The organism is Streptosporangium sp. OZ121 (assembly GCF_051918885.1).
GTDB lineage: Bacteria > Actinomycetota > Actinomycetes > Streptosporangiales > Streptosporangiaceae > Streptosporangium.
Genome location: NZ_JBPXMC010000007.1, coordinates 171,290 through 349,897, shown reverse-complemented (window position 1 = coordinate 349,897; position 178,608 = coordinate 171,290). Strand labels below are relative to the sequence as shown.

Genomic DNA, 178,608 nt, shown 5'->3' with positions numbered 1-178,608 from the left:
ACTACGAGTAGCAGACCATCGATAGGGTGCTGCTCGCCGCATAACAACCGGTGTCCACACTTCGGGGCGAGCCCCCCAGCACGTCGATCCCGACAGTGGCCGGACCATGCGAGGCCTGCGCCGCGGCGATCTGCTCGATCAACTCACCGATGGCGCCGGGAGTGTTGTCGAAGCGACGGCTGAGCAGCACCGTGCCGCTCTCGGCGATCTTGATCTCAGCCCAGTGGAACTCCTTGGACACATCAATGCCCACAGCGACGGCCATGCTGCTCCTTTCCCCTCCGTCACCGACGTGCGGCCTCCCCTCGCCGTCCATGCCCTACATAGCGATCGATCGCAGTGCCTAATCAGCGGTCAAGGAGAAGCGACGAGACAGGGGGCCAAGCCTCCCTTGCCATCGCGGGCAGCCGGCGTGAGAGCCATCCCTGCCTCGTTCGCACACCCCGATTTTTTACACCAATCGAGGCGTGCTCGCACTCAGAAAGGTAGGGCGGCGTGAACACCTCGTACGACGTCAAGTTCTTCGAGATCAGCCGGAACAAGTCGAGCAAGACGCCTTCGTACGTAGTGCGCTGGGCGGTCGCCCGGAAGCGCTCCTCGAAGACCTATCGCACCAAGGCACTCGCCGAGAGCTTCCTGTCGGACCTGCGGCAGGCGGCCAAGCAGGGCGAGGCGTTCGACATCGAGAGCGGTCTCCCTCTGTCGATGATCAAGGCCAAGGACGCCCGGACCATCCTTGAGTTCGTCGTGGCCTTCATCGAGATGAAGTGGCCCCACGCGGCGGCCAAGAGCCGGGACAGCATGTCAGACGCGCTCGCCACGGTCCTCCCCTCGCTGACCAAGGACCGTCCCGGCCGTCCCGATGCCGAAATCATGCGGACGGCTCTCCGGAAGCACCTCCTCCTCCCGGAGAGCAAAAGGGCCGAGATTTCCCCGGAGATGGCACAGGCGGCCCGCTGGCTTCAGCCCGCGTCGCTCGACCTGACCGCCCTGAACGACGCCAAGACGGTACGGCTGGCACTCGACGCGCTCGCCCTCCGCCTCGACGGCAAGGCGGCGGCTCCGAACACGATTGCCCGTAAGCGGGCCGTCTTCCATGCCGTGCTGGAGTATGCGGTGGAGCTGGAGGAATTGGACGCCAACCCGCTGCACAAGGTCACGTGGAAGCCGCCCAAGGTCACCGAGACTGTTGATCCTCGCGTCGCGGTCAACCCCCGGCAGGCTCAAGAGCTGCTCACGATGGTGAGCTACGTGGGCGGGCGTGGTCGTGGCCGGCGGCTCATGGCGCTGTTCGCCTGCATGTACTACGCGGCGCTGCGCCCGGCTGAGGCGGTCGGCCTGCGACTCCAGGACTGCCACCTTCCGCTCAAGGGCTGGGGGCGGCTGACGGTCGACATCTCCCGGCCAGAGGTCAACAAGCACTGGACGGACAGCGGAAACGCCCACGAGGAACGGGGGCTCAAGCACCGGGGCCGTGCCGACGTACGTCCGGTGCCGATCCCGCCGGAGCTGGTCGCGATCCTTCGTCGGCACATCGAGGAGTACGGGACCGGCGTGGACGGGCGGATCTTCCGTAGCGAGCGTGGCGGCGTGATCGCGTCGACGGCCTACACCGAGGTGTGGCAGGAGGCCCGGAAGCTGGCCTTCACTCCGGCTCAGGTGGCCTCTCCCCTGGCTCGCAGACCGTACGACCTGAGGCACGCGGCGGTTTCTCTCTGGCTCAACGCGGGTGTCTCGGCTCCCGACGTGGCGGAGCGGGCCGGGCACAGTGTGGACGTCCTGTTGCGGGTCTACGCCAAATGCCTCGACGGCCACAAAGATCTGGCGAACCAGCGGATCGGTGACGCGCTGGTCGGCTGAGGTGTTCGTCGCACGAAGAGGGTCCCGGAAGCCATCCGGGACCCTTTCGCTTGTTCTGCACCCTATGGAGCCTCACATGATCACCACTCGGCCAGCCGATGGCGCCACCATGCGCCTGACATCGAAGAGCGTCCGCCGTCCGCCCCCGGATCAGGCAGGGTCCGGTCGCGGAACTTCGTGTCCAGAGGCTCCACGATTCGCCAGAGCTCAGATCGAGCAGACGAAGGCAGGGCGTGAAGGGCTTCTTCCAGGAGGTCACGAGCTTCTACCGGGTCGCAACACGGCAACCCGTCCGGACGGAGGTAGAGGTACCGGCCAGAGTGCCGGAGAAACCCTGCGTACTGGTCCAAGGCGTCGGCCAGGGCGTTCAGCCACAGACGCTCGGCTTCCAGCCGTCGTATCGCGCCATGGGTTTTACGGGAGATTCCAGGTATCTGCCTGGCCGGAGTGGGGGCGGATGATCGAGGGCACCCTGAACGCAGAGTGCTGGGCGGCCTACGCGGCACGGCTCCTTCGAGTCAGCATGCGGCACATCCTGTCACGTCTCAGCAGGCCATCGAAAGGCCGATGCTCGTTGCAGAGCCGCTGGAAAGCCCGGCACGACCTGGGAAAACACCTTCAAGATCATTGCACGCATATTGGTGGAGTGGTGACATGCGGCTGCTTCTGGCTGCCTGCGGCTGCATGTCCCGGAAACGCAAAAGAGGCCCCGGAGGGCCTCTGAGCTGCCAGTTTGGCTGGTGGCAGGTGCAGGACTTGAACCTGCGTAGGCTGAGCCGACGGTTTTACAGACCGCTCCCTTTGACCACTCGGGCAACCTGCCGTGTCCTCCGCTTGCGGCGGCGACAGGAAGAAGAATAGCGGACTTCCGGGTGTGACGTGACATCGACGCGGGGCACCTCCCGATACCCACTCCTATCAGGACTTTTGGTACGCATGTCGCCGCTTGTGCCGGTGTCCTCTGGGGAGGGAGTGACGCCAGAGGCGTCGTGGCGCCGGGGAGACGGGCCTCAATGGCCGGGGTTCCGAGGAATGGCCGGGAGGCGGTGCGAGGAGACCGAAGGAACGGGGACACGCCAAGGCGAGCGGGAGGGCGGGAGTGGAAACGAGACACGCCGAAGTGGGACAGGACCCGCTGATGGCGGGAGAGGGACACGCTTCCGCCTCGGCATCGGCGGGAGATGCTGGCTAGGCTGATCTGTTACGTACGCGTCTACCGAACCGGCTCGCGGGCGCCACCGCGATTCGAGGTCCGTGGCTTCCGGGAGCCGGGCGGCGATTGATAGTTCCAGCAGGTCAGAGGGGATTGAGCTTTGGCGGATTCATCGTTCGACATCGTTAGCAAGATCGACCACCAGGAAGCAGACAACGCGCTGAACCAGACGGTCAAGGAGGTCGGGCACCGATTCGACTTCAAGGGCACCGGCGCGACCATCGCCTGGTCGGGCGGTCAGAAGGCCGTTGAGATCAAGGCCAACAGCGAGGAGCGCGCCAACGCGGTCCTCGACGTCTTCAAGGACAAGCTGATCAAGCGGGGGCTCTCCCTCAAGATCCTGGACGCGGACGAGCCCAAGCTGTCCGGCAAGGAGTACCGGCTTCTGGTGACCCTCAAGGAGGGCATCGACCAGGAGCACGCCAAGAAGATCTCGAAGATCATTCGTGATGAGGGGCCCAAGGGCGTCAAGGCCCAGATCCAGGGCGAGGAACTGCGGGTGAGTTCCAAGAAGAGGGACGAGCTGCAGGAGGTCATCGCCCTTCTCAAGGGTAAGGACCTGGAGATCGCGCTTCAGTTCTCGAACTACCGCTAGCAGAAGGGAAACCGAGGCTCTGACCTGTGGTTTCAGGACCTTACTGCTCCGGGGAGGGCGCATCCAGGGCATACGGCCGGGGCAAGAGGATCTCTTGTGCCCCGGCCGCTCACCCGTTTCATACATCGCTGGAGGTGAGCGACGCGGTCTCTCCCGCTTGGGTACCTGTGCAGGGTGAACCGGCGAAGACTCGCGCTCCTGAAGAGATCGTTCACCATGCGATCCGGGGGCACCACGCCGATCAGCATCGGTTCCTCCAGTTCGGGCAAGACCGCAGTGGGTGCCAGTGAAACGACCTCGGTCCTTTTGAAGCGATCCGGGCTCGATGGGAGCTCTACGGGCTGACCCCAGCCGTCGGTTCGGGCTGGTGTTGAGCGTGAACCTCGCCGGGGCCACCCCGTCTTCACGTCCCAGCAGCGGTCCGCCCAGGCCGAGCCGCCTGGATTCCGGTACGGCCCACCCGGTCGGAGGCAACTACTGGACGCGGTGCCGACCGGCGAACGATAAAGAATTATCGTCCTGTTTATGGGGAAAATTCATGACAGGATTAACGGTCGGCTGCGTGAGTTCATCGGAGCGCAGCCGGTCTACTTCGTGGCGACGGCTCCCGAGCAGGGCGGCCACGTCAACATGTCCCCCAAGGGATACGCCGACACCTTCGCCGTCCTCGATGACACCACCGTCGCCTACCTGGACCTGGACGGCAGCGGGGTGGAGACCATCGCCCATCTCCGCCAGAACGGCCGCATCACGGTCATGTTCTGCGCCTTCTCCGGCCCTCCCAACATCCTCCGCCTGTACGGCACCGGCCGGGTCGTCGTACCGGAGAACCCCGACTTCGCAACACTGATCAAGAAGTTCGGCCCGCATCCGGGCGTGCGGTCGATCGTCGTCGTCGACTGTGACCGGATCTCCGATTCCTGCGGCTTCTCGGTACCGTTCATGTCCTTCGAGAAGGACCGGACGCTGCTGGACGAGTGGGCGGGACGCAAAGACGTCCAGCAGCGGCGCACCCACCGGGCCCGGAAGAACCGCGAGAGCATCGACGGCATCCCCGGCCTTTCCGCAGAGGAGACCGACCCGGTCACGCAGCACTCCTGAGCCGGTCGGCCGCCCCGGGACCGGCCCTCGCGGGGGCCGGTCCGTTCGCCTGCGCCGGAGGGGTTTCCGCTCGCTCCCCGCGATCGGATGACACTCACGGCGACACCTCCGGCCGGCCTTCCCCTGGGCGTACAGTAAGCCGGTAAGCGACGGACACCCCCCGTATGTCCGGAAGACTCGGGGGGCCTCAGTGGGGTTGTTCTGCCGCTTGAGCGTTTGCGTCGGCACGGTCGCCATGGTCATGGGGGCGGGCGTCCCCGCGGAGGCCGGAGGTGCGAGCCCTCCGGTCCGGTACGCGGGACTCGACGGGTGTGTCTGCGCTCCGTGGAAACTCTGGGTACGCGGCGGTGGGGTGCTCACTCTCCCCGACGCCCGGGTTTTCTCCGTGGGGAGGCAACGAGCACCGCTGGCCCTGTCGCCAAACGGTAGGTATGTCGCGTACTTCCAGCGGCGGGGCGGGGCGCTGGTGGTGCGGGAGGTGGCCACCGGCGAGATGCGCGCCGTGCCGGGAGTGATGTGGTCGAACGCCATGCGCGCGGCACGGGTCGATCTCTCTCCCGGCGGGCGGTACGTGGTGCTGGGCATCGGCTGGGAGCACCGGATCCTGGACACGTACAGCGGGGAGAGCATCCCGGTGCCACCTGGCCTGCGACCGTGGAGTTTCAGCCCTGACGCGAAGTTCGTACTCGTGGTGGACGACACGTTCCAGGCGGGGATCTACTCGATGTCGCCCTTCACCGAGCGGGGGCGCGTTCCGGTGGGGGGCGCGCTCGGCCCGGACGGCGAGACCGTCGCCCACTTCACGGCACGTGACGCGGGGATCCGTCTGTGGAACGTGCCCACCGGCGGCATCCCCAGGCACGATCCCATCGCCGTGCCCGTCGACAGGACTCCGACCCGGATGCGCTGGAACCGCGCGGGCCGTCTCGACCTGCAGACGGTCACCCCGCGCAGGATCAGGAAGGGGGGCGGCACCCGCTACACCTGGTATCGGGTCGATCGGGAGTCGGGCGGCACGGAACGGGTGAGTGGCTTCGTCGTGCCCGGGTCCGTCCACAACCCGATCGTCACCGGGCTGACTCCCTGACCCGATCGTCACCGGACTGACTGCCTGACCCGATCGTCACCGGGCTGACTCCCTGACCCCTCACGGACCGTAGAGGCTCACGGCGGCACGGAAGCGCGGGGTCAGCGGCGGTAGCCGGCCATGCGCTCCAGGCGGGCGACACGCTCGGCGGTGGGCGGGTGGGTGGAGAACATCCGGCCGATCCCGGCGCCGCGGAAGGGATTGGCGATCATCAGGTGGGAGGCGGAGGCGATCCGGCCGTTCTCCGGGAGGGGCAGCTGGCGGGTGCCCATCTCGATCTTTCTCAGCGCCGAGGCGAGGGCGAGCGGATCACCCGTCAGCCGGGCACCGGACTCGTCCGCCTGGTACTCGCGGGAGCGGGAGATGGCCATCTGGATCATTCCGGCCGCGACCGGGCCGAGCACGATCATGAGAATCGCGCCGATGAACCCGGGGCCCTCGTCCTCGTCCCCGCCGCCGAAGAACAAGCCGACATAGCCGAGGTAGGTGATCATCGTGGCGAGCGCGCCGGCCACCGAGGAGATCAGGATGTCGCGGTTGTAGACGTGGGAGAGCTCGTGCCCGATGACCCCGCGCAGCTCGCGCTCGTCGAGGAGTTGGGTGATCCCGTATGTCACGCAGACCGCGGCGTTGCGGGGGTTGCGCCCCGTCGCGAAGGCGTTGGGCTGCATGGTCGGCGAGACGTAGAGCCGGGGCATGGGCTGGCGGGCCTCGGTGGAGAGCTCGCGCACGATCCGGTAGAGGAGCGGCTGCTCCACCTCACCCACCGGCCGGGCGCGCATGGCCGACAGCGCGATGCGGTCGGAGAAGAAGTAGGCGACGCCGCTGGTCGCCAGCGCGACCAGGACCGCGATCTGCACGCCGGTGCCGCCTCCGAACCACGCCCCCACCACGATGATCACCGCGGACAGTGCGCCGAGAAGGACCGCGGTACGCAGACCGTTGTGGTGCACTACACCCCCCTTTCGGTTGATGCTGACTCACCTGTGACAACGTCTCCGGCCAGGTCGAACGTTCCCGGATGGTTCAGCCCGCGGCGATGAGCGCCGCGGGGACGAGGTCGAGGACCAGCTGGGGGGCGGCCGAGAACGCGATCGCGACGATCCCGGCCACCGCGACCGCCACACTCGCGGGTATCCATCCGGTGCCGCGACCACCCGTCTCCGCGCCGACCGGCACGACGCCGCCCGTCATGGCGCTTCCTGTCACGGCGCCGCCCGGCACGGCACCCCCGATCACAGCGCTCCTCGTCACGGCGTCCCCGATCACGGCGCTGCCCGCCATGGCGCTCCCGATCGCGGGGCTCTCGGGTACCGGGACCGGAGTGAAGATCCGCACGACCCAGGCGACGTAGTAGTAGAGACCCACGACGGTGTTGACCGCCATCACGGCCGCCAGCCAGCCACCGCCTCCGCCGAGGAGCTCCCGGAACACCACGATCTTGGCGAAGAGTCCGGCCAGCCCCGGGGGCAGGCCCGCCAGGCAGATCAGGAAGAAGGCCAGCGCCAGCCCGGCCGCGGGGCTCCGGGACGCCAGGCCCCGGTAGTCGTCCAGTTCCCCGCTGCCCGACCTCCTCGACACCAGCGTGACCACGGCGAACGCCCCGAGGTTCATCGCCGCGTAGAAGATCAGGTAGGCGACCGAGGCGTTCATCGCCGCGTCGTTCCTGATGCCGAGGGGAGCGAGGATGTAGCCCGACTGGGCGACGGACGACCAGGCGAGCAACCGCACGGCGTGGCGCTGGCGCGTGGCCAGGAGGTTGCCGACGGTCATGGTCAGCGCGGCGAGAATCGCGACCAGCGGGACCCAGGTGGCCCCCTGGCCGCCCAGGGCGACGACCAGGATGAGGATCAGCCCCGCGAACCCCGCCGCCTTGGAGATGACGGAGAGAAGCGCCGCGACGGGGATGGGCGCGCCCTGGTAGACGTCACCCGCCCACGCGTGGAACGGCACCGCCGCGATCTTGAAGGCGAACCCGGCGAGGACCAGGACCACGGCCACGGTGACCACGGCGGGCAGATCGTAGGCGATCTGCAGCGAGGACTCGTAGGCGCCGCCGCCGATGTCTCCCTGGCCGGGCCCGAGGCCGGTGGCCGCGGGGACGTCCTGTCGCAGCACGTGGGCGATGCGGTCGAGGTAGACGGTTCCGGTCGTTCCGTACAGCAGGGAGACCCCGAAGAGCATCACCGCCGTGGAGACCACGGAGACCAGGAAGAGCTTGACCGCCGCCTCGGAGCTCCGGCCGTCGTAACGCTTGAGCGCGGTGAGCGCGAACACCGGCAGCGAGACGAGCTCCAGCGCGACCACCAGCATGATCAGGTCACGGGAGGCGGGCAGGGCGACGGCACCCGCCAGCGTGCAGAGCAGCAGGAAGTACCACTCTCCGACGGGGATGTCCCCGGAGGAGAGTTCGGCCGCCGACAGCAGCACCACGACGATCCCGGCGAACAGCGCGAGCCCGGCGAAGACCAGCGTGAAGTCGTCGACCACGAACGAGCACGGTGCCACGGCGGCCGTGGGCGCCGCCGGCTCGGTGACCGAGGGGGCGATGGCGCCGATCACCGCGCGGGGGGAGCCGAGCAGCCCCTCTGGCACGCAGAAGGTTCTCAGCGGCTCTCCGGCGCGTACGGCCTGGGAGATCACCACTGCCAGGGCGGCGACCACCCCGGACAGCGTGACCGCGCCGAGTGCCGTCCGGACGTACGGCCCGCGGGGCAGGAAGGCGTCCAGGAGCAGCACGAGCCCTGCGATAAGGGCGAGGATCAGGGGCGGCGCGACCGCGTAGTAGTCGATCGACTGGATCACGGCGCGCCCACCAGGGTCCGGACCACCGGATCGGTGAGGAGGAGAAGCGCCTTGGGCCAGAGCCCGAACAGCAGGATCAGCGCGATCAACGGCACCCAGGCGGCCAGCTCGTGGCCCGAGACGTCGGACATGCGCGATCTGCCCGTGCCCGTCGCCCCCGAAGCGACTCGCGAAGTCGCCCCCGCCCGCGAACCCCCCGAAGTCCCCAGAGCCGCCGCAGTCGCCGGGGTCGCCGGGGTCGCCGGGGTCGCCGGAGGGGGAGCGCCGCCCCCGCCGACGGTTGCCATGAGGGGGCCCTCCTTCTCCCCCGCCTCGCCGGCGGGGGCACCACCGTCGTGATCGCCCTCCTCCCCGGTCGGTCCCGTGGAGGGCAGGCCGCCCGCGGCGGCCGCGGCGAGGACCGGGACATGGACGGTCTCGGTGCCCCGGCCGTGGGTGACGCGGGAGAGCATGAGCAGGAAGTAGGCGGCGGTCAGCACGGTACCGAGACCTCCGAGGGCCATGAAGACCAGGTAGAGGGGGCGCGACAGACCCGCGGCCGGTTCGAAGGCACCGAGGAGGGCCAGCATCTCGCCCCAGAAGCCCGCCAGTCCCGGCAGCCCGAGCGAGGCGACGCAGGCGAAGGTGAGCAGGGAGGCGAGGCGGGGAAGGCGCGTCAGCATGCCACCGCCGAGGGCCGGCATGTCGGAGGTGCCGTAGCGCTCCTTGATCGCTCCGGCGACGAAGAACAGCAGGGCGGTGATGAGACCGTGGGCGATGTTGCCGAACAGGGCACCGTTGACTCCGGCCGGAGTGAGCGTGGCGAAGCCCAGGAGCACGAAACCCATGTGGCCGACCGAGGAGTAGGCGATCATCCTCTTGAGGTCACGCTGGGCGAGACAGGCCAGCGAGCCGTAGACGATGCCGATCACCGCGAAAGCCCCGAGCCACGGGGCCATCGCGGCGGCGCCATCGGGCAGGATCGGGATCGCGACGCGGGCGAAGCCGTACGTGCCCATCTTGAGCAGCACGCCCGCCAGGAGCACCGAGCCGACGGTCGGCGCCTCGGTGTGGGCGTCGGGCAGCCAGGTGTGCAGCGGCCACATCGGGGTCTTGACCGCGAAGCCGATGCCGACGGCCAGGAAGGCGATGGTCTGCACCGCGGGGGACATGCCCGTTCCCCGTGCCCGCGCGAGGGCGATCATGTCCAGGGTGCCGGTCTGCGACCAGATGAGCAACAGGCCCAGCAGGAGGACCACCGAGCCGAGCAGGGTGTAGAGGATGAACTTGATCGCCGCCGCCCGGCGGGCGCGCCCGCCCCAGATGGCGATCACGAAGTACATCGGGATGAGGACGACCTCGAAGAACACGAAGAACAGCAACAGGTCGAGCGCGAGAAAGGTGCCGATCATGCCCACTTCGAGGACGAGCAGCGTGAACACCAGCGCCCGTGGCCGGTTGCCACCGGGCCGGGGACCGAGCAGCTGCCCGGGGCCGTCGGCGCGCCCCCGGCACAGGTAGACGAAGCAGAGGAAGGTCAGCAGCGTGGTCAGCACGACCAGCGGCAGCGAGATCCCGTCCACGCCGAGGTGGAATCTGAGGTCGAGGCCGGGGATCCAGGCCAGGTCGGTCGCGAACTGCACCCGAGCGGCGTCGCCGTAGTCGAACGCGGCGACCAGCACCACCGACAGCGCGAACGTGAGGCCGGAGACGACCAGGCCGTGCACCCTGAGCAACCGCCCCCTGGCCGCGACGTCCGACCCGAACGGTGCGAGCAGCGCGGCGGCTCCGGCGAGTGGCACACCGAGGAGCACGATCAGCATCCAGCTCATGGCGTGGCCACCTCACCGAAGTTCGGCACCAAGTTCGGCTCCGAGTTCGCCCCGGTGTCCGGTCCTGAGTCCGGCTTCGTGTTCGATGTCGGGTCCGGGTTCGATATCGGGTCCAGTGTCAGGTCCGGGTCCGGGTCCGGGTTCGGATCCGGTGCCGGGTTCGAGTCGGGTGTCGGGTTCGAGTCGGGTGTCGAGCCCGGTCGTGTGCTCGGTCGCGGAGAGGAGGTCAACGGCGCGTCACCGCCAGACGGATGAGGAGCAGCACGACGAGGGCCACGACGCCCCAGAACAGCAGAGAGATCATCTAAAGATCACCGCCCCGGCCGCGATCAGGAGGACTCCGGCCAGCAGGCCGGTGATGTAGAGCTGGGCGTTGCCGTTCTGCACCAGGCGGACCAGCCCGGCCAGGCCCAGGGTCGCCCGGCCCGAGCCGCGCACGGCACCGTCCACCACGCGACCGTCGGCGCGGACGACAAGACTCGCCAGGAGCAGCACGGGTCGGACGAACAGACCGGTGTAGACGGAGTCGATGTGGAAGGCCTGCTCGCAGGGGGCCCGGAAGGGGCCGAGCAGGCGAGCCGGGTCGGCCAGGGGGTCGGAGCGCCACACGGCGTAGACCGCTCCCGCCCCCAGCAGCGCCACCGCGAGGCTGAGGGCGGCGGCGTCCCAGTGAACGTCGCCGACACGGGCGAAGCCGAGGAGAAGGGCCGGAACGGCCAGGACGAGAATGGGCCAGCGCATGGTGGCCGGAGCCTCGTGAACGGCGGTGTGAGCGGCGGTGTGGACGGCGTGCGGCGCACCGGACGCGGGCTGGGGCTGGCTCTGGGACTGGGACTGGGGGGCACGCTGCCCGAAGAAGGTTCGCAGCCACGCGCGGGTGGCGTAGGCGCCGGTCACCGCGACCGTGGCGAGGGCGCAGCCGTAGAGCAGCAGGGCGGCGGCGCTTGTCAGCGGCCCTGAGGACAGGGAGCGCTCGATGGCCACCAGCACCTCGTCCTTGCTGAAGAAGCCGCTGGCCGGAGGCAGGCCCATGAGCGCGGCGAAGCCGATCGTCATCGCGGCGAAGGTGACGGGAAGCCCCCTCCTGAGGCCCCCCATCGTGCTCATCAGGTTGGAGCCGACCGCGTGGATCACCGCTCCGGCGCAGAGGAAGAGGAGCGCCTTGAAGGCGCCGTGGGTGATCAGGTGAAAGATCGCGGCGCTCCGGGACCCGGCGGCCAGGGCGCCGGCCATGTAGGCGAGCTGGCTGATCGTGGAGTAGGCGAGAACGCGTTTGAGGTCGTCCTGGGCCAGGGCGGCGAGGGCCGCGCCGAGCATGCCGATGGCGGCCAGGACCGCGAGGACGTCCAGGGTGGGGCGGGCGCCGAGGAAGGCCGGGTAGAGCCGGGCGACGACGAAGATGCCCGCGGCGACCATGGTGGCCGCGTGGATGAGGGCGCTGATCGGTGTCGGTCCGGCCATCGCGTCGGGAAGCCAGACGTGCAACGGCACCTGGGCGCTCTTCCCCGCCACCCCGGCCAGCAGCAGCATGGTCGCGGCGATGAGCGTGCCGGAGGACATCTCGGGGACTTCGGCGATGACGTCGGCGATCCTGAAGCTTCCCGCCGCCGTCCCGAGGACGAAGATGCCGAACAGGAATCCGACGTCGCCGATCCGGGTGACGAGGAACGCCTTGATCGCCGCTCGCGAGTTGGCCCTGTCTTCCCACCAGTGCCCGACCAGCAGGTAGGAGCACAGGCCCATGATCTCCCAACCCACGTAGAGGACCATGAGGTCCGCCGCGTAGACGACCAGCAGCATGGCGCTGGTGAACAGGCTGATGAAGGAGCTGTAGGACGGGTAGCGCCGGTCACCGCGCATGTAACCGACGGAGTAGATCTGCACCGCCAGCGCGACCACGGCGACCAGCACGGCGATCGACGCGGCGAGGCCGTCGACCATCAGCCCGACCGAGATCGGCACCGAACCCGTCTCGATGACGGTGAACGCCGCGGTGACACCGTCGATCGCCCCCTGGCCTCCCGGCCCGACCGGGGCGGACGGCTCGGCTCCGCCCCCGCCGGTGGCGGCCCAGGTGGCGTAGGCCAGCCAGATCGCCAGGGCCGCGGAGACGGCGGTGGGCACCACGGCGATCCAGGCGGCCCGGTGGTTGGCGGCGGTGTCGGTGTTGACCTTGAAGGCGTCACTCCTGGGAGCGTCGGCCTTGGGGGCGTCGGCCCCGAGGGTGCCGCCTTCGCCGGTCTCCGGGGGCGTCACGCTGTGGGGACGCCGGGGGAAACGGGAGCCGAGAAGGCCGGTGACCGCCGCGAGGAAGGGCAGCAGGATCACGAGCGAGGCGACAGTGATCATGGCACGTCACCCGGCCCGGTGTCCGCCTCGGATCCGGCCCCGGACCGGGACCGCCGCGTATCGGTCCCGGTCTGCGGGTGTGTCTGCGTCTGGGACCGGCTCCGGGACCCGGCCTGAGGCTGCTCCACGAGCGAGGAGTCCGAGCCGGTGTCGTCGGGACCGGCGTCGGCGAGGTCGGTGTCCGTGGGGTCGGACAGGGAGCGGAGGCGGTCGAGGTCGACGGTCTGGCGGTTGCGGTAGAGCGCGAGGATGATCGCGAGACCGAGGCCGACCTCGGCGGCGGCGATCACGATGACGAACAGCGTGAGGACCTGCCCGCCGTGCAGCCGGTCGCGCAACCACACGTCGAAGGCGACCAGATTGAGGTTGACGGCGTTGAGCATGAGCTCGACGGACATCAGCACGAGGATCGTGTTGCGGCGGGCGAGCACCCCGTACACGCCGATGGAGAACAGCAGCGCCGAGACGACCGCGGGATAGACGACGTGCACGTCAGTCCCTCCCGCGGATGTCCGTGCGGGACAGGACGATGGCGCCGATCAGAGCCGCCAGCAACAGGACCGAGAGCGCCTCGAACGGGAGCACCCAGTTACGGAAGATGCTGGAACCGAGCTCGCCGGCCGATCCACCACCGGGTTCAAGCGGGACGTAGGCCATGCGGAAGCCGTCGACGACGACGGTGACCAGCACGGCCGCGGTGGCGATCGCCACGATCGCCGCGGTCGGACGGTTCGGACTGTCGAGGTCGGCGCTCCTGCCGATCGGGGCGCGAGTGAGCATGATGCCGAACAGGAGCAGGACCACGATCGCACCGACGTAGATCAGCACCTGGACCCAGGCGACGAACTCGGCGGTGAGCACCAGATAGCACCCGGCCAGTGCGCCGAAGCAGACGACCAGCCACAGGGCCGCGTGGACGAGCTGCCTGGTGGTCACGACGAGCAGCGCCGACCCGACGGCCACCGCGCCCAGCAGAAGGAAGACGATCTCCTGCCCGGTCGGCGACAGGTAGGACGGCACCTCGGTCACCTCTCCTCCTCGGGCTCTCCACTCGGATCCGTGGAAGGAGTCTGCTCCGGTTTGGCCGCCGCCGGAGGTGCTTCACCCCCGCCTGTGGATAACTTCTCGACGGATGGCCCACCTGTGGACGGATCGTTCTTCTTCGGAAGGGCACCCGGTGGCCGGATGGCCCGGACGCTCGCGTGCCCCGCCGAGGTGCCCGGTCTGGACGACCTGCCCGGGGATGGACCGCGCCGCACGGGCGGCGCGTCAGGGGTGCCGGGAGCGGGTGAGGCGGATGGCGAGGACGGGGAACCGGACGGTGAAGGCCCGGACGGCGAAGGCCCGGACGGCGAGGACGGGGCCTCGGGCACGGAGGTGCCGGAACCGGGCGCGGACGCCTCAATGCCCGGTTGGAGACCCGGCTCGGAGCGGGAATCGGCCGGGGAGGCCGGGGAGGCCGGAGCTCCGGACGGTGAAGCAGACGCGCCGGGCGCGGAGGCCGCGGGACCAGGACCGGCCGCGGAACCAGAACCGGTGGTAGGTCCGGAACCGGCTGCGGGACCAGGACCGGCGGTGGGGCCGGTCCTGGTTCCGGCGGCGGGAGCGGGAGCGGGCTCGGAGGGAGCCGGGCGAGGACGGACCGGCCGGGAGGTGGCCGCCAATTCCTTGGGCGGATCGGCGTTGGGCTCGTGGGCCGGAGGCGGCGGTACGGTCTGGGCCCAGGCGGCCAGCTTGTCCTTCTCATGAAGAAGGTTACGGATGTCGCCTTCGGCGTACTCGAACTCCGGAGACCAGAACAGCGCGTCGAAGGGGCAGACCTCGATGCAGATCCCGCAGTACATGCACAGGGAGAAGTCGATCGCGAAGCGGTCGAGCATGTTGCGGGCCCGGGGACGGCCGCCTTCCGGGGCGGGGAGGGTCTCCTTGTGGGAGTCGATGTAGATGCACCAGTCGGGGCACTCGCGGGCACAGAGCATGCACACCGTGCAGTTCTCCTCGACCAGCGCGATCACCCCCCTGCTCCTCGGGGGCAGCTCCGGCCGGACTTCGGGATACTGCTGGGTCACCGACCTGTTCAGCATGTGGCGAAGGGTGATGGAAAGTCCCTTCGCCAGTCCCACTCCTGGTATCCGTGCCACAACTCAACATCATGGCGCACAGCGGGGCGCTCGGGAATGCGTGGGCCCCGGAGACCGTCGCGGTGAGAGGTATCAGCCGTGGAACCGGGTTATCCACAGAAGTTATCCACAGACTGTGTGTTCGATAACCGCTCCCCAACCACAGGCTCACCACCGAAGCGACTGCAGACCTTCTGAAAAAATCGTATTGTTCGCCACATGTCCCACCAGTACGGGCCGGCTTGGCAGTCGCAACCACCGGCGCGATCCAACACGGCGTGGAGCGTCGTGTGGGCGCTGGTACCCCTGCTGACCTGCGGCGTCGGGACACCGTTCGTGATCGGCCACGCCGCGCGCCGGCTGCGGAGCCCGTTGCTGGCCATCGCCGCCGTCTTCTACGGGTTCGGCATCGGCATCTTCATGGTCGCCGCGGCGATCTACGGAAGTTCCGACGACATCCCGGTCGTGCTGGACACCATCGGGACGATCGGCCTGTTGGGCAGCTGGATCGGCGGGCTGGGCCACGCGCTGATCCTCAGGGGATCGGTTTTCCCGCGGTGGCCGTCCCGGGAATTCCATCCGGGACCGCCTCAGGGGTACGGCCACGCGCAGGGCCCGCCCCGGGTGCCGTCGTACCAGACGGGTCCCACCGCGGCCTCGGTCGTGCACCCGGCCGCGCAACGGCCGCAGCCACACCACCAGGAGCCTCCGTACCACGGCGGGTACCAGCGGCCGCCACAGCCCCGCCATGACGACCGGCCACCGCAGTACGCGCCCCAGCACACCCAGGGCCGCTTCGCGCAGGGCCAGCCCACCCACACTTCACAGGGTCCCCACGCCCCCTTCGCGCAGGGCCGGCCCGCCTACACCTCGCAGAGCCAGAACGCCCCGGCTCCGCAGGGCTGGCTCGGGCCGTACCGGTTGATCGGCAGCCTGGGCAAGGGCGGCCAGGGAACGGTTCACCTCGCGCTCAACCCGCAGGGGCAGAAGGTCGCGATCAAGGTGCTGCACGAGCACTTCAACGGTGACCAGGTGGTCAGGGAGCGGTTCCTGCGTGAGGTCGAGGCGACCCGCAGGGTGGCGACGTTCTCCACGGCACGGGTGCTCGACGTGAACATCAACGAGGACCAGGCGTACGTCGTCAGCGAGTACGTGGAGGGCGACTCCCTGGAGCAGCTGGTCCGCGACAAGGGTCCGCGCGACGGGGACGGCCTGACCAGGCTGGCCCTGGCCACGGCGGGCGCGCTGGCCGCGATCCACCGGGCCGGCGTGGTACACCGGGATTTCAAACCGGCCAACGTGCTGATCGGCGCCGACGGCCCCCGCGTGATCGACTTCGGCATCGCCCGAGCCCTCGACCAGGTCACCGCGACATCGGGCAACATCATGGGCACCCCCGCCTACATGTCCCCCGAGCAACTCTCCGGCGGGGCGATCGGCCCGGAGACCGACGTGTTCAGCTGGGCCGCGACCATGATCTTCGCCGCCTCGGGGAAGGTCGCCTTCGGGGAGGACACCATCCCCGCGATCCTGAACCGGGTGATCAACCACCAGCCGGACCTGGCGGCCCTGCCCCGGTCACTGCGCCCGCTGGCCGCCGCCTGCCTGGACAAGCAGCCGGGCAACCGGCCCACGGCCGCCGACATCATGCTGCGAATCGTGCAGTAGGGGACCGGTCTAAGGAACCGCGTCCTTCGCCCGCGCCGTCAGCTCCAGGTACTCGTCGCGGGTCAGCGCGCGAACCTCGAGCTCCAGGCCGTTCCCTGTGGCGAAGCGCTCGACGTCCTCGGCGTCCCACTGTCCCGGCAGGTGGAACAGCTCCCCGCCCACCATCAGGCCGGTCACCCCGGACTCCGCCGAGTACAGCAGCAGCTCGGACGCGTCCAGCTCGCGGGTCCTGCGCGCGGTCTCCAGCAGCAGGCGGCCGTGCACGACCACCAGACGGCAGTGCGGCTGGCCCTCGCGCCTGAGCACGCGTCCCTCGGCGGTCTGGTTGCGGGACCTGCGGCGGCCGACCCCGACCACGACGACGGCCCCGGCGACCGTCAGCGCGGCCAGCACCAGGGCGGCGATCCCGAGCGGGCCCATCCCCCGGGTGACGTCGGCGCGGGTCTCGGTCAGGTTGAGGAGCACGAGCGCCACGAAGACCGCCCCGTAGGCGAGCACCGCCCACATGAGCACGTACAGCAGCTGCTCGCGCCACCACACCTTCGGCGAGCTCAGAGGCGGCCTGAGGCTTCTCGCGCCGGGCACGCGCAGGCGCGGCAGGGGCGCGGGCGCCCGCCGCCAGGTCACCGCGCACCACCTCGGCGACCTCCGGGCGAGGGCGACCCTGGCCCGCTGCGGCGTGTCGAACGCCCGGAACTCGAACTCCAGCCCGTTGTCAGCGGCGAACGCCTTCACCGCCCTCTTCGACCGGGACCCCGGAGCCTCCAGCATGACCAGGCCGGACTCGTCGAGCACCGCCAGGCCGTATCTCGTCCTGCCCCTGCCGGGATAACCGAAGATCAGCAGCGTGCTCGCCCGGCCCTCCCCGGCGAGCGGCAGCCGCACCGCCGGATGTTCCGGCACATCGACGACCAGTTCATCCTTTTCCACGGCAAGCGCGAGGGTCATGCGTTCCGTCCTTGGCAGGTGGTGTCACAGAGTGTATTTACTCCCTGCCCTGCGTGGGCACTTCGAACGTCAGATCGTTCGGTACGACGGCCCGAACGGTACGCGGAACGGCCGGAAAGGAGGGGATCATCCCACGGCGACCCTGACGATTCCCGTCAGCGCCAGCTGGACCAGGGCCAGCGGTACCAGGCCGACCCAGGCGAGCCGCTGCAACTGGTCCTCGCGCAGGCGGGGATAGCTCACCCGGATCCAGATGATCACGAAGACCAGCAGGAAGACCTTGAGGAGCATCCACACCGGCCCCGGCAGGAACGGGCCGTGCCAGCCACCGAGGAAGAGCACGCTGGTGAGCGCGGAGATCACGATGATCCCGGCGTACTCGGCCAGCATGAACAGGGCGAATCTCATGCCGGTGTACTCGGTCATCGGACCCATGATGATCTCGGAGTCGGCGATCGGCATGTCGAACGGCGGGCGGCGGAGTTCGGCGAGCCCGGCGACGAAGAAGACCACGCCGCCGATCGCCTGCCAGGGCAGCCACCACCACTGCCAGGCCTCCACGATGCCCGGCAGGGAGAGCGTGCCCGCCGCCATCGCGACGCTGGAGGCCGCGAGGACCAGCGGCAGCTCGTACGACATGAGCTGGGCGGCCGAGCGCATCCCGCCCAGGACGGAGTACTTGTTGCCCGAGGACCACCCGGCCATGATCGAGCCGAGCACGCCGACCCCCATCACGGCGAGGACGAAGAACAGTCCGGCGTCCAGGTCGACCCCGACCAGCCCGGGTCCGACCGGGATGACGACCATCACCAGGAGGTAGGGGACCAGCGCCACGCCGGGGGCCAGGCTGAAGACCCGGCGGTCGGCGGCGGTCGGGATCACCTGCTCCTTCTGCATGAACTTGACCCCGTCGGCGATCAACTGGGCCCAGCCGTGGAAGCCCCCGGCGTACATGGGACCGAGGCGCGACTGCATGTGCGCCATGACCTTGTGCTCCATCTGCCCGGCGACCAGCGGCAGCACCAGGAAGATCGCGACGATCACGACAAGCCGTACCGCGACGTCGAGCACCTCGGCGATCACGGGCACCTCCGGTCCTTCGGGGGAAACCCCCGGCCATAACCGATATCGCGGGCATCACAGGCGTCGCGGGCGTCGCGAACGTCGCCGGCATCGCGGCGAGACGGCCGCCGGGGAGTCTCAGGTGCCACGTTCGTGCCCCCAGTCGGCGGGCACCCCCGGCGGGAGCGTCTTGCGGCGGCTCGGCGAGCCGTGGCCGGACTCTCCGGGCTCCTTGGCCCCCGGCCAGGCCTTGGCGACCCGGGCGGCGAGCACGAAGTCCTTGCGCAGCGGGAAGCCCTCGAAGCCCTCGGGGAGCAGCAGCGGCACCAGGTTCGGGTGGCCCTCGAAGACGACGCCGAACATCTCGAAGGTCTCGCGCTCGTGCCAGTCGGCTCCGCGGAAGACGCCGACCGCGCTGGGCAGCCGGGGGTCGGCGCGCGGGACCCGGGTGCGCAGCAGCAGGTGGGCGTGCGAGACGGGGGCGAAGAGGTGGGCGACGACCGCGAACGCCTCCGGCGGCTCGTCCACCGCGGTCAGCCAGTCGAAGAACTCGTAGCCCCCGGCCCTGGCGGACTCCAGCAGGCCGACCCAGCCGCCGGGATCCACGTCGACCGTGGTCTGGCCGAAGGACTCCGACACCCGGGTGCCCTCGCCGTACGCGAAACCGGGCACGGAACCAGGCGCGGAACCGGATACGGAACCGTTCCCAGGACCGGGCTGGGGTTCGGGCGTGGAACCGTTCCCGGGGCCGGGCTCGGGCGTGGAACCGGACGCGGATTCGGGCAGGTCAGGCATAGCGGTCACCCAGGTTCTCCGCGGCGATCTTCTCCTGGAGCATCATGATGCCGTGGAGCAGCGCCTCGGGGCGAGGGGGGCAGCCGGGGACGTAGACGTCGACCGGGATGATCTGGTCGACGCCCTTGGTCACGCAGTAGGAGTCCCAGTACGGGCCGCCGGAGTTGGAACAGGCGCCGAAGGAGATCACGTACTTCGGGTCGGGCATCTGCTCGTAGAGCCGCTTGACCGCGGGCGCCATCTTGTCGGTCACCGTGCCTGAGACGATCATCAGATCCGCCTGCCGGGGACCGTTGGCGAACGGGATGACCCCGAACCTTATGAAGTCGTGCCTGCTCATCGAGGTCGCGATGAACTCGATCGCGCAGCAGGCCAGACCGAAGTTGAACGCCCACAGCGAGTAACGGCGCCCCCAGTTCAGGATGAAGCGCATGGGTTTGGGGGCCAGACGCGAGACTGGCCCCACGGTGGGCATCGGGAGATCCGCCATGGCACGCATTCTCCTTCAGAGTCGGTGCTCGCGCTCGCCCGGCCCTTGGAGCCCCCAGGTCCGGCCTGTCGAGCTCCCAGGCCGGGCTTTCGAGCTCTCAGGTCCAGGTGAGCGCGCGCTTGCGCCAGGCGTAGAGGATGCCGAGCGCGATGAAGCCGAGGAAGACGAACATCTCGACCAGGGTGGTCGTCCCGAAGCCCGGCGCGGCGAAGACCGTCGCCCAGGGGAACAGGAAGACCGCGTCCACCGCGAAGACCACGTACAGGTAGGTGAACACGTAGTAGCGGATCTGGGACTGGGCCCAGCCGTCGCCGACCGGGTCGACGCCACACTCGTAGGTGAGCAGTTTCTCCGGGGTGGGGCGACTCGGCCGGAGTCCCCGGTTGACGAGCAGTGCCCCGGCGACGATGAGCAGGCCGATCGCGAACAACGCGAGGACCACCACATAAGAGCCGAAATATCCGCTCATGGCCTCTCCTCCTCGGGGCCGCCGCCCGAACGCTCCGGGACGCCGCACAACGCTCGGGACGCCGCGCGACCTTCCGGAACTCCACAACGCTCGGGACGCCGCACAACGCTCCGGGACCTGCCGTACGGGGCTCTCCGCCCTACCTATAGCAGTATCCGCGCTTCCCGTCACGCGGGGAAACCGGCGGGCGCGAAACGCTAAAGCCTCTGTCCACTTAACATCAAGGCGGGGTAAACACCTCATAACCCCCTATAGCGTTAGTTTATGTTTAAACTGCGATTCGGCGGAGGAATCGCGTTGACGGCCGCGATGCTGGCCGGTTGCGGTGTGGCCACCGCCTCCCCCCACGGGGATTCCCCGATCCCCTCGGAGCCAACGCTGATCAATTACGTCGACCCCTCCATGGTCCAGGGCCTGAGCACGAGAAGCCTGAACGCGGGAGAGACCAAGGGCCGGCGCGTGCACGCCACCTACCCGGCCATCGCCGACGCCCCCCGGCTCACCGAGAAGCTCCTCAAGACGGTGACCAGGAGTCTCAACCGGTTCACCTGGCACGACGTCCCCGCCAACGCCCTGCCCAATCCCGAGTTCAACGTGGACTGGCAGCTCGCCGCCGCGTCCCCCGAGGTCCTGGGGGTGCGGCTGCGCATCGGCCGGTCCACGGGCTCCGGCTGGAGCGAGTCGCGGACCACCGTCTGGTACGACCGGGCGAGCCGGCGCGCCCTGGACTCCCCCGGCCTGCTCAGGGACGTCGCGGCGCTGACCACGCTGGCCGGGATCGTCAGGAGCGAGCTGGCGCTGCGGGGACCGCTGGTGAACCCCAACGCGCTCAGACCGGAACCCTCGATGTTCGACTCCATCGGTTTCAACCCGCGCGGCGACCTCGTCGTGGAGTTCGACGACAAGCAGGTGGGGCTGGGCGTCGCCGGCCGGGTGGCGGTCGCCGTGCCGTCCGCGACCGCGACGCCGCTGCTGTCGGCGACGGGGCTGCGGGCGCAGCGGGCCTCCGTGAGGACCGCGACCCTCACCTCGCAGAAGGACATGCTCGCGGCGAGCATGGACAGGCCCGCGGCGCGCAGTTCCATGGCGGGCACCGTGGACTGCGCGAAGGCCAGGTGTGTGGCGCTGACCTACGAGGACGGACCGGGCCCCGAGACCGGGCGGCTGCTCGACATCCTCGGCGCGTACCGGGCGAGGGCGACCTTCTTCGCCCTCGGTTCCAACGCCTCCGCACGTCCCGAGTTGCTGCGGCGGATGCGTGACGAGGGACACCTGGTGGCCAACCACACCTGGTCCCACCGCGACCTCAGCGCGCTGCCCCCCGCCGTGCTCGCCGACCAGCTCACCCGCGCGCAGCACGCGATCGTCCAGGCGATCGGCCAGGTGCCCACGCTGATGCGCCCGCCGTACGGCGTGACCGACGAGCAGGTGACCTCCGTCTCGCGCCGGCTGGGCATGTCCGTGGTGCGCTGGAGCGTCGACGCCGAGGACGGGCACGACTCCGACCCCCGCGCGATCGCCCGCCGGACCATCGCCCGGGTCAAGCCCGGGGCGATCGTCCTCATGCGCGACTTCCACCACGCCACCGTCGACGCGGCCCCCGCGATCTTGCGCGAGCTCACCGCAAAGGGTTATACCTTTGTCACTGTTCCGGAGCTGTACGGCACGCGCGCGATGGAGCCTGGCCGGACCTACGACTCCGGAACCGTGTCCAACGTGCTGGAAAGGCAATCCCTGTCATAGCCTGAGGCTATGGGGCCATAGCCGGAGGCGATGAGAGCGCCTTCGCGACGGGACATATAGTTGGGCATCGTGATCCCAACTGTCCTCTTCGGCCGCCTGCACGTTGACCTGTGTCGACTCGCGGCCGGGCTGTGTCGGGCCGACCGTCTGCGATCGTGACTTCCCCGTAGGCCGTACGACGGCCGCGACGCGCGATGTCCGCGCCCAGCTTCGACTCAGTTTCGACTCAGCGGCCGTCAAGGATATGCGACAAAGGTCACTTTCCTTCGCCGAGTGGAACGCGAAAAGACTACGCGTGACCCCGAGGATCTAGCATGGAAAAAAGAATGTGCCACGAGCAACGGCGCCCTGTCGCGTCGAGGAGGACTGAGCTGTGACCAAGCAGGTTCAGCAACTCGACCGCGTGATCATCCGGTTCGCCGGCGACTCCGGCGACGGCATGCAGCTGACCGGTGACCGCTTCACCGCCGGAACCGCGGAGTTCGGCAACGACCTGTCGACGCTCCCCAACTTCCCGGCGGAGATCCGCGCCCCCGCAGGCACCCTGCCGGGCGTGTCGAGCTTCCAGCTGCACTTCGCCGACCACGACATCCTCACGCCGGGCGACGCTCCCAACGTCCTGGTCGCGATGAACCCCGCCGCGCTGAAGGCCAACCTCTCCGACCTGCCGCGCGGTGCCGACCTCATCGTCAACACCGACGAGTTCACCAAGCGCAACCTGCAGAAGGTCGGCTACGACGGCAGCCCCCTCGACGACGACTCGCTCGCCGAGTGGCGGGTCCACGCGGTGCCGCTGACCTCGCTGACGGTCAAGGCCCTCGAAGGCTTCGCGCTGTCCAAGAAGGACGCCGAGCGCTCGAAGAACATGTTCGCCCTCGGGCTGCTGAGCTGGCTCTACCACCGGCCCACCGAGGCGACGATCCAGTTCCTCGAGACCAAGTTCGCCAAGAAGCCCGACATCGCCAAGGCCAACATCGCGGCCTTCCAGGCGGGCTGGAACTACGGCGAGACCACCGAGTCCTTCTCGGTCTCGTACGAGATCAAGCCGGCCAAGCTGGCCCCCGGGGTGTACCGCAACATCTCCGGCAACCAGGCGCTCGCCTACGGCCTGATCGCCGCCTCGGTGCAGTCGAGGCTGCCGCTGTTCCTCGGCTCGTACCCGATCACCCCGGCCAGCGACATCCTGCACGAGCTGTCCAGGCACAAGCGGTTCGGCATCCGCACCTTCCAGGCCGAGGACGAGATCGCGGGCGTCGGGGCGGCGCTCGGCGCCGCCTTCGGCGGGGCGCTGGGCGTCACGACGACCTCCGGGCCGGGTGTCGCGCTGAAGGCCGAGACCGTCGGCCTCGCGGTGACCACCGAGCTGCCGCTCATCGTGGTCGACGTGCAGCGCGCGGGTCCCAGCACCGGCATGCCCACCAAGACCGAGCAGACCGACCTGCTGATGGCCATGTTCGGCCGCAACGGCGAGTCGCCGCTGCCGATCGTGGCGCCCTCGACCCCCTCCGACTGCTTCGACGCGGCGGTGGAGGCGGTCAGGATCGCGGTGAAGTACCGCACCCCGGTCATGTTGCTCTCCGACGGCTACCTCGCCAACGGCTCCGAGCCGTGGAAGCTGCCCGACGCCGCCGACCTGCCCGACATCTCCACCGAATTCGCCTCGGGGCCGAACGGCGAGGACGGCACGACCTTCCTGCCGTTCAAGCGCGACCCCGAGACCCTCGCCCGCCCCTGGGCGATCCCCGGCACCGCGGGCCTGGAGCACCGGATCGGCGGCATCGAGAAGGCCGAGAACACCGGCAACATCTCCTACGACCCCGGCAACCACGACCGGATGGTCCGGGTCCGGCAGGCCAAGATCGACGGGATCGCGAACGACATCCCGCCGCTGGCCGTGGACGATCCCGACGGCGACGCCCGCGTGCTGGTGCTCGGCTGGGGGTCCACGTACGGGCCGATCGCGGCGGCCGTGCGGCGCATCAGGAGGTCCGGGGGCAAGGTCGCCCAGGCCCACCTGCGGCACGTCAACCCGCTGCCCGTCAACACCGGCGAGGTCCTGCGCTCGTACGACAAGGTCCTCCTGCCGGAGATCAACCTCGGCCAGCTCGCGCTGCTGCTCCGCGCCCGCTTCCTGGTCGACATCATCAGCTACAACCGAGTGCGCGGGCTTCCGTTCAAGGCCGAGGAACTCGCCGGCGTGATTCAGGACGTGATCGACAGTGAGTAGTGCCGAGTTGCCGGCGGTGTCCGTCCCCGGAAGGGGCGGGGCGCTTTCGCTGGTCCCGAAGTCCGAGGTCAAGCTCGGGATGAAGGACTTCAAGTCCGACCAGGAGGTCCGCTGGTGCCCCGGGTGCGGTGACTACGCCATCCTGGCCGCGGTCCAGTCGTTCGTGCCGGAGCTCGGGCTCAAGCGCGAGAACATGGTGTTCGTCTCGGGCATCGGCTGCTCCTCCCGGTTCCCGTACTACATGGACACCTACGGGTTCCACTCGATCCACGGCCGCGCCCCGGCGATCGCGACCGGCCTCGCCGCCTCGCGTCCCGACCTGTCGGTCTGGGTGATCACCGGTGACGGCGACGCGCTGTCCATCGGCGGCAACCACCTGATCCACGCGCTGCGCCGCAACGTCAACCTGAACATCCTGCTGTTCAACAACAGGATCTACGGCCTGACCAAGGGCCAGTACTCCCCGACCTCCGAGATCGGCAAGATCACGAAGTCGACCCCGATGGGCTCGCTGGACAAGCCGTTCAACCCGATCTCGCTGGCCATCGGGGCCGAGGCCTCCTTCGTGGCCAGGACCATCGACTCCGACCGCAAGCACCTGCAGTCGGTGCTGCGCGAGGCCGCCGAGCACCGGGGCACCTCCCTGGTCGAGATCTACCAGAACTGCAACATCTTCAACGACAACGCCTTCGAGCCGCTGAAGGACCCCGAGCAGCGTGACGACATCACGCTGCGCCTGGAGCACGGGCAGCCCATCGCCTCGGCGTCCAAGGCGGTGCGCAGGGCGGCCGACGGCGGCATCGAGGTCGTCCCGAGGTCGGCGGTGAGCGAGGACGAGATCCTCGTGCACGACGCCCACCGCGCCGACCCGTCGCTGGCCTTCGCGCTCTCCCGGCTGGACGAGCCCTCCTTCGAGCACGTCCCGATCGGCGTCTTCCGCAACGTCGACCGCCCCTCCTACGACGAGCTCATGGCCGAGCAACTCCAGGAGGCCGTCGGCGAGCGGGGGCCCGGCGACCTGAACGACCTGCTGCTCGGCGGGGACACCTGGCGCATCGGCTGATCGGAACGAACGCACAACGTCACACGGTAAGGCCCGCTCTTCGGAGCGGGCCTTACCGCTTATCTGCCGCAAATCCCCCCGAAGCAGGAGAAAGCACATGGCCGATCCGGTAGCGGAAGACCACTGGCGGGCGAGACCCGTACTGGTGACGGGGGCCGGTGGCTTCATCGGGGCCCACCTGGTGCGGCGGCTGAGCGCGCTCGGCGCGCGGGTGCACGCGGTCAGCCGCCGGTCCAGGGAGAGCTCGGACGGCGAGACATGGCACGTCGCGGACGTCGCCGACGCGGGCACGGTCGAGTGGCTCGTCGGCTCGACCCGCCCGGCCGTCGTGTTCCACCTGGCCAGCGAGGTCGCCGGGGCGAGGGATCCACGGCTCGTGCTGCCGATGCTGCACAGCAACCTCACCGGCGTGGTCAACCTGCTGACGGCGGTCGCCGGGGTCCCCGAGACCAGGGTGGTGCTGGCGGGCTCCCTGGAGGAGCTCCGGCCCGAGGAGGGCGACAGGGCGCCCTCCTCGCCGTACGCGGCGTCCAAGTGGGCCGCCGACGGCTACGCGCGGATGTTCCACCACCTGTGGGGCGTCCAGGTCAGCAACCTGCGGATCGGCATGGTCTACGGGCCCGGCCGCCAGGACACCCGCAAGCTGGTCCCCTACGTGGCGCTGTCACTGCTGCGCGGGCGGACACCCGAGCTCGGCAGCGGAACGCGCCACCTCGACTGGGTGTACGTCGACGACGTGGTGGACGCCTTCCTCACGGCGGCAGAGACCCCGCAGGCGGCGGGCCGCGCCTTCGACATCGGCACGGGAACGGGCACCTCCATCCGCGACACCGCGGATCTGCTCTCCGAGATCGTCGGCGGCCGGGCCCGTCCCCGCTACGGCGTGCTCGCCGACAGGGCGCTGGACAGCGCCAGGATCGCCGACCTGACCGCCGCCACCGGGATCCTCGGCTGGCGGCCCACCGTCGGGCTGGAGGAGGGGCTGCGCCGGACCGTCGACTGGTTCGCCCGCGAGAACGGCTGAGCGGTCCCGGCCGGGCCGAACCGCCTCGCATCCTCCGATCGAGTGGCCGTACTTCGGCACCGGCCGGATTCAGGAGGTCACGAGATCGGGAAACGCGCCGGGAGCGAGGTGGACCCGGCCGGCGTTCGCCCTGGGACGGTAGGCGAGGAGCGGGCGGCGGTCGGCACCGTCGAGGTTCGTGGTGTAGAACGTGCTGCGCAGCGCTGTCGGCTCCTCATAGTCGGCGACCTCCTGAAGGTGGCGTCCGCCGATGACCCCCCAGAGCCGCCCGGTGAGTTCGGGCGTGGTCCGCACCGTCCCGGCGCGCGGGCCCGCGACAAGACGGCGGTTCACCTCGCCGTACTCGTGCCGGTAAAGGAGTTCGTGGTCATTCGCCCAGGTGGCGTATGTGGCGGAGGCGATCGTGGTGATCGGGTAGGAGGCCAGGACCTGCCCGGTGGCGGGGTCGAGGACCACGGTCGACAACGCGTCGTCGTCGCGTTCGTCGTCCCAGATCATGTACGTCACGGCGAGCAGCCGCCCGTCCGGTGACCAGCACAGCCCGCACTCCCAGCTGGCCGCCCCGACCGCCGACCAGAGGCGGCGGCGCGCTCCAGAGGCGGGATCGAGCAGGCTCACCACCGCGTTACCCGGTTCGTCCCCGTCGTCGTCGCCGAGCACGGCGATGGTCGTGCCGTCGGGCGAGGACATCGCGTGCCGATCGTGCTCGTAGTCGGGGTCGGGGCTGTCGAACCATCGTGGTTCGCCGCCGCCGAGGACCCGCACGCCCACGCCGCTCCCCGAACGTTTCGCCAGCAGCAGATGGGCGCCGTCGTGGGACAGGGAGCGGATGATCGTTCCGGCCGGCGGCTCCGGCAGGCGGACGAACTCGTGCCGGTCGGCGTCGAGTGCGACGAGCCGCTCGTCCTCCGTCTCGATGAGCAGCGCCGCCCGATGAACCTTCCGCTCCGGCAGCGAATCCAGAGCGAATTCAGCAGGGTAATACGCCAAATCACTCTCCGTCCTCGATAAGGGACATTTTCAGGTACACATTTCGGACATAAGACTGCAGGGCAAATCTAGTGTGATATAGATCACATTTTTCAATTTTTCCCAATCTTTCTACCCTAGCATCGCCATCACATCTGTCACTTGCGCACATCTGACATGCGGGGGCACATCATTTTGCGCACACACGAGATGCGGGGGCCCATGGGGCACAAGAACGCACAGATCATTGTCGTCGTGTTATCGCTGGTCGTCGGGATGCTCGTACCCGCAGGACCGTTCAAGGAGGCACGGTCCGCGAGCGCTGCGGCGGCGGCATGCACGAACGACACGAATTGGAGTGTGCCGAGCACTCAGGGCGGCAGTCGTTGCGTCAACGGCCACGTCATGAACACGAGAGGACGCATCCCGAAGGGCCCGGGATGTCTGCTCAGCAGGCTCAACGGCCCGGCCGAGATGTACTCGAAGAACCAGTGCGGGCACAATGGCGCGCCAGGGCAGGCCGGTATCGAGTACATCGGTCAGGCGCGGGCCGTCTCCCACCTCAACAACAAGATCACCGGCGGTTCCGGGCAGGGGGAAATCCATCCCGACCTGCAGTGGGAGACGACGTTCGGGGTCGGGCACCCCCGGGTGGACATCCTCTATTACAACCACACCCTCACTGCCCAGCAGCAGCCTTTCGTCCAGATCATCGAGGCGAAAGTGGCGACCAACTACAGACCCAAAGAGTGGGAAAGCCAGGTCACGAAGCAGATCAGGGCGATGACCAGCCGAGGAATGACGAATGTCGGCCTCGGCAACGTACTGCGCGACTACGTCGACCAGTTCTGGGTGAACTTCGGATGCGGCAAGGCCGAGGTCGGCTATCGGATCCAGGCGTACACGGTCACCTCGCCGCGTGACGGTCTCCTGCTCATCACGCTGGCGAAAGAGGCGAAGAACTGCAAGAAGAAGGTGCCGGGCGAGCCGGTCGACCCCCTGCCGGACCCCCTTCCCGTCCCGGTTCCCGAACCGGTTCCCGTCCCGGTCCCGCAGCCCTGGCCGGTCCCCGTCCCGGACCCGATCCCGCAGCCGTTCGATTGGGGCAACCTCGTCACTTTTGTCCCCCGGCTCGTATTCGCGCTGGCCGTCGCCCAGGCGTCCTCGGCGTGGGAGACCTACACCGAGTTCATGGAGTGGCTCCGCAACCTGAGGTTCTCCAAGGTCTGGGGTGACCCGCACCTGATCACCCTGGACCGGCTGACGTACGACATGCAGTCTGTCGGCGAGTTCGTCCTGGCCGAGTCCCACAGCCACGATCTCAGAATCCACGCCCGGTTCACCGAGCGAACCGACAACATGTCGATCATCGACCGGGTGGCCATGTACGTGGACGACCACGTCGTCGAAATCGGGAACAACCTCGTCATCGACGGCGAGCCGGTCACCCTCCCGGACGGTGAGGTGGTGCAGTTCAGCGAGACCTCGGGCGTTCTGCGCGAGGGGTTCAGGTATCTGGTGTTCTGGGACGGCATGGCGGGGGCCGTGTTCCAGTGGGAAGGCAGCTGCTGCCAGGCCGGACTGGCCTTCGGAGGTGACTATCCCACCGACCTCGTCGGCCTGCTCGGCAACGGCGACGGCAATCCCGGCAACGACCTGAAGCTCCGTGACGGCACCCAACTGCCGATGAACACCCCAGCAACGATCATCCACGGTCAGTACGCCGACTCCTGGCGGATCTCCAACGAGGAGTCGCTGTTCACCTACGCGCCGGGGCAGAGCACCCAGACCTTCACCGATCTGACCTTCCCCTCCGAGATCGTCACCATCCACGACCTGACACCGGAACAGGTCTCCGCGGCGACCACCCACTGCCGGGAACAGGATGTGCCGCCTGGACCGGTGTTCGACGCCTGCGTCATCGACATCGCAGTGACCTCGGACACCAGCTTCGCCACCATGGCGGCCGAACAGGTGACCACCGTCGTGGACCCGCTCACCACGACCCTCGACGCCCAGGGCAGTCTGGCCGTCGACTTCCAGGCGAGCACCATGGCCAAGAACCTGCGGCCGGCCAGGGTGTCACAGGACACCGCGACGAGCGTCTTCGCCGGCCCGTTCAGCGGCACGGACTCCTACAACTTCTACGTCCAGCAACTTCCCGCCCACCTCAACGGAACCCTCGCGTTCGACCTGCTCACCGTCGGAAACTGGACCTCCGACGGCGACACCGAGACCGTGACCGTCAGAACAGACCGGGAGAACCCGGTCACGTTCACCCCGAGCCAGCTCACCCCGACGGCCACCGGAACACTCGCCAGCGGCATGCCCTTCGCCAAATACCGGCTCAGCGTGCCCTTCACGCACAAGAAGAGCCAGATCGAGTTCACCATCGACGCCACCGGCGTCGCGGGCATCTCGAACCAGGGATTCGGCGTCGACAACATGCAGCTGAACATGCCTCTGGTGCCGCCCCAGGAGTTCCAGACCTCCGTGCCGTTCTCCGTCTCCGACGGCGTGCCCGCGGCGGGCGCGGGCAACCTGGAGACGGCCGTATCCGCGGACCAGTACCGGTTCACCCTGGCCCAGCCCGGCGCGATCTATATCGATGTCAAGGAATGTCCCAGTTTCCAATGGACGCTGCTCAACCAGAGCGGCGCGACGGTGGCTTACGACTACTGCTCGGACGAGGAGGTCAGAAACCTCCCCGCCGGGACCTACCGGCTGAACATCCAGGCACGGGGTGACGAGAGCGGCCCCTACGCCCTTGGCGTCACCAGCATTCCGGCCGACGTGTCCGCTCCGATCACCATCGGAGGCCCGCCGGTCGACCTCAGCCTGACGGCACCGGGACAGAAAGGCGCCTGGACCTTCACCGGAACCGCCGGACAGCGCGTCTTCCTCTCCTTCACCGACGCAACCTTCGGTAGCTACGTCAACGCGGACGTCAGCCTCAAGAAGCCGGATGGATCCGTGCTACGGAGCTGGACGATGTGCGGCACCGGTTGCTTCCTCGACACGGTCACCCTGCCGGTGAGCGGAACGTACACCGTCGCCCTGGCGCAGCGCGACGCCTCCGTGGGCAAGCTCACCGCGAAGATCACCACAGTTGCGGCCGACGTGTCCCGGCAGGTGCCGACCAACGGCACCGCGGTTGCGCTGACCACCGTCGACGCCGGGCAGAACGGTGGCTGGACCTTCGCCGGAACCGCCGGGCAGCGCATGTCCTTCCGCTTCACGGCGGGCACCTTCGACAGCTTTCTCCACGCCTTCGTCTCGGTGAGGAAACCTGATGGGACCAACCTCGTCAACCAGAACTTCTGCGGTGACTCCTGCTTCATCGACGTGACGGAACTCCCGGCCAGCGGCACGTACACGATCGTCTTCGACCCCAGTGCCGAGCGGACCGGTTCACTGTCGGTCGGTGTCACGCAGATCTCCGCCGACACCTCCGCCACCGTGACGGTCGGCGGGCCCGCGGTCCCGCTGGCCACGACGGTCCCTGGTCAGAACGGAGTATGGACTTTCGCGGGCCTGGCCGGTCAGCACGTCTCGTTCGGATTCACCGGCGGCACGTTCGACAGTCTGTACGACGCCACGGTCTCGGTGAGAAAGCCCGACGGGGCGACGCTCGTCAACACGGCGTACTGCGGCACCTCGTGTTCACTGGCTCCTGCGATCCTGCCGGTTGACGGCGACTACACGATCGTGCTGAATCCGGAAGGGAGCAAGGTCGGCTCATTGTCGGCGAAACTGGATGTCGGTGACGTGACGAAGAACGTGACGGTGGGCGGTCCGGCGTCTACCATCACCCTCGCCTCACCCGGCCAAAACGGCCACTGGAAATTCACCGGCACCCAAGGCCAACACGTCTCCTTCGGATTCACCAACGGCACCTTCGGCAGCCTCTACAACGCCCGCGTCTCCGTCAAAAACCCCGACGGAACCACACTCATCACCCCACAATTCTGCGGAACCTCCTGCTCACTCACCCCCGCAACCCTCCCCACCAACGGCACCTACACCGTCGCCCTCATCCCCGAAGCCGCCTACACCGGATCACTCACCGCAAAAATCGACACCGGATACGTCACCAACAACACCACCATCGGCGCCCCCGCCTCCACCATCACCCTCGCCTCACCCGGCCAAAACGGCCACTGGAAATTCACCGGCACCCAAGGCCAACACGTCTCCTTCGGATTCACCAACGGCACCTTCGGCAGCCTCTACAACGCCCGCGTCTCCGTCAAAAACCCCGACGGAACCACACTCATCACCCCACAATTCTGCGGAACCTCCTGCTCACTCACCCCCGCAACCCTCCCCACCAACGGCACCTACACCGTCGCCCTCATCCCCGAAGCCGCCTACACCGGATCACTCACCGCAAAAATCGACACCGGATACGTCACCAACAACACCACCATCGGCGCCCCCGCCTCCACCATCACCCTCGCCTCACCCGGCCAGGACGGTATGTGGAAGTTCCCCGCCACCGCGAACAAACGGGTGTACCTCCGTTTCACGGGCGGAACGTTCAGCAGCCTGTTCGACGCCAAGGTCTCGCTCAAAAATCCTGACGGCTCAATACTGAAGAGTAATCAGGCCTGCGGAACCTCCTGCCAGTGGGAGACCACGGTCCTCCCCGTGGACGGCACGTACACGATCCTCCTGGACGGGCAGGAAACCTCCGTCGGCGCGCTGACGATGACGCTCACCGAGGTCCCGGCGGACGTCACCACCGCCCTGACGGTCAACGGTGGCAGCCGCCCCGTCACCACCACGGGCCCCGGCCAGAACGCGAGCTTCACCTTCTCCGGCACAGCAGGCCAGACCGTCACGGTCACGCTGACGGGAAACACCTACGGGTACACGTCCTTCGTCATCCGCAAACCCGACGGCACCACGCTGACCAGCAATGGCAGCTCCGCCGCCAGCTACAGTTTCTCGAATCTCGCCCTTCCGGCGACCGGTACCTACACGATCTTTGTGGATCCACCCGACACGGCGATCGGCACCATCTCCGGAGCCGTCACCAGATGATTCCAATCTGACGTCGCGGGGAGCGAGGCTCTCGCTCCCCGCCCAGCCCCGGTTTCCCACCTCCGGTGGGACGACAACGCATATGGAAACCCCTGGCAGGCGCCAGGGGTTTCCCATATTCCGGGGGCGGGTTCAGTCGAACTCTCCCTTTTGGCGCCGTCGACGAAGACGTCCCAGGTCGCGCGAGTCAGGACGCCAGGAAGACCTCGTCGAGATGCCATTCGAGAGTTTCGGGGTCGGGGCGGTCATGGCGGTGCTGGGGAAGGGCTATCTGGCTTCCGGCACGCCGGTAGAACTGCTCGCCGTTGCCGAACTCCTCACGAAGACGTGGGCTGACCCGCAGCCGGTACGCGGGATCGACCGCCAGATAACCGCGGTCGAAGAGGGTGTGGATGTCCGAACGCAGCAGCAGCCCGTTGTCCAGACGGTGCTCGCCCCCGGCGGCAACGGGACGGATGTGGGCGGCTTGCAGGACAGGACGGATCTTGTCACCGCTGATGGCGCAACGCCGGTCGTAGGCATTGAGCACGACGGCCTGGAACGCCTGCTGGCCGAGCCGCTGCGGGATCAGCCGGGGGTCGCCGTAGATCGGCCCGTCCCGGTGCCACGGCCTGGACAGGTCGAGCTCGACGACGGTCCCGAGCAGCCTCGGGAACAACTCGTGGAAGTAGCCGGCCCGAGGATGGGACGCGAGGTCGTAGCTCTTGCCCTGCACGAGGTTCGGGGCGAAGTCCGGCGGCTGGTCCGCCGGCGCGTCAAGAGGGAAGAAGCAGGTGTCGCGCAGCAGAACGCACCCGATGATCGGATCCTCCCCTGCGGCGATCGGCTGCTTGCGATACCGGCTCACCCTCTCGCGCATCTGCTGGAGACTCGCGGCGCCGTTCGCCTCCCCGAAGATGTCCCACGCCTCGGAGATGCGCAGCCTCTCGAACCCGTTGAAGAACCCACCGCCCACCACCCGGTTGTGCGGATGATGCGTCTTGAAGAAGAACGGCTCCCCGGGACGCAGAGCCTGGAACCCGCCGCCGGAAGGACGCCAGAAATTGGCCTCGGTCAGCGCGGGACGCGCCGCGAGAAAACGATGCCACTCGCCATCGGTCACCCCGACGTACGTCTTCATGGGCCATGATTGTGCATCTTGACGGCCATGCTCCGCCAGAGGAATCTTGGTAACGAGCGCAAGATGCGGGGAGATGCCCGCATCCTGCGCAGTACGACTTACAAAAGCGAAGCAGAAAACGACTTTTATCGCCAATAAGTTATAAATCAGGCGGGACATCATCCAAAGCAATCACACAAACGGCGATTCCGTGATGTGATTCTCACACCGCTCAACGGTAAGGGTTTCAAAGAAAGCATCCATGGGATGATTCACGCCATGAACGTCGTCGACCTCCTCGAACGGCCGACCTACACGATGACACAGGTCGATCGTCTGCTCGGCCTGCGCCCGGGCACCGCGCGACGGTGGATCGACGGGTATACCCGTGGTGGCCGCTCCTACGAACCGGTTGTCAGGGAGCGTCGTACCGGCGAGGAGATCGCGACATGGGGCGAGTTCGTCGAAACCTGCCTGCTGGCCGGATACCGTGAGGCGGGCGTCCCCATCATCAACATGCGGCCGGCCATGGCAAGACTGCGGAGCGAAACCAGATCACAGTATCCTCTCGCCCACTTGACGAACTTTGTGACTCCACACGGCAAGGAGCTCGTTCAGCGAGTTCAGGAGCAGGTCGGTCTGCAAACCGAGCTTCTGCTGGTAGTGCCGCGCAGTGGCCAGCTCGTCATGGCCGACCCCGTCGAGATCTTCGTCAATGCGGTGGAATTCGACAACGGAACCGCCGTACGCATGCGCCCCGATCCAAGGTTCCCCGATGTCAAGATCGACCCACTGCGGGCATTCGGAGAGCCCACGGTCAGGTCCGTCCCCACCGAAGTGATCGCCGAACAGGTCAGGGCGGGCGACCCCGAAGAGCTGATCTCCGAACTGTACGAACTGTCCCTTGAACAGGTGCACGCCGCTGTCCTGTTCGAGAAGCGCCGCAGCGCCTGACCTTCTGGAAAGTCGTGCCCCCCACAGACCCGCAGAGCCTGCGTTTCTTCATTGACGAAACCTCTCTCGGCGTTGGCCGAGCCCTGGCGCTCCTGCGTCGGGACGTGATCCACACCAATCATCCGCTCATCCCCGAAGTGCCTCTCGGCACGCTGGATGATGACTGGATCCCTCAGGTGGCGACGAGGAATCTGGTGGTGATCACACGTGACAAGCGCATTCGTACCAAGCACGCGAAGACCATGCTCTACGCCGAAAACGGATTGCGTGTTTTCTGGATCGCCGGGAAAAAAGACCTGTCCAACTGGGACACCATGTGCCTGCTGACACGCCGATGGGATGACATCGAGCGGGAGATCAAAGAGCGCGGTCCTGGCCCTTGGTTCATGGCGATCAACGAGACGAAGCTCAGCGACATGCAGATCAGGCTCCGCTGACAGCCTGATCGTTCCCGTAGGACCGGACCAGGCGACCAGGAGCCAAGCACACGTTGAGAGACTGATGAGGCACGAATGAGCACGGTCAGCTGGGACGAGGTGAGGCGGCGGGCGCGGGAGCGGCGCCGGGCTGCGGGATTGCCCGTGCGGTCGGATGCCGAGAAGTCTGCCGCGATGGAGCGGCTCGCCATGGAGATCAGGCATGAGCAAGAGCTGACCCGGCGCGACATGGACACCACTGTGGAAGTTTCCGGCTCGGGAGCCTCGACCATCGAGTGCAAGTAGGTCGACGGAACCCCTGACCAGGTGACCAGGGGCTTCCGAGGTGTGGCTCAGAAGTCGAACTCACCCTTCTTGGCGCCGTCGACGAAAGCGTCCCAGACGCTCGCGCTCACCACGAAGGGCGCCTGGTCGGGAGCCTCGGTGTCGCGCAGGCCCACCCGGCCGCCGGACAGCGGGGCGACCTCCAGGCAGTTTCCCTGGTCAGATCCGCTCTTGGTGGCCTTGCGCCAGGCCGCGGTCTTCAGCTCGTCGCTCAGATCCACAGTTTCTCCGCCTTTCTGATCAACTCGACGGACGCGCGCTGGGGCTGCGCCTCCGCGCGCAGGGCGTCGTATCTGGCGTGGATGGCTTCCACATCTTCCGGACGACTCGACACACTTCCCTGGGTCGCGGATTGGATATACACCATATCCGGGTTCCCCGGAAGCTGAGCGATCACGAAACCGCCGAGGATTCCCGTCGTCACTCCCAGCTCCATGGGAACGATCTGGATGCCGATTCGCGGGGACTCTATCGCCTGCGCGAGGCGTTCGAGTTGTCGGCGCATGACTTCCCTGCCGCCGATCGGACGGCACAGAACGCCTTCGTCGATCACCGCACGGAACAGAGGCGGGTCGGCGCGATCGAAGATCGCCTGACGTTCCATCCGGGCGGCGACGGCTTTTTCTGTCTGCTCGTCGGTTATGCCGGGCTCTCCACGGATAACCGCCCGCGCGTAGTCCTCGATCTGGAGAAGGCCGGGTATGACGAGCGGCTCCCAGGTGTGCAGTGTGTGCGCCACCGGCTCGATGTCGAGCCAGCTTCGGAACCACCAGGGGCTCGCGGCATGGGTGATGTGCGCCCAGAGCTGGACGAGCTCCCCGTCCGCCCCCAGAGCTTCGTCACAGCGTTGTGCCAGGTTGCGGCTGGGTGTGCGCTCGCCCCTCTCGACGAAGCTCAGCAGACTCCTGCTGAACTGGGTCACCTCGGCCAGCTCATCCTGGGTCATTTTTGCCCTTTTTCGGTATTTACGGAGTTCGGCGCCGAAGAGAGCCAAGTTACTCATTGTCGGGTCGAGCTCGGAGTTCGTGAACATTTCGGCTCCATCCAGCGAGGGATTCCACACCGCGACACAAATGACACAGCTTTTCCACAAACTGTCTCACTGATGTGTCACATGTTTCACTACCCAAAGTAGCTATCCGGGGGCACTCTGTGAAGTGGTCCGGGGCGGCAGGAACGCTACCGGAGTGGCCCTTTCACGCGTATGTGGAGCCCTCTTCTCGGGCCATCGAAAAACACCGTTTATGTCCGGATAAGGGGGCGAAAAGTGTCTGTCGATTCATTGGAGAAGGAGATATCGGTCGTGCTTCATGCCTCTGCCGGACACACACCTGTCACCGCTGAGTAAGTCCTGCAGAGTCGCCTCCTCGCAAGGCGAACCCACCAAACCAGACGGGGCCTGCCACGGCACGGAACGCCATGACAAGCCCCTCGACCGGACTCTGGAGGTCCGACCTGATGCACAACCCTAGAGGAAACCCCAGGCCGATCCGGGTGCGTTGGCATGCGAACCGGCCGCCGATGCCGCTCGGCTGCCGCTGGTGCGGCCATCCCCCGTACGCCCACGAGGCCGCCAGCCTTCCGCACCGCGCGCACCACCACTGGGAGCAGCCCACCCCCGCCCAGGTTCATGCCCGGATGAGCGTTCGTCGCCGCCTCAGCCTCTCCAGCCGCCCGCCCGTCACGACGCCCGTCCGCACGATCCCCAGCCCGGCGATCCCCGGCTCCAAGGCCCCCGGCCCCATGACCCCCGCCGCTTTCCCCGCGCGGTCCGCGGAGGGCTCCCCCGGTCGGCACCGGCGGCCGGAGCAGGCCATGGCCACGGCCACAGCCACGGCCGCCGTGCCGTACCGGCGTGGACGGCCGCCGAACCCCCGTACCCCCTCCGGCAGGCACGCCCCGTACCGGCAGGGAGCGACGGCGTGAACGAACGCGCCTCCCAGCCCCGGCAGGGCGGGCGGCACCGGCGCGGAGCGGCCACCGCGCAGATCGACCACCGGTCCTGGGATCCGGCCGAACGCGCCGCCGCCGAGCGGCTCGACCAGGTCGAGCCCGCCTGGACCGTCTGGTACGGCCCCGGCACCCGGCGTTTCCACGCCGCCGCCATGTGGCTCGCTCCCGAACCCCTGATCGTGCGGGCCGGCACCGCCGGCGAGCTACGCGACCTGATGCGCGAGGCCGAACACGGCCCACCGCCACCCCGAGGAGAGACCATGCCCGAGACCCCGGACATCCCACCGGCCCCGGACCACTCGCGGGCTCCGGACGCCCCGCTGACCATCTGCTGGGACCTGCCGCACGACCTGCCGATCGTCGGCAAGGCCCGCGCCATGGTGCGCGAGATCCTCGTCGCCTGGGAGCTGCGCCACCTCGTCGACGACGCCGTCCTGGTGGCCGGCGAGCTGCTCGCCAACGCGATCGTCCACGGCGAGCCCGTGGTCAGGCTTTCCTTGCGGGCCCGCACGGACGAGCTCCGGCTCCAGGTCACCGACCGGGGAACCGGGCAGCCCCGTCTCCTCGCCCTCGACGCCGAGGCCGTCCACGGTCGCGGCCTGGCCATCGTCCGAGCCCTCGCCCACGACCACGGCGTCACTCCCCTCCCTGACCGTCCCGGCAAAACCGTCTGGGCCCGCTGGCGCCTACCGTCACACGACGCCCCGCCGACTCCGTGAACCAGGTGTCCGGGACCCGCTGACGTACGTTCACGGCCTGCTCGCCGCCGCGTCGAACGGCCGCGCACGGCAGAAGATCATCGCCATCGTTGAACGTTTCATCACGGAGCCGGTCTCGCACGGTGCGATCAGATGCCCGTAAGGGCAGATGAAGGCCCACCGGGGGCGCGAGCGCGGGGAAGAGAACCAAAGGGCGTGCCTTGACGAGGATCGGCCGCATCGTATTGGCTCCGCGCACCACCACCATCTCTCGCCAGAGAAATGGAGCAGTCCGTCAGCGAACGTAATGTGAGCGCTAACAACGATCTTGGCCTCGCATGTACATCTGGGCGGCACTCCCGGCACGCCACCACCCGCACCAGTCCCCGACAGCGGCTGGACGAAAAGATGAGGAGCATCCATGCGCCTGCCCTGGCGAACGCGGACACCGCGTCCCTCCGCCGTCACACCGACGGTGCCGTCCCAGCCGGCCGTACGCCGCGTCTTCACGATCATCGCGATCCCGATCCTGCTGGCGGCGGCCGGGCTGGTGGCCACGCAGCCCGCGCAGGCGGCCGTCGCCTGCCGGGTCGACTACACCGTCACCTCTTCGTGGCCGGGCGGTTTCGGCGCCAACGTCACCATCAACAACCTGGGTGACGCGGTCAACGGCTGGCGGCTGACCTGGTCCTTCGGGAGCGGCCAGCAGATCACCCAGATGTGGAACGCCACGTCCTCCCAGTCCGGTTCGACGGTGACCGCGACCAACGTCTCCTACAACGCCGCCATCCCGTCGGGGGGCAACACCGCCTTCGGGTTCAACGGCTCGTACACCGGTAGCAACCCGTCGCCCACCTCGTTCTCCCTGAACGGCGTGGCCTGCACCGGGAACCCCGGAACCCCCACCCCCACACCCACCCCCACGGTCACGCCGACCCCTGACCCGACGCCGACACCGACACCGACACCGACACCGACCGGTACGTGCAACCTTCCGTCGACCTACCGCTGGAGCTCCACCGGCGTGCTGGCGCAGCCGAGGTCGGGCTGGGTCTCGCTCAAGGACTTCACCGTCGCCCCCTACAACGGCAGGCAGCTGGTCTACGCCACCACGCACGACACCGGCACGAGGTGGGGGTCGATGAACTTCGGCCTGTTCACCAACTGGTCGGAGATGGCCTCGGCCAGCCAGAACGCGATGAACAACGCCACGGTCGCGCCCAGCCTGTTCTACTTCGCCCCCAGGAACATCTGGGTGCTGGCCTACCAGTGGGGCGGACCCGCCTTCTCCTACCGCACCTCCAGCGACCCCACCAACCCCAACGGCTGGTCGGCACCGCAAACCCTCTTCTCCGGAAGCATCACCGGCTCCGGCACCGGACCCATCGACCAGGCCGTCATCGGTGACAGCACGAACATGTACCTGTTCTTCGCCGGCGACAACGGCAAGATCTACCGGGCCAGCATGCCCATCGGCAACTTCCCCGGCAGCTTCGGCTCCACCTCCACCATCATCATGAGCGACACCACCAACAACCTGTTCGAAGCCGTCCAGGTCTACAAGCTGGCCAACCAGAACCGCTACCTCATGATCGTCGAAGCGATCGGCGCCCAGGGACGCTACTTCCGCTCCTTCACCGCCACCAGCCTCAACGGTTCGTGGACCCCGCAGGCCGCCACCGAGAGCAACCCCTTCGCCGGCAAGGCCAACAGCGGCGCCACCTGGACCAACGACATCAGCCACGGCGAACTGCTGCGCACCAGCGCCGACCAGACCATGACCGTCGACCCCTGCAACCTGCAACTGCTCTACCAGGGCCGCAGCCCCAACTCCGGCGGCGACTACGGCCTCCTGCCCTACCGGCCCGGCCTGCTGACACTCCAGCGCTGACCGGTGTGACACCGGTCCGACCCGAGCGTTCCTGACGTTCACCGCGAAGGCGTGTGCCGAACCGGGTGAGCGTGCGATCGGCAAGGGACGGAGTTGGAGCGGGCGGGCTCGGCGCACGGCCGAGCCCGCCCGTGTCACGCGGAGAGCCCAGATCATCCCGTCGTCCGAGCGAGGGAGGTCGCCTCGGCGATCGCGACGCGGTACGTCGCCGAGTGGGACACCTTGAGTGATCCGCGTCATCCACCGAAGGGATGTCTCCCGGCGGCTCGGCTCAGTGGCGGGACGTCAGGGAGTGATCCGGTAGATGTGGTGGGAGTACTCGGCGGCGAAGGAGTCGGTGAACCTGCCCTGGGCGTCGACGGGGACCGTCCGGTTCTCGAAGAGGACCTCGGCGCTCGCGGCCCGCATCCCGCGCGGTAGGGCGAACGTGCGCCTGCCGGGGGCCGTGTTCGCGCCGGGCATCGCGAAGACGTAGTACGAGCCCCGGTGGTGTTTCAGCATCGTGTCGAGGCCGGGGCCGAAGCGGTGCGCGTACGACTGGGTGTTCAGCACCGGGGCCAGTTGCCCGATGCGCCGGTTGACCTCGGCCACCGCGGGCCTGACCTTCTTCCCGCACTCCTCGCGCAGGACGTGCTGGGAGTGGCACGGCCCGCCGAAGTTGTGGTTGAAGTAGATGATGCCCCGGGCCTCGTGGATCAGCGAGCTCATGACCGCGCCCGTCACCTGCTGCGGTTGGATGGCCCGGGTGTCGTTCTCGGCGGGCCAGCCGACCTCGACGAAACCGTAGATCGGCTGGCGACGGCCGTCCAGCGCGTCCAGCTCGCGCTGGCGGTCGAGGACGGCGCCGTAGTTGGCGGCCCTGCGGCACCGGGAGGCCGGCAGGGACAGGAAGTTCTGCCCGTCCAGGCAGACGCTCGCGCTGGTGTACCAGTAGACGTCGGACGAGACGACGTCGGTGAAGCGGTTGACGAACGTGGCGGCGTCCGCGTCCCGCTCCCACATCATCACGCCCTTGCCGTAGTTGGCGTAGTGCAGCCTGCCGTCGCCCTTCGGGACCCTTTCCTTGCGGGTGCGCATCACGGTGAAACCGCACCCCTTGTCCTCGGGGACGCACAGGGGGCCCTCGCCGGGGTGGTTGCCGGTCCATCCGGCGTCTCCGGCCTTCGCCCACATGTCGGCCTCGTCGTTGAGCAGCCAGCCCACCGTCTCCTGGCCGTAGCCGGGCAGCGGGACGCTCGTCAGCGCCGACATGCCGTTCTTCCGCACCAGCGCCATGTCGCTGGTCTCGGTCAGCTCCACGTAGGTGTTGATCCCGGCGGCCCGGTCCTTGTCCGCGTCGGACTGGGTGATCACCGACTCGAACCAGACGCCCACCGGGAAGAACGACGGGTTCGTCCAGCCCGCCGCCGCCGGCGCGGCGAACCGCCCGTAGTAGGCGGGGCCGCCCTCCCACGGCACCCGCGCGGCCGTCGCGGGAGGACCCGCGGCCGGCCACGCGCCGGCCGCCCCCGGGAGGGCGCCCGCCGACGCCCGCTCCCCGCTCTCGGGCGCGTCGATCCAGGAGAGCCCGAGCACCGCCACCGACACCGAGACGGCTCCGGCGCCGACCAGCATCGGCAACGACCGCCTGGTCCGGCGTCCCGTCGTCTGCCCCGGGTCCTCGGATCTCATGATCTCGCCCTCCTCATCGCGGGCCCGGTGACAGCTCGGCGAGCGCCATCAGCTGCGCGGCACGCGACGACCAGGAGGCACCGAGCACGGATCCCCGAATGGTCTCGGCGGGCTGCAGACCTCCGTCGCGCAACGTCTCACGAACAGCGTCCAGGAAAAGGTCACCGTCGGCGGCGATCCGCACGCGATCGGCATAGTTCGCGAGTTCCTGGAAATCGGTGCTGACCACCGGAAGACCCAGCGCGAGATACTCCTTGAGCTTGATCGGATTCGAATGCCTGATCCACGGGTTGTCCAGCCACGGCATGATCGCGACATCGAATCCCGATCCGTACGCGGGGATGTCCTCGTACGGCCTGAATCCGAGCCAGTGCACGTTCGGATGGCGGGTGAGCCGTTCCATCGGGACGGTCGCGTCGCCGATCAGGACCAGCGAGACGCCGGGCAGCTCGACGGCGATCCGTTCGAGAAGGTCGAAGTCGACGAGATAGTCGTCCAGCGCGCCGAAGAAACCCACCCTCGGGCCGGGGATCGCGCGGAGGTCGGCGGGCTGCTCGCTCTCCGGACGGCGCCGGAAGTGGTCGGTGTCCACGCCGTGGTCGAGGAAGTGCGCGCGGTCTCCTGTCATGCCGCTCTCCTCGCCCATCAGCGCGGTGCTGACGTAGACCACGTGGTCGGAGCGCTCCAGCAGGCCGCGTTCCAGCGCCTCGATGGTCGGCCGGTCGGACTCGGGGAACGACGAGTGCCGGTCGGAGCGGTTGAACACCAGCGCCCGCCTGCGCATCGGCCGCACCACGTCCCACGCCGTGGGGATGGTCACCATGATCACGGGATGGCGCAGCCCCAGTGCCCGCGAGACGGCCAGCACCTGGGCCCGGACGAGCAGCGCGTTCACCCGCCTGGCCAGCGGCGACCCGTAGAAGGGCAGCGGCAGCGGGGACATCACGTAGAAGCCGGGCAGCTCCCGCAGCGGCCTCCTGACGAGCATCGCGACGCTGCGCAGCTTGCGCCCGACGCGCCGCAGCACCTGCGTGGACCTGCCCGGCATCGGCATGCGCATCCCGATGCTGTTGACCACGAGGACCTTCCTGTGCGCGGCGACCGAGCGCATGAGCTGGAAGTCCGAGTGCGCCCGGTTGTGGTACCACCAGTCCTGCGCCGAGAAGCAGACGTAACCGGGAGAGACCTCCGCCTCCCGGGCCGGGGAGGCCTTCGTGGTCTGGGACTGGGAGGCCTTCGTGGTCTGGGACTGGGAGATCCGGGAGGCGTCCGTGGTCTGGGCCGGGGAGGCTGCCTCCTCGCCGGGCAGGAGCGGCCACTCTCGCAGGGGGACCAGCTGGCGCAGGGCGGCCCGGTGCCGCCTCCCGCCCTCCCCGCCCCTGGCGACCGCGCGGACCAGCTCGTTGAGCCCGACGGCCAGCCGCATCAGCTGCCCGCGCGGGCGGCCGTACCGTTCCCGGTGCATCCGGACCCGGTTGGCCGACGACAGCGCCCACAGCCGGCTCGACGTGGACTGCTCGCCACCGAGGTGAACGGCCACGGCACGGGGCTCGTACCGGACGGCGAACCCCGCCGCCCCCGCCCTGAGCATGTACTCGGTCTCCTCCGAGTACAGGAAGTAGCGCTCGTCGAGGGGGTCCAGGGCGTCCAGGCACGCGCGGGAGACCAGCCAGGCCGCGCCGGCCACCCAGTCGACCGCCTGCGGCCTGTCGTAGGCGGCCGGGTCCACGACCAGCTCACCGAGCGCCGGGATCCGTCCGGCTCTGTGCCCGCCCAGCAGCGCCTCCCCGAGCGCCCTCGGCACGGTGGGGCGCCTGCGCAGGGAGAGGTGGAGCGTCCCCGTCTCGCCGGTGAGGCGGGGGGCGGCGATCCCGGTTCCCGGCAGGGCGAGCGCCTGCCGGAGCAGGAGCACGGAGCCGGGTGCGAGCCGGATGTCGGGGTTCAGCACCAGCACGTCGCAGCCGTCCGCGGCGGCGATGCCCGCGTTCACCCCGGCGGCGAAGCCGGCGTTGCGCCCGGTCTGGATCACCTCGGCCTCGGGCGCGACCTCGCGTACCCGCTCGACGGTGTCGTCGGGCGAGGCGTTGTCCACCACGACGACCCGTGCCGGACCGGCACCGGCCAGTGCCGCGTCGAGCGAGCGCAGGCAGCCCTCGACCACCTTGCCGCTCGAATACGTGACGATCACTACGGCCAGCGGGAGCCGCTCTGGAACAGCCATGTCGGAGCCGTTTCTCGTGAGAGAGGATCGTGGCGGGAAGGCGGTCACGCCGGGTACCTCGGACTCGGACGCGGGATCGGCGGTCATGTGCGGCGCCTCGATGTCAGGCGGGTGCGCAGGGCGCCCGCGAGGAGGGCGACCGCGAACGGCGCGTCGTCGCGCAGGTAGCGGCGGGCCAGGCGGCGCGGTTCCAGGGCGAGCCGGTACAGCCACTCGGCGCCCACCCGCTGGACCGGCCCCGGGGCGCGGCTGAACCGCCCGGCCGCCATGGGGATCCCTGCTCCGCAGCCGAGGTACCAGGCGTCGGGCAGTTCCTCCCTGAGAGCCTCGATGACCCTTTCCTGCTTGGGGAAGCCCAGCCCGACGAGGACGAGGTCGGGTGCGGTGGCGGCCACTCCCTCGACCACCTCGCGCATCCCGTCCGGCGTGCTCTCGAACCCGAAGGGAGGCGAGCAGGTGCCCGCCACGCGCAGTCCCGGGCAGCGTCCGGCGAGGACCCGCGCCGCGTCCTCCGGCACGCCGGGCTCCCCTCCGAGCAGGTAGACCGAGCGGTTCTCGCGCGCGGCCCGTCCGGTCAGGGAGTGCACGAGCGCGGCACCGGTGATCCGGCAGGGAACCGCCGGCCCGGCGAGCCTCGACGCCCAGACCACCGGCATGCCGTCGGCGACCACGATCTCGGAGCGGGTGACGAGGTCCGCCAGGGCGGGGTCGCGCGTGGCGGCGCGGACGATGTCGACGTTCGCGGTGACGATCGCGCCGCCGCGCCCCCGTCGCCACTCGGCCGCCACGTGGTCGAGAAGCTCCGCCTCGCTGACCGCCATGACCTCGACGGCCCCGACCCGGACGCGCGCGAACCCCGCCCCGGACCTCTCAGGCGGCATCGTACGCACCACCGGCGGGGACGGCCGGCCCGCGGGAGGGACGTCCTCCGGGGTACGTCGGCCGGCATCGTTTCCCGCTTCTCCATGGCCGGGAGGTGCGGGAGTCGTGAAGATGGGCTCATGAGAGTCGAACGCGCCGAGATCGACGATGTCCTGCTCTTCGTCCCCACCCTGCACAGGGACGACCGCGGACTGTTCACCCGCACCTTCGACGCGGCCCTCGCCGCCGCCCACGGGCTGCGGCCCGAGGCGTTCGTCCAGGACAGCCAGTCGCGGTCCCGGCTGGGGACGATCAGGGCCCTGCACGGCCGGGGAGGACGGGGGGAGGCCAAGCTCGTCCGGTGCGCCCGCGGGGCCGTGCACGACGTGCTCGTCGACGCCCGGCCGGGCTCGCCGACCTTCGGCCGCCAGATGTCGGTGATTCTGGACGATGAGACGTTCGTTCACCTCTACGTTCCTCCTGGCTTGTTGCACGGCTATCAGGCACTGACCGATCAGGCCGACGTCTGCTACCGGATCGACCGGGAGCACGACCCCGCCGAGGACCTCGCCGTCCGCTACGACGACCCCGATCTCGGCATCCGGTGGCCGCTGCCGGTCACCGCGATCAGCGAGCGGGATCTGGCCGCGGGCTCCTGGGCGGATCTGCGCGCCCGGCTGGTCGGGTGACCTTCCCAACGGCCTCGACGGCCTTCTCGCCGACCTCCTCATCGGTCTCCTTCCCGAACTCTCCGAGTTCCCGGGACTCCCCGGACTCCCCGGGCTCCCCGCCGGACCTCTCCGGCGGCCGGATGGCCTGAGCCCTCGGCTGCCGGGTGGCGCGCAGCAGCGAGCCGGCGGCTCCGATGATCAGGAATGACAGGCCCGTCACGGTCGCGAACGAGCGCAGGTCGAACGTGGCCGCCCCGACCAGGGGGACGACCAGGCACGCGGCCAGGGTCAGCCCCAGGTCCCGTACGGCGGGGTCGGAGCTGAGGCGGCGGACGCGCAACGCCGCCCAGATACCGGTCAGGAAGATCCCGGAGAAGGCGGCCAGGCCGATGACCCCGGTCTCCACCAGCGACAGGATGTACTGGTTGTCGAAGATCAGATGCTTGGGCGCGTACCAGGTGCCCAGCCCCCTGCCGACCCAGAAGTGGTTCCCGATCTCGGTGGCCGCCACCGCGTAGTCATGGGTCCTGTACTGGATGCTCGAATCACTGGACAGGCTGGTGAACAGCCCGAGGAAGACGCTGATCAGACCAGGTACGGCCACCTTCATCGCCACCAGGAAACCCACGCCGCCGAGCGCCGCCCACAGCCTCCTGCGCGCGGGCCACCCGGCGACCAGCACCACGCCGACGACGGCGAGCCCGAGGACCGCCGACCGCGACACGGAGAACATCAGCCCGGTGCCGATCAGCGCGCAGCACACCCACCACCGCAGGGAGGGCTCCCCCCGGTCGCGGGCGCCGAACGCGTAGTGCAGCGCGAGAGGAGTGATCATCGCGCAGACGACGCCGAGCTCGATGGGATGTCCCGTGGTGGCCGCGACCCTGCGCAGGGTGTTCCGTTCGAGGATGGCCGGCAGATCCGAGGTGAACCGGAAACCGGGAAAGGTCAGATACTTCGTCAGGTCGAATTCGAGCACGAACTGGAGCGCCGCGATGACCCCGACGGCGGCGCCGGAGATCACGAGACACCTCAGGACGAAGTCCAGCCGTTCCCGGCCCCGGATGCCGTCGCACGCCCCGAGACCGATGCCCACAGCCGCCACGACGAGGACGATGCTGTGGTCGGCCATGTCGAGTTCGTCGGGCGGGAGGTAGGCGGCGCTGGCGTACCCGTAGGTGGCCAGCATCGCCGCGGTGTAAACGAACAGCGCGGTGCGTACGGGGTTGGAGCCCTTGGCCGCGCCGAGCGTGGTCGTGAGCTGCGCGCAGAACCACCACAGCGCGGCGAAGAGGCCGACCGCGTCGGCGGGCGTGAGCGAGAAGGGCAGGCCGCGGAAGACCAGCCGCGCCGGAGACAGCATCAGGACCACCGCGAACGCGGCGGCGAGGGTGGCCCCGTCGGCACTGCGGAGACCGGGGCGGTCCAGGGAGGCGACGGACACGGGGGCCGGATCCCCGGTGGGGACCTCGGCGCGGACCGTGCCGGAGACCGTGGGTGCCGTACGGGTCACGGGGATTCTCACCGCCGCAGGAGGGAGGGTTCGGCGGGCAGGCCGGGCGCCGGCACGGGCCTCCCGCGTCTCCTCTTCCGGGCGTCCAGGAAGCTCTCCAGGGAGAACACCGCGGCGAGGCCGGCGAGTATCCCGAGAAGCAGTGCGGCGGCGGCCCCGCGCGTCTTCCCCCCGCGCTGGGGTTGCGGCTCCGTCGGCGGCACCATCTCGTCCATCGTGATGTAGGTCGCCAGGGGCGCGCCGAGCTGCCTCTGGCGACCGGCCAGCTCGATCCTCGCGCGGTCCCTGACCCGCGTCACGATGTCCCGCGCCCCCTCCGGCGACCTGCTCGTGCCCTCGATGTACACGAACGGCCCGCCGTCCAGCGCCTCCGGATTGGTGCTGCCGTTGGTGGCCGTGAAGGTCGTGTCACCCTCGGGCCGCACGCCGAGCGACTCCGCCGTCTCCGGCGCGCTGATCACCTGAATGAGGATCGAGGCGGACATGCTCAGGCCCCAGTCGAAGTTCAGCAGGGGGTTGGTCAGCCCGTTGGGACGCTCGGGGTCGCTCGGCAGGCTTCCCCCGGTGGGCGGGATGGTCAGCACGAGCACCGCGTTCGAGACGTAGAGCGTGGGGATCGACGAGTAGACGCCCAGCGCGGCGCCGATGGACAGCAGGAACGCCGGCAGGGCGACGTACCAGCGCCGTAACACGATGAGTACGGTCCCCCAGAAGTCCACGCGTTTCCTCTCGTCTGCCTGTCGCGGTCGCCTGCTCGTCGCCGTCTACTTGTCGTCGTCCACTTGTCGTCCTCGTCCGGGCGTCGCCGAGGGCGCCGGGGACATCGCCTCCACCGGGTACACGGTGATCGGCGGCTCGGCGGCGCCCCTGCCGTCACGGCCTCCGCGCCCCCTGCCGCCCGCGCGGCTCTTACCGCCCCCGCCGCCCTTACCGTCCTTGCCGGTCACCGGCTCCCCGCCTTCCTCGCCGTCCTCGTGTTCCCGGCCCTTTTCCGGAAGGTCATCGGGATGCGCCTCGTCGGAACGGCCTGCCAGGGGCGGGGCCGCGTCCGTGGCCCTGTCCGTGTCCGTGGCTCGGTCCGTGTCCGTGTCCGTGTCCGTGTCCGTGGTCGTGGTCGTGTCCGGCCGGGGCTCGCCGGGCCGCCCGCCACCCGACCTCCGCCGGAACACCCTCCGGCGCTCCACGGCGTACACCGCGCCGAGGCCGAGCAGGACGACGGCGAACGCCGCCCCGCCCGCGGCCTGCCACGTGCCGCTCCGGTCCATCGCGGGGTAGCCGGCGGGCACCACCTCGACGAACCCGATGAAGGTGGAGCGAGGGGCGCCGAGCACCTCCTGCCTGCGGACCAGCTCGGTCCTGAGGCGGAACTGGGTCCTGGCCATGACGGCACTGGTGACCTCGGCGGAGTCGCTCTCCACCTCCACGTACACGAACGGGCCGTTCATGAGGATGCCCAGCATGCTGGGGTTGGTACGCCCGTCGTTGATCGTGACCTCGATGGGACCGTCCTTCACGATGCCCAGTTCCGTCGCGACCGCCTCGGTGTTCATGGACAGGATGAGGATGCCGGCCGTGGTCCTGAGGCCGTCGCTGAACTGCAGCAGCGGGTTGGTCCGCCCCGGCTTCTTGGCCGGGTCCGTCGTTCCTCCCGCGGGGGGCGTGGTCAGCACCATGGAGGCGCTCGACACGTAGCGCGGGGGCACCAGGGAGAAGACGACCACGGCGGCGAGGAGCGTCAGGCCGAACAGCGGAAACCCGACCCGCTTCCTTCTGGCGAGGTCGAGGATGGTCTTCCAGAACTCCACTACGTCGTCCCCGCTCCCCCGAGCGCGCCAGACGCCCAGGACACGATGCGTATTGGTCGCAGCACACGAACTCCTTGTCACTACGGACGTCACCGCAGGTGTCACCACGGACGTCACGGCCTCACAGCGTCACGGCCTCACAGCGTCGCGGCGTCACCGCGGTGTGGCGGTGGCCGAGTGGCCGCCGCTCACCCGGCCCTGGTCAGGGCCTCCGCCTCGTACTCCAGCGCCAGTTCCTCCGGCATCCGGTCGAGGTCGGAGGAACGGACGAAGTCACGCAGGGTGGTACCGGTGCACTCCGCGTCCACGTTGCGGGCGCCGCGACGGGTGCGCACGTCGTCGATGTGGACCGTGCGGAAGTCGATGCTGAAGCGGGTCCTGCCCGAGGTGTTGGGCACCGTGGAGTGCAGCTGGGCGCCGGAGAACACCATGACGCCCCCCGGCTCCGGCACCACCCGCACCTGCGGGTCGAGCACGACGGTCTCCTCGGGGCGGGGCTGGTCCCTGGTGTCGCCGCGCACGTGCTGGGCCGCGGTGAGCCGGCTGGTCCTGTTCCACTCCGCGTAGTCGTAGCGGGCGCTGCCGTTGCGCACCGGGCTGCCGAAGTACTGGGGATGGAAGGCCATCACGTTCTCCGGGACCACCTCGTAGACGGGGATCCACCAGTTGAGCTGGTTGAACGGGGCCGAGTACCAGCAGTCGCGGTGCGGGTGGAAGGCGTAGGAGATGCCTGAGGTGAGGTAGTCGTGGGAGGTGGAGGTGCGCAGCCGGGGCACGTCGAAGTAGGTGCGGTCCAGGTCGCAGCCCAGCTCCGCGAGCACCGCGGGCAGCAGTTCCTTGCACCGGGGGTGATGGATGAACCGGGGCTTGAGCCGGGCGAGCAGGTCGGCGAACTCCTCGACCGGCATGTCGAACTGGGCGGTCTCCGGGTCGCGCTCGCCGAACGCCTCGGCGATCAGCTCCCTGGCGAAGGCGGCCAGCTGGGCGGAGGCGGGCGTCGCCGAGTAGACGAAGACCTGCCCCTGGTAGAGCTGCTCCCTGCGCGTGTCGTCGTTCACCGCGCTGTTGGAGAAGACTGTCGTCACGGGGTTCTCCTTTCTGGAATCACTGGTCTTGGGTCGAAGGACATCTCTCACCGCCCACCGGGGACGAGCCCCGAGGCGATGAGCGCGAGCCTGCGGCCCCGGCGGGCCGCGGTGAGCCGCTGGCGGCGCGCGTACATGCCGAGGACGGCCGCGCGGGCACGGCGACGCTGGTCGGCGGTGAGATCGGCCTCCCGCAGCCAGCGGAACAGCTCCCCGCACTGCAGGACGCTGGAGCAGCGGGCCCGCCAGGGCGGCACGTCGAGGCGGCGGGCGATCGCCGACAGGGTGTCGTGCTTCCAGTTGCGGTGGGCGAGGACCTCGGGGACGTGCCCCCACGGTCCGGCCAGCGCGAGCTTCGCCGCGAACACCTCGTCCTCGCGCAGCATGTTGCGCCGCGGGATCCTCGCCAGGGGGTCGCGCCGCAGCGTGCCGTACAGCGGGTCGATGAGCAGGTGGCTCTCGTTGAGCAGCCGCAGCATCTCGGCGAACCGCTCGACCGGGTCGTCCGAGGCCAGGCCGGAGCGGTCGAGGGGGGCGGTGGCGACGGTCCCGTCGGGTCCGGTGTAGGCGACCTGCGTGGTGACCAGGACGAGCCGGTCGTCCTCCGCGAACGCCTGGAGGGACCGGGAGACGCACGCGGGCTCCAGCCGGTCGTCGTCGCCGACCCAGCGGAAGAACGTGCCCGCGACCAGTTCGGTGGTACGGACGAAGTTGTCGAACAGGCCCACGTTCTCCGGGTGCCTGCGGTAGACGATCCGGCGGTCGGTCGCGGCCAGGTCGCGGCAGATCTCCTCGGTGCCGTCCGTGGACGCGTTGTCGGAGATCACCAGCTGGAGGCGCTCGTGGTCCTGGCCGAGCACCGAGCGGATCGCGCCCTCGATCCGCCCGGCCCCGTTGCGCACGGGAAGCACGACGGACACCAGCGTGTCGGAGTTCTCCATCCGGTCTCTCCTCTCGTGGATCTCGTGGATCTCGTGGATCTCGTGGAACTCGTGGAACTCGTAGGTCTCGCGGAGCTTGCGGGTCTGGCGGATCTGGCGGGTCTTGTGGGTCTTGTGGGCGGTCAGCGGGCGCGGGCGGGGACCACCCGCGCGCCGAGCTGTCTGAGCCGCGCCGCGGGTACGGCGATCAGGAGGTACGCGAGCAGTCCCCCGCCACCGGCCACGCAGAGCTGGACGAGCGCGGAGCCCGCGGTCGCCCCGCCCGTCCCCTGACCCGTCAGGCCGCTCGTCAGGCCGGCGAGCGTGACCGTGACGACCGTCGCGACCGCGGCCCCCAGGAGTGGGCGGACGAGGGCGGGCAGGACGGGTGCCAGGCGCACGCCCGCGCGGCTCAGCACCAGGGCCGCCACCGGCAGGGCGACCAGGACACCGGCCAGCGCGTGCCCGATCGCCGCGCCGCGGATGCCGTACCAGTGCGTGCCCGCCCACAGCGCGGGCACCAGCGCCACGGCCCAGCCGAGGTTCATCCACACGGTGGCCCTGGTGGCGCCCGCCGAGGTGAGGATGTCGAAGGCGAGGGAGGTGAGCATCCGCACGACCATCAGGACCGCGAGCAGTGCCAGGACCCCGGCGGCCGGAGCCCACTTCTCGCCGTAGAGGAACGCCACGATCGCCGGGGCCAGCGTGGCCGTCACCACGGCGACCGGCAGGACGAACGCGACCAGCAACGGCACCGAGCGCTGCACCCCCAGCGACAGCGCCTGGGACCGCTGCTCGGCCAGCCGCGAGAAACTGGGCACGGTGACGTACCGCAGGGCGGTGCCGATCACGCTGGGCACCCAGCTGGAGACGTTGAACGCCAGCAGGTAGAAGCCGAGGGCGACGGGGCCGAGCACGGCGCCGACGATGACGTAGTCGGCGTTCATCAGCACCGCCTCGATGCCGAGCCCCAGGGCCAGCGGCGCCCCGAACCGCAGGAGCCTGACCGCCACCTCCCGGTCGAAGCCGAGGCGGAACGGCAGCCCGGCCCAGGCGAGCACCAGCGCGCCGGTGACCGTGTTGGCCGCCACCTGCCCGACGGCGAAGCTGTAGGCGCCCGCGCCGTTCGCGGCGAGCGTGACGGCCACCCCCGCATTGACCAGCGAACCCGCGATGTTGGCCTTGGTCAGCCTGTCGTGCCCGAACCCGCGCATCAGCGAGCCCGCCCGCACGGCGGTGACGCCGTCGATGAGGATGACCGCGGTGAGCAGCCGGACCACCGGGGTGGCCTCCGCGCTGCCCGCCAGCTCCGCGAAGTACGGGGCCACCACCCAGAAGATCCCGTACATCCCGGTGCTGAACGCCACGGCCATGACCGTCGCCGTCGGCGCCATGTCCTCGACCCTGCCCCGCCACTGCACGGTGGCGGCGATGATGCCGACGTCGTTGACGTGCATGACGAAGGTGGTCGCGGCGAGCGCGATGGCGTAGAGGCCGAAGTCCTCCGGCACGAGCAGCCGGGCGAGCACCAGTCCCATGACGAAGGTGGTCGCCTTCGTCCCCAGGTTGCCCAGGAGACTCCAGCGCAGCCCGCGACCGGCCTTCCTGCCGATCGTCCCGACCTGCTCCCCGGCCGTGCCGACGCCGCCGGTGTCATCGGCGCCACCGGACCCACCTGCCCCGCCGGCCGGGCCGGCCGGGCCGACCTCAGCGGCCGTGCCGGTCTCGCCGCCCGTCTCGTGGGACGGCCCGCTCACCTGGGCTCCTCGACGCGTTCGAGCCAGATCTCCCGCCAGAACGGGACGAACTCGCGCGGGCAGCTGACGTTGTACGCGCCCGCGCAGACGACGCCCTCCAGGACGATGCAGGGGTTCTTCATCCGCAGCATCCGGCCGGTCTTCTCGTCCAGGCACCTCTCGACGCGGGCGCTCACCCGCGCGACGTGGCCGCAGTAGCGCGACATCTCCTCCTCGAACCCCATGCCGCGGTTGAGCAGGCCGTCGTTGAGCGTCTTGAGGATCTCCTCCTTGGACTTGACCCTGACGAGCTCTCCCGGCCGCAGGTCCAGGGTGAGCGTCGGGGTGGTGGGCCCGGCCTCGCCCCTGACGAACCCCCAGCGCAGTCCGCCCCTGATCCACAGCCACCTGGGCAGGACGCGCCTGCTGGCCTGCTGGAAGCGGTTGAACAGCCCGACGAGGAACGAGCGCAGCATCCAGGTCACGCCCACGTTCCCGGTGCGCACGTCGGCGACGTACTGCCCGACGTCCTTGAACGGCAGGCAGGTGGGCGCGGCGCGCAGCAGCTCGGTCGCCTGGCAGGAGAAGCGTTCCTCCCCGTCGGGGCCCGGCTCCTTCCTGGTGGCGGCCTGCAGGATCGGCAGCAACGGCCTGCCCTCGGCGAGACCGGCGGCTGTGACAGGAGAAGGAGGGGAGGCCGGGTCCACCCGCTTGAGCCAGGACTCCTTCCAGTAGAACTGGCAGGCCGTCTGGCAGCCGCCGTGCGCCTGCCCGTCGCAGCGGGCCCCGGTCAGGTGGACGGCGCGTTCCATCCGCCGCATGCCGCTGCTGCTGATCGTGTCGCAGAGCTTGTGCGCCACCTTGTGCACCGTGAGCCGCCGCCCGCAGAAGGCCAGCATCTCCGGCATGAAGGGCAGCTCGTCCAGCTCCCCCCTCTCGTCCAGCGTGGCCATGATCTCGGCCTCGCTGCGCACCTCCACCGTCTCGCCGACCCGGAGGTCGAGCGCCCCGCCCGCCCTGGAGCCCGCCCGGGAGCCCGTCACGACCTGGAACCGCGTCACAGCGAACACTCCTTGAGAAGTCCCGAACCGCGAAGGGCCCGTGCCGCCTCCGCCACGGCACGGAAGGGAAGATCGGACCGTTCCGCGATGTCCAGGAGGCTGTGCCTCCCGTCGGAGAGGTTCAGCACCCACAACATCGCCATCTGGGCCTCCCTCGTGTCGCTGCGCCCGCCCAGCGACCCGTACAGGCCCCGCCTGCCCAGCTGCGGTTCCCCGTACGGGCTGAGGTTGAGGTAGGCGCGGTTGTCCTCCAGCACCCGGGTGACCTCCCAGCAGGTCTCCAGGGTGTCGGCCATCGCCTCGGGGGAGACGAAGTCCGGGTCGTCGGCGGAGGTGTGATACTCCGGGTAGCCCGCGTACGGGGTCCTGGTGAGCGAGCCGACGGGCAGGTCGAAGCCGGGCGAGCAGAACTGCCGCTCGTCGTAGCCGTACGGGGAGAAGTCCACGACCGTGTGGGGGCGCCCCGAGCTCCGCAGGACGTGCCGCACCGCCCTGTCGATCTCGGCGTCGCCCCGCCTGCTGCGTTTGTAAGTCAGCGGGCCGCGGTCCCCCGCGCAGGCCAGCACCAGGCCGTGCCTGATCCGCCCGGCGCGCTCCCGGTTGCGGGCCAGCCAGGTGATCGCGCCGATGGTGCCCGGCGCGAACAGGAAGCGGTAGGTGTACCACGGGTCGGCCCCGGCCAGCCGCCGCGCGAGCCGGACCGCCACCGCGACGCCCGCCAGGTTGTCGTTGGCCAGCGAGGGGTGGCACACGTGGCAGGAGACGAGCACCTCCTCGGCGACCCTGCCGGGCACCACGTGCTCGCCGTAGGTCAGGTGCCCGTCGGCGAGCGTCGAGTCGATCATGACCTCGTACGGCCCGTCCTCCAGGCCCTCCAGGGTGTCGTGGGCCAGGCAGAAGCCCCACGTCTCCGCGTAGTAGCTCGTGCGGTACGGGACCAGGTCGGGCTGCTCGGGAAGCGTGTGCAGGTGCCCGCGCAGCTCGTCCAGGGTCATGGTGGCCGACACCGGGACGCTGTAGCCGACCACGTGCAGGTTCGACGCGGCGAAGTCGACGACCCTGGCCCCCGAGGCGTCCTTGATGTACGCGTCGCGGATGTTCCACTCCCTGGGGACCGTCCAGTCGAGGACCTGGGTGCCCGTCGGCACCTCCCGGACCTGCAGGCGGAGGGACTCCCCGACGATCTCCAGGGTGCGGCGCACGCCGTCGCCGGTGATGCTCCTGCAGAGCGGGTAGAGCCGCTCCACGAGGTCCCGCATCTCGCGCGCCTCGTCACCGCTCCCCGCTCCCGGCGCCTCGCCGCCGTCTCCCGGCCCCGGTGCCTCGCCACCGCTCCCCGCCTCTGACGCCTCGCCGCCGTTCACCGCGCCCGGCGCCTCGTCACCGTTCACCGCCTCCGGCGCCTCGCCGCCGGTGTCACCCGTCACCGCGCACCGCCCCGCGTGGCCGCAGCGCCCCGTCGACGGTTCCGGCCTCGCGACGGGCCGACAGCCACGCCAGCCTGGTGAAGTGGCGCCGGAAGCCGTCCTCGGTCAGGCCGAACCGCCCGTACGCCTCGGCCAGCTCGACCGCGCCCGCCTTCACCGTCCACAGCGCCCGGTAGCCGGGGAGCGCGTCCCGGATCCGGGAGAAGTCGACCCGGTAGGAGCGCGGGTCGGCCCCGGTCTCCCCGGTGATCACGACCCGGGAGCCGGGCACCGCCTCGGCGACCTCGGCGGCGATCTCCGCCACCGTCACGTTGTTCTCCTCGGTGCCGACGTTGAAGGCCCTGGCGTGGACGGCGTCGCGCGGGGCGGCCAGCGCCATGGCGAAGGCGTTCGCGATGTCGGCGGCGTGCACCAGCGGGCGCCACGGGGTGCCGTCGGACAGCACCCTGACCTCGCCGGACAGGAGCGCGTGGCCGACGAGGTTGTTCAGCACGATGTCCGCGCGCAGCCTGGGCGAGAACCCGAACGCGGTGGCGTTGCGCAGGAACACCGGGCTGAAGTCGTCGTCGGCCAGCTTGAGCAGGTCGTTCTCCACCCGGACCTTGGAGTCGGCGTACGGGGTGACCGGGCGCAGCGGCGCGTCCTCGTCGACCAGGTCCGAGCCGGAGGCGCCGTAGACCGAGCAGGTGGAGGCGTACAGGAACCGGCGCACGCCCGCGTCGCGGGCCAGCCGGGCCAGCCGCACCGAGGCGCGGTGGTTGATGTCGTAGGTCAGCTCGGGCGCCAGCGCGCCCAGCGGGTCGTTGGACAGGGCGGCGAGGTGCACCACCGCGTCCACCCCCGCCAGGACCTCGGGCGTGACGTCCCTCAGGTCGACGGCGTGTCCGGGCGGGTCGTCGGGCGCGGGGCCCAGGACGCGTCCGGCGAAGAGCCCGGAGTCGAGCCCGGTCACCTCGTGGCCCGCGGCGGCGAGCACCGGGGCCATCACACTCCCCAGGTAGCCCTGGTGCCCGGTCAGCAGCACGCGCATCCGGTTCAGCCTCCAGCCAGGTCGAAGATCAGCTTGTTGACGTGGAACGCCTCGGCGTAGCGGGCGTGGCACTCGATCCCGCGGATGCGGGCCAGCCCCAGGAACGCCTCGCGGTCGAACCAGGAGCGGTGACGCTGGGAGGGGTAGTGGCGGTGCAGCAGGCCCGCCTTCGCCTCGGCCACCTCGGGCGTGAGCGGCTGGTAGGCCGAGGGCCGCCCGAGGTCGCCGTCCCACTTGGCGATCTCGTAGCCGAGCACCTGGTGGTCGCGGAAGGCCGTGGGCACCAGCCTGGCCAGGCCCCGGTGGTCCTGGTGGGCGTCGGCGGGGTTCGGCGCGAGCAGCAGGTCGGGGTCGGTGCGCGCCCGCAGCTCCTCCACCGCCTCCTTCGCCTCCTCCCAGCGCGCGGGCAGCCGCCCGTCGGGCAGTTTGAGCACGGTGAGCCGCAGGTCGGCGCCGGGACAGAACGCGGCCAGCGCGGCGCGCTCCTCGTCCTCCCGCTCGGTCCCGCCGCCGGAGAGCACCAGGGCGTCCACCTGGACGCCGGGGCGCGCGGAGCAGAGGGTGAGCAGGCTGCCGCCCGCCCCGATGGCGAGGTCGTCGCAGTGCGCGGCGAGCAGCGCGATCCGGCCCATCCTGGCCGGCCGGAACCTGATCACGTGACCGTCACCGCCGCAGGCTCGTACCCGGGCGCCCGGCCGTGTCCGGGGACCGGCGCGTGCTCGCGCTCCCACAGCGCCCAGGGGCGGTCGCCGCGCGAGTAGGCCTCGTCGAGGGCCACCCGCTCCTTGACCGTGTCGGTCGGCCGCCAGTAGCCGCGGTGCGGGTAGGCGAGCAGCCTGCCGCGCTTGGCCAGCTCGGCGCAGCCGTCCCCGACCAGGTCGCCGCCCTCCGGGATGTGGTCGAAGATCTCCTGGCGGAGCACGAAGTATCCGCCGTTGACCCAGAGCGGCATCTCGCTGACCGGCGTGATCCCGCCGACCGTGCCGCGCTCCCCCAGCTCGATGCAGTGGAAGGTGTCGGCGGGCGGCACCACCATCATCGACGCGCCCGCGCCCGACCGGGTGAAGCGGTCGACGATCTCCGGCAGCGGCGCGTCGGTGAGCACGTCGGCGTAGTTGGCCAGGAACATCTCCTCGCCGTCCAGGTGGTCGCGGACCCGGCGCAGCCGCTCGCCGATCGGCGACGCGATCCCGGTCTGCACGAACGAGATCGACCACTCGGAGATGTCGGTGGACAGCAGCTCGACCCTGCCCCCGCGCAGGACGAAGTCGTTGGACGTCGTCTCCTGGTAGTTCAGGAAGAAGTCCTTGATGTGGTGCGCGCCGTACCCCAGGCAGAGGACGAACTCGGTGTGCCCGAAGTGCGCGTAGTAGCGCATCACATGCCAGATGAGCGGCCGGGGCCCCACGAGCTGCATGGGCTTGGGCACGTCACCGGGGGTGCCGGCGCGCATCCTGGTGCCGTATCCGCCGCAGAAGAGGACGACCTTCACGGGTTCACCTCGACGATCTCCAGGTTGGGGATGGGGAAGACCAGCCGGCCTCCCCAGGCGTGCACGAAGGACAGCTGGCCGACGAGTTCCTCGCGGAGGTTCCACGGCAGGACCAGCACGTAGTCGGGCCGCTCCTCGGCGAGCCGCTCGGGCGGCAGGATCGGCACGCGCGTGCCGGGGGTGAACCTGCCGTGCTTGTACGGGTTGCGGTCGACGGTGAAGGGGAGCAGGTCGGGCCGGATGCCGCAGTGGTTGAGCAGGGTGTTGCCCTTGCCCGGCGCCCCGTAGCCCGCGACGGTCCTGCCCTCGCGGGCGGCGTCGAGCAGGAAGCCCAGCAGGTCCCGCCGCACCCGCGCCACCCGCTCGCCGAACTCGGCGTACCCGGACAGCTCGTGCAGGCCGGCCGCCTTCTCCGCGGCGAGCAGCGCGGCCACCCGCTCGCCCGGCTCGCCGAGCTTGCCGAGCTCGCCGATGGCCTCCAGCGGCCTGGCCCACAGCCGGATCGAGCCCCCGTGCGTGGGCAGCGACTCGACGTCCACGAGGGCGAGCCCGCCGGTGGCCAGGGCGCGCTGGGCGGAGGCGACCGTGTAGTACTGGAAGTGCTCGTGGTAGATCGTGTCGTACTGGTTGTGCTCCATCAGGGTGAGCAGGTGCTGGACCTCGATGGAGACCCAGCCGTCGTCGGCCACCAGGGCGCGCAGCCCCCGGGTGAACCCGATGACGTCCGGGATGTGGGCGTAGACGTTGTTGGCCACCACCAGGTCGGCGGGCCCGTGCTCCGCGCGCACCGAGGCGCCGGTCTCCGGGTCGAGGAACGCCGTGAGGGTCGTCACCCCGGCCTCCCTGGCCGCCCGGCCGACGTTCTCCGACGGCTCGATCCCCAGGCACCGGATGCCCCGCTCGACGACGTGCCGCAGCAGGTACCCGTCGTTGCTGGCCACCTCGACCACGAACGACCCGGCCCCCAGCCCGAGCCGGTCGGCCGCCCCGCGCACGAACTCCCGCGCGTGCTCCACCCACGAGGTGGAGTACGAGGAGAAGTAGGCGTACTCGGTGAAGGTCTCCTCCGGCGTGATCATCGGCGGGATCTGCGCCAGCCAGCAGCCGGTGCAGACCCGCAGGTGCAGCGGGTAGGTGACCTCGGGCTCCTCCAGCTGCCGCTCGGTGAGGAACCGCTCGCAGGGCGGTGTCGCCCCGAGGTCGACGACGCTGGCGAGGCTCGTCGAGCCGCACAGCCTGCAGGTTGTCATGGATGCGCTCCCTCGCCGCGTGACGCGGTCCGACGGTTCTCCGATTTGGTCGTTCTCATGTCCGGCCACCGGCTTCCGCCGGTCTCGTCCCCGCTAGCCCGCCGCGAGCACACGGGACTCCCTCAGCGCCTCTCGCCAGTGCCGCATCGGCGGCAGCCCGGCCGCGCGCCGGCCGTCGTGCCCCAGCACGCTGTACGCGGGCCGGGACGCGGGGCGCGGGAAGTCCTTGGAGGAGACCTCGGTCACCCGGGCGGGATCGGCGCCCAGCAGCGTGAAGACCTCCCTGGCCAGGCCGTACCAGCTCGTGTGGCCCGAGTTGGTGGCGTGGTGGACGCCGGGCGGCGCCCCGCTCCCGGCCAGGTCGACGATCCTGGCGGCCAGGTCCCCTGCCCAGGTGGGCTGGCCGAACTGGTCGCCGACGACGTCGGGGGCAGCCCCCTCCCTCTCCAGGCGGGCCATCGTGCGGACGAAGTTGTGGCCGGTCGCGGCGTACAGCCAGGCGGTGCGCACCACGTAGCCGCCGCGCGGCAGTACCTCCAGCACGGCGCGCTCGCCCGCCAGCTTGGTCCTGCCGTACGCGTTGACCGGGCAGGGCCGCGCGTCCTCGGGGTAGGGGTCCAGCGCGGTGCCGTCGAAGACGTAGTCGCTGGAGGGCTGGATCATCCGCGCGCCGGCGCGCCCGCACGCCTCGGCGAGCGCGCGCACCCCGGTGCCGTTGACCGCGAGCGCCTCGTCCTCCCGCGTCTCCGCCTCGTCGACGGCGTTCCACGCGGCGCAGTTCACCACGACGTCGGGGCCGTGGGAGGTGACCAGGCGGCGCACGGCGGAGGTGTCGCGAAGGTCCAGCTCCTGCCTGCCGAACGCGAGGACGGGCCGCCCCTCGGCGCGCAGGCGGGCCGTCAGCTCGGTCCCGAGCATGCCGGAGGCACCGATGATCATCCAGCGGGTCATCCGGTCCTCCCTCCCCGCCGCCCGCCCGCCGCACCGGCCGGGCCCCCCTCGTTCACCGTGTTCACCGTGTTCACCGCGCTCGCCGGACCGGACGAGCCGGCCGAGCCCCCCGCGCCCGCCGCGCCTGGCGGGCTCGCTCCGCCCGGCGGCGGGCCGTCACCCGCCTTCTCCACGGCGACCTCCCACCAGCCGGGGTTGTCCTGGTACCAGCGGACCGTCTCCGCCAGGCCCTGCTCGAACGACACGGACGGCCGGTAGCCGAGCGCGCGGAGCCGGGAGTCGTCCAGGGAGTAACGGCGGTCGTGCCCCTTGCGATCGGGGACGCGCTCGACCATGTCCCACCCGGCGCCGCAGGCCTCCAGGAGCCGGGCGGTGAGCTCGAGGTTGCTCAGCTCCGCCGTACCGCCGATGTGGTAGACCTCCCCGCACTCGCCGCGCTCGGCGACGAGGCGGATGCCCGCGCAGTGGTCGTCGACGTGGACCCAGTCGCGGACGTTGCCGCCGTCGCCGTAGAGCGGGACCCTGCGACCTCGCAGGAGGTGGGTGACGAAGCGCGGGATCAGCTTCTCCGGATGCTGGCGAGGACCGTAGTTGTTGCCGCAGCGCGTGATGGAGACCGGCAGGCCGTGGGTGACCGCGTACGCCTGGGCGACCATGTCTCCGCTCGCCTTGGCCGCGGAGTAGGGCGAGCGCGGGCTGAGCGGCGAGCGCTCGTCCCAGGAACCGCTCTCGATCGACCCGTACACCTCGTCGGTCGAGACCTGCACCACCCGCGGGGTGCCCGCGTCCAGGCAGGCCTGCATCAGCGCCTGCGTGCCGAGGACGTTGGTCCGTACGAAGTCGGCGGCACCGTCGATCGACCGGTCGACGTGGGACTCGGCGGCGAAGTTGACGACGAGGTCGTGCCCGGGGACCAGGCCGGCCAGGAGCTCGCCGTCGCAGACGTCGCCGTACACGAAGTCGTGGGGCGTCCCCTCCAGGTTGGCCGGGTTTCCCGCGTAGGTGAGCTTGTCGAGGACCGTCACGGCGGCCCCGCTCGCGGCGAGCACGCGGGCGAAGTGGGAGCCGATGAATCCGGCGCCCCCGGTGACCAGGACCTTCGACGGGGTTGGGGTCGCCCCCCTGTCGGCTGCTGTCATGAACTTATCTGGACCTTGCTGTGATCGCCCAGCACGAGACGGTGGGCTCTGGGGGTGGTGGGGGCGGGGGTGACCTCGACGTCGTGGCCGATGAGGGACGCCTCGATCCGCGAGACTCCGGCGATCGACGATCTGGGCAGGACGATCGAGTACTCGATCTCGCTGCCGCTGATCGCGCAGCCTGCCGCGATCGAGGTGAAGGGGCCGATGTAGCTGTCCCGGATCCGGGTGCCGGAGCCGATGATCGCGGGCCCGACGACGCGGGACCGCTCGATCGTGGCGCCCTTCTCGACGACCACCCGGCCGATCAGCTGGCTGGCGTCGTCGACCAGGCCGTCCACCCGGGGCTCCAGGGACTCCAGCACCAGCCGGTTGACCTCCAGCATGTCGGTGACGTTGCCGGTGTCCTTCCAGTAGCCGGAGATGACGGAGGACTCGACCCGCCGCCCGTCGGCGATCAGCCAGTGGACGGCGTCGGTGATCTCCAGTTCTCCTCGCCACGAGGGCTTGAGCTCGGCCACCGCCTCGTGGATCGCGGCGGTGAACAGGTAGACGCCGACCAGGGCGAGGTCGCTCTTGGGGACGGGCGGCTTCTCCTCCAGCCCGATCACCCGGCCGGTGGCGTCGAGTTCGGCGACCCCGAACTGCCGGGGGTCCCCGACCCTGGTGAGCATGATGTGGGCGGCGGGCCGCTCGCGGGTGAAGCGTTCGACGACGTCGTCGATGCCGCCGACGATGAAGTTGTCGCCGAGATACATGACGAAGTCGTCGTCGCCGAGGTAGTCGCGGGCGACGAGCACCGCGTGGGCCAGGCCCAGCGGCGCCCGCTGGCGGATGTAGGTGACCTCCAGGCCGAACGCGCGGCCGTCGCCGACGGCCGCCTCGATCTCGGCGTGCGTGTCGCCCACGACGATCCCGATCTCGCGGACGCCCGCGGCGGCGATGTCCTCCAGCCCGTAGAAGAGGATGGGCTTGTTGGCGACGGGCACGAGTTGCTTGGCGGAGGTGTGGGTGATCGGCCGCAGCCGGGTGCCCGACCCTCCGGCGAGCACGAGTGCTTTCACTAGTAGGCCCCTTCTCCGCCGGTCACGGCGCTCCAGGTCTTCCAGAGGATCTGCAGGTCCAAAAAGAGCGACCAGTTCTCGACGTATCGGAGATCCAGGCGGACCGACTCCTCCCAGGTCAGGTCCGAGCGCCCGCTGACCTGCCACAGGCCGGTCATGCCGGGTTTCACGACCAGGCGGCGGCGCACGTCCGCGCCGTACTGCCTGACCTCGTCGGGGAGGGGTGGTCGCGGGCCGACGAGGGACATCTCCCCGCGCAGCACGTTGAGGAGCTGGGGCAGCTCGTCGACGGAGTATCGGCGCAGGAAGGCGCCCACGCGGGTGATCCTTGGATCGTTCCTAATCTTGAACAGGACGCCGTCGAACTCGTTATCCCGCTCCAGGTCGATCTTGAGCTGCTCCGCGTCGACCACCATCGTGCGAAATTTCACGACGTGGAACTCCACGCCCCCCTTACCCACCCTGACCTGGCGGAAGAGGGCGGGTCCCGGGCTCGTCGCGCGGATCAGCGCGGCGATCACCAGCATCGGCGCGCCCAGCGCCAGGAGGGCCAGGCCCGCCCCCGTCCGGTCGAACAGGCTCTTCGCCAGCCGCCGGGCGCCGCGGAAGTCGGGGTGCTCGACGTGCAGGAGCGGCATGCCGGCGACCGGGCTGATGCTGATGCGCGGACCGGCCACGTCCATGAGGGCGGGCGCCACGAACAGGTCGGTACGGGCGTCCTCCAGGCCCCAGGCGAGCCTGCGCAGCGCAGCGCCGTCCAGTTCCGGGCAGGCCAGAACGGCGACGGCGTCGGCGTTGACCTCGGCCACCACCGCGGGGACGTCGGAGAAGCCGCCGAGGACCGGAACCCCGTCGACCTCCACCAGGTCGGGGCCCGCGGGCAGGCACGCGGCGACGACGGTCATGCCGTGGTGCGGCTGCCTGCGCAGCTGCATCACCAGGTCGAGCACCGACTCCCGGTGGCCGACGGCGACCATGTGGCGCATGTAGTCGCCGCGCGAACGCCTGCGGTGCAGCCGCTTGCGCATCCGGTAACGGAAGAAGAGGGTGAGGGCGAAAGCGAGCGGGAACATCGCCATGACAAAGCTGCGGGCGATCGGAGTTTGCGTGATGTACGCGCCGATCGCGACCGCCGCCGTCAGGCCGGCGGCGCCATTGAAAACGGCCCTGAATTCATCCGTCCCCTCACCGTGCGTGCGCTTGCGATAGGCACCCCCCGACGCCAGGGCCAGCGGCCAGATCAGGGCGAGGCCCAGCCCGAGCAGGGCCTCCGCCGGGGGGATGAAGGCGCCGAACCACAGCCGGATCCCCAGAACGGTCTCGCAGGCGACCACGGAACACGCGACGTCTCCGGCAAGCAGAATACGGACATAAGAGCGCGTCCAAATGCTTGGAGCAGTGCGCGCAGGACCTTTGAGAAGCCCGAGGACGAGCTCCTCGGTTTCCACTCTCATACCACCCCGTCCCACCCAAGATGCCTGAACGCGACCGGCTGAGGGCCGTGCGCCTCATTCAATGGTTGACAGCATTCCCTTATGCATCAGGAGCGTGGATACCCAGGGAAATCCTAGTGATCACCAATGAGTAGGGGAATACCGGGTACTGTCCACTATTGGCCGAAGTACGGCAGAGATGGCATCTTGACGGAACGATCCAAACGTGTAAGTTTGACCGCCGTATTTGGAAATAATTAGAAATTAGTCGTATTCAAAATCCGGCAGAGCCGAAGGCGGTTCGGGACTGCGCCACACGACGACGTAATCGTCGCGCGCGGACTCCACCGCCGCACCGAGCCGGTCGAGATCGAAATCCGGGAGATACCGGAGACGGGCGAGGAAGGTCGCGTCGGTCGCCGAGTTGGGCACCACGCACCCCTGGCCCTGCCGATCGAGAAGGATGTACAGGATGTCCGAGTCCGTGTCGCCCACTACCCGCACCTCGACGACGTCCTCCCACGCGAGGGCGTCAACGCTGCCGTCCGCGTAGTGACGGGTCACGCCTTCTTCGGTGACATATACGTAGGAGTCCGGCACTGAGTTGCCGTGCATGGCCGCGATTGTGACGACTTCAGGGCTCCGCGTGCAATAGAGCCATGCAAGTCGGTGCCTAATGATCGCCCCAGCTGTGATCGAGGTGCGCGGCGACCGCCTCCCTGGCGGCCTCCCCGGGGCCCCGGCCGATCGCGTCGAGCAGGTCCCGGTGCTCGGCGACCAGCACGTGCCGGTCGGAGTAGACCGCGCGCAGCCTGACCAGGCCGAGCCTGGTCTCGGCGGCCAGCATGCCGTAGAGCCGCTCCAGGCGGGGGCTGCCCACCGCGACGACCAGCGCCTGGTGCAGGGCCATGTGCTCGGCCACCATCTCCGACCAGGGGGCGTCGGCGGGCAGCGCGGCCATCCGCGCCAGCGCCGCGTCGGCCTCCCCGACCCGCCGCCCCGCCAGCGAGGTGGCCGTCAGTTCCTCCAGCGGGCGCCGGACGAACATCAGGTCGTCCAGGTCGGCCGCGGTCACCTCGGCCACCTGGGCGCTGCGGTGGCGCTCGCGCCTGAGCAACCCCTCGTGCACGAGCACGGCGAGCGCCTCGCGGACGGTGGGGCGAGCCACCCCGTACAGGGTCGAGAGCTCCTGCTCCGGCAGCGTGGTGCCCGGCGGGATCTCGCCGGACAGCACCCGCCGGCGCAGGGCGTCGGCGAGCGCGCCGACGGCGGAGACGGGATGAAGCGGGAGGGTCACGCCGACGACTTTATTGCCCTCCGGTCCCGGCTTCCCTGATGGACGCGCTCGGGCAGGGAGACCGCGACCAGGCTGGCACCGAGCAGGACGAGCCCGGTGACCGAGGCGGGCGCGAGCCGCTCGCCGAGCACGACGACGCCGAGCAGGGCCGCCACCGCGGGCTCGGCCAGCGCGAGGGTGGCGGCGGTCGCGACCGGGGTCGTGCGCAGCCCTCTGCCGTACAGGAAGTAGGCCAGCGCGGTGGTGGCGCAGCCCAGGTAGAGGGCGGTGAGCAGGCCGCGCGGCTCGGCCAGCCAGCCGGTGCCCGTCCACAGCAGGACGGGCGCCATGACGACGGCGGCCCCGCCGAACATCAGCCCCATCACCGCGTCGGAGGGCGCCCCCGCGCCGATCGCCCGCGCCGCTGTGACCGCGTAGAACGCGTACAGCAGGCCGCCGAGCAGCGCGAGCAGGACACCGTCGGCCCGCACCTCGCCTCCCCCGCCGGTGAGCACGGCACAGCCGGCGATCGCCACCGCGGTCGCCCCCGCCCAGCGGCGGCCGGGCCACGCGCGGTCGAACAGCCAGGACAGCAGCCCGGTGAAGACGGGACCGCTGCCGATGGCGACCACGGTGCCGACGGCCACCCCGGTCCTGCCGACCGCGGCGAAGTAGCACAGCTGGTACGCGGCCACGGCCACCGCCGCCACCGCGAGCGGGCCCAGGCGCGTCCCGAGGCCGCGCCCCCGCTCCCGTTCCGGTCCTCCGGGAGAGCCCGTGAGGGAGCCCCCGGGGGAGCCCGTGGGGGAGCCTCCGGGCAGGAGCAGGAACCGCGCCGCGGGAGCGGTGACGACCGCGAGGACCAGTCCGCCGATCACCAGGCGGGCGGAGGCCAGGGAGACGGGATCGACCCCGCTGACGAGCAGGCCCGCGGTTCCCGCGGTCCCCCAGAGCACGGCGGCTCCGATCACAGCGATTTTCATGGGTCGATTGTAGGCAGATTGTATGACAACTAGACAATGACATAAGGAGTGCCCGGCCGGGACAGAGCGACGAAGACACGCCCGGCATCTCGTTTTCGCAGGTGGGCGCGCGGGTAGTTCGGCGAGGTGAGATGTCCGAGAGGCAGCGCGAACCAGCAGGTCAGGGGGCACGGCCGATGGTGATCCAGGGTGTCGCCCGCGAGAACGACCGCATGGGCGCCCGTGGCGTGCCCATCGCCGGCGGCCGGAGGCGAGGATGACCACGGTTTCCAGGGGAACGTTTCGCGAGGGGGCGGCCCGCGAGGTCGAGTCCATGATCGGATCTGCCACGCCGCACCGGCTGGACGGGGTGAAGATCACCACTTCGGCCGAGGCGATGGACGCGATCGCCGAGGCCCTCGACCTGCCCGACCGTTTCGGGCACAACCTCGACGCGCTCTACGACGTGCTGACCGACCTGTCGTGGTTGCCGCCGGGCGAGCACCTGCTGATCTGGTCGGAGCCGTCGACGCTCCGGGCCGGGGACCGGCCGGCCTACGACGCGATCCGCACCGTTCTCGCCGAGGCGGTCGCCGACGGCGCGACCGGAGGGTCCTTCCTGTCCGTCCTGATCCTGACCGACTGAGCCGTCGCCACGCAGTGGGCGCAGAAGACGCCGTTCCTGCCCTCGGGACAGCTGCAGTGCCAGTGGAGGGTTCCGTCGACGAGCCGGAACTCGACACACGCGGCGCCGTCGTCGACCTCGGCGGTCACCCGCGGCGGGCCGAACCGGACCAGCTGCACCGCCCCCGCCCTCGCCAGCTCGCCGCCACGGACCAGCGCCGCCTGGTCGGCGCGCTCGGCCTCGGTTCCGATCAGGTCCGCGATCTTCTGCATCGTCGACCCCCCTTCTCTCTAAGAGACGCACGCGAGGAGCCGACGGTTCCGAACGGACAGATCGCGATAAATAGTCTCAATATGGCTCACGTGCACGTCTGGTCCCACGTGACCCACATTGCTATGTTTGGCCATTGTTAACCACGCATCTCAAGGTGTGCGAGGTATTATGGCCAGCCGAAAATACTCAATCAGGGTAAAGATTTTTACCTTACTCCTGGTACCTATTATATCCCTTGTAGTGATTTGGGTATTTGCGGCCAACATCACGGTCCAAGATGGGCAGGAGTTACTCAAGATCCGTGGCGGTTACGAGCAGGTGGTCGTGCCCACCAGGAAGGTGACCACGGCGCTCCAGCACGAGCGGATGCTGTCGCTGTCCGTCCTGGGAGACGTCGGCGTCTCGCGGAGGGAACTGGACGCCCAGCGCCTGCGGACGAACGGCGCCAGAGCCGAGCTGGAACGGCTGACCACCGCGGCCCGCCCCGACATCACCCCCGCCACCTGGGGACGCCTGAGCCGGCTCCTCGCCTCGCTGGACCGGCTCACCGAGATCCGCAGCGGGGTCGACACCCGTACCGAGACCCGGCTGCGGACCCTCGACGCCTACAGCGGGATCATCGCGGCCGCCTTCGACGCCTACGAGAAGATCCGGATATCCGCCGACGTCGAACTGAGCGATCAGACGCGAGCCGTCGTCATGGTCGGGCGCAGCCGCGAGATGCTCAGCCAGCAGGCCGCGCTGATGTCCGGAGCCGTCGTCGAGGGGGCGATGAGCCCCGCGGAGCGCGCGAGGTTCGGCCAGCTGGTCACCGGCCGCAGGCTCCTGTACTCCCTGGGCTTCGACCAGCTCGACGCCGAGTTCCAGTCCCTTTACACCCCTCTGCGCGACTCCTCCGGCTACTCCTCGTTCGAGAGGATCGAGGACGCCGTCTCCGCCTCGGCCGTCCCCGAGCCCTCCTGGGCCGGGATCGCCACGCGGCTCTCCGACGACTTCGACAAGCGCGCCGGGGACGTCAGCAGGCGCATCAGCGAGCGGTCCATGTCCCTCGCCGGCGACATCATGGTCCGGATCGGCCTGGCGGCGGGGCTCGGCCTGGTCGCGATCGGGCTGTCCGTCTTCGTCTCGGTACGGTTCGGCCGCAGGCTCGCCGGCGAGCTGGTCGGCCTCCAGCAGGCGGCCCTCGACCTCGCGGACAGGCGGCTGCCGGACGTGGTCCGGCGGCTCCGCCGGGGCGAGGACGTCTGCTCGGAGGCCCCCGAGATCAAGGTCGGCAGCACCGTCGAGGTCACCGGGGTCGCCGAGGCGTTCTCCTCCGTGCAGCGGACCGCGGTCGAGGCGGCCGTCGGCCAGGCCCGGATGCGCAAGGGCGTCAACGAGGTCTTCGTGAACCTGGCCAGGCGCAGCCAGTCCCTGCTGTACCGGCAGCTGGCCATGCTGGAGGCCATGCAGAGGCGGGCCAGCGACCCGGCGACCCTTGAGGACCTCTTCGGCCTGGACCACCTGACCACCCGGATGCGCCGGCACTCCGAGGGCCTGATCATCCTGTCCGGCGCCGCTCCCGGCCGGGGGTGGCGGAACCCGGTCACGATCTACGACGTGGTCCGCGCCGCGGTCGAGGAGGTCGAGGACTACCCGCGCGTGACGATCGGCGTCCCGCACGGCCCGTCCGTGATCGGCGCGGTCGCCACCGACGTGATCCACCTGGTCGCCGAACTGGTCGAGAACGCCGCCATGTTCTCTCCCCCGCACACCTCCGTACGCGTCCACGGCGACCTGGTCGCCAAGGGCTACGCCATCGAGGTCGAGGACAGGGGGCTCGGCATCTCCGCCGAGGAGACGGCGCGGCTCAACGCGCTGCTGGCCGACCCGCCGGAGTTCGACCTGGCCGACAGCGACCGGCTCGGCCTGTTCGTCGTCGCGCGGCTCGCCGCCCGGCACGGCATCCGCGTCTCCCTGCGGCCCTCCCCCTTCGGCGGCACCACGGCGATCGTGATGCTCCCGGGCGAGCTGGTGGTCGAACCGGTCGATCCCCGGTTCACCTACTCGGTCGAGGTCGAACGGGTGCCCCCGGACGGGGGCCTGCCCAAACGGGTGCGCCAGACCGTACCCGCCGAGCGGACCGCCGCCGGAGTCCCGGGCACGGGGACCCGGGAGACCCGCGGGGGCGGGACAGGCGAGGGTGCCGTCCCGAGCGGCGGGTCCGGGACGCTCCGCGACGGACGGCGGCGCGCCTGGCAGGAGGGTGGACCGTGACAGCGGAGCGTTCGCTCGACCGGCCCGACCGGCCCGACCGGCTCGACCGGCCCGACCGGCTCGATCAGGAGGCGGGCCCGATCGTCCGCCCCTACACGGTGACCCGCGGCCGGACCAGGCCCGCGGGAGAGCATTTCGACCTGATGGCCGTGGTGGTGACGGTCAGGACCCCCCGCCGGGAGCTGCAGCCCGAACACCTGTCGATCCTGGACGCCTGCCGCGCGCCGATCCCGGTCGTCGAGCTGGCCGCGCGGACCGGCCTGGCGGTCGGGGTGCTCCGGGTGCTCCTCGGCGACCTGCGCGGCAGCGGCCTGATCACCGTACGGCCCCCCGCGCCCCCGTCGGCGGTTCCCCGCGAGAGCCTGCTCCGCGATCTGCTCGCCGGTCTCAGAACCCTCTGATCCCCCTGCCACTCAGTCGGTGGCCAGGCGGGCGTGCCGCTCCACGTCGTAGCGGACGCCCTGGTGGCTCAGCTTGGCCCGCTCGATTCCCTCGGGCAGGAATCCGGCCCTGGTGGCCACCGCGCAGGAGGCCTCGTTGCCGACCCGGTGCCCCAGCTCCAGACGGAACAGCCCTCGTTCCCCGAACGCCCACTCGGCCATCATCCTGACGGCGGCCACGGCCACGCCCCGCCCCCTGGCGCGCGGGAGCGTCCAGTAGGAGACCCAGCCGGTGCCGTGCGCGTCGATGTTGCTCACCGCGACGTTGCCCACGACCTCGCCGTTGGACACCACGGCGAACGCCCGCGCGTCGTCGCGGAACCCCCAGACCCCCATCCACTCCAGCGCCGCCTGGGCGGTGTCGATGGGCCGGGCCGCCTGCTCCGCCATGTCCGGGGAGCTGAACGCGTCGAGCACGACCGACGTGTCGTCGGGCCGCCATCCGCGCAACTCCACTTCCGTCATCCGTGCAGGGTAACGCCCGGCGACCGGCCCGTGAAGTGCGCCGCCGGACCGCTCACCCTCCCCGGCCGGAGAACGGACCGGACAGCGCCGCCCACTGCAGCAGCATGATGGTCTTCGCGTCGGCGATCTCCCCCGAGGCGATCATGTCCAGGGCCTTCGCGAAGGGCGGTTCCACCGCGACGGCGGACGGAAAGGAGAGACCTCGCCTCAACCCGGGTCGGCGGGAGGCGACGTGTCCGGGGCGGACGGGGACACCGCCGGAGGCTTCGCGTCCGGAGCGGAGGCGGCCACGGCCCGCAGCGACGCGGGGACATCGGGGTCGAGGGAGAACGCGCCCGCGAGGCCGGTGATCGTCAGGATCCGTTCCAGGACCCCGTGGACACCGGCCAGCCGCAGGCAGCCCCCCGCCGCGCCCGCGCGCCGCTGGAGTTCCAGCATGGTCCACAGGCCGGTGGAATCGCAGAATCTCAGGCGGGCGACATCGAGGACGAGGTGGCGCGCCCCGTCGTCCAGCTGCGTGACCATGAGGTCGCGCAGCCGAGGGCTGGACAGCTTGTCCAACTCACCGGCGAGCGCGATCACCGAGGCGCCTTCGTACCTGCGGACCGAGAGATCAAGCCGCGTCGTCATCCTCCACAATCCTTACGCCGGTTGCACCGAGGCTATTTTAAAGATCTTGGTGAGAAGGCGCTCTCCGACCAACCGCAACACGCCCGTAAGCGAATCGCGCCCTGGACATGGGGACCGCCCCGGATCCGGCTCGCGGCTCCCCCGCGGGGAAGGCTCCCACGTCGGGAAATCGTCCACATCGGATCGGAAGTCACAGATAGATCTAGAACCTGCGGGGCACTCAGCAGCTATGAGCGACGATTCGGAGAGCCGCGACTTCACCGTGAAGGGGTTCGGCGACGAACTTTCGGGACGGCCCAAGACCATGGGAGAGATAGCCGTGAATCTGGCGGTCAGCGAATCACTCGCCAATCACGGCCACCACGCGCTGGTCAACGCCCACGAGGCGGCGGCGAGCAGCCACCAGCTCATGGCCGAGGCGGGTGTGGGCGATGTGGACGAGCATCTGGATCTGGCGCGATGGCACCGCTGGTGCGCCATCGTCGAGGATCAACTGGCCGACGAGGCGGACCAACGAACTCCCGCCAGACGGAACAAGCACGACTGAATCCGGCGAGCACACCGGGAAACGGGGACGGGACGTATCTCCGTAGCCCCCGTAGCCCCCGTAGCCCCGTGTAGCCCCCGTGCGGGCGGAAGGCGCGGTCGCGGTGAGGGTGACCGCGCCTTCCGCCCGCGTGGGAACAGTCGTGGGGAAGGTCCGGGGAACGTTCGCGGGAACGTCCGAGGAGATGTTCGCGGAAGGCACGGCGGGGCGAGGTGCCGCGCGGACCACCGGCGCCGGGGCCGGGGCCGCGAAGATCGGCCGTCCCGGCTACGCGGCGTTCCGGTTCACGTCCCGCAGCCACCCGCCATGAGAGGAGCAGACGCCCTGGAGCCCGCCCGACATGCTCACCTCGCCGTCGACGCACATGACCAGGTAGCCCCGCCCGTTGGGGAAGTTCTCGATGCAGGTGAAAACCTGGCAGGCGCCGTCCGCGGGCGGGTACACCTTGGTCCCCGCGGGACAGAACGTGAATCCGTAGGGGTTGGGAGGCGCGCCGCAGAGCGGTCCGGTCGAGGTCACGGAGGGTGTCGGTGAGATGGACGGCGGGAGGGGCGGTGAGGGGGTCGGCGTGAGTGCCGGCGGCACGGGCGTGGCGGTGACCGTCGCGGTGACGGTCGCCGTCGCGGTGGCCGTCACTGTCGCGGTCGCGGTGGTGGTCACGGTGGTGGTCACGGTCTCGGTCACCGTGATCGTGGTGGTCACGGCCGGGGTGGTGGGCCGCACGGTGACGGTCACCCGGGGTGCGGGGGTCGTCCGCGCCGGCGGTGTCGTCACGGAGACGGAGGAGCTGCCGCTCTTCTTGTAGGTGTCGGTGCCGAGATACGTTTCGTGCCAGGCCGTCCGCCCGGCACTCACCGACAGGCCGGTCGTCACCGTCCGGCACTTCTGCTTCACGCAGACACGTTGTTTCACGGAGAACCGCTTGGCGGTTCCGTATCCGTTCGTCACCTGCACCCTGAGGTAGGACTTGCCGCCGACCCTCGTCACGGAGGTCTTGACCACCCGCTTGGCCGGCGTCGCGGGAGCGGCGTTCACCCCGCCGTTCACCAGCGCGGAAGCGCCGCTCGCCCCCTTGCCCTCCTCCAGGAAGCCTCTGATCGCCTCCCTGTCCGCGCTCGCGGTGGGACCTGTGGCGGAGCTCACGGCCGAGGCGGAGAAGGTGTCCCGGACGTCGATGGCCCCCAGCCAGCCGATGACGGCGATCAGGGTGCCAACGGCCGCCACGGACAATATAAAAACTCTCATACCACCACAAATGTCCCGTATGTCAGAATTGCTGTAGATAAATAATTTATCAGCACTTATATCACTTCCCTCCGTTGATTTCAGGCGAACGAGACCGTCCCGACGGCACGCCTTTCATCGCGGGAAGGCGCCCGGCCGGGCACCCGCGAACGGCGCCCGGCGTACGGTCACCTTCGCGGGTGTGACCTGCCGGGCGCCACGACGGGCCTCGCGTCAAGGAAGCAACAACCCCCAGTAGAGGGCCCACGGAACGAACATCGCCCCACCGGCGAGCAGGAGGCCGAGCCGTACCCCCTCCTCCCGCGGCACCGAGGCTCGGGCGCGACGCCAGGCCAGCCCGGTGAGGACCGCCGCGACCACGCAGACCACCGCGCAGGCCTGCAGCACCAGCCAGAGCACCGGGCGCCCCGCCAGCACGGGCCCGGGAGCGGCCAGCTTGCCGCCGGTCATCACCAGGTAGAACAGGTAGAGGAACGATCCGAGGACCGCCGCGAGCCCCGTGGCGCCGAGCAGCCGCGCGGCCCGGGTCACCGGAGGTCGCGACCGGCCGCGAAGGCGCCGCACCAGCGCGATCACCGGGTAGGCGGTGAAGGCGACCAGGATCAGCAGCAGGACCGAGAGCTGGACCGGCGCCGACTCCCACGGGGCGGGAGGATCCACCGGCACGGTCCGCGAGGCCTGCACGGGAGCGGGCCCGGACGTTCCCGCCGCCGGCGGCCTGCCCGCCGTGACGTCGCCGACCCAGGAGCCGACGAGGTCCGCGTAGCCGGGGGCGAGTTCGGGCGACCGGGTGACGCCGCCGTCGGGACTCCGGTGGGCGGCATGGTCCGCACCGGGGAAGAAGCGGAACGTGTAGTGCTTGTTGCCCCCCTTCTCCAGCGCCCTGGCGAAGATCGGCGGGCTCTCCTCGGGCGGGGTCAGCAGGTCGTGGGTGCCCCAGATGCCGAGCACCGGCTGGCGTACCGCGGCGATCGTCGGCTCGGGGTCGTAGTACGGCTCGGGGAACATGCCGCCGTCGGCGATCGTCCGGTACAGGTTGAACTCGGCCCGGTCGATCAGCGATCCCGAGACCCCCGCCTTGCGCAGCCCGGCCGCCACGGCCCAGGTCTGCTGCCGCAGCGGCGGCAGCCCGTTGGCGCCCACGAGCACGACGAAGGCGATGTCGCTCGACCGCGCCGCCGCGATGGGGACCACCCAGCCGCCCTCGCTGAGCCCCCACATGCCGACCTTCGCCGGGTCGACGCCCGGCTGGGAGCGGAGCACGGCCAGGGCGGCGAGCGCGTCGGCGGCGAGCAACGAGTAGGACCGTTCGAAGAGCGAGTAGCCCACCGACCGCTTGTCGTAGATCAGCACGGACATTCCCTGACGGGCGAACGCGACGGCCTCGCCCATCAGTTTCTCGCGGGGCGTGCCGGTGCCCGCGCCGTGCACCAGGACCATGCCGGGACGCGTGGATCCCGCGCCGGTGGGCGAGACGACCGTGCCGCGCATGGGGAGGTCCCCGCCACCGCGGAAACCCACCTCCGTCGCCGCGAGGTCGGGCGGGACGCCGGGGAGTGCGGCGCTCGCCGGGGCCGTGGTGGTGAAAGCCGCGGCCGGGGTGGCAAGGGCCGGGGCGGTGGCGGGAGCCGCGGACGTGGCGGCGGCGGTCGCCGGAACCGCGAGCAGGCAGAGGGCGGTGGTGGCGACCATCGCCCGGAGTCCCGAGGAGACCGGGGGGATTCTTCTCATGTACCGAAGCTACTCTGCAGAGAGTTCTCGGCAAAGCTTTGTCTGCAGATATCGTTCTGCAGGACTAGGCTGCTCCTCATGAAGGATGACGAGCCGTTCCTGCTCGACGACCCCGGGAAGCTCAAGGCGCTCGCCCACCCCATGCGGCGGCTCATGCTGCGCCATCTCAACGTGCACGGTCCCGCGACCTCCACCACGCTCGGCGAGCTGCTCGGCGCGAAGACCGGCACGACGAGCTACCACCTGCGCCAGCTGGAGAAGTACGGCTTCATCGAGGAGGTCCCCGAGCGCTCGACCGGCAGGGAGCGCTGGTGGCGCAAGGCCAGAGGACCGCGTGACCTGCGGCTTCCCAGGCCCGAACAGCTCGCCCCCGAAGACCGCCCGGCGCTCGCCGAGTTCCACCGGGTCGGCATGGAGGAGGACCGCGAGCTGATCGAACGGTTCCCCGAGGCCTACCTGCGCGATCCCGAGTGGGCCACCGGATCGCGCGGCCTGGGCCGGATGACCAAGGCCGAGTTCAAGGAGTTCTTCGAGGCCTATGTCGCGCTGCTGATGAAGTACAGCCCCCTGCCCGAGGACGCGTCCCCCGGTGCGCGCCCCATGCACATCCGGCTCTTCGCCATGCCCGCCGACGAGGACTGACGGCGCCCGCCCGGGCCCTGCCGCACAGGGGCCCGGGCCGTTCCCGGCCCGAGCGCGGGCCCGCGGCCGGCGGGATCGCGGACCCTCCCACAAAACGGCCATCCATGACTTTTGACCCATTGACGCCATGTTTCCGACAAGTTAAATTAAGTGTAGAAATAAGGCGTTGATTTACCGTTCCCCGTAAGTCGCCCTTCACCTGCAGTTAGACCTTCCACCCCCCGGATCCGCAGTGGAGACATGCATGAGAGGTCTGTTCCGTCCTGCCGCCTTATGGACTGCCACGGCAGTCGCGGCAGCTTTACTCGCAGTCCCGTCGACCCCCGCCTTCGCCGACACGTTGCTGTCGCAGGGCAAGACCGCGACGGCCTCGTCGACCGAGAACGCCGGCACCGCCCCGGCCGCCGCGGTCGACGGCAACACCGGCACCCGCTGGTCCAGCGCCGCCACCGACGCCCAATGGCTCCAGGTGGACCTCGGCGCCTCGACCAGCATCAACAAGGTCGTGCTGAACTGGGAGGCCGCGTACGCCAGCGGATACAAGATCCAGGTCTCCACGGACGGAACCGCGTGGACGGACCTGAAGACCGTCACCGGCGGTGACGGCGGGATCGACACCTGGGACGTCACCGGCACCGGCCGGTACGTCCGGATGCAGGGGGTCACGCGGGCCACCGGCTACGGCTACTCCCTCTGGGAGTTCCAGGTCTTCGGCCCCGACGGCGGCCCCGGCCCCGGCGAGCCGTGCGGGACCACCAACGCCGCGCTGAACAAGACCTACAGCGCCTCCTCGGTCCAGGGCGCCGGGACCCCCGCGAGCGCCGCCTTCGACGGCAACAACGGGACCCGCTGGTCCAGCGCGGCCAGCGACCCGCAGTGGGTCCAGGTGGACCTCGGTTCGGCGCAGAACCTCTGCAAGATCGACCTGAGGTGGGAGGCCGCGTACGCGAGCGCCTTCAAGCTCCAGGGATCGACCAACGGCACCACCTGGACCGACCTGAAGACCGTCACCGGCGCCACCGGCGGTGTCCAGTCGCATGACGTGACCGGCTCCGCCAGGTACGTCCGGATGCTGGGCAGCGCGCGGGGCACCGGCTACGGCTACTCGCTGTGGGAGTTCGCGGTGTACACCACGTCTGACGGCCCCGGCCCCGAGATCCCCGGCGGCGGGCCGCTGGGCCCGAACGTCCACGTCTTCGACCCGTCGATGTCCAGCGCCACCATCCAGAGCCAGCTCGACGCGGTCTTCACCCAGCAGGAGTCGGCCCAGTTCGGCACCGGGCGCCACGCCTTCCTGTTCAAGCCGGGCACCTACAACGTGAACGCCAAGGTCGGCTTCTACACCTCGATCATCGGTCTGGGCCAGAACCCCGACGACGTCACCCTCAACGGCGTGACCGTCGACGCGGGCTGGTTCAACGGCAACGCGACCCAGAACTTCTGGCGCTCGACGGAGAACCTGTCGGTCCAGCCGCCCGGCGGCACCAACCAGTGGGCCGTCTCCCAGGCCGCGCCGTTCCGCCGCATGCACATCAAGGGCGCGCTGAACCTGGCCCCCACCGGCTACGGCTGGGCCAGCGGCGGCTACATCGCCGACAGCAAGATCGACGGTGCCGTCGGCCCGTACTCGCAGCAGCAGTGGTACACCCGTGACAGCTCCGTCGGCGGCTGGGTCAACGGCGTGTGGAACATGGTCTTCTCCGGGGTGCAGGGCGCTCCCGCGACCAACTTCCTCGACCAGTCCTACACCACGCTGGAGAACACCCCGATCAGCCGCGAGAAGCCGTACCTCTACGTGGACGGCGGCGGCGCCTACCGGGTGTTCGTCCCGGCCAAGCGGACCAACGCGCGCGGCGTGAGCTGGGCGAACGGTTCCACCCCCGGCACCTCGCTCCCGCTCGGCCAGTTCTTCGTCGCCAAGCCCGGCGACTCGGCCGCGACCATCAACGCCGCGCTCGGCCAGGGCCTGCACCTGCTGCTCACCCCCGGCATCTACCACCTCGACCAGCCGATCAACGTGACCCGCGCGAACACCGTGGTCCTCGGCCTCGGTCTCGCGACGATCATCCCGGGCGGCGGCTCCACCGCGGTCAAGGTGGCCGACGTGGACGGCGTGAGGCTCGCCGGCTTCCTGGTCGACGCGGGCACGCAGAAGTCCGACGTGCTCATCGAGGTCGGCCCGCAGGGGTCGAGCGCGGACCACGCCGCCAACCCGACCAGCCTGCAGGACGTCTTCGTCCGCATCGGCGGCGCCTTCGCCGGCAACGCCACCACCAGCGTCGTCGTCAACAGCGACGACGTGATCATCGACCACACCTGGCTGTGGCGCGGTGACCACGGCGAGGGCATCGGCTGGAACGTCAACACCGCCGAGACCGGCCTCATCGTCAACGGCGACGACGTCCTGGCCACCGGCCTGTTCGTCGAGCACTACCGCAAGTACGACGTCGAGTGGTACGGCGAGCGCGGCCGGACGATCTTCTTCCAGAACGAGAAGGCGTACGACCCGCCGAACCAGGCGGCCTACATGAACGGCACCACCAAGGGGTGGGCGGCCTACAAGGTCGGCCCCGCGGTCGACACCCACGAGGGCTGGGGACTCGGCAGCTACGTCTACTTCAACGTCGACCCGACGATCGAGGTGGAGAACGCGTTCGAGACTCCGGTGAAGCCGGGCGTGAAGTTCCACAACCTGCTCACCGTCTCCCTCGGCGGCAACGGCCGGATCAACCACGTGATCAACGGTGTGGGCGGTCCCGCCTTCGGCACCGCGACGATCCCGTCCAAGCTCGTCTCCTACCCCTGAGGTCCTGAGCCCGCCTGATCAGCGGTGGTCACAGCGCTCTCCCCGCTGATCAGGCGTTCTACCCCACGCCGTGGGTCTCCGCCGCCGCGGAGGCCCACGACCTCGCCGTTCTCAAGGGGCGGTGGCGCGGTAGCGCAGGCCGTCCATCAGCAGGTCGAGCAGGCGGCGGGCCTGGTCGCGCCGCGCGGGCTCCCCCGCGGCGAAGGACACGCCGCCGATGCTCGTGAGCACGTCGACCGGATCGACGTCCGACCGCACGGTCCCGGCGGCGGCACCAGCCCGCAGCAGCGTCGTCATCGCCTCGACCAGCCGGTCACGACTCTGCGCGTACGGGTCCCCCCCGGACGCGATGACCGCGCGCAACGCGTCGGCCATGCCGCGCTTGGTCGTCATGTAGTCGACGAAGTGATCCATCCAGGTGCGCGTCGCCTCGTCCGGCGGCATGGTCTCCAGCAGGCCCGGCACGACGTCGCACAGCCTGTTCAGCTCGCTGCGGTACGCCTCCTCGATGAGCGCCTCGCGGGTGGGGAAATGGCGGTAGAGGGTGCCGATGCCGACGCCCGCGGCCTTCGCGATCGCGTCGAACGTCACGTCCGGCCCGTCGTGGGAGAACGCACGCACCGCGACCTCCAGCAGTCGTTCGCGGTTGCGCCGCGCGTCGGCGCGCAACGGTCGGGGGCCGGTGGCCGACACGGTTTCTCCTCGTCAGTCCCTGCGGACGGGGTAGGCGGCGCGCTGGACGCCGGGGGGCGACTTGCTAAGCGGAGGAAACTCCGCTTACAGTGACTCGTAGTGGAGGATCCTCCGTTTCACATCGTACCGGCCGGGCCTCCCCTTCGCACAGCCGGGCACGTCGCCGACAGGACAGGCATGATCATGACTGAGACCACCCGTATCACCACACCGTTCACCGCCGCGTCCACCGCCGCCGAGGTCGTGGAGGGCATCGACCTCACCGGCCGCCGCGCCGTCGTGACCGGCGGAGCGTCCGGGATCGGCATCGAGACCGCGCGGGCGCTCGCCGGGGCGGGCGCGGAGGTGACGCTGGCGGTACGCGACCTCGGCGCCGGAGAGCGCACCGCGGACGACATCACCGCGACCACCGGCAACAAGCAGGTCCTCGTCGCACCGCTGGACCTCGCCGACCAGGCGTCCGTGGCGGCATTCACGGCCGCCTGGGACGGCCCGCTGCACATCCTCGTCAACAACGCCGCCGTCATGGCGTCACCCGAGGCGCACACGCCGGAGGGCTGGGAGCTGCAGTTCGCCACCAACCACCTCGGCCACTTCGCGCTCGCCACCGGGCTGCACCGGGCCCTCGCGGCGGCCGGCGGCGCCCGCGTCGTGTCGGTCAGTTCGAGCGCGCACCTGCGCTCGCCGATCGTCTTCGAGGACATCCACTTCAGGGAGCGCGCGTACGAGCCGTGGCTGGCGTACGGGCAGTCCAAGACGGCCAACGTGCTGTTCGCGGTCGAGGCGACGAAGCGCTGGGCGAGCGACGGCATCACCGTCAACGCGCTCATGCCCGGCGGCATCCGGACCAACCTGCAGCGGCACGTCTCCCAGGAGGAGCTCGACCGGGCGATCGCGGCGGCCGCCGGCTCGGGCATCACGTGGAAGACGCCCGAGCAGGGTGCCGCCACGTCCGTGCTGGTCGCGACGTCGCCGCTGCTCGAAGGCGTCGGCGGGCGCTACTTCGAGGACTGCGACGAGGCGGGCCCGAACCAGCCGGGCACCCGCAGCGGAGTCGCCGCGTACGCCCTCGACCCCGAGGCGGCCGCCCGTCTCTGGCAGGTGTCCGTCGAGACGCTCACCCCGTGATCAGCGCTTGACCGTCACGACACATCCATGCACCAATGACAGCCGGCCACGATTTCCCGTACCGGCAGAATAAGAAAAGCAGCCATTAGAATTCACTTATCGTTTTCAGCATTATGTTTTATTGGACCGTCGTCGTGCACGCGTTGTAATTTCGCCACAACGCTTATATCCGAGCCTCACGTTTCGGAGTGAACAATGCACACGACCGACCGTTCGTCGCCCGCGCGCCCCAGGAGCGGGCTCGCCGTCGTCGCCATCTGCTTCTTCACGATCGTCTTCGACGGCTACGACCTGATCGTCTACGGGTCGGTGGTTCCCAGCCTGCTCGGCGACCAGGAGTGGGGTCTCACCCCGGCGCAGGCGGGGGCCATCGGCAGCTACGCCCTGATCGGGATGCTGATCGGCGCGGTCGTGGCGGGCATGATCACCGATGTCGTCGGGCGACGAAAGATCATCCTTGTCAGCATCGCGTGGTTCTCCGTGGCCATGGTGCTGTGCGCCACGGCGTCGTCACCCGAGACCCTCGGCCTGTTCCGCTTCGTCGCGGGTCTCGGCCTCGGAGGTGTCGTACCGACGACGATCGCACTGACCGTCGAATACGCCCCGAGGAACCGGCGCAACCTCTACAACGCGCTCATGTTCTGCGGTTATCCGGTGGGCGGCTGCCTGACCGCGCTGGTGGCCATGGCGCTTCTCGCCGAGCACGGCTGGCGGGTGATGTTCCTGGTCGGAGCCGCGCCCATCGTGCTGATCCTGCCGCTCGCGATCTGGCTGCTTCCCGAGTCGGCGAGCCATCTGCTGGCGCGGGGACGCCGGGCCGAGGCCGAGGCCGTGGCCGCCCGCTACGGGCTGGACCTCGGCGACGGTCGCGACGAGCCCGCCGGACCGCGCGCGGGGAAGGGTTTCACGCTGCCGTTCCGGCGGGGCTACCTCGCCGCCACCCTTCTCTTCGGAGCGGCCAGCTTCTGCGGCCTGCTGCTGGTCTACGGGCTCAACACCTGGCTGCCGCAGATCATGCGCGAGGCAGGCTATCCCCTCGGTCCCTCGCTGCGGTTCCTGCTCGTCCTGAACGTCGGGGCGATCGCCGGCACCCTCGTGATGTCGGCCCTCGCCGACAGGATCGGGGCCAAGGCCATCACGGTCTGCTCCTTCCTGGCCGCCACCGTGTCCATCTACCTGATGAGCCTCGACCTGGGCACCGGCCTGCTGATGCTCTGCGTCGCCGTCGCGGGGCTGGGCAGCGTGGGCACCCAGATCCTGGTCAACGGCTACGTGGCGGTCTTCTACCCGGCCTCGGGCAGGGGCTCCGCCCTCGGCTGGACGCTCGGCGTGGGCAGGGCCGGCGCGATCGCCGGCCCGCTCCTGGGCGGCTGGCTGCTGGGCTCCGGACTCGGGTTCGAATGGAACTTCTACGGGTTCGTCCTGCCCGCCCTGCTGGGCGCGCTGTTCGTCGCCGCGGTCCCGCGCCTCAGCCGCCACCGGAGGCGGACGCCGGCCGTCGAGGAGACGCCGGTGGAGAGTGGCGTGCTCGGCGGCATCCCGCTCCAGAGAGAGGCGCACGACCACCAGAACGTCATGAGGTGACGGGCCGGACGCCCACCCGCCGTCAGCCGCCGGCGCCGGGGCCCGCGGGAGAACCGGCGGCCTCTCTCGGCCCGCCGGAAAGGATCATCCGGCGGGCCACCCCGGCCATCCAGACGAACGTGAAGGCGATCACCGTCGGGTTCTTGGCGGAGACGAGGATCGACGTCACCGACTCCTGCCGCCACGGACCGCCGGTCGAACGCGCCTCTCGTACTTTGGGCCGATCCGAAGTGGTACCTGCTCTCGTACCATGAGGAGGTGCTCCCCCTTGTTCGCTCCGTGTGGGACGAGCCCCGCCCCCCCGACCCGCCGCCGCGGGTGTGGCGGGACTGGGTGCTCGTAGGGGTGCTCGTGCCGATCGCGCTGCTCGAAGGGGTGCTGCGGCCGGACCTTCCGTGGCGGGCCGTCGCGGTGGCGGTCACCGTCGGGCTGATCCCCACGTTGTTGTGGCGCCGGACCAGGCCGCTGCCGGTGATCATGATCGTCTTCGGCGTCACGAGCCTGGCCCCGCTGCTGACGGGCGGCGACTCCGCGGAGACGTACACGATGGCCTACCTGCTGCTCGTGGTGTACTCGCTGTTCCGGTGGGGGTCCGGGCGCGAGGCGGTGATCGGGCTGGCGATCATGCTCGTCGCGGTCTACCTCTCGATCGTCTTCGACCGCCCCACCCCCGCCGACGTGGTCGCCACGTTCGCCGTCATGTTCTCCGCCGTCGCCCTGGGCGGAGCGCTCCGGTACCGGGCGCGGGCGAGGATGCGCGAGCTCGACCAGGTCAAGATGCTCGAACGCGAGCAGCTGGCGCGCGACCTGCACGACATCGTCGCCCACCACGTCTCGGCGATGGCGATCCGCGCCCAGGCCGGCATCGCCACCTCGGCGTCGCGACCGAACGCCGCGACCGAGGCGCTTCACGTGATCGAGGCCGAGGCGTCGCGCGCCCTCGCCGAGATGCGCGCCATGGTCCGCGTCCTGCGCCGGACCCAACCCGCGGAGCTGGCACCCGGCCGGCGTGTCACCGACCTCCGGCAGCTCGCGGGCCGGGGCGCGTCCGGCCCGTCCGTCGACGTGGAGATCCCGGACGACCTCGGCGACCTCCCCCCTTCGGTCGAGGCCGCGATCTACCGCCTCGCCCAGGAGTCGGTCACCAACGCCCGGCGGCACGCCCGCCACGCCACCCGCGTCGAGGTCCGCGTCACCGCCGACGACACGTCGGTGCGCCTGCGCGTGTGCGACGACGGCGACACCGGTTCCGTACGCCCGCCCGCGCCGCCGGGATACGGGCTCATCGGCATGATCGAACGCGCCGAGCTGCTCGGCGGCACCTGCGAGGCCGGCCCGAACCCCGAGCGGGGCTGGACCGTCACCGCCGTACTGCCCCGGGCCGGAGCGACGGCGTGAGCATCCGGGTGCTCGTCGCCGACGACCAGGAGATCGTCCGTACCGGGCTCGCGATGATCCTTGACGCCCAGCCGGACATCGAGGTCGTCGGCGAGGCCGCCGACGGGCGGCGAGCCGTCGAGCTCGCGCGGCGCCTGCGCCCCGACGTGTGCCTGTTCGACATCCGCATGCCCGGCCTCGACGGCATCCAGGCCACCCGCCTCCTCGCCGGGCCGGACGTCGACGACCCCCTCGCCGTCGTCGTCATCACCACGTTCGACCTCGACGAATACGTCTACGCCGCGCTGAGGGCCGGCGCCAGGGGTTTCCTGCTCAAGGACGCCGGCACCGTCATGCTCTCCCAGGCCGTCCACGCCGCCGCCGTCGGTGACGCGCTCATCGCCCCGAGCGTCACCGCGCGGCTGCTCGGCGCCTTCGCCGACACCGGGCCCACCTCACCCTCGCTGCACCCCGTCGAGGCGCTCACGGACCGGGAGGAGCAGATCCTCGTCACCGTGGCACGAGGGCGGACCAACGTCGAGATCGCCGACGAGTTCCACATCTCCCTCAGCACCGTCAAGTCCCACATCGCGAGCCTGATGGCCAAGCTCGGTGCCCGCAACCGCGTCGAGATCGCGATGTGGGCCTACGAGACCAGGCGCCTTCGGGGCTGATCCGGGCGGCGGGGGGAACGGCTCGGACGGTGGCGCTCCATCGGCGGAACGGCCCGCCCGGAGCCCGCCGATCGTCCATCGATCGGGCGTACTTTCGGCTGATGAGTCCCTCGCGGGGGTCTTCTACCGTGATTCTCATGGCCCGGGACATCCTCGGCGCCACCTGGTCGGCGACGCCTCCGATCCCCCGGCACCGGTCCGTGGGCATGGCGCCCCGGCAGACCCGTACCCACCCGCGATGGATGAGGAGAATGCGTTGAAAGCGTTCGTCCTGCGCTCGTACGGCTCCCCCGACGTCCTCGATCTGACGGAGATCGACACCCCCGTTCCCGGCGACGGCGAGGTGCTCGTCCGGGTACGCGCCACCTCCGTCAACCCCTACGACTGGCACAACATGAGAGGCGAGCCGTACGTCGCGCGCCTGATGCCCGGCGCCCTGGGGTTTCGCGCCCCGAAGCTCGGCATCCTGGGCGCCGACATGGCCGGGCAGGTCGAGGCGGTCGGCGCGAACGTGACGGCGTTCCGCCCCGGCGACGAGGTGTTCGCGCTGCTCGAGGAGGGCGGCTTCGCCGAGTACGTGTGCGTCCGGGAGGACAAGCTGGCGCCGAAACCGGAGAACCTCTCGTACGAGCAGGCGGCGGCGGTACCGATGGCGGCGTGCACCGCCCTGCTGGGCCTGCGCGACGACGGACGGATCCAGCCGGGGCAGCGGGTCCTCGTCAACGGCGCCTCGGGAGGGGTGGGGACGTTCGCCGTGCAGATCGCCCGCGCGTTCGGCGCGGAGGTCACCGGCGTCTGCGGCACGGGGAACGTGGGCATGGTCCGGTCGATCGGCGCCGACAAGGTCATCGACTACACCAAGGAGGACTTCACCCGGGCCGAGCGGCGCTACGACCTCCTGCTGGACGTCGCGGGGGGCCGCCCGGTGTCGGCCTGCCGCCGGACGCTGACTCCCAAAGGGGCCTACGTCATCATCGGCGGACCGGGTGGCCGATGGCTGCGACCCGTCGGTCACATGTTCTCGGCCCTCGCGACCGCGCCGTTCGTGTCCCAGCGGACGGCCAGGACGGACGTGGTCCATTGCCCGGAGAACAAGAGGAACCTGGTGACGCTGACCGGGCTCATCGAGGCCGGGAAGGTCACCCCGGTCATCGATCGGGTCTACCCGTTCGAGGAGATCCGGGCGGCCGTCGAATACCAGGAGAAGGGGCACGTGCCGGGAAAGGTCGTCATCAAACTCTGAGACGACGGACCCGCCGCGCGTACGACGACCATCTTGAGGCGCGGCCCGCAGGCGGCCCGCCTCCGCGGTTCGCGGGGTGGCGGCCCACCCGGCGGAGCTCGCCGTCGCCGGCGCATCCGGCACCCCGAAGTATGCTGGGCGCCCGTGCGGGACCGAGCGCGGACGATCAACGATCATGGATACGACCGTCGTCACCTGCGGGATCACGGTCGCGAGCGGCATCGGCCGGACCGTGGAGACGGCCGGAGCAAGAGGTGGACCGGCATGACGCCCAGCGGGATCTCGGACCCGGAACTCACCCTCGGCGCCCAGTCCGGGGACGTCGCGGCGCTGGGGCTGCTGCTGGAGCGCCACCAGGCGGGCATGCGCGCGGTGGCGCTGAGCCTGCTGGGGCACGGGCCGGACGCGGACGACGCCGTACAGGACGCGGCGCTGGTCGCGCTCCGGCGGATCGGCGACGTCCGGGACCCCGCCGCGGTGGGGCCGTGGCTGCGGATGATCGTCCGCAACGCGTGCCGGACGCGTCTCCGGGCCGCCCATGACACCCGGTTCCTCGACGAGCTCGTGCTGCCTTCCCCGGACGCGACCCCCGAGCAGGCACTGGAGCGGCACGCGCTGCGCGACTGGGTCTGGCGGGCGATCGAGGAGCTGCCCCCGCCCGTCCGGACGGCCGTCATGCTGCGGCACTTCAGCAGTCGCGTCACGTCCTACCAGGAGATAGCGGCGGCCTGCGCGGTACCGGTGGGCACGGTTCGCAGCCGGCTCAGCCAGGGGAGGGCCAAGCTGGCCGAGGCCCTGCGGGCGACCGCGGACTCGGCGCACGGCGACGCCGCCGAGCTGGCCGCGGCGAGCCGGCGGGAGGCCCTGGAGACCCTGGAGGCGGCCGCGCGGGGAAGGTTCGCCGAGGTCCTGGCCGAACGGTGGTCGCCGGAGGTCGCGCTGCTCGTCGGGGAGCGCCCGACGATCGGGCGCGAATTCCTGCTCAGGGGAATGGAGGGCGATCTGGAGGCCGGGGTCCGCCAGCACCTCGCCCACGTGGTCGCCAGCCGTGACATCACCATCTGGGAGATGGACATCGCCAATCCGGTGGAGAACCCGGAACACTGCCCGCCAGCCGTGACCTGGCTCATGTCCCTCGACAAGGGGCGTGTCCACCAGCTGCGGCTCTATCATCCGCGGCCCTCCGGACCAGCCCTTCACGATCCGCGGCCCTCCGGAACGGCCTGAGCACGGAACGGCGGCTCCGCCCGCGGCCGCGACTGTGACCACGATCACAGGGGCCGGATCGAACTTACCCGCCGCCCCCGCGTCCTGCCGGTGTCAGTGACGACACCACAAGACCGGAGATCCCATGAACGCCCTCGGCACGAACCCGCTGTCGCCCGGCACCCACACCGTCGACCTGAACGGCATCGTCCAGCGCTACCACGTCCACGGCACCGGACCGGTGTGCCTGGCACACTCCGGTGGCCCCGGAGTGCTCTGGGAGTACATGAGGATGCCGGCGGTGGAACGGCACCTGACCATGGTGTACGTGGAGCCGATCGGCACGGGCGGATCGGGCCGCCTCGAGACGCACCCCCACGGTTACACGCGAGACCGCTACGCGGAGGCCCTCGACGACCTGATCGACCACCTCGCGCTTCCGAAGGTGTACCTCCTCGGCCACTCGCACGGCGGTTTCGTGGTGCAGCACTACGCCCTGCGCCACGCCGGCCGGCTCGCCGGGATCGTCCTGTACGACAGCGCACCGGTCACCGGGGCCGAGCACTTCGCCGAGGCCATGCGCAACCTGGAGGAGTTCACCCGGAGGAACGCGGGCAACCCCGAGCTCCAGAAGGTCCTCGACGCCTTCCGGTCGATCCCCGCCATCTCGAACGACGAGGAGTTCACCGCCACGATCCGCGGGCTGATCCCGGCCTACTTCGCCGACTACTGGGGACGCGCGGAGGAGTTCGCGCCCCTGCGGGCCACGGTGAGCGGATCACACATCTCGGGCCTCGACGAGCACCTGGCCCCCGACGTCATCGACGACCGGGAGCTGCTGGGGGCGATCACCACGCCGGCCCTGGTGATCGTCGGCCGGTACGACGTCATCTGCGGGGTGCGCTGGGCACACGAACTCGACAAGCTGATCCCCGGCTCCGAACTGCTCATCCTGGAGAACAGCGGCCACTTCGGCCACCTCGAGGAGCCCGAGGAGTTCGCCCGGGCGATCGCCGCCTTCGCCGCGTCCACCGCGTCCACCGCGGCATGACAGGCCCGCGGGCCTGTCACGCCGCGAGCGTGCCCGGCCACCGTGCCCCGCATCCGTGGCCCGGCACGGGCATCCCCTACTCGGCCGAGGGCGCCACCGGCTCGGAGTCGGTCCAGCCGGCCTCCAGCACCACCTCGGTGCCGTTGTTCCTGCCCGGCACGCCGGCGTTCAGGAAGGCCAGCACCATCGAGGTCTCCGGATCGATGATCAGCCTGTTCGGGGTGGACCGGTCGTACAGGCCGGGGAACGCGATCGCGACGCCCGGCCTGCCTCGCGGGTCCCTGGTGTGGCCCTCCACCCGCACGAAGGGCAGCGCCGCCAGCGCCCGGTACGCGGCGCCCCGCACCTCCGGAGAGGCGGGCAGCTCGTACAGCAGTGACGCCAACGCCATCGGCAGGTAGTCGTCCGCGGAGCGCTCGGCCCCGGCACGGATGGCCTCCAGCGTCCGGTTCCTCAGAGCCTCGGGGTCGGCGGGCAGCGCTCCGATCTCTTCCAGAGTCAGCTGCTCGCCGCCGAACCGGAACCTCAGCTTGTCCTTGTACGAGCCCAGGTGCCCTTCGCCTGGCGAGGTGGAGAAGGCGCCGTACTCCATCTTCCCCTCGCCCGGCGAGGTGGAGGAGTCACCGCGCTCCGCCTTCCATTCGGTCGGCGAGCCGTCGCGGCGCCACGCCTCCAGGTCGAGGGGGCGCGTGGCCAGCTTCCTGTAGCCGGTCCAGGCCCGGCCCTCCGCAGAGATCCAGTTCTCGGTGATGGTGGAACTCTCCAGCTGGTAGGTGTCGCCCTCCTTGCCGTACGGCCTGGCCCACCGGGTCGTGTTCAGCCGCTTGACGTGCCAGTAAGCGCCCTCGGGAGCGGTCTCGGCCTTGGCCGCGGCGGCCAGCAGGATCGAGGGGCCGGACAAGTCTGGCGGTCGTTCGACCGGCGTGGCTGTCATCGAGAGCCTCTCGGGAGCGAATGTCGGTCATGGGGTATCACCCGATGGGCCGATCCGCTTTCCCGATCGCCGGTAGGGGCAGAGCGCACTGGACGCCTTCGCGCAGGCGGTGCCGGTGTTGCGGTGGTTCCTGGACGGTGAACGCGTCGCCGGGCTCCCCGCCGCGGCCCTCGTCCTGCTCCGCCCGGAACATCGCCGCACCATCTGACGACGATCACAAAAGGCGACGACTGCTCGCCGGACACGACGGCGTCCATCGGGCGAGAGATCGTGGCCGCGCCCCGGGCGACCGGCCTTCCGGTGGAGTGGAACGGCGATCCCCGGCAGGCCGTCACCGTCGTCCCCCTCGACTGGCGCGAACGCCTCATCGGCTGAGCACGAACCCGACCGCACCCCGTGCCACCGGTGGTGACGGTGGACCGGTTCGGGCGCCTCCCGGCGCGTCCGCCGGGAGGACACGCCCCTCACGAGACCTTGCCCCTGGCGCGGAAGGCCGCCGTCTTGACGCGGTTCTGGCAGGTGGTGCCGCAGAACCGGCGGGTGCCGTTGCGGGAGACGTCCACGTAGACCCGGTCGCAGTGCGGCGCCGTGCACACGCCGAGACGGTCGTGATACTCGCTCCCCAGCACGATCGCGAGACCGGTGGCACAGCTCGCCGCCCAGTCGCCCGCCATGGTGCCACCCGGGCCGTGGAAGTGCAGGTGCCACGGCTCCCCGTCGTGGCGTTCGAGCATCGGCCGGGCCCGGGTCTCCTCAAGGAGATCGTTGACCCGCAGGGCGGCGGCGTCGACGTCTCCCCTCGTGACGGCGTCGAAGACCACGCGCAGCCGCGCCGCGATCTCGACGAGCTCACCGGCCTCCGTCTCGGTGACCTCCCGGTGGTCCGGGTGGCCGGTGCGCAGGCCCTCCGTGGCGGCGGCGACGAGATCTCGTGGCGGCGGGAAGTCGCGGCCTCGCCTCTCTCCCGGGGTCAGCTCGTTGACCAACCCCACCGCCACCCGAACGATCGCATCAGCGTGACTGTTGAAGTCCACTTGACCAGTTACATCCTCGCGTTCTAGCTTGTAACTGCCATAAGGCTATACGACAGTTACAAGGAGACTATGGTGCTCACCCACGATGCCGCACTCGAGTGGATCGCACGCTGGGACCGTCAGCAGGAGGGCTACCTGCCCGACCGCGAGGAGCGCTTCACCGCGCTGATCGACGCCGTCGAGGCGACGGGCCGCCCCGACCCGCTGGTCATCGACCTCGGCTGCGGACCGGGTTCGCTGTCCGCCCGCCTCCTGGAACGGCTGCCCAGGGCGACAGTGATCTCGGTCGACGCGGACCCCCTGCTGCTCGGCCTCGGCCGGGCCGCCTACCCGCACCTCACCTTCGTCTCCCTCGATCTGCGCACCCCCGGATGGACCGAGTCCCTGGGCCTGGACGGACCGGCCGACGTCGCGGTGAGCACCACCGCGCTGCACTGGATCTCCGGACCGGACCTCCGGAAGATGTACGCCGAGCTGGCGACCGTGCTGCGTCCGGGTGGCCTCCTGCTCAACGGCGACCACATGGAGACCGACGACGCCACTCCGGCCATCGCCCAAATCGAACGCACCGTGCACGACCGGGAGACCCGGCGCACGTTCGCCGGCGGCCACCCCGAGGACTGGCGCCAGTGGTGGGAGGCGGTCGCCGCGGATCCCGCCTTCGCCGAGCTCCGCACCGCACGCACCACCGCGGGCGCCGACCATCACGGCTCGGAGTCCTCCCTGCTCTCCGAACACGTCGACGCCCTCCGCGATGCCGGATTCGCCGAGGTCGGCACCCTCTGGCAGCGGGGCAACAACCGTCTTCTCTGCGCTGTCCGCGCCTGATCCGGCCACCGGCACCCCCGCGGCCCGCGGCCCGCCGCCACTGCCCATGGACGAGACCTTCCCGTACCATCCCTGCATGTCCCCTCGCATAGCGGTCATCGTGCTGGCAACCGTGCTCGCCACCGGAGCCGCGCTTCCTCCCCGTTCCGTCCGCGGGGACGTCAACGGGGACGGCGGGGCCGACCTGGTGGTGGGCGGCGCCGGTCCGCTCACGATCCAGCCGCTGAAGGGCAGAGCGGCGGTCCGGGGCCAGCGCGCGACCGCGCTGTCGACGGGCGACTTCGACGGTGACGGCCTCGCGGACGTGGCGGTCGGCGCCGGCGGCACGGTCACCGTCCTGTACGGCCGGCGCGCGGACGGCTATGTCGGCCGGACCGGCCGATTCACCCCCGGCCAGGGCGGCGTCCCCCGGCTCGGCACCGGCCACGGCTTCGGCAACGCGCTGACCACCTCCGACCTCAACCGGGACGGCTACACCGACCTCGCCGTAGGGGCGCCGGAGACCACGCTGGACGGCGCGGCGACGCACGGCGGCGCCGCCGTCGTCCTGTACGGCTCCCGCCGCGGTCTCACCTCCTCCGGGGCACTGCGCCTCAGCGAGAACACGCCGGGAGTGGTCGGCTTCAGCCAGCACAGCCGCCTCTTCGGCGCCGCGCTGGCGGCCGGAGACGTGACCGGAGACGGATACGACGACCTGGTGGTCACCGCGCCGTCCGGACGGCCGGGATACGACATCGGCGGGGCCGTCCACGTGTTCAAGGGGTCGGCCAAAGGCGTGACGACCGCCGGAGACACCATGGTGACCAGCGGAAACGTGGACGGCCGCGTCATGGACGCGCAGGCGTGCGCGGGTGGTCCCGACGGTGCCGACAACAGGGCGAACACCGCCAGGTGCACGCGCGAGCCGTTCGGCTGGTCGGTCCGGGTCGGCCGTTTCCACGGCGGCAAGCACGCCGACGTGATCGTCGGAATCGGCACCGGCAGGCTTCTCGTCCTGCGAGGCGGTCCCGCGGGCGTCGACAGGCGCCGGCTGAAGACGCTGGCCCTGCCCGGCATCACCGGGACGAGCGACCCGGCCAACGACCACGCCGGCTCGCTCGCCGCCGGCGACGTCGACAAGGACGGCTACACCGACCTCGTCGCGGGAGCTCGCGGCCGGGGCGAGGTCGCCGTCCTGTACGGCTCCGCCACCGGGCCGCGCCGGCCGGACTGGGTCGGGAAGGGCGGGGCCAACGTGGCGCTGCTCGACGTGGACGGCGACACCGTCCCGGAACTCGCCACCACCGACGGAGGCTCCACCCGAATCCTCTGGATCAAGAACGGCCGGGTCGCCAGGACCACCGTTCTTCCCCTGGAAGGCCGGCTGATCGCGCGCTGACCGGAGCCTGCGCCGGAGCCTGCGCCCGAGCCGCGTCACCTGGTCACCCGGCACGCAGGCATCGCCCGCCCAGCACGCCGAACCACAGCATGATCGGCAGGTGAAGGGCGTACCCGAGCTGCTCCATCGCGACCGACGGTCCCTGCACGCCGGCCGTCCACGGAAGCGCGACCGCGACCAGCCCCGGGAGCGCGACGAGCACACCGGCCCGGCGAAGCCCCGCGGGCATCGGGACACCGATCGCGGTGGCGACGGTGGCCGCGACCCACAACAGCCCGGCCAGGTTGACCATCCACTTGGCGGTGAGAAGTACCGCCGCGGCCACAGCGGCGGCCTCGGGAACGGCGGTCAGCCGGGTCACGGCGAGATTGCCGGCGTCGTGAAGCATGCCCGCCAGCCCGGCGGCCGCCAGCAGCCCGCCGGCGAGCACCACCAGATGCGGTCCGGGCGCCTCGGACGAGCCGGCGGCCATCACCAGCCCCGCGGCGGTCAGCGCCAGCCAGCCCAGCACGTCGAGGGCGAGCTCGGCCAGGTGCGGCCCGACGTGCTCGCCCACCGCGGCCAGCGCGGCGGCGGGATCGGACGGATTCAGGGTAAGCCCCGATGGCACCACGACGGCCGCACCGGCGACCATGGCGATGAGCGAGCACAGCAGCAGTACACCGGTGAGCCGGTTTCCAGGGGTCGAGTCGGTCATGGACGGTGACGCTAGAACCCTGACGCAGGGACAAGGTCAACACGAGAGGTCGAGATGTGGCGGATCGGACAACTGGCGCGCATGACCGGCGTCTCGGAACGCACCCTGCGCCACTACCACCGCATCGGGCTGCTCATGCCCGCCGCGACAGACCGCGCCACCGGCTACCGGCGGTACGGCGTGGCCGAGCTGTCCCGGCTCGAACACATCCGCGCGCTACGACGTCTCGGCCTGTCGCTGCGTCAGATCCCCGACCTGCTGGACGCGCCCGAGGCACAGGTGCGGCAGGCCGTGGCCGAGGTCCTGGCGGGCATCCGGCGTGACATCACCGCCCTGGCCACGACCGCGGCTCACGCGGAGGACCATCTCGCGACGCCGATGTCGATCCTGCCGCAACAGGCCACGGTGGGCCCGCGCCACCTGCGCGTACGCCACCTGCGCCTCGATCACCCGGCCGAGCTGGCCACCGTCTGCCCGGCACCGCCCGTGACCCTGCTGACCTGGCTGCTCCGGCCCCCGACCGGCGGATTCGCCGCGGCGGTGACCACGGACCGGGGCGGGGAGCGGCTCGTCCTGCCCGCCCGTGCCGTCGTCCGCGCCGTCGTCCCGCCCGCCGGTGTGATCCAGGCCGGACAGGACCTGTTCGGCTGGCTGGACCGTCACCGCCTGGACATCGCCGGTCCCAACGTGGAAGAGCACCTCACGGACGACGACGGTGCGCGGGTCACCGTCCTGGAGATCTCCGTACGCCCGCGCCCGCGCGACCCCGCCGGTTGACGGGGACCGTCGCGTCAGCGTCGATCGTCGGCGAAGGCCGCACGCGGATCGAGGAGCCGGCCTCGCGCGTACTCCTCGTCGAAGGCGTCCGGGCCGAGCGCCTCGACGGCGGCGGCGCGTACCTTGGCGAGGTCGGCCGCGTCGTCAGGATCCGGTACCTGGCCGAGCGACGCGAACGCGCTGTCCGCGACTCCGGCCAGCCGCGCCGCCCGCGCGTGATCACCCTCGGCCGAGGCGTACGCGGCGCCCGCCACGCAGACGTACGGCACGAAGTCGGCCCAGCCGTTGCGGAACACCCGCTCACGGCCCTCGGCGAACAGCTTCCTCGCCGCGTCGAGATTGCCCAGGCCCAGCTCGCAGAACGCGAGGTTGTGATATTCGGAGTTGACCGTCTCAGGCCGGCCGAGCGCCTCGTTGAGGGCGATGCTCTCCCGGTACAGATCCCGAGCCCGGAGCAGGTCTCCGGACATGCGCGCCACGGCGGCCAGCACGTGCCTCGGCCGTTCCTCAAGGCCGCGGTCACCCGAGCGCAGCGCGACCGCGAGCGCCTCCCGGGCCCGGGCCTCTCCGCCCGGCAGGTCACCGCCGCGGATGGCGACCCGGGCCAGGCTGTACCGGGCCTCCACCTCGCCCGCCGCGTCACCGGCCGCCTGGGCCCGCTCGATCTCGGCCTCGCTCATGCGCACCACGGCGTCGCTCTCACCGCGCCGGAAGGCCGCGCGCACGTTCTCACTGAAGTTCATGAATCCTCTTCCCCGATCGGGCTGTCTCGTCCGTCACCGTGCTTCGAACACGGTCCACTTCTCCACGGGGCGGAAACCCATCGACTCGTAGAGCGGCCTGCCCATCGCACTGGTGTGCAGGTAGGCCGCGTCCGCTCCGGCCGCGACGCCGTCCAGCAGCACGGTCTCGGTGATCGCCCGGCCCAGGCCGCGGCTCCGTGCGGCCGGAACGACGGCGATGTTGAACACGCCGACCACACCGGGGCTCCGGATCCCGAGCCCGGTGCCGGTGGGCCGTCCCGACTCCTCGGCCAGATAGCCGGTGATGGGGTCGGCGTCGAGCACGCCACCGCCCATCAACGAGCCGAAGACGCCCTCGGGAGCTTCGAAGCCCTGGGTGAGAGCGTCGGTGTAGAGATCGCTCTCGGCCGCGCCGACCTGGCGTACCGGCTTTCGCTCCGCCGCGCCGGTCCGGAACACCATGTCGCCCGCGGCGCAGGCCAGCAGCCACAGATCACTGCGTTCGACCAGCCCGTGCCCGGCCGCGAGGCCGGCGATCTCGTCGCCCGCCTCGCCCCGAACCATGATCGACCATGGCGCGCCCTGCCTGCCGACCTCGGCCGCCATCTCGTCGAGCGACTCGCGATCCGGTTCCGGTGCCGTGTCGTAGGCCGCGTTCAACGTCGCGACGCCCGCGTGGGTCACCGCCGCGCGGGCGGTGCCCCGCTCGGCGTACCAGCCCCTCGGCGTCACCTCGCAGAGGAACTCGATGGCGTCGAAGTACGCCGCCGCCATCCGATCGGCGGTGGTGTCCATGGCTGTCTCCCTCGTGTTCTCCATGGTCAGCGGCGAGCCGCGGGACTCGTCGCTCGGTAGAAGAACGGTACCGGCCGCTGCTCAAGCGGCCTGCAGGCGCATCCGGTCAAGGACGGGCTCGGCGACCTCGCGCTCATTCCCGGCAAGGTCGACGTCAAGCGCCTCATCGACCCGAGCTTCTCGGACGTCCTGAAGTGAGGTTCGGGCCACGGCGGCCGATCACGCCGATCGTGCTCGTCACCGGGCGAGAGGCCGCCGCGCGGGCCGGCGCCCTCCCGCCCGGCAAGCGCCGCATCAGGAGATCGAGGTCGATCTCGGCCACCCCCCACGCCGCCGGCCTACCCGGCTTCAGCGACCTCCGCCGCTCCCCCGGTGACGGGCGTCAGGCCATCACCGACTCCCCGCCGGGATAGGTGAAGGACGACCGGGGCGAGTAGAAGCCCCACACGACCTGCAGCGGCTCGGCGGGGCGGAGAGCGTAGACGGAGTGGCTCGGCTCCAGGAACTCCAGTGACACGACCTCGAACGGGTCGACCGGTTCCGCCACGAACGGATAGATCCCGCTGAGCCTCTGCCCGCCGGCCTCCGTGATGTAGCGCAACTGGCCACGGTTGACCGCCGTACCGGTGTCGCCGACCCGCGCGGTCGCGCGGATCACCGGCACGCCGTCCGACTCGGTCGTCGCGACCAGCTTCCCGTCCCCGACCTCGATCGTGGTACGGCCCGCGGTCGCGGGCACACCTCGGGCGGCCGCGTACTCGCGCACCACCGCGCTGGAGTTGAAGTAGTGCGTCCACCAGCGGCCGGGGGTCACACCGTCGGGAGCGTAGGCGTCCTCCAGGTCCGGCCCGATGTAGGTGAGCGAGTACGCGCCGAAGCCCGAAGTCTGCTCGGGCCGGTCGACGACGTACTGGTTCATGAAGACCTGACGGTTGGCCATGGGCTTCAGACCGTCGGGCACCAGGGCCGCGACGGCTTCCGGATCGGCCGGCACCCAGCCGAAGTAGATCATCCGACTGTTGACGACAAGCTGGGGAGCCACGAGTTCGGGCACGGCTTCTCCCTTGTATCGGCGGTATCTATCCGGAACATATGTCACGTTCCAACGAAGGACAATGACCTTGGTTTCCCGGAAACCCAGGGGGTCGCACACTCGATACCGGCACCAACGGCCACACCCGCGTCGGCGGAGGGCTCCAACGAGAACGCCTCCCCCGGCCCGCACCCGGTCAGCACCGCGCGCCACGTCACCCTGCGGCACATGCCCCGCTCACTGTGCAGCGAGGCGAGAGGCCCGACGGCCGCGTTCAGGACGAGGAGTCCCACCACCCGCCGGCTTCTCGTGCGTCATCCGCTACGACTTCATGCGCCCCGCACCCACCGTGGAGGTACGGCCCGCGGAGGTGCGACTCCGACCGATCGGCCGCCTGCGGATGGCCCATTCGGCCACGGCGAGGTTGATCACCCAGCCGGCGGCCACGAGCAGTGCCCTGGGGAACTCTCCGGGCGTCCCGAAGATCAGGAACCAGGGCAGGTGGGTCAGCGCCTGCGTGCCCGCGCCCAGGCCGATCGCGTAACCGCGAATCATCCAGGCGCGGTGCCGGGCGACATCCCGCCGCCGGATCGCGGCGAAGGCGAGAACGATGGACAGGAGCATGGCCGAGCCGAACACGAGCCGGAACGCGGCGAGGAGATCACCGTCGCCGGCAGGCCGGGGATAGAACAGCGTCATCCACAGACCGGAAAGCGCCGCGACGACGCCGCAGAGGACCAGGACCCGCCCGGCGGCGCGGTGCCAGCCCGGCCTCCGGCGGCGGAAACGGGGGGCGAACTGGAAAGCCCCCAGGATGGTGTACACGCTGACACTGAGGATGTGCAGCACCACGGGCAGGGGGGCCGCGAAGAACCGTGCGTTTCCCGGCGTGATCTCCGCGCCGGCCGTCAGCTCGGTCAGGCGGGCGGCTCCGGCGATCATTGGAACGGCGCCGAGCAGGATCAGCGCGGCGGGCAGGAGCCAACCCGGCCTGCCGGAGGAGACCGTGGCGATTTCGTGGCCACGGACGGCGAGAACCCCCGCCGCTTTCCGGTCATCCGCCGACCTGCCGCTTCGCGGCAACCGGGGGGACGGGAAGTGTCCCGTCGAGCGTTCATCGGTCATGACCCGATCGTGACGGCCGAGACACCGGCGGCTCATCGGGAGAACGGTCTGACCTGAACCGGCCGATCGTCCACCGCCGAGGTGTACTTTCGGCCCACGTCCCGTGAGGTCGTCATTCCCGCCGGGCATCGGCAGCACCGGGTTCCGCCGGCTGTGGGCACGGCACGACGTCAGGGAAGGCGTCCACGGCGCCAAGACCTTCCAGCACCCGCGCGTCGGCGACATCGCCGTCGAATGGGACGCCTATCCGCTGCAGCCACACGGCCTGGACCCTGTAGTGACACTCGTCGCCGAAAACGACTCTGGCCCAAGATCGCTACCGGATGCGCCGGGCGATCAAGGGCCAGGATCTAACCGAACCCGCAGGCTTACGCCTCGCCGGAGGTCAGGCCGACCGGGCAGCTGACCCCGGTCCCCCCGATCCCGCAGTAGCCGCCCGGGTTCTTGAAAAGATACTGCTGGTGATACTCCTCGGCGAAGAAGTAGTCCCCCGCCGGGGCGATCTCGGTGGTGATGGGGTCGTAGCCCGACTCGGTGAGCACCTTCTGGTAGGCGTCACGCGAGGTGAGGGCCGACTTCTCCTGCTCGGGCGAGTGGAAGTAGATCGCCGAGCGGTACTGCGTGCCGACGTCGTTGCCCTGGCGCATGCCCTGGGTGGGGTTGTGGGCCTCCCAGAAGACGCGCAGCAGCTCCTCGTACGACACCTTGGCAGGGTCGAAGACGACGCGGACGAGCTCGGTGTGACCGGTCTGGCCGGTGCAGACCTCCTCGTAGGTCGGGTTCTGGGTGTAGCCACCCGCGTAGCCGACCGAGGTGGTGATCACTCCCGGGGTCTGCCAGAAGATGCGCTCGGCGCCCCAGAAACAGCCGAGGCCGAAGTCGGCGATCTCGCTTCCCTCGGGGTACGGCGGAGCGAGCGGGGCGTCGAGGACCGCGTGGCGGCCGGGTGCCGTGATCGGCGTGGGGCGGCCCGGGAGCGCGTTCTCCGGGGACACCATCGTCGTCTTGTCCTTGCCGAACAACCAGCCCATTGTGAACCTCCTCCTGACACGTTCTCACCAGGAGGCAACCGCGCGCGACCTTCCCGTGTTCCCGTAAGTCACGCTTAACAGAGCGGAAAGCACTACTAAATTGTATTAAACCTAGTAAGGAGCGAAGATAGGCGTCATGCCTGAAACGCGCCGTGGAGTCCTGTACGGCATCGCCGCCTACAGCATGTGGGGCCTGTTCCCGCTGTACTGGCCGCTCCTGAAGCCCTCGGCCGCCCTGGAGATCCTGGCGCACCGCATCGCGTGGTCCCTGGTCGCCGTCGTCGCCATCCTGGCGGTACGGCGCCACTGGTCCTGGTTCCGCGAGCTCCTGCGCACCCCGCGCAAGCTCGGCCTCCTCGTCCTGGCAGCGGTGATCATCACGGTCAACTGGGGCCTCTACATCTACGCCGTCAACAGCGGGCACGTGGTCGAGAGCGCGCTCGGTTACTTCATCAACCCGCTGGTCAGCGTGCTCTTCGGGGTGTTCCTGCTGAAGGAGCGGCTGCGACGGTGGCAGTGGGTCGCGGTGGGGCTGGGCACGGCGGCGGTGGTCATCCTGACCGTCGACTACGGGCGTCCGCCGTGGATCGCGCTGGTGCTGGCCGCCAGCTTCGGCACGTACGGGCTGGTCAAGAAGATCGCCGGGGTGGGCGCCGCGGAGAGCATGACGGTCGAGACGCTGGTGCTGCTGCTGCCCGCGCTGGGCTACCTGGTCTACCTGGGGCAGCAGGGGACGAGCACGTTCGGCAACGCGGGGGCGGGCCACGCGCTCCTGCTGGCCGGGGCGGGTGTGGTCACCGCCGTCCCGCTGCTCTGCTTCACCGCCTCCGCGATCCGGATACCGCTCACCACGATCGGCCTGCTGCAGTACATCGCCCCGATACTGCAGTTCCTGTGCGGTGTGTTCGTCATAGGGGAGGTCATGCCGCCCAGTCGCTGGCTGGGGTTCGGCGTCATCTGGCTGGCGTTGTCGGTCTTCACCTGGGACAGCCTCCGGACGGCCGCCCAGGCCCGCCGGACGGCTCCCGACTCCGTTCCCGTACAAGAACCCGCGTAAGACCCCATAGCGCCACGTGGTGGCGCCAGGGGCCGTGGAGGGCCGGGCCGAGGCGACCGGGCCGGTCAGGAGCCGCGGACGGCGAGGACCAGCGGGGTGAGGTCCGGGTCGACGCCGGCCTGCTCCAGGGCCGCGGCCAGGGAGCGCTCGTAGGTGGGCGTGGCCGCGGCCAGCCGGGCCCGTCCCTCGTCGGTGATCACCGAGTAGACGCCGCGGCGGTCGTCCGAGCAGAGGTCGCGCCGGGTCATCCCGGCCTCCTCGAGGCGGGCGACGAGGCGGGTCACCGAGCTCTGGTTGAGCCCCACGGCCTCGGCGAGTTCCTGCATGCGCATGCAGCCGGCGGGGGCGGTGGCGAGCCGCCCCAGCGCGCGGTACTCCGACAGCCCGAGGCCGTGTCCGCGCTGGAGGGCCTTGGTCAACTCCGCCTCCACGCGCGCGTGCAAGAGGGCGAAACGATCCCACGACATGGTGATTCCTCCTGGAGTGTTCTATCGGCAGGAGTCTACATGCACATACAATATTTGCTTTTACATGCAACAAACATGGTGGAAGACATACGAAAAATCCGGTCGGACCGGGCGGGTGAGCCGGGTGATCATGCCTGCGGTGGCCGGCCGGAACGCCTCACGACGTGGTCGCACGACTCCAGGCTAACGGGGCCCGGCCGGACCACTCCACGAGGCGGCCGCACACCGCCTGGCGGGCGGCGGCCGGCCGGACCACCCACGACATGACCACACGGCGCCAAGAAAGCGGCGCCGAGAAGACAGGGCGGGCGGTGGTCAGCCGGAACGCTCCACCACGTAGTCGCACAGCGCCAGGTAGGCGGCGCGGGCCGGGATGTCGGGCAGGCTCATCAGATCCTGGCGGGCGCGGTCGGCCCAGGCGAGCAGCTCGGCGCGGGCGCGTCCCATCGCGGGGTCGGCGCGGAGCAGACCCAGGGTCTCCTCGATGTCCTCCTCCGCCACCGGACCGGCCAGCAGCTCGCGCAGACGGGCGCTCTCGGGGGCGTCCGAGGCGAGGACGTAGAGCACCGGCAGGGTCCGGATGCCCTCGCGCAGGTCGGTTCCTGGGGTCTTGCCCGACTCGACCGTCTCCGAGGCGACGTCCAGCAGGTCGTCGCCGAGCTGCCACGCCACCCCGATCGCCTCGCAGGCCCGGGTCAGCCGCTCGACCACCTCGGGCGAGGCGCCGCTGAGCATGGCGCCGAACCGGCCGGAGGTGGCGATCAGCGAACCGGTCTTGTCGGCCAGCACCCCGATGTAGTGGGCCACCGGGTCGTCGCCCGGGCGGGGGCCGATGGTCTCGCGGATCTGGCCGCGCACCAGGCGGGAGAACGTCTGGGCCTGGATCCTGATGACGTCGGCACCGAGGTCCGCGAGGATCTCCGACGCCTGGGCGAACAGGTAGTCGCCGGTCAGGATGGCCACGGTGTTGTCCCAGCGGGCGTTCGCCGACGGGGAGCCCCGGCGGACCGGGGCCTCGTCCATCACGTCGTCGTGGTAGAGCGTCGCCAGGTGGGTCAGCTCGATCACCACGGCCCCGGGCACCACGCCCGCGGCCTGCGGCGAGCCGAACTGGGCGGCGAGCAGGGCCAGCATGGCCCGGAACCTCTTGCCGCCGGCCTCGATGAGGTGCTTGGACGCCTCCGTGACGAAGGCGTCCTCGCTCTGCACCGAGGACCGCAGCAGCTTCTCGACCTCTGCCAGTCCGGTCGCGACGTCCTGCGCCAGCCGCTCGTCGACGAACGGAAGATCAACAACCGGTGGCGCAGCCATGAAACGTTACTCCTCTAGCGAATGAACAGCGCGGACGCAGCCTGATCCGCGAGATCGAGCACCGGCTGCGGGAAGACCCCGAGCACTACCGTAGCCGCTGCCGCGAGGGTGACCACAGCCGAGGTGCCCACCGTGGGTGCCGCGATGGACGGCCCGTCGGCGGCGGGCTCGCTGAAGAACATCAGCACGATGACGCGGACGTAGAAGAACGCCGCGATCGCCGAGCTGACCACACCCACGACGACGAGCGGCAGGGCGTCCCCGGCGACCGCCGCGGAGAAGACGGCGTACTTGCCGAAGAAGCCGCTCGTGAGCGGGATGCCGGCGAAGGCGAGCAGGAAGAAGGCGAAGATGCCCGCCAGGACCGGGGCGCGCTTGCCCAGGCCGGCCCACCGGGACAGGTGCCCGGCCTCGCCACCCGCGTCGCGCACCATGGTGACGACCGCGAAGGCGCCGACCGTGGTGAAGCCGTACGCGGCCAGGTAGAACAGGATGGCCGACAGGGCCTGGGCGTTCTGCTCGGCGGCGCCGACCGCGACGATGCCGGTGAGCAGGAAGCCCGCGTGCGCGATCGAGGAGTAGGCGAGCATCCGCTTGATCTCGGTCTGGGTGATGGCCAGGATCGCGCCGACGATCATCGTCAGGATCGCGACGCCCCACATGACCGGCTTCCAGTTCCATTCAAGGCCGCCCAGAGCCACCCAAAAGACCCTGAGGACGGCTCCGAAGGCCGCGACGAGCACGGTGGAGGCCATCAGGGCGGTGACCGCGGTGGGCGCGCCCTGGTAGACGTCAGGCTTCCACGCCTGGAACGGCGCGGCTCCGATCTTGAAGAGCAGGCCGATGCCGAGCATCGCGGTGCCGATCAGCAGCAGGGTCTCCTGGCCGCTGACCGCGCTAAGCGAGGCGCTGATGGCCCGCAGGTCCACCGACCCGGCGTAGCCGTAGATCAGGGCCATCCCGTACAGGAAGAAGGCCGAGGAGAACGCGCCGAGCAGGAAGTACTTGACCGAGGCCTCCTGCGAGAGCAGGCGGCGACGGCGGGCCAGACCGCAGAGCAGGTACAGCGGCAGGGACATGACCTCGAGGCCGACGAACATGATCAGCAGGTCGTTGGCGGAGGCGAAGAGCAGCATGCCGCCGACCGAGAACAGCAGCAGCGGGTAGACCTCGGTCTGGGCGTACCCGCTGAGGATCGCCTCCTCCTCGTCGGGGCTGCCCGGCACCGCCGCCGCCTGCGCGACGAACTGCTCCTCGTCGTTGATCAGGAGCGTGCTGACCAGGGCCAGCACGAGGATGATGCCCCAGATGAACAGGGAGGGACCGTCCACCGCGACCGAGCCCATCGCCGCCGGGGCGTCCGGCAGGCCGTTGACGGCGTTGAGCACGGTCATCAGGAACGCGCCGGCCAGGGCCAGCAGCGTGAGCGGCATGTGGATCGACTTGCGCAGGTAGCGGGGCGCGAATGCCTCGATCAGCACGCCGATGATGGCCGCGCCGAACACGAGCAGCATCGGCGACAGCAGCGCGTACTCGATCGTCGGGGGTTGGATGATGGCGTCGTTCACTGCCCGGCCCCCTTCTGGTCCGCCACGGCGGGTTTGGGCTGTTCGATGTTGATACTGCTGAGCGTCTTGTCCACCGCCGGGTTGATCACGTCGAGCACCGGCTTGGGATAGAAGCCCAGCACGAGGAGCACCGCGACCAGCGGGGCCACCACGAAGATCTCACGCAGGTTGAGGTCGGGCAGGCTCAGCGCCGGCTTCTTCGAGGAGCCGGGCTCCTTCGGGGAGTCGGGCAGGACGTGCGCCGCCTCCTCGGGGGAACCGGGCACGGCGTACGCCGGCTCCTTCGGGGCGCCGGTCATCATGCGCTGGTACATCCACAGGATGTAGACGGCCGCCAGGACGACACCGCTGGTCGCGATGATCGCCGGGACCGGGTAGCGCTGGTAGGTGCCGAGCAGGACCATGAACTCGCTGACGAACGTGGACAGACCCGGCAGGGAGAGTCCGGACAGGCCGGCGATCAGGAAGGTGCCCGCCAGCAGCGGGGCGACCTTCTGCACGCCTCCGTAGTCGGCGATCCGGCTGGAACCCCGGCGGTAGATCAGGAAGCCGGCGATCAGGAACAGCGCGCCGGTCGAGAAGCCGTGGTTGACCATGTAGAGGGTGGCGCCCGCGCCCGCGTTCGCGGTCATCGCGAAGACGCCCAGCGCGATGAAGCCGAAGTGCGAGATCGAGGTGTAGGCGATCAGGCGCTTCATGTCGGTCTGGCCGATGGCCACGATCGCGCCGTAGACGATGCCCACGACCGCCAGCACGATCACCAGCGGGGTGAAGAACTTCGACGCCTCGGGGAACAGCTCCAGGCAGAAGCGGAGCATCCCGTACGTGCCGACCTTGTCCAGCACGCCCACCAGCAGCACCGCGGCGCCGGCCGGGGCCTGCGCGGCGGCGTCGGGCAGCCAGGTGTGGAACGGCCACAGCGGCGCCTTGACCGCGAACGCGATGAAGAAGCCCGCGAAGAGCCACTTCTGCGTGGTCGGGTCCTGAACGGCCGCGATCAGCTCGGGGAACATGAAGGTGTTCTTCCCGGCGACCACGTAGAGCGCGATCACCGCGACCAGCATGAGCAGGCCGCCGAAGAGCGAGTACAGCAGGAACTTCACGGCCGCGTAGGACCGCTGCGCCCCGCCGTACGACCCGATCATGAAGTACATCGGGATGAGCATGGCTTCGAAGAAGACGTAGAACAGGAAGACGTCGGTCGCCGCGAAGACGCCGATCATCATCGCTTCCAGCACCAGCAGCAGCGCGAAGTAGGTCTTCACCGACCGCTTGGGCGGGGCCTCGGCCCCGGAGCCGTCGGCGTCGTGCCAGGAGGCGAGGATCACGATCGGCACGAGGATCGCCGACAGCGCGATCAGCACCAGGGCGATGCCGTCGACGCCGACGCCGTAGTGGACGCCGAAGCGCGGGATCCACTCGTAGACCTCGGCGAACTGGAAGCGCGTCCCGGAGGCCGGGTCGAACTGCGCCGCCAGGACGCCGGTCAGCGCCAGCACGACCAGCGAGACCGCCAGGGCCAGCTGCTTGGCGAGCTTGTCACTCTTGACAAGGGAGACACCCACCGCGCCCAGAACGGGCACGGCCATCAGGGTCGAGAGCCAGGGCATCACATGTTCCCTACGTAGAGCAGCGCGCCAACGACCACGGCGGCACCGAAGAGGATGGACAACGCGTAGGACCGCACGTAGCCGGTCTGGATGCGACGCAGCCGCCCGGAGGTCCCGCCGATCCCCGCCGCCAGGCCGTTGACCAGGCCGTCGATGCCGCGGTTGTCGAAGAACACCGCGATGCGGGCCAGCCACTGGCCGGGGCGCATGAACAGCGCCTCGTTCAGCGCGTCGCCGTACAGGTCACGGCGGGCGAAGGTGGTGACGAACGAGCCGCGCGGGGCGACCCGGGGCACCTCGGCGGAGCCGTAGCGGAACCAGGCGAGGACGACACCGACGGCGACCAGCGCGAGCGTGGCCAGGCCGGGGACGCTGAAGGGGTGGAACCCGGGGAGCTCCTCGGGCAGGCCGACCGCCGGGGCGAGGAATCTCATGAGCCGGTTGTCCAGGACCATGAAGGCGCCCAGGAAGATCGAGCCGATCGCCAGCAGGATCAGCGGCACGGTCATCACCGAGGGCGACTCGTGCGGGTGCGCGTCGTCGGCCCAGCGCTTCTTGCCGAAGAAGGTCATGAAGATCATCCGCGACATGTAGAAGCCGGTGATGCCCGCGCCCAGGACCGCGAGCCAGCCCAGGATCGGGTTGTGGTGCATCGCCGTCTCGATGATGCCGTCCTTGGTGAAGTAACCGGACAGCAGCGGGAAGCCGATGATCGCGAGGTAGCCGACGATGAAGGTGACCGCGGTGACCTTCATCACCGAGAACAGCCCGCCGTACTTGCGCATGTCGACCTCGTCGTTCATGGCGTGCATGACCGAGCCCGCCCCGAGGAACATGTTGGCCTTGAAGAAGCCGTGCCCGATGAGGTGCGCGATGGCGAAGGCGTAGCCGACCGGGCCGAGGCCCGCGCCGAGCATCATGTAGCCGATCTGCGACATCGTCGAGCCCGCGAGGCCCTTCTTGATGTCGTCCTTGGCACAACCGATGATCGCACCGGCGAGCAGCGTGGCCACGCCGACGATCGTCACGACGAGCTGCGCGGTCGGGGCGGCCTCGAAGAACGCGCCCGAGCGGACGACCAGGTAGACGCCCGCGGTGACCATGGTCGCCGCGTGGATGAGGGCCGAGACCGGGGTCGGGCCCTCCATCGCGTCCAGCAGCCACGACTGCAGCGGCAGCTGGGCCGACTTGCCGCAGGCGCCCAGGAGCAGCAGCAGGCCGATCGCGGTGATCGTGCCCTGCGAGGCGCCGCCGGAGGAGATCGCCCCGCTCACGGTCCCGCCGGACAGCTCGCCGAAGGCGACCGTGCCGAACGTCGTGAAGATCGTGAAGATCGCGATCAGCAGGCCGAAGTCGCCGACGCGGTTGACGATGAAGGCCTTCTTCGCCGCGGCCGCCGCCGAGGGCTTGAACTGCCAGAACCCGATGAGCAGGTACGAGGCCAGGCCCACGCCCTCCCAGCCGATGAACAGGGCGACGTAGTTGTCGGCCAGCACCAGCAGGAGCATCGCCGCGACGAACAGGTTCAGGTACGCGAAGAACCGGCGCCGGTCGACGTCGTGCGACATGTAGCCGATCGAGTAGATGTGGATCAGCGATCCCACACCGGTGATCAGCAGGGCGAAGCTGATCGACAGCGGGTCGATCAGCAGCCCCATGTCGGCGACGCCGGGGATGAACTGGTAGAGCGGGACGCCCTGGCGGCGCTGGGCGTCGGGCAGGCCGAGAATCTCGACGAAGGCGGCGACCGCCACCACGAAGGCGCCCAGGGACATCGCGACGCCGAGGAGGTGACCCCAGCGGTCGGAGCGACGCCCGGCCAGCAGCAGGACCGCGGCGCCGAGCAGCGGGAGCGCGATCATGAGCCAGGAGGCCCCGATCACTCCCCCGGAATGCTGGATGATCTCAGCGGGTTCCACGGCCACCTCTTAGTACTTCAGCAGGTTGGCGTCGTCCACCGACGCGGACCTGCGGGTTCGGAAGATCATCACGATGATGGCGAGGCCGATCACGACCTCGGCCGCGGCCACCACCATCACGAAGAACGCGATGATCTGGCCGTCCAGGTTGCCCTGCTGCCTGGCGAAGGTGACGAACGCGAGGTTGCAGGCGTTGAGCATGAGCTCCACGCACATGAACACCACGATCGCGTTGCGCCGCACCAGCACACCGACGGCGCCGATCGCGAACAGCAGCGCGGAGAGCACCAGGTAGTGAGTGGTCACTTGCCGTCCTCCTGCTGGAGTGCCGCGTCCCTCACATGGACGGGCTCGTCGTCTGAGCCGGAGTCGCGGCCCTGTGCCGCCTCCTTCTCCAGGACCTGCTTGATGAGCGCCGCCTTCGCCGGGTCGGTCGGCGCGAAGCCGTCCTCGATCTCGTGCCGGGCGAGCACCCGGTTGATGGACTTCTCCGCGACCGTGCCGTCGGGCAGCAGGGCCGGCATGTCGATCGCGTTGTGCAGCGCGTAGGTGCCGGGCCCCGGCAGCGGCGAGGGCTGCGGGCCGGTGAAGCGGGCGCGGGCCAGGTCGCGCTGGGTGGCCTTGGGCCGGATGCGCTCGCGGTGCGCCAGCACCATCGCGCCGAGCGCGGCGGTGATCAGCAGCGCCGAGGTGACCTCGAAGGCGAAGACGTACCTGGTGAAGATGAGCTGCGCCAGGGAGGGCACGTTGCCGCCCGCCCCCTGCACGGCCGTGGCGAGGCCGGTGGGCGGGGCGTAGACGGCGTTGCCGACGCCCAGGGCGAGCAGCGCCGCGAAGGACATGCCCGCGACGAACGCCCACAGACGCTGTCCCCTGATCGTCTCGACCAGCGAGTCGGCGGAGTCGACGCCGACGAGCATCAGGACGAACAGGAAGAGCATCATGACCGCGCCGGTGTAGACGATGATCTGCACCGCGGCGAGGAAGGGGGCGTCCTGGACCGCGTACAGCACGGCCAGCGACAGCATGACGACGCCCAGCATCAGCGCCGAGTAGACCGCCTTGCGGCTGAAGACGAGCCCGAAGGCCGCCCCCACCGAGACGACAGCCAGAACCCAGAACGTGATGGTCTCACCCATTGTTGCGTCCCAGCCGGTAGTAGTCCTCTTCGGTCTCGCCGAGACGCATGGGGTGCGGCGGGACCTCCATGCCGGGGCCGAGCGGCGCGAGCAGCATCTCCTTGGTGTAGATGAGGCTCTCACGGCTGCTGTCGGCGAGGTCGTACTCGTTGGTCATCGTGAGCGCCCGTGTCGGGCAGGCTTCGATGCACAGGCCGCACAGGATGCACCGCAGATAGTTGATCTGGTAGGTGCGCCCGTAGCGCTCACCCGGCGAGAACCGCTCCTCGTCGGTGTTGTCCGCACCCTCGACGAAGATCGCGTCGGCCGGGCAGGCCCAGGCGCACAGCTCGCAGCCGACGCACTTCTCCAGGCCGTCGGGCCAGCGGTTGAGCTGGTGCCGGCCGTGGAAGCGCGGGGCCGTGGGCCGCTGTTCCTCGGGGTAGTTGACCGTCTCGACCTTCTTGAACATCGTGTGGAAGGTCACGCCGAATCCCTTGATGGGATTCAGCCAATCAGTTGCTCCCACTGGGAACCTCCTTGCGCGCTACACCGTGGTAGTGCGGCAGGTCGAGCGGCGGCACCGGGAAGCCACCGGCGGACGGCTCGGCTTGGAGTTGCTCGAATTCGGCCTGGACCTGGGCGGCCCTGGTCTCCTTGCGCCTCTGCAGCACGCTGTCGAAACGCCACCAGATCCCGAAGCAGCCGACCAGCACGGCCGCGAGCACGATGAACACGACCGACTGGTCGACGTTGTCCAGCCGCAGGGCCTTGACCGTGGCGACGAGCATGATCCAGGCCAGGTTGACCGGGATGAGGATCTTCCAGCCGAGGGCCATCAGCTGGTCGTACCTGACACGCGGCAGCGAGGCGCGGCACCAGACGAAGAAGGAGAAGACCAGCACCATCTTGAGGAAGAACCACAGCAGCGGCCACCAGCCGGTGTTGGCCCCGTCCCACATGGAGATCGGCCACGGGGCCCGCCAGCCGCCCATGAACAGGGTGATGGAGACCGCGGAGACCACGAAGACGTTGACGTACTCGGCGAGCATGATGACCGCGAACTTCAACGAGTTGGAGTATTCGGTCTGGAAGCCGCCGACCAGCTCGCCCTCGCCCTCGGGCAGGTCGAAGGGGACCCGGTTGGTCTCGCCCAGCATCGTGATGATGTAGATCAGGAAGGACGGGATCAGCAGGATCATGTACCAGGAGGGCAGCGGGATCTCCAGGCCGCCCAGCGTGAGCACCCCGCCGTTGGCCTGGGCCGCGACGATCTCCGAGGTGGAGAGGGTCCCGGCGAACAGGAAGACGCCGACGAACGACAGGCCCATCGCGATCTCGTACGAGACCACCTGGGCGCTGGCCCGCAGGCCGCCGAGCACCGAGTAGGGGGAGCGCGAGCCCCAGCCGGCCAGCACGATGCCGTACACGCCGATCGAGGCCATCGCGAGCACCAGCAGCACCGCGACCGGCAGGTCGGTGAGCTGCAGCGGCGTCTGCACCCCGAACATCGAGACCATCGGGCCCATCGGGATGACGGAGAAGGCGAGGAAGGCCGGGACCGCCAGGACGACCGGGGCGATGAAGTAGATCACCTTGTCGACGGTCCGGGGCATCAGGTCTTCCTTCAGCCCCATCTTGAGGCCGTCGGCCACCGACTGGAGCAACCCGAACTTGCCCGCCCGGTTGGGGCCGTACCGGTTCTGCATGCGGGAGATGAGCTTGCGCTCGAACCACACGCCGAACAGCACGCCCAGCATCAGGACGATGAAGATGACGGCGGCCTTGATGATGCTGATCCAGAGCGGGTCCTTGCCGAAGTCGGCGAGGCTCGGATCGGCCGCTAGAAGAGTCCGGGCGTTCATTACCGCTCCTCGTTGGCTTCGCCGGCGGCGCGTGCCTCGCCGGCCGTCGTGCCGGTGGCACGCTCGTCGGACCCGGTGTCGGTGGCCGCGCCGATGCCCGCGACGGTGCTCGCCGAACCCGGCGTGACCGGGCTCGCGGCGGCGGGCGCGACGGAGGCGCCCCCGTCGGACGCGGCGTTCCCGAAGGAGGCGCCGATCGCGACCACGTCACCGGCGACGGCGCGCAGGTCCCGGGTGACCGAGCGGCCCGCGGAGTTGGCCGGCAGCCACACCACCCGGTCGGGCAGGTCCGCGATCCGCACGGGCAGGCTCAGCGAGCCGCGCTCGCTGCTGACGACGATCTCGCCGCCGTCGACCAGGCCCGACTCGGCCGCGGTGGACTCCGACACCAGCGCCTCGGCCCGGCGGGCGGTGCCCGCCAGGTACGGCTCTCCGGCCTGCATGCGGCCGTCGTCGAGCAGCAGGTGCCAGCTGGCCAGCACGGCCTCCCCCGCCTGCGGCCTGGCGGCGGCCCGGCCGGCCGCGTCGGGGGCGGCGGCCCTGGGGCCGCGCCACGCGCCGATCGAGGTGAGCTCGCGGCGGGCGGCGGCGGGGTCGGGCAGGCCGAGGTGCACGTCCATCGCGTCGGCGATCGCGGAGACGACCCGCAGGTCACTCATGATCCCCGGAACCGTGAGCGCCTCGGCGAAGGTGCGCCCGCGTCCCTCCCAGTCGACGAAGGTGCCCGACTTCTCGGCCACCACGGCGACGGGGAGCACCACGTCGGCGCGGTCGGTGACCGCGCTGGCGCGCTGCTCCAGGCTCACGATGAACGGGGTGTTCTCCATGGCGAGCAGCGCGGCCTGCGGCGCCGGCAGGTCGTAGGGGTCGACACCGGCGATGACGAGGGCGTCGAGCTCGCCGTCGAGCGCCGCCGCCAGCATGGCGGTGGTGTCGCGGCCCTCGCCCTCGGGCAGGGAGGCGACGTCCCACGCCCTGGCCACCTCGGCGCGGGCGGTCTCGTCGGCGACCGGGCGGCCGATCGGCAGCAGGTTCGGCAGCGCCCCGGCCTCGACGGCCCCGCGCTCACCGGCGCGGCGCGGGATCCAGGCCAGGCGGGCGCCGGTGGAGTCGGCGAGCCGCAGCAGCGCCGACAGCGCGCCCGGCACGGTGGCGAGCCGCTCACCGGCCAGGATGATCGCACCCGGCTGCCTGATCGCCTCGGCGGCGATCGCGTCCACGGCGGCCAGGTCCTCCAGGACGGCGGTCTCCGAGCCCGGCACCGCCGGGATCAGGGTGCCGCCCATCTTGGCGAGCCCGGGGCCGGCGAACGGCGCGACCGAGAAGACCTTCAGGCCCTTCTTGCGCGCCGCCTTGCGCAGGCGCAGGAAGACGATCGGCGACTCCTCGTCGGGCTCGAAGCCCGCCAGGAGCACCGCGGGCGCCTTCTCCAGGTCGGCGTAGCGGACCTCGATGCCCTTGCCGGCGACGGCGTGCGCGAGGAAGCGCGCCTCCTCCTCGGAGTGCGGCCTGGCACGGAAGTCGATGTCGTTCGTGCCGAGAGCGATCCGGGCGAACTTCGCGTACCCGTACGCCTCCTCGACGGTGAGGCGACCGCCGACCAGCACGCCGGCGCGCCCGCGCGCGGCGGACAGGCCCTTGGCGGCCGCGGCGAACGCCTCGGGCCAGGAGGCCGGGACCAGGCGTCCCTCCTCGTCACGGACGAGGGGGGTCTTCAGCCGGTCGGGCTGGGTCGCGTAGGTGAAGGCCCAGCGACCCTTGTCGCAGTTCCACTCCTCGTTGACCTCGGGGTCGTCCCCGGCCAGGCGGCGGGTGACCTTGCCGCGCCGGTGGTCGGTGCGCAGGGAGCAGCCGCTCGCGCAGTGCTCGCAGGCGCTGGGCGTGGAGACCAGGTCGAACGGGCGGGCCTGGAAGCGGTACGCGGCACCGGTGAGCGCGCCCACCGGGCAGATCTGCACGGTGTTGCCGGAGAAGTAGGACTCGAACGGGCGTCCGTCGGCGGTGGCGACCTGCTCCTTGGCCCCGCGCTCGAAGAAGTCGATGAGCGGGTCTCCGGCGATCTCGTCGGAGAAGCGGATGCAGCGCGCGCACTGGACGCAGCGCTCGCGGTCGAGCAGCACCTCGGAGGAGAGCGCGACCGGCTTGTCGAAGGTCCGCTTCTTCTCCACGAAGCGGCTCTCGCCCTGGCCGTTGGACATGGCCTGGTTCTGCAGCGGGCACTCGCCGCCCTTGTCGCAGACCGGGCAGTCGAGCGGGTGGTTCAGGAGCAGCAGCTCCATCACGCCGCGCTGCGCCTTCTCGGCGACCGGGGAGGTGAGCTGGGTCTGGACGACCATGCCCTCGGCGACCTCGATCGCGCAGGAGGGCTGCGGCTTGGGGAAGCCTCGGCCGTTGCCGGCGTCGGGGATGTCCACCAGGCACTGGCGGCAGTTGGCGGCCGGCTCCAGCAGCGGGTGGTCGCAGAACCGGGGGATCTGGATGCCGAGCAGCTCTGCCGCCCGGATGATCAGGGTGCCCTTCGGGACGCTCACCTGGAAGCCGTCGATGGTGACGGTGACCAGGTTCACCGGCACCTGCTGCGCCGGGGTGGTGGCTTCGACGGTCATGGCGTCTCCTCCGTCGGCCTCATGACCGAGACGGTGCTGTGCTTGCCGGTTGCCGGGGTCCGCGCGCTCACTGGGCACCCCACACCGTGGACGGGGCGTGATCGAACGGGCAGCCGCCGATCTCGAAGTGCTCGAGGTATTCGTCGCGGAAGTATTTCACCGACGAGTGGATGGGGCTGGTGGCCCCGTCGCCCAGGGCGCAGAAGGAGCGTCCCAGGATGTTGTCGGCGATGTCGGTGATCGTGGTCAGGTCCTCTTCGGTGCCCTGACCCTTCTCCAGCCGCTTGAGCACCTGCTTGAGCCAGTAGGTGCCCTCCCGGCAGGGGGTGCACTTGCCGCACGACTCGTGCGCGTAGAACTCGGTCCAGCGGAGCACGGCGCGCACCACGCAGGTGGTCTCGTCGAAGATCTGCAGGGCCCGGGTGCCGAGCATCGAGCCCTTCGCGCCGACGGACTCGAAGTCCAGCGGGACGTCGAGGTGCTCGTCGGTGAAGATCGGGGTGCTCGACCCGCCGGGGGTCCAGAACTTGAGCCGGTGGCCCTCGCGGATGCCGCCGGACATCTCCAGCAGCTCGCGCAGCGTGATGCCGAGCGGGGCCTCGTACTGGCCGGGCGTGGTCACGTGGCCGCTCAGCGAGAAGATGCCGAAGCCCTTGGACTTCTCCGTGCCCATCCCGGCGAACCAGTCGGCGCCGTTGGCGATGATGGAGGGAACACTCGCGACCGACTCGACGTTGTTCACCACTGTCGGCGAGGCGTACAGGCCCGCCACGGCGGGGAAGGGGGGCTTGAGCCGAGGTTGGCCGCGATAGCCCTCCAGCGAGTCGAGCAGCGCCGTCTCCTCGCCACAGATGTAGGCGCCCGCCCCGCTGTGCACGACCAGCTCGAGGTCGAAGCCGGAGCCGAACAGGTCGGTGCCGAGATAGCCCTTGGCGTACGCCTCGGCCACGGCCGCCTGCAGGCGGCGCACGACGTGCACGACCTCGCCGCGCACGTAGATGAAGGCGTGGTTGGCCCGGATCGCGTACGCGGTGATGATGACGCCCTCGACCAGCGAGTGCGGGTTGGCCATCATCAGCGGGATGTCCTTGCACGTGCCGGGCTCGGACTCGTCGGCGTTGACCACCAGATAGTGCGGCTTGCCGTCACCCTGGGGGATGAAGCCCCACTTCATGCCGGTGGGGAAGCCCGCGCCGCCTCGGCCGCGCAGTCCGGAGTCCTTGACGGCCTGGATGACGGCGTCGGGGTCCATGCCCAGCGCCTTCTTGGCCGCCGAGTAGTCGCCGTAGCCCTCCAGGGTGAAGGAGTTGGGCTGGTCCCAGTTCGCGGTCAGAACCGGGGTGAGAGTGGTCACTTCGTCTCCTCGCCTGGCAGCCCGTCGCTCCGTGACGAGGCCGCTCCGTGCCTGCCGGCACGCTCGTTGCGCCCGCACGCGCCGGTCTGACCGGCACGCCCGCTCCTGGTGGCTCCACACCGTGGCACGTTCACGCCTCCGGAGCCTTCCATCCCTTGGCCTTGGCGATCTTCAGACCCTCCAGGGAGGGGCCGTTCGCCGAGGGGCCGTCGCCGGCCAGGCCGTCGGGCAGGCCCGCGAGCACCCGCGAGGCCTCCTTGAACGTGCAGAGCTTCTTCGGCCCCCGGGTCGGGGAGATCTCCTTGCCGTCCCTGAGGTCGTCGACGAGCTGTTTGGCCGAGGCCGGGGTCTGGTTGTCGAAGAACTCCCAGTTGACCATCATCACCGGGGCGAAGTCGCAGGCGGCGTTGCACTCCAGCCGCTCCAGCGAGACCTTGCCGTCGGGGGTCGTCTCGTCGTGACCGATGCCCGCGTGCTCGGACAGCTCTTCCCAGATCTGGTCGCCGCCCATGACCGCGCAGAGCGTGTTGATACACACGCCCACGTGGTACTGGCCCATCGGCCTGCGCTTGTACATCGTGTAGAAGGTGGAGACGCCCACGACCTCGGCCTTGCTCAGGCCGAGCATCTCGGCGCAGAACTCGTGGCCGTCGTCGGAGACGTAGCCGTCCTCCGACTGCACCAGGTGCAGCAGGGGCAGCAGGGCCGACCGCGGCTTCGGGTAGCGGCCGATGATCTCCTTGGCGTCGCGCTCCAGGCGCTCCCGCACCTCCGGCGCGTACCCCTTGCTCACGGTCGCGCTCACCTCCTCGCCGCCCGCGCGGGCGGCCTCGTTCGAGGGCTCGCCGCCCAGGGCCGTGCTCGTCCCGAGGGCGCTCTCGCCCGTCAGGCCGGTGCCCGTGCTCGCGTCGAGCCTCTCGTCCGCCGCGTTCGCCGACTGGCCGGCCGGGCCCTTGCTGGGGCTCATCGGTCGACACCTCCCATCACCGGGTCGATCGAGGCCACCGCCGAGATGACGTCGGCGACCATGCCGCCCTCACACGTCGCGGGCATGGCCTGCAGGTTCGTGAAGGACGGGTCGCGGAAGTGTACGCGGTAGGGGCGGGTTCCGCCGTCGCTGACCACGTGGGCGCCGAGCTCGCCGCGGGGCGACTCGACCGAGGCGTACGCCTGCCCGGCCGGGACCCGGAAGCCCTCGGTCACCAGCTTGAAGTGGTGGATCAGCGCCTCCATGGAGCCGCTCATGATGTGCGCGATGTGGTCGGGCGAGTTGCCCAGGCCGTCGGGGCCGAGCGCGAGCTGCGCGGGCCAGCCGATCTTCTTGTCGTCGATCATCACCCGGTCGTTCTTGAGCGGCCCGGAGAGGCGGTCGAGCGCCTGCTCGATGATCTTGAGCGATTCCTCCATCTCGGCCACCCGCACCAGGTAGCGGCCGTAGACGTCGGCGGTCTTCTCCGTCGGGACGTCGAACTCGTAGGTCTCGTAGCCGCAGTAGGGCTGCGACTTGCGCAGGTCCCACGGCAGGCCGGCGGCCCGCAGCATCGGGCCGGTGACGCCCAGCGCCATGCAGCCGGTGAGGTCGAGGTAGGCGACGTCCTTGGTACGGGCCAGGTAGACCGGGTTCGCGTCGAGCATCTTGCGCATGTCCTTGATGCGCCCCGGCATGACCTTGAGCAGCTCGCCGACCTTGTCGACGGCGCCGGCGGGCAGGTCGACCGAGACGCCTCCGGGCCGGACGTAGGCCATGTTCATCCGCAGGCCGGTGATGTACTCCATCACGTCGAGCACCATCTCGCGCTCGCGGGACCCGAAGAGGAACGGCGTGGTCGCGCCCAGCTCCATGCCGAAGGTGCCGATGGCCACCATGTGCGAGGAGATCCGGGTGAGCTCCATCATCATCACGCGGATGGCCTGGGCCCGCTCGGGGATCCGGTCGGTGATGCCCAGCAGCCGCTCGACGCCCATGCAGTAGGCGGTCTCGTTGAAGATCGGCGCCAGGTAGTCCATCCGGGTGACGAACGTCGTGCCCTGGGTCCACGTCCGGTATTCGAGGTTCTTCTCGATGCCGGTGTGCAGGTAGCCGATGACCGTGCGGGCCTCGGTGACCGTCTCGCCGTCCAGGTTCAGGACCAGGCGGAGCACGCCGTGCGTGGACGGGTGCTGGGGGCCCATGTTGATGACGAGCTGCTGGTCCTGCTGGCCGGAGAGGGTCTCGACCAGTTCCGTCCAGTCGTTGCCCGAGACGGTGTAGACCTTGCCCTCGGTGGCGTCGTCGTACGCGTCGTACGGGCCGCCGATGGTCTCCTTCGTCTCCTGGTAGGGGACGCTCATGTGTAGGACCTCCTCTGGTCCGGCGCGGGGATCTCGGCGCCGCGGTACTCGACCGGGATGCCGCCGAGCGGGTAGTCCTTGCGCTGGGGGTGACCGTCCCAGTCGTCGGGCATCATGATGCGGGTCAGCGCCGGGTGCCCGTCGAAGACGATGCCGAAGAAGTCCCAGGTCTCGCGCTCGTGCCAGTCGTGGGTCGGGTACACCGAGACCGTGGAGGGGATGTGCCGGTCGTCGTCGGGGCAGGAGACCTCGACGCGCAGGCGGCGGTTGTGCGTGATCGAGCACAGGTGGATCACCGCGTGCAGCTCCTGGCCCACCAGGTGGGGGTAGTGCACGCCGGAGACGCCGAGCGAGAGCTCGAAGCGCAGGGCGGGGTCGTCGCGCAGGGTCCTGACGACGTCGAGCAGGCGCTCGCGCCTGACGTGGAAGGTCAGCTCGCCGCGGTCGACCACCACGCGCTCGACGGCGTCGCCGAGATCGCCGCCGAGGGCGCGCTCCAGCTCGTCGGCGACGGTGTCGAAGTAGCCGCCGTACGGGCGGGCGCTGGACAGCTCGGGCTTGCGCCGCACGACGAGGCGGCCGTAGCCGGAGGTGTCGCCGGTGCCCGAGGCGCCGAACATGCCCAGGTGGGCGATCGGCTCCTCCGGAACCTCGGGGAGGTTGTCAGCGGGTTCGCTCGTCATTTGGCGGTCCCCTGGTCGATCAGCGGCAGCGTCCGCAGGGCCTGCAGTTCGAGCTCGTCGATCTGCTTGGCGCGGTGCGCGCCGAACTTCGTGTTCTGGATCTTGTCGTGCAGCTTGACGATCGCGTCGATGAGCATCTCGGGCCGCGGCGGGCAGCCGGGCAGGTAGATGTCGACGGGGACGACGTGGTCGACGCCCTGCACGATCGCGTAGTTGTTGAACATGCCGCCGCTGGAGGCGCAGACGCCCATCGCGATGACCCACTTGGGCTCGGCCATCTGGTCGTAGATCTGGCGCAGCACCGGGGCCATCTTCTGCGACAGCCGTCCCGCGACGATCATCAGGTCGGCCTGGCGCGGAGACGCCGAGGCGCGCTCCATGCCGAAGCGCGCCAGGTCGTGCTTGGGACCGCCGGTGGACATCAGCTCGATGGCGCAGCAGGCGAGACCGAACGTCGCCGGCCAGACGGAGTTCTTGCGCGCCCAGCCGGCGACCTGCTCGACCGTGCTGAGCATGAACCCGCTCGGAAGTTTCTCTTCAAGACCCATATCTAGTCCCAGTCCAGACCCTTGCGGCGCCACACGTACGCGTAGGCCACGAGCACGGTGACGATGAACAGCAGCATCTCGACCAACCCGAACAGCCCGAGCTGGTCGAACGCGACCGCCCACGGGTAGAGGAAGATGATCTCGATGTCGAACACGATGAACAGCATCGCGGTGACCATGTACTTCAGCGGGAAGCGGCCTCCGCCCACGGGCTGGGGCGTCGGCTCGATGCCGCATTCGTAGGCGTCGAGTTTCGCGCGGTTCCAGCGCTTGGGACCGGTGAAGGGGGCGATCGTCACCGAGAAGATCGCAAATCCCGCCGCGAGAACGGCGAGCACCAGGATGGGTGCGTACAACTCCATCGCTACGCCTCCTCTCCCATCTCCACGCGCGCCGGCGCGTAGCTCTGCGTTGTGGTGTATTTCGAAAGTCTAGGCAGGGCGATCATCGCCCCCGGTTCCAGGTGTCCGGCCCTCGTCGCTCTCATGCCGGTGGCGCCACCTTCGACAGGGCGTTGATGATGCGGTCGGACGCGTCACCCCGCCGGTCGGTGAGATTAGCAAGGAGCTTGAGCGCGAACCGCATCAGGTGGGGGTGCGGCAGCGCGTGACGCGTCGCGAAGTTCATCACACCGCGGTGCCCGATCAGCTCCACGAATCCCCTGCCGAGGGTGAAGTAACCACCGTATGCGTCTTTCAACGTCTGAGGGTAGGCGCGCAGCACGCGCTCCCGCTGCGCGGGGGTGACCCTGCCGAGCGCCTGGACGATCGTCTCGGCGGCGATGTGGCCGGTCTCCATCGCGTACGCGATGCCCTCGCCGTTGAACGGGTTGATCATCCCGCCGGCGTCGCCGACCAGCACCAGGCCCCGCGTGTAGTGCGGCTGGCGGTTGAAGGCCATCGGCAGCGCGGCGCCCCTGATGGGGGTCGTCATGTTCTCCTCGACGTAGCCCCACTCGGGGGGCATGCCCTTCACCCAGCGCTTGAGCAGGTCGCGGTAGTCCATGCCCTTGAAGGACTCGCTGGTGTTCAGCAGCCCCAGGCCCACGTTGGAGGTGCCGTCGCCGACACCGAAGATCCAGCCGTAGCCGGGCAGCAGGGTGTCGCCGTCCCACAGCTCCAGCCAGGTCTCCAGGTAGTCGTCGTCGTGGCGGGGGCTCTCGAAGTACGTCCGCACCGCGACGCCCATCGGGCGGTCCTCGCGCTTGTGCAGCCCCATCGCCAGGGAGATGCGGGTGGAGTTGCCGTCGGCGGCGACCACCAGCCGGGAGCGGTAGGTGACCTCCTCGCCGTCCCGCTTGGCGACCACGCCGACGATGTGCCCGCTGCGGTCGTCGAGGACCGGGGCGGTGACGTTCACCCCCTGCAGCAGGCGGACGCCCGCCTTGACCGCGTTGGCGGCCAGGATCTCGTCGAAGTCCTGGCGGGTGCGCACCAGGCCGAAGTCGGGGAAGCTCGACAGCTCCGGCCAGTCGAGTTCGAAGCGCATCCCGCCGCCGACCACGCGCAGGCCCTTGTTGCGGACCCAGCCGGGGGCGTCGATGTCGATCCCCATCGCGATGAGCTGCTTGACCGCTCGGGGCGTCAGCCCGTCGCCGCAGACCTTCTCGCGGGGGAAGGTGGTCTTCTCGAGCAGCAGGACGTCGAGCCCGGCCTGCGCGAGGTGGAATGCGGTTGTCGAACCGGCGGGCCCGGCGCCGACGACGATGACGTCGGCGTCAGCCTCAGCGACTTTCCGCTGTGTGGCGGCTGGCACGGTCACGGGACCTGTCCTGTCCTACACGCTGTGGGGGCCTCGGGGTAAGGGGCCTTTCGTTCCTTTGTGAAGAGCTTCACAAACTTGTCGGGCCGAAGTCTAACGCCTTTGCGGGGCAAAGTGTCAGGCGGGTGTTGCCCTCGTCGCCAATCTTCCACGCGGGGCGCTACGCGGGCTTGTACGCGCGGTGCAGGGCCACGATTCCCAGGCTCAGGTTGCGCCAGGCGACCCGTTCCCAGCCCGCTCCCTGAATGATCTTCGCCAACCCCGCCTGGTCCGGCCAGGCCCTGATCGACTCCGCCAGATACTCGTAGGAGTCGTCGTTGGAACCGAAGAGCTTCGCGGCCCGCGGCATCAGCTTCATCAGGTACTGCGAGTATACGAGGTCGAAGGACCTGGGCGTCGGGTGCGAGAACTCCAGGATCACCAGCCGCGCGCCGGGCCTGGCCACCCGGTACATCTCGCGCAGCGCCCGGCCGGTGTCGTGCACGTTGCGCAGCGCCGTGGAGATCGTCACCGCGTCGAAGACGCCGTCGGCGAAGGGCAGCCGCAGCGCGTCGCCCGCGACGAAGCTGACGCCCCGCACCCCGCCCCCGGAGATGCCGGAGCCGCCCCTGCGCCTCACCCCGGTGCGCAGCATGCCGAGCGAGAAGTCGGAGGCGATGGCGCGGGCACCCAGCGCGGTGAACGCGTCGGTCGACGTGCCGGTGCCCGCGCCGAGGTCGAGGACCAGCTCGCCGGGGCCCGCGTCGACGGCCGCGGCGGTGGCCTTGCGCCACAGCCGGACCTGGCCCAGGGAGATAACGTCGTTGACGAAGTCGTACCGCCTGGCCGTGCGATCGAACATCGCGGCGACCTCGTGCGGCTGCTTGTCCAGAGAAGCGCGCGTCATGACTCCCACCCTAGGCCCGCCCCGATAATCCACGGAAAGTAGTCATTCCATCACCTAGAGCATGCTAAAAATTGTCGAATGTTTGCCAGAGCCACTTGCCTGCTGGTCGCGGTCCTGACCCTGGTCCCCCCCGGGATCGCCGCCGCCGGCACCACGAAGCACAGCGGGGTCGTCTCGGCCGATCCGGCGAACACCACTCCCCACGTGCTGGACGGGATCGTCAACGCCATCGCGCTGGTGGGCGGCACGGTGGTGGTCGGCGGCTCGTTCGGCGAGGTGCGCGAGGCCGGGAGCGCGGGGGTGGCGAGAGTGCTGCCGCGCGCCAACCTCTTCGCCTACGACCTGGCCACCGGCCGGATCCTGCCCGGCTTCGCGCCGCGCCTCGACCGCCCGGTCCAGGCCCTGGCGGCGGGGGTCCGCGGCACCGTCTACGCGGGCGGGCGGTTCACGAGGACCGGTGGCGCGCGGACGCGCGGCCTGGCCCTGCTCCGGCTCTCCGACGGCTCCCCGGTGTCCCGTTTCGGCGCCCAGGTCCGCGGCGGCACGGTCACCGGTCTGGCCAGGATCGGCCGGCACCTCTACGCGGGCGGCGACTTCACCCACGTCGGCCCCGTCGCCCGTACGGCACTGGCCAGGATCGACGCCGTCACCGGCGAGGCCGACCCGTCCTTCACGATCGAGCCGGGCGCGCCCAGGGGAGGCAGGACCAGGGTCCACGCGATCTCCCTCAGCCACGGCAGGCTCGCGGTCGGCGGCGACTTCACCACGCTCGGCGGCCTGCCGCGGGCCCAGCTCGGCCTGATCGCCGTCGCCCCCCCTGCCGTCACCGCGCCGGACGCCCCGTCGCCGGGTCTCCTCGCCTCGCCCGCCGAGGTGGCGCCGTGGCGGACCGACGCCTACCGGGGCCGGTGCAGGGCCGACTTCCCCGGCTACGTGCGGGGCCTGGACTTCGCCCCCGACGGGAGCTATCTCGCCGTCGTCACGACCGGCGGGCCCGGGGGCCGGGACAGGATGTGCGACACCGCCGCCCGGTTCGAGACCCGCGCCCCGTCCGAGACCGGCGCGGTGCGCCCGACGTGGGTGAACCACACCGGGGGTGACTCGCTGTACGCGGTGGCGGCGACGGGGGCGGCCGTCTACGTCGGCGGGCACCAGCGCTGGCTGAACAATCCGGACGGTCGCGACTCGGCGGGCCCCGGGGCGGTGGCGCGGCCGGGGATCGGCGCGATCCACCCGCGCACCGGCAGGGCCCTGGCATGGAACCCGACGCGTGACCGCGGAATCGGGATCAAGGCATTCCTCGCGCACCCCGGCGGATTACTGGTTGGTAGTGACACAACTCGTCTTGGTCACGAGTACCATGCCCGAGTCGGCATGTTCCCGTTGCCGATCACTCCCGATTCTTAGTGATTCGCTCGCTCATCGCGTCTCTCTGCTTCGAGAGCAGGACGTAACTGGCCACACCGCTGATCAGGAATGCGACGATCAGCAGGGCCAGGGGCTCGCGCAGGCCGAGGATATAGAGCACTCCTAGAGTCACGGCCAGCAGACCGGCCCGGGACGCGGTGTAAACGATGACGGGACGCACGGTGTCAAGGCTACGTCACCTCGCCCGCGCGGTCTCGATCGCGGTGCCGCACGGGTAACTCTTCGCATCTACTGCGAGCGCTGCTAGTCTTCCCAAGAGATCTGTTTCGTAAAGAAACACCCACGAGAGTCCCAAAAAGGCTCTATCATATAACAATCGGGCAGGCAGTAGATAACAACCCGTGATCTTTGTTGAAAACCACGGATAAATCAGGCTTCGCTCGGCACACTGGTTACCTGTCCGCCCGCTGGCAGGAAGCGGGATGCGAGGGGGAGAGATTGTGGAGAGTAGCAGCGAGCGTCTGCTGACGCCCGGAGAGGTTGCCGCCCTCTTCCGGGTCGACCCAAAGACGGTTACACGCTGGGCCGCGGCAGGCCGTATCAGCAGCATCCGTACCCCCGGAGGGCACCGGCGTTTCCGCGAGTCGGAAGTGCACGCCCTTCTGCGTGGAGAGGACGTCTTGACGGCCGAACGGCCGGCAGGCGAGTCCCCGCGCGTCTGACGACTTAGGACGTCACACCATCGGTGATCCTGCGCGCCTTACCCGGAAGCCGCAGGGTCACCGTGGAGTCGTGTGAGGTACGACACGACACGGACGGTGACCTCCCCCGTCACCGGACCACCCGCCCCGCCGGGCCCGCCGCCGCGTCCCGCGTCCGGAACCACCCGGCGCGCCCCGGCCCCCGATCTCCCCGGTGCCGGCTCTCCCGCCCGGCCCAGGCCTCCGGCCTCGAAGCCGGCTCAGGCCCCCGCCGCGGCCTCGACGCCCCTCAGGTCTCCTGCTCGGCCTTGAAGGCCAGGAACTCCCGCTCCAGCTCGTCGTTCTCCTCCAGCCACCGCCGCCGCCGCTCGGCCCACTCCTCCTCGGTGAGCGACTCGGCCAGCCAGCGGTCGTAGTCGGGATCCCCCGGAGAGACCTCCACGTAGGCATTGCCGATCAGACGCCCGTCATCGCTGGCCAGGGTCTGCGGCACGCGCAGGGTCCCGTCAGCGAGTCTGACGACGTACATCCAGATCACCTAGATTCCGTAGCGCCGGTTGAAGAACAACATGACGTTGAGCGCCATTCGCGTGTCGCCGCCCAGCATGTCGACCAGCGCGGGGCGCTGCCGGGAGACGATCGCGGCGAAGGCGTCGGCGAAGAACTCCTTGCGGCCCAGGTCGCCCGACTGGAGATGGAACCCCGAGGCCAGCGCGGGGACGCACTGGGCGTAGAGGGCGGCGAACTCCGGGGAGTCGGAGACCCAGTCGCCGTGGGGGGCGTCCACGTCGTCCAGGGCGTGCCCGACCTCGTGCATCATCACGTCGGGGGTGGGCGAGGGCCGGTCTCCCACCACGATCTTGCGGTCGCCGTACGCCCCCGCGCACACGTCCCACGTCGCCCGGCCCGAGGGAAGCGGCGCGCCGCGCAGGTATCCCATGTCGTCCAGGTCGGGCACCCCGCCCGCGCCGACGTAGATGCCGTCGAGACCGTCGGCCAGCTTGTCCTTCAGCCCGTCGGGCAGCCTCGCCAGGCTCTCCACCGCCCGTACGACCTCGGGGGGCGGTGTCTCCCGCCTCGAGTCCCACTGGCGGTGCAGGATGCGCTCCAGGCGCCCGCAGTGGCGCAGGCCGTCGCCCAGGTCCGGGGTGTCGGGGGAGTTGGGCTGGGCCCGGGGGCTCTCGTCGTCGAGCTCGAAGTCCTTCCAGGTGTACTGCGGCCGGTCGGCCACCGGGGCCGTGACCGTCCCGACCCGGCGCTCGGCCTCGCGGGGGACCTCACGCGGAGCCTCCCGCAGGGCACTCTCCGCACGCGTGGCCGGACCCCGCTGCCACCACCGCCGTCGATGGCGGCCCTTGTCGCCCGAATGTGCCATCACACCCCCTGGGGAAGTGGCAACGGGTCCACGGTACGGGGTCGGACCCTTGCCAGTCATCCGTAACGCGGAGCCGGACCGCAGCAGGCCTCACGATGGCTTACAGTTCGGGCATGCCCCTGCTTGTCGGTCTGGCGATACTCGCCTTCTGGCTTTACTGCCTGTTCGACGTCATCACCACGCCGGACGAGGAGTCCAGGAACCTGCCCAAACTTCTCTGGGTGCTCATCGTGGTGCTGATGCCGATCGCCGGGGGAGCCTTCTGGCTGCTGCTCGGCCGGCCGACCGGCCCCCGGGCGCCACGATCGCTCCTGGCCGAGGAAAGGCCGCCGCGCGCCGAGGCCCCGAAAGGCCCCGACGACGACCCCGACTTCCTCAAGGACCTCGACCGCCGCCTGCGCGACGAAGACTGAGACGGCGATCGACCGGCCGGTGTGGCCGGTACGGCCGATCGACCGGGAATTCCGGCACGGAAACCCGCCGGGAATCCGGCGGGAAATCAGCGTGAACTCCGGCGCGGGAATTCGCCGGAAAATTCCAGCGTGAAAATTCGGCCCGAGGAAATCTCGGCATCGAGAATCATCGCGGTGCCGGGAATCAGCCGGGAACTCAGGGAACCTCGGCGTAGGAGTGCAGTCCCCCGAGGAAAATGTTCACCCCGACCAGGTTGAACAGCAGGCAGGCGAAGGCGACGAGCTGCACGATCATGGCCGCCTTTCCCTTCCAGCCCGCGGTGGCCCTGGCGTGCAGGTACGCGGCGTAGGCGATCCAGGTGATGAACGCCCAGATCTCCTTGGGGTCCCAGCCCCAGTAACGGCCCCACGCCTTGTCCGCCCAGAGCGCCCCGGCGATGACGGCGAAGGTCCAGATCGGGAAGCCGATCACGATGGCCCGGTGCGCGACCCGCTCCAGGTCCCGCCGGGACGGCAGCCGGACCGCGGTGTCCTTCCTGACCAGGTAGAGGATGCCGGAGACCCCGGCCACGATGAACAGCCCGCTGGCGACGATGGCCGCGGAAACGTGGATCGCGACCCAGTACGAGTTCAGCGCGGGCACCACGGGACCGGCCTGCACGTGCAGGTACCGTACGGCGAACCCGAGCCCCAGCGCGGCCGCTACCGTGACGAACGCGCCCAGGAAGCGGACCGGGTAGCGGAGCTGCATGAACAGGAACGCGCTCACCGCCGCGAAGCACATCGCGACCACGAACTCGTACATGTTGCCCCACGGCCACCGGTCCACGGCCAGGCCTCGGGTGAGGAGGGAGGCGAGGTTGGCGGCCCAGCCGAGCCAGCTCAGCCCGACGGCCACCGGTCCCGCCCACACCGCCCAGGCGGGCGGTGCCTTCTCCGCGGGACCGCCCTCGGCGGCGGAGCCGGTGCCGGCCGGGGCGGCGCCCCCGCCGACGGTGGCCAGAACGGGCCGGTCCGCACGGGCCGACGCCCCCGCTGACCGGCCGAAGGCCAGGTCGAGGGCGTAAGCGATCATTGCGGAGACGTAGAGCAGCACCGTCGCCAGGATGAGCTGGTCGCTCAACGTGGCGAGGCCTGCGTCGACCTCAGCGGACATCCTTCACTCCTGAATCGGGAACTCCCGGGTCCAAAACTCCTGGGTTCAAAGCGGAGACGATCTCGGTGAACTCCTCGCTGAAATCGCCACCCTCGGTGCGCGTGAGGCCACCCGCCTCGACCTCGCGGCCCTCGTGGATCCGCACCCACACCCTGCGGCGGCGGACGGTCAGGGTCAGTACGAGACCGACGACGGCGAGGACCGAGGCCACGAGCGCGGGCATCCGGCCCGGGTCGTGGGTGATCTGCAGGGCGATCCACTCCCTGACACCGGTGAACTCGATCGAGCCCGCGCCGTTCGGGAGCGTGAGCTTCTTGCCGACTGCCAGCGGGTCGGCCTTCATGACCAGCGGCTTCATCTTCTTCAGACTCGCCGGATCGAGCTCGTAGACCGACTGCGGCCGGCCGTCCTTCAGGCCCAGGTCACCGGCGAAGGCGCCGTACACCTGGGCGGTGGGGTTGGCGGCGCCCGGGAAGACCGACACCCACTCGGCGCCCATCGGGACGGTCGTCGGCAGGAAGCCGACGAGGATGCCGAGCTGCTCGGGCTGCGCGTCCGGAACCTTGATCACGCACTCGGAGGTGAAGGTGGCGGGCTGGACGACCAGGCAGGGCACCGGCCCGTCGAAGGCGACCTGGCCCTTGCCGTCGGTGATCCTGAAGGTCGGCGCGTAGCCGTGGTCGATCAGGTAGCTCAGCGTGCCGTTGACGTCCAGCGGCTCGTTGACCTTCAGGACGTAGTCGCGCGGGGCGGCGCCCGGGGCGTCCTCGACCTTGAGCCTGGCCTCGTAGTCGAGGGCCTGCCCGGCCTTCTCGCCCTTGGCGATGTAGGTCGCCTGGAAGTCGTCGACGGTGAACGAGAACGGCTCCAGCGACTCGGCGTTCACCTGCTGGCCGGGCATGTAGCGGTCATAGGCCGCGACCGTGTTGGCGAACCCCTCGCCCTCCACGACCAGCACGTTGCCCCGGTAGCCGTACAGCGCCCCGGCCCCGACCGCGACCAGCAGGCCGAGCAGGGCCACGTGGAAGAGCAGGTTGCCGGTCTCGCGCAGGTAGCCCTTCTCCCCGGCGACCCAGCCGGGCCCCGTGGTCACCCGGAACCGCCTGGCGCGCAGCCTCTTGGCGACCTCCTCCACGGTCAGGTCGGCCTCGAAGGAGGCGTGCTGCGGCAGCCTGCTCAGGTTGCGCGGCGCGGCGGGCGGCTTCCTGCGCAGCTCCCGCAGGTGGGTCGCGGTCCGGGGGAGCACGCAGCCGATCAGGGACACGAACAGCAGAAGGTAGATCGCGGCGAACCAGGGCGCCCGGAACACGTCGAACAGCCAGAACCTGTCCAGCCACTCGGCCAGCTGGGGGCTGTCCTCGAAGTACTGGAAGACCTTGGCGTCGGAGACGCCGCGCTGCGGCCAGATCGAGCCGGGGATGGAGCCCAGAGCGAACAGGAACAGCAGGATCAGCGCGGTCCGCATCGAGGTGAGCGTCCGCCAGAACCAGCGCGCCCACCCCACGACCCCGAAGCCCGTGGGCCGCTGCGCCTCGCTCACCTTTCGCTCCCCCGTCCTCGGGTCGACGGACACCATCAGATCACCGGCTCGAATCCGCCGACCCAGCCCTGCGTCATCGCGACGAGCTGCTCCCAGAGCCCGGTGACGAGCAGCACGCCGACGACGACCAGCATGACGCCGCCCGCCCGCGTGATCAGCTGCGAGTGCCGGCGCACCGCCTTGAACGTCCTCAGCGCCCTGCTGTACGCCAGCCCGGCCGCCACGAACGGCAGGCCGAGGCCGAGCGCGTACGCGAAGGCGAGGATCGCGCCGCGACCGGCGCTGCCCTCGTTCAGGCCGAGGGTGAGCACGACCCCGAGGGTGGGGCCGATGCAGGGGGTCCAGCCCAGGCCGAACACCAGGCCGAGCAGGGGTGCCCCGGCCAGGCCGGCGGCCGGGAGCCGGTGGATGCGGAAGTCGCGCTGCAGGCCCGGGACGACCCCCATGAAGGCCAGGCCGAGCACGATCGTGAGGACGCCCAGCACCCGGGTGATGATCGCTGCGTTGCCGAACAGGGCCGCGCCGAGGCCGCCGAAGAGCGCTCCCCCGGCCACGAACACGGTCGCGAAGCCCAGGACGAACAGCACGATGCCCGCGACCATGCGCCCCCGCCGGGGGTCGGCGCTCATGCCGGTCACGTACGACAGGTAGCCGGGAACCAGCGGCAGCACGCACGGCGACAGGAACGACACCAGCCCGGCCGCGACCGCGATCGGCAGCGCCAGCGCCAGCGAGCCGCTCGCGACGGTGCCCACGAGGTCGGCGTTCATCGCGGGCCCGGCCGTCGCCCGGAGCCGTTATCTCTCATCGCGGACCTTGGTCACGGCGGCGAGGAGGTCGCTGTACTTGACCGCGCCCAGGGCCCTGGCGGCGATCCGGCCCTGGCGGTCGATGATCAGGGTGGAGGGGATGGCGGCGGGCGGGACCGTGCCCTGGAAGGAGAGCGCGACCTTGCCCGGCTGGTCGAAGATGCTCGGGTAACCGGACTGGTGGCTGCGCTCGAACGCGAGCGCGTCGGCCTTGCGGTCCTTGAAGTCGATGCCGAGGAACTCCACGCCGTCGGCCTTCGTCTTGGCGGAGATGTCCTTGAGCACCGGCGCCTCGGCCCGGCAGGGCGCGCACCAGGAGGCCCAGAAGTTGAGCACCACGATCTTGCCCTTGTGGGCCGCGAGGGTCGCGGTGCCCCCGTCGAGGGTCTCCCCCTCCACCTTCGGGGCGACCTTGCGGTCCGCGGCCTGGAACAGGGTGATCTTGCCGTCACCGGCCACGAAGCGGGTGTCGCCGGTCTGCGGCTGCGATCCCTGGGTTCCGGCGCATCCGGCCACGGCGACGAGCAGCGCGGCGGCGGCGAAGGATTGTGCGCGCATGGGTGACGGAGGCTCCCTGTACTACAACCGGTAGAGCAATCACTGTACCGGCGAGGTCAGGCGCCCGGCACAGTGGGGCGTTTGACGAGCGCCGCCGCGGGCTCGCTGTATCCGACGCCGATCAGACGGTTTCCCTCGAAGGAGAAGCTCGTGAGGCTGGCGAGACCGCACTGCCTGCGGCGCGGATCGTGCGGCAGGCGCCTGCCCTCGGCGGCGAGCCTGATGGTCCAGATCGGAAGCTGGTGGCTGACCATGATCGCTTCATGGCCGCGCGCCGCGTCGCGGGCGGTCTCGATCGCGGCCCTCATCCGGCTGACCAGGTGGGTGTAGCGCTCCCCCCAGGAGGGGCGGAGCGGGTTCCACAGGTAGCGGTAGAAGCGCGGGTTGCGGAAGAGACCGTCACCCCTGCCGAGGGAGAGGCCCTCGAAGATGTTCTCGGCCTCGATGAGCCGCTCGTCGACCGTGACGTCCAGGCCGAAGGTCGCGGCGAGCGGCGCCGCCGTCTCCTGGGCACGCTCCAGCGGCGAGGAGAAAAGCGCGGTGACGTCCCGTCCGGCGACCGTCTTGGCCACCGTCTCGGCCATCTGCCGGCCATTGTCGGAGAGGTGGTAGTCGGGAAGCCTGCCGTACAGGACGTTGGCGGGATTGTGCACCTCACCGTGGCGCAGGAGGTGAACGACGGTGGTCTCAGGCATGGTGTCGCCAGCCTACCGACATGTACGGGTTGGTGGCCGGGCAGGTGGGCCACCCGGGTCGGATGGGGCAGGATAGGGTCACCGCGTGAGCCCCCTCGCGCTCGCCCTCGTCCTCTCCTCCGCCGTCGCCCACGCCTGCTGGAACCTGATGAGCAAGCAGGCGGCAGAGGCCGACGGCGTCGTCTTCGTCTGGATGGTGGCCGCCGCCTCCGCCCTGGTCTGGACGCCGGTCACGGTGGGCTACCTCCTCCTCGGCGGCACCGGCCCCTCCTGGGCCGGCCTCGGGGTGATCGCCGCGAGCACCACGCTGCACCTGGGCTACTTCATGCTGCTGCAGCGCGGCTACCGGCACGGCGACCTGTCGATGGTCTACCCGATCGCCCGCGGTACCGGACCGCTGCTGGCCAGCCTGGTCGCCGTCCTGTTCCTGGGCGAGCGGCCGGGCCCCGCCGGCATCGCCGGGATCGTGCTGGTCGGGGTGGGCGTGCTCCTGCTCGGCGCGGCGCGCCGGCCCGGCCGCCGGGACCTGAGCGGGATCGGGTTCGGGCTGGCCACCGGGCTGTTCATCGCGGCGTACACCGTCTGGGACAAGCAGGTCGTCAGCGCCTTCGCGGTCGCGCCGATCCTGCTCAACTACGGCGGCGACCTCGGGCGCACCCTGGTCCTGACCGCTCCGGCGCTCGGCCCCCGCCGCAGGGGCCTGATCCTGCCCGTCTGGCGCGAGCACCGGGCGCGGGTGCTGGGCGCGGCGGTGCTGATGCCGCTCTCCTACCTCCTGGCGCTGACCGCGTACACGTTCTCGCCGATCAGCGCGGTGGCCCCGGTACGGGAGGTCAGCGTGCTCGTGGCGGTGGTGCTCGGCGGCCGGCTGCTGGCCGAGGGCGACCTGACCCGGCGGCTGCTGGCGGCCTGCGTCATCGTCGGCGGCGTGGTGACGATCGCCCTCGGCTAGCGGCGCCGGGAACCAGGGCGACATCAGCGGACCTTCGGAGCCGGACGCTCCGTTCGGATGCCGGTCCGGCATGCGACCGGGCGGTCCCCGGCCGCGTGTCTCTCCGGTTCCGAAACCATGTGCGAGCCACCCGGATGGGCCTTTACCCTCCAAGCATGGATCTTCGCGAGGAACTTCCGAGCGACGGACCGGCCGTACGGGATGTTCACCTACGGGCGTTCGGCGACCATGGCCTTGTCGTGGCCGACCTGGTCGACACCCTCCGGGCCACCATCGCGCCCGAGGACGGTCTCTCGCTGGTCGCCGAGTACGACAGGCAGGTCGTCGGCCATGTCATGTTCACCCGCGGTCTCCTCGATGCCCCTCGGCGGCTGGTTGACGTGCAGGTCCTCAGTCCGCTGGCCGTGCTGCCCGAGCTCCAGGAGCGCGGTGTCGGCTCGGCCCTGGTCCGGCACGGACTGGGGATCCTCGCCGAGCGGGCCGTTCCCCTCGTCTTCCTGGAGGGCGATCCGGGCTACTACTCGCGTTTCGGCTTCGTGCCCGGTGGTGGCCTGGGCTTCCGAAAGCCGTCCCTGCGTATCCCGGACGGCGCCTTCCAGGCCATCAAACTCCCGGAGTACGAACCGTGGATGACGGGGACGCTGGTCTACGCGGAGCCGTTCTGGCGGCATGACGCAGTTGGCCTGCGTGACCCCGGCGCACGGTGACGTGAGCGCCGACACCCCTGTCGCGACACGACACGCCGTTCGAACGCCGGTCCGGGCGGCGCGGTGTCGCCGGGCTGAGCGGGTGGCGGAACGAGTACGTGCCCGCGAGATCGATGACAACGAGGGCAGGCGGTTGCCGGAAAGCCGACGAACGCCTCCGCGAGATCGTGGACAGGGCGAACGTTGCCTGATGCGGCCCTAGAAGCCGCCGGAGCCGTCACCCGGGGCCACCGACTCCACCGAGGTCACCACCGGGGAGGCCGTCATCGGAGCCGTCACCGGGACCGCCACCGGCCCGGCGGGCTCGGAGACGGGGCCGCGGAAGTCGGCGGAGACGGCCTTCAACGCTTCGACCGCGGCCCGGATGGCCGGGCGGCGGGCGGCGTCGCTCCGCCAGAGCGCGTAGATCCTGCGCGTCGGGCGCGACCGGATCGGGACGACCCGCACCCCCGGCGGGACGAAGTCGCGACCCAGCCGGGGAATGATGGCGCATCCCTGCCCCGCCGCGACGAGGGCCATCTGGGTCGGATACTCGTCCGTCATGCAGGTGATGTCCGGCTCCAGCTCGGCCGAGCGCAGCGTGTAGACCAGCCAGTCGTGGCAGACCGTGCCGGGTGAGGAGCTGATCCACTGTTCCCCGGACAGCTCGGCGAGCTCGATCTCGGAACGGGCCGCCAGCGGGTGGGCCCCGGGCAGGATCGCGTCGGCGATGTCGTCGAAGAGCGTGGCCCTGGACAGCCCCTCGGGGATAGCGACCGGACGGTTCATCCAGTCCTGGATCACCGCGAGGTCGAGCTCGCCCCTGGCCACCTCGCGGATCTGCCGCTCCGGCTCGCGTTCCATGAGCTGCAGGCGCAGGTCGGGATGGCGCCTGCGCAGCAGGGAGAGCGCGGCGGGCATCAGGCCCCGGGCCGCCGTGGGGAAGGCGCCGATGCTCAGCCGCCCCACGACCTCGCCGCGCAGCGCCTCGAAGTCGGCCTCCGCCGTCTCGACCAGCGCGAGGATGCGCCCGGCGTGGTCGGCGAGCAGCCCGGCCGCGTCGGTCAGCCGCACGCCGCGCCCGTTGCGCTCCAGCAGGGTCGCGCCGGTCTCCCGCTCCAGCTTGGCCAGCTGCTGGGAGACCGCGGAGGGGGTCACCATGAGCGCCTCGGCCGCGGCACCCACGGAACCGTAGACGGAGACCGCGTGCAGGGCCTTGAGCCGGTTGAGATCCAACATGTAAGCAACCCTAAACGACATGAATCAGAAAGTCTCACTTGTGCTGAAATATTGTTGGAAACGACGATTAGTGGATGCGTATCCGGCATTTACTCCTCGCCGTCGCCCTCACCGCCCTCTGGGGCTTCAACTTCGTGGTCATGGAAGTGGGACTCCGGCACTTTCCCCCGCTGCTCTACGTGGCGCTGCGCTTCCTTTTGGCCGCCTTCCCCGCCGTACTGCTCGTCGGCGGCCCCGGGGTGCCCTGGCGCAAGGTGCTCGTGGCCGGGGCGACCCTCGGCATCGGCCAGTACGCCCTGCTGCTGACGGGCATGCGGGCGGGCATGCCCGCCGGGCTGACCTCCCTCGTCGTCCAGGTCCAGGCCGTCTTCACCGCCGTCCTGGCGGTCGCCCTGCTGAGGGAACGGCTCACCCGGCGGCGGATCACCGGCATGGCGGTCGCGTTCGCCGGCCTGGCACTGATCGCCGCCGACCTGGGCACCGGCGGCCCCATCGGCGCGTTCCTGCTGGTCGTCGGCGCGGCGTTCTTCTGGAGCGCGGGCAACATCGCGGTCAGGAACGCCGCTCCGCCCGACTCGTTCCGCTTCATGGTCTGGGTCTGCGGGGTCGCGGCCATCCCCATGACGGCCCTGTCCCTGCTGGTCGAAGGGGTTCCCCGGCTGGAATTCTCGGTGGAGGGCGGCCTGTCGGTGCTCTACGTGTCACTGGTCGCCACCCTCGGCGGCTTCGGCATCTGGGGCTTCCTGCTCCAGCGCTACGACGCCTCGGTGGTCGCCCCGTCCGCCCTGCTCGTCCCGGTCTTCGGCATGTCCTCGGCCGCCCTGTTCACCGGGGAGCCGATCTCCCCCGCCAAACTCGCCGCCGCCGCCCTGATCATCTCCGGCGTCCTCTACGCGAGCACCCGCGCCCGGTCTCTTCCCTCCTCGGTGTCCACTCCTTCCGTTCAGGCCGAAACGGGAGAGAATAGAACGAGGGCAACGGAGATGATCTGAATGAACACACCGAGTGACGGAGACGATGTTACGGTGACCGACGTGAGCGCCGCACTCGACTACTGGCCCGCCCCGCCCCCGTGGGGATGGACCGCCGACGATCTCGACAACCTCCCGGCGGAGGGACCGAACGGCGAACCCGACTTCTTCAAGCACGTCGAACTCATCGATGGAGCTCTCGTCTTCATGTCCCCCCAGAAACGCTTCCACGAGCGCGTGCTGTTCGGCCTTCGCGTCGTCCTGAACGCCCAGGCTCCCAAGCACGTCGCGGCCGTGACCCAGATGGACGTCAAGCTCGGCCACCGGATGCGCCCCTGCCCCGACGTCGTCGTCGTCGACGCGAAGGCCGCCGATGACGACGACAGGACGTTCTACATCCCCGGCGAGGTGCACCTCGCCGTCGAGGTGGTCTCCCCCGAGTCCGAGGACCGCGACCGCAAGACCAAGCTCTCCCGCTACGCCGAAGCGGGCATCGCGCACTTCTGGCGGGTGGAGAACAGTGGCGGCTCCCCTGTGGTCTACGTCTACGAGCTCGATCCCGCCACCCACGCGTACGCCCTCACCGGCATCCACCACGACCGGCTGACCGTCCCGGCGCCCTTCCCGATCACCATCGACCTCGGCGACCTGCCCAGGTAGGCACCCGGATCAGCCCAGGCCGTCATGGCGCGTTCCCGTACATCCCCATGAGCACCCACGGCGAGCGAGCGCTGGCGAGCGCCCCCTGCGCTCCTTTCCGCACGGGCGCTTCAGCTTCGGCGTTCAACGAGCAACGGCCCCGTACGGATTGCTTCAGCGTCCCAGCGCACACTGGGCGGCCCGCGAGAAAGCGACTACGGTCCGCACGGCGTACGGCGAGACGGGCCGTGTGCGGAGGTGGGTGGGTGTTCCGGGAGGCTTATAAAAATCCGTAACCGGCGTGCCCGCCAGGCCGGAGGCCTGACACACCGGAGCCGCCACCGACGACGGCCGCCCGGAGCACCCACCCACCGGAGCGCGCGCCTACCAAAGCCCCCACCGAAGCACGAGCCATCCAACCCGCTTTAAACGAACACTCGCACCGCTAACCGGAAACGGAAGCGGCGGCCTTCGCGGCGACCGGAAGAGCCTCAGCGATACGGGAGAGGGCCTCGTCGTCGTGGGCCGAAGACAGGAACCACGCCTCGTACGCCGACGGCGGCAGGTAGACGCCCTGGTCGAGCATCGCGTGGAAGAACGCCCGGTAGGCGGCGGTGTCCTGCTTCTGGGCGGTGGCGAAGTCGGTGACCCGCTCGTCGGTGAAGAAGATCGAGAACAGGCTCCCGGCGCGCTGCAGGCGGTGCGGCACCCCGGCCGCGGACAGGGCGTCGGCGGCGGCGCGGCCGATGACCAGTGCCGCGGCGTCGACCCGGTCGTAGACGCCCTCGTCGCAGGCGCGCAGGGTGGCCAGGCCGGCCGCGCAGGCCAGCGGGTTCCCCGACAGGGTGCCCGCCTGGTAGACCGGCCCCTCCGGCGCGAGGTGGGCCATCACGTCGGCGCGCCCGCCGAACGCGGCGGCGGGCAGGCCGCCGCCCATGACCTTCCCGAAGGTCATGAGGTCGGCGTCGACCGGGTCGAGCCCGTACCAGCCGGACTCCGACACCCGGAAACCGGTGAGCACCTCGTCGACGATCAGCAGCGCACCGTGCGCGGTGCACAGCTCGCGCAGCGTGGCGTTGAACCCGTCGAGCGGCGGGACGACGCCCATGTTGGCCGGGCACGCCTCGGTGATCACGCACGCGATGTCGGCGCCGAAGGTCTGGAACGCCTCCGTGACCGCCTCGACCGAGTTGTACGGCAGCACCACGGTGTCGGCGGCCGAGGCGCCGGTCACGCCGGGGGTGTCGGGCAGGCCGAAGGTCACCACACCGGAACCGGCCGAGGCGAGGAGGGCGTCGACGTGGCCGTGGTAACAGCCCGCGAACTTCACGATCTTGGATCGGCCGGTGACCCCGCGGGCCAGCCGCACGGCGGACATGGTGGCCTCGGTACCGGAGCTGACCAGGCGGACCTTCTCCACCGGCTCCACCCGATCGACGATCTCCTCGGCGAGCTCGACCTCGCCGGGGGTCGCCGTACCGAACGAGGTGCCGTCGCGCAGCGCCTCCTGCAGAGCCTCGATGACGGCGGGGTGCCGGTGGCCGAGGATCATCGGCCCCCACGAACAGACCAGGTCGACGTAGCGGTTGCCGTCGACGTCGGTGATGTAGGGGCCCTGCCCCGAGGTCATGAAGCGCGGCGTCCCGCCGACGGCGCCGAAGGCTCGGACCGGGGAGTTGACGCCCCCGGGGACGATCTCGCGTGCGCGGGCGAACAGGGCCTCGGAGTTATCAGTACGGCTCACGCCCTACAGGGTAGTCACCGCAGGACGAGCCTCCGCCCGTCCCCTCCGGGCACCTTCGAGCACGGTGGTGACGACCGGCTCACTCGCAGGTGTCGGCGAGCCAGTCGAGGACGCGCAGAGGGTCGGGCAGCGGGCGTCCGTCGGGCGGGCGCAGCCACGAGCCGGTCCCGCCGGTCGGCAGCAGCGAGGGCGGGGCGAGGACGTAGCTGTCGCGGCAGTGCCAGCGCAGGCCGGGCATCTCCTCGATGGTGGACGGGCCGAAGTCGAGGGCGCAGGTCCACCACTCGTCCTCGTCGTCGGAGGCGTTCCTGGTGGCCACGAAGAACAGGGCCCGGTCGCCGTTGACGGCGACCGGGCCCGAGGTGGCTCCCGCGGAGTCCATGTTCGCGAGGGTGGTGCGCCCCGCGGCGAGCGGTACGTCGAAGACGTCGAACACCCGCCCCGTGGGAAGGACCACGTTCGCCTCGGGCTCGTACCGCCACCAGTTGGTGAGCAGGGTGGGGTCGGTGGTGGCCTGCATCTGCCAGGCCCGCGAGAGCGGGTGGGCTCCCGGGTCGGGACAGCCGACCCGGTCGCACGAGCAGGAGCGCGAACCGCCCTTCAGCGGCCTCGCGCCGGGACAGCTCGCCCAGCCCAGGGCGGCGTACTCCAGCACAGAGTTGATCATCTGCTTCGGATGAGCATGTCGTCTGCTTCGACGAACCATCGGTACCCCGACCATTGTGTCCTCCGTCGTCCGCGCACCCCGCGTGCCATCCGGATGCGATCGACCTGTCCCACTCTGGTCAGTGAAGAACGTCAAACACCCAGGGTCTACGCCACCTGGGACACATCCGCACCGGTTATCGCACTCTAACGCACACGCTTCTCCACCAAGCGACGAACCTCCAGTTCTCGACACGTGCCGTCGGTCTCATCTCAGCTTCGCGGCCACCTCGGTCGCCCAGTAGGTGAGGATCATGTCGGCCCCCGCCCTGCGGATCGCGACCAGCGACTCCATGATCGCCCGGTCCCGGTCGATCCAGCCGTTCGCCGCCGCGGCCTCGACCATGGCGTACTCACCGCTGACCTGGTACGCCGCCACCGGCACGTCCACGGCGTCGCGCACCTGGCGCAGGATGTCGAGGTAGGCCAGCGCGGGCTTGACCATGACGGCGTCGGCGCCCTCGTCGAGGTCCAGCCGCACCTCGCGCAGCGCCTCGCCGACCGGTCCCGCCGCGTCCTGCTGGTAGGCGTTGCGGTCGCCGAACTGGGGAGCGCACTCGGCCGCCTCGCGGAACGGGCCGTAGAACGCCGAGGCGTACTTGGCCGAGTACGCCAGGATCGGGATCTGCTCGAAGCCGTCGCCGTCCAGGGCCGCCCTGATCGCCGCGACCTGGCCGTCCATCATGCCGCTCGGCGCGATGACCTGCGAACCGGCCCGCGCCTGGGCCACCGCCGAGGCCGCGTAGCGCTCCAGGGTGGCGTCGTTGTCGACCTCCCCGTCCGGGGTGAGGATGCCGCAGTGCCCGTGGTCGGTGAACTCGTCCAGGCAGGTGTCGGTCATCACCACCAGCGTGTCGCCCACGTCGGCGACCAGGTCGGCGACGGCGAGCTGGACGATTCCCTCCGGGTCGTCGGCGGCCGACCCCCGGCCGTCCTTCACCTCGGGGACACCGAACAGGATCAGCCCGCCGACCCCGGCCTCGGCGGCCTCGTGGGCGGCCTTGCGCAGCGAGTCGCGGGTGTGCTGGAACACCCCGGGCATCGAGCCGATCGGGTTCGGCTCGGCGATGCCCTCCTTCACGAACATCGGAAGCACCAGCTCCGCCGGGTGCAGCCGGGTTCCGGCCACCATCCGGCGCATCGGTGCCGTACGGCGGAGCCTGCGCGGGCGCGCGACAGGGAACTGGGCCGTCATGTTGTCTCCCCCTCTCCCCGGCCGGTAGGGGAACTGCGGGCCGGAGGAGCTCGGTGTGTGTTCCTGGCTCGCCGCTCGACACGGCGCGGTGCCTGCCTCGACACCGATCGACGTGACACGGTGCCGGCCGTGACACCGATCAACATGATGCGGTGCCGACCAGCGTGACGCGGTGCCGGCCGCGACGCCGATCCTCGCAGTGGCGATCACGCCCCGCGGCGCTCACCGGGGGCGTCGAACGCGGCCTGCCCGCCCGTCGTGCACGGGCGAGCGCCACTCTCAAGGTTACTTGGCGCGGCGCCGGGCTCCCCGCCGGGTCTGCGAGGGCCTGCGAGGGGTGTCCCCCGCCACGACGGCGGCCTGCCGCTGCTTGGCACCATACTCCGCCAGCGCCGCCGCGAGGGCGGAAGCCGAGGGCTTGTCGGCCATCACGTCGACGCGGAGCCCGAACTCCTCGGCGGTCTTGGCGGTCTGCGGGCCGATCACGGCGATGACCGTGACGTTGTGCGGCTTGCCCGCGATGCCCACCAGGTTGCGGACGGTGCTCGACGAGGTGAACAGCACCGCGTCGAACCCGCCGCCCTTGATGGCCTCGCGGGTCGGGGCGGGCGGCGGCGCGGCGCGGACGGTCCGGTAGGCGGTCACGTCGTCGCACTCCCAGCCCAGCTCGGTCAGCCCGGCCACGAGCGTCTCGGTCGCGATGTCGGCGCGCGGCAGCAGTACCCGGTTGATCGGGTCGAGCATCGAGTCGTACGGGGGCCACTCGGCCAGCAAGCCCTCCGACGACTGCTCGCCGGACGGCATCAGGTCGGGCTTGACGCCGAAGCTCACCAGCGCCCGCGCGGTGCTGTCGCCCACGGCCGCGACCTTGAGCCCGGCGAACGCGCGGGCGTCCAGGCCGTACTCCTCGAACTTCTCGCGCACGGCCTTGACCGCGTTCGCGCTGGTGAAGGCGACCCACTCGTAGCGTCCGGTGACCAGGCCCTTGATCGCGCGGTCCATCTGCTGCGGGGTGCGCGGCGGCTCGACGGAGATCGTGGGGACCTCCTCGGGCACCGCGCCGTACGAGCGCAGCTGCTCGACCAGGCCGGCCGACTGCTCCTTGGTCCTGGGCACGAGCACCCGCCAGCCGAACAGCGGCTTGGTCTCGAACCACGACAGCCGGTCGCGCATGCCGACGGCCTCGCCGACCACGATCAGGGCGGGCTCGGTCATCCCCGCGTGCTTGAGATCGGGCGCGAGCCGGCCCAGCGTGGTCACCACGGTGTGCTGCTCGGTGGTGGTGCCCGCGCTGCTGACCGCCACGGGCGTCGAGTCGGGACGGCCCGCCGCGATCAGCGCCTTGCCGATCGGGACGGCCTGGGCGATGCCGTTGTAGATCACCAGGGTGCCCGCCCCGGTGGCGTACGTGGACCAGTCGTCGATCTGCGTCGCGTCCACGACCCGGAACTCGGGCACCGACACCGCGGCGGGGATGCCCGCGTAGGTGAGCACCGCCGTCGCCGGCGGCACGCCGGGCACGATCTCGAAGTCCACCTCCGCCTTGGCACAGGCCGCGACCTCCTCGGTGATCGAGGAGAAGAACATCGGGTCGCCCGCGCACAACCGCACGACGCCGCTGCCGCCCTTGGCGGTCTTGACGACCTTCAGGGAGACGGCGCCGTCCTCGGCCACGTCGACGATCTCGACGTCCTCGCGGCAGTGGCGCAGCAGCGGGCCGTACGCCTCCCGGTCGAGGATGACGACGTCCGCCTTGGAAAGCAGGTCGGCGCCACGCAGCGTGAGCAGGCCCTCATCACCGGGACCCGCGCCGACGAAGGCGACGAACCCGGACGGGCGCTCGAAGGTGGTACTTCCGGAGCTCAATGTGCTCGCTCCCCTATCAACGTGCCGGCCCCTTCCGCGATCATCTCGGCCGCGAGGTCGCGGCCGAGATCCATGGGCGCGGAAGAGCTTCCGGCGGTGGACTTGCGCACCGCGCGCCTGCCGTCGACGGCGACGACAGCGGCGGTAAGGATCAGATCGGGCCCGTTCTCGGCCGAGTACGCGCCCACCGGGGCGGCGCACCCCGCCTCCAGGGCGTTGAGCACCGCGCGCTCGGCGGTGACCGCGGCCCGGGTGCGGGCGTCGTCGAGCACGCTCAGCAGCTCGACCAGGTCGGAGCGGTCGGAGCGGCACTCCACGGCCAGCGCCCCCTGACCGGGGGCGGGCAGCATCTCCTCGACCTCGAAGATCTGGGAGATCTCGGCGTCGCGGCCCAGCCGGCCGAGCCCGGCGGCGGCGAGCACGACGCCCTGCAGCTGGCCGGAGGCCACCTTGCCGATGCGGGTGTCGGCGTTGCCGCGGATCGGCACGTAGTCAAGATCAGGACGGATCATCCGGAGCTGGGCGATCCGGCGCGGGGAACCGGTGCCGATCTTCGCGCCGGGCGGCAGGTCGGCCAGCTTGGCGACGCTCACCAGGGCGTCCCTGGGGTCGTCGCGCGGCGGGATCGCCGCGATGACCACGCGCGGGTCGGGCGTGGTGGGCAGGTCCTTCAGCGAGTGCACCGCGAAGTCGATCGCGCCCTCGATCAGCTTGTCGCGCAGCGCGCTGACGAAGACCCCCGTACCGCCGAGCTGCGTGAGGTCGGCCTTGGTCACGTCGCCGAAGGTGGTGACGCCGACCAGCTCGACGGCCGCGCCGGTCAGCTCGGTGAGGCGAGTGGCGACCAGGCCCGACTGCGTCGTCGCCATGACGCTCCGCCTGGTCCCCAGCCGGAGCGAAGAAGAAACACCGCTCACAGGCCTGCCTCCTTCTTGCTCGGCTCGGTGTTCTTACCCGGCTCGGCGTCGATCGTCTCGATGCGCCTCACCGCTTCGGGCACCTTCGGGTCAAGATTGAACAGCTCGCGCAGCGCTTCGGCGTAATGATCGCCCGCCGGGGACTCCGCCAGCTGCTTGACGCGCACGGTGGGCTCGTGGAGCAGCTTGTCGACCACGCGCCTGACGGTCTGGCCGACCTCGTCCCTGACGCGCCCTTCAAGATCGGGGACCCGCGCGACGAGCCGTCCGAGCTCCGCCTCGACCACCTGGGCCGCCTTGCTCCGCAGTGCCACCACGGTCGGCGTGACGCGCGCGGCGCGCTCGGCCGACAGGTAGGCGGTGACCTCCTCGGCGACGATGCCGCGCACGGCGGTGACCGCCTCGGCGCGACCGCCGTCGTCGGTGCCGGCGTCGGCCTCGCCCTCCTGCATGGACTCCAGGTCGACCAGCGTCACACCGGGCAGCCGCCGCACGGCGGGGTCGATGTCGTGCGGCAGGGCCAGGTCCAGCAGGAACGTCTCGCGGGGGGTCACCATGTCGGCCGTGATGACCACGTCGGTGGCGCCGGTGCAGGAGATGACCAGATCGGCCTCCGCCAGCTCGGCCGCCAGGTCGCCGAATCCGGCGGCCCTGCCGCCGACCGTCTGTGCCAGCCGCACGGCGCGCTCGTGGGTCCGGTTGACCACCACGATGTCGGTGACGCCCGCCCGCTGCAGGGTCGCGGCCGACAGGGCGCTCATCGAGCCCGCGCCGACCACCAGGGCCCGCTTCCCCTCCAGGGGGCCGAGGGCGCGCTCGGCGAGGGTGAGCCCCACGCCGACGAGGGAGGCGCCCGCCCGGTCGATGCCGGTCTCGGTGTGCGAGCGCTTGCCCACCCGCAGTGACTGCTGGACGAGCTCGTTGAGCGTCGGGCCGAGGGTGCCCTCCTCCTGGGCGAGCCTGAGCGCCGAACGCACCTGGCCGAGGATCTGTCCCTCTCCCACGACCATCGAGTCGAGGCCGGAGCCGACCGAGAACAGGTGCTCGACGGCACGGTCCTCGTAGTGCACGTAGAGGTGGGAGGCCAGTTGCTCCATGGAGACGCCGGAGTGGTCGCTGAGCAGCCGGGAGAGCGAGGTCACCGCGGCGTGGAACCGGTCGACCTCGGCGTAGATCTCGACCCGGTTGCACGTCGAGACGACCATGCTCTCGGCGACGTGGGCGTCCTGCTGGATGTCCTGGAGCAGCTTCACCAGCGAGTCACCGGAGACGGAGACCCGTTCCAGCAGGGCCACCGGTGCCGTCCGGTGGCTCAGGCCGACGACGAGAACGCTCATCGGCCCTCTCCCGCCTTCCGGTCGCTCCGGGAGGCTCCGCAAGTTCGAGGGGCTCCCGGGTCCCGGGAGACTCGTGAGTCCCGGGAGCCACGAGGGGCTCCGGAACCGCGAGAGGAGAGGTGGCCGCCCGGGGCCTGGGCCGCGGCGCTCGCCGCACTGCTCGTCACCCTGCTCATGCTCGCCGTACTCGTGCTCGCCGTCTCCGTATTCGTCCTCATACGCGCCATCGTCATGGTGATCGTCATGCTCGTCGCGATCGTCCGGGACGTCGCGGTCGTCCGGGAAAGCGTCATGGGCGTCCGGGAAGGCCGGGAGATGCCGTGCCCGTCAGCGTGCCCGTCAGCGTGCCCGCCGGCTCGTGCACCGTGCCTGTTCACAAGTCCACCGCCTCGGGCCACTCCTCGGCCATCGCGGGCCCCCCACTCATCCGATCCGCCTTGCGTTGCTCGTGAAACGCCAAGATCTGCAATTCAATCGACAGGTCGACCTTACGGATATCGACGCCTTCCGGCACGGAAAGGACGACGGGGGCGAAGTTCAGGATGCTGGTGACCCCTACGGCGACGACCCGGTCGGCCACCTGCTGGGCCGCCACGGCCGGTGTCGCGAGCACCACGATCGACACTCCCCGCCGCCTTATCACGGCTTCCAGCTCGTCGATGTGCTCCACATTCAATCCCGCGATGTGGTCGCCCACCACTTCGGGGTCCGCGTCGAGCAGCGCCGCGACCCTGAACCCGCGGGAGACGAACCCGCCGTAATTGGCGAGCGCACGCCCGAGGTTACCCACTCCGACGATGGCGACGGCCCAGTCCTGGGTGAGACCCAGCTCACGGGAGATCTGGTAGATGAGGTATTCGACGTCGTAGCCGACCCCCCGGGTGCCGTACGACCCCAGGTGGGAGAGATCCTTGCGGAGCTTGGCCGAGTTGACGCCCGCCGCGACGGCGAGATCCTCCGAGCTCACGGTCGCCAGGCCACGCTCGGCCATGCCGTTCAGCGCTCGCAGATAGAGCGGCAGCCGGGCGACGGTCGCCTCGGGAATGCCGCGTTCGCGGGCTTGGGACAGACGGCGGATCACGTGCCGGAACTCCAGGGGGACAGGCGGCCGGCGCGGCCCGGACGCGACGGATGACGAGGTGAAACCACTGTCATTCAGGTTAGTCCTTTTGTGAACCGATGCACAAAGTGAGTGTTCACAATCTTGGCCGCGCCCCCCTCCGGTCCGTCCTCCGCCCCCTCACCAGGCCCTGGAACCGCGCGTACGGCGGGCGCGAGCCCCGTCGCCACCGGGCCTTTCCTGCCGCCGGACCCGATCTTCACCCCTCGCCGCGAGGACCGGCGCGTCGCCGCGGTTCGGCTACCGTGGCGGTCATGTCACCGCGAGACCATCGCATCACCCTGCTCGGCAAACCCGGTTGCCACCTGTGCGACGACGCGCGGGCGGTGATCGAGCGGGTCGCCGCGGACCTCGGCGTCCCGTGGGAGGAGCGCGACATCACGGCCTCCGAGGAGGACCAGGCCCGCTACTGGGAGATGATCCCGGTCACCCTTGTCGACGGGGTGCAGCACGACTTCTGGCGCGTCGACGAGAACCGCCTGCGCGCCGCCCTCGACGATTAGCCACCGTCGCCGCCCTCGACGCCATCGACACCTGAAGGACGTTCCTCGCCCGTGAGCGCCGCGGGTGGCCACCTGACACAGGCCACCCGCGCCGCGTTCGCTACCTGAAGGCGGTCGGGAGCGGCATCACCTTCGCGGCGTTCACGGTGAGTTCGATCACATTGGTGGCGAGCACCATCGTCTGGCGCTCGGTGACGAAGCGCTGCGTGTGGGGCTGGCGCTGGTGGTCGCTGTAGGCGACCTCGTCCCGGTAGAGCTCGTAGACGATGCGCTGGAGAGGCGCCGACTTCACCGAGTGGCAGGTGTAGACGAGCGTGTCCGGCTCGGAGCGGCGCACCGCCTCGACGGTCTCCTCCGCGAGCCGGTCGAATCTCTCGCCGGTGCCGTCGAGCAGGGTGAAGACCGTCAGCAGGCCGAAGATGCTCGGCGAGGGGCGGTTCGAGCCACCCGGCAGGTCACCGGCCCCGCCCGGCGTTCCCGGCCCGCCCGGATACATGGCACCGGTCGAGGGGGTGACGCCGAACGCCTGGTCGTAGCCCTGCGAGCCCCCCCGCTCGTAGCCTCGGGAGCCTCCGCGCCCCTGCTCGGAGCCCGGGGAGGGCGCGCCGCCGAAGGCCTGGTCGGCGGGCATCGGCTGGAGGCTTCCCGACCTGCCGGGGCCGGGCACGCCCGGCATGCCGAACTCGCCGGTGCCCGGCCCCGCGGGCCTGCCGAAATCACCGGTCCCCCCGGGCCTGCCGAACTCGCCCGTGCCTCCGGGCCTGCCGAACTCGCCGGTGCCCGGGCCTGACGGCCTGCCGGAACCGGGGGCGCCGTGCCTGCCGAACTCGTGGGCCGGGATGTTGTACTCACCGGTCGCCGGGCCGGGCGTGCCCGGCATGCCGAACTGGCCGGTGACCGGCGGCGGCTGCCTGCCGGGATCACCGCCGCGCCTGCCGGGGTCACCGCCGGACGGCTGGTCGGCGGGCGGCATGCCGTACTCACCCGCCATGAACATCCCCGTGGCGGGGCCACCGAACCTGTCGTCGGGCGGGGAGGGTTGCTGCTGCCGCATGCGCGCAGCGTAGTCGACGTCCTGCTCACCCGCCCGGTACTCGGCCACGAGGTCACCGAGGCCTGAGCGGCGGGGCGCCTCCTCGGCCAGGGCGCGGGCGGGGGGACTCTCCGGGGTCACGCGGCGGCCGGCGACCTGCACGTCGCGGGGCTCGTACTCGGGGCGGCGCGGCCGCGGGGGGCGGTCCTCCCACTCGTCGTCCGCGTCGTCCGCGTCCTCGTCGTCGTCCTCGTAGGGCGCGAGCGGGCGGAGCATGGCGTACCAGACCGCGGCGGCGGTGACGAAGAGCAGGAGCGCGGTGAACATCCCGGACACCGCGAAGCTGACGGCTCCGACGAGGGCGAGGCCGGTGGGGCCGAGCACCAGGAGCGCGTGCATGTTGTCGGCGTCGTAGTCGTCACCGCCGCGCCAGCGGAGGACCGCCAGCAGCAACCCGCCCAGCAGCACGAGCGCGACGATCACATGGACGGTACCGAGCAGGTAGGCCGGGGGCAGGTTCCAGTGGCGGCTGCCCAGCGGGAGTGCCTTGGCGAAGTCCTTCTCCTGCAGGACCGGGTCGACCGCCAGGATCACCGTGGCGATGACGGTGAAGGCGATCCCCAGGAGCCAGGAGGAGAACCTGGCCGTGCCCTTGCGAGCCATCAGCTGGATGACCCCGACGGCCAGCCACAGCGGCGCCAGCATGGATCCGGTCAGTTGATAAATACGGAACGTGCCTGTCCCAAATCCGATCAGATAACCGGTGGCGATTACTCCGAGTGATACGGAGAGAGACGCCGTCGTGATGCTCCAGGCGATCAGCCAGCCCTTGGGCTCACTGCGGAGGCGACTGACGAGAGCACCGGTGGCGATGGCTGCGAGCAATGCACCGGCGAAGGCGATGACAGCGACGAGGACTTCCATGGTGTCTCCAATGCTGCCGGACATTACCCCCCAACCGGTAGCCGAACCCTCGGTCGGCTCCCGGCGCCGGTCTGAAACAACCGACCCCACACCGTATCCGGCGATTACCCCCAGTCACGACGCTTCAAAGTGGATTGTGGAATTTCCACTTCATTTCTAGAGTGATCGAGCACGCCGTACCCCCTCCCCTCAGGGATACCGGATGCCTGAAACGTGGCCGCTCGCCGGGCACCTCCCCACGACAGCCGGGGTAGCCCAGCCCGTCCGCAGTAGTGACCTCACCGTGCGTGAGGATGCCTCCGAAGAACTCCGGAGGCTCGTTTTGCGCGCCAAAACCGGAGATTCGGATGCTTTTGGCACGCTCTACGATCGTTACCTCACCCTGGTGTACCGCTACGTCTACTTCCGGGTCGGCTCACACCCACTGGCCGAGGATCTCACGAGCGAGACCTTTCTCCGCGCGCTCCGCCGGATCACGGACTTCACGTGGCAAGGGCGTGATTTCGGGGCCTGGCTCGTGACCATCGCGAGGAACCTGATCACCGATCACTTCAAGTCCGGCAGGTACCGCCTTGAGGTCACGACCGCCGAGGTGATCGACACCCCGCTCGACGGCCCGCACATCCCGGAGAACGCCGTCGTCACCGCGATGATCAGCGATCGGGTGCTCACCGCCGTCCGCGGCCTCGGCCCCGAGCAGCAGGAGTGCGTGGTACTGCGTTTCCTGCACGGCATGTCGCTGGCGGAGACCGCGCTCATCATGGGCAAGAAGAGCGGCGCCATCAAGGCACTCCAGTTCCGCGCGATCCGCGCCCTGGCTCGCGCGCTGCCCTCCGACCTCAGCTGAGACCGGCCGGCATCGGCTGTCCTCGGTCCTTCGCCTCCCGGCCGCGGCCGCCACGCCCGAAACAATGTTCCCATGTCGATGTGGCGCAGCGCGTAACCTGCCGTGCCAAGTCGTCGTTAGGCAAGTGACACCGATGGATCATGAGCTGGGGGCGGCAGGGAGCGTTCATGGGGAAGTGGCTGCCCGGATTCTCGCGGAGGTCGCAGGCGCGCATCCAGGACCGCGTGTCACGACTCGGCGCCCGCATGGCGGCCACCCCCGGGCCCGAGTTCAACGCCAGGCTCCGCGAGCGGCTCACCCAGTCCCCGCCCGGGGAGGACGTTCCCGAGCAGCGGCCGATGGGCCCCCGCCACTCCCGGCGGAGATCCCGTGCGGGGCTGTTCCCGCGGTTGCTGAGCATCGCCCTGGTGGCCTCGATGGCGGTATCCGGTATGTGGACCTACCGGTCGATGCCCGGTGACACCTTCTACCCGCTCAAGCGCGCCGCCGAGAGGACGCTGTTCCACCTGAGCAGCGACGACGCCGAGCGGGCCGACCGCTCCTTCGGCTACGCCGAGACCCGCGCCCGCGAGGTCAAGGAACTCCTGGGCTCGGACGAGGGCGAGCGCGAGCGCGAGGAGGTGATCGGGGAGACCCTCCAGGCCATGGAGGACACCACGCGCTCCGCGGTGACCTCCCTGCGGCAGATGCGGCGCCGCGACTCCGCGAGCGCCAAGGAGCTCAAGCGCTTCGTCCAGAAGCAGCGCACCCAGATCGCCGGGATGATCCCCAAGATGGGCGCGGAGAACCAGCGCAAGGCCCACGTCTACCTCAACTACATCGAGGGCCTGGCCCCGCCCGAGTAGCCGCTCCGGTACGGGACCGGCCCCACCGTCCCGGACCGCCGCGCGCGGGAACCGGGTCGCCCTCCCGTCCCGGACCACGGCATCGGGGCCCGGCCCCGCCGGGCTCGCGCGATGCGTACGACACCAAGACGTCACATCCGGCTCATACCGACGCTACTGATCTCACCCCTCTGCCCCGGTTAAGCTGAGGGGCTATGAGGCGGCTACTACGACGGCGGGACGAAGCGGAGACGGCCAGACGGGCGACGGTCGGGGAGGTCGCGGCGGGCGAGGTGGCCGCCGCGGCCGCCGTGGCGATGCCGATGGCCGAGCCCGACCCGGTGGCCGCCGCCTTCTTCGACGTCGACAACACCATGATGCGCGGCGCCTCCATCTACCACTTCGCCCGCGGCCTCGCCTCCCGGGGCCTGTTCACCAGCAAGGATCTGTTCAGGTTCGCGATCGGCCAGGTGGTCTTCCGGATCCGCGGCGACGAGAACCCCGCGCACATCGACGAGGCCAGAGAGACCGCGCTGGCGTTCGTCGCGGGGAGCAAGGTCGAGGAGATCGTCCGGCTCGGTGAGGAGATCTACGACGAGGTGATGGCGGACCGCATCTGGGCGGGCACCCGCGCCATCGCGCAGGCACACCTCGACGCGGGCCAGCGGGTCTGGCTGGTCACCGCGACCCCGGTGGAGCTGGCCCGGGTGATCGCCCAGCGCCTCGGCCTGACCGGCGCGCTCGGCACCGTCGCCGAGACCGAGAACGGCGTCTACACCGGCCGCCTGGTCGGCGACCTGCTCCACGGCCCCGCCAAGGCGGAGGCCGTCAAGGCCCTGGCCCGCAGGGAAGGACTCGACCTGTCGCGCTGCTCCGCCTACAGCGACTCGGCCAACGACCTGCCCCTGCTCTCCCTCGTCGGCCACGCCACCGCGATCAACCCGGACGCCGAGCTGCGCGAGTTCGCCCGGCAGAACAGCTGGGACATCAAGGACTTCCGTACGGGGCGCAAGGCGACCATGATCGGCCTGCCCATCGCGGCGGGTGCCGGAGCCGTCGCGGGCGGCATCGCCGCCGCCGTCGCCCTGCGCCGCCACTACCGCTCCGGTCGCTGACCCTCCGCTCGCGCGCCGGCTCCACCGTCCCCACCGCCGTCCCTGGCCGCCCCCGGCCGTGGCGGTCCTTCACTCGATAGGGCCTCGAAGCTCAGGGAACCCCGGGGAGGCCCCGGGGAAAGGCGCCTCAGAAAAGGCGTCGGAGAAAGGGCGGCAAGGCGTGGCCGCGCCTGAGCCGGAGCTCGTCGAGCTGCTGCTGGACGACCTCCCTGACCTGGTCGGTGAGGTTGAAGACCAGCATGGGGTCGTCGGCGTCGGCGGGGTCGAGCTCGTCGGTGCGGATCGGCTCGCCGAAGCCGATCATCCACTTGGACGGGAGCGGGACCAGGCCGAGGGGCCCGAGCCAGGGGAACAGCGGCGTGACCGGCAGGTAGGGAAGGCCGAGCACCCTGGCCAGGATCCGCAGGTCACCGATCTTGGGGTAGATCTCCTCCGCGCCCACGATGGCGCAGGGAACGATCGGCACGCCCGCGCGGATGGCGGAGGCGACGAAGCCGCCCCGGCCGAAGCGCTGCAGCCGGTAGCGATCGGAGAACGGCTTGCCGACTCCCTTGAAACCCTCGGGAAAGACGCCGACGACCTCGCCCTTGCGGAGCAGCCGGTCGGCGTCCTCGCGGCAGGCGAGGGTGTGACCGGTCTTGCGGGACAGGTGTCCGAGCACCGGGAGCCGGTAGACCAGGTCCGCCCCCAGAAGACGGAGCGCCCGGCGTCCGGGATGGTCGTCGTACAGGGCCACCTGCAGCATGAGCCCGTCGAGCGGGAGGGTGCCGGAGTGGTTGGCCACGATCAGGGCTCCGGAGTCGCCGGGCACGTTGTGCATGCCCACGGTCTCGGTGCGGAACCAGTGGCGGTACAGCGGGCGGATCAGCTCCAGCAGCACCCTGTCGGTGAGCTCGGCGTCGAACCCGAACTCGTCGACCTCGTAGTCGCCGGCCACCCGGCGACGCAGGAAGGCGAGCAGCTCGGCCAGCCGGTGATCGTCGTCTCCCTCTCCGGCCGGTGGCCCGGAGAAAGGCCACCCGGCTTCGGGGGCGGGCTCGCCGGACGCTTCCGAGAAGGGCTCATCGGACGGAGCTTCCGAGAAGAGGTCGCCGGCCGGGCCCGACGCTTCGGAGTCGGGTTCGCCGGACGGACCGGGGAGGTGCTCGCGGGAGGCGCGGGCCCTGGTGATGGGGATCACCTCGGCGTCCTCGCTCCCGGCCACCGCGTCGCTCATCCCGTCACCGGCCGGGACACCATGTCCATCAGGGCGGCGGGAAGGCCCCCGGCCAGGTCACGCGCGCGCAGGAAATCCTCGAAGGCGGCCGCGGTGGAGAACTTCGGCCTCCAGCCGAGCGCCGTGGACAGCGCGGTGGTGTCGACCACGCGTCCGTGACACATCAGGCGGAGTTGCTCGGGGGAGAACCCGACCAGTCCCGCGCTCCGGGCGAGGTCGCCCATGAAGCGGAAGACGGGAGAGGGGACGGGCATCGGGAGCAGGCCCGCCCTGCGCGCGCACTGCGACAGGAGCAGCACGCCTTCTCCGGCCACGTTGAACGTGCCGGGGTGGTCCTCCATCGCCATCCGCCGCAGCACCTCGACCGCGTCGTCCTCGTGGACGAACTGCAGCCGCGGGTCGAACCCGAGCACGGTCGGCAGGACGGGCTGGGTGAAGTAACGCATCAGCGGTGAGTCGACACCGGGTCCCATGAAGTTGGCGAACCTGAGCGTCGACACGGTCACGTCGCGGCGCCGCCTGGCGAAGCCCCGGACGTAGCCCTCCACCTCGGAGGCGTCCTTGGCGTAGCCATGGCTCGGCGGCTCTCCCGGCTCGGCGTCCTCGGTGAAGACCGCGGGGTCGTGCGGGGAGGAACCGTAGACGGCGGTGGTCGAGCGCACGACGACGCGGCGGACCGTCGCGGACCGCTGACAGGCACCGAGCAACTGCATGGTGCCGATGACGTTGTGCTCCTTCATGAGCGCGCGGCCGCCGCTCCGGGGAGGAGCGCTCACCAGACTCATGTGAACGACTGTGTCGATGTCGGCGGCCGCGATCACCTGGGCGATGTCGGGGCTGCGCAGGTCGACGCGGACGAACTCCGTCCGGCCGAGAGGTACGCCGCCATCACGTGAGAGCGAGGGCGGCGGCACCGTATCCACTCCGATGACCCGGTCGATGTCCGGGTCATCCGCGAGAACGCTCGCCACTCGGGCGCCGATGTGGCGCGAGACCCCGGTGACAAGCACGGTGTGGGTCATCGGCGCCTCGCAGATCCGCGCTACTTCTTGTTACGCCGCTGGATGCGGGTCTTCTTGAGAAGCTTGCGGTGCTTCTTCTTCGCCATGCGCTTACGGCGCTTCTTGATCACAGAGCCCACGGGACCCCCAGGTAGCTGGTAGCCGAGATTGTCGAACCGGTGCGCGAGAGCACACCGGCACAACAGACTACCGGCGATCCACGGTAGATCGCCCCTAGGGGGACCCCGGGCGCATGAACTCACGACGTGGCGACCACGTCGCTACCCCGACGAGACAGGGACCGGCTCTCCAACGGTCATACCGGAAATCACGCCCCGGTCAGACCGGAAGGAGCAGGACCATGAGCGCCCAGCGCGCCTGGCTCACCTCACGACCGGATCGTTCCCCCCGGCCGCTCGGCTCGACGCGTCGAGCCCCCCTGCCTCAACCTGCCTCGATGTAGGCATCCCTCAGATAATCGTGAACCGCCTGCTCCGGCACCCGGAAGGATCGACCGACCCGGATGGCCGGCAGCTCGCCCGAATGCACGAGTCGGTACACAGTCATCTTGGACACCCTCATGACAGTGGCCACTTCTGCCACCGTCAGGAACTTCACCTCGCTGAGAGGTCTTTCGCCTGCACCCATCGGACGCCTCTTCCGCACGTGTATCCGGGTTATCCCCACTGGTGCCATTGCTCACGCACGTGTACTGCTGTCAGCGTAAGTCGGGACCCCTGTCACGCAAACCCCCTATTTTCTCAGCCCTTGGAGTCTCGCGTCAGCGAAACAGCTGAAATCGCTGGCCAGCAGCCGGACCGTGCCCCTCGCATTGATCTTGGAACGGACCAACTGTCTCCCATTAGAGTCGCCCACAATCACCAAAAAGTTGGCAAACGGTCGGCGAGGTGCGTGGAATGCAGGCGCGAAATGCCTGTATAGGGATGACCTAATTTGCGCATCCCCCGTCTCAGAGGGCCCGTACGACCCTCTCGACCAGGTGGTTCGTCAGCGGTTCGTAATACCTCGGTAGCACGTTGTCATCGAGCGGAACGGTGACCGCGATCTTGCCTTCGGCCTCTCCGACGAAGAGGGCGGGGTCGTTGCTGTCGGCGAATCCGACCGTGAGGATGCCCGCCTCGCCCGCCGCCCCGGCCCAGCCGTGGTCGGCGATCACCAGATCGGGACGGTCCGCGCCCAGTTCGGCGATCATGGCGCGCATCGGGGCGGGGTCGTGGGTGTGCACGAAGGCGCCCTTGTCGTCGAGCATCGCGACGTCGTCCAGATAGCGGATCTTGCGCCTGCGGCCGAACCCGCTGCCCCAGTACGACCAGCCCTCGGCCGGGGCCATCAGGGTCACGCCGCGCGCCCTGAGCATCCGGCCCAGGGCCATGTGGATGGTGAGCAGGCCGGTGGGGTGCCCGGTGGCGATCAGGATCTTGGGGTTCTCCCCCCGGAGCACCCCGGCGATCGTGTCGCCCATCTTCTCGACCGCCTCGATCGTGCGGTCGGGGTCGATGGTGTCCTGCCCCTCCCGATGACGGGGATCGGCCACGACCCCGGCGGACTTGGCCATCAGCTCCAGCACGTCCCGGTAGGACCAGGCGCCCTCCATCGTCAACCCGAACATGTAGTGCGGGTCGCGGTTGGACAGCGACCGGTAGTGGTCCAGGTTGTTCTCCCGGCTGGTCGCCACGTCACCGGCGATCCGGGTACGGACCAGGTGCTCACGAAGCTCAGCGCGCGTCATCGGTTCCTCAGTCCAGTTTGCCGACCGACCATGGGTGCGGACCGTGTGTCACGGGAGGGGATCGAGCCCGTGGAAGGGGAAGACGGCATTCCTCGTCGCCATGATGGCCCGGTCGATCGGGTCTGCTGGGTCATAACCAGCGGAGAAATCGCGAAATTCCGGATCTCGGCCATCGGTCAGCGTGAGCGGCGCCGTCTGGTTGGTCCGTTCCTTGACGAACGTACGCCATGCCTCCGGAGTGGCGGTCGCGGGATCGAGGGGGTGGCCCGCCACCTCCGCGATCAGGTGGGTCCACGCCCGGGGCACCACCTGCACCAGCTCGTACCCTCCGCCGCCGGTCACGACCCACCGCCCGCCCGCGGTCTCGTGGGCCAGCTCGTGCAGCGCCGCGTACGCGGCCCGCTGGCCGTCCAGGCTGAGCATGAGGTTGGCCAGCGGATCGAGGGCGTGGCTGTCGCAGCCGTGCTGGGTGACCAGGACGTCGGGGGCGAACTCCCGCAGCAGCGGCGGGACCACCGCGTGGAAGGCCCTGAGCCAGCCGCTGTCGCCACATCCGGCGGGCAGGGCCACATTGACCGCGGTGCCCTCCGTTCCGCGCTCCTCGGGGAACCCCGTGCCGGGGAAGAGGGTGCGAGGGCTCTCGTGCAGGCTGATGGTGAGAACCCTGGGGTCGTCGTAGAAGAGCGCCTGCACGCCGTCGCCGTGGTGCACGTCCACGTCCACGTAGGCGATCCTGGACGCCCCCTGGGCCAGCAGCCACGCGATCGCCGCGCCCGGATCGTTGTAGACGCAGAACCCGCTCGCCCCGGCGGCCATCGCGTGGTGCAGACCTCCGGCGACGTTGACCGCGTGCTCGGCCTCACCGCTCCACACCGCGCGGGCGGCGGCCAGACTGGCGCCGGTGATCAGCGCGGACGCCTCGTGCACCCCGGGGAAGGCGGGGTTGTCCGTGGTGCCGAGCCCGTGGGCGAGGTCGGGCCGCCCGGTGGCGGAGACCCGTTTGACGGCCTCGATGTAGTCGCGCTCGTGGACGAGCGCCAGCTCGTCGTCGGTGGCGGGCGCGCAGCCGCTCATCTCCACCTGGTCCAGCACGCCGAGCTCCCTGGCCAGCGCCATGGTCAGCTCGACCCGCACGGGCGCGAGCGGGTGCCCGGGGCCGAAGTCGTACGAGGTGAGCGCATCGTCCCAGACAACCCGCACGGACCGGCTCATGCGCACTCCCTGTCTGGTCGCGACGCCGCGCGTCACGGCCGATCTTCCTGCTCCCGGCTCGACGTTACCGCACGTGTACGGAATGGCGTTTACGCGGCCGTCTCGGAGAACGCACCCGTTTTCATCTGAGCGAAATATCCCGATTTATTGATATTAACGAGCACGTTTGACGGGCTGCATAGGAGATCCGGACACCCGCTGGAGGCCGGACATTCTCGCGCCGGTCTTACCTCCCGGCAGGGAGACCAGACGGATCAGACGATTCAGACGGAGGAGACCCGGCGCAGTCCCCTTACCGCGGGGACCAGCAGGAGGGCGGCGCACCCGGCGACCGCCACGACCGAGGACCCGGCCAGCAACTGCGACGCGCCCACCACCCCGGCCACCGGGCCGGCGAGCACCTGGCCGACCGGGACGAACAGGGTCGAGCCGGCGACCTCGTACGCGGTGACCCGGTTGAGCGCCTCCGCCGGGACCTGGGTCTGGATGCTCGTGGCCCACATGACCGACCAGAACGCCCACCCCGCGCCGCCGATCACGTGCGCGGCCATGAGAACCGCGGCCGGCGACGCCACGGCGATGGAGAGCGGCTCCAGCGCGAAGCCGAACAGGCCGATCGCGCCGGCCATCAGCGGCCGTCCGGGACGGACCCGCATGGCGACCAGGCCGCCGACGATGGTGCCCGCGCCGGAGGCGGACATGACCAGGCCGTAGGCGGTCTCGCCGAGCCTTTCGCTGATCAGCACCGAGCCCAGCGGGATCATCGGGCCGAACAGGGTGACCCCGAAGACCGCCCAGACCAGGATCACCGACCACATCCAGGTCCTGGACCGGAACTCCTGCCACCCCTCGCGCAGGTTGCGCCACATCGAGCGCTCGGCGACCGGCCCCGCGACCACCGGCAGGCGCAGGAGGAGCAGGCACACCGCGCTGACGGTGAACCCCGCGGCGTCGATCGCGAAGACGACGCCGACCCCGGAGAAGCCGACGATGGCGCCGGCGACGCCGGGACCGGCCAGCAACATGATCGACTCGGAGACGCGCAGGGTGGCGTTGGCCTTCTGCACGTCCCGCGCCACGCGCGGGACCGTGCTGGAGACACCGGGCTGGTACATCGCGGCGGCGACGCCGTTGATCGCGGAGATGACGAGGATCTGCCAGAGATCCGGCCTGCCGAGAACGAACAGCGCCGCGGCGGTCCCCTGGCTCACCACCCTGACCGTGTCGGCGCCGATCATCATGCGGCGCGGCGTGAACCTGTCGGCGAAGACCCCGCCGAACAGGATGAGCACCGCGAAGGGCGCCATCCACGCGGCCAGCGCCAGCCCCACCCCGGTGGAGCCGTAACCGAGCCCGCCCACGCCCACCGCCGTCGCGAACGGGACCATCGCGGCCCCGAGCATGGAGACGGACCTGGCGGTGAAGAAGAGCAGGAAGCTCCGCGTCCAGACAGCGGGTCCGTCCTGTTCCCGCCCCCGCCCGCCGGTCGATACCGCCTGCTTCACGATCGCCTCATTCCCCGAAGTTCCGGGAAAATGATGCCGTATGTAAGAAAGTTTCCTAATAGAGGGGGTAGCTCAGCCTCAGGCTCACTTCCTGGCCCGGCCTCCGATTCGGCCCTCGCTCAGCCCTCGGCTCAGTTCCTCGCTCAGCCCTCGGCGAGCTGGCGGCCCCGGTCCCTGGCGGCCTCGATGGCGGCCAGGAAGGCGGCGCGGACGCTGTGCCGCTCCAACTCGGCGATGGCCGCGATGGTGGTGCCGCCCGGCGAGGTGACCGCCTCGCGGAGGATCACCGGGTGCTCGCCCGAGTCACGGAGCATGATCGCCGCCCCGACGATCGACTGGGTGACCATGTCGAGGGCGGCGGCGCGGGGCATGCCGAGCAGGATGCCGGCGTCGACCATCGCCTCCACCAGGTAGAAGAAGTAGGCGGGACCGCTGCCCGACAGGGCCGTGGCCGCGTCCTGCTGCGACTCGGGGATGCGCAGCACCTTGCCGACCGGGCTGAACAGGTCCTCGGCCCGCCTGAGGTGCTCCTCGGAGGCGTGCGCGCCCGCGGAGATCACGCTCATCGCCTCGTCGACCAGCACCGGCGTGTTGGACATGACCCGGACCACGGGGATGTCGGCGCCGAGCCGCGACTCGACGAACGAGGTCGTGATGCCCGCCGCCGCCGAGACGACCAGGCGGTCGGCCGGGATGTGCCCCGCGATCTCGGCGAGCAGGGACCCCATGTCCTGCGGCTTGACCGCGAGGATGATCGTGTCGGCGTCCTTGGCCGCCTCGGTGTTGGAGGCCACCCGCACGCCGTACCGCTCCGCGAGGGCCTGGCGCCGCTCGGCGCGCCGTGCCGTCGCGATCACGTCGCCCGGCTTGAATCCGGCCCTGAGCAGCCCGGACAGCAGTGCCTCGCCCATCTTGCCGGTGCCAAGAATCGCGATCATGTGAGCACCTCGAAATCGTGGATCGGACCTTCCCGCAGCCTATCGGCCCTGCCATCGGGGGGAATCATCCCTTGTGACGGTCGCCGGCGACGCACGACCGTGGACGTCCACCGCCGAGAAGGGAAGGGAGGTCCGGCAGCGCGATGTCAGAGTCCTCTGAACCTCTCCGGACCCCGATCCGTCTTAGGGGTATGCGTATGATCGCGACCCCTATCCTGGCCGGAAGCCTCCTGCTGGCGCTGGGCTGCGGCACCGACCCCAGCGCCACGGTCACCGCCGTCTCCCCCACGCGCCCGGTGAGTCAGGCCACCTCCATCCCCGGCGGCCCCTCCGCGCCGGCGAGCCACGGCGTGGCCCCCCGGGAGGAGCCCACGAGCGGTACCCCCAAACCGACGAAACCCGAGGGCCACACCGACAATCCCCGCAAGGTCAGATGGCTGAAGGCCAAGCCGTCGAAGGACGGCCGGAGCCTGCGGATCACCTGGTGGTCCGGGGTGGAGCCGTGCAACGTGCTCGACCGGGTCACCGTGCGCGAGACCTCCAAGCGGGTGACCGTCACCCTCTGGGAGGGCCCGAGCAGCAAGGTCCAGAACGTCGCCTGCATCGAGATCGCCATCCAGAAGGTGACGACCGTCAAGCTCAAGAAGCCCCTCGGCGCCCGCAAGGTGGTCGACGGCGCCCGCTGACGCGGCGACCCGGCGCGGGAGGGACCGCGCCGGAGCACGCCCCTCGCGAGCGGCGACCGGGCCGTCCGCAGGACCCGCTCAGAAGCCCCGCCCCGGAGATCGGTTCCGACGACCCGCTCCGAACCCCCGCTCCGGAGGTCCTTTCCGAGGACCCGCTCCGCGGGCTCGTGCCGAGGGGCTGGGCGGCGTACGACCTCGTGGACGGTGACCGGGCGGCCCCGGTCACCGCCCGGGAACGATCCCGCGTGTTCCCTCGTCAGAGGGGGTGACGGACACCACCCTGTTCCCCCGGAAAACCGGGGAATGCCTCCGCGCGGCCGAAGGTTGAGCCCAATAGACTCAAGTCGTTTGACAAACGTCACACGAGGTTCCACTATGAGTCTCATCGACTCAACTTTGACTACAAGGACGTACTCATGGCACGTGCGGTAGGTATCGACCTGGGGACGACCAACTCCGTCGTCTCGATTCTTGAGGGCGGTGAGCCCACCGTCATCGCCAACGCTCAGGGCTCGCGGACCACGCCGTCCGTGGTCGCGTTCGCGAAGAACGGCGAGGTCCTCGTCGGAGAGGTCGCCAAGCGGCAGGCCGTCACCAACGTCGACCGGACGATTCGCTCGGTCAAGCGCGAGATGGGCACCAACTGGTCCGTCGAGATCGACGGCAAGAAGTCCAACCCGCAGCAGATCAGCGCCTTCGTGCTGCAGAAGCTGAAGCAGGACGCCGAAGCCTACCTGGGCGAGAAGATCACCGACGCTGTGATCACCGTTCCCGCCTACTTCAACGACGCCCAGCGCCAGGCCACCCAGGAAGCCGGCACCATCGCCGGCCTGAACGTGCTGCGCATCATCAACGAGCCCACCGCCGCCGCGCTGGCGTACGGCCTCGACAAGGAGAAGGACGAGACCATCCTCGTCTTCGACCTCGGCGGCGGCACCTTCGACGTGTCCCTGCTCGACGTCGGCCAGGAGGACGGCCACGGCTTCGTCGAGGTCAAGGCCACCAGCGGCGACAACCACCTCGGTGGCGACGACTGGGACCAGCGCGTCGTGGACGAGCTGGCCAACCGGTTCAAGAACGCGCACGGCGTCGACCTGACCAAGGACAAGATGGCGCTGCAGCGCCTGCGCGAGGCCGCGGAGAAGGCCAAGATCGAGCTCTCCAGCCAGTCGGAGACCTCCATCAACCTCCCCTACATCACCGCCTCGGCCGAGGGTCCCCTCCACCTGGAGGAGAAGCTCACCCGCGCCGAGTTCCAGCGGATCACCGCCGACCTCCTCGAGCGGTGCAAGGGCCCGTTCAACCAGGTCGTCAAGGACGCCGGGATCAAGGTCTCCGACATCGCCCACGTGGTGCTCGTCGGCGGCTCGACCCGCATGCCCGCCGTGGCCGAGCTCGTCAAGGAGCTGACCGGCGGCCAGGAGCCCAACAAGGGCGTCAACCCGGACGAGGTCGTGGCCATCGGCGCCGCCCTGCAGGCCGGCGTGCTCAAGGGCGAGGTCAAGGACGTCCTGCTGCTCGACGTGACCCCGCTGAGCCTGGGCATCGAGACCAAGGGCGGGATCTTCACCAAGATCATCGAGCGCAACACCACGATCCCGACCAAGCGCTCCGAGGTCTTCACCACGGCCGAGGACAACCAGCCGTCGGTGCAGATTCAGGTCTACCAGGGCGAGCGCGAGATCGCCGCGTACAACAAGAAGCTGGCCACCTTCGAGCTGACCGGCATCGCCCCGGCGCCGCGCGGCATCCCGCAGATCGAGGTCACCTTCGACATCGACGCCAACGGCATCGTCAACGTCTCCGCCAAGGACCTCGGCACCGGCAAGGAGCAGACGATGACGATCACCGGCGGCTCCGCGCTGCCGAAGGACGACATCGAGCGCATGATGCGCGAGGCCGAGTCCTACGCCGAGGAGGACAAGAAGCGCCGCGAAGAGGCCGAGACGCGCAACAACGCCGACTCGCTCGTCTACCAGACCGAGAAGTTCCTCGGCGAGAACGCCGAGAAGGTCCCGGACGACATCAAGAACGAGGTCAACGAGGCCGTCTCCGAGCTCAAGAAGGCTCTGGAGGGCACCGACTCGTCCGTGATCCGCGCCTCCGCGGAGAAGCTCGCCACGGTCAGCCAGAAGATGGGTTCCGCCATCTACGCCCAGGCGCAGGGGTCGGAGACCCCGGCCGGCGCTCCCGGCGCGGACGCCGGCGACGGCGGGCAGAAGGCCGACGACGACGTGGTCGAGGCCGAGATCGTGGACGACGAGCCGAAGCGCGACAACGGCGCCAAGTGACGGTCGGAAAGCCGAGGGGAGCACCAGCGTGAGCACGCGCGAGAACGGTTCCGAGGAGGAGCCGGTGATCCGCGACAACCGGAAGATAGACCCGGAGACGGGGCAGGTACGCGAGGCGAGCCCGGCCGAGACCACGGGCCATGACGACAGGGAGCAGGCGGCCGACCAGCCGTCCTCCCTGGCGTCCGACCTGGCCTCGATCGAGCTGGCCACCCAGCTCGCCGAGCGCACCGCGGACCTGCAGCGCCTTCAGGCCGAGTATTCCAACTATCGCAAGCGGGTCGAGCGGGACCGCGTGGCGGTCAAGGAGCAGGCGGTGGCCGGCGTGCTGGCCGAGCTGCTGCCGGTCCTCGACGACATCGGCCGGGCCCGTGACCACGGGGAGCTGACCGGCGGCTTCGCCAAGGTGAGCGAATCACTGGAGGCGGCCACCGGGAAGCTGGGGCTGAGCACCTTCGGCACCAAGGGCGAGCCGTTCGACCCGACGGTGCACGAGGCTCTGATGCACAGCTACTCCCCCGACGTCACCGAGCCGACCTGCGTGGAGATCCTGCAGCCCGGTTACCGGATCGGCGAGCGGGTGCTCCGCCCCGCGCGCGTCGCGGTCGCGGAGCCGGAAGATCCCGCCGCGGACGACAACTGACACCCCCACATCTGATCTCTGAGAAGGAACGTAGATGAGCACCAAGGACTACCTGGAGAAGGACTACTACGCCGTCCTTGGTGTGCCCAAGACCGCTACGGCCGATGAGATCAAGAAGGCGTACCGGAAGCTGGCCAGGCAGTATCACCCGGACGCCAACCCCGGAAGCTCGACGGCCTCCGAGAGCACCGCCAAGTTCAAGGAGGTCTCGGAGGCGTACGACATCCTTTCCGACACCAAGCGCCGCAAGGAGTACGACGAGGCGCGGACGCTGTTCGGATCGGGTGTCGGCGGCTTCCCGGGGGCGGGGGGCGCTCCGCGCGGGGGTGGTTTCCCGTTCGACCTGGGAGACCTGTTCGGGGGGACCGGCCAGCAACAGCAGCAGGGCGGCGCCGGAGAGCGCATCGGCGACATCTTCGGCGGGCTCTTCAACCGGGGCGGCGCGAGCCGCCCCGGGGGGACGGCGAGCAGGGCGCGGCGCGGCCAGGACATCGAGTCCGAGGTCACGCTCTCCTTCTCCGAGGCGGTGGAGGGCACCACGGTGTCACTCCGCCTGACCAGTTCCTCCGCGTGCACCGGATGCGGAGGCACCGGCGCCAAGGCCGGGACCACCCCGCGGGTCTGCCCGACCTGCGAGGGCACCGGGGCGGCCAGCCGCAACCTCGGTAACTTCGCCTTCTCCGAGCCGTGCCGCGACTGCAAGGGCCGCGGCCTGCTGGTCGACGACCCGTGCCCGGTGTGCGACGGGAGCGGGCGGGGCAAGAGCACCCGTACGATCCAGGCCCGCATCCCCGCGGGGGTCGGCGACAACCAGCGCATCAAGCTCAAGGCCAAGGGCGCGCCAGGCGAGAACGGCGGTCCCGCCGGTGACCTCTACGTCCAGATCCACGTCAAGCCGCACCCCGTGTTCGGCAGGACGGGCGAGAACCTGACGGTCACCGTCCCGGTGACCTTCACCGAGGCCGCGCTGGGCGCCGAGATCAAGGTGCCGATCCTGAAGGGGCTGCCGGTCACGCTGCGCATCCCCGAGGGCACCCCGAACGGCCGCACCTTCCGGGTGCGCGGCAGGGGCGTGGCCCGCAAGGACGGCACCAAGGGCGACCTGCTCGCCACGATCGAGGTCCTGGTGCCACAGCAACTGGAGGACAAGGCAAGGGGCGCCCTCGAGGAGTTCCGCGACGCCACCTCGGGTGGTGACCCGCGGGCGGACCTGATCGAACAGGCCAGAAGCGAGTAGCCATGGAAGCCAACTACTTCGATCTGTCGGACGACACACCCGTCTATGTGATCTCGGTGGCCGCCCAGCTGTCAGGTCTGCACCCGCAGACCCTGCGCCAGTACGACCGTCTCGGCCTGGTCAGTCCGGGCCGTACGGCGGGACGCGGACGCCTGTACTCCACCCGTGACATCGTGATGCTCCGCGAGGTGCAGCGGCTCTCCCAGGAGGAGGGCATCAACCTCGCGGGCATCAAGCGAATCCTGACCCTCGAGACGGAGGCCCTGCGCCTGCGCGACGAGAACCACCGCCTGCGCGCGGAGATGAACATGATCCGCGCGCTCATCCAGTACCAGCTGCCCCCCGCCTGAGACTCCGTCCCACGCCTTCAAGGACGCGTCCGTGACCGGGCCCGTGAGAACGCGCCGCGTCACGGTCGCCCCGTGAGGACCCGCCGGGCCGGCGTCGCCATCGAACACAGCACTTTCGAGTGAGGCCTGACAAGCATGGACTACAAGCTCACCCAGAAGAGCCAGGCGGCGGTCTCCTCCGCCATCAGGCGGGCGGCCGCCGAGGGTAATCCCGAGGTCGCCCCGGCCCATCTGTTCACCGCGCTGCTCAGCCAGACCGGCGGCACCGCCGTGCCCCTGCTCGAAGCGGTGGGCGCCGACTGGAAGCAGTTGCGCGTCGAGGCGGAGAAGCAGCTCGCGGCCCTGCCGAAGGCGCAGGGCTCCACGGTCAGCGCCCCGTCGAGCTCCCGGCAGCTCCTCACCGTGATGAACACCGCGGCCCAGCGGGCCCGCGGGCTCGAGGACGACTACGTCTCGACCGAGCACCTGCTGGTCGGTCTCGCCACCGACGGCGGTCCCGTCGCCGAGCTGCTCAGGGCGAACGGCGCGAGCCCGAACGCGCTGCTCGACGCCTTCGAGAAGGTGCGCGGCCACGCCAGGGTGACCAGCGAGACGCCGGAGGACACCTACCAGGCGCTGGAGAAGTACGGGATCGACCTGACCGAGCGGGCCAGGGCGGGCAAGCTCGACCCGGTGATCGGCCGCGACTCGGAGATCCGGCGCGTCATCCAGGTGCTCAGCCGCCGTACCAAGAACAACCCGGTGCTCATCGGCGAGCCCGGCGTCGGCAAGACCGCGGTGGTGGAGGGGCTGGCCCAGCGGATCGTCGCGGGCGACGTCCCCTCCAGCCTGCGCGACAAGCGCCTGATCGCGCTCGACCTCAGCGCGATGGTCGCCGGCGCCAAGTACCGCGGCGAGTTCGAGGAGCGCCTCAAGGCGGTGCTCGGGGAGATCAAGGAGAGTGACGGCCAGGTCGTCACCTTCATCGACGAGCTGCACACCATGGTCGGCGCGGGTGCCGCCGAGGGCGCGATGGACGCGGGCAACATGCTCAAGCCCATGCTGGCCCGCGGCGAGCTGCGGATGATCGGCGCGACCACGCTGGACGAGTACCGCGAGCGCATCGAGAAGGACCCCGCGCTGGAGCGGCGGTTCCAGCAGGTCTACGTGGGCGAGCCCACCGTCGAGGACACCATCGCCATCCTGCGCGGCCTCAAGGGCCGCTACGAGGCGCACCACCAGGTCCAGATCTCCGACGGCGCGCTCGTGGCCGCCGCCGCGCTCTCCGACCGCTACATCACCTCCCGCTTCCTGCCCGACAAGGCGATCGACCTCGTCGACGAGGCGGCCTCCCGGCTCCGCATGGAGATCGACTCCCGCCCGGTGGAGATCGACCAGCTCCAGCGGAACGTCGACCGGATGAAGATGGAGGAGCTGGCGCTCGCCAAGGAGACCGACGAGGGCAGCCTGCAGCGGCTGGAGCGGCTCCGCAAGGAGCTCGCCGACCGCCAGGAGGACCTCAACGCCCTGGTCGGCCGCTGGGAGCGGGAGAAGGCGGGACTCAACCGGGTCGGCGACCTGAAGAAGCAGATCGACGAGATGCGCGGCGCCGCCGAGCGCGCGCAGCGCGACGGCGACTTCGAGGCCGCCTCGCGGCTGATGTACGCCGAGGTGCCCAAGCTGGAGGCCGAGCTCGCCGAGGCCAGCAAGGCCGCCCAGCCCGAGGACCCCATGGTCAAGGAGGAGGTCGGCTCCGACGACATCGCCCAGGTGATCTCCTCGTGGACCGGCATCCCAGCGGGCCGGCTGCTCGAGGGCGAGACCAGCAAGCTGCTCCGCATGGAGGAGGAACTCGGCAGGCGGCTGATCGGCCAGCGGCAGGCGGTCGAGGCGGTCTCCGACGCCGTACGGCGGGCCCGGGCGGGCATCTCCGACCCGGACCGGCCGACCGGCAGCTTCCTCTTCCTCGGCCCGACGGGCGTCGGCAAGACGGAGCTGGCCAAGGCGCTGGCGGACTTCCTGTTCGACGACGAGCGGGCGATGGTCCGCATCGACATGAGCGAGTACGGCGAGAAGCACAGCGTCGCGCGCCTGGTGGGCGCCCCTCCCGGCTACATCGGCTACGAGGAGGGCGGCCAGCTCACCGAGGCCGTGCGGCGCAGGCCCTACGGCGTGGTGCTGCTGGACGAGGTCGAGAAGGCCCACCCGGAGGTCTTCGACATCCTGCTCCAGGTGCTCGACGACGGGCGGCTCACTGACGGGCAGGGCCGGACGGTCGACTTCCGCAACGTGATCCTGATCCTCACCTCCAACATCGGCTCGCAGTTCCTGGTGGACCCGGGCATGGCGAAGGAGGCCCAGCGGACCGCCGTGATGGCCGCGGTCAGGAACGCGTTCAAGCCCGAGTTCCTGAACCGGCTCGACGACGTCATCCAGTTCGACGCGCTCGGCACAGAGGAGCTGTCCAGGATCGTGGACCTGCAGGTGGTCCACCTGGCCAGGCGTCTGGCGGACCGGCGGCTCACGCTGACCGTGACCCCGGCGGCGCGCGACTGGCTGGCGTTGACGGGCTACGACCCGCTGTACGGCGCGCGCCCGCTCCGCCGCCTCGTCCAGTCCGCGATCGGCGACAAGCTGGCCAAGGAGGTGCTCTCCGGCGAGGTCCAGGACGGCGACGAGGTGCTGGTCGACCTCGACGAGGCGAGCGACTCCCTGGCCATCGGCCCGGTAAGGACCTGACGGCGACCGGGCCGGGCCCGGTAACGGCCCGGCAGCGGGCGGGCGGGTCCCGGTAAGGCCCGGTAACGGCCTGACGGCGGGCGGACGGAGCCCGGTAAGGCCCGGTAATGGCTTGACCACCATTGAGCTAAGCCCGCCCCGGGGCGAGACCCCCCTGTTACGTTCGGTTTTCGTCGGATTACCGAACGCAACAGGGGGATGCGCATGTCGAACTCATCACGGAACATCCGAGGGATCCTCGCGATGGCGGTGCTCACGGTCGGCGCCGGCCTGACGATGGTCTCTCCGGCGTCGGCGGAGGTCGCGCCCTGCCCGGAGCAGGGCACGGCGACCGTGCAGGGGGCTCCCGGACCGGTGGAGCCCGCGTGCGAGGAAACCGGCGCCGCCGGTACCGCCACGACGCCCGAGGGGGCACAGACCGCGACCGGCACCGTGGCACCGCCGGCCGAGACCGGCACCGTGGCACCGCCGGCCACGACCGACACCGTGGCACCGCCGGCCGCGAACACCGGCGAGATGCCGATGACCGCGGGCACCACCGAGACGGCGGGCGACGCGCAGGCGCCGACCGCGGCGAGCGGCGCGGAGACGCCGACCGCGGCGAGCGGCGCGGAGACGCCGACCGCGGCGAGCGGCGCGCAGGCACCGGCCACGGCCGGCGGCGCGGAGACGCCGATGACGGAGACGCCGGCAACGGTGACCGACGCTCAGGCGCCGGTGGCCGTCGACGGTGCCGGGGCACCGGTGGCCGCGAACATCGGTGAGACGTCCGTGACCGCGGACCGGCTCGCCCGCGTCACCGGCCTGCCCCAGCTCTCCCAGCCCTCCGCCGTGCTCAGCTTCGCCGACGCCGGGGGCGTCGCCGCGGCCACCGGCTCCCACGCGCTGCCCTTCGGGCAGTCGAGCCTTCCCGGCCACGAGTGGACGACCTCGTCGGTGAGCGTCATGGCCGAGGCACCGGACCTGCCCGGCCTGTCGAGCGCGCCGAGCGCTCCCAGCGACGGCATCAGCTGGCTGCGGGCCCCGGCGCCTCCGGCACCGGGTGAGCTCGCCGAGGCGGCGGTCGAGCCGGCCGCGCCGGCCGAGGAGCCCGCGCCCCCGCTGCCCGTTCCCGCCCCGGCGGACGCCGCCACCGAGAACCTGCCGCCGGCCGACCTGCCCAACGTCGACCTGCCCGCGGCGGAGATGCCCGCGGCTGAGATGCCTGCCGCGGACATGCCCACCGCGAACCTGCCCACGCAGGAGTCGCCGGCCGCCACACGCCCGGAGACCCCCGCACTGCCGGATGCCCCCGCCGTCGGCGGCACCACGACGGAAAGCACCACGGGCGCTACCACGACGGAAGGCACCCCGAGCGCCGCCGCGGCGGTTCCCGTCCTTCCCTCGCTGGAGGGGACGCTCCCCGACCTCGACGTGGAGTGAACCTCCGTACGGAGTGAACCTCGACGTGGGGTAAGTGGAGCGGGACGCGCAGGAAGCGGCGGATCGGCCACCGGTCCGCGGACCGGAACAGATCCGCCGTGGAACCATCGCAGGGGAGGGCCGTGCCTCACGGGCACGGCCCTCCCCTTCCGCGTGTGCGGGCCGGCGAGGGCGCCGTCAGTGCGAGGCGTCCAGGAGGGCGTCGAGCTCGTCCTCGGGAAGCCCGAGGTCGACGCGGATCCGGTAGCGGGTCCTGAGCAGGGCGATGTGCTCGCCGCTGCCCTCCACCGCCCGGTGCGCCCCCTCGGTGGCCCACTCATGGGCCTCCCCCAGGTCGCCGTAGGCGACGAGGGTCTCGGCGACCGTGAGGGCGGTGGCCGCGGTGACGTCACCCGCGGCGCGGATCGCCGCGATCACCTCCCTCGCCTCGTCCGGCCGTTCGAGCTCGAAGAGGGTGTCGGCGATCCCGGCCCGGGGGTCGACGCTCACCTCACCGCCGTCGTCCACCGCCCGCTGGAAGCAGTCGAAGGCCCGGGCGGGCTGCCCGGCCTGCCGCCACTCCTCGGCGGCGAGCACGAGGATCGCCGCCCGTGATATGTCGCCGGACGCGTACGCCTCGACCAGGGCTTCGAGTCGCCGGGCCAGGTCTTCGTGATCGTCGGCCAGAAGTGCCTGCTCAAGCAATCGATCAAGTTGCTCACGTGTCACATGCGCCACATCGCGAGAGTACCGAGCGACGCTCGACCGCGTACGGCCAACGGCAGGTATTGGCCACCTTACCTTGGGCAAACGTACGGCTACGCTACGCGTTTTTCCCCAGCAAAACGGGCATATGAGCGACGAGTCCTGCCAGAGGAGCGTGTCACGGGGAGGAGCCGCGATGGGCATGTCCAAGCAGACATCGTTCACGTTGATGCTCCTCCTGGCCTTCTCGGTGGTCGTTCCCGGGTCCGCCGGATACCTGTCGGTCAAGATGGAGGCGATCGGGCAGGCCCACCGGGAGTTGCTCACCCTGGAGAGCCGGATCCGTGCCGAGAGGCTCGCCGCCCGGATCAGGAAGATGGAACGAACCCCCCGGGACCGGCGTCTCCAGCCGATCATCTCGTCCGGCCGCGAGCCCTGTGACCCCTCCGCGAGGTCCCGCGACGAGCCGGGAACGCGGTCGTCCGGACCCACGGCGGTCGTGCCCGTGCCGGTGGCGGGCACGGAACGGTCACACGAGGGGCGACCGCGCGCGCGGAGACACGTCGAGAGACACCTCGTCCAGGGAGTCCAGGGACAGGACGCCCGGGAACGGGACGCGCGGGGACCGCGCGCCCGAGGACCGGACACGCGGCGGCCGGACACGGGTGGGCCGGGAGCGTGGTGGCAGGACGTGCGGGAGCCCCGGGCGCAGAGGCTGACGGCGCAGGGGCGCCCCGGGGCGGGGACGACCGGTGAGGCCGCCCCCGTGGAGCGGTGGTCCCAGCTCGAACGCAGGGGCAGGCCGCATCGGGAAGGGGAGGCGCGGGAGGAGCACGTGTTCACCGCGCCGGACGCGATCGGCGCCGAGAGCGCCCCGGAGGGCACCGGTGCGTCCCCCGGCGAGGACCTCCCGCCCGGACCTTCTCTGACCGGGACGCGGGCGAACTGACGGCCCGGACCCCCGCCCGGGTGCGCCGGCGACTCTCAGACCGAGACGCGGGCGAACCGGCGGCTCAGACCCCCGCGAGCCCGCTCCGCCCGGGTGCGCCGGCGACCCTCAGACCGAGACGCGGGCGAACCGACGGCCCGGACCCCCGCCCGGGTGCGCCGGCGACTCTCAGGCCGAGACGCGGGCGAACTGACGGTTCAGATAGCCGCGGATCAGGCGCTTGGCCTCGGCCACGATCTCCGGGGCGCCGTTCGGATCTCGCCGGAAGGCCAGCTTGAGCACGGCGTCCCCCGCCTCCACCGCGACGAGGACGGCCAGGTCGAACTCCTCGCTGTCGGCCAGCCCGTACTCCTGCAGGAGAAGGCCGCGCAACCGCCCGGCGATCACCGTGTTGTTCTCGGACCCGGAGTCGAGCAGGTTGAGGTCGACGACGTCGCCGAAGTGCAGGGACCGGAAACCCGGCACGGTCCTGTGCATGTCCACGTACTCGTCGATGATCGCGTCGACCGCGTCCCACCAGCCCTCGTAGTCCTCGGACAGGAAGCGCCTGCCGATCCGGGAGACGAACCCCTCCACGTGGCGCCGGGTCACCGCCTGGGTGAGGGCCCGTTTGTCGGGGAAGAACTGGTAGACCGAACCGATCGCGACCCCCGCGCGCTCGGCGATCCTCGTGGTGGAGAGCGCGTCGTAGCCGATCTCGTCCAGCAGGTCGGCACACGCGTCGAGCATCCGCTCGACACGTCGCGCGCTTCGTCGTTGAGTGGGTTGACGCCGTAGTGGAGCCTCACCCGGCTCCTCGCAGGAGATGGTGGACACCACCCCATCTTGCCCCTCTGACAGACCGGGGTCAGTGCTTATTCGTCAATCGCGAGATTTCTCCGCCCGCGGTGAGCCGGGCGAGCCCGGCCAGGCGGCGGGTGAGCGCCGGGGAGATCCGCGAAAGCGCGTAGCCGATCCTGCCCTCCGCGTTCACCGCGACGACGGGCAGATCCCGGTGGACGGCGCGCAGGATGTGCGCGGCCACCCGCTCGGGTGGGTACCCGCGCGCGGCCAGCGCCCGCCCCGCCGGTTCGCCGGCGACCTCGGCGAGCTCGCCGACGTAGGTGGCGTTCCGCGCGATCGCGGTGGAGACGAACCCGGGGCAGATCGTGGAGACCCCGATCCCCTGCCCGGCGAGCTCGGCGCGCAGGCAGTCGCCGAGCATCTTCACGGCCGCCTTCGACGTCGAGTACGCGGGCAGCAGCCTGCTGGGGAGGAAGGCGGCGAGCGAGGCCACGTTCACGATGTGACCGCCCTGGCCGCGTTCGGCCATCTGGGCGGCGAACAGGCGGCAGCCGTGGATGACACCCCACAGGTTCACGTCCAGGGTCCGCCGCCAGTCGTCGACCGAGTGGTCAAGGAACGGGCCCGCCACCGCGATCCCCGCGTTGTTGACCACGATGTCGGGCACGCCGTACCGGTCCCTGACCAGGCGGGCGAACTCCTCCATCCCCGCGGCGTCCGCGACGTCCACCCGGTGGGCGTGCGCCGCGCCTCCGCTCCCGGCGGTGCCCTCCGCGGCGCGGCGCGCGGCGGCGAGGTCGATGCCCTCGGCGGTGCTGCGCGCGGCGGCGAGGTCGATGTCCGCGCAGATCACCTCGGCGCCGTGCGCGGCGAAGGCGCGGGCGGTGGCCCGCCCGATCCCGCCGCCCGCGCCGGTGACCACCACCAGCCGGCCGTCGTAGGGCCCGCGCTCGCCGGGCCGGTCCCTGCGCAGTTCCCTGGAGGGCGGCGCCCCCTCGACGTGCTCGGCGAACTCGGCGATCATGCGGGCGAGCACCTCGGGACGGCTGCGCTGCACCCAGTGGCCGGCGGGGACGCGGCGGTGCCACAGCCTGGGCGTCCAGCGGTGCGCCGAGGCGAGCAGCGCGGAGGAGACGAACGGATCCCGCGTGGCCTCGACGAGCTGGACGGGCATCCGCGGCGCGGGCGCGGCGGGTGACGCGCCGCGGCCGGTCAGCATGTTGGCCCGGTAGAGGCCGAGACCGTTCAGGCCGTCCCTGACGAGCGTCTCCGCCGGGTGCCCCGGGCGTCCCGGCGCCCGCACCGACCGGCTCACCACACGCGGCAGCACGGCGCGCAGCACGAGCTCGGGGACGACCGGGACCTGGAAGGCGCCGATGTACCAGGACCGCAGGAGTTGCCCGGCGACCTCGCGCGGCCTGCCGTGCCGTACGAAGCGCGCGGCCTGGTCCAGGTGCGGGCCGCCGACGGAGGTGAAGGAGAGGATCCGCCGCTCGATGTCCGGCCTGCCGATCAGCTGCCAGCCCTGGATCGACCCCCAGTCGTGCCCCACGAGGTGCACCCCCGGCTTGCCCACCGCGTCGAGGACCGCGGTCAGGTCGGCGGCCAGGTGGTCGTAGCCGTAGCCCTCGGTGGTGCGCGGGGCGCCTGAGAGCCCGGCGCCGCGGACGTCGTAGCGGACCACGTGGAAGCGGTCCTCCAGCAGCGTGGCCACCTCGTCCCAGACCCGGTGGGTGTCGGGGTAGCCGTGCACGAGCAGGATGGTCGGGGCCGCGGGGTCCCCCTGTTCGAACAATGCCAGCCGGACGTCGCCGGACTCCACCCACCGCATCGCGGCCTCCTGTCGCACGAGGTGTCCGGAACGTCTCTCGTGACCCCGCCGGGGTTGTCCGGGTTAGCCGGACTGGCCGGGCCTGGCGGCCAGACCGGTGCAGCCGCGCAGCGCCTTCCAGCCCGCGACGGCCTGCTGCCGCCCGGTCCCGGTGAGCGGGACCGGCACCCCGCCCTGGATGGTGGCCGGGGTCCACTGGTCCTTGAGCACCTTGCGGCCGTTGATCGTCAGGGTGAGCACGCCGGTCCTGCCGGTGTCCGGCCCCCAGTTGTAGAAGACGAAGTTGCCCAGGCCGTAGCTGACGTAACTGTTCTTCAGGTATCCGGCGCCGAGCAGGATGTGCGCGTGACCGCCGACGACGACGTCCGCCCCGGCCGCGACCAGCTTGGGCGCCAGGCCGCGCTGCGCCTCGTTGGGGCACTTCTGCAGCTCGGTGCCCCAGTGCAGGTGGACGATCACGGTGTCGGAGTTCTTGCGCGCCCTGCGCACCTCCTGGATCAGCCGCGCCTCGTCCTTGGCCGAGGCGAGACCGCCCTGGTCGCCGGAGGCCGTCCACGCCTGGATGAACTCCGCGTCCAGCACCTGGGTCGCGCCGATGATGGCGACGCGGTTGCCGTTCACGGTCGTCCGCCACGGCTTGTACGCCTCGGCCTCGTTCCTGCCCACGCCCACGACGGGGAACCTGGACCGTTTGATGGCGGCGAGGGAGTCCTTCAGCCCGCTCTGCATGTAGTCCATGCCGTGGTTGTTCGCCAGCGAGGCGACGTCCACCCCGGACGCCTTCAGCGCGGTGAGCGCCGCCGCCGGGGCGCGGAAGGTGTACTGCTTGCCGGGGGCGGGGGTGCCGCCGGTGGTGATCGCGGTCTCGAGGTTCACCATCGCCAGGTCGGAGCGCTTGAGCACCTTGGCGATCGGGCCGAGCGCGGTCTTCGGATCGGCGTTCAGCCTGGTCCGCAACACGCCCTCGAAGTGCACGTCCCCGCCGAAGGAGATGGTGTACGGCCTGCGCTCGGGCGTGGGGGCCTCGGCCGGTTCGGTGGGCTTCTCCACGACGTCGGGGGACGGTTCGGGGGCGGCCGACTCGGCCGCGGAGCAGGCCGCGAGGAGCACGGCCGAGGCGGTGATCGCGGCGGCCAGGGCGAGGCGTCGAGCTGTGTACGTGTCCATCGGTATCCGAGGATGCCATCTCATCCACCGCCTGTGTCACAACTCGCCCTACGAGATTCGCTTCCCCGAAACTGGAGAAAGTCGTAAACTTGAGTGATTCTGGTTTAGGCCATACGGTGTGGGCACGGAGGACGAGGACCGGCTCCGGCAGGCGGGCCCGCGGGTGACCGCGGCCCGGCCGGCGTTCCGAAGACACTCGATGAAGAGAACCCCCGGAGGACCCTCTCTATGAGCACCAGGCCCATCACCACCACCGACGCGGGAATCCCCGCGCCGAGCGACGAGCACTCCCAGTCGGTGGGCCCGAACGGGCCCCTGCTGCTGCAGGACCACTACCTGATCCAGAAGATGGCCCACTTCAACCGGGAGCGCGTCCCGGAGCGGGTGGTCCACGCCAAGGGCGGCGGCGCGCACGGCGTCCTCCAGATCACCGAGGACATCAGCCAGTTCACCAAGGCGGGCCTGTTCGCCAAGGGCAAGGAGACCCCGCTCTTCATCCGCTTCTCCTCGGTCGCCGGTGAGCTCGGCAGCCCCGACACCCAGCGCGACCCGCGCGGTTTCGCGCTGAAGTTCTACACCGAGGAGGGCAACTACGACCTCGTCGGCAACAACACGCCGATCTTCTTCATCCGCGACCCGCAGAAGTTCTCCGACTTCATCCACAGCCAGAAGCGCCGCGCCGACACCAACCTGCGCGACCACAACATGCAGTGGGACTTCTGGACGCTCTCGCCGGAGAGCGCCCACCAGGTGACGTTCCTGATGACCGACCGCGGCACGCCCGCGTCCTGGCGCCACATGCACGGCTTCGGCTCGCACACCTTCCTGTGGTACAACGCCGCCGGCGAGAAGTTCTGGGTCAAGTACCACTTCAAGACCGACCAGGGCGTCAAGAACTTCACCGACGCCGAGGCCGGAGCGGTCATCGCGCAGGACGCCGACTTCCACATCCGCGACCTGCACACCGCGATCGCGAACGGCGACCACCCGTCCTGGACGGTGAACGTCCAGATCATGCCGTTCGAGGCCGCCGCCGACTACCGGTTCAACCCGTTCGACCTGACCAAGGTGTGGCCGCACTCCGACTACCCCGAGATCACGATCGGCAGGTTCGTGCTGAACCGCAACCCGGCGAACTACTTCGCCGAGGTCGAGCAGTCGAGCTTCGAGCCGTCCAACCTGGTGCCGGGCATCGGCCCGTCCCCGGACAAGATGCTCCAGGGCCGCCTGTTCTCCTACCCGGACGCCCACCGCTACCGCATCGGCGTCAACTACCAGCAGTTGCCGATCAACGCGCCGAAGGCTCCCGTCCACAGCTACAACAAGGACGGCCAGATGCGCTTCGGCAACACGGGCGACCCGGTCTACGCCCCCAACAGCGTCGGCGGCCCCGCGGCCGACCCCGCGCGGTACGAGGGCGAGCACTACCAGGTGACCGGTGAGATCATTCGCTCCGCCTACACCCTGCACCGCGAGGACGACGACTTCGTCCAGCCCCGCGCCCTGTGGGAGAACGTGCTGTCCGACACCGACCGCTCCCACCTGGTGAGCAACGTCGTCGGCCACGCCTCCGCCCCGGAGGTCACCCCCGAGATGAAGAAGCGCGTCGTCGAATACTGGACGAACGTCCACAAGGACCTCGGCCAGGGCGTCGCCCAGGGCCTCGGCGTCGCCGCCGAGTAGTCACGGGTCTCTCCTCGTACGGCTCGCGTCTTTCCGGAGACGCGGGCCGTACGGCTGTCCTGGAGCCGTCTCGCGGCTTTCCCCGGTGCCCCGGTCCGTCACCCGTCGTCCCCGGCCGCCCCGGCTGTCCGCAGGGACGCGAAAGGGGGCCGTCCCGCCGTTGGGCAGGCCCCCGGTCCTGGAAGGACGGCCGCTCAGAGATCGAGTGCCCCGCCCTTCACCGCCGCGACGAACGCGGTCCACCCTGGCCCGCCGAAGACCAGCACCGGTCCGTCCCCGTCCTTGCTGTCCCTGACCGCGAATCCTCGCCCGGGCAGGTGAGCCACCTCGACACAGTTGCCGCTCGCGGCACTGAACGAACTCTTCCGCCACAAGGCTGCAGATAGGTGCATATCAGACACAACGCCACCTTTCCCTCACAGGACGCCGCGAGGCACTTTAAGGATGAAGGTGCAATCGGGAACTTACAAGACATTAAAGAGTGACCATCGCCCCCGGCGCGAAGGCCGCCGCGGTGCCTCGATGTGCGATGATTCCCCGGGATCGCCGGCGGGCCGTCAATCCATCCGGCGGTCGAGAAATCAGAGGTTCGCGTTAATCCCGGTGGGCGGCTCCCGTGCTCCTCAGTGAGCGCCGGGGGCCGCTTCCGCTTACAGGTCGAACTCTCCGTCCCTCACGCCCTCGACAAAGGCCTTCCACTCATCGGGAGTGAAGGACAGGACGGGACCGGACGGATTCTTGCTGTCGCGGACTCCCATGTGTCCGCCACCCAGCGAAGCCACCTCGACGCAGTTGCCGTTGGTGCCGCTTCGCGCACTCTTCTTCCAGATCACATCGTTGTGACTATTCGCGTTCATCATTCTTTCCGAAAATGACAAAATAACAACAGCGGAAATCCCGCCGTCGCTACTTGTTCCAGTAGTCGATTGTCTTTTTGATCAGCTCCTGTGACGCCACCTCGTCGAGCGCACGCTCCACCAGATGGCCGAAGGCCAGCTCGTAGCCGTAGACCATTTCCGCCTCCTCCACGAATCTTCCCCCGAAGAGGGATTCCATGTAGACGACGTCCGGGAAGTCGGGAAAGGCCAGGTGCAGGAACGCACCCGTGGACACCGGCGGCGGAACGTCCTGGGGAAGAATTCGCATTTCCACGTGTTCCAGCTTCGAGACCTCGATCAGGTGCGCGAACTGGTCCCGCATGACGCGGGCGTCACCGTACTGGTTCCTCAGCACGGACTCGTGGAAGACGCTCATGAAGGTCAGCGGATCGGGGCCGTGCAGCAGGGTCCGCTGCCGTGTCATCCGTATCTCGACCCGGTCCTGGAGCCAGCTCGGCGGAACCTGGCTGGCATGCTGGTTCGCCGAGGCGACGGACCGGACGTAATCCTCTGTCTGGAGAAGGCCGGGGATGATCTGGGGTTCCCAGTCTCGTACGACCGTGGCCTCCGCCTCCATTCCGATGAGCGTGATGTAGTCATCGGGAACGGAGCTTCGATACTTCTCCCACCACCCCTTCTGGGCGGCGTCGTGCCGTAACGCGACCAGAATCGCCTGGAGAGGTTCGTCGACCTCGTACAGCTCGATGAGCGCCTCGACGTCGGCCTCCTTGGCCAGCGTCCTGGCGGTCTCGATACGGCTGACCTTGGCCGTCGACCACTTCAGGCGGCTGGACACCTCGTCGCCGGTCAGGTGACGGCTCTCGCGAAGCCTGCGTAACTCCAGACCCAGCCGACGCCGGCGGAGCGCTGGACTGCCACGTTGCGGCATCACGACCTCCTCACCATGACGGGCGGGCGTGCGTCACGGCCTCAACAGGAACCTGACGAATGATAGTGCAAATTACACAGATACTTGCAGTGCATGTGTGGAAGTTTATTGCTTTTTTCCTTACGGCAAGCCTTGCAGCCAAATCTATGCTGAGCGACTATCAGAACAGGAAGCTTCTCGAAAGATCGGGGGAGCCACCGGTGATCATCCGGTGGAGCGTCTTCGAGGACATTCGTGAGCCGCGTGGTGCGGGACAGGCACGTGGTTGTTCGGCAACGGTGCCGTCTTCGACGAAACGGAGTTGACGCGGGGAGGTCGGCAGGGGGAGCACGGAAATCGAAGGCCGGCGACGGCCCAGAGTCGCACGCACCAAAGAGAGTGCCCTGATCGGGCACAAAAAACACCGGGCCGGCGGCCACCGACCCGGTTGGCACAAGAACTCCGCGTCAAAGCCACGAAGGGAGTCTCCTATGTCCTTCCACCGTACCAACAGAACCCACGGAATCAAGACCTTCATCCTTGATGTGATCTATGTGACCGACCGAGAGCTCTACATGGATCAGGATGAATGGGCCTACCGGCTCGGCTGGACCGTGACCAGGACCGGTTTCGGGTCCAGGCACTACCGCGAGCCCCGGTTCGACCTTCTCAAGGCCGAGCGGACCGCCGCTCCCGCACTCGCCCTGGCGCCCGTCCGCGACGAGGGGGTGGGCGGTGATGTCGCGGCGTGACCTCCGCCACGACCGCTACGGCGGCTACGGCGGCTGCGGCGGCCGGCCTCCCGGCAGGGCGGGCCTCCTCGTCCGGCTGTGGCGCTGGCGGACGGAGATCATCCTGCTCACCGGCGCCCTGTTCCTCCTGGTCACCGTGGTCCTCTCGCTCTGGGAGGGCGACTGGTGGCCGTTTCTCGTTCTGGCGGGCACCGCCGGTGCCCTCGTCGGCTCCGGCTTCTGGAGGAGCTGGGTGACGGCACACGCGTGGTGCCTGGTCTCCCGGCACCGCATCCAGCGGGCGTGCGCGGAGACCGGGATACACACCCGCTCGGGCCGGCTGCCGCTGGTCCTGTGGATCACCCCCTCCGCCGCGGGGGAGAAGGCGCTCGTCCTCGCCAGGGCCGGAACCCGCGCCGAGGACTTCGACGCCTTCTCCGCCGAGATCGCGGCGGCGTGCTACGCCCGCGACGCCGTGGTCTGCCGGCACGGCAGGTGGGCGAACCTGCTGACCGTCGAGATCGTCCGCGGGGACGGGGCAGCCGGCCCCCCGGTGGGTCTCGACCGGTTCTACGGGCGGGCGAACTGGGTGAACCTGCGGGCCGGCCGGTCCGCGCGGGAGGAGCCCGACCCGAGCCCGGCGGGGAAGCCCGCCACCCCGCTCCCCCTGCCCGGCGAGCCGCCCGGCGAGCTTCCCGACCGGCGTCGACAGGCCGCGTGAATCCAGAGGATCGCACAACGGGAAGCCCCGGAGTCCCAGCACTCCGGGGCTTCCCCATGGTCCGGAATCGACGTTCCAGGAATTCCCGGCGGCCCGGAGTTCGCGCTCTGGGGCTTCCCCGCGGCCCGGACGGCGGCCATGATGAGTTCACTCGCCGAACTCAGGAGTGCCGATGAGAACAGCGCACCGGACCTGCCCCCTCTGCGAGGCCGTCTGCGGTCTCCGGCTCACCCTCGACGACGCCGGGCACGTCACCTCGGTCAAGGGCGACCGGGACGACCCCTTCTCCAAGGGGTTCATCTGCCCCAAGGGCGCGACCCTGGGCCACCTCGACGAGGACCCGGACCGGCTGGGCGTCCCGATGATCCGGGCGGGCGACGAGTGGCGCGAGGCGTCCTGGGACGAGGCGTTCCGCACGGTCGCGAAGGGGCTCGCGGGCGTGATCGACGCTCACGGCCGCCAGTCTCTCGCCGTCTACCTCGGCAATCCGAACGCCCACTCCATGGCCGGCGCCCTGTACGGCGGGGCCCTGATCCGCGCCCTCGGCACCCGCAACGTCTTCTCCGCGAGCACCGCCGACCAGATGCCCAAGCACGTCTCCTGCGGCCTGATGCTCGGCGACCCACTGGCCATCGCGGTGCCCGACCTGGACCGCACCGACTACCTGCTGATGCTCGGCGCCAACCCGCTGGAGTCCAACGGCTCGCTCTGCACCGCCCCCGACTTCCCCGGCCGCCTCAAGGCGCTGCGCGGGCGCGGCGGCAGGCTCGTGGTCGTCGACCCGCGCCGCACCCGCACCGCCGCCCTCGCCGACGAGCACCTTTTCGTACGCCCCGGCACGGACGCCTACCTGTTGTTCGGCATCGTCCACACCCTTCTCGCCGAGAACCTCACCTCGATCGGCGCCGACATCGGCGGTGTCGGGGTCAACGGGCTGGACGAGGTCGGACGGCTGGCGGAGGACTTCGCCCCCGAGGTGGTCGCCCCGATGTGCGGGGTGCCCGCCGGGGAGATCGCACGGCTGGCGCGCGAGCTGGCCGCGGCCCCCACGGCCGCCGTCTACGCCCGCATCGGCACCTGCACCGCGGAGTTCGGCACCGTCGCGCAGTGGCTGGTCGACGTCGTCAACGTCCTGACCGGCAACTTCGACCGTCCCGGCGGGGTCATGTTCGCCAAACCCGCCGTGGAGAACGGCCGCCGGAGAAAGCCGTACACCACGGGACGCTGGCACAGCCGCGTCCGGGGGCTGCCGGAGGCGAACGGCGAGATCCCGGTGGCCACCCTCGCCGACGAGATCGAGACGCCGGGTGAGGGACAGGTCAGGGGACTGGTCACGGTGGCCGGCAACCCGGTGCTGTCGGCACCGGGCGGGCCCCGGCTGGACCGGGCCTTCCGCGACCTGGAGTTCATGGTCTGCGTGGACCCGTACCTGAACGAGACGACCCGGCACGCGAACGTCATCCTGCCGCCGCCGCGCGTGATGCAGTCGCCGCACTACGACCTGTCGCTGCTGGCCTTCGCGGTCCGCAACTACGCGAGATTCTCCCCGCCCGTCCTGCCGCTGGAGCCGGGACGCCCCTCGGAGGCCGAGATCATGGCGCGGCTGGCGATGATCGCCTCGGGACAGGGCGCGGACGCCGATCCGGCCGCGCTCGACGAGCTGATCCTCGACCAGATGCTCCGCAGGGCCGTCGAGACGCCCGGCTCCCCGGCGGAGGGCGCGGACCCGGCCGAGCTGCGCGCCTCCCTGGACGGCGACAGCGGAGCCGAGCGGCGGCTGGACGCCATGCTCAGGCTCGGCCCGTACGGCCTCTCCCTGGCCACCCTGCTGGCGAACCCGCACGGCATCGACCTGGGCCCGCTGGAGCCTCGGCTGGCGGAGATCGTCCGTACGGCCTCGGGGCGGGTGGAGCTGGCCCCGCCGCGACTGGTCGAGGACGCCGCGCGGCTGCGCGGGCGGCTCGCCGTCCCGCCCGCGGAGATCGTGCTGATCGGGCGGCGCCACCTGCGTTCCAACAACAGCTGGCTGCACAACGTGGAACCGCTGGTCGGCGGGACCAACCGGTGCACCCTGCAGATCAACCCGGACGACGTGAGCAGGCTCGGGCTGGGCGAGCACGCCGTGGTGCGCTCGGCCGCGGGCGAGCTGGTCGTGCCGCTGGAGCCGACCGACACGATCATGCCGGGGGTGGTGAGCCTGCCCCACGGGTGGGGGCACTCGGGCACCTCGCAACCGGTGGCCGCCAAGCACGCGGGGGTGAACGCGAACACGCTGACAGATGATTCCGTCGTGGACGCGCCCTCGGGAAACGCCGTGTTCAACGGGGTTCCCGTCACCCTCGGCCGGGCGTGATCCCATGATCGCTCGGAAAAGCGGGATCGACGCGCATTAGGCTTGCGCGCGTGACCACCCCTCCAGCACCGGACCGTCTGCACGCTCAGCTCACCTTCGCCATGGAGATCGACAAGCTCAGACGCATCGTCCGCCGCAACACCCTCATGGACGGGTCGCGGCGGGAGAACGACGCCGAGCACTCCTGGTACGTGGGCATGCTGGCGATGGTCTTGGCCGAGCACGCACCACCGGGCACCGACCTCGACAGGGTCGTCGCGATGCTGCTCGTCCACGACATCGTCGAGATCGACGCGGGCGACACGTTCATCTACGACGACTCGGCCGTCGAGGCCCAGCCGGCCATCGAGCGCAAGGCCGCCGACCGGATCTTCGGGCTGCTCCCCTGCGACCAGGCCGCGCGGTTGCGCGAGCTCTGGGACGAGTTCGAGGAACGCAGGACACCGGAGGCCAGGTTCGCCAAGGCCCTCGACCGGATCGCGCCCATCATGGCGAACCACCACAACGAGGGCGGCACCTGGTCGCTGTACAAGGTGACGGCCGAGCAGGTGCTGGAAAAGGTGAAAATCATCGAGGAGGGGTCGGCGACACTGGGCGCCTACGCCACCGAGATCATCGCCCTCTCCGTCAGCCGAGGACATTTGGCGCGTGCATAACGCCGTTCTCGGGTAGGTCCCTATGGGTTGAGAAGGGGGCGATGGTGAAGGAAACCGTCAAAACAGGGCGCCGGACCTTCAGACGTCTGGTGCCCGGGGTCGAGCTCACCGATCGTATCGAGCGCTCGCCCAGGGCCGACAGGCCGATCCGCATACTCGCCAAGGCCGTACGTCAGCGGATCGGTCCCGGGCCGCTACGCGACCTGCTGCACGGGGTGCCGACCGGCAAACCACTCCATCCGCCGCTCGCCAACCTCAGCCTGGGGCTCTGGGCGGCGACGGCGGTGCTGGACGTGACCCGCTACGACCCGCGGGCGTCGCGGGTGCTGGTCGCCGGAGGGCTCGCCACCGCGATGCCCGCGGTGGCGGCGGGCGTCACCGACTGGTCCGCGCTCCACCGCGAGCAGCAGCGGGTGGGGTTCGTGCACGCGATCGCCAACCTGACCGCCCTCGGGCTCTACGCCGGTTCGCTGGTGTTCCGGCTGGCCGGGCGTGACCGGACCGGGCGGATCCTGTCGTTCGCCGGGCTGGGCGCCGCGAGCGTGGGCGGCTACCTCGGCGGCCACCTGGCCTACCGGCAGGCGGCCGGGGCCAACCACGCCGAGTCCGTCGCCCATCTGGTCCCGCTGGGCTGGCACGACCTGTGCGAGATCGGCGACCTGCCCGACGGGCGCCCGGTGACGCGGCGTCTCGGCTACATCGACCTGTTCGTACTGCGCGTCGGCGCCGGTGTCACGGTGCTCGCCGACCAGTGTGCCCATCTGGCGGGCCCGCTCCACCAGGGGCGCCTGATCTCGGAGGAGGGGACCGCCTGCGTGGTCTGCCCGTGGCACGGGAGCACCTTCAGGCTCTCCGACGGGGCAGTCGTGCACGGCCCGGCCACCGCTCCCCAGCCGTCCTTCGAAACCCGGGTCCGCCGCGACGGCGTGCTCCAGGTCCGTCCCGCCCAGATGTGACCGGATCCCGCGGGGATCTCCGGTGCGGGGTGAGCCGCGTCCGTCCGGCGACCCGGGCGCGACGCGGACCCTGCGCCCAGGCTTGACGGGCGTGTCCCGTCCGAGCGCGAAGCGGACTCCGCGCCCAGGCCTGACGAGTGTGTCCCGTCCGAGCGCGAAGCGGACTCCGCGCCCATGCCTGACGAGTGTGTCCCGTCCGGACGCGACGCGGACCCCGCGCCCCTGCGCCCCGCCCAGGCGTGACGGGTGTCCCACCCGGGCGTGACGAGAACCGGCCCGCCGCCGGCCCGGCCTATGCCGGCTTGCCGTCGGCGGGGTGTTCGACCAGGGCGAGAATACGGCTGGACATGAAGCGGGCGGTGCGCACGGCCGTTCCGCTCCGGGTGACCTCGCTCACCTCGACGACGCCGCCTCGGGCGTTGGCCACCTCAACCCGGCGCCCCGCTCTGGTGGCGCTGACCTCGTAGGTACGGGAACTGTCTCCTGCGTCGATGACAACCTCGACTTTGTCACCTTTCATACCTATATAGGTACCCGGTAGGGGGCAGGTTCACCCGTACACCAGTTTGACTATCGCCACCACCCCGATGCAGACGATGAACCAGCGCAGCACCAGGGCGGGCAGCCTCCTGCCGACCTTCGCACCGAGGAAACCACCGATCGCGGCGCCCAGCGCCACCATCAGGACCGCCAGCCAGTCGACCTCCGCGATGGCGACGAACAGCAGCGCGGCGGCCGCGTTGACCAGCAGCGCGAGCACGTTCTTGGCCGCGTTGATCCGCTGCAGGCCGTCGTCGAGGAAAGTGCCCATCAGCCCGATGAGCAGCACGCCCTGGGCCGCGCCGAAGTAACCGCCGTAGACGCCGCTCGCGAGGATGCCGCCCCAGAGCCAGGGGCCGCCGTGCGGGTGGGCGTGCTCCCGCCGGGCGCTCAGCCATCTGTTGAGCCTCGGCTGGATCACCACCAGCACGCACGCCATCCCGATCAGGATGGGCACGACGATGTCGAACGTCTTCGCGGGGAGGTAGAGCAGGAGCACCCCGCCGGCCACCGCGCCGGCCACCGCGGGGATCGCCAGCCTGACCAGCCGCCGGCGCTGCCCCCTCAGCTCCACCCGGTAGCCGAGGGCGCCGGTCAGCGACCCGGGGACCAGGCCGACGGTGTTGGAGACGTTGGCGACGACCGGCGGCATGCCCAGCGCGACCATCGTCGGGAACGTGATCAGAGACCCGGAACCGACGACGGCGTTGATGCCCCCGGCCCCGATGCCGGCCACGAAGATCGCGACCGCCTCCCACGGTGTCATGCACTTCCCCTCACTGGTAAGGCTCGCGCCCATGTACAGGTGCACGGCACTCACCGGATGGTAAGAGGAGATCGACGGCATCAGGTGGCGGGGGTGTCCTCGACAGGCGCGTCCCTCACCGGAAATCCCTCCCTGACCGGGGATTTCTCCGTATCCGGAAACCTGTCCACGTTGTGGGATCCGCCCTTCACCGGCGACCTGCCCATGTCCGGGGACCCGCCCTTCACCGGCGACCTGTCCCTGTCCGAGAGCTCCTCCTTCACCGGAGACCTCTCCGTGTCCGGGGACTCGTCCTCCGCCGGGAGAAGGTCCGCCAGGCTTTCGAGGACCCGCCTCAGGTCGGGCGAGACGGTCCACGGCTTGCCGGGGTCCCCCCTGGCGATCTCGCGGAGTGCCCGCAGGTACGCGTGGACGAGAGGCTCCGAGCCGGGACCGACCTCGTGGACGGCGCGTAGGAGCACGCCGATCGCGTCGGCCTCCCCCCGGGCCCGCGTCGCGCTCGCCTCGGCGTCGGCCCGCGCTTTGAGCACCGTGGCCTCCGCCTCGCCGCGCGCCCTCAGTACGGCGGCCTGCCGCTGGCCCTCGGCGGCGAGGACGGCCGCCTGTTTCTGCCCCTCGGCCGCGAGCACCGCGGCCCGCCTGTCGCGGTCGGCGCGGGCCTGCCTCTCCATGGACTCCTGGACGGAGACGGGCGGGTCGATCGCCGTGAGCTCGACCCGGCCGACGCGGAGGCCCCACGCGCCCGTGACGGCGTCGAGCGCCTCGCGCAGCTCGGCTCCGATCTCCTCGCGGGAGGCCAGCGCGCGGTCCACGCTCATCCCGCCGACCACGTCGCGCAGGGTGGTCACGGTGAGCTGCTCGACGGCGGTCAGGAAGTTGGCGATCTCGTAGGTCGCCGCGCGGGCGTCGACCACCTGGAAGGAGACGGCCGTGTCGACGGAGACGACGAGGTCGTCGGAGGTGACGACCGCCTGCGGCGGGAAGGCGACGACCTGCTCGCGAAGGTCGACCGTGTCCCTGATCCGGTCGATGAACGGCACCACGAGGTTCAGCCCGGGAGCGAGCGTCCTGTGGTAGCGCCCGAACCGCTCCACGACGCCCGCCGTGGCCTGCGGCACGACGCGAACCGTCCGATAGGCGGCGAACGCCGCCACGGCCACGACGACGAGTGCGGCGACAAGCGATTCCATGAGCCATCCCGGGCGGTCGAGTGACGTGGAACTCTTGACCCGGCAGGATATTTGCTTTTCCCTTCACCGGCCTTTGAACGGCCGAAACAGTCTTGTCTCGGGACCGCCTCGAAACCGGTGCGCCCTCAGAGCTGGTGCGCCCGCGCGTACCAGCGGCCGTCGCGCCCCCGATCCAGGGTGAGCGGGACGCTGAAGGTGCGCGACAGG

At 70.2% G+C, this 178,608-nt stretch carries 169 protein-coding genes, 1 tRNA gene and 2 pseudogenes (1 of these 172 running past the window's edge); 62 read left to right on the top strand and 110 right to left on the bottom strand.

Translation table 11 applies throughout. From position 1 onward, the window contains the following. Window position 1: 1 nt before the first annotated feature. Window positions 2–265, bottom strand: a complete 264-nt coding sequence (locus ACTOQ1_RS16875; RefSeq protein WP_440068132.1) for an IS110 family transposase — start codon at window positions 263–265, stop codon at window positions 2–4. 230 nt (window positions 266–495) lie between these two features. On the opposite strand from ACTOQ1_RS16875, the gene ACTOQ1_RS16870 reads away from it, so the two are divergent. Then, window positions 496–1,860, top strand: coding sequence for a tyrosine-type recombinase/integrase (locus ACTOQ1_RS16870; RefSeq protein ID WP_440068130.1), 1,365 nt, complete (start codon window positions 496–498; stop codon window positions 1,858–1,860). Between the two features lie 738 nt (window positions 1,861–2,598). Here ACTOQ1_RS16870 and ACTOQ1_RS16865 read toward each other — a convergent pair. Beyond that, window positions 2,599–2,683: transfer RNA gene (locus ACTOQ1_RS16865), tRNA-Tyr, on the bottom strand. Window positions 2,684–3,173: 490 nt separating this feature from the next. On the opposite strand from ACTOQ1_RS16865, the gene ACTOQ1_RS16860 reads away from it, so the two are divergent. The 3 genes from ACTOQ1_RS16860 (at window position 3,174) to ACTOQ1_RS16850 (ending at window position 5,856) form a co-directional block, all read left to right on the top strand. After that, window positions 3,174–3,668 carry a YajQ family cyclic di-GMP-binding protein gene (locus tag ACTOQ1_RS16860; RefSeq protein WP_362698251.1) on the top strand — a complete coding sequence of 165 codons (495 nt, stop codon included), beginning with the start codon at window positions 3,174–3,176 and terminating at the stop codon, window positions 3,666–3,668. Between the two features lie 525 nt (window positions 3,669–4,193). Next, complete coding sequence (locus tag ACTOQ1_RS16855) at window positions 4,194–4,769, top strand: pyridoxamine 5'-phosphate oxidase family protein (RefSeq protein WP_440068127.1); 576 nt, start codon at window positions 4,194–4,196, stop codon at window positions 4,767–4,769. 385 nt (window positions 4,770–5,154) lie between these two features. Then, window positions 5,155–5,856: a hypothetical protein gene (locus ACTOQ1_RS16850; RefSeq protein WP_440068125.1), complete on the top strand. Its 702-nt coding sequence runs from the start codon at window positions 5,155–5,157 to the stop codon at window positions 5,854–5,856. A gap of 101 nt (window positions 5,857–5,957) precedes the next feature. Here the strand turns inward: ACTOQ1_RS16850 and htpX are convergent, their stop codons facing one another. From htpX to ACTOQ1_RS16815, 7 genes and pseudogenes are all read right to left on the bottom strand, one after another. Further along, the gene (gene htpX, locus ACTOQ1_RS16845; protein WP_362698260.1) at window positions 5,958–6,809 is read right to left on the bottom strand and encodes a zinc metalloprotease HtpX; all 852 of its coding nucleotides are present in this window, start codon (window positions 6,807–6,809) and stop codon (window positions 5,958–5,960) included. A gap of 73 nt (window positions 6,810–6,882) precedes the next feature. Continuing rightward, window positions 6,883–8,661 carry an NADH-quinone oxidoreductase subunit N gene (locus tag ACTOQ1_RS16840; RefSeq protein WP_440068123.1) on the bottom strand — a complete coding sequence of 593 codons (1,779 nt, stop codon included), beginning with the start codon at window positions 8,659–8,661 and terminating at the stop codon, window positions 6,883–6,885. Further along, the gene (locus ACTOQ1_RS16835; protein WP_440068121.1) at window positions 8,658–10,472 is read right to left on the bottom strand and encodes a complex I subunit 4 family protein; all 1,815 of its coding nucleotides are present in this window, start codon (window positions 10,470–10,472) and stop codon (window positions 8,658–8,660) included. The genes ACTOQ1_RS16840 and ACTOQ1_RS16835 overlap by 4 nt, the downstream gene beginning before the upstream one ends. A gap of 300 nt (window positions 10,473–10,772) precedes the next feature. Beyond that, window positions 10,773–12,821 (bottom strand): NADH-quinone oxidoreductase subunit 5 family protein, encoded by a 2,049-nt coding sequence (locus ACTOQ1_RS16830; RefSeq protein ID WP_440068119.1) that lies wholly within the window; start codon window positions 12,819–12,821, stop codon window positions 10,773–10,775. A gap of 209 nt (window positions 12,822–13,030) precedes the next feature. After that, window positions 13,031–13,312: pseudogene (gene nuoK / locus ACTOQ1_RS16825) on the bottom strand (NADH-quinone oxidoreductase subunit NuoK); the annotation flags it as partial. A gap of 1 nt (window position 13,313) precedes the next feature. After that, entirely contained in the window at window positions 13,314–13,850 is a 537-nt protein-coding gene (locus tag ACTOQ1_RS16820) for an NADH-quinone oxidoreductase subunit J family protein (RefSeq protein ID WP_440068117.1), read from the bottom strand. Beyond that, window positions 13,847–14,800 (bottom strand): 4Fe-4S binding protein, encoded by a 954-nt coding sequence (locus tag ACTOQ1_RS16815; RefSeq protein WP_440068147.1) that lies wholly within the window; start codon window positions 14,798–14,800, stop codon window positions 13,847–13,849. The genes ACTOQ1_RS16820 and ACTOQ1_RS16815 overlap by 4 nt, the downstream gene beginning before the upstream one ends. Window positions 14,801–15,160: 360 nt before the next feature. Here ACTOQ1_RS16815 and ACTOQ1_RS16810 point away from each other — a divergent pair, with 360 nt between their 5' ends. Then, window positions 15,161–16,609 carry a protein kinase domain-containing protein gene (locus tag ACTOQ1_RS16810; protein ID WP_440068115.1) on the top strand — a complete coding sequence of 483 codons (1,449 nt, stop codon included), beginning with the start codon at window positions 15,161–15,163 and terminating at the stop codon, window positions 16,607–16,609. Window positions 16,610–16,618: 9 nt separating this feature from the next. Here the strand turns inward: ACTOQ1_RS16810 and ACTOQ1_RS16805 are convergent, their stop codons facing one another. The 5 genes from ACTOQ1_RS16805 to ACTOQ1_RS16785 form a co-directional block, all read right to left on the bottom strand. Then, window positions 16,619–17,557 carry a hypothetical protein gene (locus tag ACTOQ1_RS16805; RefSeq protein ID WP_440068113.1) on the bottom strand — a complete coding sequence of 313 codons (939 nt, stop codon included), beginning with the start codon at window positions 17,555–17,557 and terminating at the stop codon, window positions 16,619–16,621. 126 nt (window positions 17,558–17,683) lie between these two features. Beyond that, the gene (nuoH, locus tag ACTOQ1_RS16800) at window positions 17,684–18,637 is read right to left on the bottom strand and encodes an NADH-quinone oxidoreductase subunit NuoH (RefSeq protein WP_440068146.1); all 954 of its coding nucleotides are present in this window, start codon (window positions 18,635–18,637) and stop codon (window positions 17,684–17,686) included. 120 nt (window positions 18,638–18,757) lie between these two features. Then, a complete protein-coding gene (locus ACTOQ1_RS16795) occupies window positions 18,758–19,291 on the bottom strand; it encodes an NADH-quinone oxidoreductase subunit C (protein WP_440068112.1) in 534 nt (177 codons plus the stop codon). A 115-nt stretch (window positions 19,292–19,406) separates the two neighbouring features. Beyond that, window positions 19,407–19,904 (bottom strand): NADH-quinone oxidoreductase subunit B, encoded by a 498-nt coding sequence (locus ACTOQ1_RS16790; protein ID WP_184537730.1) that lies wholly within the window; start codon window positions 19,902–19,904, stop codon window positions 19,407–19,409. 97 nt (window positions 19,905–20,001) lie between these two features. Continuing rightward, the gene (locus tag ACTOQ1_RS16785; RefSeq protein ID WP_362698286.1) at window positions 20,002–20,373 is read right to left on the bottom strand and encodes an NADH-quinone oxidoreductase subunit A; all 372 of its coding nucleotides are present in this window, start codon (window positions 20,371–20,373) and stop codon (window positions 20,002–20,004) included. Window positions 20,374–20,670: 297 nt separating this feature from the next. On the opposite strand from ACTOQ1_RS16785, the gene ACTOQ1_RS16780 reads away from it, so the two are divergent. The 5 genes from ACTOQ1_RS16780 (at window position 20,671) to ACTOQ1_RS16760 (ending at window position 26,430) form a co-directional block, all read left to right on the top strand. Next, window positions 20,671–22,116 (top strand): polysaccharide deacetylase family protein, encoded by a 1,446-nt coding sequence (locus ACTOQ1_RS16780; RefSeq protein ID WP_440068109.1) that lies wholly within the window; start codon window positions 20,671–20,673, stop codon window positions 22,114–22,116. A 69-nt stretch (window positions 22,117–22,185) separates the two neighbouring features. After that, entirely contained in the window at window positions 22,186–22,275 is a 90-nt protein-coding gene (locus tag ACTOQ1_RS16775; RefSeq protein WP_362698292.1) for a putative leader peptide, read from the top strand. 214 nt (window positions 22,276–22,489) lie between these two features. Further along, the gene (locus tag ACTOQ1_RS16770) at window positions 22,490–24,343 is read left to right on the top strand and encodes a 2-oxoacid:acceptor oxidoreductase subunit alpha (RefSeq protein WP_440068107.1); all 1,854 of its coding nucleotides are present in this window, start codon (window positions 22,490–22,492) and stop codon (window positions 24,341–24,343) included. Between the two features lie 16 nt (window positions 24,344–24,359). Then, entirely contained in the window at window positions 24,360–25,406 is a 1,047-nt protein-coding gene (locus ACTOQ1_RS16765) for a 2-oxoacid:ferredoxin oxidoreductase subunit beta (RefSeq protein ID WP_440068105.1), read from the top strand. Window positions 25,407–25,503: 97 nt separating this feature from the next. Continuing rightward, window positions 25,504–26,430: an NAD-dependent epimerase/dehydratase family protein gene (locus tag ACTOQ1_RS16760; protein ID WP_440068103.1), complete on the top strand. Its 927-nt coding sequence runs from the start codon at window positions 25,504–25,506 to the stop codon at window positions 26,428–26,430. A 69-nt stretch (window positions 26,431–26,499) separates the two neighbouring features. Here ACTOQ1_RS16760 and ACTOQ1_RS16755 read toward each other — a convergent pair whose 3' ends face one another. Continuing rightward, window positions 26,500–27,420 (bottom strand): hypothetical protein, encoded by a 921-nt coding sequence (locus ACTOQ1_RS16755; RefSeq protein WP_440068101.1) that lies wholly within the window; start codon window positions 27,418–27,420, stop codon window positions 26,500–26,502. 384 nt (window positions 27,421–27,804) lie between these two features. Here ACTOQ1_RS16755 and ACTOQ1_RS16750 point away from each other — a divergent pair, with 384 nt between their 5' ends. Then, window positions 27,805–32,445: a VWD domain-containing protein gene (locus ACTOQ1_RS16750; protein ID WP_440068100.1), complete on the top strand. Its 4,641-nt coding sequence runs from the start codon at window positions 27,805–27,807 to the stop codon at window positions 32,443–32,445. 187 nt (window positions 32,446–32,632) lie between these two features. On the opposite strand, the gene ACTOQ1_RS16745 is transcribed toward ACTOQ1_RS16750, so the two are convergent. Continuing rightward, window positions 32,633–33,565: an HNH endonuclease gene (locus ACTOQ1_RS16745; protein ID WP_440068099.1), complete on the bottom strand. Its 933-nt coding sequence runs from the start codon at window positions 33,563–33,565 to the stop codon at window positions 32,633–32,635. A gap of 258 nt (window positions 33,566–33,823) precedes the next feature. Here ACTOQ1_RS16745 and ACTOQ1_RS16740 point away from each other — a divergent pair, with 258 nt between their 5' ends. The 3 genes from ACTOQ1_RS16740 (at window position 33,824) to ACTOQ1_RS16730 (ending at window position 35,220) form a co-directional block, all read left to right on the top strand. Further along, the gene (locus ACTOQ1_RS16740) at window positions 33,824–34,498 is read left to right on the top strand and encodes a DUF433 domain-containing protein (protein WP_440068097.1); all 675 of its coding nucleotides are present in this window, start codon (window positions 33,824–33,826) and stop codon (window positions 34,496–34,498) included. A 14-nt stretch (window positions 34,499–34,512) separates the two neighbouring features. Continuing rightward, window positions 34,513–34,935, top strand: a complete 423-nt coding sequence (locus tag ACTOQ1_RS16735; RefSeq protein ID WP_440068095.1) for a hypothetical protein — start codon at window positions 34,513–34,515, stop codon at window positions 34,933–34,935. A 75-nt stretch (window positions 34,936–35,010) separates the two neighbouring features. Beyond that, window positions 35,011–35,220, top strand: a complete 210-nt coding sequence (locus ACTOQ1_RS16730; protein WP_440068093.1) for a hypothetical protein — start codon at window positions 35,011–35,013, stop codon at window positions 35,218–35,220. A gap of 47 nt (window positions 35,221–35,267) precedes the next feature. Here ACTOQ1_RS16730 and ACTOQ1_RS16725 read toward each other — a convergent pair whose 3' ends face one another. Continuing rightward, window positions 35,268–35,480 carry a DUF397 domain-containing protein gene (locus tag ACTOQ1_RS16725; protein WP_362698323.1) on the bottom strand — a complete coding sequence of 71 codons (213 nt, stop codon included), beginning with the start codon at window positions 35,478–35,480 and terminating at the stop codon, window positions 35,268–35,270. Then, entirely contained in the window at window positions 35,471–36,292 is an 822-nt protein-coding gene (locus ACTOQ1_RS16720; RefSeq protein ID WP_440068091.1) for a helix-turn-helix domain-containing protein, read from the bottom strand. Before ACTOQ1_RS16720 ends, ACTOQ1_RS16725 begins: the two co-directional genes overlap by 10 nt. A gap of 425 nt (window positions 36,293–36,717) precedes the next feature. On the opposite strand from ACTOQ1_RS16720, the gene ACTOQ1_RS16715 reads away from it, so the two are divergent. From ACTOQ1_RS16715 to ACTOQ1_RS16705, 3 genes are all read left to right on the top strand, one after another. Then, complete coding sequence (locus ACTOQ1_RS16715; RefSeq protein ID WP_440068089.1) at window positions 36,718–37,185, top strand: hypothetical protein; 468 nt, start codon at window positions 36,718–36,720, stop codon at window positions 37,183–37,185. Next, a complete protein-coding gene (locus ACTOQ1_RS16710) occupies window positions 37,182–37,931 on the top strand; it encodes an ATP-binding protein (protein WP_440068088.1) in 750 nt (249 codons plus the stop codon). Before ACTOQ1_RS16715 ends, ACTOQ1_RS16710 begins: the two co-directional genes overlap by 4 nt. 400 nt (window positions 37,932–38,331) lie before the next feature. Continuing rightward, a complete protein-coding gene (locus tag ACTOQ1_RS16705) occupies window positions 38,332–39,801 on the top strand; it encodes a non-reducing end alpha-L-arabinofuranosidase family hydrolase (protein WP_440068086.1) in 1,470 nt (489 codons plus the stop codon). A gap of 285 nt (window positions 39,802–40,086) precedes the next feature. Here ACTOQ1_RS16705 and ACTOQ1_RS16700 read toward each other — a convergent pair whose 3' ends face one another. The 3 genes from ACTOQ1_RS16700 to ACTOQ1_RS16690 all read right to left on the bottom strand — a co-directional run bounded on the left by ACTOQ1_RS16700 (window position 40,087) and on the right by ACTOQ1_RS16690 (window position 44,574). Beyond that, window positions 40,087–41,472 carry a hypothetical protein gene (locus ACTOQ1_RS16700; RefSeq protein ID WP_440068084.1) on the bottom strand — a complete coding sequence of 462 codons (1,386 nt, stop codon included), beginning with the start codon at window positions 41,470–41,472 and terminating at the stop codon, window positions 40,087–40,089. 13 nt (window positions 41,473–41,485) lie between these two features. Continuing rightward, window positions 41,486–43,693 (bottom strand): glycosyltransferase, encoded by a 2,208-nt coding sequence (locus ACTOQ1_RS16695; protein ID WP_440068082.1) that lies wholly within the window; start codon window positions 43,691–43,693, stop codon window positions 41,486–41,488. 83 nt (window positions 43,694–43,776) lie between these two features. Beyond that, on the bottom strand, window positions 43,777–44,574 hold the full coding sequence (locus ACTOQ1_RS16690) for a WecB/TagA/CpsF family glycosyltransferase (RefSeq protein WP_440068080.1): 798 nt from the start codon (window positions 44,572–44,574) through the stop codon (window positions 43,777–43,779). 120 nt (window positions 44,575–44,694) lie between these two features. Between ACTOQ1_RS16690 and ACTOQ1_RS16685 the strand changes: the two genes are divergently transcribed. Beyond that, a complete protein-coding gene (locus tag ACTOQ1_RS16685; protein ID WP_440068078.1) occupies window positions 44,695–45,243 on the top strand; it encodes a dTDP-4-dehydrorhamnose 3,5-epimerase family protein in 549 nt (182 codons plus the stop codon). Here the strand turns inward: ACTOQ1_RS16685 and ACTOQ1_RS16680 are convergent. From ACTOQ1_RS16680 to ACTOQ1_RS16590, 19 genes are all read right to left on the bottom strand, one after another. Further along, a complete protein-coding gene (locus ACTOQ1_RS16680; protein ID WP_440068076.1) occupies window positions 45,182–46,750 on the bottom strand; it encodes an O-antigen ligase family protein in 1,569 nt (522 codons plus the stop codon). The two genes, ACTOQ1_RS16685 and ACTOQ1_RS16680, sit on opposite strands and share 62 nt — an antisense overlap. Beyond that, window positions 46,747–47,457, bottom strand: a complete 711-nt coding sequence (locus ACTOQ1_RS16675) for a hypothetical protein (RefSeq protein WP_440068074.1) — start codon at window positions 47,455–47,457, stop codon at window positions 46,747–46,749. The genes ACTOQ1_RS16680 and ACTOQ1_RS16675 overlap by 4 nt, the downstream gene beginning before the upstream one ends. Window positions 47,458–47,502: 45 nt before the next feature. Beyond that, on the bottom strand, window positions 47,503–48,543 hold the full coding sequence (locus ACTOQ1_RS16670) for a hypothetical protein (protein WP_440068072.1): 1,041 nt from the start codon (window positions 48,541–48,543) through the stop codon (window positions 47,503–47,505). 188 nt (window positions 48,544–48,731) lie between these two features. Beyond that, window positions 48,732–49,628, bottom strand: coding sequence for a hypothetical protein (locus ACTOQ1_RS16665; RefSeq protein ID WP_440068070.1), 897 nt, complete (start codon window positions 49,626–49,628; stop codon window positions 48,732–48,734). Between the two features lie 47 nt (window positions 49,629–49,675). Next, window positions 49,676–50,569 (bottom strand): glycosyltransferase family 2 protein, encoded by an 894-nt coding sequence (locus ACTOQ1_RS16660; protein WP_440068068.1) that lies wholly within the window; start codon window positions 50,567–50,569, stop codon window positions 49,676–49,678. Between the two features lie 122 nt (window positions 50,570–50,691). Further along, on the bottom strand, window positions 50,692–52,305 hold the full coding sequence (locus ACTOQ1_RS16655; RefSeq protein ID WP_440068066.1) for a lipopolysaccharide biosynthesis protein: 1,614 nt from the start codon (window positions 52,303–52,305) through the stop codon (window positions 50,692–50,694). Further along, window positions 52,302–53,345 carry a hypothetical protein gene (locus tag ACTOQ1_RS16650; protein ID WP_440068064.1) on the bottom strand — a complete coding sequence of 348 codons (1,044 nt, stop codon included), beginning with the start codon at window positions 53,343–53,345 and terminating at the stop codon, window positions 52,302–52,304. The genes ACTOQ1_RS16655 and ACTOQ1_RS16650 overlap by 4 nt, the downstream gene beginning before the upstream one ends. Continuing rightward, complete coding sequence (locus ACTOQ1_RS16645; protein WP_440068062.1) at window positions 53,342–54,772, bottom strand: DUF4910 domain-containing protein; 1,431 nt, start codon at window positions 54,770–54,772, stop codon at window positions 53,342–53,344. The genes ACTOQ1_RS16650 and ACTOQ1_RS16645 overlap by 4 nt, the downstream gene beginning before the upstream one ends. Then, window positions 54,762–55,802 (bottom strand): NAD-dependent epimerase/dehydratase family protein, encoded by a 1,041-nt coding sequence (locus ACTOQ1_RS16640; protein WP_440068060.1) that lies wholly within the window; start codon window positions 55,800–55,802, stop codon window positions 54,762–54,764. The genes ACTOQ1_RS16645 and ACTOQ1_RS16640 overlap by 11 nt, the downstream gene beginning before the upstream one ends. Before the next feature lie 5 nt (window positions 55,803–55,807). Beyond that, entirely contained in the window at window positions 55,808–56,458 is a 651-nt protein-coding gene (locus ACTOQ1_RS16635) for a PIG-L deacetylase family protein (protein ID WP_440068058.1), read from the bottom strand. Then, window positions 56,455–57,294: a sugar phosphate nucleotidyltransferase gene (locus ACTOQ1_RS16630; RefSeq protein WP_440068056.1), complete on the bottom strand. Its 840-nt coding sequence runs from the start codon at window positions 57,292–57,294 to the stop codon at window positions 56,455–56,457. The genes ACTOQ1_RS16635 and ACTOQ1_RS16630 overlap by 4 nt, the downstream gene beginning before the upstream one ends. Next, window positions 57,291–58,544: a class I SAM-dependent methyltransferase gene (locus ACTOQ1_RS16625; RefSeq protein ID WP_440068055.1), complete on the bottom strand. Its 1,254-nt coding sequence runs from the start codon at window positions 58,542–58,544 to the stop codon at window positions 57,291–57,293. Before ACTOQ1_RS16625 ends, ACTOQ1_RS16630 begins: the two co-directional genes overlap by 4 nt. Window positions 58,545–58,637: 93 nt before the next feature. Then, window positions 58,638–59,495, bottom strand: coding sequence for a dTDP-4-dehydrorhamnose reductase (gene rfbD / locus ACTOQ1_RS16620; RefSeq protein WP_440068054.1), 858 nt, complete (start codon window positions 59,493–59,495; stop codon window positions 58,638–58,640). Beyond that, entirely contained in the window at window positions 59,492–60,634 is a 1,143-nt protein-coding gene (gene rfbB / locus ACTOQ1_RS16615) for a dTDP-glucose 4,6-dehydratase (RefSeq protein ID WP_440068053.1), read from the bottom strand. The genes rfbD and rfbB overlap by 4 nt, the downstream gene beginning before the upstream one ends. Further along, window positions 60,631–61,698, bottom strand: coding sequence for a glucose-1-phosphate thymidylyltransferase (locus ACTOQ1_RS16610; RefSeq protein ID WP_440068052.1), 1,068 nt, complete (start codon window positions 61,696–61,698; stop codon window positions 60,631–60,633). Before ACTOQ1_RS16610 ends, rfbB begins: the two co-directional genes overlap by 4 nt. Next, window positions 61,698–63,152, bottom strand: a complete 1,455-nt coding sequence (locus ACTOQ1_RS16605) for a sugar transferase (protein WP_440068050.1) — start codon at window positions 63,150–63,152, stop codon at window positions 61,698–61,700. Before ACTOQ1_RS16605 ends, ACTOQ1_RS16610 begins: the two co-directional genes overlap by 1 nt. 243 nt (window positions 63,153–63,395) lie before the next feature. After that, complete coding sequence (locus tag ACTOQ1_RS16600; protein ID WP_362690383.1) at window positions 63,396–63,746, bottom strand: hypothetical protein; 351 nt, start codon at window positions 63,744–63,746, stop codon at window positions 63,396–63,398. Window positions 63,747–63,804: 58 nt separating this feature from the next. Further along, on the bottom strand, window positions 63,805–64,428 hold the full coding sequence (locus tag ACTOQ1_RS16595; protein WP_440068048.1) for a GntR family transcriptional regulator: 624 nt from the start codon (window positions 64,426–64,428) through the stop codon (window positions 63,805–63,807). Then, complete coding sequence (locus tag ACTOQ1_RS16590; RefSeq protein WP_440068047.1) at window positions 64,425–65,390, bottom strand: DMT family transporter; 966 nt, start codon at window positions 65,388–65,390, stop codon at window positions 64,425–64,427. Before ACTOQ1_RS16590 ends, ACTOQ1_RS16595 begins: the two co-directional genes overlap by 4 nt. A 256-nt stretch (window positions 65,391–65,646) precedes the next feature. Here ACTOQ1_RS16590 and ACTOQ1_RS16585 point away from each other — a divergent pair, with 256 nt between their 5' ends. Then, window positions 65,647–66,015, top strand: a complete 369-nt coding sequence (locus ACTOQ1_RS16585; RefSeq protein WP_440068045.1) for a barstar family protein — start codon at window positions 65,647–65,649, stop codon at window positions 66,013–66,015. Here the strand turns inward: ACTOQ1_RS16585 and ACTOQ1_RS16580 are convergent. Beyond that, window positions 65,925–66,266: an SWIM zinc finger family protein gene (locus ACTOQ1_RS16580; RefSeq protein WP_440068043.1), complete on the bottom strand. Its 342-nt coding sequence runs from the start codon at window positions 66,264–66,266 to the stop codon at window positions 65,925–65,927. The genes ACTOQ1_RS16585 and ACTOQ1_RS16580 overlap by 91 nt on opposite strands. 241 nt (window positions 66,267–66,507) lie before the next feature. Between ACTOQ1_RS16580 and ACTOQ1_RS16575 the strand changes: the two genes are divergently transcribed. Together ACTOQ1_RS16575 and ACTOQ1_RS16570 are read left to right on the top strand one after the other, a co-directional pair. After that, the gene (locus tag ACTOQ1_RS16575) at window positions 66,508–68,523 is read left to right on the top strand and encodes a sensor histidine kinase (protein WP_440068042.1); all 2,016 of its coding nucleotides are present in this window, start codon (window positions 66,508–66,510) and stop codon (window positions 68,521–68,523) included. Further along, entirely contained in the window at window positions 68,520–68,924 is a 405-nt protein-coding gene (locus ACTOQ1_RS16570; protein WP_440068041.1) for a DUF742 domain-containing protein, read from the top strand. Before ACTOQ1_RS16575 ends, ACTOQ1_RS16570 begins: the two co-directional genes overlap by 4 nt. 12 nt (window positions 68,925–68,936) lie before the next feature. On the opposite strand, the gene ACTOQ1_RS16565 is transcribed toward ACTOQ1_RS16570, so the two are convergent. From ACTOQ1_RS16565 to ACTOQ1_RS16555, 3 genes are read right to left on the bottom strand one after another with little or no spacing between them, the layout of a single operon-like run. Next, the gene (locus ACTOQ1_RS16565; RefSeq protein ID WP_440068040.1) at window positions 68,937–69,428 is read right to left on the bottom strand and encodes a GNAT family N-acetyltransferase; all 492 of its coding nucleotides are present in this window, start codon (window positions 69,426–69,428) and stop codon (window positions 68,937–68,939) included. A 52-nt stretch (window positions 69,429–69,480) separates the two neighbouring features. After that, entirely contained in the window at window positions 69,481–69,603 is a 123-nt protein-coding gene (locus ACTOQ1_RS16560) for a hypothetical protein (protein ID WP_440068038.1), read from the bottom strand. Between the two features lie 32 nt (window positions 69,604–69,635). Next, entirely contained in the window at window positions 69,636–70,058 is a 423-nt protein-coding gene (locus ACTOQ1_RS16555) for an STAS domain-containing protein (RefSeq protein ID WP_440068036.1), read from the bottom strand. Between the two features lie 229 nt (window positions 70,059–70,287). On the opposite strand from ACTOQ1_RS16555, the gene ACTOQ1_RS16550 reads away from it, so the two are divergent. Then, the gene (locus ACTOQ1_RS16550) at window positions 70,288–70,605 is read left to right on the top strand and encodes a hypothetical protein (protein WP_362690354.1); all 318 of its coding nucleotides are present in this window, start codon (window positions 70,288–70,290) and stop codon (window positions 70,603–70,605) included. Window positions 70,606–70,872: 267 nt separating this feature from the next. Here ACTOQ1_RS16550 and ACTOQ1_RS16545 read toward each other — a convergent pair whose 3' ends face one another. Together ACTOQ1_RS16545 and ACTOQ1_RS16540 are read right to left on the bottom strand one after the other, a co-directional pair. Beyond that, window positions 70,873–71,829 (bottom strand): hypothetical protein, encoded by a 957-nt coding sequence (locus ACTOQ1_RS16545; protein ID WP_440068034.1) that lies wholly within the window; start codon window positions 71,827–71,829, stop codon window positions 70,873–70,875. Window positions 71,830–72,063: 234 nt separating this feature from the next. Next, window positions 72,064–73,581 (bottom strand): alpha/beta hydrolase family protein, encoded by a 1,518-nt coding sequence (locus ACTOQ1_RS16540; RefSeq protein ID WP_440068033.1) that lies wholly within the window; start codon window positions 73,579–73,581, stop codon window positions 72,064–72,066. Window positions 73,582–73,659: 78 nt separating this feature from the next. On the opposite strand from ACTOQ1_RS16540, the gene ACTOQ1_RS16535 reads away from it, so the two are divergent. Next, window positions 73,660–74,223 carry an ArsR/SmtB family transcription factor gene (locus tag ACTOQ1_RS16535; protein WP_440068031.1) on the top strand — a complete coding sequence of 188 codons (564 nt, stop codon included), beginning with the start codon at window positions 73,660–73,662 and terminating at the stop codon, window positions 74,221–74,223. Between the two features lie 244 nt (window positions 74,224–74,467). Beyond that, window positions 74,468–77,029: a discoidin domain-containing protein gene (locus tag ACTOQ1_RS16530; protein ID WP_440068029.1), complete on the top strand. Its 2,562-nt coding sequence runs from the start codon at window positions 74,468–74,470 to the stop codon at window positions 77,027–77,029. A gap of 111 nt (window positions 77,030–77,140) precedes the next feature. On the opposite strand, the gene ACTOQ1_RS16525 is transcribed toward ACTOQ1_RS16530, so the two are convergent. Beyond that, window positions 77,141–77,722, bottom strand: a complete 582-nt coding sequence (locus ACTOQ1_RS16525) for a TetR/AcrR family transcriptional regulator (protein ID WP_440068027.1) — start codon at window positions 77,720–77,722, stop codon at window positions 77,141–77,143. A gap of 183 nt (window positions 77,723–77,905) precedes the next feature. Between ACTOQ1_RS16525 and ACTOQ1_RS16520 the strand changes: the two genes are divergently transcribed. Then, on the top strand, window positions 77,906–78,850 hold the full coding sequence (locus ACTOQ1_RS16520; RefSeq protein ID WP_440068025.1) for an SDR family NAD(P)-dependent oxidoreductase: 945 nt from the start codon (window positions 77,906–77,908) through the stop codon (window positions 78,848–78,850). A gap of 195 nt (window positions 78,851–79,045) precedes the next feature. Further along, complete coding sequence (locus ACTOQ1_RS16515) at window positions 79,046–80,434, top strand: MFS transporter (RefSeq protein ID WP_440068023.1); 1,389 nt, start codon at window positions 79,046–79,048, stop codon at window positions 80,432–80,434. 22 nt (window positions 80,435–80,456) lie between these two features. On the opposite strand, the gene ACTOQ1_RS16510 is transcribed toward ACTOQ1_RS16515, so the two are convergent. Then, window positions 80,457–80,603: a hypothetical protein gene (locus tag ACTOQ1_RS16510; protein ID WP_440068021.1), complete on the bottom strand. Its 147-nt coding sequence runs from the start codon at window positions 80,601–80,603 to the stop codon at window positions 80,457–80,459. Between the two features lie 89 nt (window positions 80,604–80,692). Here ACTOQ1_RS16510 and ACTOQ1_RS16505 point away from each other — a divergent pair, with 89 nt between their 5' ends. The 5 genes from ACTOQ1_RS16505 to ACTOQ1_RS16485 all read left to right on the top strand — a co-directional run bounded on the left by ACTOQ1_RS16505 (window position 80,693) and on the right by ACTOQ1_RS16485 (window position 85,985). Continuing rightward, complete coding sequence (locus ACTOQ1_RS16505; protein WP_440068020.1) at window positions 80,693–81,832, top strand: sensor histidine kinase; 1,140 nt, start codon at window positions 80,693–80,695, stop codon at window positions 81,830–81,832. Beyond that, on the top strand, window positions 81,829–82,485 hold the full coding sequence (locus ACTOQ1_RS16500) for a response regulator (protein WP_440068018.1): 657 nt from the start codon (window positions 81,829–81,831) through the stop codon (window positions 82,483–82,485). Before ACTOQ1_RS16505 ends, ACTOQ1_RS16500 begins: the two co-directional genes overlap by 4 nt. Before the next feature lie 256 nt (window positions 82,486–82,741). Further along, window positions 82,742–83,728: an NAD(P)-dependent alcohol dehydrogenase gene (locus tag ACTOQ1_RS16495; protein WP_440068016.1), complete on the top strand. Its 987-nt coding sequence runs from the start codon at window positions 82,742–82,744 to the stop codon at window positions 83,726–83,728. Between the two features lie 264 nt (window positions 83,729–83,992). Next, a complete protein-coding gene (locus ACTOQ1_RS16490) occupies window positions 83,993–84,955 on the top strand; it encodes an RNA polymerase sigma factor (protein ID WP_440068014.1) in 963 nt (320 codons plus the stop codon). A gap of 124 nt (window positions 84,956–85,079) precedes the next feature. After that, window positions 85,080–85,985, top strand: coding sequence for an alpha/beta fold hydrolase (locus ACTOQ1_RS16485; RefSeq protein ID WP_440068013.1), 906 nt, complete (start codon window positions 85,080–85,082; stop codon window positions 85,983–85,985). Between the two features lie 76 nt (window positions 85,986–86,061). Here the strand turns inward: ACTOQ1_RS16485 and ACTOQ1_RS16480 are convergent, their stop codons facing one another. Continuing rightward, entirely contained in the window at window positions 86,062–86,886 is an 825-nt protein-coding gene (locus ACTOQ1_RS16480) for a CU044_5270 family protein (RefSeq protein ID WP_440068011.1), read from the bottom strand. Between the two features lie 237 nt (window positions 86,887–87,123). Here ACTOQ1_RS16480 and ACTOQ1_RS16475 point away from each other — a divergent pair, with 237 nt between their 5' ends. Next, the gene (locus ACTOQ1_RS16475; RefSeq protein WP_440068145.1) at window positions 87,124–87,294 is read left to right on the top strand and encodes a DUF6891 domain-containing protein; all 171 of its coding nucleotides are present in this window, start codon (window positions 87,124–87,126) and stop codon (window positions 87,292–87,294) included. An 89-nt stretch (window positions 87,295–87,383) separates the two neighbouring features. Here the strand turns inward: ACTOQ1_RS16475 and ACTOQ1_RS16470 are convergent, their stop codons facing one another. Continuing rightward, a complete protein-coding gene (locus ACTOQ1_RS16470) occupies window positions 87,384–87,917 on the bottom strand; it encodes a CGNR zinc finger domain-containing protein (RefSeq protein WP_440068009.1) in 534 nt (177 codons plus the stop codon). Window positions 87,918–88,025: 108 nt separating this feature from the next. On the opposite strand from ACTOQ1_RS16470, the gene ACTOQ1_RS16465 reads away from it, so the two are divergent. Beyond that, window positions 88,026–88,781 (top strand): class I SAM-dependent methyltransferase, encoded by a 756-nt coding sequence (locus ACTOQ1_RS16465; RefSeq protein ID WP_440068007.1) that lies wholly within the window; start codon window positions 88,026–88,028, stop codon window positions 88,779–88,781. Between the two features lie 76 nt (window positions 88,782–88,857). Then, window positions 88,858–90,159, top strand: a complete 1,302-nt coding sequence (locus ACTOQ1_RS16460) for an FG-GAP-like repeat-containing protein (protein ID WP_440068006.1) — start codon at window positions 88,858–88,860, stop codon at window positions 90,157–90,159. A gap of 43 nt (window positions 90,160–90,202) precedes the next feature. Here the strand turns inward: ACTOQ1_RS16460 and ACTOQ1_RS16455 are convergent, their stop codons facing one another. Continuing rightward, the gene (locus ACTOQ1_RS16455) at window positions 90,203–90,856 is read right to left on the bottom strand and encodes a hypothetical protein (protein WP_440068004.1); all 654 of its coding nucleotides are present in this window, start codon (window positions 90,854–90,856) and stop codon (window positions 90,203–90,205) included. A 54-nt stretch (window positions 90,857–90,910) separates the two neighbouring features. Here ACTOQ1_RS16455 and ACTOQ1_RS16450 point away from each other — a divergent pair, with 54 nt between their 5' ends. Beyond that, a complete protein-coding gene (locus ACTOQ1_RS16450) occupies window positions 90,911–91,633 on the top strand; it encodes a MerR family transcriptional regulator (protein WP_440068002.1) in 723 nt (240 codons plus the stop codon). A gap of 14 nt (window positions 91,634–91,647) precedes the next feature. Here ACTOQ1_RS16450 and ACTOQ1_RS16445 read toward each other — a convergent pair whose 3' ends face one another. From ACTOQ1_RS16445 to ACTOQ1_RS16430, 4 genes are all read right to left on the bottom strand, one after another. After that, window positions 91,648–92,376 carry a hypothetical protein gene (locus ACTOQ1_RS16445; protein ID WP_440068000.1) on the bottom strand — a complete coding sequence of 243 codons (729 nt, stop codon included), beginning with the start codon at window positions 92,374–92,376 and terminating at the stop codon, window positions 91,648–91,650. 33 nt (window positions 92,377–92,409) lie between these two features. After that, on the bottom strand, window positions 92,410–93,171 hold the full coding sequence (locus ACTOQ1_RS16440) for a GNAT family N-acetyltransferase (RefSeq protein WP_440067998.1): 762 nt from the start codon (window positions 93,169–93,171) through the stop codon (window positions 92,410–92,412). Window positions 93,172–93,553: 382 nt separating this feature from the next. Further along, on the bottom strand, window positions 93,554–94,225 hold the full coding sequence (locus tag ACTOQ1_RS16435; RefSeq protein ID WP_440067997.1) for a hypothetical protein: 672 nt from the start codon (window positions 94,223–94,225) through the stop codon (window positions 93,554–93,556). A 300-nt stretch (window positions 94,226–94,525) separates the two neighbouring features. Next, the gene (locus tag ACTOQ1_RS16430) at window positions 94,526–95,329 is read right to left on the bottom strand and encodes a DUF2306 domain-containing protein (RefSeq protein WP_440067996.1); all 804 of its coding nucleotides are present in this window, start codon (window positions 95,327–95,329) and stop codon (window positions 94,526–94,528) included. A gap of 103 nt (window positions 95,330–95,432) precedes the next feature. On the opposite strand from ACTOQ1_RS16430, the gene ACTOQ1_RS16425 reads away from it, so the two are divergent. After that, complete coding sequence (locus ACTOQ1_RS16425; RefSeq protein ID WP_440067995.1) at window positions 95,433–95,735, top strand: MmyB family transcriptional regulator; 303 nt, start codon at window positions 95,433–95,435, stop codon at window positions 95,733–95,735. On the opposite strand, the gene msrA is transcribed toward ACTOQ1_RS16425, so the two are convergent. Beyond that, complete coding sequence (gene msrA, locus ACTOQ1_RS16420) at window positions 95,698–96,360, bottom strand: peptide-methionine (S)-S-oxide reductase MsrA (protein ID WP_362690221.1); 663 nt, start codon at window positions 96,358–96,360, stop codon at window positions 95,698–95,700. The genes ACTOQ1_RS16425 and msrA overlap by 38 nt on opposite strands. A gap of 136 nt (window positions 96,361–96,496) precedes the next feature. Between msrA and rarD the strand changes: the two genes are divergently transcribed. Further along, complete coding sequence (gene rarD, locus ACTOQ1_RS16415) at window positions 96,497–97,417, top strand: EamA family transporter RarD (RefSeq protein WP_440067992.1); 921 nt, start codon at window positions 96,497–96,499, stop codon at window positions 97,415–97,417. 65 nt (window positions 97,418–97,482) lie between these two features. Here the strand turns inward: rarD and ACTOQ1_RS16410 are convergent, their stop codons facing one another. From ACTOQ1_RS16410 to ACTOQ1_RS16325, 18 genes are all read right to left on the bottom strand, one after another. Continuing rightward, window positions 97,483–97,884: a MarR family winged helix-turn-helix transcriptional regulator gene (locus ACTOQ1_RS16410; protein ID WP_440067990.1), complete on the bottom strand. Its 402-nt coding sequence runs from the start codon at window positions 97,882–97,884 to the stop codon at window positions 97,483–97,485. 315 nt (window positions 97,885–98,199) lie between these two features. After that, window positions 98,200–99,195 carry a polyprenyl synthetase family protein gene (locus ACTOQ1_RS16405; RefSeq protein ID WP_440067989.1) on the bottom strand — a complete coding sequence of 332 codons (996 nt, stop codon included), beginning with the start codon at window positions 99,193–99,195 and terminating at the stop codon, window positions 98,200–98,202. 14 nt (window positions 99,196–99,209) lie between these two features. Next, on the bottom strand, window positions 99,210–100,763 hold the full coding sequence (gene nuoN / locus ACTOQ1_RS16400; RefSeq protein WP_440067987.1) for an NADH-quinone oxidoreductase subunit NuoN: 1,554 nt from the start codon (window positions 100,761–100,763) through the stop codon (window positions 99,210–99,212). After that, window positions 100,760–102,373 carry an NADH-quinone oxidoreductase subunit M gene (locus tag ACTOQ1_RS16395; protein WP_440067986.1) on the bottom strand — a complete coding sequence of 538 codons (1,614 nt, stop codon included), beginning with the start codon at window positions 102,371–102,373 and terminating at the stop codon, window positions 100,760–100,762. Before ACTOQ1_RS16395 ends, nuoN begins: the two co-directional genes overlap by 4 nt. Beyond that, complete coding sequence (gene nuoL, locus ACTOQ1_RS16390; protein ID WP_440068144.1) at window positions 102,373–104,235, bottom strand: NADH-quinone oxidoreductase subunit L; 1,863 nt, start codon at window positions 104,233–104,235, stop codon at window positions 102,373–102,375. Before nuoL ends, ACTOQ1_RS16395 begins: the two co-directional genes overlap by 1 nt. Window positions 104,236–104,301: 66 nt before the next feature. After that, entirely contained in the window at window positions 104,302–104,598 is a 297-nt protein-coding gene (gene nuoK, locus ACTOQ1_RS16385; RefSeq protein WP_329089089.1) for an NADH-quinone oxidoreductase subunit NuoK, read from the bottom strand. Continuing rightward, window positions 104,595–105,431 carry an NADH-quinone oxidoreductase subunit J gene (locus ACTOQ1_RS16380; protein WP_440067984.1) on the bottom strand — a complete coding sequence of 279 codons (837 nt, stop codon included), beginning with the start codon at window positions 105,429–105,431 and terminating at the stop codon, window positions 104,595–104,597. The genes nuoK (ACTOQ1_RS16385) and ACTOQ1_RS16380 overlap by 4 nt, the downstream gene beginning before the upstream one ends. Then, the gene (gene nuoI / locus ACTOQ1_RS16375) at window positions 105,424–105,939 is read right to left on the bottom strand and encodes an NADH-quinone oxidoreductase subunit NuoI (RefSeq protein ID WP_344747308.1); all 516 of its coding nucleotides are present in this window, start codon (window positions 105,937–105,939) and stop codon (window positions 105,424–105,426) included. Before nuoI ends, ACTOQ1_RS16380 begins: the two co-directional genes overlap by 8 nt. Further along, window positions 105,926–107,275 (bottom strand): NADH-quinone oxidoreductase subunit NuoH, encoded by a 1,350-nt coding sequence (gene nuoH / locus ACTOQ1_RS16370; RefSeq protein WP_440067982.1) that lies wholly within the window; start codon window positions 107,273–107,275, stop codon window positions 105,926–105,928. Before nuoH (ACTOQ1_RS16370) ends, nuoI begins: the two co-directional genes overlap by 14 nt. Continuing rightward, window positions 107,275–109,881, bottom strand: a complete 2,607-nt coding sequence (locus ACTOQ1_RS16365; RefSeq protein ID WP_440067980.1) for an NADH-quinone oxidoreductase subunit G — start codon at window positions 109,879–109,881, stop codon at window positions 107,275–107,277. The genes nuoH (ACTOQ1_RS16370) and ACTOQ1_RS16365 overlap by 1 nt, the downstream gene beginning before the upstream one ends. A 67-nt stretch (window positions 109,882–109,948) precedes the next feature. Further along, entirely contained in the window at window positions 109,949–111,235 is a 1,287-nt protein-coding gene (nuoF, locus tag ACTOQ1_RS16360) for an NADH-quinone oxidoreductase subunit NuoF (protein ID WP_440067978.1), read from the bottom strand. 130 nt (window positions 111,236–111,365) lie between these two features. Next, window positions 111,366–112,040, bottom strand: coding sequence for an NADH-quinone oxidoreductase subunit NuoE (nuoE, locus tag ACTOQ1_RS16355; protein ID WP_440068142.1), 675 nt, complete (start codon window positions 112,038–112,040; stop codon window positions 111,366–111,368). A gap of 158 nt (window positions 112,041–112,198) precedes the next feature. Then, complete coding sequence (locus ACTOQ1_RS16350; protein WP_440067976.1) at window positions 112,199–113,566, bottom strand: NADH-quinone oxidoreductase subunit D; 1,368 nt, start codon at window positions 113,564–113,566, stop codon at window positions 112,199–112,201. Further along, window positions 113,563–114,249 carry an NADH-quinone oxidoreductase subunit C gene (locus tag ACTOQ1_RS16345; RefSeq protein WP_440067974.1) on the bottom strand — a complete coding sequence of 229 codons (687 nt, stop codon included), beginning with the start codon at window positions 114,247–114,249 and terminating at the stop codon, window positions 113,563–113,565. Before ACTOQ1_RS16345 ends, ACTOQ1_RS16350 begins: the two co-directional genes overlap by 4 nt. Next, complete coding sequence (locus ACTOQ1_RS16340) at window positions 114,246–114,797, bottom strand: NuoB/complex I 20 kDa subunit family protein (RefSeq protein ID WP_030916695.1); 552 nt, start codon at window positions 114,795–114,797, stop codon at window positions 114,246–114,248. Before ACTOQ1_RS16340 ends, ACTOQ1_RS16345 begins: the two co-directional genes overlap by 4 nt. A gap of 2 nt (window positions 114,798–114,799) precedes the next feature. Beyond that, complete coding sequence (locus ACTOQ1_RS16335; RefSeq protein ID WP_440067972.1) at window positions 114,800–115,159, bottom strand: NADH-quinone oxidoreductase subunit A; 360 nt, start codon at window positions 115,157–115,159, stop codon at window positions 114,800–114,802. A gap of 121 nt (window positions 115,160–115,280) precedes the next feature. Next, window positions 115,281–116,558: a geranylgeranyl reductase family protein gene (locus tag ACTOQ1_RS16330; RefSeq protein ID WP_362690182.1), complete on the bottom strand. Its 1,278-nt coding sequence runs from the start codon at window positions 116,556–116,558 to the stop codon at window positions 115,281–115,283. A gap of 160 nt (window positions 116,559–116,718) precedes the next feature. After that, window positions 116,719–117,444, bottom strand: coding sequence for a demethylmenaquinone methyltransferase (locus ACTOQ1_RS16325; RefSeq protein WP_440067970.1), 726 nt, complete (start codon window positions 117,442–117,444; stop codon window positions 116,719–116,721). A gap of 78 nt (window positions 117,445–117,522) precedes the next feature. On the opposite strand from ACTOQ1_RS16325, the gene ACTOQ1_RS16320 reads away from it, so the two are divergent. After that, window positions 117,523–118,851: a hypothetical protein gene (locus tag ACTOQ1_RS16320; protein ID WP_440067968.1), complete on the top strand. Its 1,329-nt coding sequence runs from the start codon at window positions 117,523–117,525 to the stop codon at window positions 118,849–118,851. Here ACTOQ1_RS16320 and ACTOQ1_RS16315 read toward each other — a convergent pair. Beyond that, window positions 118,835–119,032 carry a DUF4229 domain-containing protein gene (locus ACTOQ1_RS16315; RefSeq protein WP_440067966.1) on the bottom strand — a complete coding sequence of 66 codons (198 nt, stop codon included), beginning with the start codon at window positions 119,030–119,032 and terminating at the stop codon, window positions 118,835–118,837. The two genes, ACTOQ1_RS16320 and ACTOQ1_RS16315, sit on opposite strands and share 17 nt — an antisense overlap. A gap of 262 nt (window positions 119,033–119,294) precedes the next feature. On the opposite strand from ACTOQ1_RS16315, the gene ACTOQ1_RS16310 reads away from it, so the two are divergent. Continuing rightward, window positions 119,295–119,534, top strand: coding sequence for a BldC family transcriptional regulator (locus tag ACTOQ1_RS16310; protein ID WP_012887349.1), 240 nt, complete (start codon window positions 119,295–119,297; stop codon window positions 119,532–119,534). 268 nt (window positions 119,535–119,802) lie between these two features. On the opposite strand, the gene ACTOQ1_RS16305 is transcribed toward ACTOQ1_RS16310, so the two are convergent. Both ACTOQ1_RS16305 and ACTOQ1_RS16300 read right to left on the bottom strand, forming a co-directional pair. After that, the gene (locus ACTOQ1_RS16305) at window positions 119,803–120,042 is read right to left on the bottom strand and encodes a hypothetical protein (protein ID WP_440067964.1); all 240 of its coding nucleotides are present in this window, start codon (window positions 120,040–120,042) and stop codon (window positions 119,803–119,805) included. A gap of 9 nt (window positions 120,043–120,051) precedes the next feature. Beyond that, window positions 120,052–120,888: a hypothetical protein gene (locus ACTOQ1_RS16300; RefSeq protein WP_440067962.1), complete on the bottom strand. Its 837-nt coding sequence runs from the start codon at window positions 120,886–120,888 to the stop codon at window positions 120,052–120,054. Between the two features lie 113 nt (window positions 120,889–121,001). On the opposite strand from ACTOQ1_RS16300, the gene ACTOQ1_RS16295 reads away from it, so the two are divergent. Beyond that, window positions 121,002–121,301 carry a PLD nuclease N-terminal domain-containing protein gene (locus tag ACTOQ1_RS16295; protein WP_440067960.1) on the top strand — a complete coding sequence of 100 codons (300 nt, stop codon included), beginning with the start codon at window positions 121,002–121,004 and terminating at the stop codon, window positions 121,299–121,301. A 196-nt stretch (window positions 121,302–121,497) separates the two neighbouring features. Here ACTOQ1_RS16295 and ccsA read toward each other — a convergent pair whose 3' ends face one another. Genes ccsA through ACTOQ1_RS16270 form a run of 5 tightly spaced genes read right to left on the bottom strand, consistent with a single transcriptional unit; the run spans window position 121,498 to window position 126,059 of the window. Continuing rightward, on the bottom strand, window positions 121,498–122,457 hold the full coding sequence (ccsA, locus tag ACTOQ1_RS16290; RefSeq protein WP_440067958.1) for a cytochrome c biogenesis protein CcsA: 960 nt from the start codon (window positions 122,455–122,457) through the stop codon (window positions 121,498–121,500). After that, window positions 122,447–123,997, bottom strand: coding sequence for a cytochrome c biogenesis protein ResB (gene resB, locus ACTOQ1_RS16285; protein ID WP_440067956.1), 1,551 nt, complete (start codon window positions 123,995–123,997; stop codon window positions 122,447–122,449). The genes ccsA and resB overlap by 11 nt, the downstream gene beginning before the upstream one ends. A 35-nt stretch (window positions 123,998–124,032) precedes the next feature. Beyond that, a complete protein-coding gene (locus ACTOQ1_RS16280) occupies window positions 124,033–124,767 on the bottom strand; it encodes a cytochrome c biogenesis CcdA family protein (protein WP_440067954.1) in 735 nt (244 codons plus the stop codon). A gap of 27 nt (window positions 124,768–124,794) precedes the next feature. Continuing rightward, window positions 124,795–125,364, bottom strand: coding sequence for a TlpA family protein disulfide reductase (locus ACTOQ1_RS16275; RefSeq protein WP_440067953.1), 570 nt, complete (start codon window positions 125,362–125,364; stop codon window positions 124,795–124,797). A 56-nt stretch (window positions 125,365–125,420) separates the two neighbouring features. Then, the gene (locus ACTOQ1_RS16270; protein WP_440067951.1) at window positions 125,421–126,059 is read right to left on the bottom strand and encodes a histidine phosphatase family protein; all 639 of its coding nucleotides are present in this window, start codon (window positions 126,057–126,059) and stop codon (window positions 125,421–125,423) included. Window positions 126,060–126,144: 85 nt separating this feature from the next. On the opposite strand from ACTOQ1_RS16270, the gene ACTOQ1_RS16265 reads away from it, so the two are divergent. Further along, window positions 126,145–127,011, top strand: a complete 867-nt coding sequence (locus ACTOQ1_RS16265; RefSeq protein ID WP_440067950.1) for an EamA family transporter — start codon at window positions 126,145–126,147, stop codon at window positions 127,009–127,011. Between the two features lie 155 nt (window positions 127,012–127,166). Next, entirely contained in the window at window positions 127,167–127,718 is a 552-nt protein-coding gene (locus ACTOQ1_RS16260; protein WP_440067948.1) for a GNAT family N-acetyltransferase, read from the top strand. Window positions 127,719–127,916: 198 nt separating this feature from the next. On the opposite strand, the gene ACTOQ1_RS16255 is transcribed toward ACTOQ1_RS16260, so the two are convergent. Then, window positions 127,917–128,936 (bottom strand): LysR family transcriptional regulator, encoded by a 1,020-nt coding sequence (locus ACTOQ1_RS16255; protein WP_440067946.1) that lies wholly within the window; start codon window positions 128,934–128,936, stop codon window positions 127,917–127,919. A 74-nt stretch (window positions 128,937–129,010) separates the two neighbouring features. Between ACTOQ1_RS16255 and ACTOQ1_RS16250 the strand changes: the two genes are divergently transcribed. Next, on the top strand, window positions 129,011–129,928 hold the full coding sequence (locus ACTOQ1_RS16250; protein ID WP_440067945.1) for an EamA family transporter: 918 nt from the start codon (window positions 129,011–129,013) through the stop codon (window positions 129,926–129,928). Window positions 129,929–129,970: 42 nt separating this feature from the next. Next, window positions 129,971–130,567 carry a Uma2 family endonuclease gene (locus ACTOQ1_RS16245; RefSeq protein WP_440067943.1) on the top strand — a complete coding sequence of 199 codons (597 nt, stop codon included), beginning with the start codon at window positions 129,971–129,973 and terminating at the stop codon, window positions 130,565–130,567. Between the two features lie 424 nt (window positions 130,568–130,991). On the opposite strand, the gene hemL is transcribed toward ACTOQ1_RS16245, so the two are convergent. The 7 genes from hemL to ACTOQ1_RS16210 all read right to left on the bottom strand — a co-directional run bounded on the left by hemL (window position 130,992) and on the right by ACTOQ1_RS16210 (window position 139,391). Beyond that, window positions 130,992–132,290: a glutamate-1-semialdehyde 2,1-aminomutase gene (gene hemL, locus ACTOQ1_RS16240; protein ID WP_440067941.1), complete on the bottom strand. Its 1,299-nt coding sequence runs from the start codon at window positions 132,288–132,290 to the stop codon at window positions 130,992–130,994. A gap of 79 nt (window positions 132,291–132,369) precedes the next feature. Then, window positions 132,370–133,011 carry a bifunctional DNA primase/polymerase gene (locus tag ACTOQ1_RS16235; RefSeq protein ID WP_440067940.1) on the bottom strand — a complete coding sequence of 214 codons (642 nt, stop codon included), beginning with the start codon at window positions 133,009–133,011 and terminating at the stop codon, window positions 132,370–132,372. A 192-nt stretch (window positions 133,012–133,203) separates the two neighbouring features. Further along, a complete protein-coding gene (gene hemB, locus ACTOQ1_RS16230) occupies window positions 133,204–134,190 on the bottom strand; it encodes a porphobilinogen synthase (protein ID WP_440067938.1) in 987 nt (328 codons plus the stop codon). 285 nt (window positions 134,191–134,475) lie between these two features. Continuing rightward, a complete protein-coding gene (locus ACTOQ1_RS16225; protein ID WP_440067936.1) occupies window positions 134,476–136,056 on the bottom strand; it encodes a uroporphyrinogen-III synthase in 1,581 nt (526 codons plus the stop codon). Continuing rightward, window positions 136,053–136,925, bottom strand: coding sequence for a hydroxymethylbilane synthase (hemC, locus tag ACTOQ1_RS16220; RefSeq protein ID WP_440067935.1), 873 nt, complete (start codon window positions 136,923–136,925; stop codon window positions 136,053–136,055). Before hemC ends, ACTOQ1_RS16225 begins: the two co-directional genes overlap by 4 nt. A 44-nt stretch (window positions 136,926–136,969) precedes the next feature. Then, entirely contained in the window at window positions 136,970–138,310 is a 1,341-nt protein-coding gene (locus ACTOQ1_RS16215) for a glutamyl-tRNA reductase (protein ID WP_440067933.1), read from the bottom strand. A 373-nt stretch (window positions 138,311–138,683) separates the two neighbouring features. Next, a complete protein-coding gene (locus tag ACTOQ1_RS16210) occupies window positions 138,684–139,391 on the bottom strand; it encodes a redox-sensing transcriptional repressor Rex (RefSeq protein ID WP_362690118.1) in 708 nt (235 codons plus the stop codon). Between the two features lie 293 nt (window positions 139,392–139,684). Between ACTOQ1_RS16210 and ACTOQ1_RS16205 the strand changes: the two genes are divergently transcribed. Next, entirely contained in the window at window positions 139,685–139,933 is a 249-nt protein-coding gene (locus tag ACTOQ1_RS16205; RefSeq protein ID WP_440067931.1) for a glutaredoxin family protein, read from the top strand. A gap of 100 nt (window positions 139,934–140,033) precedes the next feature. On the opposite strand, the gene ACTOQ1_RS16200 is transcribed toward ACTOQ1_RS16205, so the two are convergent. Further along, window positions 140,034–141,671, bottom strand: a complete 1,638-nt coding sequence (locus ACTOQ1_RS16200; protein WP_440067930.1) for an antibiotic biosynthesis monooxygenase — start codon at window positions 141,669–141,671, stop codon at window positions 140,034–140,036. A 421-nt stretch (window positions 141,672–142,092) separates the two neighbouring features. Here ACTOQ1_RS16200 and ACTOQ1_RS16195 point away from each other — a divergent pair, with 421 nt between their 5' ends. From ACTOQ1_RS16195 to ACTOQ1_RS16185, 3 genes are all read left to right on the top strand, one after another. Beyond that, window positions 142,093–142,737, top strand: a complete 645-nt coding sequence (locus tag ACTOQ1_RS16195; RefSeq protein ID WP_362690109.1) for a sigma-70 family RNA polymerase sigma factor — start codon at window positions 142,093–142,095, stop codon at window positions 142,735–142,737. Window positions 142,738–142,904: 167 nt separating this feature from the next. Further along, window positions 142,905–143,582: a DUF5667 domain-containing protein gene (locus ACTOQ1_RS16190; protein ID WP_440067929.1), complete on the top strand. Its 678-nt coding sequence runs from the start codon at window positions 142,905–142,907 to the stop codon at window positions 143,580–143,582. Between the two features lie 194 nt (window positions 143,583–143,776). Further along, complete coding sequence (locus ACTOQ1_RS16185; protein ID WP_440067927.1) at window positions 143,777–144,676, top strand: HAD family hydrolase; 900 nt, start codon at window positions 143,777–143,779, stop codon at window positions 144,674–144,676. Between the two features lie 127 nt (window positions 144,677–144,803). Here ACTOQ1_RS16185 and ACTOQ1_RS16180 read toward each other — a convergent pair whose 3' ends face one another. From ACTOQ1_RS16180 to proC, 8 genes are all read right to left on the bottom strand, one after another. Next, a complete protein-coding gene (locus tag ACTOQ1_RS16180; RefSeq protein ID WP_440067925.1) occupies window positions 144,804–145,892 on the bottom strand; it encodes a lysophospholipid acyltransferase family protein in 1,089 nt (362 codons plus the stop codon). Then, window positions 145,889–146,914: an NAD-dependent epimerase/dehydratase family protein gene (locus ACTOQ1_RS16175; protein ID WP_440067923.1), complete on the bottom strand. Its 1,026-nt coding sequence runs from the start codon at window positions 146,912–146,914 to the stop codon at window positions 145,889–145,891. The genes ACTOQ1_RS16180 and ACTOQ1_RS16175 overlap by 4 nt, the downstream gene beginning before the upstream one ends. Window positions 146,915–146,934: 20 nt before the next feature. Further along, window positions 146,935–147,033, bottom strand: coding sequence for a 30S ribosomal protein bS22 (locus tag ACTOQ1_RS16170; protein WP_018654693.1), 99 nt, complete (start codon window positions 147,031–147,033; stop codon window positions 146,935–146,937). Window positions 147,034–147,337: 304 nt separating this feature from the next. Continuing rightward, on the bottom strand, window positions 147,338–147,541 hold the full coding sequence (locus ACTOQ1_RS16165; RefSeq protein WP_012887307.1) for a helix-turn-helix domain-containing protein: 204 nt from the start codon (window positions 147,539–147,541) through the stop codon (window positions 147,338–147,340). Between the two features lie 322 nt (window positions 147,542–147,863). Continuing rightward, entirely contained in the window at window positions 147,864–148,643 is a 780-nt protein-coding gene (locus ACTOQ1_RS16160; RefSeq protein ID WP_440067921.1) for a phosphatase, read from the bottom strand. Between the two features lie 48 nt (window positions 148,644–148,691). Further along, window positions 148,692–149,855, bottom strand: coding sequence for an acetoin utilization protein AcuC (locus ACTOQ1_RS16155; RefSeq protein WP_440067919.1), 1,164 nt, complete (start codon window positions 149,853–149,855; stop codon window positions 148,692–148,694). A 263-nt stretch (window positions 149,856–150,118) separates the two neighbouring features. Continuing rightward, on the bottom strand, window positions 150,119–151,360 hold the full coding sequence (locus tag ACTOQ1_RS16150) for an MFS transporter (protein WP_440067917.1): 1,242 nt from the start codon (window positions 151,358–151,360) through the stop codon (window positions 150,119–150,121). A 143-nt stretch (window positions 151,361–151,503) separates the two neighbouring features. Continuing rightward, window positions 151,504–152,298 carry a pyrroline-5-carboxylate reductase gene (proC, locus tag ACTOQ1_RS16145; RefSeq protein WP_440067915.1) on the bottom strand — a complete coding sequence of 265 codons (795 nt, stop codon included), beginning with the start codon at window positions 152,296–152,298 and terminating at the stop codon, window positions 151,504–151,506. A 197-nt stretch (window positions 152,299–152,495) separates the two neighbouring features. On the opposite strand from proC, the gene ACTOQ1_RS16140 reads away from it, so the two are divergent. The 7 genes and pseudogenes from ACTOQ1_RS16140 to ACTOQ1_RS16110 all read left to right on the top strand — a co-directional run bounded on the left by ACTOQ1_RS16140 (window position 152,496) and on the right by ACTOQ1_RS16110 (window position 161,645). After that, window positions 152,496–152,984, top strand: coding sequence for a hypothetical protein (locus ACTOQ1_RS16140; RefSeq protein WP_440067913.1), 489 nt, complete (start codon window positions 152,496–152,498; stop codon window positions 152,982–152,984). 416 nt (window positions 152,985–153,400) lie between these two features. After that, on the top strand, window positions 153,401–155,275 hold the full coding sequence (gene dnaK, locus ACTOQ1_RS16135; protein WP_440067911.1) for a molecular chaperone DnaK: 1,875 nt from the start codon (window positions 153,401–153,403) through the stop codon (window positions 155,273–155,275). Between the two features lie 28 nt (window positions 155,276–155,303). Further along, a complete protein-coding gene (gene grpE, locus ACTOQ1_RS16130) occupies window positions 155,304–155,918 on the top strand; it encodes a nucleotide exchange factor GrpE (protein ID WP_440067909.1) in 615 nt (204 codons plus the stop codon). Between the two features lie 34 nt (window positions 155,919–155,952). Then, window positions 155,953–157,155: a molecular chaperone DnaJ gene (gene dnaJ, locus ACTOQ1_RS16125; protein ID WP_440067907.1), complete on the top strand. Its 1,203-nt coding sequence runs from the start codon at window positions 155,953–155,955 to the stop codon at window positions 157,153–157,155. Window positions 157,156–157,157: 2 nt separating this feature from the next. Continuing rightward, window positions 157,158–157,410 (top strand): annotated as a pseudogene (locus ACTOQ1_RS16120) (heat shock protein transcriptional repressor HspR); the annotation flags it as partial. A gap of 230 nt (window positions 157,411–157,640) precedes the next feature. Then, window positions 157,641–160,223 carry an ATP-dependent chaperone ClpB gene (gene clpB / locus ACTOQ1_RS16115; protein WP_440067905.1) on the top strand — a complete coding sequence of 861 codons (2,583 nt, stop codon included), beginning with the start codon at window positions 157,641–157,643 and terminating at the stop codon, window positions 160,221–160,223. A 243-nt stretch (window positions 160,224–160,466) separates the two neighbouring features. Continuing rightward, entirely contained in the window at window positions 160,467–161,645 is a 1,179-nt protein-coding gene (locus tag ACTOQ1_RS16110) for a hypothetical protein (RefSeq protein WP_440067903.1), read from the top strand. A gap of 177 nt (window positions 161,646–161,822) precedes the next feature. Here ACTOQ1_RS16110 and ACTOQ1_RS16105 read toward each other — a convergent pair whose 3' ends face one another. After that, window positions 161,823–162,329, bottom strand: a complete 507-nt coding sequence (locus ACTOQ1_RS16105; protein WP_362690071.1) for a tetratricopeptide repeat protein — start codon at window positions 162,327–162,329, stop codon at window positions 161,823–161,825. A 202-nt stretch (window positions 162,330–162,531) separates the two neighbouring features. Here ACTOQ1_RS16105 and ACTOQ1_RS16100 point away from each other — a divergent pair, with 202 nt between their 5' ends. Then, entirely contained in the window at window positions 162,532–163,278 is a 747-nt protein-coding gene (locus ACTOQ1_RS16100; protein ID WP_440067901.1) for a hypothetical protein, read from the top strand. 168 nt (window positions 163,279–163,446) lie between these two features. Here ACTOQ1_RS16100 and ACTOQ1_RS16095 read toward each other — a convergent pair whose 3' ends face one another. The 3 genes from ACTOQ1_RS16095 to ACTOQ1_RS16085 form a co-directional block, all read right to left on the bottom strand. Further along, window positions 163,447–164,007 carry a TetR/AcrR family transcriptional regulator gene (locus ACTOQ1_RS16095; RefSeq protein WP_440067900.1) on the bottom strand — a complete coding sequence of 187 codons (561 nt, stop codon included), beginning with the start codon at window positions 164,005–164,007 and terminating at the stop codon, window positions 163,447–163,449. 118 nt (window positions 164,008–164,125) lie between these two features. After that, the gene (locus ACTOQ1_RS16090) at window positions 164,126–165,892 is read right to left on the bottom strand and encodes an SDR family oxidoreductase (protein WP_440067898.1); all 1,767 of its coding nucleotides are present in this window, start codon (window positions 165,890–165,892) and stop codon (window positions 164,126–164,128) included. A 63-nt stretch (window positions 165,893–165,955) separates the two neighbouring features. After that, window positions 165,956–167,059: a CapA family protein gene (locus ACTOQ1_RS16085; RefSeq protein ID WP_440067897.1), complete on the bottom strand. Its 1,104-nt coding sequence runs from the start codon at window positions 167,057–167,059 to the stop codon at window positions 165,956–165,958. Window positions 167,060–167,287: 228 nt separating this feature from the next. Here ACTOQ1_RS16085 and ACTOQ1_RS16080 point away from each other — a divergent pair, with 228 nt between their 5' ends. Continuing rightward, window positions 167,288–168,742 (top strand): catalase, encoded by a 1,455-nt coding sequence (locus ACTOQ1_RS16080; protein WP_440067895.1) that lies wholly within the window; start codon window positions 167,288–167,290, stop codon window positions 168,740–168,742. A gap of 194 nt (window positions 168,743–168,936) precedes the next feature. On the opposite strand, the gene ACTOQ1_RS16075 is transcribed toward ACTOQ1_RS16080, so the two are convergent. The 3 genes from ACTOQ1_RS16075 to ACTOQ1_RS16065 form a co-directional block, all read right to left on the bottom strand. Beyond that, window positions 168,937–169,134 carry a DUF397 domain-containing protein gene (locus ACTOQ1_RS16075; protein ID WP_440067893.1) on the bottom strand — a complete coding sequence of 66 codons (198 nt, stop codon included), beginning with the start codon at window positions 169,132–169,134 and terminating at the stop codon, window positions 168,937–168,939. A 258-nt stretch (window positions 169,135–169,392) separates the two neighbouring features. After that, on the bottom strand, window positions 169,393–169,575 hold the full coding sequence (locus ACTOQ1_RS16070) for a DUF397 domain-containing protein (protein ID WP_440067891.1): 183 nt from the start codon (window positions 169,573–169,575) through the stop codon (window positions 169,393–169,395). 73 nt (window positions 169,576–169,648) lie between these two features. After that, the gene (locus tag ACTOQ1_RS16065; protein ID WP_440067889.1) at window positions 169,649–170,509 is read right to left on the bottom strand and encodes a helix-turn-helix domain-containing protein; all 861 of its coding nucleotides are present in this window, start codon (window positions 170,507–170,509) and stop codon (window positions 169,649–169,651) included. A 470-nt stretch (window positions 170,510–170,979) separates the two neighbouring features. On the opposite strand from ACTOQ1_RS16065, the gene ACTOQ1_RS16060 reads away from it, so the two are divergent. From ACTOQ1_RS16060 to ACTOQ1_RS16040, 5 genes are all read left to right on the top strand, one after another. Then, window positions 170,980–171,240, top strand: a complete 261-nt coding sequence (locus tag ACTOQ1_RS16060; protein ID WP_440067887.1) for a hypothetical protein — start codon at window positions 170,980–170,982, stop codon at window positions 171,238–171,240. Further along, entirely contained in the window at window positions 171,227–171,940 is a 714-nt protein-coding gene (locus ACTOQ1_RS16055; RefSeq protein ID WP_440067886.1) for a hypothetical protein, read from the top strand. The genes ACTOQ1_RS16060 and ACTOQ1_RS16055 overlap by 14 nt, the downstream gene beginning before the upstream one ends. A 172-nt stretch (window positions 171,941–172,112) precedes the next feature. After that, window positions 172,113–174,293, top strand: coding sequence for a molybdopterin-dependent oxidoreductase (locus tag ACTOQ1_RS16050; protein ID WP_440067884.1), 2,181 nt, complete (start codon window positions 172,113–172,115; stop codon window positions 174,291–174,293). 101 nt (window positions 174,294–174,394) lie between these two features. Next, window positions 174,395–174,949 carry an HD domain-containing protein gene (locus tag ACTOQ1_RS16045; RefSeq protein WP_440068140.1) on the top strand — a complete coding sequence of 185 codons (555 nt, stop codon included), beginning with the start codon at window positions 174,395–174,397 and terminating at the stop codon, window positions 174,947–174,949. Between the two features lie 41 nt (window positions 174,950–174,990). Continuing rightward, window positions 174,991–175,905 carry a Rieske 2Fe-2S domain-containing protein gene (locus ACTOQ1_RS16040; protein ID WP_362690036.1) on the top strand — a complete coding sequence of 305 codons (915 nt, stop codon included), beginning with the start codon at window positions 174,991–174,993 and terminating at the stop codon, window positions 175,903–175,905. 292 nt (window positions 175,906–176,197) lie between these two features. Here the strand turns inward: ACTOQ1_RS16040 and ACTOQ1_RS16035 are convergent, their stop codons facing one another. From ACTOQ1_RS16035 to ACTOQ1_RS16020, 4 genes are all read right to left on the bottom strand, one after another. Continuing rightward, window positions 176,198–176,425, bottom strand: coding sequence for a hypothetical protein (locus tag ACTOQ1_RS16035; RefSeq protein ID WP_329088968.1), 228 nt, complete (start codon window positions 176,423–176,425; stop codon window positions 176,198–176,200). A gap of 30 nt (window positions 176,426–176,455) precedes the next feature. Then, window positions 176,456–177,211 carry a sulfite exporter TauE/SafE family protein gene (locus tag ACTOQ1_RS16030; protein WP_440067882.1) on the bottom strand — a complete coding sequence of 252 codons (756 nt, stop codon included), beginning with the start codon at window positions 177,209–177,211 and terminating at the stop codon, window positions 176,456–176,458. 80 nt (window positions 177,212–177,291) lie between these two features. Next, window positions 177,292–178,401 (bottom strand): SPFH domain-containing protein, encoded by a 1,110-nt coding sequence (locus ACTOQ1_RS16025; protein WP_440067880.1) that lies wholly within the window; start codon window positions 178,399–178,401, stop codon window positions 177,292–177,294. Between the two features lie 125 nt (window positions 178,402–178,526). Continuing rightward, window positions 178,527–178,608, bottom strand: partial view of an ABC transporter ATP-binding protein gene (locus ACTOQ1_RS16020; protein WP_440067878.1) — the final stretch only. 713 nt of this gene lie beyond the right edge of the window; only the last 82 of its 795 coding nucleotides appear in the window; its start codon lies beyond the right edge, outside the window; the stop codon is at window positions 178,527–178,529.

What these genes read in the sequence shown, in the direction of transcription:
- ACTOQ1_RS16875 (WP_440068132.1), bottom strand. Translation starts at nt 265, where the DNA reads ATGGCCGTCGCTGTGGGCATTGATGTGTCCAAGGAGTTCCACTGGGCT.
- ACTOQ1_RS16855 (WP_440068127.1), top strand. Translation starts at nt 4,194, where the DNA reads ATGGGGAAAATTCATGACAGGATTAACGGTCGGCTGCGTGAGTTCATC.
- ACTOQ1_RS16835 (WP_440068121.1), bottom strand. Translation starts at nt 10,472, where the DNA reads ATGAGCTGGATGCTGATCGTGCTCCTCGGTGTGCCACTCGCCGGAGCC.
- ACTOQ1_RS16830 (WP_440068119.1), bottom strand. Translation starts at nt 12,821, where the DNA reads ATGATCACTGTCGCCTCGCTCGTGATCCTGCTGCCCTTCCTCGCGGCG.
- ACTOQ1_RS16815 (WP_440068147.1), bottom strand. Translation starts at nt 14,800, where the DNA reads ATGCTCTGTGCCCGCGAGTGCCCCGACTGGTGCATCTACATCGACTCC.
- ACTOQ1_RS16810 (WP_440068115.1), top strand. Translation starts at nt 15,161, where the DNA reads ATGTCCCACCAGTACGGGCCGGCTTGGCAGTCGCAACCACCGGCGCGA.
- ACTOQ1_RS16805 (WP_440068113.1), bottom strand. Translation starts at nt 17,557, where the DNA reads ATGACCCTCGCGCTTGCCGTGGAAAAGGATGAACTGGTCGTCGATGTG.
- ACTOQ1_RS16790 (WP_184537730.1), bottom strand. Translation starts at nt 19,904, where the DNA reads ATGGCGGATCTCCCGATGCCCACCGTGGGGCCAGTCTCGCGTCTGGCC.
- ACTOQ1_RS16785 (WP_362698286.1), bottom strand. Translation starts at nt 20,373, where the DNA reads ATGAGCGGATATTTCGGCTCTTATGTGGTGGTCCTCGCGTTGTTCGCG.
- ACTOQ1_RS16760 (WP_440068103.1), top strand. Translation starts at nt 25,504, where the DNA reads ATGGCCGATCCGGTAGCGGAAGACCACTGGCGGGCGAGACCCGTACTG.
- ACTOQ1_RS16750 (WP_440068100.1), top strand. Translation starts at nt 27,805, where the DNA reads ATGAACACGAGAGGACGCATCCCGAAGGGCCCGGGATGTCTGCTCAGC.
- ACTOQ1_RS16745 (WP_440068099.1), bottom strand. Translation starts at nt 33,565, where the DNA reads ATGAAGACGTACGTCGGGGTGACCGATGGCGAGTGGCATCGTTTTCTC.
- ACTOQ1_RS16740 (WP_440068097.1), top strand. Translation starts at nt 33,824, where the DNA reads ATGAACGTCGTCGACCTCCTCGAACGGCCGACCTACACGATGACACAG.
- ACTOQ1_RS16730 (WP_440068093.1), top strand. Translation starts at nt 35,011, where the DNA reads ATGAGCACGGTCAGCTGGGACGAGGTGAGGCGGCGGGCGCGGGAGCGG.
- ACTOQ1_RS16720 (WP_440068091.1), bottom strand. Translation starts at nt 36,292, where the DNA reads ATGTTCACGAACTCCGAGCTCGACCCGACAATGAGTAACTTGGCTCTC.
- ACTOQ1_RS16715 (WP_440068089.1), top strand. Translation starts at nt 36,718, where the DNA reads ATGCACAACCCTAGAGGAAACCCCAGGCCGATCCGGGTGCGTTGGCAT.
- ACTOQ1_RS16705 (WP_440068086.1), top strand. Translation starts at nt 38,332, where the DNA reads ATGCGCCTGCCCTGGCGAACGCGGACACCGCGTCCCTCCGCCGTCACA.
- ACTOQ1_RS16700 (WP_440068084.1), bottom strand. Translation starts at nt 41,472, where the DNA reads ATGAGATCCGAGGACCCGGGGCAGACGACGGGACGCCGGACCAGGCGG.
- ACTOQ1_RS16695 (WP_440068082.1), bottom strand. Translation starts at nt 43,693, where the DNA reads ATGGCTGTTCCAGAGCGGCTCCCGCTGGCCGTAGTGATCGTCACGTAT.
- ACTOQ1_RS16690 (WP_440068080.1), bottom strand. Translation starts at nt 44,574, where the DNA reads ATGCCGCCTGAGAGGTCCGGGGCGGGGTTCGCGCGCGTCCGGGTCGGG.
- ACTOQ1_RS16685 (WP_440068078.1), top strand. Translation starts at nt 44,695, where the DNA reads ATGAGAGTCGAACGCGCCGAGATCGACGATGTCCTGCTCTTCGTCCCC.
- ACTOQ1_RS16660 (WP_440068068.1), bottom strand. Translation starts at nt 50,569, where the DNA reads ATGGAGAACTCCGACACGCTGGTGTCCGTCGTGCTTCCCGTGCGCAAC.
- ACTOQ1_RS16640 (WP_440068060.1), bottom strand. Translation starts at nt 55,802, where the DNA reads ATGCGCGTGCTGCTGACCGGGCACCAGGGCTACCTGGGGAGTGTGATG.
- ACTOQ1_RS16625 (WP_440068055.1), bottom strand. Translation starts at nt 58,544, where the DNA reads ATGACAACCTGCAGGCTGTGCGGCTCGACGAGCCTCGCCAGCGTCGTC.
- rfbD (WP_440068054.1), bottom strand. Translation starts at nt 59,495, where the DNA reads ATGACCCGCTGGATGATCATCGGTGCCTCCGGCATGCTCGGGACCGAG.
- rfbB (WP_440068053.1), bottom strand. Translation starts at nt 60,634, where the DNA reads ATGACAGCAGCCGACAGGGGGGCGACCCCAACCCCGTCGAAGGTCCTG.
- ACTOQ1_RS16605 (WP_440068050.1), bottom strand. Translation starts at nt 63,152, where the DNA reads ATGAGAGTGGAAACCGAGGAGCTCGTCCTCGGGCTTCTCAAAGGTCCT.
- ACTOQ1_RS16600 (WP_362690383.1), bottom strand. Translation starts at nt 63,746, where the DNA reads ATGCACGGCAACTCAGTGCCGGACTCCTACGTATATGTCACCGAAGAA.
- ACTOQ1_RS16590 (WP_440068047.1), bottom strand. Translation starts at nt 65,390, where the DNA reads ATGAAAATCGCTGTGATCGGAGCCGCCGTGCTCTGGGGGACCGCGGGA.
- ACTOQ1_RS16585 (WP_440068045.1), top strand. Translation starts at nt 65,647, where the DNA reads ATGACCACGGTTTCCAGGGGAACGTTTCGCGAGGGGGCGGCCCGCGAG.
- ACTOQ1_RS16580 (WP_440068043.1), bottom strand. Translation starts at nt 66,266, where the DNA reads ATGCAGAAGATCGCGGACCTGATCGGAACCGAGGCCGAGCGCGCCGAC.
- ACTOQ1_RS16565 (WP_440068040.1), bottom strand. Translation starts at nt 69,428, where the DNA reads ATGACGGAAGTGGAGTTGCGCGGATGGCGGCCCGACGACACGTCGGTC.
- ACTOQ1_RS16555 (WP_440068036.1), bottom strand. Translation starts at nt 70,058, where the DNA reads ATGACGACGCGGCTTGATCTCTCGGTCCGCAGGTACGAAGGCGCCTCG.
- ACTOQ1_RS16550 (WP_362690354.1), top strand. Translation starts at nt 70,288, where the DNA reads ATGAGCGACGATTCGGAGAGCCGCGACTTCACCGTGAAGGGGTTCGGC.
- ACTOQ1_RS16540 (WP_440068033.1), bottom strand. Translation starts at nt 73,581, where the DNA reads ATGAGAAGAATCCCCCCGGTCTCCTCGGGACTCCGGGCGATGGTCGCC.
- ACTOQ1_RS16535 (WP_440068031.1), top strand. Translation starts at nt 73,660, where the DNA reads ATGAAGGATGACGAGCCGTTCCTGCTCGACGACCCCGGGAAGCTCAAG.
- ACTOQ1_RS16530 (WP_440068029.1), top strand. Translation starts at nt 74,468, where the DNA reads ATGAGAGGTCTGTTCCGTCCTGCCGCCTTATGGACTGCCACGGCAGTC.
- ACTOQ1_RS16520 (WP_440068025.1), top strand. Translation starts at nt 77,906, where the DNA reads ATGACTGAGACCACCCGTATCACCACACCGTTCACCGCCGCGTCCACC.
- ACTOQ1_RS16515 (WP_440068023.1), top strand. Translation starts at nt 79,046, where the DNA reads ATGCACACGACCGACCGTTCGTCGCCCGCGCGCCCCAGGAGCGGGCTC.
- ACTOQ1_RS16490 (WP_440068014.1), top strand. Translation starts at nt 83,993, where the DNA reads ATGACGCCCAGCGGGATCTCGGACCCGGAACTCACCCTCGGCGCCCAG.
- ACTOQ1_RS16485 (WP_440068013.1), top strand. Translation starts at nt 85,080, where the DNA reads ATGAACGCCCTCGGCACGAACCCGCTGTCGCCCGGCACCCACACCGTC.
- ACTOQ1_RS16460 (WP_440068006.1), top strand. Translation starts at nt 88,858, where the DNA reads ATGTCCCCTCGCATAGCGGTCATCGTGCTGGCAACCGTGCTCGCCACC.
- ACTOQ1_RS16455 (WP_440068004.1), bottom strand. Translation starts at nt 90,856, where the DNA reads ATGACCGACTCGACCCCTGGAAACCGGCTCACCGGTGTACTGCTGCTG.
- ACTOQ1_RS16450 (WP_440068002.1), top strand. Translation starts at nt 90,911, where the DNA reads ATGTGGCGGATCGGACAACTGGCGCGCATGACCGGCGTCTCGGAACGC.
- ACTOQ1_RS16445 (WP_440068000.1), bottom strand. Translation starts at nt 92,376, where the DNA reads ATGAACTTCAGTGAGAACGTGCGCGCGGCCTTCCGGCGCGGTGAGAGC.
- ACTOQ1_RS16440 (WP_440067998.1), bottom strand. Translation starts at nt 93,171, where the DNA reads ATGGACACCACCGCCGATCGGATGGCGGCGGCGTACTTCGACGCCATC.
- ACTOQ1_RS16430 (WP_440067996.1), bottom strand. Translation starts at nt 95,329, where the DNA reads ATGACCGATGAACGCTCGACGGGACACTTCCCGTCCCCCCGGTTGCCG.
- msrA (WP_362690221.1), bottom strand. Translation starts at nt 96,360, where the DNA reads ATGGGCTGGTTGTTCGGCAAGGACAAGACGACGATGGTGTCCCCGGAG.
- rarD (WP_440067992.1), top strand. Translation starts at nt 96,497, where the DNA reads ATGCCTGAAACGCGCCGTGGAGTCCTGTACGGCATCGCCGCCTACAGC.
- ACTOQ1_RS16410 (WP_440067990.1), bottom strand. Translation starts at nt 97,884, where the DNA reads ATGTCGTGGGATCGTTTCGCCCTCTTGCACGCGCGCGTGGAGGCGGAG.
- ACTOQ1_RS16405 (WP_440067989.1), bottom strand. Translation starts at nt 99,195, where the DNA reads ATGGCTGCGCCACCGGTTGTTGATCTTCCGTTCGTCGACGAGCGGCTG.
- ACTOQ1_RS16395 (WP_440067986.1), bottom strand. Translation starts at nt 102,373, where the DNA reads ATGCCCTGGCTCTCGACCCTGATGGCCGTGCCCGTTCTGGGCGCGGTG.
- nuoL (WP_440068144.1), bottom strand. Translation starts at nt 104,235, where the DNA reads ATGATCGCGCTCCCGCTGCTCGGCGCCGCGGTCCTGCTGCTGGCCGGG.
- ACTOQ1_RS16380 (WP_440067984.1), bottom strand. Translation starts at nt 105,431, where the DNA reads ATGGGTGAGACCATCACGTTCTGGGTTCTGGCTGTCGTCTCGGTGGGG.
- nuoH (WP_440067982.1), bottom strand. Translation starts at nt 107,275, where the DNA reads ATGAACGCCCGGACTCTTCTAGCGGCCGATCCGAGCCTCGCCGACTTC.
- ACTOQ1_RS16365 (WP_440067980.1), bottom strand. Translation starts at nt 109,881, where the DNA reads ATGACCGTCGAAGCCACCACCCCGGCGCAGCAGGTGCCGGTGAACCTG.
- ACTOQ1_RS16350 (WP_440067976.1), bottom strand. Translation starts at nt 113,566, where the DNA reads ATGAGCGTCCCCTACCAGGAGACGAAGGAGACCATCGGCGGCCCGTAC.
- ACTOQ1_RS16345 (WP_440067974.1), bottom strand. Translation starts at nt 114,249, where the DNA reads ATGACGAGCGAACCCGCTGACAACCTCCCCGAGGTTCCGGAGGAGCCG.
- ACTOQ1_RS16340 (WP_030916695.1), bottom strand. Translation starts at nt 114,797, where the DNA reads ATGGGTCTTGAAGAGAAACTTCCGAGCGGGTTCATGCTCAGCACGGTC.
- ACTOQ1_RS16335 (WP_440067972.1), bottom strand. Translation starts at nt 115,159, where the DNA reads ATGGAGTTGTACGCACCCATCCTGGTGCTCGCCGTTCTCGCGGCGGGA.
- ACTOQ1_RS16325 (WP_440067970.1), bottom strand. Translation starts at nt 117,444, where the DNA reads ATGACGCGCGCTTCTCTGGACAAGCAGCCGCACGAGGTCGCCGCGATG.
- ACTOQ1_RS16320 (WP_440067968.1), top strand. Translation starts at nt 117,523, where the DNA reads ATGTTTGCCAGAGCCACTTGCCTGCTGGTCGCGGTCCTGACCCTGGTC.
- ACTOQ1_RS16310 (WP_012887349.1), top strand. Translation starts at nt 119,295, where the DNA reads ATGCGAGGGGGAGAGATTGTGGAGAGTAGCAGCGAGCGTCTGCTGACG.
- ACTOQ1_RS16305 (WP_440067964.1), bottom strand. Translation starts at nt 120,042, where the DNA reads ATGTACGTCGTCAGACTCGCTGACGGGACCCTGCGCGTGCCGCAGACC.
- ACTOQ1_RS16300 (WP_440067962.1), bottom strand. Translation starts at nt 120,888, where the DNA reads ATGGCACATTCGGGCGACAAGGGCCGCCATCGACGGCGGTGGTGGCAG.
- ACTOQ1_RS16295 (WP_440067960.1), top strand. Translation starts at nt 121,002, where the DNA reads ATGCCCCTGCTTGTCGGTCTGGCGATACTCGCCTTCTGGCTTTACTGC.
- ccsA (WP_440067958.1), bottom strand. Translation starts at nt 122,457, where the DNA reads ATGTCCGCTGAGGTCGACGCAGGCCTCGCCACGTTGAGCGACCAGCTC.
- ACTOQ1_RS16280 (WP_440067954.1), bottom strand. Translation starts at nt 124,767, where the DNA reads ATGAACGCCGACCTCGTGGGCACCGTCGCGAGCGGCTCGCTGGCGCTG.
- ACTOQ1_RS16275 (WP_440067953.1), bottom strand. Translation starts at nt 125,364, where the DNA reads ATGCGCGCACAATCCTTCGCCGCCGCCGCGCTGCTCGTCGCCGTGGCC.
- ACTOQ1_RS16270 (WP_440067951.1), bottom strand. Translation starts at nt 126,059, where the DNA reads ATGCCTGAGACCACCGTCGTTCACCTCCTGCGCCACGGTGAGGTGCAC.
- ACTOQ1_RS16260 (WP_440067948.1), top strand. Translation starts at nt 127,167, where the DNA reads ATGGATCTTCGCGAGGAACTTCCGAGCGACGGACCGGCCGTACGGGAT.
- ACTOQ1_RS16255 (WP_440067946.1), bottom strand. Translation starts at nt 128,936, where the DNA reads ATGTTGGATCTCAACCGGCTCAAGGCCCTGCACGCGGTCTCCGTCTAC.
- ACTOQ1_RS16250 (WP_440067945.1), top strand. Translation starts at nt 129,011, where the DNA reads ATGCGTATCCGGCATTTACTCCTCGCCGTCGCCCTCACCGCCCTCTGG.
- ACTOQ1_RS16235 (WP_440067940.1), bottom strand. Translation starts at nt 133,011, where the DNA reads ATGGTCGGGGTACCGATGGTTCGTCGAAGCAGACGACATGCTCATCCG.
- hemB (WP_440067938.1), bottom strand. Translation starts at nt 134,190, where the DNA reads ATGACGGCCCAGTTCCCTGTCGCGCGCCCGCGCAGGCTCCGCCGTACG.
- hemC (WP_440067935.1), bottom strand. Translation starts at nt 136,925, where the DNA reads ATGGCGACGACGCAGTCGGGCCTGGTCGCCACTCGCCTCACCGAGCTG.
- ACTOQ1_RS16215 (WP_440067933.1), bottom strand. Translation starts at nt 138,310, where the DNA reads ATGAGCGTTCTCGTCGTCGGCCTGAGCCACCGGACGGCACCGGTGGCC.
- ACTOQ1_RS16205 (WP_440067931.1), top strand. Translation starts at nt 139,685, where the DNA reads ATGTCACCGCGAGACCATCGCATCACCCTGCTCGGCAAACCCGGTTGC.
- ACTOQ1_RS16200 (WP_440067930.1), bottom strand. Translation starts at nt 141,671, where the DNA reads ATGCTGGCGCCGCTGTGGCTGGCCGTCGGGGTCATCCAGCTGATGGCT.
- ACTOQ1_RS16195 (WP_362690109.1), top strand. Translation starts at nt 142,093, where the DNA reads ATGCCTGAAACGTGGCCGCTCGCCGGGCACCTCCCCACGACAGCCGGG.
- ACTOQ1_RS16190 (WP_440067929.1), top strand. Translation starts at nt 142,905, where the DNA reads ATGGGGAAGTGGCTGCCCGGATTCTCGCGGAGGTCGCAGGCGCGCATC.
- ACTOQ1_RS16185 (WP_440067927.1), top strand. Translation starts at nt 143,777, where the DNA reads ATGAGGCGGCTACTACGACGGCGGGACGAAGCGGAGACGGCCAGACGG.
- ACTOQ1_RS16180 (WP_440067925.1), bottom strand. Translation starts at nt 145,892, where the DNA reads ATGAGCGACGCGGTGGCCGGGAGCGAGGACGCCGAGGTGATCCCCATC.
- ACTOQ1_RS16175 (WP_440067923.1), bottom strand. Translation starts at nt 146,914, where the DNA reads ATGACCCACACCGTGCTTGTCACCGGGGTCTCGCGCCACATCGGCGCC.
- ACTOQ1_RS16165 (WP_012887307.1), bottom strand. Translation starts at nt 147,541, where the DNA reads ATGGGTGCAGGCGAAAGACCTCTCAGCGAGGTGAAGTTCCTGACGGTG.
- ACTOQ1_RS16160 (WP_440067921.1), bottom strand. Translation starts at nt 148,643, where the DNA reads ATGACGCGCGCTGAGCTTCGTGAGCACCTGGTCCGTACCCGGATCGCC.
- ACTOQ1_RS16155 (WP_440067919.1), bottom strand. Translation starts at nt 149,855, where the DNA reads ATGAGCCGGTCCGTGCGGGTTGTCTGGGACGATGCGCTCACCTCGTAC.
- proC (WP_440067915.1), bottom strand. Translation starts at nt 152,298, where the DNA reads ATGATCGCGATTCTTGGCACCGGCAAGATGGGCGAGGCACTGCTGTCC.
- ACTOQ1_RS16140 (WP_440067913.1), top strand. Translation starts at nt 152,496, where the DNA reads ATGATCGCGACCCCTATCCTGGCCGGAAGCCTCCTGCTGGCGCTGGGC.
- dnaK (WP_440067911.1), top strand. Translation starts at nt 153,401, where the DNA reads ATGGCACGTGCGGTAGGTATCGACCTGGGGACGACCAACTCCGTCGTC.
- dnaJ (WP_440067907.1), top strand. Translation starts at nt 155,953, where the DNA reads ATGAGCACCAAGGACTACCTGGAGAAGGACTACTACGCCGTCCTTGGT.
- clpB (WP_440067905.1), top strand. Translation starts at nt 157,641, where the DNA reads ATGGACTACAAGCTCACCCAGAAGAGCCAGGCGGCGGTCTCCTCCGCC.
- ACTOQ1_RS16110 (WP_440067903.1), top strand. Translation starts at nt 160,467, where the DNA reads ATGGCGGTGCTCACGGTCGGCGCCGGCCTGACGATGGTCTCTCCGGCG.
- ACTOQ1_RS16100 (WP_440067901.1), top strand. Translation starts at nt 162,532, where the DNA reads ATGTCCAAGCAGACATCGTTCACGTTGATGCTCCTCCTGGCCTTCTCG.
- ACTOQ1_RS16095 (WP_440067900.1), bottom strand. Translation starts at nt 164,007, where the DNA reads ATGCTCGACGCGTGTGCCGACCTGCTGGACGAGATCGGCTACGACGCG.
- ACTOQ1_RS16090 (WP_440067898.1), bottom strand. Translation starts at nt 165,892, where the DNA reads ATGCGGTGGGTGGAGTCCGGCGACGTCCGGCTGGCATTGTTCGAACAG.
- ACTOQ1_RS16085 (WP_440067897.1), bottom strand. Translation starts at nt 167,059, where the DNA reads ATGGACACGTACACAGCTCGACGCCTCGCCCTGGCCGCCGCGATCACC.
- ACTOQ1_RS16080 (WP_440067895.1), top strand. Translation starts at nt 167,288, where the DNA reads ATGAGCACCAGGCCCATCACCACCACCGACGCGGGAATCCCCGCGCCG.
- ACTOQ1_RS16075 (WP_440067893.1), bottom strand. Translation starts at nt 169,134, where the DNA reads ATGCACCTATCTGCAGCCTTGTGGCGGAAGAGTTCGTTCAGTGCCGCG.
- ACTOQ1_RS16065 (WP_440067889.1), bottom strand. Translation starts at nt 170,509, where the DNA reads ATGCCGCAACGTGGCAGTCCAGCGCTCCGCCGGCGTCGGCTGGGTCTG.
- ACTOQ1_RS16060 (WP_440067887.1), top strand. Translation starts at nt 170,980, where the DNA reads ATGTCCTTCCACCGTACCAACAGAACCCACGGAATCAAGACCTTCATC.
- ACTOQ1_RS16055 (WP_440067886.1), top strand. Translation starts at nt 171,227, where the DNA reads ATGTCGCGGCGTGACCTCCGCCACGACCGCTACGGCGGCTACGGCGGC.
- ACTOQ1_RS16050 (WP_440067884.1), top strand. Translation starts at nt 172,113, where the DNA reads ATGAGAACAGCGCACCGGACCTGCCCCCTCTGCGAGGCCGTCTGCGGT.
- ACTOQ1_RS16045 (WP_440068140.1), top strand. Translation starts at nt 174,395, where the DNA reads ATGGAGATCGACAAGCTCAGACGCATCGTCCGCCGCAACACCCTCATG.
- ACTOQ1_RS16040 (WP_362690036.1), top strand. Translation starts at nt 174,991, where the DNA reads ATGGTGAAGGAAACCGTCAAAACAGGGCGCCGGACCTTCAGACGTCTG.
- ACTOQ1_RS16035 (WP_329088968.1), bottom strand. Translation starts at nt 176,425, where the DNA reads ATGAAAGGTGACAAAGTCGAGGTTGTCATCGACGCAGGAGACAGTTCC.
- ACTOQ1_RS16030 (WP_440067882.1), bottom strand. Translation starts at nt 177,211, where the DNA reads ATGACACCGTGGGAGGCGGTCGCGATCTTCGTGGCCGGCATCGGGGCC.
- ACTOQ1_RS16025 (WP_440067880.1), bottom strand. Translation starts at nt 178,401, where the DNA reads ATGGAATCGCTTGTCGCCGCACTCGTCGTCGTGGCCGTGGCGGCGTTC.